This window comes from Nitrobacter hamburgensis X14 (assembly GCF_000013885.1).
Classification (GTDB): Bacteria; Pseudomonadota; Alphaproteobacteria; order Rhizobiales; family Xanthobacteraceae; genus Nitrobacter; species Nitrobacter hamburgensis.
The window spans coordinates 2,786,382-3,013,565 of record NC_007964.1 but is presented as its reverse complement, the minus strand read 5'-3'; the positions used below and the strand labels follow the sequence as shown (position 1 = coordinate 3,013,565).

Annotated in this window: 209 protein-coding genes, 2 tRNA genes, 1 other RNA gene, 3 pseudogenes and 1 riboswitch (2 of these 216 running past the window's edge); of the genes and pseudogenes, 132 read left to right on the top strand and 83 right to left on the bottom strand. The window is 62.7% G+C overall.

What is annotated here, in order from left to right:
• On the top strand, positions 1-200 hold the 3' portion of the coding sequence (locus NHAM_RS14020; RefSeq protein WP_011511181.1) for an AsmA family protein. The gene continues 3,628 nt to the left of window position 1, outside the view; the window shows 200 of its 3,828 coding nt (coding positions 3,629-3,828); its start codon lies off the left edge, out of view; its stop codon occupies positions 198-200.
• A gap of 105 nt (positions 201-305) precedes the next feature.
• On the opposite strand, the gene NHAM_RS14015 is transcribed toward NHAM_RS14020, so the two are convergent.
• The 6 genes from NHAM_RS14015 to ssrA all read right to left on the bottom strand — a co-directional run bounded on the left by NHAM_RS14015 (position 306) and on the right by ssrA (position 4,193).
• Positions 306-626 carry a ribbon-helix-helix domain-containing protein gene (locus tag NHAM_RS14015; RefSeq protein WP_011511180.1) on the bottom strand — a complete coding sequence of 107 codons (321 nt, stop codon included), beginning with the start codon at positions 624-626 and terminating at the stop codon, positions 306-308.
• Between the two features lie 324 nt (positions 627-950).
• Positions 951-1,205, bottom strand: a complete 255-nt coding sequence (locus tag NHAM_RS14010) for a ribbon-helix-helix domain-containing protein (RefSeq protein ID WP_011511179.1) — start codon at positions 1,203-1,205, stop codon at positions 951-953.
• Positions 1,202-1,390: a DUF4169 family protein gene (locus NHAM_RS14005; protein WP_041359017.1), complete on the bottom strand. Its 189-nt coding sequence runs from the start codon at positions 1,388-1,390 to the stop codon at positions 1,202-1,204. Before NHAM_RS14005 ends, NHAM_RS14010 begins: the two co-directional genes overlap by 4 nt.
• A 221-nt stretch (positions 1,391-1,611) precedes the next feature.
• Positions 1,612-3,027, bottom strand: a complete 1,416-nt coding sequence (gene fumC / locus NHAM_RS14000) for a class II fumarate hydratase (RefSeq protein WP_011511177.1) — start codon at positions 3,025-3,027, stop codon at positions 1,612-1,614.
• Between the two features lie 90 nt (positions 3,028-3,117).
• Positions 3,118-3,651: an SspB family protein gene (locus NHAM_RS13995; RefSeq protein ID WP_041359016.1), complete on the bottom strand. Its 534-nt coding sequence runs from the start codon at positions 3,649-3,651 to the stop codon at positions 3,118-3,120.
• 167 nt (positions 3,652-3,818) lie between these two features.
• Positions 3,819-4,193: a transfer-messenger RNA gene (ssrA, locus tag NHAM_RS24990) on the bottom strand.
• Between the two features lie 223 nt (positions 4,194-4,416).
• On the opposite strand from ssrA, the gene NHAM_RS13990 reads away from it, so the two are divergent.
• The 6 genes from NHAM_RS13990 (at position 4,417) to NHAM_RS13965 (ending at position 9,966) form a co-directional block, all read left to right on the top strand.
• Positions 4,417-5,211 carry a thymidylate synthase gene (locus tag NHAM_RS13990; protein WP_011511175.1) on the top strand — a complete coding sequence of 265 codons (795 nt, stop codon included), beginning with the start codon at positions 4,417-4,419 and terminating at the stop codon, positions 5,209-5,211.
• Positions 5,208-5,744 carry a dihydrofolate reductase gene (locus tag NHAM_RS13985; RefSeq protein ID WP_011511174.1) on the top strand — a complete coding sequence of 179 codons (537 nt, stop codon included), beginning with the start codon at positions 5,208-5,210 and terminating at the stop codon, positions 5,742-5,744. The genes NHAM_RS13990 and NHAM_RS13985 overlap by 4 nt, the downstream gene beginning before the upstream one ends.
• Before the next feature lie 159 nt (positions 5,745-5,903).
• The gene (gene hflK / locus NHAM_RS13980; RefSeq protein WP_011511173.1) at positions 5,904-7,061 is read left to right on the top strand and encodes an FtsH protease activity modulator HflK; all 1,158 of its coding nucleotides are present in this window, start codon (positions 5,904-5,906) and stop codon (positions 7,059-7,061) included.
• Positions 7,058-7,957 carry a protease modulator HflC gene (gene hflC, locus NHAM_RS13975; RefSeq protein WP_011511172.1) on the top strand — a complete coding sequence of 300 codons (900 nt, stop codon included), beginning with the start codon at positions 7,058-7,060 and terminating at the stop codon, positions 7,955-7,957. The genes hflK and hflC overlap by 4 nt, the downstream gene beginning before the upstream one ends.
• Positions 7,958-7,993: 36 nt before the next feature.
• A complete protein-coding gene (locus tag NHAM_RS13970) occupies positions 7,994-8,194 on the top strand; it encodes a DUF2065 domain-containing protein (RefSeq protein WP_011511171.1) in 201 nt (66 codons plus the stop codon).
• Between the two features lie 278 nt (positions 8,195-8,472).
• Positions 8,473-9,966, top strand: a complete 1,494-nt coding sequence (locus NHAM_RS13965) for a Do family serine endopeptidase (RefSeq protein ID WP_011511170.1) — start codon at positions 8,473-8,475, stop codon at positions 9,964-9,966.
• Between the two features lie 143 nt (positions 9,967-10,109).
• Here the strand turns inward: NHAM_RS13965 and serB are convergent, their stop codons facing one another.
• Complete coding sequence (gene serB / locus NHAM_RS13960) at positions 10,110-11,003, bottom strand: phosphoserine phosphatase SerB (protein WP_041358162.1); 894 nt, start codon at positions 11,001-11,003, stop codon at positions 10,110-10,112.
• On the opposite strand from serB, the gene miaA reads away from it, so the two are divergent.
• The 5 genes from miaA to ilvC all read left to right on the top strand — a co-directional run bounded on the left by miaA (position 11,002) and on the right by ilvC (position 15,908).
• Positions 11,002-11,955 carry a tRNA (adenosine(37)-N6)-dimethylallyltransferase MiaA gene (gene miaA / locus NHAM_RS13955; protein ID WP_011511168.1) on the top strand — a complete coding sequence of 318 codons (954 nt, stop codon included), beginning with the start codon at positions 11,002-11,004 and terminating at the stop codon, positions 11,953-11,955. The genes serB and miaA overlap by 2 nt on opposite strands.
• A gap of 300 nt (positions 11,956-12,255) precedes the next feature.
• Complete coding sequence (locus tag NHAM_RS13950; RefSeq protein WP_011511167.1) at positions 12,256-14,034, top strand: acetolactate synthase 3 large subunit; 1,779 nt, start codon at positions 12,256-12,258, stop codon at positions 14,032-14,034.
• A 1-nt stretch (position 14,035) separates the two neighbouring features.
• Complete coding sequence (locus NHAM_RS26750; protein WP_157043631.1) at positions 14,036-14,173, top strand: hypothetical protein; 138 nt, start codon at positions 14,036-14,038, stop codon at positions 14,171-14,173.
• 9 nt (positions 14,174-14,182) lie between these two features.
• Entirely contained in the window at positions 14,183-14,725 is a 543-nt protein-coding gene (gene ilvN, locus NHAM_RS13945) for an acetolactate synthase small subunit (RefSeq protein WP_011511166.1), read from the top strand.
• 163 nt (positions 14,726-14,888) lie between these two features.
• Positions 14,889-15,908 carry a ketol-acid reductoisomerase gene (ilvC, locus tag NHAM_RS13940; protein WP_011511165.1) on the top strand — a complete coding sequence of 340 codons (1,020 nt, stop codon included), beginning with the start codon at positions 14,889-14,891 and terminating at the stop codon, positions 15,906-15,908.
• A 263-nt stretch (positions 15,909-16,171) separates the two neighbouring features.
• On the opposite strand, the gene NHAM_RS13935 is transcribed toward ilvC, so the two are convergent.
• Together NHAM_RS13935 and NHAM_RS13930 are read right to left on the bottom strand one after the other, a co-directional pair.
• Positions 16,172-17,731, bottom strand: a complete 1,560-nt coding sequence (locus NHAM_RS13935; RefSeq protein WP_011511164.1) for an ABC transporter permease/substrate-binding protein — start codon at positions 17,729-17,731, stop codon at positions 16,172-16,174.
• Positions 17,728-18,519: an ATP-binding cassette domain-containing protein gene (locus NHAM_RS13930; protein WP_011511163.1), complete on the bottom strand. Its 792-nt coding sequence runs from the start codon at positions 18,517-18,519 to the stop codon at positions 17,728-17,730. Before NHAM_RS13930 ends, NHAM_RS13935 begins: the two co-directional genes overlap by 4 nt.
• 298 nt (positions 18,520-18,817) lie before the next feature.
• Between NHAM_RS13930 and NHAM_RS13925 the strand changes: the two genes are divergently transcribed.
• The 5 genes from NHAM_RS13925 to NHAM_RS13905 all read left to right on the top strand — a co-directional run bounded on the left by NHAM_RS13925 (position 18,818) and on the right by NHAM_RS13905 (position 23,613).
• Entirely contained in the window at positions 18,818-19,525 is a 708-nt protein-coding gene (locus tag NHAM_RS13925) for a hypothetical protein (protein WP_041358161.1), read from the top strand.
• Between the two features lie 54 nt (positions 19,526-19,579).
• Positions 19,580-20,596, top strand: a complete 1,017-nt coding sequence (locus tag NHAM_RS13920) for a polyphosphate kinase 2 family protein (protein WP_011511161.1) — start codon at positions 19,580-19,582, stop codon at positions 20,594-20,596.
• A gap of 401 nt (positions 20,597-20,997) precedes the next feature.
• On the top strand, positions 20,998-22,560 hold the full coding sequence (locus NHAM_RS13915; RefSeq protein WP_011511160.1) for a 2-isopropylmalate synthase: 1,563 nt from the start codon (positions 20,998-21,000) through the stop codon (positions 22,558-22,560).
• A gap of 217 nt (positions 22,561-22,777) precedes the next feature.
• Positions 22,778-23,368, top strand: a complete 591-nt coding sequence (locus tag NHAM_RS13910; protein ID WP_011511159.1) for a Spy/CpxP family protein refolding chaperone — start codon at positions 22,778-22,780, stop codon at positions 23,366-23,368.
• A 169-nt stretch (positions 23,369-23,537) separates the two neighbouring features.
• Positions 23,538-23,613, top strand: a tRNA-Lys gene (locus NHAM_RS13905).
• A gap of 131 nt (positions 23,614-23,744) precedes the next feature.
• On the opposite strand, the pseudogene NHAM_RS29295 reads toward NHAM_RS13905, so the two are convergent.
• The 3 pseudogenes from NHAM_RS29295 to NHAM_RS24980 form a co-directional block, all read right to left on the bottom strand.
• Positions 23,745-23,879, bottom strand: a pseudogene (locus NHAM_RS29295) (KUP/HAK/KT family potassium transporter); the annotation flags it as partial.
• A gap of 16 nt (positions 23,880-23,895) precedes the next feature.
• A pseudogene (locus tag NHAM_RS28235) lies at positions 23,896-24,006 on the bottom strand (two-component system response regulator); the annotation flags it as partial.
• Positions 23,987-24,238: pseudogene (locus tag NHAM_RS24980) on the bottom strand (aminotransferase class I/II-fold pyridoxal phosphate-dependent enzyme); the annotation flags it as partial. The pseudogenes NHAM_RS28235 and NHAM_RS24980, both read right to left, overlap by 20 nt.
• Before the next feature lie 388 nt (positions 24,239-24,626).
• Between NHAM_RS24980 and NHAM_RS13895 the strand changes: the two are divergent.
• From NHAM_RS13895 to NHAM_RS13860, 8 genes are all read left to right on the top strand, one after another.
• Positions 24,627-25,169, top strand: a complete 543-nt coding sequence (locus NHAM_RS13895; protein ID WP_011511157.1) for a cytochrome c oxidase subunit II — start codon at positions 24,627-24,629, stop codon at positions 25,167-25,169.
• A gap of 39 nt (positions 25,170-25,208) precedes the next feature.
• Positions 25,209-26,663, top strand: a complete 1,455-nt coding sequence (locus NHAM_RS13890; protein ID WP_011511156.1) for a cbb3-type cytochrome c oxidase subunit I — start codon at positions 25,209-25,211, stop codon at positions 26,661-26,663.
• Positions 26,660-27,277 (top strand): SCO family protein, encoded by a 618-nt coding sequence (locus NHAM_RS13885; protein WP_011511155.1) that lies wholly within the window; start codon positions 26,660-26,662, stop codon positions 27,275-27,277. Before NHAM_RS13890 ends, NHAM_RS13885 begins: the two co-directional genes overlap by 4 nt.
• Before the next feature lie 83 nt (positions 27,278-27,360).
• Positions 27,361-27,870 carry a hypothetical protein gene (locus tag NHAM_RS13880; RefSeq protein ID WP_157043630.1) on the top strand — a complete coding sequence of 170 codons (510 nt, stop codon included), beginning with the start codon at positions 27,361-27,363 and terminating at the stop codon, positions 27,868-27,870.
• A gap of 581 nt (positions 27,871-28,451) precedes the next feature.
• The gene (locus NHAM_RS13875) at positions 28,452-30,239 is read left to right on the top strand and encodes a di-heme-cytochrome C peroxidase (RefSeq protein ID WP_011511153.1); all 1,788 of its coding nucleotides are present in this window, start codon (positions 28,452-28,454) and stop codon (positions 30,237-30,239) included.
• Positions 30,240-30,425: 186 nt separating this feature from the next.
• Complete coding sequence (locus tag NHAM_RS29290; RefSeq protein ID WP_081435070.1) at positions 30,426-30,518, top strand: hypothetical protein; 93 nt, start codon at positions 30,426-30,428, stop codon at positions 30,516-30,518.
• 639 nt (positions 30,519-31,157) lie between these two features.
• Positions 31,158-31,649 carry a MaoC family dehydratase gene (locus NHAM_RS13865; protein ID WP_347336409.1) on the top strand — a complete coding sequence of 164 codons (492 nt, stop codon included), beginning with the start codon at positions 31,158-31,160 and terminating at the stop codon, positions 31,647-31,649.
• The gene (locus tag NHAM_RS13860; RefSeq protein WP_011511150.1) at positions 31,646-32,536 is read left to right on the top strand and encodes an HpcH/HpaI aldolase/citrate lyase family protein; all 891 of its coding nucleotides are present in this window, start codon (positions 31,646-31,648) and stop codon (positions 32,534-32,536) included. The genes NHAM_RS13865 and NHAM_RS13860 overlap by 4 nt, the downstream gene beginning before the upstream one ends.
• A 74-nt stretch (positions 32,537-32,610) precedes the next feature.
• On the opposite strand, the gene NHAM_RS13855 is transcribed toward NHAM_RS13860, so the two are convergent.
• Positions 32,611-33,885, bottom strand: a complete 1,275-nt coding sequence (locus tag NHAM_RS13855) for a serine hydrolase domain-containing protein (protein ID WP_011511149.1) — start codon at positions 33,883-33,885, stop codon at positions 32,611-32,613.
• Between the two features lie 212 nt (positions 33,886-34,097).
• Here NHAM_RS13855 and NHAM_RS13850 point away from each other — a divergent pair, with 212 nt between their 5' ends.
• The 8 genes from NHAM_RS13850 to NHAM_RS13815 all read left to right on the top strand — a co-directional run bounded on the left by NHAM_RS13850 (position 34,098) and on the right by NHAM_RS13815 (position 45,322).
• Positions 34,098-35,318, top strand: coding sequence for an NAD(P)/FAD-dependent oxidoreductase (locus tag NHAM_RS13850; protein ID WP_011511148.1), 1,221 nt, complete (start codon positions 34,098-34,100; stop codon positions 35,316-35,318).
• Between the two features lie 308 nt (positions 35,319-35,626).
• Entirely contained in the window at positions 35,627-36,886 is a 1,260-nt protein-coding gene (locus tag NHAM_RS13845; RefSeq protein ID WP_011511147.1) for a Glu/Leu/Phe/Val family dehydrogenase, read from the top strand.
• Between the two features lie 150 nt (positions 36,887-37,036).
• Positions 37,037-37,738 (top strand): TetR/AcrR family transcriptional regulator, encoded by a 702-nt coding sequence (locus tag NHAM_RS13840; protein WP_041359012.1) that lies wholly within the window; start codon positions 37,037-37,039, stop codon positions 37,736-37,738.
• Between the two features lies 1 nt (position 37,739).
• Entirely contained in the window at positions 37,740-38,951 is a 1,212-nt protein-coding gene (locus NHAM_RS13835) for an efflux RND transporter periplasmic adaptor subunit (RefSeq protein WP_011511145.1), read from the top strand.
• 101 nt (positions 38,952-39,052) lie between these two features.
• Positions 39,053-42,142 carry a multidrug efflux RND transporter permease subunit gene (locus NHAM_RS13830; protein WP_011511144.1) on the top strand — a complete coding sequence of 1,030 codons (3,090 nt, stop codon included), beginning with the start codon at positions 39,053-39,055 and terminating at the stop codon, positions 42,140-42,142.
• 184 nt (positions 42,143-42,326) lie between these two features.
• Positions 42,327-43,628: an NAD(P)/FAD-dependent oxidoreductase gene (locus NHAM_RS13825; protein WP_011511143.1), complete on the top strand. Its 1,302-nt coding sequence runs from the start codon at positions 42,327-42,329 to the stop codon at positions 43,626-43,628.
• Between the two features lie 105 nt (positions 43,629-43,733).
• On the top strand, positions 43,734-43,988 hold the full coding sequence (locus NHAM_RS13820) for a DUF6489 family protein (RefSeq protein ID WP_011511142.1): 255 nt from the start codon (positions 43,734-43,736) through the stop codon (positions 43,986-43,988).
• Positions 43,989-44,239: 251 nt separating this feature from the next.
• Positions 44,240-45,322, top strand: a complete 1,083-nt coding sequence (locus NHAM_RS13815) for a YeeE/YedE family protein (RefSeq protein ID WP_011511141.1) — start codon at positions 44,240-44,242, stop codon at positions 45,320-45,322.
• A 6-nt stretch (positions 45,323-45,328) separates the two neighbouring features.
• Here the strand turns inward: NHAM_RS13815 and NHAM_RS13810 are convergent, their stop codons facing one another.
• From NHAM_RS13810 to NHAM_RS13795, 4 genes are all read right to left on the bottom strand, one after another.
• Entirely contained in the window at positions 45,329-45,943 is a 615-nt protein-coding gene (locus NHAM_RS13810) for a TetR/AcrR family transcriptional regulator (protein WP_011511140.1), read from the bottom strand.
• A 227-nt stretch (positions 45,944-46,170) separates the two neighbouring features.
• Positions 46,171-47,391 carry a bifunctional alpha/beta hydrolase/OsmC family protein gene (locus tag NHAM_RS13805; protein ID WP_011511139.1) on the bottom strand — a complete coding sequence of 407 codons (1,221 nt, stop codon included), beginning with the start codon at positions 47,389-47,391 and terminating at the stop codon, positions 46,171-46,173.
• 61 nt (positions 47,392-47,452) lie between these two features.
• Complete coding sequence (locus NHAM_RS13800; protein WP_011511138.1) at positions 47,453-48,649, bottom strand: cytochrome P450; 1,197 nt, start codon at positions 48,647-48,649, stop codon at positions 47,453-47,455.
• 74 nt (positions 48,650-48,723) lie between these two features.
• The gene (locus tag NHAM_RS13795; RefSeq protein WP_011511137.1) at positions 48,724-48,933 is read right to left on the bottom strand and encodes a ferredoxin; all 210 of its coding nucleotides are present in this window, start codon (positions 48,931-48,933) and stop codon (positions 48,724-48,726) included.
• A gap of 268 nt (positions 48,934-49,201) precedes the next feature.
• On the opposite strand from NHAM_RS13795, the gene ppc reads away from it, so the two are divergent.
• From ppc to NHAM_RS13775, 4 genes are all read left to right on the top strand, one after another.
• Positions 49,202-51,979, top strand: coding sequence for a phosphoenolpyruvate carboxylase (gene ppc / locus NHAM_RS13790; RefSeq protein ID WP_086008356.1), 2,778 nt, complete (start codon positions 49,202-49,204; stop codon positions 51,977-51,979).
• 24 nt (positions 51,980-52,003) lie between these two features.
• Positions 52,004-53,353, top strand: a complete 1,350-nt coding sequence (locus tag NHAM_RS13785) for an amidase (protein WP_011511135.1) — start codon at positions 52,004-52,006, stop codon at positions 53,351-53,353.
• A gap of 207 nt (positions 53,354-53,560) precedes the next feature.
• Positions 53,561-55,144, top strand: coding sequence for a B12-binding domain-containing radical SAM protein (locus tag NHAM_RS13780; protein ID WP_011511134.1), 1,584 nt, complete (start codon positions 53,561-53,563; stop codon positions 55,142-55,144).
• 234 nt (positions 55,145-55,378) lie between these two features.
• The gene (locus NHAM_RS13775; RefSeq protein ID WP_011511133.1) at positions 55,379-57,742 is read left to right on the top strand and encodes an efflux RND transporter permease subunit; all 2,364 of its coding nucleotides are present in this window, start codon (positions 55,379-55,381) and stop codon (positions 57,740-57,742) included.
• 311 nt (positions 57,743-58,053) lie between these two features.
• On the opposite strand, the gene NHAM_RS13770 is transcribed toward NHAM_RS13775, so the two are convergent.
• Positions 58,054-58,554 carry a hypothetical protein gene (locus NHAM_RS13770; protein WP_011511132.1) on the bottom strand — a complete coding sequence of 167 codons (501 nt, stop codon included), beginning with the start codon at positions 58,552-58,554 and terminating at the stop codon, positions 58,054-58,056.
• A 582-nt stretch (positions 58,555-59,136) separates the two neighbouring features.
• Here NHAM_RS13770 and NHAM_RS13765 point away from each other — a divergent pair.
• The 6 genes from NHAM_RS13765 (at position 59,137) to NHAM_RS13740 (ending at position 65,248) form a co-directional block, all read left to right on the top strand.
• Complete coding sequence (locus NHAM_RS13765) at positions 59,137-59,382, top strand: hypothetical protein (RefSeq protein WP_011511131.1); 246 nt, start codon at positions 59,137-59,139, stop codon at positions 59,380-59,382.
• A gap of 191 nt (positions 59,383-59,573) precedes the next feature.
• Positions 59,574-60,452, top strand: a complete 879-nt coding sequence (gene hpnC, locus NHAM_RS13760; RefSeq protein ID WP_011511130.1) for a squalene synthase HpnC — start codon at positions 59,574-59,576, stop codon at positions 60,450-60,452.
• On the top strand, positions 60,449-61,285 hold the full coding sequence (gene hpnD / locus NHAM_RS13755) for a presqualene diphosphate synthase HpnD (RefSeq protein WP_011511129.1): 837 nt from the start codon (positions 60,449-60,451) through the stop codon (positions 61,283-61,285). Before hpnC ends, hpnD begins: the two co-directional genes overlap by 4 nt.
• The gene (gene hpnE / locus NHAM_RS13750) at positions 61,285-62,532 is read left to right on the top strand and encodes a hydroxysqualene dehydroxylase HpnE (protein ID WP_011511128.1); all 1,248 of its coding nucleotides are present in this window, start codon (positions 61,285-61,287) and stop codon (positions 62,530-62,532) included. The genes hpnD and hpnE overlap by 1 nt, the downstream gene beginning before the upstream one ends.
• Positions 62,533-62,552: 20 nt before the next feature.
• On the top strand, positions 62,553-64,517 hold the full coding sequence (shc, locus tag NHAM_RS13745; protein ID WP_011511127.1) for a squalene--hopene cyclase: 1,965 nt from the start codon (positions 62,553-62,555) through the stop codon (positions 64,515-64,517).
• On the top strand, positions 64,514-65,248 hold the full coding sequence (locus NHAM_RS13740) for a phosphorylase (protein ID WP_041358154.1): 735 nt from the start codon (positions 64,514-64,516) through the stop codon (positions 65,246-65,248). The genes shc and NHAM_RS13740 overlap by 4 nt, the downstream gene beginning before the upstream one ends.
• A 273-nt stretch (positions 65,249-65,521) precedes the next feature.
• On the opposite strand, the gene hpnH is transcribed toward NHAM_RS13740, so the two are convergent.
• The gene (hpnH, locus tag NHAM_RS13735; RefSeq protein WP_011511125.1) at positions 65,522-66,691 is read right to left on the bottom strand and encodes an adenosyl-hopene transferase HpnH; all 1,170 of its coding nucleotides are present in this window, start codon (positions 66,689-66,691) and stop codon (positions 65,522-65,524) included.
• 47 nt (positions 66,692-66,738) lie between these two features.
• Complete coding sequence (gene ispH, locus NHAM_RS13730) at positions 66,739-67,665, bottom strand: 4-hydroxy-3-methylbut-2-enyl diphosphate reductase (protein WP_086008354.1); 927 nt, start codon at positions 67,663-67,665, stop codon at positions 66,739-66,741.
• A gap of 595 nt (positions 67,666-68,260) precedes the next feature.
• On the opposite strand from ispH, the gene NHAM_RS13725 reads away from it, so the two are divergent.
• A complete protein-coding gene (locus tag NHAM_RS13725) occupies positions 68,261-70,849 on the top strand; it encodes an MMPL family transporter (RefSeq protein WP_041359010.1) in 2,589 nt (862 codons plus the stop codon).
• On the opposite strand, the gene NHAM_RS13720 is transcribed toward NHAM_RS13725, so the two are convergent.
• Positions 70,802-71,473, bottom strand: coding sequence for a DUF2147 domain-containing protein (locus NHAM_RS13720; RefSeq protein ID WP_157043774.1), 672 nt, complete (start codon positions 71,471-71,473; stop codon positions 70,802-70,804). The two genes, NHAM_RS13725 and NHAM_RS13720, sit on opposite strands and share 48 nt — an antisense overlap.
• 133 nt (positions 71,474-71,606) lie before the next feature.
• On the opposite strand from NHAM_RS13720, the gene hpnO reads away from it, so the two are divergent.
• The gene (gene hpnO, locus NHAM_RS13715) at positions 71,607-72,998 is read left to right on the top strand and encodes an aminobacteriohopanetriol synthase HpnO (RefSeq protein WP_011511121.1); all 1,392 of its coding nucleotides are present in this window, start codon (positions 71,607-71,609) and stop codon (positions 72,996-72,998) included.
• A 245-nt stretch (positions 72,999-73,243) separates the two neighbouring features.
• Here hpnO and NHAM_RS13710 read toward each other — a convergent pair whose 3' ends face one another.
• The 4 genes from NHAM_RS13710 to NHAM_RS13695 form a co-directional block, all read right to left on the bottom strand.
• Positions 73,244-74,005 carry an anti-sigma factor family protein gene (locus NHAM_RS13710; protein ID WP_011511120.1) on the bottom strand — a complete coding sequence of 254 codons (762 nt, stop codon included), beginning with the start codon at positions 74,003-74,005 and terminating at the stop codon, positions 73,244-73,246.
• A complete protein-coding gene (locus NHAM_RS13705) occupies positions 74,002-74,568 on the bottom strand; it encodes a sigma-70 family RNA polymerase sigma factor (RefSeq protein ID WP_041358152.1) in 567 nt (188 codons plus the stop codon). Before NHAM_RS13705 ends, NHAM_RS13710 begins: the two co-directional genes overlap by 4 nt.
• Before the next feature lie 76 nt (positions 74,569-74,644).
• On the bottom strand, positions 74,645-74,974 hold the full coding sequence (locus NHAM_RS13700; RefSeq protein ID WP_011511118.1) for a cupredoxin domain-containing protein: 330 nt from the start codon (positions 74,972-74,974) through the stop codon (positions 74,645-74,647).
• A gap of 12 nt (positions 74,975-74,986) precedes the next feature.
• Complete coding sequence (locus NHAM_RS13695) at positions 74,987-75,928, bottom strand: metallophosphoesterase family protein (RefSeq protein WP_011511117.1); 942 nt, start codon at positions 75,926-75,928, stop codon at positions 74,987-74,989.
• A 234-nt stretch (positions 75,929-76,162) separates the two neighbouring features.
• Here NHAM_RS13695 and NHAM_RS13690 point away from each other — a divergent pair, with 234 nt between their 5' ends.
• The 5 genes from NHAM_RS13690 to NHAM_RS13670 all read left to right on the top strand — a co-directional run bounded on the left by NHAM_RS13690 (position 76,163) and on the right by NHAM_RS13670 (position 84,101).
• Positions 76,163-77,347 carry a M20 aminoacylase family protein gene (locus NHAM_RS13690; RefSeq protein WP_011511116.1) on the top strand — a complete coding sequence of 395 codons (1,185 nt, stop codon included), beginning with the start codon at positions 76,163-76,165 and terminating at the stop codon, positions 77,345-77,347.
• A gap of 86 nt (positions 77,348-77,433) precedes the next feature.
• On the top strand, positions 77,434-77,937 hold the full coding sequence (locus NHAM_RS13685; RefSeq protein WP_011511115.1) for a ferritin-like domain-containing protein: 504 nt from the start codon (positions 77,434-77,436) through the stop codon (positions 77,935-77,937).
• 353 nt (positions 77,938-78,290) lie between these two features.
• Entirely contained in the window at positions 78,291-79,127 is an 837-nt protein-coding gene (locus tag NHAM_RS24970; RefSeq protein WP_011511113.1) for an ImuA family protein, read from the top strand.
• Positions 79,036-80,610 carry a DUF6504 family protein gene (locus NHAM_RS13675; protein WP_283805379.1) on the top strand — a complete coding sequence of 525 codons (1,575 nt, stop codon included), beginning with the start codon at positions 79,036-79,038 and terminating at the stop codon, positions 80,608-80,610. Before NHAM_RS24970 ends, NHAM_RS13675 begins: the two co-directional genes overlap by 92 nt.
• A complete protein-coding gene (locus NHAM_RS13670) occupies positions 80,607-84,101 on the top strand; it encodes an error-prone DNA polymerase (protein WP_011511111.1) in 3,495 nt (1,164 codons plus the stop codon). Before NHAM_RS13675 ends, NHAM_RS13670 begins: the two co-directional genes overlap by 4 nt.
• Positions 84,102-84,212: 111 nt before the next feature.
• Here NHAM_RS13670 and NHAM_RS13665 read toward each other — a convergent pair whose 3' ends face one another.
• Positions 84,213-84,500, bottom strand: coding sequence for a hypothetical protein (locus NHAM_RS13665; RefSeq protein ID WP_011511110.1), 288 nt, complete (start codon positions 84,498-84,500; stop codon positions 84,213-84,215).
• A gap of 333 nt (positions 84,501-84,833) precedes the next feature.
• On the opposite strand from NHAM_RS13665, the gene NHAM_RS13655 reads away from it, so the two are divergent.
• Positions 84,834-86,081, top strand: a complete 1,248-nt coding sequence (locus tag NHAM_RS13655; RefSeq protein ID WP_011511109.1) for a threonine ammonia-lyase — start codon at positions 84,834-84,836, stop codon at positions 86,079-86,081.
• A gap of 206 nt (positions 86,082-86,287) precedes the next feature.
• Positions 86,288-88,138 carry an acetyl-CoA hydrolase/transferase C-terminal domain-containing protein gene (locus NHAM_RS13650; RefSeq protein WP_041359009.1) on the top strand — a complete coding sequence of 617 codons (1,851 nt, stop codon included), beginning with the start codon at positions 86,288-86,290 and terminating at the stop codon, positions 88,136-88,138.
• Between the two features lie 167 nt (positions 88,139-88,305).
• Here the strand turns inward: NHAM_RS13650 and NHAM_RS13645 are convergent, their stop codons facing one another.
• From NHAM_RS13645 to NHAM_RS13635, 3 genes are all read right to left on the bottom strand, one after another.
• Positions 88,306-89,085, bottom strand: coding sequence for an enoyl-CoA hydratase (locus tag NHAM_RS13645; protein WP_011511107.1), 780 nt, complete (start codon positions 89,083-89,085; stop codon positions 88,306-88,308).
• Positions 89,086-89,355: 270 nt separating this feature from the next.
• On the bottom strand, positions 89,356-90,072 hold the full coding sequence (locus NHAM_RS13640) for a hypothetical protein (RefSeq protein WP_011511106.1): 717 nt from the start codon (positions 90,070-90,072) through the stop codon (positions 89,356-89,358).
• 159 nt (positions 90,073-90,231) lie between these two features.
• Positions 90,232-91,350, bottom strand: coding sequence for a DUF2336 domain-containing protein (locus tag NHAM_RS13635; RefSeq protein WP_011511105.1), 1,119 nt, complete (start codon positions 91,348-91,350; stop codon positions 90,232-90,234).
• Positions 91,351-91,811: 461 nt separating this feature from the next.
• Between NHAM_RS13635 and NHAM_RS13630 the strand changes: the two genes are divergently transcribed.
• Genes NHAM_RS13630 through NHAM_RS13620 form a run of 3 tightly spaced genes read left to right on the top strand, consistent with a single transcriptional unit; the run spans position 91,812 to position 95,000 of the window.
• Positions 91,812-92,381, top strand: a complete 570-nt coding sequence (locus NHAM_RS13630; protein ID WP_011511104.1) for a sigma-70 family RNA polymerase sigma factor — start codon at positions 91,812-91,814, stop codon at positions 92,379-92,381.
• A complete protein-coding gene (locus NHAM_RS13625) occupies positions 92,378-93,082 on the top strand; it encodes a hypothetical protein (RefSeq protein WP_011511103.1) in 705 nt (234 codons plus the stop codon). The genes NHAM_RS13630 and NHAM_RS13625 overlap by 4 nt, the downstream gene beginning before the upstream one ends.
• A 34-nt stretch (positions 93,083-93,116) precedes the next feature.
• Positions 93,117-95,000, top strand: coding sequence for a S8 family serine peptidase (locus NHAM_RS13620; RefSeq protein ID WP_011511102.1), 1,884 nt, complete (start codon positions 93,117-93,119; stop codon positions 94,998-95,000).
• 304 nt (positions 95,001-95,304) lie between these two features.
• Here the strand turns inward: NHAM_RS13620 and NHAM_RS27610 are convergent, their stop codons facing one another.
• On the bottom strand, positions 95,305-95,913 hold the full coding sequence (locus NHAM_RS27610) for a tyrosine-type recombinase/integrase (protein WP_049769343.1): 609 nt from the start codon (positions 95,911-95,913) through the stop codon (positions 95,305-95,307).
• Positions 95,914-95,928: 15 nt separating this feature from the next.
• Here NHAM_RS27610 and NHAM_RS27605 point away from each other — a divergent pair, with 15 nt between their 5' ends.
• The gene (locus NHAM_RS27605) at positions 95,929-96,180 is read left to right on the top strand and encodes a hypothetical protein (RefSeq protein ID WP_049769342.1); all 252 of its coding nucleotides are present in this window, start codon (positions 95,929-95,931) and stop codon (positions 96,178-96,180) included.
• Positions 96,181-96,413: 233 nt separating this feature from the next.
• Entirely contained in the window at positions 96,414-97,229 is an 816-nt protein-coding gene (locus NHAM_RS13610; RefSeq protein ID WP_011511101.1) for a DUF7146 domain-containing protein, read from the top strand.
• A 718-nt stretch (positions 97,230-97,947) separates the two neighbouring features.
• On the opposite strand, the gene NHAM_RS13605 is transcribed toward NHAM_RS13610, so the two are convergent.
• Positions 97,948-98,199, bottom strand: a complete 252-nt coding sequence (locus tag NHAM_RS13605; protein ID WP_011511100.1) for a GlsB/YeaQ/YmgE family stress response membrane protein — start codon at positions 98,197-98,199, stop codon at positions 97,948-97,950.
• 424 nt (positions 98,200-98,623) lie between these two features.
• On the opposite strand from NHAM_RS13605, the gene NHAM_RS13595 reads away from it, so the two are divergent.
• Positions 98,624-98,929: a hypothetical protein gene (locus NHAM_RS13595; RefSeq protein WP_011511099.1), complete on the top strand. Its 306-nt coding sequence runs from the start codon at positions 98,624-98,626 to the stop codon at positions 98,927-98,929.
• 277 nt (positions 98,930-99,206) lie between these two features.
• On the opposite strand, the gene NHAM_RS26745 is transcribed toward NHAM_RS13595, so the two are convergent.
• The 3 genes from NHAM_RS26745 to NHAM_RS13580 form a co-directional block, all read right to left on the bottom strand.
• The gene (locus NHAM_RS26745; RefSeq protein ID WP_157043628.1) at positions 99,207-99,383 is read right to left on the bottom strand and encodes a hypothetical protein; all 177 of its coding nucleotides are present in this window, start codon (positions 99,381-99,383) and stop codon (positions 99,207-99,209) included.
• 90 nt (positions 99,384-99,473) lie between these two features.
• The gene (locus NHAM_RS13585; RefSeq protein WP_011511098.1) at positions 99,474-99,767 is read right to left on the bottom strand and encodes a hypothetical protein; all 294 of its coding nucleotides are present in this window, start codon (positions 99,765-99,767) and stop codon (positions 99,474-99,476) included.
• A gap of 56 nt (positions 99,768-99,823) precedes the next feature.
• Positions 99,824-100,093 (bottom strand): hypothetical protein, encoded by a 270-nt coding sequence (locus NHAM_RS13580; RefSeq protein ID WP_011511097.1) that lies wholly within the window; start codon positions 100,091-100,093, stop codon positions 99,824-99,826.
• Positions 100,094-100,722: 629 nt separating this feature from the next.
• On the opposite strand from NHAM_RS13580, the gene NHAM_RS13570 reads away from it, so the two are divergent.
• The 3 genes from NHAM_RS13570 (at position 100,723) to NHAM_RS13560 (ending at position 102,815) form a co-directional block, all read left to right on the top strand.
• Positions 100,723-101,250, top strand: coding sequence for a TIGR03809 family protein (locus tag NHAM_RS13570; RefSeq protein WP_049769339.1), 528 nt, complete (start codon positions 100,723-100,725; stop codon positions 101,248-101,250).
• A gap of 210 nt (positions 101,251-101,460) precedes the next feature.
• The gene (locus NHAM_RS13565; protein WP_011511095.1) at positions 101,461-101,739 is read left to right on the top strand and encodes a metal/formaldehyde-sensitive transcriptional repressor; all 279 of its coding nucleotides are present in this window, start codon (positions 101,461-101,463) and stop codon (positions 101,737-101,739) included.
• Between the two features lie 5 nt (positions 101,740-101,744).
• Positions 101,745-102,815: a nickel/cobalt efflux transporter gene (locus NHAM_RS13560; protein ID WP_011511094.1), complete on the top strand. Its 1,071-nt coding sequence runs from the start codon at positions 101,745-101,747 to the stop codon at positions 102,813-102,815.
• A 114-nt stretch (positions 102,816-102,929) separates the two neighbouring features.
• Here NHAM_RS13560 and NHAM_RS13555 read toward each other — a convergent pair whose 3' ends face one another.
• The 3 genes from NHAM_RS13555 to NHAM_RS13545 all read right to left on the bottom strand — a co-directional run bounded on the left by NHAM_RS13555 (position 102,930) and on the right by NHAM_RS13545 (position 106,440).
• Entirely contained in the window at positions 102,930-104,297 is a 1,368-nt protein-coding gene (locus tag NHAM_RS13555; protein WP_011511093.1) for a TIGR03808 family TAT-translocated repetitive protein, read from the bottom strand.
• A 113-nt stretch (positions 104,298-104,410) separates the two neighbouring features.
• The gene (locus tag NHAM_RS13550) at positions 104,411-105,673 is read right to left on the bottom strand and encodes a multidrug effflux MFS transporter (RefSeq protein WP_011511092.1); all 1,263 of its coding nucleotides are present in this window, start codon (positions 105,671-105,673) and stop codon (positions 104,411-104,413) included.
• Positions 105,674-105,777: 104 nt separating this feature from the next.
• Entirely contained in the window at positions 105,778-106,440 is a 663-nt protein-coding gene (locus NHAM_RS13545; RefSeq protein ID WP_011511091.1) for a pyroglutamyl-peptidase I, read from the bottom strand.
• Between the two features lie 776 nt (positions 106,441-107,216).
• Between NHAM_RS13545 and NHAM_RS13535 the strand changes: the two genes are divergently transcribed.
• The 3 genes from NHAM_RS13535 (at position 107,217) to NHAM_RS13525 (ending at position 110,898) form a co-directional block, all read left to right on the top strand.
• Positions 107,217-107,573, top strand: a complete 357-nt coding sequence (locus NHAM_RS13535) for a twin-arginine translocation signal domain-containing protein (protein WP_011511090.1) — start codon at positions 107,217-107,219, stop codon at positions 107,571-107,573.
• 91 nt (positions 107,574-107,664) lie between these two features.
• Entirely contained in the window at positions 107,665-109,689 is a 2,025-nt protein-coding gene (locus NHAM_RS13530) for a LodA/GoxA family CTQ-dependent oxidase (RefSeq protein ID WP_011511089.1), read from the top strand.
• 18 nt (positions 109,690-109,707) lie between these two features.
• Positions 109,708-110,898 carry an FAD-dependent oxidoreductase gene (locus NHAM_RS13525; RefSeq protein WP_245269887.1) on the top strand — a complete coding sequence of 397 codons (1,191 nt, stop codon included), beginning with the start codon at positions 109,708-109,710 and terminating at the stop codon, positions 110,896-110,898.
• A gap of 38 nt (positions 110,899-110,936) precedes the next feature.
• Here the strand turns inward: NHAM_RS13525 and meaB are convergent, their stop codons facing one another.
• From meaB to NHAM_RS13475, 10 genes are all read right to left on the bottom strand, one after another.
• Positions 110,937-111,917: a methylmalonyl Co-A mutase-associated GTPase MeaB gene (gene meaB, locus NHAM_RS13520; protein WP_011511087.1), complete on the bottom strand. Its 981-nt coding sequence runs from the start codon at positions 111,915-111,917 to the stop codon at positions 110,937-110,939.
• Positions 111,914-112,726: a DUF3298 and DUF4163 domain-containing protein gene (locus tag NHAM_RS13515; RefSeq protein ID WP_157043627.1), complete on the bottom strand. Its 813-nt coding sequence runs from the start codon at positions 112,724-112,726 to the stop codon at positions 111,914-111,916. Before NHAM_RS13515 ends, meaB begins: the two co-directional genes overlap by 4 nt.
• A 289-nt stretch (positions 112,727-113,015) precedes the next feature.
• The gene (gene scpA, locus NHAM_RS13510; RefSeq protein ID WP_041359004.1) at positions 113,016-115,172 is read right to left on the bottom strand and encodes a methylmalonyl-CoA mutase; all 2,157 of its coding nucleotides are present in this window, start codon (positions 115,170-115,172) and stop codon (positions 113,016-113,018) included.
• 6 nt (positions 115,173-115,178) lie between these two features.
• Complete coding sequence (locus NHAM_RS13505; RefSeq protein ID WP_011511084.1) at positions 115,179-115,643, bottom strand: GFA family protein; 465 nt, start codon at positions 115,641-115,643, stop codon at positions 115,179-115,181.
• A complete protein-coding gene (locus tag NHAM_RS13500) occupies positions 115,640-117,529 on the bottom strand; it encodes a methylmalonyl-CoA mutase family protein (protein ID WP_011511083.1) in 1,890 nt (629 codons plus the stop codon). Before NHAM_RS13500 ends, NHAM_RS13505 begins: the two co-directional genes overlap by 4 nt.
• A gap of 214 nt (positions 117,530-117,743) precedes the next feature.
• On the bottom strand, positions 117,744-118,235 hold the full coding sequence (folK, locus tag NHAM_RS13495) for a 2-amino-4-hydroxy-6-hydroxymethyldihydropteridine diphosphokinase (RefSeq protein WP_011511082.1): 492 nt from the start codon (positions 118,233-118,235) through the stop codon (positions 117,744-117,746).
• Between the two features lie 9 nt (positions 118,236-118,244).
• On the bottom strand, positions 118,245-118,610 hold the full coding sequence (gene folB / locus NHAM_RS13490) for a dihydroneopterin aldolase (protein WP_011511081.1): 366 nt from the start codon (positions 118,608-118,610) through the stop codon (positions 118,245-118,247).
• A 175-nt stretch (positions 118,611-118,785) separates the two neighbouring features.
• Positions 118,786-119,643, bottom strand: coding sequence for a dihydropteroate synthase (folP, locus tag NHAM_RS13485; RefSeq protein WP_041359003.1), 858 nt, complete (start codon positions 119,641-119,643; stop codon positions 118,786-118,788).
• Between the two features lie 74 nt (positions 119,644-119,717).
• Positions 119,718-120,125, bottom strand: coding sequence for a DUF4332 domain-containing protein (locus tag NHAM_RS13480; RefSeq protein WP_041358141.1), 408 nt, complete (start codon positions 120,123-120,125; stop codon positions 119,718-119,720).
• A gap of 5 nt (positions 120,126-120,130) precedes the next feature.
• Entirely contained in the window at positions 120,131-120,358 is a 228-nt protein-coding gene (locus tag NHAM_RS13475; protein ID WP_041358140.1) for a hypothetical protein, read from the bottom strand.
• Between the two features lie 332 nt (positions 120,359-120,690).
• Here NHAM_RS13475 and NHAM_RS13470 point away from each other — a divergent pair, with 332 nt between their 5' ends.
• From NHAM_RS13470 to NHAM_RS13440, 7 genes are all read left to right on the top strand, one after another.
• Positions 120,691-122,259 carry a helicase HerA-like C-terminal domain-containing protein gene (locus NHAM_RS13470; RefSeq protein ID WP_011511078.1) on the top strand — a complete coding sequence of 523 codons (1,569 nt, stop codon included), beginning with the start codon at positions 120,691-120,693 and terminating at the stop codon, positions 122,257-122,259.
• Positions 122,260-122,388: 129 nt separating this feature from the next.
• Positions 122,389-123,684, top strand: coding sequence for a glycosyltransferase family 87 protein (locus NHAM_RS13465; RefSeq protein WP_041359002.1), 1,296 nt, complete (start codon positions 122,389-122,391; stop codon positions 123,682-123,684).
• A gap of 34 nt (positions 123,685-123,718) precedes the next feature.
• Positions 123,719-125,125 (top strand): M20/M25/M40 family metallo-hydrolase, encoded by a 1,407-nt coding sequence (locus NHAM_RS13460; RefSeq protein WP_011511076.1) that lies wholly within the window; start codon positions 123,719-123,721, stop codon positions 125,123-125,125.
• Between the two features lie 310 nt (positions 125,126-125,435).
• The gene (locus NHAM_RS13455; protein WP_011511075.1) at positions 125,436-126,353 is read left to right on the top strand and encodes a hypothetical protein; all 918 of its coding nucleotides are present in this window, start codon (positions 125,436-125,438) and stop codon (positions 126,351-126,353) included.
• Between the two features lie 119 nt (positions 126,354-126,472).
• Positions 126,473-126,886 (top strand): MucR family transcriptional regulator, encoded by a 414-nt coding sequence (locus tag NHAM_RS13450; protein ID WP_011511074.1) that lies wholly within the window; start codon positions 126,473-126,475, stop codon positions 126,884-126,886.
• Positions 126,887-127,196: 310 nt separating this feature from the next.
• On the top strand, positions 127,197-127,529 hold the full coding sequence (locus tag NHAM_RS13445) for a helix-turn-helix domain-containing protein (protein WP_245269886.1): 333 nt from the start codon (positions 127,197-127,199) through the stop codon (positions 127,527-127,529).
• On the top strand, positions 127,516-128,145 hold the full coding sequence (locus tag NHAM_RS13440) for a DUF6456 domain-containing protein (RefSeq protein WP_041358136.1): 630 nt from the start codon (positions 127,516-127,518) through the stop codon (positions 128,143-128,145). Before NHAM_RS13445 ends, NHAM_RS13440 begins: the two co-directional genes overlap by 14 nt.
• Before the next feature lie 199 nt (positions 128,146-128,344).
• Here NHAM_RS13440 and NHAM_RS13435 read toward each other — a convergent pair whose 3' ends face one another.
• Positions 128,345-128,773, bottom strand: a complete 429-nt coding sequence (locus tag NHAM_RS13435; protein WP_011511073.1) for a SufE family protein — start codon at positions 128,771-128,773, stop codon at positions 128,345-128,347.
• A 280-nt stretch (positions 128,774-129,053) separates the two neighbouring features.
• Positions 129,054-129,461 (bottom strand): DUF5330 domain-containing protein, encoded by a 408-nt coding sequence (locus NHAM_RS13430; protein ID WP_011511072.1) that lies wholly within the window; start codon positions 129,459-129,461, stop codon positions 129,054-129,056.
• Between the two features lie 418 nt (positions 129,462-129,879).
• On the opposite strand from NHAM_RS13430, the gene NHAM_RS13420 reads away from it, so the two are divergent.
• On the top strand, positions 129,880-131,724 hold the full coding sequence (locus tag NHAM_RS13420) for a sensor histidine kinase (protein ID WP_011511071.1): 1,845 nt from the start codon (positions 129,880-129,882) through the stop codon (positions 131,722-131,724).
• Entirely contained in the window at positions 131,717-132,322 is a 606-nt protein-coding gene (locus NHAM_RS13415; RefSeq protein WP_011511070.1) for a peptidoglycan-binding domain-containing protein, read from the top strand. Before NHAM_RS13420 ends, NHAM_RS13415 begins: the two co-directional genes overlap by 8 nt.
• 202 nt (positions 132,323-132,524) lie before the next feature.
• Here the strand turns inward: NHAM_RS13415 and NHAM_RS13410 are convergent, their stop codons facing one another.
• Positions 132,525-134,612 (bottom strand): TonB-dependent receptor plug domain-containing protein, encoded by a 2,088-nt coding sequence (locus NHAM_RS13410; protein ID WP_011511069.1) that lies wholly within the window; start codon positions 134,610-134,612, stop codon positions 132,525-132,527.
• A 109-nt stretch (positions 134,613-134,721) separates the two neighbouring features.
• Positions 134,722-134,918: riboswitch (cobalamin riboswitch) on the bottom strand.
• 54 nt (positions 134,919-134,972) lie between these two features.
• The gene (gene rpe, locus NHAM_RS13405; RefSeq protein ID WP_011511068.1) at positions 134,973-135,674 is read right to left on the bottom strand and encodes a ribulose-phosphate 3-epimerase; all 702 of its coding nucleotides are present in this window, start codon (positions 135,672-135,674) and stop codon (positions 134,973-134,975) included.
• A gap of 385 nt (positions 135,675-136,059) precedes the next feature.
• On the opposite strand from rpe, the gene NHAM_RS13400 reads away from it, so the two are divergent.
• A complete protein-coding gene (locus NHAM_RS13400; protein ID WP_011511067.1) occupies positions 136,060-137,214 on the top strand; it encodes an outer membrane beta-barrel protein in 1,155 nt (384 codons plus the stop codon).
• A gap of 46 nt (positions 137,215-137,260) precedes the next feature.
• Here NHAM_RS13400 and NHAM_RS13395 read toward each other — a convergent pair whose 3' ends face one another.
• Both NHAM_RS13395 and NHAM_RS13390 read right to left on the bottom strand, forming a co-directional pair.
• On the bottom strand, positions 137,261-137,515 hold the full coding sequence (locus NHAM_RS13395; protein ID WP_011511066.1) for a hypothetical protein: 255 nt from the start codon (positions 137,513-137,515) through the stop codon (positions 137,261-137,263).
• A 217-nt stretch (positions 137,516-137,732) separates the two neighbouring features.
• On the bottom strand, positions 137,733-138,731 hold the full coding sequence (locus NHAM_RS13390; RefSeq protein WP_011511065.1) for a P1 family peptidase: 999 nt from the start codon (positions 138,729-138,731) through the stop codon (positions 137,733-137,735).
• 150 nt (positions 138,732-138,881) lie between these two features.
• On the opposite strand from NHAM_RS13390, the gene NHAM_RS13385 reads away from it, so the two are divergent.
• Entirely contained in the window at positions 138,882-139,616 is a 735-nt protein-coding gene (locus NHAM_RS13385) for a cytochrome c biogenesis CcdA family protein (RefSeq protein WP_011511064.1), read from the top strand.
• A 179-nt stretch (positions 139,617-139,795) separates the two neighbouring features.
• On the opposite strand, the gene NHAM_RS13380 is transcribed toward NHAM_RS13385, so the two are convergent.
• From NHAM_RS13380 to NHAM_RS13360, 5 genes are all read right to left on the bottom strand, one after another.
• Positions 139,796-140,917: a branched-chain amino acid ABC transporter substrate-binding protein gene (locus NHAM_RS13380; protein ID WP_011511063.1), complete on the bottom strand. Its 1,122-nt coding sequence runs from the start codon at positions 140,915-140,917 to the stop codon at positions 139,796-139,798.
• 272 nt (positions 140,918-141,189) lie between these two features.
• Positions 141,190-141,933 (bottom strand): ABC transporter ATP-binding protein, encoded by a 744-nt coding sequence (locus NHAM_RS13375; protein ID WP_011511062.1) that lies wholly within the window; start codon positions 141,931-141,933, stop codon positions 141,190-141,192.
• On the bottom strand, positions 141,930-142,766 hold the full coding sequence (locus NHAM_RS13370; protein ID WP_011511061.1) for an ABC transporter ATP-binding protein: 837 nt from the start codon (positions 142,764-142,766) through the stop codon (positions 141,930-141,932). Before NHAM_RS13370 ends, NHAM_RS13375 begins: the two co-directional genes overlap by 4 nt.
• Positions 142,763-144,088, bottom strand: coding sequence for a high-affinity branched-chain amino acid ABC transporter permease LivM (livM, locus tag NHAM_RS13365; protein ID WP_198137041.1), 1,326 nt, complete (start codon positions 144,086-144,088; stop codon positions 142,763-142,765). The genes NHAM_RS13370 and livM overlap by 4 nt, the downstream gene beginning before the upstream one ends.
• A 71-nt stretch (positions 144,089-144,159) precedes the next feature.
• Positions 144,160-145,074: an ABC transporter permease subunit gene (locus NHAM_RS13360; RefSeq protein ID WP_011511059.1), complete on the bottom strand. Its 915-nt coding sequence runs from the start codon at positions 145,072-145,074 to the stop codon at positions 144,160-144,162.
• 465 nt (positions 145,075-145,539) lie between these two features.
• On the opposite strand from NHAM_RS13360, the gene NHAM_RS13355 reads away from it, so the two are divergent.
• Positions 145,540-146,070 (top strand): hypothetical protein, encoded by a 531-nt coding sequence (locus tag NHAM_RS13355; RefSeq protein ID WP_011511058.1) that lies wholly within the window; start codon positions 145,540-145,542, stop codon positions 146,068-146,070.
• Positions 146,071-146,121: 51 nt separating this feature from the next.
• On the opposite strand, the gene pcaD is transcribed toward NHAM_RS13355, so the two are convergent.
• Complete coding sequence (pcaD, locus tag NHAM_RS13350; RefSeq protein ID WP_041358132.1) at positions 146,122-146,904, bottom strand: 3-oxoadipate enol-lactonase; 783 nt, start codon at positions 146,902-146,904, stop codon at positions 146,122-146,124.
• A 414-nt stretch (positions 146,905-147,318) separates the two neighbouring features.
• Here pcaD and NHAM_RS13345 point away from each other — a divergent pair, with 414 nt between their 5' ends.
• The 8 genes from NHAM_RS13345 to NHAM_RS13310 all read left to right on the top strand — a co-directional run bounded on the left by NHAM_RS13345 (position 147,319) and on the right by NHAM_RS13310 (position 154,064).
• A complete protein-coding gene (locus NHAM_RS13345; protein ID WP_011511056.1) occupies positions 147,319-147,765 on the top strand; it encodes an SRPBCC family protein in 447 nt (148 codons plus the stop codon).
• Positions 147,766-147,912: 147 nt separating this feature from the next.
• Positions 147,913-148,398, top strand: coding sequence for a (2Fe-2S)-binding protein (locus NHAM_RS13340; protein WP_011511055.1), 486 nt, complete (start codon positions 147,913-147,915; stop codon positions 148,396-148,398).
• A 58-nt stretch (positions 148,399-148,456) separates the two neighbouring features.
• Positions 148,457-149,263 carry an FAD binding domain-containing protein gene (locus NHAM_RS13335; RefSeq protein ID WP_011511054.1) on the top strand — a complete coding sequence of 269 codons (807 nt, stop codon included), beginning with the start codon at positions 148,457-148,459 and terminating at the stop codon, positions 149,261-149,263.
• 36 nt (positions 149,264-149,299) lie between these two features.
• Complete coding sequence (locus NHAM_RS13330; protein ID WP_011511053.1) at positions 149,300-150,211, top strand: AAA family ATPase; 912 nt, start codon at positions 149,300-149,302, stop codon at positions 150,209-150,211.
• A gap of 12 nt (positions 150,212-150,223) precedes the next feature.
• The gene (locus NHAM_RS13325; protein WP_011511052.1) at positions 150,224-151,456 is read left to right on the top strand and encodes a vWA domain-containing protein; all 1,233 of its coding nucleotides are present in this window, start codon (positions 150,224-150,226) and stop codon (positions 151,454-151,456) included.
• Positions 151,440-151,763 carry an XdhC family protein gene (locus NHAM_RS13320; RefSeq protein WP_041358129.1) on the top strand — a complete coding sequence of 108 codons (324 nt, stop codon included), beginning with the start codon at positions 151,440-151,442 and terminating at the stop codon, positions 151,761-151,763. Before NHAM_RS13325 ends, NHAM_RS13320 begins: the two co-directional genes overlap by 17 nt.
• A gap of 7 nt (positions 151,764-151,770) precedes the next feature.
• Positions 151,771-152,463, top strand: coding sequence for an XdhC family protein (locus tag NHAM_RS13315; RefSeq protein WP_011511050.1), 693 nt, complete (start codon positions 151,771-151,773; stop codon positions 152,461-152,463).
• Positions 152,460-154,064, top strand: coding sequence for an NTP transferase domain-containing protein (locus NHAM_RS13310; RefSeq protein ID WP_011511049.1), 1,605 nt, complete (start codon positions 152,460-152,462; stop codon positions 154,062-154,064). Before NHAM_RS13315 ends, NHAM_RS13310 begins: the two co-directional genes overlap by 4 nt.
• A 78-nt stretch (positions 154,065-154,142) precedes the next feature.
• Here the strand turns inward: NHAM_RS13310 and bcsS are convergent, their stop codons facing one another.
• Positions 154,143-154,844, bottom strand: coding sequence for a cellulose biosynthesis protein BcsS (gene bcsS, locus NHAM_RS13305; RefSeq protein WP_245269883.1), 702 nt, complete (start codon positions 154,842-154,844; stop codon positions 154,143-154,145).
• Positions 154,845-155,073: 229 nt separating this feature from the next.
• The gene (locus tag NHAM_RS13300; RefSeq protein WP_011511047.1) at positions 155,074-155,877 is read right to left on the bottom strand and encodes a DUF72 domain-containing protein; all 804 of its coding nucleotides are present in this window, start codon (positions 155,875-155,877) and stop codon (positions 155,074-155,076) included.
• Between the two features lie 261 nt (positions 155,878-156,138).
• On the opposite strand from NHAM_RS13300, the gene NHAM_RS13295 reads away from it, so the two are divergent.
• Together NHAM_RS13295 and NHAM_RS13290 are read left to right on the top strand one after the other, a co-directional pair.
• Entirely contained in the window at positions 156,139-157,269 is a 1,131-nt protein-coding gene (locus NHAM_RS13295) for a glycosyltransferase (RefSeq protein ID WP_011511046.1), read from the top strand.
• Positions 157,270-157,276: 7 nt separating this feature from the next.
• On the top strand, positions 157,277-158,773 hold the full coding sequence (locus NHAM_RS13290; protein WP_011511045.1) for a glycosyltransferase family 39 protein: 1,497 nt from the start codon (positions 157,277-157,279) through the stop codon (positions 158,771-158,773).
• Positions 158,774-159,000: 227 nt separating this feature from the next.
• Here the strand turns inward: NHAM_RS13290 and NHAM_RS13285 are convergent, their stop codons facing one another.
• Entirely contained in the window at positions 159,001-160,110 is a 1,110-nt protein-coding gene (locus tag NHAM_RS13285; RefSeq protein ID WP_011509106.1) for an IS5-like element ISNha7 family transposase, read from the bottom strand.
• A gap of 325 nt (positions 160,111-160,435) precedes the next feature.
• Here NHAM_RS13285 and NHAM_RS13280 point away from each other — a divergent pair, with 325 nt between their 5' ends.
• Positions 160,436-160,885: a VOC family protein gene (locus NHAM_RS13280; protein WP_011511044.1), complete on the top strand. Its 450-nt coding sequence runs from the start codon at positions 160,436-160,438 to the stop codon at positions 160,883-160,885.
• Positions 160,886-161,137: 252 nt separating this feature from the next.
• Here NHAM_RS13280 and groL read toward each other — a convergent pair whose 3' ends face one another.
• The gene (gene groL / locus NHAM_RS13275; RefSeq protein WP_011511043.1) at positions 161,138-162,778 is read right to left on the bottom strand and encodes a chaperonin GroEL; all 1,641 of its coding nucleotides are present in this window, start codon (positions 162,776-162,778) and stop codon (positions 161,138-161,140) included.
• A 174-nt stretch (positions 162,779-162,952) separates the two neighbouring features.
• Positions 162,953-163,270: a co-chaperone GroES gene (locus tag NHAM_RS13270; RefSeq protein WP_011511042.1), complete on the bottom strand. Its 318-nt coding sequence runs from the start codon at positions 163,268-163,270 to the stop codon at positions 162,953-162,955.
• 421 nt (positions 163,271-163,691) lie between these two features.
• Here NHAM_RS13270 and NHAM_RS13265 point away from each other — a divergent pair, with 421 nt between their 5' ends.
• The 5 genes from NHAM_RS13265 to NHAM_RS13245 all read left to right on the top strand — a co-directional run bounded on the left by NHAM_RS13265 (position 163,692) and on the right by NHAM_RS13245 (position 167,259).
• Complete coding sequence (locus NHAM_RS13265; protein ID WP_011511041.1) at positions 163,692-163,991, top strand: usg protein; 300 nt, start codon at positions 163,692-163,694, stop codon at positions 163,989-163,991.
• A gap of 311 nt (positions 163,992-164,302) precedes the next feature.
• A complete protein-coding gene (locus tag NHAM_RS13260) occupies positions 164,303-165,043 on the top strand; it encodes a competence/damage-inducible protein A (RefSeq protein ID WP_011511040.1) in 741 nt (246 codons plus the stop codon).
• 126 nt (positions 165,044-165,169) lie between these two features.
• Complete coding sequence (gene gpt, locus NHAM_RS13255; protein ID WP_011511039.1) at positions 165,170-165,676, top strand: xanthine phosphoribosyltransferase; 507 nt, start codon at positions 165,170-165,172, stop codon at positions 165,674-165,676.
• A 107-nt stretch (positions 165,677-165,783) separates the two neighbouring features.
• Positions 165,784-166,410, top strand: coding sequence for a hypothetical protein (locus NHAM_RS13250; RefSeq protein WP_011511038.1), 627 nt, complete (start codon positions 165,784-165,786; stop codon positions 166,408-166,410).
• A 243-nt stretch (positions 166,411-166,653) separates the two neighbouring features.
• Positions 166,654-167,259 (top strand): 2-hydroxychromene-2-carboxylate isomerase, encoded by a 606-nt coding sequence (locus tag NHAM_RS13245; RefSeq protein ID WP_011511037.1) that lies wholly within the window; start codon positions 166,654-166,656, stop codon positions 167,257-167,259.
• Between the two features lie 63 nt (positions 167,260-167,322).
• On the opposite strand, the gene NHAM_RS13240 is transcribed toward NHAM_RS13245, so the two are convergent.
• Complete coding sequence (locus tag NHAM_RS13240; protein ID WP_011511036.1) at positions 167,323-167,715, bottom strand: hypothetical protein; 393 nt, start codon at positions 167,713-167,715, stop codon at positions 167,323-167,325.
• Between the two features lie 221 nt (positions 167,716-167,936).
• Between NHAM_RS13240 and NHAM_RS13230 the strand changes: the two genes are divergently transcribed.
• The 3 genes from NHAM_RS13230 (at position 167,937) to NHAM_RS13220 (ending at position 169,842) form a co-directional block, all read left to right on the top strand.
• A tRNA-Leu gene (locus tag NHAM_RS13230) sits at positions 167,937-168,025 on the top strand.
• A 20-nt stretch (positions 168,026-168,045) separates the two neighbouring features.
• Positions 168,046-169,302, top strand: a complete 1,257-nt coding sequence (locus NHAM_RS13225) for an aminopeptidase (RefSeq protein WP_011511035.1) — start codon at positions 168,046-168,048, stop codon at positions 169,300-169,302.
• Between the two features lie 108 nt (positions 169,303-169,410).
• A complete protein-coding gene (locus NHAM_RS13220; RefSeq protein WP_011511034.1) occupies positions 169,411-169,842 on the top strand; it encodes a twin-arginine translocation pathway signal in 432 nt (143 codons plus the stop codon).
• 52 nt (positions 169,843-169,894) lie between these two features.
• On the opposite strand, the gene NHAM_RS13215 is transcribed toward NHAM_RS13220, so the two are convergent.
• The gene (locus NHAM_RS13215; RefSeq protein ID WP_011511033.1) at positions 169,895-171,097 is read right to left on the bottom strand and encodes an FAD-dependent monooxygenase; all 1,203 of its coding nucleotides are present in this window, start codon (positions 171,095-171,097) and stop codon (positions 169,895-169,897) included.
• A 7-nt stretch (positions 171,098-171,104) separates the two neighbouring features.
• Positions 171,105-171,350, bottom strand: coding sequence for a zinc-finger domain-containing protein (locus NHAM_RS13210; protein ID WP_011511032.1), 246 nt, complete (start codon positions 171,348-171,350; stop codon positions 171,105-171,107).
• A 274-nt stretch (positions 171,351-171,624) separates the two neighbouring features.
• Between NHAM_RS13210 and NHAM_RS13205 the strand changes: the two genes are divergently transcribed.
• Both NHAM_RS13205 and NHAM_RS13200 read left to right on the top strand, forming a co-directional pair.
• The gene (locus NHAM_RS13205) at positions 171,625-172,728 is read left to right on the top strand and encodes a hypothetical protein (protein WP_011511031.1); all 1,104 of its coding nucleotides are present in this window, start codon (positions 171,625-171,627) and stop codon (positions 172,726-172,728) included.
• 58 nt (positions 172,729-172,786) lie between these two features.
• A complete protein-coding gene (locus tag NHAM_RS13200; protein WP_011511030.1) occupies positions 172,787-173,539 on the top strand; it encodes an alpha/beta fold hydrolase in 753 nt (250 codons plus the stop codon).
• Here NHAM_RS13200 and NHAM_RS13195 read toward each other — a convergent pair.
• Positions 173,525-174,937 (bottom strand): hypothetical protein, encoded by a 1,413-nt coding sequence (locus NHAM_RS13195; RefSeq protein WP_245269882.1) that lies wholly within the window; start codon positions 174,935-174,937, stop codon positions 173,525-173,527. The two genes, NHAM_RS13200 and NHAM_RS13195, sit on opposite strands and share 15 nt — an antisense overlap.
• Positions 174,938-175,187: 250 nt before the next feature.
• Here NHAM_RS13195 and cysE point away from each other — a divergent pair, with 250 nt between their 5' ends.
• Together cysE and NHAM_RS13185 are read left to right on the top strand one after the other, a co-directional pair.
• Positions 175,188-176,009: a serine O-acetyltransferase gene (gene cysE, locus NHAM_RS13190; protein ID WP_011511028.1), complete on the top strand. Its 822-nt coding sequence runs from the start codon at positions 175,188-175,190 to the stop codon at positions 176,007-176,009.
• 112 nt (positions 176,010-176,121) lie between these two features.
• A complete protein-coding gene (locus tag NHAM_RS13185; RefSeq protein WP_011511027.1) occupies positions 176,122-176,340 on the top strand; it encodes a DUF3126 family protein in 219 nt (72 codons plus the stop codon).
• 88 nt (positions 176,341-176,428) lie between these two features.
• Here NHAM_RS13185 and NHAM_RS13180 read toward each other — a convergent pair whose 3' ends face one another.
• On the bottom strand, positions 176,429-177,142 hold the full coding sequence (locus NHAM_RS13180) for a hypothetical protein (RefSeq protein WP_011511026.1): 714 nt from the start codon (positions 177,140-177,142) through the stop codon (positions 176,429-176,431).
• A 209-nt stretch (positions 177,143-177,351) separates the two neighbouring features.
• Here NHAM_RS13180 and NHAM_RS13175 point away from each other — a divergent pair, with 209 nt between their 5' ends.
• The 4 genes from NHAM_RS13175 (at position 177,352) to NHAM_RS13160 (ending at position 179,450) form a co-directional block, all read left to right on the top strand.
• Positions 177,352-177,681, top strand: a complete 330-nt coding sequence (locus NHAM_RS13175) for a DUF6949 family protein (RefSeq protein WP_041358123.1) — start codon at positions 177,352-177,354, stop codon at positions 177,679-177,681.
• 39 nt (positions 177,682-177,720) lie between these two features.
• Positions 177,721-178,251: a gamma carbonic anhydrase family protein gene (locus NHAM_RS13170; RefSeq protein WP_011511024.1), complete on the top strand. Its 531-nt coding sequence runs from the start codon at positions 177,721-177,723 to the stop codon at positions 178,249-178,251.
• A 136-nt stretch (positions 178,252-178,387) separates the two neighbouring features.
• Positions 178,388-178,843, top strand: a complete 456-nt coding sequence (locus NHAM_RS13165) for a hypothetical protein (RefSeq protein WP_011511023.1) — start codon at positions 178,388-178,390, stop codon at positions 178,841-178,843.
• Positions 178,844-178,985: 142 nt separating this feature from the next.
• Complete coding sequence (locus NHAM_RS13160) at positions 178,986-179,450, top strand: FKBP-type peptidyl-prolyl cis-trans isomerase (RefSeq protein WP_011511022.1); 465 nt, start codon at positions 178,986-178,988, stop codon at positions 179,448-179,450.
• A 214-nt stretch (positions 179,451-179,664) separates the two neighbouring features.
• Here the strand turns inward: NHAM_RS13160 and NHAM_RS13155 are convergent, their stop codons facing one another.
• Positions 179,665-180,285 (bottom strand): transglutaminase-like cysteine peptidase, encoded by a 621-nt coding sequence (locus NHAM_RS13155; RefSeq protein WP_011511021.1) that lies wholly within the window; start codon positions 180,283-180,285, stop codon positions 179,665-179,667.
• Between the two features lie 320 nt (positions 180,286-180,605).
• Positions 180,606-181,214: a PilZ domain-containing protein gene (locus NHAM_RS13150; RefSeq protein WP_011511020.1), complete on the bottom strand. Its 609-nt coding sequence runs from the start codon at positions 181,212-181,214 to the stop codon at positions 180,606-180,608.
• Between the two features lie 255 nt (positions 181,215-181,469).
• On the opposite strand from NHAM_RS13150, the gene NHAM_RS13145 reads away from it, so the two are divergent.
• Positions 181,470-182,063 (top strand): cytochrome b, encoded by a 594-nt coding sequence (locus NHAM_RS13145; RefSeq protein WP_011511019.1) that lies wholly within the window; start codon positions 181,470-181,472, stop codon positions 182,061-182,063.
• A 163-nt stretch (positions 182,064-182,226) separates the two neighbouring features.
• On the opposite strand, the gene purB is transcribed toward NHAM_RS13145, so the two are convergent.
• Positions 182,227-183,534, bottom strand: coding sequence for an adenylosuccinate lyase (purB, locus tag NHAM_RS13140; protein ID WP_011511018.1), 1,308 nt, complete (start codon positions 183,532-183,534; stop codon positions 182,227-182,229).
• Between the two features lie 122 nt (positions 183,535-183,656).
• On the opposite strand from purB, the gene NHAM_RS13135 reads away from it, so the two are divergent.
• The 3 genes from NHAM_RS13135 to NHAM_RS13125 all read left to right on the top strand — a co-directional run bounded on the left by NHAM_RS13135 (position 183,657) and on the right by NHAM_RS13125 (position 185,940).
• Entirely contained in the window at positions 183,657-184,001 is a 345-nt protein-coding gene (locus NHAM_RS13135; protein WP_011511017.1) for a DUF1491 family protein, read from the top strand.
• A gap of 147 nt (positions 184,002-184,148) precedes the next feature.
• Positions 184,149-185,087, top strand: coding sequence for a Tim44 domain-containing protein (locus NHAM_RS13130; protein WP_011511016.1), 939 nt, complete (start codon positions 184,149-184,151; stop codon positions 185,085-185,087).
• Positions 185,088-185,256: 169 nt separating this feature from the next.
• Entirely contained in the window at positions 185,257-185,940 is a 684-nt protein-coding gene (locus NHAM_RS13125) for a hypothetical protein (RefSeq protein ID WP_011511015.1), read from the top strand.
• Positions 185,941-186,047: 107 nt separating this feature from the next.
• Here NHAM_RS13125 and NHAM_RS13120 read toward each other — a convergent pair whose 3' ends face one another.
• The 4 genes from NHAM_RS13120 to NHAM_RS13105 form a co-directional block, all read right to left on the bottom strand.
• Positions 186,048-186,407 carry a GFA family protein gene (locus NHAM_RS13120; protein WP_011511014.1) on the bottom strand — a complete coding sequence of 120 codons (360 nt, stop codon included), beginning with the start codon at positions 186,405-186,407 and terminating at the stop codon, positions 186,048-186,050.
• A gap of 31 nt (positions 186,408-186,438) precedes the next feature.
• A complete protein-coding gene (locus NHAM_RS13115; protein ID WP_011511013.1) occupies positions 186,439-187,131 on the bottom strand; it encodes a methyltransferase family protein in 693 nt (230 codons plus the stop codon).
• 121 nt (positions 187,132-187,252) lie between these two features.
• Complete coding sequence (locus tag NHAM_RS13110; protein ID WP_011511012.1) at positions 187,253-187,723, bottom strand: hypothetical protein; 471 nt, start codon at positions 187,721-187,723, stop codon at positions 187,253-187,255.
• Between the two features lie 139 nt (positions 187,724-187,862).
• On the bottom strand, positions 187,863-188,804 hold the full coding sequence (locus tag NHAM_RS13105; RefSeq protein WP_011511011.1) for a class I SAM-dependent methyltransferase: 942 nt from the start codon (positions 188,802-188,804) through the stop codon (positions 187,863-187,865).
• Between the two features lie 399 nt (positions 188,805-189,203).
• On the opposite strand from NHAM_RS13105, the gene NHAM_RS13100 reads away from it, so the two are divergent.
• The 9 genes from NHAM_RS13100 (at position 189,204) to NHAM_RS13060 (ending at position 199,621) form a co-directional block, all read left to right on the top strand.
• A complete protein-coding gene (locus tag NHAM_RS13100; RefSeq protein WP_011511010.1) occupies positions 189,204-189,797 on the top strand; it encodes an SET domain-containing protein in 594 nt (197 codons plus the stop codon).
• Between the two features lie 355 nt (positions 189,798-190,152).
• On the top strand, positions 190,153-191,322 hold the full coding sequence (locus NHAM_RS13095; RefSeq protein WP_011511009.1) for an acetyl-CoA acetyltransferase: 1,170 nt from the start codon (positions 190,153-190,155) through the stop codon (positions 191,320-191,322).
• 177 nt (positions 191,323-191,499) lie between these two features.
• Positions 191,500-192,993, top strand: coding sequence for a CoA-acylating methylmalonate-semialdehyde dehydrogenase (locus NHAM_RS13090; RefSeq protein ID WP_011511008.1), 1,494 nt, complete (start codon positions 191,500-191,502; stop codon positions 192,991-192,993).
• A 31-nt stretch (positions 192,994-193,024) separates the two neighbouring features.
• Positions 193,025-194,170, top strand: a complete 1,146-nt coding sequence (locus NHAM_RS13085) for an isobutyryl-CoA dehydrogenase (protein WP_011511007.1) — start codon at positions 193,025-193,027, stop codon at positions 194,168-194,170.
• Entirely contained in the window at positions 194,167-195,240 is a 1,074-nt protein-coding gene (locus tag NHAM_RS13080) for an enoyl-CoA hydratase/isomerase family protein (protein ID WP_011511006.1), read from the top strand. Before NHAM_RS13085 ends, NHAM_RS13080 begins: the two co-directional genes overlap by 4 nt.
• A 32-nt stretch (positions 195,241-195,272) precedes the next feature.
• A complete protein-coding gene (gene mmsB, locus NHAM_RS13075) occupies positions 195,273-196,172 on the top strand; it encodes a 3-hydroxyisobutyrate dehydrogenase (RefSeq protein WP_011511005.1) in 900 nt (299 codons plus the stop codon).
• Positions 196,169-197,902, top strand: a complete 1,734-nt coding sequence (locus NHAM_RS13070; RefSeq protein ID WP_011511004.1) for an AMP-binding protein — start codon at positions 196,169-196,171, stop codon at positions 197,900-197,902. The genes mmsB and NHAM_RS13070 overlap by 4 nt, the downstream gene beginning before the upstream one ends.
• A gap of 3 nt (positions 197,903-197,905) precedes the next feature.
• A complete protein-coding gene (locus tag NHAM_RS13065; protein WP_011511003.1) occupies positions 197,906-198,385 on the top strand; it encodes a MaoC family dehydratase in 480 nt (159 codons plus the stop codon).
• Between the two features lie 6 nt (positions 198,386-198,391).
• A complete protein-coding gene (locus NHAM_RS13060) occupies positions 198,392-199,621 on the top strand; it encodes an NAD(P)/FAD-dependent oxidoreductase (protein ID WP_011511002.1) in 1,230 nt (409 codons plus the stop codon).
• Between the two features lie 17 nt (positions 199,622-199,638).
• On the opposite strand, the gene NHAM_RS13055 is transcribed toward NHAM_RS13060, so the two are convergent.
• Together NHAM_RS13055 and NHAM_RS13050 are read right to left on the bottom strand one after the other, a co-directional pair.
• The gene (locus tag NHAM_RS13055) at positions 199,639-201,453 is read right to left on the bottom strand and encodes an ABC-F family ATP-binding cassette domain-containing protein (protein WP_011511001.1); all 1,815 of its coding nucleotides are present in this window, start codon (positions 201,451-201,453) and stop codon (positions 199,639-199,641) included.
• A 4-nt stretch (positions 201,454-201,457) separates the two neighbouring features.
• Entirely contained in the window at positions 201,458-201,958 is a 501-nt protein-coding gene (locus NHAM_RS13050) for a YaiI/YqxD family protein (protein WP_011511000.1), read from the bottom strand.
• Positions 201,959-201,979: 21 nt separating this feature from the next.
• Here NHAM_RS13050 and NHAM_RS13045 point away from each other — a divergent pair, with 21 nt between their 5' ends.
• The 3 genes from NHAM_RS13045 to NHAM_RS13035 all read left to right on the top strand — a co-directional run bounded on the left by NHAM_RS13045 (position 201,980) and on the right by NHAM_RS13035 (position 204,146).
• On the top strand, positions 201,980-202,231 hold the full coding sequence (locus tag NHAM_RS13045; protein ID WP_041358120.1) for a hypothetical protein: 252 nt from the start codon (positions 201,980-201,982) through the stop codon (positions 202,229-202,231).
• A 97-nt stretch (positions 202,232-202,328) separates the two neighbouring features.
• Entirely contained in the window at positions 202,329-203,324 is a 996-nt protein-coding gene (locus tag NHAM_RS13040; RefSeq protein WP_011510999.1) for a Ppx/GppA phosphatase family protein, read from the top strand.
• A gap of 135 nt (positions 203,325-203,459) precedes the next feature.
• Positions 203,460-204,146 (top strand): RlmE family RNA methyltransferase, encoded by a 687-nt coding sequence (locus tag NHAM_RS13035; RefSeq protein WP_011510998.1) that lies wholly within the window; start codon positions 203,460-203,462, stop codon positions 204,144-204,146.
• 61 nt (positions 204,147-204,207) lie between these two features.
• On the opposite strand, the gene NHAM_RS13030 is transcribed toward NHAM_RS13035, so the two are convergent.
• The gene (locus NHAM_RS13030) at positions 204,208-205,680 is read right to left on the bottom strand and encodes a DHA2 family efflux MFS transporter permease subunit (protein ID WP_011510997.1); all 1,473 of its coding nucleotides are present in this window, start codon (positions 205,678-205,680) and stop codon (positions 204,208-204,210) included.
• A gap of 118 nt (positions 205,681-205,798) precedes the next feature.
• Between NHAM_RS13030 and NHAM_RS13025 the strand changes: the two genes are divergently transcribed.
• The 6 genes from NHAM_RS13025 (at position 205,799) to guaA (ending at position 212,313) form a co-directional block, all read left to right on the top strand.
• Complete coding sequence (locus NHAM_RS13025) at positions 205,799-206,047, top strand: hypothetical protein (RefSeq protein ID WP_011510996.1); 249 nt, start codon at positions 205,799-205,801, stop codon at positions 206,045-206,047.
• Between the two features lie 348 nt (positions 206,048-206,395).
• On the top strand, positions 206,396-207,892 hold the full coding sequence (gene guaB / locus NHAM_RS13020) for an IMP dehydrogenase (RefSeq protein WP_011510995.1): 1,497 nt from the start codon (positions 206,396-206,398) through the stop codon (positions 207,890-207,892).
• 248 nt (positions 207,893-208,140) lie between these two features.
• Entirely contained in the window at positions 208,141-208,758 is a 618-nt protein-coding gene (locus tag NHAM_RS13015; protein WP_011510994.1) for a hypothetical protein, read from the top strand.
• A 36-nt stretch (positions 208,759-208,794) separates the two neighbouring features.
• The gene (locus NHAM_RS13010; protein ID WP_011510993.1) at positions 208,795-209,214 is read left to right on the top strand and encodes an MAPEG family protein; all 420 of its coding nucleotides are present in this window, start codon (positions 208,795-208,797) and stop codon (positions 209,212-209,214) included.
• 28 nt (positions 209,215-209,242) lie between these two features.
• Positions 209,243-210,544: an RsmB/NOP family class I SAM-dependent RNA methyltransferase gene (locus tag NHAM_RS13005; protein WP_011510992.1), complete on the top strand. Its 1,302-nt coding sequence runs from the start codon at positions 209,243-209,245 to the stop codon at positions 210,542-210,544.
• 146 nt (positions 210,545-210,690) lie between these two features.
• On the top strand, positions 210,691-212,313 hold the full coding sequence (gene guaA, locus NHAM_RS13000) for a glutamine-hydrolyzing GMP synthase (RefSeq protein WP_011510991.1): 1,623 nt from the start codon (positions 210,691-210,693) through the stop codon (positions 212,311-212,313).
• A gap of 510 nt (positions 212,314-212,823) precedes the next feature.
• Here the strand turns inward: guaA and NHAM_RS12995 are convergent.
• Complete coding sequence (locus NHAM_RS12995; protein WP_011510990.1) at positions 212,824-213,873, bottom strand: fatty acid desaturase; 1,050 nt, start codon at positions 213,871-213,873, stop codon at positions 212,824-212,826.
• Between the two features lie 484 nt (positions 213,874-214,357).
• The gene (locus tag NHAM_RS12985) at positions 214,358-214,684 is read right to left on the bottom strand and encodes a CBS domain-containing protein (protein ID WP_157043626.1); all 327 of its coding nucleotides are present in this window, start codon (positions 214,682-214,684) and stop codon (positions 214,358-214,360) included.
• A gap of 35 nt (positions 214,685-214,719) precedes the next feature.
• Here NHAM_RS12985 and NHAM_RS12980 point away from each other — a divergent pair, with 35 nt between their 5' ends.
• A complete protein-coding gene (locus NHAM_RS12980) occupies positions 214,720-215,019 on the top strand; it encodes a DUF1971 domain-containing protein (protein ID WP_041358994.1) in 300 nt (99 codons plus the stop codon).
• A gap of 57 nt (positions 215,020-215,076) precedes the next feature.
• Here the strand turns inward: NHAM_RS12980 and NHAM_RS12975 are convergent, their stop codons facing one another.
• The gene (locus NHAM_RS12975; protein WP_011510987.1) at positions 215,077-216,936 is read right to left on the bottom strand and encodes an ABC transporter ATP-binding protein; all 1,860 of its coding nucleotides are present in this window, start codon (positions 216,934-216,936) and stop codon (positions 215,077-215,079) included.
• A 345-nt stretch (positions 216,937-217,281) separates the two neighbouring features.
• On the opposite strand from NHAM_RS12975, the gene NHAM_RS12970 reads away from it, so the two are divergent.
• Together NHAM_RS12970 and NHAM_RS12960 are read left to right on the top strand one after the other, a co-directional pair.
• A complete protein-coding gene (locus NHAM_RS12970) occupies positions 217,282-218,040 on the top strand; it encodes a Crp/Fnr family transcriptional regulator (protein WP_011510986.1) in 759 nt (252 codons plus the stop codon).
• Positions 218,041-218,578: 538 nt separating this feature from the next.
• Positions 218,579-219,652, top strand: a complete 1,074-nt coding sequence (locus NHAM_RS12960; protein ID WP_011510985.1) for an NAD(P)-dependent alcohol dehydrogenase — start codon at positions 218,579-218,581, stop codon at positions 219,650-219,652.
• A 28-nt stretch (positions 219,653-219,680) separates the two neighbouring features.
• Here NHAM_RS12960 and NHAM_RS12955 read toward each other — a convergent pair whose 3' ends face one another.
• Positions 219,681-220,367: a Crp/Fnr family transcriptional regulator gene (locus NHAM_RS12955; protein ID WP_011510984.1), complete on the bottom strand. Its 687-nt coding sequence runs from the start codon at positions 220,365-220,367 to the stop codon at positions 219,681-219,683.
• Between the two features lie 284 nt (positions 220,368-220,651).
• On the opposite strand from NHAM_RS12955, the gene NHAM_RS12950 reads away from it, so the two are divergent.
• From NHAM_RS12950 to NHAM_RS12935, 4 genes are all read left to right on the top strand, one after another.
• Positions 220,652-221,722, top strand: a complete 1,071-nt coding sequence (locus NHAM_RS12950; RefSeq protein ID WP_011510983.1) for a sensor histidine kinase — start codon at positions 220,652-220,654, stop codon at positions 221,720-221,722.
• Between the two features lie 208 nt (positions 221,723-221,930).
• Positions 221,931-222,140 carry a cold-shock protein gene (locus NHAM_RS12945; RefSeq protein WP_011510982.1) on the top strand — a complete coding sequence of 70 codons (210 nt, stop codon included), beginning with the start codon at positions 221,931-221,933 and terminating at the stop codon, positions 222,138-222,140.
• 262 nt (positions 222,141-222,402) lie between these two features.
• A complete protein-coding gene (locus NHAM_RS28230; RefSeq protein WP_011510981.1) occupies positions 222,403-222,840 on the top strand; it encodes a hypothetical protein in 438 nt (145 codons plus the stop codon).
• A gap of 326 nt (positions 222,841-223,166) precedes the next feature.
• Positions 223,167-227,184, top strand: the 5' portion of a protein-coding gene (locus NHAM_RS12935; RefSeq protein WP_011510980.1) for a GH36-type glycosyl hydrolase domain-containing protein. The gene runs 4,520 nt beyond the window's last position; 4,018 of the gene's 8,538 nt are visible here — the first part of the coding sequence; its start codon is at positions 223,167-223,169; its stop codon lies beyond the right edge, outside the window.

Sequence of the window (227,184 nt, the reverse complement as noted above, 5' to 3'; positions counted from 1 at the left end):
GGTCCCGCGCGAAACCTCGGATGGCCGTCACACCGGGTCCGGCGACCACGCCGCAGGCGTCCAACGCGCCGACGCCACCATCGGCTGCGCCCCTGCCGGCACCGGTCGAGATACGGCCTGCGCCGATTCCAAAGCCGCTCCACCCGCGCCAGCCGCTGGTGCAGAGGCCGCCGGCGTCGACCGCGCGACCGGCTCTCTAGCGCGTATTTCGCGATCAGAATACGCGCTAAGGCGTTTCAAGCGACGCGGGGGGTATTGGGTCGGGTGAAGACAACGCTCCACAACAAAACCGGAGCGAGGTTCTGCTATTCCGGACCAAGCGGCGCAAGCCGTGTGGATGGTGCCAGACGTTCGCCGATGAACATGGTGCTCGCCGCCCGCGTGCGAAAATGCTCGAGCACATAGAGACGGATCGCCGAAGACAGATTGCTGGTCCTGCGATCGGTATCGATCGAGGCGATTTGCGTGGAAAGGGTCATGCCTCGCCGCATCGCGATATCTTTCAGGCTTGTCCAGAATGCGTCTTCGAGACTCACGCTGGTCTTGTGACCGCCGACGATCACCGATCGTTTAACGACGGCATATTCGCGCTCGCCGCGGCGATCGCCGCTTTGGTCGTTTCGCATGATTGACTCCATCTGGTTTTTTCGGAAAGCGTCATCATCGGCGCACGATGACATCTCACCGGACGGCTTGTTCGGTCTAAACTGCGATAGCGATGCTGCGCATCATCGGTGGACCGCGCCGCGGGCATGCAGGTGATCTTCAGCGGCCCACCTCTGATCGGCACCGTGGCGGATCATCGAGGTACAGGTACATAATAGCTGAAAGGGCAGAGCGCCGGTATTCGGGAAACAACCTAAGTGAAGTTCACTATCGTGACGCTGACGTGAGCAGACACACGGATGGGATTTCACGGATGAGATTCGCCGCAGGGGATCCGATGCCCGCTATCCGGCGCTCGGGCTGTTTTCGGATTCCGCAGCCATCGCGCGGCTTCGAAAGTAGTCCAGGACGAAAAGGCGGATCGCCGAGGACAGGTTGCCCTGTTGACGGTTGCTGTCGATCTCGCCGACCAGTTCGGACAGCGTCATGTCGCGAAGGCTCGAGATTTCTTTCATTCCGTTCCAGAATGCCTCCTCGAGGCTCACGCTGGTCTTGTGGCCGGCCACCACGATCGATCGTTTCACCACCGGCGATTTCATGATCCGTCCTCGCCGTCGATGCGGTGCTGATCGAGCAGACGTTTCTCCCGCATCATGCGCTGTTCGATGAGATCGCGCTCAGCCTTGGGGCGGCCAAAGCGCGCTCGATTGGCGTCGGCAATCTCTGCCGTCCGTTCCCGTTCGGCGCGTTTCCTGCGCTTGCTTAGATTGACCACATCCCCCATGACCGATTCCGCCATCTCAAATGCTGGGAGCGCGTACCTTCAAAAGTCAAAAATTCCGCTGCAAAAGCGGCTATCGTTTGTGCTGTACCATGATGCACCGCAACGGTGGTAGAAAATATTCTCTCATTCTTTAGACGATATGAAATATAACCGTTCCCGAGGCGCTGGTTTTTGGAATACCAGCCTCGCCACTGGTAGGGTCTAAGTTTCTGCGGGGCGCGTCATCCTGGTCGCGTCATTTTGTCGGGCTGCACCAGCCGGTCGAATTCCGCGGCCGTGACAAAGCCAAGCCGCTGAGCCTCCTCCTTCAACGTCGTTCCGCGGGCGTGGGCGGCTTTGGCGACCGTCGCCGCGTTGTCATAACCGATCTTGGGTGCGAGCGCCGTCACCAACATCAGCGAGCGTTGCATCAGGTCGTGAATTCGCTTCTCGTCGGCGCGAATGCCCTCGATGCAGTGCTCGGTGAAGGAACGCACGACGTCGGCGAGCAATTGGATGGAGTTGATCATGCAATATGCCAGAACAGGCCTGTAAACGTTGAGTTCGAAATGTCCCTGACTGCCGGCGACCGTCACGGTGGTGTGATTGCCGAACACCTGACAGCAAACCATGGTCATGGCTTCGCACTGGGTCGGATTGACCTTCCCCGGCATGATCGACGACCCCGGTTCGTTTTCGGGAAGGATCAGTTCTCCGAGGCCGGAGCGCGGCCCGGAACCCAAAAAACGAATATCGTTCGCGATCTTGAACAGGCCGGTTGCGACCGCGTTGATCGCCCCGTGAACGAAAACATAAGCGTCGTTGGAGGCCAGCGCCTCGAATTTGTTGGGAGCGCTCGTGAACGGGAGTTTCGCAAGCGCCGCCGCGTGTTTCGCAAACAGTTTCGCAAATTTCGGCTTCGAGTTCAGGCCGGTACCCACCGCGGTTCCGCCTTGCGCCAGTGGATAGAGGTCCTTTATCGCGGTGCGAAGCCGTGCGAGGCCGCTCTCGACTTGCGCTGCATAGCCGGAGAACTCCTGGCCGAGCGTCAGCGGCGTCGCGTCCTGGGTATGAGTCCGGCCGATCTTGACGATATGAGCGAACGCCTTTTCCTTTTTGCGCAGCGCCTTGAGCAGTGCGGTCAGAGCGGGAACCAGGTCGGACGCGATGCCCTGGGCCGCCGCGATGTGCATGGCTGTCGGAAATGAGTCGTTCGACGACTGGCTCATGTTGACGTGATCGTTGGGATGAACGGGCTTCTTGGCGCCGAGTTCGCCGCCGAGCAACTCGCTGGCGCGGTTGGCGATCACCTCGTTGAGGTTCATGTTGGTCTGCGTGCCGGAGCCGGTTTGCCAGACGACCAGCGGAAAATGATCGTCGAGCTTGCCGTCGATCACTTCGCGCGCGGCGCGAATGATTGCGGTCGCGCGCCGCCGGTCGAGCAGGCCCAGCTCGCGGTTGGTCTCTGCCGCTGCGAGCTTGACGATGCCGAGCGCCCGGACGATTTGCATCGGCATCCGGTCGTGTCCGATGCGGAAGTTCCGCCGGCTGCGCTCAGTCTGGGCTCCCCAGTAGCGGTCGGCTTGAACGTCGATGGGGCCGAAACTGTCGGTTTCCGTTCGCGTCCCCGTTTTGGTTTTGCGCGATGAGGAAACCATGAATTCAGTCCGTTATGATTGATAGGGCAATGGCAAACGCAAACAGCCGCATCCCCGCGGATCAGGGCACCTCGGCAAATGCAACGCGGACTACTTCTTGCGGAAGCGGTCCAGCCTGACAACCTCGGCGCCTTCGCTGGGTTTGGGTTTGTCTTCGGTTTCGGCGGCGGCGGGCGGGGAGGGAGTGTCCGGAACGGCCAGGACTGCCGGTGAAGGTACCGCCGGCGAAGGCGCCCCCGGTGGCATATCGGCCGCGGCTGTCTCGGTTTCGGCCGGCTCGAATTGCAGACCGAACTGCACCGATGGATCGTAGAAGCTTTTGATTGAGTTGAAAGGAACCACGAGACGCTCGGGAATGCCGCCGAACGACAGGCCGACCTCGAAGCGCTCCTCGCTCACCGTCAGATCCCAGAACTGGTGCTGGAGAATGATGGTCATTTCCTCGGGGTGCTGCGCCAGAAGGCGGGGCGATATCTTCACCCCGTCGGCCTTTGACATGAAGGTGATGAAAAAGTGATGCTCGCCCGGCAGCCCTTGCTCGGCGGCGTCCGTCAGCACCCGGCGCAGAACGCCGCGCAGCGCGTCGCGCGCCAGCAGATCGTATCGGATATGATCGGTTGACATCGGTTGGTCCATCGCCCCCGCAGAGGTGTGCAAATTCCCTGCGAGCGTTTGAAGCCGACTCGCACCGTTTGCCAATGATACTCCGGCGATCTCGCCGGGTCAGCAGCGGTTGGGTCGGGCTGGTGAAATTCTCGTCGCCAGTTCGCTGGAGAGGCGAACGGATATAGAGTGGAGGCTTCTGTTGCCAGGTGCCTCCGAACCCCGCCTGACGGAGCTTAACCCGTCAGGACTTCAGAATGGTCTTTCAAACTGCGTTACGCAGCCTGAGCAACCGGAGCATAGTTGTCGTTTGCAACTATTGCATAGCCCGATAACGGCGGAACCATACCGAGAAAAAGCGAGCCCTTTACGCCCTCGTCGATCCTGTTTCGCCCCCGCCGGAACCCGCCAAATTTATGCGTATCATGGGTTCGGGTCGGGATCTGGTGGAGGCGCCGGGTACTGCCCCCGGGTCCGAATGGTTTATTACGACGGCCGTTTATTTCCATAGCCGGCGAACCGGCGCTCTGAATATAGTCTGCGAGGGCTCAGGAAGAAAGGTACCCGACGGCACATTTCGCGCTTTCGGGTCGGCGCCACACCGGAAATGAGCCAAACGTGGTGTGCTGGGCCGACCTCGTTCCCTACATGCGAATATGAAACGCGGCAAAACCGGACCTTGCCTCAGCGATCCTGTTTTCGGGTATAATTGGGGCGTAGCGCGAATAGTTGCTGTCGGGCCAACCGGTCGGGCGCTAAGTTTACTTGCTCGAAAGCGCCGATGTCATGAACCAGTACCACGATCTGCTCGAACGTATTCTCAGCGACGGCGCGGAGAAGCATGACCGTACCGGCACCGGAACATTGTCCATCTTCGGGCATCAGATGCGTTTCAATCTCGCATCGGGATTTCCGATGCTGACCACCAAGAAGCTTCCGCTCAAGTCGATCGTGCATGAACTGCTCTGGTTCCTGAAGGGCGAGACCAACGTCAGGTATCTGAGGGAGCACGGCGTCTCGATCTGGGACGAGTGGGCCGACGCCAACGGCGATCTCGGCCCGGTCTACGGTTCGCAGTGGCGCTCATGGCCCGCGCCGGACGGACGCAGCATCGACCAGATCGCCAACGTAGTCGACATGATCGGGCGCAGTCCGGATTCGCGGCGGCTGATCGTCAGCGCGTGGAATCCGGCCGATGTCGACAAGATGGCGCTGCCGCCGTGCCACTGCCTGTTTCAGTTCTATGTTGCCGACGGAAAACTGTCGTGCCAGCTTTATCAGCGCTCGGCGGATGTGTTTCTGGGGGTGCCCTTCAACATCGCGTCCTATGCGTTGCTGACGATGATGGTCGCGCAGGTCACGGGGCTCAAGCCCGGGGACTTCGTGCACAGCCTCGGCGACGCGCACCTCTATTTGAATCACCTCGATCAGGCACGGCTTCAACTCACGCGGCCGACACGATCGCTGCCGACGATGACGATCAATCCCGAGGTGAAGAGTATCTTCGCGTTCCGCTACGAGGATTTCAAACTCGAGAACTACGATCCCCATCCGCATATCAAGGCAGAGGTCGCGGTGTGACCGTAGCTGTCTTCCCGCATCCGGAAATTGTCCTGGTCGTCGCGGTGGCCGAGAGTGGCGTGATCGGTCAGCGCAATCAAATCCCGTGGCGGCTGAAAGCCGACCAGCAGCGCTTCAAGGCGATCACCATGGGCAAGCCGATCGTGATGGGCCGCAAGACCTTCGACTCGTTGCGCCGGCCGTTGCCGGGACGAACCAATATCGTCATTACCCGCGATCCCGACTTTGCCGCGGTCGGCGCGGTGGCGACGCGATCGCTGGCGGACGCCCTAGCCGTCGCAAAAGGGGATGCGCTGCGGCGTTCGGTCACTGAGATCGCGGTGATCGGCGGAGCGGAGATTTATGCCGCGTCGATGCCGGTGGCGGATCGTCTCGAGGTGACGGAAGTTCACGCCGGGGTCGATGGCGATGCCGTTTTTCCGGCGATCGATCCGTCGGTTTGGCGCGAAACCGCGCGCTGCCGAAACCGGGCGGCCGCTGGCGACGCCGCCGATTATTCTTATGTGACATATCGCCGTCGGACGCCGCATTAACCGCATTCCGCGATGTTTGCATTGACATTTAGCTGTGCGGATATAGCTCCTTGCAGCCAACAAGCCGCGTTGTAAGGGCCGTAAGCGTCCCCTATAAGGTCGAACAGACAGAGCGAGGCGGGGGTTTGCGAAGCCGGATCCGCGCGTAGGAGAGTGTCGATGCCGTGGAAAAATCAAAGCGGAGGCCCGTGGGGCTCCGGTCCGAAAGGACCATGGGGATCCGGCCCGCAGCCGGCGGGGGGGCCGAAGCCGCCGGATCTCGAGGATCTGCTGCGCCGCGCTCAGGAGCGTCTTCGGCAACTGTTGCCGGGCGGACATCTGAGCACCATGGGCATCGTGCTGATCCTGATCGGCGCGATTGTGATCTGGGGCATGTCCGGTTTCTTCCGGGTGCAACCCGATGAACTCGGCGCGGTGCTGCGCTTCGGCAAGCATGTGCGGACCGTGCAGCCCGGCCTCAACTATCATCTGCCGTATCCGATCGAGACCGTGTTGCTGCCGAAGGCGCTGCGCGTCTCCACCCTCAATATCGGTATGACCCTGGTGCAGGACCCGGCGCGGCACACCAGCACGATGCGCGACGTGCCGGAGGAAAGCCTGATGCTGACCGGCGACGAAAACATCGTCGACGTCGATTTCACCGTGTTGTGGCGGATCAAGCCGGATGGGGTCGGTGACTTCCTGTTCAACATCCAGAATCCGGAAGGCACCGTCAAAGCCGTGGCCGAAAGCGCGATGCGCGAGTGGGTCGGACGCTCGGATATTCAACCGATTCTGACGTCCGAGCGAACCAAAATTGAAGTCTCGGTGCAGGATCTGATGCAGAAGACGCTGGACCAGTATGGCGCTGGCGTTCTGATTCAGCAGGTGCAAATGCAGAAGGTCGACCCACCGTCTCAGGTTATCGATTCATTCCGCGACGTGCAGGCGGCGCGCGCCGACCTCGAGCGGCTGCAGAACGAAGCCCAGACCTATGCCAACCGCGTCATTCCCGATGCGCGCGGACGGGCGTCGCAGATTGTGCAGAACGCCGAAGGCTACAAGGAACAGGCCATCGCCGAAGCCAAGGGTCAGAGTTCGCGATTCCTGCAGGTTTATGAGGCCTACAAGGCGGCGCCCGACGTGACGCGCGAGCGCATCTACCTGGAGACCATGGAGCAGGTGCTCGGGGACGCCGACAAGCTGGTGTACGATCCGGGTTCATCGTCTTCGGCGGGTATCGTGCCTTACCTGCCGCTGAGCGAATTGACTTCGCAGCGCGGCGCTGCGCACCAGACCGCGAACCCGCCAGCCAAGACGAACGGGAGTGCCCGATGAAAGTCGGAGTTATAGGGATTGCCGCGCTGCTGCTTACGGCGGCCTTGATGGTGGTGGGATACAGTTCCGTTTTCACGGTGAGCCAGACTGAGCAGGTATTGCTGGTGCGACTCGGCGAACCGGTGCGCGTCGTCACCGAGCCGGGATTGCATTTCAAGGCGCCGTTCGTCGATTCCGTGATCGACATCGACAAACGAATCCTGGACCTCGAGCAGGCGTCGCAGGAAGTCATTGCGTCGGATCAGAAGCGGCTCGTCGTCGATGCGTTCGCGCGCTATCGCATCAAGGATGCGCTGCGGTTCTACCAAAGCGTCGGTACCGTCCAGGTCGCCAATATCCAGTTGACGACGCTGCTCAACGCATCGCTGCGCCGGGTTCTGGGCGAGGTGACGTTCATCCAGGTGGTGCGGGACGAGCGCGAAACGCTGATGGCCCGCATCCGCGACCAGCTCGACAAGGAGGCCAGCGGATACGGCATCTCGGTGGTCGATGTCCGGATTCGGCGAGCCGATCTGCCGGAGCAGAACAGCCAGGCAATCTATCAGCGCATGCAGACCGAGCGGCAACGCGAAGCCGCCGAGTTCCGCGCTCAGGGCGGTCAAAAGGCGCAGGAGATCCGGGCCAAGGCCGACAAGGAAGCGACCGTGATCGTCGCCGAGGCCAATTCCTCGTCCGAGCAGATCCGCGGTCAGGGCGATGGCGAGCGCAACCGGCTGTTTGCCGCGGCCTACAATCAGGCCCCGGCATTCTTTGCGTTCTACCGCTCGATGACCGCTTATCAGAAGGGCTTGAAGGGCAGCGACACCCGCTTCCTGCTGAAGCCGGATTCCGATTTCTTCCGCTTCTTCGGACATCCCGGCGGCAGGCCCGCTGCAGGCGACGCGCCGAAGCCGTAAACCGAAACCTGGCGATGCCGGAGTAGGCGCTGTCCGATGGGGTCCATTGCCTTCACCGATTTCCTGATCGGCCTTGGCATTCTTTTCATGCTCGAAGGCATCCTGTTCGCGGCAGCGCCGGATTGGACGCGGCGCGCCATGAAAAGTGCGCTGGCGGTACCGGAACACGTTTTGCGGATGGCCGGCATCGGCTCGGCCATTGCCGGGCTATTCTTGATCTGGCTGGTCAGGCACTAGAGCCATTCCGCTTCTGACGGAATCAGAAGCGGTCTCTGTGATTTTGATTTGACGCGTTTTCTTCACGCGAACCGGTACCCACTTCGAGCTTGACCCGAGGACGGAAACCGGTTCGCGGTAACCCGGCCCCGGCAACGGTATCGTGAAGGCGGCGCCGGCTTTTCGCCGTAATCGCAACCGCTGGTGACCGGCGAACGTCGTTTCCGCTGCTTGCGCGGGTACGGCGTTCGGGCGCACTGTACGCCCGGCAATATGCTTCTCCAGGAGAGATTTGAAACATGACCGGAGCGATCCCCGCGTTGAGCTTTCGCCGGCGTTCCCTGTTGGCCGCGCTTTGCCTCGGCGCCGCGAGTGCCCTGATATCCGCGCCGGCGCTGGCCCGCGGTCCCGACGGCATTGCCGACGTCGCGGAAAAGGTGATCGACGCGGTGGTCAATATCTCGACGACCCAGACGGTCGAAGCCAAAGGCGGCAGCGAGGGGCACCGCGTCATTCCGCAGCTTCCGCCGGGTTCGCCATTCGAGGAGTTTTTCGACGACTTCTTCAAAAACCGCCGCGGCGGCAAGGATGGCGGTCTGCAACCGCACAAGACCAACTCGCTCGGCTCCGGATTCATCGTCGATCCCGCCGGGATTGTCGTCACCAACAATCACGTCATCGCCGATTCCGACGAGATCAACGTCATTCTGAACGACGGCATCAAGGTCAAGGCCGAGATCGTCGGCGTCGACAAGAAAACCGATCTTGCGGTGTTGAAGTTCAAGCCGCCGCACCCGCTGACGGCCGTCAAGTTCGGCGATTCCGACAAGTTGCGGCTCGGCGAGTGGGTGGTTGCCATCGGCAATCCGTTCAGCCTCGGCGGCACCGTTACCGCCGGCATCGTCTCGGCGCGCAACCGCGACATCAACAACGGCCCCTATGACAGCTACATCCAGACCGACGCCGCCATCAACCGCGGTAATTCCGGTGGCCCGCTATTCAACCTCGATGGCGAGGTCGTGGGGGTCAACACGCTGATCATCTCACCGTCGGGCGGATCGATCGGCATCGGCTTCGCGGTGCCGTCGAAAACGGTCGCGGGCGTCGTCGATCAATTGCGGCAGTTTGGTGAACTGCGTCGCGGTTGGCTCGGCGTCCGCATTCAGCAGGTCACCGACGAAATCGCCGACAGTCTCAATATCAAACCGGCGCGCGGCGCGCTGGTCGCCGGCGTCGAGGACAAGGGCCCGGCCAAGCCCGCCGGCATCGAACCCGGCGACGTCATCATCGCTTTCGACGGAAAGGATATCAAGGAGCCGAAAGATCTGTCGCGCATCGTGGCCGACACGGCCGTCGGCAAGACCGTCAACGTCATGATCATCCGCAAGGGCAAGCAAGAGACCAAGAAGGTGACGCTGGGGCGGCTCGACGACAGCGACAAGGCCACGCCGGTCTCGGTCAAGACCAAGCCCGACAGCGACGACAAGCCCGTAACGCAGAAGGCGCTCGGCCTCGATCTGGCCGCGCTGAGCAAGGACCTGCGGACGCGCTACAAGATCAAGGACAGCGTCAAGGGTGTCATCATCACCGACGTGGACGCGGATTCCGACGCGGCCGAGAAGCGGCTCAGCGCCGGCGACGTCATCGTCGAGGTGGCGCAGGAAGCCGTGAGCAGCGCCTCCGATATCCGCAAGCGTATCGATCAGTTGAAGAAGGACGGCAAAAAGGCGGTGTTGCTGATGGTTTCGAACGGCACCGGCGAACTGCGGTTTGTGGCGCTGAGCTTGAAGTAGAGGACGAGCTACATCGTCGAGCGTTTTGATGGCTGGGCTTGACCCGGCCATCAACGTCTTTGTCGCCACCATCGCAAAAGACGTGGATCACCGGGACAAGCCCGGTGATGACGGCGGATTTGCGATGTTTAGTCCAAACGGTCTCAAGCGCCGACGAACTCGTCGCGTCGATATCCTTGCGCATAAAGCAAGGCGGTGAGGTCGCCATAATCGATTCGCGCAGCTGCTGCGGCGGCAACCGCCGGCTTGGCATGATAGGCGACGCCGAGGCCCGCCTGCTGGATCATGCCGAGGTCGTTGGCGCCGTCGCCGACCGCCAGCGTATCCAGGTTGTCGAGATCGAAGGCCTCGCGCAGTTCGATCAGCGTCGCAAGTTTTGTCTCGCGGCCGACGATCGGTTCGGCGGCCTTGCCTGATAATTTTCCGTCTTCGACCAGTAGCGTGTTGCCGCGATTTTCCTGAAAGCCGATCATGGCGGCCACCGCTGTGGTGAACAGCGTGAAGCCGCCGGAGATCAGGCAGGTGTAGGCGCCGTTGGCGCGCATGGTCATGACCAGTTCGCGTCCGCCCGGCGTCGGCGTGATGCGTTTCGCCAGCACCTCGTCGACAACGGTGACGGGAAGTCCCTTCAACAACGCCACGCGCTCGCGTAGCGCGGTTTCAAATTGCATTTCGCCGTGCATGGCGCGCTCGGTGATCGCGGCAACCTGCGCCCTGAGGCCGGCAAAATCGGCGAGTTCGTCGATGCACTCCTGGCCGATCATGGTGGAGTCCATGTCGGCCAGGAACAGCTTCTTGCGCCGATCAAGCTGCGGCTGGACCACCACGTCGATCGGCAGATCGCCGCGCGCTTCGCGCAGGCGTTGCATGATGGCCGGAATGGACTCGTCGCTTTCGAAGGGAATGTCGGCCGCGACCTCGTCCCACAGCCAGTGCGCCGAACCCGCATTGCCAAGAATTGCACGCGTCCCGTCGAGCACCGTGCTATCGAGCGCGGGGTTGGCCGGATTGCAGATAAGCGTGGCGACGAGCGACATGAGCGGGACGAATCCTGGCGAGGCAGACGGCGGGGCGGCGGATGCCGTGCTTATCGCAGGGCCGACCGCGAGCGGCAAGTCCGCGCTGGCGCTTTCGCTTGCCGAGCGGACCGGCGGCATCGTCATCAACACCGATTCGATGCAGGTCTATCGCGACCTCCGCATCATCACTGCGCGCCCGACGCCCGACGAGGAAGCGCGCGTACCGCACCGGCTCTACGGTCATGTCGATGCGGACGTGAACTGTTCCGCCGGAATGTGGGTGGCCGATGCCGCGGCAGCGCTCGAAGAAGCGCTCGCACAAAACCGGCTGCCGATTTTCGCCGGCGGCTCCGGCCTCTACTTCAAGGCGCTGACGCGCGGCCTGTCGGCGGTGCCGCCGATTCCGTCCCAAGTGCGCGACGACGTGCGCGCGCGGCTCGAACGGGACGGGGCCGAGGCGCTTCACGCTGTTCTGGCGCGGCGCGATCCGGCGGCGGCGCAACGTCTGAAGCCGCGCGACCGCGCCCGCATCGCCCGCGCGCTCGAAGTCGTCGAGGCGACCGGTCGCTCGCTGACCGACTGGCATCGCGATGGCCTGCCGCCGCTGCTGCCGCCGGACAAAGTGAGGGCGATCTTCCTCGCGCCGGATCGTGAAGCGCTCTATGCGCGAATAGATGCCCGCTTCGGAGCGATGCTCGCGGCCGGCGCGCTGGAGGAGGTGAGGGCGCTGGCCGAACGCCACCTCGATCCGCTGCTGCCGGCGATGAAGGCGCATGGCGTGCCGGCGCTGATGCGGCATCTGCGCGGGGAGATTTCTTTGGAGGAGGCCGCCGAGATCGGCCGCGCCGACACCCGCCATTACGCCAAGCGGCAGTTCACATGGTTTCGTCATCAATTGCCGGAGTTTCGGTGGACGAGTCCGGAGGAGGCGGAAGCGCAACTTAGCTGTGTTATTCCGGGCCCACGCTAAGTCGCGTGTCCCGGTATGAATCCTCGCCAAACGCCCGGAGCCGGCATATTTGCATCGAAACACGGTTGACGACGGCGAATCCGGCTTCTATAACCCGCGCAACCTTTGGGAAGTATTGACGATAGAATGAGCAACTTTGTTACCAAGATCGTCCTTGTTATCGTCGTACCCCGGAGCACCGCCCGGGGCGGCTGAGGCCGTCCCAATCCAAGGCGGTGTGCCGGGGCCCTTCAGAGGCCCTTTTTTATTTCTGCGATGCAGCGATCACGACCAGAAGCCCGCGCCAATCCGGAGCCAACCATGAGCGAAAGTAAACGCCAAGATTCACGTCAGATGACCGGTGCGGCCATGATCGTCCGCGCCCTCGTCGATCATGGCGTCGAACACATTTTTGGCTATCCGGGAGGCGCGGTGCTCCCGATCTATGACGAGATTTTCCAGCAGAGCGAGATCGAGCACATTCTGGTCCGGCACGAGCAGGGCGCTGGTCACGCGGCGGAGGGCTATGCCCGCTCCACCGGCAAGCCGGGCGTGGTGCTGGTGACCTCGGGGCCTGGCGCCACCAACATGGTGACGCCGCTGACCGATGCACTGATGGACTCGATCCCGCTGGTCTGCATCACCGGACAGGTGCCCACGCACCTGATCGGAAACGACGCGTTCCAGGAATGCGACACCGTCGGCATTACCCGGCCCAGCACCAAGCACAACTGGCTGGTGCGCGACGTCAAGGATCTCGCCAGGGTGTTGCACGAGGCGTTCTATGTCGCGACCACGGGCCGGCCTGGGCCTGTTGTGGTCGATGTGCCGAAGGATGTGCAGTTCGCGACCGGTATCTATACGCCGCCGCGTAAATCGGACGTCCACGTTTCATACAAACCGCAGACCAAGGGCGATGCCGGACAGATCCGCAAGGCCGTCACGCTGCTGGCGAATGCCAAGCGGCCTGTGATTTATACTGGCGGCGGAATCATCAACTCGGGCCGCGATGCGTCGAAGACGTTGCGCGCGCTGGTCGAAGCCACCGGCTTTCCGGTCACATCGACCCTGATGGGGCTCGGCGCCTACCCGGCCTCTGGCAAGAACTGGCTCGGTATGCTCGGCATGCACGGCACCTATGAGGCCAACATGGCGATGCATGATTGCGATGTCATGCTGTGCATCGGCGCGCGCTTCGACGACCGCATCACCGGCCGCACCGATGCATTTTCGCCGGGGTCGAAGAAGATTCACATCGATATCGATCCCTCGTCGATCAACAAGAACATCCGCGTCGACGTGCCGATCATCGGCGATGCGGGCAGCGTGATGACCGACCTGCTGGAGGCATTCAAGAAGGAAAACAAGAAGCCCAGGATCGATCCGTGGTGGTTCGAGATCGGACGCTGGCGCGCGCGCAACTCTCTCGCCTACAAGAAAAACAACGACGTGATCCTGCCGCAGTTCGCGATCCAACGGCTGTTCGAGGCGACGCGGGGCCGCGACACCTACATCACCACCGAAGTCGGCCAGCATCAGATGTGGGCGGCGCAATTCTTCGGTTTCGAGGAGCCGCACCGCTTGATGACATCAGGTGGTCTCGGCACCATGGGCTACGGCCTGCCCGCTGCTCTGGGGGTGCAGGTCGCGCACCGCGATAGCCTCGTCATCGACATCGCCGGCGATGCTTCGGTGCAGATGACGATGCAGGAGATGTCGACGGCCGTTCAGCACGGGCTTCCGATCAAGATTTTCATCCTCAACAACCAGTATATGGGCATGGTGCGGCAGTGGCAGCAGTTGCTGCATGGCAACCGGCTGTCGCATTCGTATTCCGAGGCGTCACCGGATTTCGTCAAGCTTGCCGATGCCTTCGGCTGCGTCGGTCTGCAAGCAACGAAGCCGTCTGATCTCGACGGGGCGATCACGGAGATGATCTCGGTGAACAAACCGGTGCTGTTCGACTGCCGGGTCGCGGCGCTTGAAAACTGCTTCCCGATGATTCCATCCGGCAAGGCGCACAACGAAATGCTGTTGCCGGCGGAAGCCAATGATGATGCGACCGCGGCCGCCTTCGCCGGCGGCAAGGCGCTGGTGTGAGATGAAGGGCGCAGCCCGATCCGACAATACGGCGTTATCGTCCGGCTTGACCGGACGATCCAGTACGCTGTCGCAGTCACGGTTGGCCATGAACGTCGGCGAGTACTGGATGCCCGCCTTCGCGGGCATGACCATTTAGGAAATTGCAATGACCCAACCCGCTTCCGCCTACTTTCTCGAAGATCGTCGCGATCCGAACGAGACGCACACGCTGTCGGTTCTGGTCGCCAACGAGCCGGGCGTGCTGGCGCGGGTGATCGGGCTGTTCTCGGGCCGCGGCTACAACATCGAAAGCCTCACGGTGTCCGAGACCGAAAGTCACAAGCACGTCTCGCGAATTACCATCGTCACCACCGGCACCCCGATGGTGATCCAGCAGATCAAGCATCAGCTCGACCGCATGGTCCCGGTCTACCAGGTTGTGGATATGACGCTGACCGGCAAATCCATCGAGCGCGAGCTGGCCATGGTCAAGGTGAAGGGTTCGGGCGACCAGCGCATCGAGGCGATGCGGCTTGCGGAGGTGTTCCGTGCCCGCGTGGTGGATGCCACCAACGCAAGCTTCGTGTTCGAGATCACGGGTAGCACGTCGAAGATCGATCAGTTTGTCGACCTGATGCGGCCGATCGGTCTGGTCGAGGTGTCGCGAACCGGCGTCGCGGCGATCGGGCGCGGACCGGAAGGGATGTAGGGCCATGTCGGCGCGCGACCGGTCAAACGTCGCCGGGCTTGTCTCCCGGCAGGCATCGCCCTAAAAATCGGGCGCAATTCTTCCGGGCCGCCTTCCGGGCCGCGTGCTCGCGCCATCCGTAAATGTTGATCTGGCCGATTATGGCCGAAAATGAGGAACGACCATGCGTGTTTATTACGATCGTGACGCCGACCTGAACCTCATCAAGGGCAAGAAGGTGGTCATCGTCGGTTATGGCAGCCAGGGCCACGCCCATGCGCTGAACCTGAAGGATTCCGGCGTCAAGGAGATTGCGATCGCGCTGCGCAAGGGTTCCGCCTCCGCCCAGAAAGCCGAAGCTGCCGGCTTCAAGGTGATGGACGTCGCCGAGGCTGCGAAGTGGGGCGATGTCGTGATGATGCTGACGCCCGACGAATTGCAGGGCGACATCTATCGCGAAAATCTGCACGACAACATGAAGAAGGGCGCGGCGCTGATCTTTGCTCACGGCCTCAACGTGCATTTCAATCTGCTGGATCCGCGCGCCGATCTCGACGTGCTGATGATCGCGCCGAAGGGCCCCGGCCATACCGTGCGGTCGGAATATCAGCGCGGCGGCGGCGTACCCTGCCTGATTGCGGTTGCCAGGGATTCGTCGGGCAACGCCCATGATCTCGGCCTCAGCTACGCCTCTGCCGTCGGCGGTGGCCGCGCCGGCATCATCGAGACCACCTTCAGGGAAGAGTGCGAGACCGACCTGTTCGGCGAGCAGGTGGTGCTCTGCGGCGGACTCGTCGAGTTGATCAAGAACGGCTACGAGACGCTGGTGGAAGCCGGCTACGCGCCCGAGATGGCCTACTTCGAGTGCCTGCACGAGGTGAAGCTGATCGTCGACCTGATCTATGAAGGCGGCATCGCCAACATGAACTATTCGATTTCCAACACCGCCGAATACGGCGAATACGTCACCGGCCCGCGCATCGTGACCGAGGAGACCAAGAAGGAGATGAAGCGCGTGCTCAACGACATCCAGTCCGGCAAGTTCGCCCGCGACTGGATGCTCGAGAACAAGGTCAACCAGACCTCGTTCAAGGCGACCCGCGCCAGGCTCGCGGCGCATCCGATCGAGCAGGTCGGCGCAAAGCTCCGTGACATGATGCCGTGGATCAAAAAGGGCGCGCTGGTCGACAAGTCAAAGAACTAGAGCCTCTTCGCTTCTGATGGAATCAGAAGCGGGCTCTATGATTTTGATTTGACGCGTTTTCTTCACGCGAACCGGTATCCACTTCGCTCGAAAACGCTCTAAGGGTTCTTGATCCACTCCTTTCGTGCGAGATCGCGCAGGTGCGATCTCGATGATCAAGAAGGGCGCACTGGTCGACAAGACGAAAAACTGACCTCTCTTTTTCCCTCTCCCCTTGTGGGAGAGGGAAGTAAGGCGGCTCCGCGCGAGCGCGACCGCCGGCCTCACTTCTTCCCGATCTTGTCCCACAACCAGCGCGCGACCTCTGCCGGCGAACTGTCCGCATCGCTGCCGCTGGCACGCAGGTTGGCCTCGCGCATAATGGTGATGCCGATTTTTCCAAGCAGAGGCTGAAGTGCGGCGCGCAGCTTCGCGTCATGAGCCCGCCGGGGCGCCAGCAGCACGATCGCGTCATAGGGCGGAATGGCATGGCGGGGGTCGTCGAGCACCGTCAGGCCATACTTGGCGATCAGGCCGTCGCTGGTGTAGCCGGCGATCACGTCGACCTCGCCGGAAGCGACGGCGGCGTACATGAAGTTCGACTGCATCTGCCGCCGTTCGCGAAACGACAATCCGTAAGCCTTCTTCAGGGCCGCCCATTCCGGCCGGGCAAAGAATTCGTAGTCGCCGGCAATCGACATCGTGCCCGCGCGAGCGGCGAGGTCGGCGATCGAATGAATATTCAGTGAGTCGGCGCGTGTTTTGGGCATCACCAGCGCGTAGGCATTCTCGAAGCCGAGTTCGCCGAGCAGGGTGATGTTCTGCCGTGCCAGCGTCGCCTTGATCTCTGCGAGCAATTTTTCGCGCGGCAGCATACCCGTATTGTGAAACTGGTTGGCCCACAGCGTGCCGGAATAATCGACATAGACGTCGATGTCGCCGCTTGTCAGCGCCTCGAAGATCACGTTGGAGCCGAGACCCTCGCGCGTGGTGACGGAGAGACCGGCGGCCCGGAGTCGTTGCGAGATCAGCGCCGCGAGTACATACTGCTCCGTGAAGGTCTTGGCGCCGACGACGTAAGCGGATTTGGCGCGGGTAAGCGAGGGCGCCAGCGTGGCCGCGATCAGGACCGCGATGCCGACGAGTCCGGCTGCCACGCGGATGTGGCTACGCACCCGCAAGCCGGATTCGATCAGCGCCAGCAACTGGTCCACAACCAGCGCCAGCGCCGCCGCCGCGATGCAGCCGAACAGCACGAACACCCAGTTCTGGGTTTGCAGCCCGGCGAAGATGTAGTTGCCGAGGCTGGTCTGACCGATCGGCGTGGATAGCGTCGCGGTGCCGATCACCCAGACCGCCGCGGTGCGGATTCCCGCCATGATTATCGGAAGCGCCAGCGGCAGCTCGACCATGACAAGGGATTGTCGCGCCGTCATGCCGACGCCTTGCGCCGCTTCGGTCAATGCAGGATCGATAGCCTGCAGGCCGGTGATGGTGTTGCGCAGCACCGGCAGCATCGAATACAGCGCAAGCGCCAGCACCGCCGGCAAAAATCCGAATGCGGAGAAACCGACGCCGAACCACGTCAGCGTTAACGCCGCCAGCGCCAGCAGCAGCGGATAGAACAGCGCCAGCAGCGCCAGTCCCGGCACGGTCTGTACGATGCTGGCGAGACCCAGCAGCACGGAGCGCATCACCGGCCTGGTGCGTACGATCAGGGCGAGCGGAAAGCTGGTCGCGAGCCCCAGCCCGAGCGCGGCGACGCTGACGCGGACGTGATTGCCGAGATAATCGGGCAGGTGGCCGAGCGCTTCGCTCCAGAGCGGATCGGAGAGCAGACTCATAACGTGCTGCTCTGCGATAGCACCGCTCGAAGTCGTTCGGCCTGGCGGCGCGGCGTGCCCAGCAGATCGCCGACATAAGGATCGTCGCTACGGGACAATTCCGCCGGCGTACCCCACGCCAGCAGGCGGCCTTCGCGCATGACGGCAACGCGATCTGCAAGCAGCAGCGCCTCCGTCATGTCGTGGGTAATCATCACGGTGGTGAGGCCGAGGCTGGCGTGCAGCGCGCGATAGTCGTTGCCGAGCGCGTCGCGCGTCATCGGATCGAGCGCGCCGAACGGCTCGTCCATCAGGACGATGTGCGGCTTGGCGGCGAGCGCTCGCGCCACGCCGACGCGCTGGCGCTGGCCGCCGGACAATTCGTGCGGAAAGCGGTCGTGGTGCTGCGCGCGGTCGAGTTGCACCAGATCGAGCAGTTCGTCGACTCGTGCGGCGATTTCGGATTTTGGCGTCCCGAGCAGGCGCGGCGTGATGCCGATGTTGCCGGCGATGCTCATGTGCGGAAACAGGCCGCCGCTCTGGAACACATAGCCGATGCGGCGGCGCAGCCCGATCGGATCGACGCCGGCGATGTCCTCTCCCGCAACGGTGATGGTGCCGGTGTCGGGATCGGTCAGCCGGTTGGCGAGCCGCAGCAGCGTCGTCTTGCCGGAGCCGGAGCCGCCGACGACGGCGAGAAATTCGCCCGCGGCGATATCGAGCGAGACATCGTCCACGGCCCTGACGCGACCGCCGTTGAAATTTTTGGCGACATGCGAAAACGCAATCAGCGGCGAGGTTTCGCTCATGCCTTGCGGGTTATCACATGGTCGCCGTCGCACCAAGTCCGGTCCGGCGAGCCCGCCGGTAATGCAAGTTTGCGTTGGTGCAGGCGCGCCGGCCCACGGTCTTGCACACCGAACACTGACGGGATTAAAACGCGGCGTCGGCTGTCTGTTTGAGGCCGATGCATCGTTTTCTTGGACGAAGGCGCTCGACAATGTCGCAGTCTGGCTGGAAATCACCCGAACGCCGCGCGCCGACGTGCAGATCACTCGTTCGTCGAACATGCCGGCAGGACCTGCGGGGAATGCGAAATAGCGCAACGTGACGATGCTCGCGATTCATCGCGTCAGCCGGCTGGATCTCACAGTGCGGCCATGGCGCTGGGCTTTCGCCGACGAGCGGCGAAGCGAGATCGGCGCCCATTTCGCGGCGCTGCGCGTCAAGACGCCGGCGCTGTGGAACGGGCGCATCCTGCTCGGCCGCAATCCGGTGTTCGAGCGCGATTGCTTTCGTGCGGACTATTTCGAGACCGACTTCGCAAGCTTCCTCGCCTGGCGGGACTGGGGCTTTCCCGACAAAAGCGTGTTCAACGGCTTTGGCATGGGCGCGCTGCGCGGCAATGACGGTGCATTCGTGCTGGGTGAGATGGGTGCAAACACCGCGAATGCCGGGCGTATCTATTTTCCGTCCGGCACGCCCGATCTCAGCGATGTCAGAGATGGCGCGCTGGACATCGCCGGCAGCATCCTGCGCGAGGTCAAGGAGGAAACCGGTCTCGATCCTTCCGCCTATCGTGCCGATCCGTTCCGGTATTGCGTCGTCGCCGGGCCGCTGATCGCGGTGATTCAGCTTTTGGATGTGGACATGCCGGGCGAAGCATTGCGCGCACGGATCGTACGCGCGCTTGCGGGACAACGCTCACCGGAACTGAGCACGATCCATCTGGTGCGCGGGCCGGAGGATTTTACGCCGGCAATGCCAGTCTTTGTGACGGCGTTCATCGATCATGTGGCGTCGATGGCGGTTTGACATCATCCGCTTGGTTATATTGTCTTGAGGTCGCCGCAAACCGGAGTTCGCTTTATGAGCAAGAAAAATCATCTGGTTGCCGTCGATCCCAAGATATTTGTCGAGCCGTTTCGTGTCGACGGCACGAAGACGTTCCATCTCACCTCGTACAAGACTGCGGAACGCGGCGGCATCGATAAGGACCGGGGACAGCAGATCATCAAGGTCAACCGCGACCGCCTTAGCGATTTGCAGGAAAAACTCTATGCGCAGGATCGATGGTCGCTGCTCTTGATCTTCCAGGGCATGGACGCCGCAGGCAAGGACAGCGCCATCGAGAGCGTGTTCGATGGTGTCAATCCGCAGGGCTGCGACGTGCATTCCTTCAAGCAGCCCTCGACGGAGGAACTCGATCACGACTTCATGTGGCGCGCGGCGCGACGGCTTCCCGAACGCGGACGCATAGGCATCTTCAACCGGTCCTACTATGAGGAAGTGCTGGTGGTGCGCGTGCACCCGGAAATTCTGGCGAAACAGAAGATTCCGCCGAAGCTGGTAACGAAGACCATCTGGCGCGAACGCTTCGAGGATATTTCGGCGTTTGAGAAATATCTCGCGCGCAACGGCACGGTGGTGCTGAAATTCTTCCTCAACGTCTCGAAGGGGGAACAGCGCCAGCGCTTTCTCGACCGCCTGGAGGAGCCGGCGAAGAACTGGAAGTTCTCGATGGGCGACGTCGCCGAGCGCAAGTTCTGGGACAGGTATCAGGCGGCGTATCAGGACATGATTCACCATACCGCCTCGATCCATGCGCCGTGGCATGTGGTGCCGGCCGACCACAAGTGGTTCGCGCGCGTCGTGATCGGATCGACCATCGTCAGTGCGCTGGAGCAACTCGACCTGCAGTTTCCCAAGGTCGACAAGAGCGAACTGGGCGAGTTCAACAAGGTCCGGGAGGCGCTGGAGAGCGAAGGCAAGGGTGTGGTGAGGCCAAGGAAGCTCGCGGTGAAGAAGACCGCGACAAGGAACTCCGGATCCGTTTCGGCATCCTCACCGCCGCGGCGAGCGGCAGGGCCGGCGCGAACGACATGAGCGATGGCGGTTCAGACGAGGTGCACCGTCGCTTCCCGGATGGAGTAGGGCAGCCTCGCTGACCATCTTTTGGCATTGCGATATCGGGTCATTCTCGTCTAGAACCGTGCAGGAAGGGTCGGCAACGAACCGTCAACGGTTTTTGTCGAGAATAGCCCTCTAAGGGTCCGGTGATGCTGATTCGCAGCGAAATGACTGGAATTCACGGGAAAGCGGCGTCAATCGCCGGTTCCGAAGCGATTCCGGCTGCGTCCATGCCCACCCTGCTGATTGGCGGGCTTCTGCTTCTTATCGGCCCCTGAGCGCCGGCTGGGCAGTTGTGCCTGGGCACTCAGGGGGACGCAGGAACACCAGAACCCCTTCGAGCGCCCACACGGTGCATTGACCAGAGGACCTTTTCCATGACCTCCGCGAACAAGTCCGACAAGGACCGCGTTGTTATTTTCGACACCACCCTGCGCGACGGCGAGCAATGCCCCGGCGCCACCATGACTTTCGAGGAGAAGCTCGAGGTCGCCGAGATGCTCGACGACATGGGCATCGATATCATCGAAGCCGGTTTCCCGATCGCGTCGGTCGGCGATTTCGAGGCGGTTGCGGAGATCGCAAAGAACGCCAAAAACGCGGTGATCGCGGGTCTGGCCCGCGCCATTCCCGGCGACATCGCCCGTGCCGGCGAAGCGGTGCGCCACGCACGGCGGGGCCGCATCCACACCTTCGTCTCCACTTCGCCGATCCATCTGGCGCATCAGATGCGCAAGAGCGAGGCCGAGGTTCTGGAGATCATCACCGCGACGGTGACGCAGGCCCGCAACCTGGTCGAGGATGTCGAATGGTCGGCGATGGATGCGACCCGTACCCCGATCGACTATCTGTGCAAATGCGTGGAGACCGCGATTGCGGCCGGCGCCACCACCGTCAACCTGCCGGACACCGTCGGCTATGCGGTGCCGGACGAGTACCGGCGGATGTTCAGGACCATCCGCGAGCGGGTGCCGAACGCCGACAAGGCAATCTTCTCGGTGCACTGTCATGACGATCTGGGTCTCGCCGTCGCCAACTCGCTGGCCGGCGTCGAGGGCGGCGCGCGCCAGGTGGAATCCACCATCAACGGCATCGGCGAGCGGGCGGGCAACGCGGCGCTGGAAGAAGTCGTGATGGCGATCAAGACCCGCGGCGACGTCATGCCGTACTGGTGCAACGTCGAGAGCACGATGCTGACCCGCGCCTCCAAGCTGGTGTCGGCGGCGACCTCGTTCCCGGTCCAGTACAACAAGGCGATCGTCGGCCGGAACGCGTTCGCGCACGAGAGCGGCATTCATCAGGACGGTATGCTGAAGAACGCGCAGACCTACGAGATCATGACGCCCGAGAGCGTCGGCGTGAAGCAGACCTCGCTGGTGATGGGCAAGCATTCCGGCCGCCATGCCTTCCAGCACAAGCTCGAGGAACTGGGCTACAAGCTGGCCGAGAACCAGTTGCAGGATGCGTTCGTGCGTTTCAAGGCACTGGCCGACCGCAAGAAGGACATCTACGACGAGGACATCGTTGCGCTGGTCGACGAGGAAATGGCCGCGTCGCACGATCGCATCAAGCTGACCTCGCTGACCGTGATCGCGGGAACTCATGGTCCGCAGCGCGCGACCATGAAGCTCACGGTCGATGGCCAAACCAGGATCGAGGAAGCCGAGGGCAACGGTCCGGTGGACGCGGTGTTCAACTGCATCAAGAGGCTGGTGCCGCACGAGGCCAAGCTCGATCTCTATCAGGTTCATGCGGTGACCCACGGCACCGACGCGCAGGCGGAAGTGTCGGTGCGTCTCAGCCAGGACGGCCGCGCGATGACATCGAAGGCCGCTGATCCGGACACGCTGGTGGCGTCCGCCAAGGCCTATCTCGGTGCGCTCAACAAGATCGTCATGAAGCATCAGCGCGACGTGCCTTCGGCCGCCGCCGCGAGCTGATCCTCTCACTGCAATGACGAAACGAATCGGACGGCGCCTCGCGGCGCCGTTTGTATTTGCGATACTGTTCCCGCGCGCGCCGTATCTTGAAATGCTTTCCGTTGGTTTAATTGCATAAGATTACATCTTCGTAAGAGAGGCTACTGTTGCCAAGATGTAATTTGCGTCGCCCGCCGTAGGCATCCATCTTCCTCGGACCTTGCAAAGGAGGGTTCCAATGAAGAAGGCCATTCTCGCCGGTGTCGCAGCGTTCGCCATCGCAGGTTCGACCGCAGTATATGCGCACCAGCATCGCTCCTGGTCCCATGATCACGTGCAGCTCAGTCCGCAGGACAGGACGGCTCTCGCCGATGCGCGGATCGCGGCGGTTCACGCCGGCCTTACGCTGAAGCCTGAGCAGGAGAAGCTGTGGCCACCGGTGGAGAAGGCGATTCGTGATTTCGCCAAGCTGCGGATCGACCGCGCCAACGCCAAGAAGGAGAGCAAGAACGAGGCCAAGAAAGGTGACGCGCAGAAGAAGCAGGAGCCTGTCGATCAGGTGGCTCGCCTGCGCTCGCGCGCCGATCGCATGGCTGAGACCGCGGCGGCTTTGAAGACGATCGCCGATGCCGCCGACCCGCTTTACAAGACCCTCGACGACGGCCAGAAGCGGCGCCTGATGGTTCTCACCCGCATGGCCCACGGGTTCGGCGGGATGGGGTGGCACCATCATCGCTTTGACCGCGGCGGCGATCGGTTCGGTCACAACGACCATGACCGGGGCGGCTCCGGCGGCGGCCATGACGAGCAGAAGCCCGGGCAGCTCTGACAGCACCGATCCGAGGTCGCCACGATATGAGGAAGCCGCCGGATTCGGCGGCTTTTTCACGTTTTGCAAAAGTTGCGGCGGAAGCGGGAAAGCGCCGTTGCCTTGCTGGACATCGCGGTTTCGCTTTGCTAAATGGACCCCGTCCGGCAAGGGAATTTCGGACAGCTCCGGGCGATTAGCTCAGTTGGTAGAGCAGCTGACTCTTAATCAGCGGGTCGTAGGTTCGAGCCCTACATCGCCCACCAATCGCAAAGTAATAGTCACACCAGCTTCTGCAAATCTCCAAAAGTCATTTCTTTCTTCTTCACTCAAATGCAGAAGAACGCAGAAGATATACCTGTGCATCTGTGGATGACACCCTCATGGCAAGAACTATTCAGATGGTGACCTGCCGGCCAATCTCGACGACTTGATCGCTTGGCATGTTGAAGAAGTCGCTTACGTGAGTAGCGTTGCGCTCCATCATCGCGAACAATGCTTTCTGCCAGTGTGGCAAACCGTTGCCATCTTCTCGGCGGACTACGGCCTTCCCGCGCCATGCGCGAAAAGGCGTTGAAGCGTCTGACGGCCATGTCGAGGATCGGCTTGACGTGCTCTTGCCGCACGCCGTCGACGACATAGGCCGACACGCCGGCATGTATCGTCCGAAGGAATGGACCCGCCGCCGCGCGGTCCTACATTCCGACCGCGTGCACCTCGTCGATATAGGTCATGGCGCCGTAACGCTCGGCGAGATCGCAGATGCGGTTCACCGGCGGACGTCGCCGTCCATGGAATACAAGCTCTCGAACACGATCAGCTTCGGCCGGCTCGGATCAGCCGCAGCCAGAAGCTGTTCGAATGCGCCACGTCGTTATGGCGCAGCCTTTTCACTAACAGTTTGGGCTTGGTGCCTTGGATGGAAACGACGCAAGCGCCCAGCCGGGACTTGCGAACTGCAGTTGGCAATCTGATCGGCGGCTTTGTACTCACCGGGCCGCTCTACGTTGCCGGCAAACCCCGCGCGACCGCGCCTCTGGCTACGCCGGCGAAGGTGTCAGCAGAACTAGGGCATGACCGCGGCGATCTACGCGCGACGACCGATGGAAATTTGACTCAGCCGGATTTGCGGCATAAGATACACGAATAGTACGTGTTTTATTTGACGTTGATGCGGAAGAAGGGATTTCTCCAACCCCGCCGCACTGTAAGAAGTGGCACCTGATTTCGTCGACTGAGCGTGAATCGCCTACCTGCTGGAAAACGCTGGGGAGGGGTTATGATTCAGGAAGTCGTCTGGGGCGTCTCGATCGTGCTGATGGGGACGCTCGCCGCTGTATTCGTTTGGGTGGCGATAGGCGCAAATGCTACGCTCGCCGAAGCTGATTACGGGCCTGTCATCGCGTCCGCATATCGACTGCGCATCTGGCTGTTCGGCCTCGCCATTATCGTTCTGGTCGGGGCCAATTATGAGACCCTTGGCAAACTTCCCTACGTGTCGAGTATGTCTGCATCATCGTCTGCCAAAGCGGTGCAGCCCGTCGAGGCCGTCGCCGAGCAGTGGTCGTGGAGTATCAAACCAGACGCGTTTCGGGTCGGAGAGACGGCGGAATTTCACGTCGCCAGCAAGGACGTGAACCACGGCTTTGCGCTCTACGATCCAGACATGCGCATCGTTGCTCAAACCCAGGCGATGCCCGGATACGTCAACGTGCTGCGCTACACCTTCAATGAACCTGGTGTTTATCGGGTGTTGTGCCTCGAATATTGCGGCGTGGCGCATCACGAGATGACGGCGGAAATCAAAGTCTCCGAGCATTAAGAGGCGCGGCGCATTAAGCGGCGCAGCCAGGAGGATGCTATGACCGTCCAAGCCGTGCAAAGCCGGAGCGGGATGAGCGCGCGCGCCGCTGTTCTCGCCTACATAGTCGTGTCTGGACTTGTTCTGTTGCTGATGATGCTGCTCGGACTGACGATGCGCCTGGCGCAGGCGCAATGGATCAGTATCCAGCCTGATTTCTTCTACGTCATCATGACGATGCATGGCGCCGGCATGGTCGGTATCGCCGGTTTGAGCGGTGCTGCGGTGATGTGGTATTTTGTGCGTCGCCATGTGCCGGTGTCGACGGCGGTGTTCGTCGCCAATCTGGTGTTCTTCCTGATCGGCGCCGTGCTCATTCTCGGTTCCGGGTTCATCGGCGGATTCGCCGCCGCCTGGACCTTCCTGTTCCCACTGCCCGCACATTCCGGCGAGCTTTGGTCGGTCAATGCAGCAGCTTCCTACATGGTGGGCTTGCTGTTCATCGGCGTCGGCTTTCTGCTGCTGCATCTCGACATCGCCCGCGGCATTCTTTCCGTCTATGGCGGGCTGGGCGCGGCGCTCGGTGTCAAGCAAGTCTTAGGTCTGGCGCCGGAAGATGAAGGGCCACCGGCTGCCGTTACCGCATCGACGATGGTGCTGATCGTCAACATCCTCGGCATCCTGCTCGGCGCCGCAGTGCTCGTTGTCTCGCTTGTCAATTTGTACGTGCCAAGCTTCACCTTCAACGCGTTGGCGGCGAAGAATATGATTTTTTTCTTCGGGCACGTCTTTATCAACGCCACGATCTACATGGCGGTGATCGCGGTCTACGAGATCTTGCCTGTCTTTACCCATCGCAAGTGGAAGACGAACCGTGCATTCTATTTGGCTTGGGTGCTCTCGACGATGATGGTGTTGGCCGTCTACCCGCATCATTTGCTGATGGACTTTGCCATGCCGACCTGGGTGCTGATCGCCAGCCAGATCATCTCCTGGCTGAGCGGCCTGCCGGTGCTGCTGGTGACTGCCTTCGGCGCGCTCACCAATGTCTATCGTTCCGGGATCAAGTGGACCGTACCGGCGGGCCTTGTCTTCGTCGGAGTGGCCGGCTGGGCGATCGGCGTCATCCCGGCGATCGCCGATGGAACCATCGAGGTGAACAGCTTCATGCACAACACGCAATGGGTACCCGGCCACTTCCATACCTATTTGCTGCTTGGCATGGTGGCGATGTTCTTCGGCTTCATGACCTACCTTGTCCCAAGGACGACGGGTGCCTTGCTGCCATTCGGCTTCTGGCTCTACCTCGTCGGCGGCTCGGTATTCGTGCTTTCCTTCCTCGCCGCCGGAAGCGTCAGCGTACCGCGCCGCTATGCGGTGCATCTGCCGGAGTGGTTGCCTTATGACCGGGTGGCCTCGATCGGCGGGACGCTGGCGGTGCTGGGGGCATTGATCCTGGTGCTGAATTTCGTCATCGGTTTGCCATCGGCAATGCGCGAGGAAGCCGAAGCATGATGACTCGCGGCTTTCTCCCTCTGCTTGCGATCGTCGCTGCGACAGGAATCGCGGCGCTCGCTTGGGAGACCGATGGATTTCGCGTCGTCACCAGCGCCGGCGCGCGGCAATTGTCCATTGAACGCACGCCGCTTCTCCTCCCGGATGTGCGACTGGTCGATCAGGACGGTCATGCCTTCGCGTTGAGTTCGTACAAGGGCAGGCCCGTCCTGGTCGACTTCATTTACACCCGCTGCCCGACGCTGTGCGGCGTGCTCGGCGATGACTTTCATGGCGTGCTGCAACTTATGCGCCGCGCGGGAGCCGGCGCGCCGCTCGACTTGCTCAGCATCAGCTTCGATCCGCAAAACGACGATCGGGAGGCGTTGCAGCTTTACGGCGACCGCTATGGCGCGAAGGCGCCGCGCTGGCGGATCGCCGCGCCCGCCGACGAGCGCGGCCTTGCCGCGTTGAAGCAAAGCTTCGGCGTCGTTGTTATCCCCGACGGCATGGGCGGCTTCATTCATAACAGCGCCGTCTATCTCGTCGACGCACGAGGGCGCCTGGTCCGCATCCTCGATCCCGATTCGCCTCCACAGCTCCTCGCTGACGCGCTGCGCGAGTCATTGCCATGAGCCCCCGCTTGTGTTTCGTGGCCGTCATCGGATCATGGCTCGCCCTGTGGCTGTGGCCGGTGCGCATCGCTCTCGAGAGCGACATGGCCGTGCATATGACGATACAGGTGCCTCTGCTGATCGGCATCGGCTTGTTGCTTGCGAGCGGTGTCCGCGCATATGAGCCGCGCTGGCTCGCCGATGCCGACTGGCTCGGTATCCCCGGCATCGTGATGGTAGTGTTGGGCACTTCTTTCTGGATGCTGCCGCGCGCCCTCGATAGGGCGGTCGCGGATCCGTTGGTCGATGCAGCCAAGTTCCTGAGTCTGCCGCTGCTGGTGGGGTTACCCCTGGGCCTGTCCTGGCGCCGCATGCCGCCACTCGGCCGCGCGTTCATCTGGGCTAATTTCATTCCCAAGCTGGGCGCGATCGGCGGCCTCTATCTGGCGGCGCCAACGCGGCTTTGCGCCTATTATCGACTCGACCAGCAGGCCGTGGCCGGCTGGACGCTGATCGTCCTTGCTGTCGTGCTGGGCCTGCTATGGTTCATCGTCGCGTTCGTCGGCTATCGTCCCCGCATCATATCTCTCACGGGGCAGATGAGTCATCGATGACCATCGATCGGCCAAGGACGTCCGCCGGAATTTTTCAGCCGAGTACAATCACAAGTGTGGCGATAGTCAGGACCTTGTTGCGCGGAGCGCTTATTCACTGATCGCTCTCGGGTTGGGTCGAAGCTGGTTACGCAAGCGATCACGCCCACACGCGGTCGGCAATCATCGCGAGCGCCAACGATGCCCCTGCCAGCGGGAAGATCACGCAGAGCATCAGCCAGCCGTGCGCGCTGTCGGCAAAGCCGACCAGCGTGCGAGCATAGACATGGGGAAGGGCACGTCAGCGCCCTTCAAACTCCACCCTCTGAACTTGCAACGGGAGTGCCGGTCTTCCCGATTCCGAGTTGCCCGTGCTGCTCGCACCGCCTGCGAAAGCGACCGACCGAGTGTCGCGCGCAATTGATTTTCGCCAACTTTAAATCTACTTGGGATAGAATTTTTCGTTTATAACAACTGTTGCTAGAAAATATTATCTGTGCGAAATATTTGCGCGGCACGTTCAGCGGCATCCGTCTCGTGCCGCAGTGCGTTGACAATACGCCAGCCATACCCAGCCATAAATGTGTGTCTCCGGAGCAAATATGCGACCCCTTATTCTGGTCTTCGTCCTCCTGAATTTTTCCTTTGTCACATCATCTTTGGCGGATGAGTCTGGTCCGGTCTTCGTTGACCAGGGCTCAGCCTGGGATGCGTCCAGCCGCACCGATTTCTACACACGCGATCAAGGCTCGCGCCTCATCCCTTTTGCGTGGCTCAAAGCGTTAAAGCAAGCTGATGGCGCTCCCTTTCTCTCCGATAGTTTGGCGAGATACGGATATTTGCCCGGCCCTGAAGATTCGATCGGGCTTCCGGTGGGATTTCACGCAACTGGCCCGACCGGCGCGAAGGTCGTTGGAATGACGTGCTCCGCCTGTCACACCCGTCAGATCAAGGTCGGAGAACGGCAGTATCGTATAGATGGGGGACCGGCACTCGTCGATTTCCAGGCGTTTCTGGGTGACCTCGATAAGGCGATGGCGCGCGCAACGTCCGACGATGCCGCGTTCCAGACATTTGCTGCTTCCGTCCTCCAGACGGCCAAGCCTGACAGCGATAAAGTCGCCGCGCTACGGAGCGACGTTGACGCATGGTACGTTCGCTATCACACCATTGTCGATCGATCGCTTCCCAATCCCGGATGGGGACTGGGCCGCCTCGATGCAGTTGGCATGATCTTCAATCGCGTGACCGGGTTGGGTATCGGTCCAGAGCCGTCGTTTCTGATTCCGGAGAACATTCACAGAGCCGATGCACCGGTACGTTATCCTTTTCTCTGGAATGCGCCCAAACAGGACAAGACACAGTGGCCAGGCTTCGCGGACAACGGGAGTGATATCCTCGGGCTGGCCCGGAATGTCGGCGAAGTGATGGGCGTGTTCGGTGACTATCAGCCCACGCGCAAGGGTCTGATTATCGACTTCTTGAACAATAACTCAGCGAATTTCGACGGGCTGCAAAAGCTCGAGGATCTTGCGAAGAAGATTGGACCGCCGAAATGGCCATGGTCCGTCGATATCGCATTGGCGGCCAAGGGCAAGGCGATCTTTGAACGATCGACCGCTGACGGCGGGTGCCAAGAATGCCACGGTGAGAAAGCCGGCAAGGTGCGTTTTCCATTTCAGCAGACCTGGGCGACGCCAATTCAAAATGTCGGGACGGACACACGTGAATACGATATCCTGGGATGGACGGCCAAATCAGGAGTCCTGAAAGGTGCTTACATTCCGTTCGCGACGAAGCCTTTGAAGGAAACAGACCTCGCGTTCAATATCTTATCGACCTCGGTGATAGGTACGATCGGAGAGCATGTCGTGAGCTTCGCGACCAGCTCGTCACACCGGACGTTTGGCAAAGCCATCGAACCCGGTGCTGCGCCGAGTGCATCAGAGTCCGTAGACGCCACTCGACTCCCATCCGTTTTGCAGGACTTGCCGGGCGCATTCAGGTTTCCTGACGCCGCTGCAACTCTCGAAACCCGGCATCGACTTAACATGGAAGCTGAAAGCCCGACGCCTCCGAAGGGCGCCTATGAATCGCGGGTCCTTCAGGGCATTTGGGCGGCCGCGCCGTACCTGCACAATGGTTCGGTCGCAAGTCTTGCCGAATTGCTTAAGCCCGCAAGCCAGCGACAGCAGCGGTTCGCGATCGGTCCCGACTATGACACAAATAATATCGGTATTGCTTCAAATCAGGCCCAGACCGGCAATGTTCGCGAGACGACCGGTTGTGACGATCTGAACTCTGGTAATAGTCGCTGCGGCCACGAATTTGGGACGAGTCTACCGGATACTGACAAGAAAGCTCTTCTCGAATATCTGAAAACGCTTTGAACAGTTTTGGTCCGCTTGGCGATCGGCCTGCGTGAGAGCGTTTTCGAGCGAAGTGGATTCCGGTTCGCGTGAAGAAAACCCGTCAAATCAAAATCATAGAGCTTCGCTTCTGATTCCATCAGAAGCGAGGCTCTAGCGTTGGTCGCGGGTCAGAAATAATCTCTATCTCATCGAGCGCGCGCGAGAATAGGTCGGTTCTTCTCTCGACCCGTCGACAGGGGAGAGCCGACCAACACTTTCAGTGGCTCGACAACGATCGTCGCCGGCACGCTGCTCTGACGAATGATGACAGCCAGACGCTGTCACGCGCTCGCAGGCTTTCCGGCTGCCTTGCGCTATGACCGGATCGCGGCGCCACGGCAAGCTCTGTTGAGTGATTACTTTTTCACAGTGGGCGGTGGGTCGATTGCGCGTTTGACCCATTGGCCGAGAACATAGAACGCCACAAACATAAGCGTGGCAATTGCAGCGATTGTGAAATCCGAGAACTCGTCTTTGAATGTCCTGGCAAGGATAGTGATAGCGACGAGCCCAACTCCAAAAACAGATAGCGAGGCAACTGTGGCAGTTTGTTTTGGGGTCACTTTAGTCTCCGCGTGATAGATCGTGGGCTTTGATCGCCGATAAGCAGACCAGTTGCTCATGGCGAGGATTAGAACATAAAGGCAGCAAATATCGAGCCCGTTCTGGTTTGCAGGTGTCAATATTTTTTAGTGAAATCAAACGGGCGCGACCAGCCAGGTTTGAAGACATATCCATCCGAGGTTGCTGTTGGTCCGGTTCAGCGGATCGCAGATTCAGCCCTTGTGCGCCCACCACGCCTCAGGCCTCCACATCCCTCCATTATTGCGGCGCATTGCAGCCCGTGGTGGCAGATGGCAAACTCGGTGCGAGTAGCAATGCTGACCCGGTTTGGTCGTGTGCGTTCAATCCGATCGGGGGAGAGGAAAAACCGGGATGGCGGGTCTGTATTTCGAGCAGTTTTCTGTCGGGCAAACCTTCGTTCATGAAATCCGGCGAACCGTCACCGACATGGACAACATTCTGTTCTCGTCGCTGACCTGCAATCCGGCCGCTGTGCACATCGATCACGAATATGCCAAATCGACTGAATTCGGCAAACCGTTGATGAATTCGATTTTTACGCTGGGCCTCATCATAGGACTTTCGGTGCAGGACACGACGCTCGGGACCACGGTCGGAAACCTCGGCATGGAGGAAACCAGATTTCCGCGTCCGGTTTTCGCCGGCGATACCTTGCGCGCGGAATCGAAAGTGGTCGCCGTTCGCGCCAGCAAGTCGCGTCCGACGCAGGGTATCGTCACGTTTGAGCATCGCGGATTCAACCAGCGTGATGAGGAGGTGGTGTTCTGCCGCCGCAACGCGCTGATGATGCGGAGGCCGGCATGAAGTTGCGTTCGCTTCTGTTCGTCCCGGCCGACAGCGATCGCAAGTTCGCCAGGGCCGACACCTGCGGCGCCGACGCGCTGATCCTCGATCTGGAAGATTCGGTCGCGCCCGGCCGCAAGGCGTTTGCGCGTGAAGCGGTGAAGAACCTGCTCGGCGCGGCGACGCGCAACTGGCGGTTTCTGGTGCGGATCAATCCGCTCGGAACGGGGCTGACGCTGGAGGATCTCGTCGCCGTCGTTCGTCCGGGGCTGGACGGCATCCTGATTCCGAAGGTCAACGGCATTCAGGACGTCGAGCTGATTTCGCACTATGTCGATGTCCTGGAGGTTGCCGTCGGCATTCCCGCCGGGCATGTGAAGCTGCTGGTGTTGGCCACCGAGACGCCGGCCGCGATGTTCGGCTTTGCCGGCTATGTCACGCCGAGTTCAAGTCCAAGCTCAAGGCTGGTGGCCATGACATGGGGCGCGGAAGACCTTAGCGCCGCGCTCGGCGCGCTCACCAATAAAGAACCGAACGGCGATTGGACGTTCCCTTATCAGGTCGCGCGTGCCCAATGTGTTTTCGCTGCCAACGCGGCGGGCGTTCTCGCGCTCGAAACCCTGTACGGCGATTACAAGGATCAGGCCGGCCTCGCAGAGAGTTGCCGGATTGCGCGCCGAGACGGGTTCGTCGGGCGTCTCGCGATACATCCGGATCAGGTTGCTATTATCAACGCCTGCTTCACCCCGTCCGACGCCGATCTGGCTCACGCCCGTCGCGTCGTTGCGGCCTTCGCCAGCCAACCCGACGTCGGCACGGTGGGCATCGACGGCAAGATGTATGATAGGCCGCACCTGGTCGCGGCGAAGCGAGCGTTGGCCTCGGTTGGCGAGACCATCGACGAATGAGCGTCAGGGGTTCGCGGAAGCATGCGGCCGTCGCCGCGCTGCCCGCCGCCTGCTGAAAGCGAAATGGCGCGGCATCAAAGATTGCTGTCGGTGATGGCCGCATACACCATGGTGCGAAGCTCGCGCCGGATCGGATAGGCGCTCGACGGCAGCACCTGCGTCATGAATATGGCGATCAGCTCTTCCGCCGGATCGATCCAGAACGATGTCGTCGCAGCACCGCCCCAGGCATACTCGCCGGGGCTCCCGGGGATGAGTGTCTTTGCGGGGTCCATGGTCACGGAAAAGCCGAGGCCGAAGCCGATGCCGCTGTAGCTCGCTTCCGCAAACATCGATCGCGACATCTCCGGCAGGTCCCGGTTGCCCGGCAGGTGATTGGTTGTCATCAGCGCCAGCGTTTTCGGCCCGATCAGCCTGACGCCGCCGAGTTCGCCGCCGTTGAGCAGCGCCCGGCAGAAGGTGAGGTAGTCGGCCGCCGTCGAGCACAGACCGCCGCCGCCGGAAATGAATTCGGGCGGAGAGAGGAAGGAACTGGTCGCCGGATCGTCCTGCAACGCCAGGCTGCCCTTCGCGTTCGGCGAATGAAACGACGTCATGCCGGCTGCCGTCGCATTGTAGCAGGCCGCCAGGCGATGCGTTTTGTCGGCCGGGACGAAGAAGTCGGTGTCGGCCATTCCCAGCGGATTGAAAATGCGCTCTTTCAGGAATTGCTCGAACGGGATGCCGCTGATCTTGCCGACGAGATAGCCGATCACATCGGTGGACACCGAGTAGTTCCAGGCTTCGCCGGGCGAGAACTCCAGCGGGATATCGGCGAGGTCCGCGATCATCGAATCGAGCGTGCCGGCCATCTCAATCGTGCCGATCTGCCTGTCGCGATAGGCGGCGTCGACGTTGCTGCGCTGCTGGAAACCGTAAGTCAGCCCGGATGTATGCCGCAGCAGGTCGACGATCTGCATAGGTCGCGCCGGCGGTCTGGTCATGAAGGCGGGAGCGGTGCCGGCCTGGAACACGCCAAGGTTTTTCCACTCGGGAATGTACTTGTGAACCGGCTCGTCGAGCGCAACGAGGCCTTGCTCCACCAGCATCATGAACGCGACCGACGTAATCGGTTTGGTCATGGAATAGATGCGGAAGATGGTGTCGTCTTTCATCGGCACCTGGCGTTCGAGGTCGGCCAGACCCTGCACCGCGCTGTGCACGATGTTACCGCGCCGATAGACCACAAGCTGCGTGCCCGGAAACCGGCCCGCGTCGATGTATCGCCGCTTCAGATGGTCGTCGATCCGATCGAGCGCGGCCTTGGACATGCCGGCGGTTTCGGGAGAGGTGGGAGCGGAGGTTGGCATCTGGCGTCACTCCGGATCATCGAGTTGCCGCACGATATCGTGCGGCACGCCGGTTGAGGCTGGTGCGTCACTTAAATCGCAGATGCGAAGGGGTGACAATCCCGGGCCGGGTTATGCTAAATGCGGTGCGAGCGCGCTCGCGTGGCAGAAGGACTGGGGCGGAGGTTACATGGCAAACGATCAGACAATCCTGAGCCGTTCGGTTTGACGAGATGGCAGATCAACCAGTCCTGATCGTCGGCGCGGGCCACGCGGGCTTTCAGCTCGCGGTGTCGCTGCGTCAGGCGGGGTACGGCGGACCCGTCAGCCTCATCAATGACGAGCCGCATCTGCCCTATCAGCGGCCGCCGCTCTCGAAAGCCTATCTGAAAGGTGGTGGTCGCCCGGATTCGGTGATGTTCAGGCCGGAGAAATTCTATCACGACCAGCACGTCGACCTGATCGCGGATCGCGCCGTGGCCATCGATCGCAGCGCCCGCGAGCTGGTCTGTGCCTCCGGCGCGTCCCGGGCTTACAAACACCTTGTGCTGGCGACCGGCGCACGCAATCGCCTGCTCGATATCCCCAACGCCGGACTTGATGACGTACTCTATCTGCGCACGCTCGATGAAAGCGAGACGCTGCGGCAACGCTTCGGGGCCGGGGGGCGGGTGGTTGTCGTCGGCGCGGGCTTCATCGGGCTCGAATTCGCGGCGACCGCGCGGGCGAAGGGCCTCGAGGTCGATGTGGTGGAGCTGGCGCCGCGCGTCATGGCGCGCGCGGTCACACCGGAGATTTCGGAGTTTTTTCAGCGCCGCCACATCGAGGCGGGGATTCGTCTGCATTTCGGCGTGCAGGCAACGAGCATCACCAGCAACGACGGCCGCGTGACCGGCGTCACCTTGAGCGATGGCCGGCAACTCGTGGCCGACCTCGTGGTGGTCGGCGTCGGCGTTCTGCCCAACGTCGAACTGGCGGCGGAGGCGGATCTGCCGGTTGCCTCCGGCATCATCGTCGATGAGCACCTGCTCACCGCCGATCCGGATATTTCGGCAATCGGCGACTGCGCGCTGTTTGCGAGCGTTCGCTTCGGTGCGCCGCTGCGGCTCGAATCCGTGCAGAACGCGACCGATCAGGCTCGCTGCGTAGCGGCGCGGTTGACCGGCGACACAAAGAGTTATGACGGCCTGCCGTGGTTCTGGAGCGATCAGGGCGCGGACAAGCTACAGATCGCGGGCCTGACCACCGGTTACGATCAGGTCGTGGTGCGGGGAAACGCCGGGGAGGGATCGTTCTCGGCGTTCTGTTACAAGGCCGGCCGCCTGATCGGAGTCGAATCCGTCAATCGCGGGTCGGATCACGTCTTCGGCCGCCGCATTCTCGCGGTGAACGGTTCGATCGCACCAGATCAGGCCGCCGATCTCGCTTTCGATCTCAAGAAAGCGCTGGCCTGAATTCCTGTCGGCAACGCGGACGCGGCTCGTACGGATGCCCTGGCGCGATAGCCGAAAGCTTCCATTGAACGATCGGTGGCGCTTATCGTTCGTGCCGCAATCGGCGCGGGACGAACAGGCTTCGACGTTGACGTCTTTGTGCGAATTACAAATCTAGCTGCGGATGTCACGGCTGCATAACTGTATAGTGTCCGCAACGATGAGGCACAACGACGACCGGGTTCGATGCCGGTGAAGCGCATCCTGTAACAGTCGGTCGCCTGAACGCGCGCGAGGTTCCTGAGCCGGGATCACGAGAGGAGAGAACGATGACGGTCTATTCCGGCCCGGTCTTCGACATGGCAGTCCAGCAATTCGGGGTCATCGCCAATCATCTGTCGATCCCGATGGACGAGCGCGAGCGCATCCTGATGCCGAAGCGGGCGATCACGGTTTCCTGCCCGATCCATCGCGACGACGGCTCGATCACGGTTTTCGAGGGCTACCGCGTGCAGCATCACCTGACGATGGGCCCGACCAAGGGCGGCACGCGCTTCGCGCCTAGCGTGGACATCGGCGAGGTGGCCGCGCTTGCCATCTGGATGAGCTGGAAATGCGCGCTGGCCGGGTTGCCTTATGGCGGGGCCAAGGGCGGCGTCAGGGTCGATCCCGCATCGATTTCGAAGCGCGAACTGGAAGGGCTGTCGCGCCGCTACATGCAGGAGATGATTCCGTTCGTCGGGCCGCACACCGATGTGATGGCGCCGGACATGGGCACCAATGAGCAGGTGATGGCGTGGTTCATGGATACGTACTCCATGTACCATGGCCGCACCGTCACCGAGATCGTCACCGGCAAGCCGGTGAGTTCAGGCGGCACGCTCGGCCGCCGCGAAGCCACCGGCCGCGGCGTTGCCTATCTCGCCCGCCGCGTGATGAAGGACCTCGACATCGCGTTCGATGGCGCGACCGCGGTTGTTCAGGGCTTTGGCAACGTCGGCTCCCAGGCGGCGCTCGAACTTTACAATTCCGGCGTCAAGGTCATCGCGGTGGGAGATCACACCGGCGCGCTTTATGACAGGAAGGGGCTGGATATTCCCGCGCTGATGCGCCATGCCGCCGCGCACGGGAGCATCGCCGGCTATTCCAACCAGCTTCACTACGATCCCGCCGCCATCCTGACGGTGCCGTGCGACGTGCTCGTTCCCGCCGCCGTGGAGCGCGTGATCGATGCGCATGTCGCCGAGAACCTGAAATGCCGCGTGCTGGCAGAAGGCGCCAATGGGCCGACGACGCCGGAGGCCGATCTGATCCTGGAGAAGCGCCAGCGCGAGATTTTCCTGATCCCCGACATCCTCTGCAATTCGGGCGGCGTGGTGGTCAGTTATTTCGAATGGGTGCAGGACCTTCAGCAACTGTTCTGGGAAGAAGAGGAAGTGATGCGCCGCGAATACCAGATCCTGGACCGGGCGTTCGACCAGATGGTCCGCCGCGCGAAAAAGGACAACATCCCGCATCGCACCGCGGCGATGGCGCTGGGTGTCGAGAAGGTGCGGGCCGCGAAGACCACGCGGGGACTTTTTCCGTGATCGCCGAGCTGCCCGAGACGGAGCGACGGGGGCATTCATGACCTCCGTATCGGCGATCGCGCGGATTCATCTCAATCTTTAGTCGAATGAGGATTGATGCGATGCAGCATTTTCTTGACAGCGGGGAGGTGAGTGCTTACTCACGTCGCCATGAGCAATCTGCGGATGACCAGCGATCTGCGCCGGGAATTGATTCTGAGCGCCGCGAAGCAATGCTTTGCGCGCTATGGATTCGCAGGCACCACGACCAAGAGCGTTGCCGCCGCCGCCTCGATCTCCGAGGCGTTATTGTTCAAACACTTTCCGACCAAGTCGGCGCTCTATGCGGAAATTCTGGCTGAGGCCTGTCAGGCGGATCCGGCGCTGCATCGCTTGCTCGATCGCGAGCCTTCGACGGAAACGCTGGTCGTTCTCATCCGCGGCATGGTCGAGCACTTCCTGAATGCCTCCGCCTCGCCGGATCAGCAGGAGGCACAACGCCTGCGCCTCATGATCTCAAGCCAGCTCGACGACGGCGAATTCGCCCGATTGCTGTACGAAAAGATCCGGGACCTGATAGGTCGGGCCTTCACGACCTCGCTCGAGCGTGCGATCGCCGCCGGGGATGCGGTGCCGGTCGGACGCGAGCCGCTCAATCTGTTCTGGTTTGCTCATCACACGGTTCTCATGATGGTTCTGACCAAGCTTCCCTCCGTTCCGACCCTGTCGTACGGCGCCGCGCCCGGCCTGGAGCGGCAGATCTGTGAATTCATTCTTCGCGGAGTCGGCCTGAACGCAGCGGCGATTGCCTTGCATCTGGACAAGCAACCTGTATTCAACGCCGCCCACGCGCCGGCCGCAGAAAGTGCATGACATGACGGTAACAAGGCAAGGCAGTACCGGCGACAAGACCGACGTTTCGGCGCGTGACCTGAGCGGGAAGTCTCACGCGCGTCCGGTGCGCATGAGGCGCTGGTTCATCGTCATCGGCTTGCTGCTGGCGGTGCTCGTCGCCGGGCTGGTCGGGTTTAATGCGTTCCGCGCCCACATGATCGCGCAGTTCTTCGCCAACAACAAGCCGCCGCCGGTGACGATCAGCGCGGTCGAGGCGAAGTCCGAGGTGCTGCCGAACCTGCAGCGGGCTGTCGGCAGCCTCGCCGCGGTGCATCAGGTCAACGTCACGTCCGACGTCAACGGCCGCATCACCGACATCCTGTTCACCGCCGGCAGCCACGTCATCAAGGGCACGCCGCTGGTGCAACTGTTCGACAAGCCGGACCAGGGCGATCTCGCCAGCTTCAAGGCGCAGGCGACCGTCGCGCGACTCGCGCTGGAGAGGGCGCAGCAGCTCAAGGCGCGTCAGGTCGGCCCGCAAGTCACCGTGGATCAGGCGCAGGCCGCGTTCGACCAGGCCAATGCCGGCATCGCCAAGACCGAGGCGATCATTTCGCAGAAGCTGGTGCGCGCGCCGTTCGACGGCGTGCTCGGCGTGCGTCAGGTGGAAGTGGGACAATTTCTCACCGCCGGTACGCAGATCGTGTCGCTGACCGATCTCTCGACGCTGTACGCCAATTTCACCGTCACTGAAAAGGACAGCGGCCGGCTCAAAGTCGGCCAGACTGTACGAGTGTCGGTCGATGCTTATCCGGGCAAGGAGTTCGACGGCAAGATCACCACCATCGAGCCGCAGATTTCGACCGACACCCGCAACATTCGCGTCCAGGCGACCATCACCAACCCCGGCGATATCCTGAAACCCGGCATGTTCGCGAATGTGATCGTGGTGCTGCCTGACAAGCCGGCGGTCATCACGGTGCCGGAAACCGCAGTCGAGTACACGCTGTATGGCGACTCCGTCTATCTCATCAAGGAGAAGAAGGAGGATGACGGCAAGACCAGCTTGACCGCCGAGCGAACCTTCGTGCGCACCGGCGACCGGATCCACGGGCGTGCGGTAATCGAGAAAGGGCTGAAGCCCGGCGACAAGGTCGCTGCGGTCGGCCAGCTCAAGCTGCAGTCGGGCGCCGCGGTCGAGATCTCGCAGGATCCGCTGCCGCCGATCCCGGAGAAGCCGCCGCTGAACTGATTCCCGAGCCGGGACCGCCAAGGGGGCGGCCCGCATCGATCGAACGTCTCGCGGCCATGCTCCGATCAGCGGAGCGGCCCCGTGTCAACGGAGCGCCTGCAATGGCATTCACCGATATCTTCATCAAGCGGCCGGTGTTGTCGGTCGTCGTCAGCCTGCTGATCCTGCTGATCGGCCTGGCGGCGGCCTTCAATCTGCCGATCCGGCAGTATCCGAAGCTGTCCAACACCGTGATTACGGTCACCACGGTCTATCCGGGCGCGTCGCCGGAATTGATGCAGGGCTTTATCACCACGCCGATCGAGCAGGCGGTCGCATCGGCTGAGGGCGTCGACTACATCACCTCAGCCTCGACCCAGAGCCAGAGCCAGATCAAGGTCTACGTCAAATTGAACTTCGATCCGAACGCCGCGCTCACCGAGGTGCTGTCGAAAGTCAATTCGGTGAGGTACCTGATCCCGAAGGAAGCCAACGACCCGGTGATTCTGAAGTCCACCGGCGAGACCACGGCGGTGATGTATATCGGCTTCTCCAGCGACGAACTGTCGGGCTCGGCGATCTCCGACTACCTGACGCGCGTGGTGCAGCCGATCCTCTCGACCGTGGACGGCGTGGCCTCGGCCGACATCCTCGGCGGCCAGACCTTCGCGATGCGCGTCTGGCTCGATCCGGTGAAAATGGCCGGGCGCAACGTGTCGACCACGGAGGTCGCGGCCGCGATCGCCGCCAACAACTTCCAGGCGGCGGCCGGCCAGACCAAGGGCTACTACACGATCTCCAACGTCTCGACCAATACCGACCTGCAGAACGTCGAGCAGTTCAAGCGCATGACCGTGAAGGCCAAGGACGGCGGATTCGTGCGCATGGAGGATATCGCAGATGTTCAGCTTACCGCGCAGAGCACCGATGCGAGCGTCGCTTTCAGCGGCCAGCGCGCGATCTTCATCGGCGTGCAGGCGACCCCGCAGGGCAACCCGCTGAATATCGTCGAGGGTGTGCGGGCGCTGTTCCCCGACATCGAGCGGAATCTTCCGCCGTCGATGAAGATGAAGGTGGCCTACGACTCGACCAAGTTCATCACCTCCTCGATCCACGAGGTGCAGAAGACCCTGATCGAGGCGGTCGCCATCGTCATCGTGGTGATCTTCCTGTTCCTCGCCTCGCTGCGCTCGGTCATCATCCCGGTGGTGACGATCCCGCTGTCGCTGATCGGCGTCTGCGCGCTGATGATGGCGGCCGGATTCAGCTTCAATCTGCTGACGCTGCTGGCGATGGTGCTGGCCATCGGTCTCGTGGTCGATGACGCCATCGTGGTGGTGGAAAACATCTACCGCCATATCGAGGAGGGCAAGACGCCGGTTCAGGCGTCGTTGCAGGGCGCGCGTGAAATCGTCGGCCCGGTCGTTTCGATGACGATCACGCTGGCCGCGGTGTATGCGCCGATCGGCTTTCTCGGTGGCCTCACCGGCGCGCTGTTCCGCGAATTCGCCTTCACGCTGGCGGGGGCGGTGATCGTCTCCGGCGTCATCGCGCTGACGCTGTCGCCGATGATGTGCTCGGTGCTGCTGAAGCACGGCGGGCAGGGCTGGTTCGCCACCAAGGTCGACAAGATCTTCACCTCGGTCACGCACTGGTACGGCCGCAGGCTGGACCGTTCGCTCGACTACCGGCCGATCACGGCGCTGTTCGCGGTGACGATCCTCGGGCTCGTCGGCTTCCTCTACATGAACACATCAAAGGAGCTGGCGCCGGAGGAGGATCAGGGCATCGTATTCGCGGTCATCAAGGGGCCGAAATACGCCAATATCGACTACATGGATTTTTACGGCGACAAGCTCGACAAGAAGTTTGCGAGCTTTCCCGAGACCGACCTGCGCTTCATGATCAACGGTACCAACGGCATCAACAACGGCATTGCCGGCATGTTGCTGAAGCCGTGGGACGAGCGCACGCGGTCCGCGATGGATATCAAGCCGCTGGTGCAGGCCGACATCAGCAAGGTCGAGGGCGTGAGCGCCTTCGCCTTCAACCGGCCGCCGCTGCCGGGCGGTCCGGGCGGTCTGCCGGTGCAGATGGTGCTCTACACCACGGCCGGTTTCCAGGCGGTCTATGAGGAGATGAACAAGCTGAAGGAGGCGGCGCGCAAAAGCGGCCTGTTCATCGTCAGCGACAGCGATCTCGACTTCAACCAACCGGTGGTGCGAGTCGCCATCGACCGGACCAAGGCGAACGACCTCGGCGTCAACATGCAGCAGATCGGCGCGACGCTCGCGACGCTGCTCGGCGGCAACTACGTGAACCGCTTCAACCTCCAGGGACGCTCCTATCAGGTGATTCCGCAGGTACCGCGTGGCCTGCGCCTGTCGCCGGAATCGCTCGACGGCTACTATGTGCCGAGCATTACCGGCCAGCAGATTCCGCTGTCCACGCTGGTGACGATCAAGACGGACTCCGATCCCAACGCGCTGACGCACTACAACCAGCTCAATGCGGCGACCTTCCAGGCCGTGCCGATGCCGGGCGTGACGGTGGGCCACGCGGTGGACTTCCTCGAACAGCAAGCGAAAAATCTGCCGAAGGGATTCAGCCACGATTATCTCGCCGACGCACGACAATACGTAACGGAAGGCAATCAGCTCGCGATCGCTTTCGGCTTCGCGCTCATCATCATCTACCTGGTGCTGGCGGCGCAGTTCGAAAGCCTGCGCGATCCGCTCGTCATCATGATCAGCGTGCCGATGGCGATCTCGGGCGCGCTGATCCCGCTCTTCTTCGGGGTTGCGACCATCAACATCTATACCCAGGTGGGCCTGCTGACGTTGATCGGCCTCATCAGCAAACACGGCATCCTGATGGTCGAATTCGCCAACGAACTGCAGCTCAAGGAGGGTCTCGACAAACGCTCGGCGATCGAGATGGCGGCGCGGGTCCGACTGCGCCCGATCCTGATGACGACCGCGGCGATGGTCACCGGCCTGCTGCCGCTGCTGACGGCATCGGGCGCGGGGGCGGCGAGCCGGTTCTCGATCGGTCTCGTCGTCGTGTCGGGCATGATGATTGGAACGATGTTCACCCTGTTCGTGCTTCCGGCCGTCTATGTGGCGATTGCAACCGATCACCTGGCCGGCGCCGGGTCGGAGCGCAACAAGCAGATTGCCGATTTTGACTCGAAGGCGCTGCGGCCGACGTAACCCGGCAATACCGTATCGGTCGACAGGAGTTCGAACCTGCGTAGCGGCCTTTGATCGCAGCTTTCGGCAACCGATCCGAAAGCCGTCGTTGCTCGCATCATGCGTGCTCCGCCGTTTTGGCGGTTTCGGATCGGTACGTGACGCCGACGGGTTTGCGCCACCGAACGGCGATACTTAAGTTGGAATGATAACGTTCGGCGAGGCCGAACGATTTTTGGGTTCGGAGAGCCGTGTGGCGCTGGTCAAAGCCGATGTTCTGGTCCTGGGTGCGGGAATTGTCGGCGTTTCGGCCGCGTTGCATCTCCAGAAGCGAGGGCGGGATGTCATCCTCGTTGACAGGCACGAAGGGGCTGGCGAGGAGACGAGTTATGGAAATGCCGGCCTGATCGAATGCGCGTCGGTTTTCCCTTATGTGTTTCCCTACGATTTGCGGCAGATTCTGCGTTATGCGCTGAACCGGTCCGCGGAAGCGCATTATCGTTTTCGCGATCTGCCGGCGTTTTTGCCGTGGCTGGTCCGGTATTTCCTGGCGTCCTCACCTGAACGTGCGTTCCGCAGCGCGATGGCCGCCTTGCCGCTGATCAGGCGCAGCCTTGTCGAGCATGAAGCGCTGATCGCAGAGGCCGGTGTGCCTCAACTCCTGCGCCGGACGGGTTGGATCAAGCTGTTCCGGTCGAATGCGACGCTCGACAAGGGCCTCGCCGACCTCGAACGTATCCGCCGGTATGGGGTCGAAGCGGATGTTCTTGACGATAAAGCGATCGCCGTTCGCGAGCCCAACCTGTCGGGAACGTTCGCCGGTGCCATTCACTGGCCGGCGCCGGGCTTTATTCCGGATCCGGGAGCATTGACGAAAGCCTATGCGGCGTTGTTCGTGCGTCGCGGCGGCCGTTTCATCGCGGCCGACGCGCGGACGCTGATGCAAAGCGAAGCGTCATGGCGTGTCGATGGCCCGAACGGAGCGTTGAGCGGGCGCGAGGCCGTGATTGCCCTGGGGCCGTGGTCGGATGATGTATTCCGTCGGCTCGGTTACAACATGCCGCTCGGCATCAAGCGCGGCTATCACCTGCATCTGGCGCCGCGCGGCAATGCGGTGCTCAATCATCCCGTTCTCGATTCGGATCGCGGTTATCTGCTGGCGCCGATGAATCGCGGCATTCGCCTGACGACCGGCGCGGAATTCGCTCGTCGCGATGCGCCGCCGTCACCGGTGCAGATCGAGCGAACGCTTCCCATGGCGCGCGAGTTGTTCCCGCTGGGCGGCGCGATCGATGCGACGCCGTGGATGGGAAGGCGCCCGTGCATGCCCGACATGCTGCCGGTGATCGGAAAAGCGGCGCGCCATGCCGGATTGTGGTTCGACTTCGGACACCAGCATCACGGCCTGACGCTGGGGCCGGTCACAGGCCGGCTGCTGGCCGAAATGATGACGGGCGAGGAGCCGTTGGCCGATCCGAGACCGTTTGCCGCAGAGCGCTTTGGCTGAACCTCCGTTCGCGGTTTCGCATCGCGTCATGATTGCTTGCGCCACCGGCGCTCTCGGCGATACTGCTCTCCCGCGGGTATATCCAGGCCGATTCAGGAGCGCGCCATGAAAGTGAATATCGAGATCGACTGTACGCCGCTCGAGGCCCGCCAGTTTATGGGGCTTCCAGACGTGCAACCGATGCAGAACGCCGTGATGGACAAGCTCCAGCAGAAGATGGCGGAGAACATCGACAAGTTCTCGCCGGAAGCGATCCTGCAGAACTGGTTTACCTTCGATCCGAAGATGGCCGAGCGCTTTCAGGACATGTTCGTCAACATGTCGGGATTCGGAACAGGCCGGACAAAAGACAAAAAGTAGACGCGTCCGGCGACGCCATGCATCCGTCGAGCGCCGGCTTCGCCCGCCGGGCCTCTGCCTGCCGCTTGATGTCGCCGATTCATGACATCGTGGTGCTCGCCACAAGGCGACGTTCATTCGGGGATCGTGAGCGGTCGGGTCCGCAGGACGTTACCGCAAAAGCGGCCTGTCAAATCCTGTATTGTCAAATCCAATTGAGAACGGCGGTCGCGCGCCCCATAATAGCGACGTCGGACTGAGAAGGACATGTCGTGTCGCCCGATCCCCACCTCACCGTTTACGCCGGCTTTCTGGTTGGCCTCGTTTTCGGCGTGGTCGGCCTGCTGAGCGGCTTCTGCCTGATGAGCAGCTTGCGCGGATATTGGGGGCAGGGCGATGGACGATTAGTCCGGACCTACGCGCTGGCGATCGGTGTCGCGGTCGCCGCCACGCAACTGCTCGCCGGCGCGGGCCTCGTCGATCCGGGAAAATCGATTTATTTGCAGCCGTCGTTCTCGGCGCCCCTGATGTTCGCGGGCGGTATAATTTTCGGTTACGGCATGGTGCTGTCGAATGGTTGCGGATCGCGCGCACTGATTCTGCTGGGACGCGGCAATCTTCGCTCGCTGGTGGTGGTGATCGTTCTCGGTATCGCGGCACAGATGACCCTGAAGGGCCTGATCGCGCCGGCGCGCATCGCCGTGCTGCAAGCCAGCCAGGCCACGCCGAACGTCACCTCGCTGCCGGCGCTGGCGGGGACGCTCGGCTTGAGCGCGTCGCTTGCACGGGCGCTCGCTGCCCTCGCGGTCAGTGGCGTGCTGATCGCCTTCGCGTTTTCACATGCGGCATTCCGGCGTTCCTGGGGCCAGATCGCGGCCGGCCTGATTGTCGGTCTCCTCGTTGCCGCCGGATGGTATGCGACCGGCTATCTCGGCGCCGACGATTTCAATCCGGTGCCGGTCACGTCGATCACGTTCGTCGCACCCGTCGCCGATACCGTGCAATACATGATGCTGTCGACCGGCCTGACGATGAATTTCGGCGTCGCGCTGGTGCCTGGAGTCGTGCTCGGAAGCCTCGTCACCGCGCTGGTGACGCGCCGTTTTCATCTCGAGGCCTACCACTCGCCGCGTCACATGCTGCGCTCGGTCACCGGCGCGGCGTTCATGGGCTCCGGCGGGGCGATGGCCTATGGATGTTCGGTCGGGCAGGGCCTGACCGGCCTTTCGACACTGGCGCTGGCGTCGTTTGTCGCCATCACCGGAATCGTCGTCGGAGCCGCGGTCGGTTTGCGCGGGCCGCTTCGCGTTCAGGCACTAACGTCCCCGCAGGATTCGGCCTCGGCTGCGCTCTAACCCGGCTCAGCTTTGCCGCGGGCGCTCCAGCGTCTCGAAATATCTCTCCAGCAGCTTCTCGCAATGCAGACGGCTCTCGGCACCCGGCTGCATGATCTGCCGCATCGCCAGACCATGGATGAAGATCAGCAACTGCTCGGAAACCACCTCGGCATCCGGACATGACGGAAGCTCTCCGGCATTGATCGCGCTTTCTATCAGCTTGGTCCATGCGGCCTGCTGCCTTTCGAATCGCTGGTTCTGATGCTTGCGCATCTCCGTGTCGCGCGTGCCGGCTGCCGTGTAATTGACCCAGAAGTGCCAGAAGCGGTCGGTCGACGATCGAAAGGCATGGCTGAAGACGAGGACCCTGAGCTGGGCCAGCGGTGAATCCGCGGAACTGTCGCATTCCCGCGGGGGCAGACAAGACGCCTGCAACGCGGCCATCATGAGCTTGTGCTTGTTGCCGAAGTGATAGTTGATGGTGCCGGTGCTGACGTTTGCGCGATCGGCGATCTGACGCATACTGGCGCCATCGATTCCGCTTTCCGATATCACCGCATGGACGGCGTCGAGTAAATTCTTACGTCTTTGAACCCGGCCCGGCCGTTTTCTGACCGCAGCTTTCGCTCTGCTATTCATAGACACCGCCGCCCACTTCCATTCCCAGCGGTCACTATAGGTAAAACGTTTTTGCTGTACAGCCGCAAACAACCGACGTGGGGTAACTGCGCCGTTTCGTAACAGGGAACGACGAAAACCGACGATATCGCCGCGTGATATCCAATCCGGTGGATATCCGGTGTGTCTCGCGGTCCCGCATTTGAGCGTCGGTCGCGTGGTGTAACGTTCCGGAGTGATTGTGCCGATCAGCGGTTCACCGCGCGTGTCGCGATGCGAATCTCCGACGTCAGCGTCCGGTGAACCGGGCACTTATCGGCGATCTCCATAAGTTTCCGGTGCTGCTCCGGATCGAGCGCCCCTTCCATCGCGATCTCGCGCTCGATCTGATCGAGCATGCCGGTCTTGGTTTCGCACTCCGCGCAATCCTCGGCATGGACTTTGCGATGTCGCAGCGTCACCGTTACGCGATCAAGCGGCAGCGCCTTCCGCTCGGCATACATTCGCATGGTCATGGAGGTGCAGGCGCCGAGCGCTGCAAGCAGGAAATCGTAAGGTCCTGGTCCGGTATCGTCACCGCCGGCGGAGATCGGCTCGTCGGCGGTCAACCGGTGCGGGCCGACGGTCACGGTCTGCTGGAATTTGCTGCGGCGGGTTTCCTGAACGACGACGTCGCGTGAGCCGGTGTCCTCCGTGGGGCCGATCGGCGCCGGTTCTAGGTAGCGTTGCGCCCAGGAGGCGATCACCTCGGCGACGTAATCGGTGTCGCGCTTCTGGCTCAACAGATGATCGGCTCCCGAGAGCGATATGAAGCTTTTCGGATGTTTTGCAGCAATGAAAATGCGGGTGGCGTTGTCGATCCCCACGGTGTCGTCGGTCGGCGAATGCAGGATCAGCAGCGCCTTCCGCAGCTCCGCGACCTGTCCCATCAGGTTGTGCTCGGCGATATCGTCGAGAAATTCCCGTTTGATATGGAATGGGCGGCCGGCGAGGGAGACCTCAACCGTGCCCTGCGCGCGGATGTCCGCGATGCGATCGGCGAACAGGTGCGTGACATGCGCCGGATCGGACGGCGCTGCGATCGTCGCCACCGCTTTTGCCTCGGGAATTTGCGCGGCGGCTGCGAGAATGGCGGCGCCGCCGAGGCTATGGCCGATCAGAAGCGATGGTGCCTTGCGGGTTTGGCGCAGATGATTCGCCGCCAGAACGAGATCCGCGATATTGGAGGAAAACGTGCTGTTGGCGAATTCGCCTTCGCTTGCACCGAGGCCAGTGAAGTCGAATCGCAGAACCGCTATTCCACGCGCCGTCAGTCCCGCGGCGATGCGTCTTGCCGCCAGCACGTCCTTGCCGCAGGTGAAGCAGTGCGCGAACAGCGCGTAGGCCACCGGCTCGCTGTCGGGAAGATCCAGCGTGGCTGCAAGCTCAGAACCATCCGACCCGGAAAACTGGAAACGTTCGTTCGGCATGTCTGGCGTCCCTGGTTCATGCGGGTCGCGTCGCGGCGCACGATACCGCGCTGCCGGTAGATTAACCCGTTCCAAGCAGCAGCGGGAGCTGGCGCGGGCCGCGCACGCTGCCCTCGGACCATGTTATCTCGCCGGATGGATCGAGCCGAAAATCCGGAATGCGCTTCAGCCATTCCTCGATCGCGACGAGCATCTCCATGCGTGCAAGGTGGGCGCCGACGCAGCGGTGAATGCCGACGCCGAAAGCGACGTGGCGGTTTTCCTTGCGGTCGATGATGACCTTGTCGGCGTCGGGGAATACCGCCGGGTCGCGATTGGCGGCCGGGAAGGACAGCAGCACGGTGTTGCCAGGTTTCATCGGGCAGCCGCTCACAGTGGTTTCCTTCATGACCTCGCGCCCCGACGTGGCCGGCGAAAAGGCGCGCAGAAATTCCTCGATCGCCGTCGGAAGAAGCTCCGGCTCCGCGACGAGACGCGCGCGGTCCGCCGGCGTCTGCGCGAGATGCCAGAGCGAGGAGCCGATCGCGCTCCATGTGGTGTCGAGGCCTGCCACCAGCAGCAATCGCAGCGCCCCTTGCACATGCAGGTCTGTCAGCGGCTGTCCGTCCTCGCCCCGCGCATTCATCAATGTCGAGATCAGGTCGTCGGTCGGGTGCTTCTTTCGCGATTCGATCTGCTCGGCAAAATACGCGACCATTTCGTGAATCGCCTTCATCACCATGTTGTCATCGTGAACCCCGAGTTCGAGCATCTCGTGAATCCACCTGATGAAGAGGTCGCCGTCTTTTTCCGGGACGCCGAGCATGTGGGTAATCGCACGGATCGGAATACGTTTCGTGTAGCGGGCCGCGGCGTCGCAACTCTTGTCGTTAATGAAACCGTCGATCAGATCGTTGCAGATCGCGCGCACGCGCGGCTCCAGCTGCCTCACCGCGTCGGGCAAAAATGGCGACAGCAGAATCTGCTTGGCGTGCTTGTGCGCGGGCGGGTCCGATGTGATAGGCGGTGCAGGCGGCGGCGGTTCTGGGCGGACGTTGCGCACCACAACGCGGCGCGAGGAGAAATGCTCGGTGTCGTAGCAAATTTCCTTCACCGCCTCATAGGTGGTCGGCAGATAGACGCCGAGAAAGCGGTCAGTGTGAGCGACGGGACATTCTGCGCGCAGTTCGTCCCAGATCGGGTATGGATTTTCCGTCCAGCGCGGGTCGGTATGGTCAAAATCGCGAACCCAGTCGGTGACGGGGGCAGGGCTGGACATCGAACTCCTCCGGGATCGCTGCCGCCCGATCAAAGCCAGGGCGGCGGGCGCAAAAAAACTAATAAAATCCGGTTTTATTCTTCCTTGATCGCAATCGCGAATTCCGGGCAATTGGCCTGCGCGAGCCATGCCTTGTCCTCAAGCCCGGCCGGGACGGTGCCGTCGCCGATCTCGTGGGCGTTACCCAGTGCGTCGAGTTCGAACAGTTCGGGCGCCAGCGATTTGCATCGTGCGTGCCCTTGGCATTTGTCCGGATCGACATGAATCCTGAGGGTGCCAGACATGCAGGGTCGTCCTTTGAAATGACTTGCAAGATAGCTGCTCCGTCGGTGCAGCGCCACTGCCGGCTGGGCCGATGCATCCATTTATGTGAAAAGCCATCCGGCGGCACCGTCAGACATGTCCGGTGGGTGCCGCGCGAGCGGCGAGCCGGTTATGTCCGGGGGCGGCCGCTGATCTTTTGTGCATCGTTGGCCGCGGTTTCTTGCGTCGCAGCAAGAAAATTGCGACTGATAGGGTCGGACTTTCAGGAGCAGTGCGATGTCTCGTCAGATGATGCCGTTACCCCGTGCGGGTCAGCCGGAGTCTGACGCCGCTGCGCTCGATGCGCGGCTGCGCGACGATATCCGGCTGCTCGGGCGCATTCTTGGCGATACCGTGCGCGATCAGGAAGGGGCCGCCGTGTTCGATCTGGTCGAGCGCATCCGGCAGACCTCGATCCGCTTTCACCGCGACGAGGACAAGCCGGCGCGGCGTGAACTGGAAGCCATCCTCGACGGCATGTCGACGGACGAGACCGTGCTTGTCGTCCGTGCCTTCAGCTATTTCTCGCACCTCGCCAACATTGCCGAGGATCAGAACAACATCCGCCAGATGCGCAGCCAGAGCCTCGAGGGCGGGGCACGGCACGAGGGCGTGCTGGCGCACACGCTCGCCTGCGCGCGCGAGGCCGGGTTCAGCGGCGCCGAATTGCAGGCCTTCTTCGACAGTGCGCTGGTCAGCCCGGTGCTGACCGCCCACCCGACCGAGGTCCGCCGCAAGAGCACCATCGACCGCGAAATGGAGGTTGCGTTCCTGCTCGACCGGCGCGAGCGGATGCAACTCACCCCTGACGAGTACGAGGTCAGCGAGGAACAGTTGCGCCGCGCGGTGCTGACGCTGTGGCAGACCAACCTTTTGCGACGGACCAAGCTCACGGTGCTCGACGAGGTCGCCAACGGGCTGTCGTTCTACGACTATGCCTTCCTGCGCGAGGTGCCGCGGCTGCACTGCGTGCTGGAAGACCGCTTGCAGGATGCCTCCGCCGACGGTGCCTCGAACGAGATGGCGTCGTTCCTGCGGATCGGAAGCTGGATCGGCGGCGACCGCGACGGCAATCCGTTCGTGACGGCCGACGTCATGCGCGGCACCCTGCGGATGCAGGCCTCGCGGGTATTGCGCTATTATCTCGATGAGTTGCACGAACTCGGCCGCGAACTGTCGCTGGCCGCCGATCTCACGGATGTCTCGCCGGAACTGCGCGGGCTGGCCGAACGATCGGCCGATACCTCGCCGCATCGCCGCGGCGAGCCCTACCGCCTCGCGGTGTCCGGCATTTACGCGCGGCTTTCAGCCACGGCGCTGAAGCTGAAGGCGGACACGCTGCGCCCGCCTTACGGCAAGGCCCCGCCCTATGCGAGCGCCGCCGAATTCAGCGCGGATCTCGATGTTCTCCACCGCTCGCTGACCCAGAATAACTCGGAGGTGATCGCGCGCGGGCGGCTGCGCCATCTGCGCCGCGCTGCCGACTGTTTCGGCTTCCATCTCGCCTGCCTCGACTTGCGGCAGAACTCCACCGTTCACGAGCGCACCATCGCCGAACTGCTCGATGCCGCCGTGCCGGGCACGTCCTATCTGGCCCTGAGCGAGGAGGCGCGGATCGTCGTGCTGCTGCGAGAACTGCGCAGCGCGCGGCCGTTGACGTCGCCGTTCATCACATACAGCGACGAGACGCTAGGCGAACTCGCGGTGTTCCATGCCGCGGCGGAGGCGCACGAGATGTTCGGCCCCGGCGCGATCCCTCAATGCATCATCTCGATGAGCGAGGGCGTATCCGACCTGCTCGAGGTCGCGTTGCTGCTGAAGGAAGCCGACCTCGTCGACCCCACGGGTCACAGCGCCATCAACATCGTGCCGTTGTTCGAGACCATCGAGGACTTACAGGCCTGCGCCGGCATCATGGACCGGCTGCTGTCGCTCCCGGAATACCGGGCGCTGGTGGACAGCCGCGGCGGCCTGCAGGAGGTGATGCTCGGCTATTCCGACAGCAACAAGGACGGCGGCTTCGTCACGTCCGGATGGGAGCTTTACAAGGCCGAGATCGGCCTCGTCGAGGTGTTCGAGCGCCACCAAGTGCGGCTGCGGCTGTTTCACGGCCGCGGCGGATCGGTCGGACGCGGCGGCGGACCGAGCTACGACGCCATTCTCGCGCAACCCGGCGGCGCCGTGAACGGCCAGATCAGGATCACCGAACAGGGCGAAATCATCTCCAGCAAATACTCCAACGCCGAGGTCGGCCGCAACAATCTGGAAATCCTCGCTGCCGCGACGCTGGAGGCGAGTCTGTTGCAGCCGCGACAGAGCGCACCGAGCCTTGACTATCTCGACGCCATGGAGTCGCTGTCGTCGCGCGCCTTCGCGGCCTACCGCAACCTCGTCTACGAGACGCCGGGCTTCGAGGACTATTTCTGGGCCTCTACCGTCATCAACGAGATCTCGACATTGAATATCGGCAGCCGGCCGGCATCGCGCAAGAAGACGCGCCGGATCGAGGATCTCCGGGCGATCCCGTGGGTGTTCAGTTGGGCGCAATGCCGCGTGATGCTGCCGGGGTGGTACGGATTCGGCAGCGCGGTGGAATCCTGGATAGCGGATCATCCCGACAAGGGCATGGCGTTCCTGCAGGAGCTGTATGGCGAGTGGCCGTTCTTCCGCATGTTGCTCTCCAACATGGATATGGTGCTGGCGAAAAGCTCGATCGCGATCGCGTCGCGCTATGCCGATCTGGTGCCCGACGTGACGCTTCGCGAGACCATCTTCGGGCGTATCCGGAGCGAGTGGCACCTCACCATCGACACGCTGCTCGCGATCATGGGGCAGGAGCGGCTGCTCGCCGGCAATCCGCTGCTTGAGCGTTCGATCCGCAACCGTTTCCCCTATCTCGATCCGCTCAATCACGTGCAGGTCGAATTATTGAAAGACCACCGTGCACAGGGTGGCGACGAGCAGGTGCTGCGCGGTATCCAGCTCACCATCAACGGAATTTCCGCGGGCCTGCGCAACAGCGGCTGATCTATCCGATTTGCGAGGTTTGCCATGTCCGATCACCCGACCCTGGCCACGCTCGCCGCCGATCTTGCGGCGGGGCGTACCACCGCGCGCAAGCTCGTCGACGACTGCCTTGCGAAAATCGCCGACAAAGCCGGCGAGGGCGCGCGGGTGTTCATCCAGGTCGATGCGGACGGCGCCGTCGCCGCCGCCGAGGCCATGGACGGACTGCGCAAGGTCAATGCCGCGCCGTCGCCGTTCGCCGGCATTCCGGTTTCGATCAAGGACCTGTTCGATATCAAGGGACAGGTGTCGCGCGCCGGCTCGCGCGCGCTCGACGATGCGCCGCCGGCAGCGAACGACGCGCCGGTCGTGGCGCGTCTGCGCCGCGCCGGCTTCGTGGTGATCGGGCGCACCAATATGACCGAATTCGCCTATTCGGGACTTGGCATCAATCCGCACTACGGCACGCCGAAAAATCGCTGGCAGCGCGACGTCGGTCATGTGCCCGGCGGATCGTCGTCGGGCGCGGCGGTGTCGATCACCGACGGCATGGCGCATGGCGCGCTTGGCACCGACACCGGCGGCTCCTGCCGGATTCCGGCGGCCTATTGCGGCATCGTCGGCTACAAGCCGACCGCGCGCCGTATTCCGCTCGACGGCGGCGTGCCGCTATCGGTCACGCTGGACAGCTACGGGCCGATTGCCCGCTCGGTCGGCTGCTGCGCGGCGATGGACGCGGTGCTGGCGGACGAACCGATTGCGCCGGTCGTGCCGCGCCCGGTGAAGGGGCTGCGGCTCGCGATGCCGACCACGGTGATGCTGGACGACCTGAGCAGCGCGGTGGCGCGGGCCTTTGAGCACGCGCTGGACCGATTGGCCAACGCCGGCGCCGTGATCGAACGCATCGCCGTTCCCGAATTCGCCGAGGTCGCGGCGCGGAACGTCGGGGGCGGGTTCTCGGCGGCGGAAAGCTGGGCCTGGCACCGCGCGCTGATTGCAAAAAAGGCGGAGCTCTACGATCCGCGCGTCATCAGCCGCATTCGGCACGGCGAGAGCCTCAGCGCCGCCGACTATGTCGATCTGCTCGCCGTCCGCCGCGCGATCATCGCGGGCTTTGAGCGCCGCGTCGCGCCGTACGATGCCCTGATCGCGCCGACGGTGGCGATCACGCCGCCGGTGATCGCTGACCTCGCCCACGATGCCGCCTACGCGAAAGCCAACATGCTGTCGCTGCGCAACTGTGCGCTGATCAACATCCTCGATGGTTGCGCGATCTCGCTGCCCTGTCATCGCGAGGGCGAAGCGCCGGTGGGCTTGATGCTGGCCGCGGCCGGCGGGTCGGATCGCCGGATTTTCGAACTCGCGGCGGGCGTCGAGCCGATCGTTCGCGCGTAAAGACCTCACTTCTGCGGCCGTCATGTCAGGGCAACAGCGCAAAGCGCGTTTTCGCGCAGATGTCTTTGCGGCTTCGCCACATTATTGAGGAAATCGTCGCTCAGGTTTTCGACCGCGCTTTTGGTTCACGTAATCCGGAACGATTGCGAGCGCCAGGGGTTTGTAAGGGTTTCGGGTCGGTGTGTATTTGCACAAAGGGGAGGTGCGATGAGGGGCGTGGGCCGGTACGGCATTCGGCGCATTCTTTGTGTCTTTCCCCGCTACACGTCGTCGTTCGGCACGTTTGAGCACGCCTATCCCCTGACCGCTGGCGTACAGGCCTTCATGCCGCCGCAGGGACTTCTGCTGATCGCCGCCTATCTGCCCGCCGAGTGGAAGGTCCGTTTCATCGACGAGAACATTCGCTTCGCCACGAACGAGGATTTCGAATGGGCAGAGGCCGTGTTCGTCAGCGGCATGCACATCCAGCGCCAGCAGATGAACGATATCTGCCGCCGCGCCCACGCCTTCGATCTGTCGGTCGCGCTCGGCGGTCCGTCGGTCAGCGCCTGCCCCGACTATTATCCGTCGTTCGACTATCTTCACGTCGGCGAACTCGGTGATGCCACCGACGACCTGATCGGACGCTTGGCGCGCGACCCGTCGCGGCCGGATGGTCAGATTGTCCTCAAAACCGCCGATCGGCTGGACATGACCAGATTCCCGATTCCGGCTTATGAACTGGCCGACATCAAGCATTACTTCCTGGGCAGCATCCAGTATTCCAGCGGCTGCCCGTATCAGTGCGAGTTCTGCGACATTCCCGGCCTCTATGGGCGCAACCCGCGACTCAAGACGCCTGAGCAGATCACGCGCGAACTCGACAAGCTGCTGGAATGCGGGATTACCGGCTCGGTCTATTTCGTTGACGACAATTTCATCGGCAACCGCAAGGCGGCGCTGGACCTTTTGCCGCACCTGATCGAATGGCAGAAGAAGACCGGTTTCGTGCTGCGGTTCTCCTGCGAGGCGACGCTGAATATCGCCAAGCGTCCGGAGATACTGTCGCAAATGCGCGAGGCGTTCTTCGCCACCATCTTCTGCGGCATCGAGACACCGGACCCCGTGGCGCTGAAAGCGATGCACAAGGATCACAACATGGTGGTTCCCATCATGGATGCGATCAGGACGCTGAACGATTACGGCATGGAGGTGGTGTCCGGAATCATCCTCGGGCTCGACACCGACAAGTCCGAGACCGGACAGCATCTGCTCGAATTCATCGACCGATCGCAGATTCCGCTTCTGACCATCAATCTCCTGCAAGCGCTGCCGAAGACGCCGCTGTGGGATCGCCTGAAGCGGGAGAATCGGCTGATCGAGGACGAGGCGCGCGATTCCAACGTCGACTTCCGGCTGCCCTACGACCATGTCGTGGGGACCTGGCGCGAATGCATGGGCCGCGCGTATGAGCCTGAGAGACTTCTGGAGCGCTACGAGTACCAGATCCGCGAAACCTATCCGAAGCGGGTTCAGCCGCGCACGCCGCAGCAGAGGTCGTGGCGGAATATCAAGCTCGGCCTGACCATGCTGCGCAACATCTTCTGGAGGGTCGGTGTGCGCGGCGACTACAAGCGGGTATTCTGGAAATTCGCACTGCGCCGGCTGGCGCGTGGCGAGATTGAATATCTCATCGGCTCGATTCTGGTTGCCCATCACCTTATTTTGTTTGCGCGCTCGGCCTCTCGCGGCAAAACCAACGCTTCCTATTATTCGCTGAAGTTGCGAGAAGCTTCCGTTCCCGCCGAATAACCGATGGCTGCGGATACCGGGACGGGCAGGAGCGGCCGCCGGTCGAACCACTTCGGCTTGAGTGGCGCGGATCGTTGCCGCCCTTGCTTGTGGTCTCTCCGGGAAACCGCTACACCTTGCGCCGAAAATTTATGCGTGCTGTCGATGGCTAAAGCGAGCCGCCCGCCGGCTTCCGGGGCGCTCCAAAGCCTCCAGGAAAATAGCTAACGATGGCGTTCACGACAGGGACAGCGCATGCTTGAGCGAAACCGCGATGCCGACCAGGGCGCCCCGATCGACCGGTCGCTCAGCATCGCCTTCGGGCTTGAGCGGATCGGTCTGATTGCGGTGCGTGCGCCGATCCTGTCCTGCATCATTCTGCTCGCCATGGTCATCGGCGCGGTGTTCGGAATCCAGCGCATCAAGATCGACGATTCGCTCAGCCAGTTGTTCCGCTCCGACACCAAGGAGTATCATCAGTACGAGGAAGTGACCAAGCGCTTCCCGTCGAGCGAGTTCGACGTGCTGGTCGTGGTCGAGGGCAAGGCGCTGCTCGAACGCGACAACCTCGAAAAGCTGCGGGATATGGTCACCGACCTGCAACTGGTCGATGGCGTGCGCGGCCTGATCTCGTTGTTCTCGGCGCGTCAGGCGCCCGAACCCGGCAAGCTGCCGGCGGCGCTGTTTCCGTCCGAACTGCCGCAAGGCGCCGACTACGACAAATTCATCGAGACCGTGAAATCCAACGAGATCATTCGCGGCAAGCTGCTGTCCGACGACGGCACGCTGGCGCTGGTCGTGCTGTCGCTGCAGCCGTCGATCGTCGAAAGCAGCGGGTTGAGCACCACTGTCGGGCAGATCCGCAAGGTCATGAACGACGATCTCGCCTCCACCGGCCTCACCAAAGAGCTTTCCGGCGTGCCGGTGATGCAGCTGGAAATCCGCAACGCGGTGGAGCGCGACGGCATCATCTACAACGTCGCCGGCATTCTGGCCGGCTGTCTGATCGCGATCGTGTTCTTCCGCAAGGTCTCCTTCATGGTCGCCGCGGCGTTCCCGCCGCTGCTGGCGATCCTGCTGGCGTTGGGGGTGCTGGGCTGGGCCGGTTTCAGCCTCAACATGTTCCTCAACGTGATGACCCCGCTGATCATGGTCATCAGTTTTTCCGATTCGATGCAGTTGACGTTCGCGGCGCGCGACCGCCTGATCGCGGGCGAGGACAAGTATTCCGCGTTCCGCAACGCCGTTCTGGTGGTAGGCCCGGCCTGCGTGCTGACCCATGCGACCGCGGGAATCTCGTTCATCGCGCTGCAGTTCTCGAATTCGGACCTGATCCGCAGTTTTGGCGAGGCAGGCCTGCTGGCGACCGTCATCGCGCTGCTCGCGGTGCTGTTGCTGGTGCCGGTGTTCGGGGTTCTGCTGGTGCGCAACGAACAGCGTTTCGCGGAGAAATTCAAAACGTCGGATTGGGGCGTGCAGGTATTGCGCCGCTTCTGCGCCTGGATCGCGGTGCGGATGGTGGGGCATCCCGGCTTATTCAGCCTGCTTGCCCTGGTGGTGGTCGGCGGCCTCGCGGTGGTCTACGCCAACCTCGAGCCGCGTTACCGGCTCGCGGATCAGGTGCCGGACAAGCAGCAGGCGGTGGCGGCCAGCAGCCGCCTCGACGCAAAACTCACCGGCGCCAACCCGATCGATGTCCTGATCGAATTCCCCAAGGGCGAGACGCTGTATTCGCCGCAGACGCTTGCCACTATCGCCGAGGTCCACAAGCTGGTCGAGGAGCAGGCCGGCGTCGGCAACGTCTGGTCGCTCGAAACGCTGCGGCGGTGGCTCGCCGAGAAGGCCGGCAGCCACGATGTTGCGACGCTCAAGGAATATGTCAACGTCCTCCCCAAGCATCTGGTGCGGCGCTTTATTTCGGAGGACCAGACGGCGGTCGTGGTGTCAGGTCGCGTCCCCGACCGCGACTCGAGCCAGATTCTGCCGGTGGTGGAGAAGCTCGACCACGCCATGGACGCGGTCCGGAACGCGCACCCAGGTTATGAGATCGCCGTCACCGGCCTGTCGGCCATCGCCGCGCGCAACAGCGCCAGCATGATCGAGAAGCTCAACCACGGTCTCACGATCGAGTTTGCGCTGGTCGCGGTGTTCATGGGGCTGGCATTCCGCTCGGTCGTTGTGATGTTTGCCTGCATCCTGCCCGGGATTTTTCCGGTCGTGCTGTCCGGCACGGTGCTGTGGGCGCTCGGGGAGGGGTTGCAGTTCGCGAGCGTGGTCGCGCTCACGGTCTCGTTCGGCCTCGGGCTCAGTGCGACCATCCACTTCCTCAACCGCCTGCGATCCGAGAGCAAGCCTGGCGTCAGCGCCGGCGAGGCGGTCGAGCGCGCGACCGTGCTGATGGGGCCGGCGCTGATCCTGACCACCGTGGTGCTGGCGTGCGGTCTGGTGGTGACGGTGTTCTCGGATCTGCCGTCGCTGCGGCTGTTCGGCTGGCTCAGCGCCTTCGCCATGGTCGCCGCCCTGGCCGCGGACTTCCTGATTTTGCGCCCGACGGCGATGTGGCTGATCACCTTTGCGGAGCGGTTGCGCGGCGGCGGCCAGGCGAAAGCGCTGAAATAGGGATTGCGGCAGCGGTGGATGTCGCGGCACCGGCGCGGATAATCCGATTTACGTCCTCAGGCTCGGCACGAGGCCAGCACGATGATTTAAAGCGATTTTTATACGTCGTTGCGAGCGACGCGAAGCAATCCAGAGCCTTTCCGCTTCTGATAGAATCAGAAGCGGGGCTCTATGATTTTGATTTGACGCATTTTCTTCACGCGAACCGGTATCCGCTTCGCTTGAAAACGCTATAGTTCTTTCGAGCCTTCTGGATTGCTTCGCGTCGCCCGCAATGACGGCAACCTGCTTCCATCTAAATATGAATGGCTCTAGCCACGCACCATGGTGATGGAAACGTCCCTGATTTCGCCTTTCGAGGTGATCCAGACCGATTGCCTGTTGCCATGGGCGCGCAGCGTCAGGTTGGCGGCAAAGCCCGCAGCCTCCACGAACACTTCGATCTCGCCGCCGCCGGCGTGTCCGCGCACGGAGCCGAAGAGATTGCGGCTGGCCTCACTCCAGGTCCCGGTAATTTCGGCGCCGTGGCTGACCACATCGCTGGAGAGATCGAACTTGTAGCTGTCGCTGGCGCAACGCAGGTTCTGTTTCAGGGCTCGGCCTGTATGATCCACGTGGTAGGATGCCTTGCAACGAATATTCTCTCTCGATCCATCGGACAGCGCGACCGTGCCTCTGCCCGACCAGTTCCCCGCGAAGCCTGCAAACGGAGAAGACTGGGCGAAGCTCGCGGATGTGGATAACGCGAGGCCCGCGACAAGGCCGGCTGCAAGCGTCGACTTCCGAACCAGTCTGGAAGCAAACAGTTTCATATCCGGTTTTCCATAAAAATGATGCTCAGGTAACGACTCTCGTGCTGCATCAAGCTGTTAGTTGTTGCCGCGGCACGCGAGGTTCAATCCCGGTAGTATAATCAATGCCGCTCGTGTATCTGCATCGAAGTGCCCACGCGCTGCCGATATGAACCGATATGAATTGTCACAAAACTGAACGGACGCGCACTGACAGGATACGCCACGACGCATTTGCCCGGTAAACGTCCGTCGCGTCGCTCGCTTGTACTTTAGTCGATATATTTCAGTATGTTAGATATTAGTGATTGAAAATCTGTGGAACAGGCTGCGGTGATGTATCCGCCGTCGCAAATTTAGCCGCATTTCACAGTGCTTTTGGCATTGGCGGATATGCTCGTAGGAAAAGCCACGTCGATCGCGACCGGTGTGTACCGCAGCAGATGGAATGGGGCGTGCGATCTGTACGCTCTTGCGATCTCTTCCGGTATGGGTATCGATACGGAATCGCGGCGTTATCGTCCTCCGCCGTTTTGAAAGATCAGCCATATGCCCGGGCTTGTGCGGGTTCGAATTCTCTGCCGTGTAATTATAAGGAATATGATGTCTAAAATTTTTCTATCGGTCGCTCTGCTTTTGACATTCGGTTTGACCACAACGATGGCGCAGGCCCAGGGCCAATCGCACAGCGGGACTGACGCGGAACAGCGCGCCTGCGCGCGGGACGTCAGCCGTTTCTGCCGCCAGGTGATCGATCAGGGCGATTTCACCATTCTGGCGTGTCTGCAGCAGCACCGTCCGAAACTGACGAAGGCGTGCCACCAGGTCTTGCTGAGCCACGGCCAATAAGCACCGCGAGGACGGACGAACCGGTCCTGTTCGCTCGTCGCCGCGGCAGATCGGCACGGCTAAAAGGCGAAAGATAGCATTGGTTTAGCTTGCGGTTTCCCCTATATGGGGTGCGCGAGCAATCTCGCCTGCCGGTATTTCGGAACTGGCGGGAGGCCCAATTGCGATTCAGATCATTGTAGCCGGTCCCGATGCCCACCGCGAATCAACTGCGATCCGGAAAGACCCACCGCGACGAGAATTTTCCGGTCGCGTCGTGGATCATTCACCCGCGTCACCGCGCGTTGATTCTCGCGTTCTACAATTTCGTCCGGACCGCGGACGACATCGCCGATCACGCCGAACTCGGCGAGAAGGACAAGCTCGCCTGGCTCGATCTGTTCGAGAGCGAACTCCTGGGGCAGGGCAATAGCCAGCCGGAAGCGGTCAATCTTCGAAATGCGCTGGCGCAACGGTCGATGCCGCCGCGCCACGCCATCGACGTGCTGAAGGCGTTCCGGATGGACGTCACCAGGCTGCGCTACGAAACTTGGGACGAGGTGATCGACTATTGCCGTTATTCGGCGATGCCGGTCGGACGTTTCATGCTCGACGTGCACGGCGAGAACACGTCGACCTGGGCCGCATCCGACGCGCTATGCGCCGGCCTGCAGATCAACAACCATCTTCAGGATTGCGCCAAGGACTACAAGAATCTCAACCGCGTTTATCTGCCGCGCGATGCGCTGGCCGCATCCGGTGCCTCGGTCGAGATGCTCGGCGGCGATAAGGCAACGCCTGCGCTCCTGCAATGCCTGCACGCCCTTGCCGCGCGAACCGAAGCGCTGCTCGACGAGGGACGGCCGCTCGCGGCCGAGATCAGGGACATCCGCCTCGGGCTTGAAGTCGCCGTGATCCGGATGTTCGCCGACGGGATTGTCGCGCTGCTAAAGGTACGTGATCCCCTGAGCGAGACGGTTCACCTCAAGCCGGTGCAACTGCTCGGCTACAGTGTTGCCGGCATCACCGCGGAGATGCTTCGCCGCTCGGTACGGCGGCGGCCGGTGTCGAATCCGGCGGCCGGCGCATGACGATCGAGTCGACAGCCGACGCGAGTTCGGGAGCTACCGCGTCCAGCAGCTCGTTTTACGCGGCGATGCGCATCCTGCCGCGCGCGCAGCGCGAGGCGATGTTCCAGATTTACACGTTTTGCCGCTATGTCGACGATATCGCCGATTCCGATAGCCCACGGCCGGAACGGCGGGCCGCGCTCCAGCAATGGCGTGACGACATCGACGCGCTCTATCAGGGGCGCGCGCCGGAGCGGCTGCGCGATTACGACGCTTCCGTGAGCGCCTTCGATCTGCGCCGCGAGGATTTTCTCGCCATCATCGACGGCATGGAAATGGACGTGCTGGCGGATATCCGCGCGCCTGACGACGCCACGCTCGATCTGTATTGCGATCGCGTCGCCAGCGCGGTCGGACGGCTGTCGGTCCGGGTGTTCGGATTGCCCGAGCAGGATGGCATCCTGCTCGCGCATCATCTCGGTCGCGCACTGCAGTTGACCAATATCCTGCGCGATCTCGATGAGGATGCGGCGCTTGGACGGCTATATCTGCCGCGCGAGGGCCTGCTCCGCGCCGACATCGGCAGTTTCGATCCGGCCGCCGTGATATCGAACCCGGCGCTGCCGCAGGTCTGTGCGCCGCTGGTGGAGCGGGCGCAGGCGCATTTCGTCGAATCGGACGAGATCATGAATCGCAACCCGCGCCGTGCCGTGCGCGCGCCCCGCATTATGTCCAGATATTATCACGCCATTCTGGATATGCTGGAGCATCGCGGTTTTCAGCTGCCGCGCTCGCCCGTTCACCTCAGCCAGGCGGCGAAGATCGCCATCGTCCTCCGGTATGCGTTAATCTGATGCAAACAACCGTTCATATCGTCGGCGCCGGCATTTCCGGTCTTTCCGCGGGCGTGCGTCTGGCCGACGCGGGTTGTCTGGTTCGCGTGCACGAGGCGGCGCAACAGGTCGGCGGGCGTTGCCGTTCCTATTTCGATGGCGCGACCAGTCTCACGATCGATAACGGCAACCATCTGGTGCTGTCCGGCAACCATAGCCTGCTGGCCTATGCGCGTAGGATCGGCACCGAGGCCGGTTTGCAGGGGCCGCCGAAGGCCGAATTCCAGTTTATCGATCTTGCCGTCAATAAACGCTGGAAGCTGCAGATCAACGACGGGCGCGTCCCGTTCTGGGTGTTCGACCGCAGCCGCCGGGTGCCCGACACTTCGCCTGCCGATTACTTTGCGCTCGCTCCGCTGGTCTGGGCCAAGACCCGTACACGGGTTGGCGACGTCATCAAGTGCGAGGGCGCGCTTTACAAGAGGCTGATGCTGCCGCTCCTGCTTGCAGCGCTCAACATCGAGCCGCCCGACGGATCGGCCGGTCTTGCCGGCGCGATCATTCGCGAAACGCTGTTGGCGGGCGGTCAGGCGTGCCGCCCACTGATCGCGCGCGACGGGCTGAGCTCAGTGCTGATCGAGCCGGCGATCGACTACATTCGCGCCAGGGGCGGCAGCGTCGATGTCGGCCACGAAGTGCGGCAGCTCACCATGGCGAACGGCAAGGTCACGGCGCTTGCGCTCGGCGATCAGACCATCGCACTCGGTCCGGGCGATGCCGTCGTGATGGCGGTGCCGCCGCGGCCCGCGGCCGCGCTGCTGCCCGGCCTGACCGTGCCGACGAAATTCCGCGCCATCGTCAACGCGCACTTCCGTTTCGTTCCACCGCCACATCAGCCACCGATGATGGGGGTCGTGAATGGCCTGATCGAATGGCTGTTCGCGTTTCCGGACCGCTTCTCCATCACCATCAGCGGCGGCGACCGGCTGGTGGACATGCCGCGCGAGGAATTGGCGCGGGCGATCTGGAAGGACATCTGCGCGGTCGCCGGTATCGAGGCCGAGATGCCGGCCTGGCAGATCGTGCGCGAGCGCCGCGCCACATTCGAGGCCTCGCCCGAGCAGAATGCCCTGCGTCCGGGTGCACGGACCGAGTGGAAAAACCTGTTTCTGGCCGGCGACTGGACTGATACCGGGCTGCCGGCAACCATCGAGGGATCGGTCCGCTCCGGCAACCGTGCCGCCGACCTCGTTCTGAAAACCAGTTGAATCGGGGGACATCAGTCGCCATGAACTCCGTAAACGCCACAGTCGCGCCGATCGACGATGCCGCTCTCGGGGGCAGCATCGGCGCCGCGACGCGCGGGCTTCTGGACCTCAAGCAGCCGGACGGTCATTTCGTGTTCGAGCTGGAGGCCGACGCGACCATCCCGTCCGAATACGTCCTCTTGCGGCACTATCTCGGCGAGCCGGTCGATGCGGCGCTGGAAGCCAAGATCGCGGTCTACCTCCGTCGCATCCAGGGCGCACATGGCGGCTGGCCGCTGGTGCATGACGGCCCGTTCGACATGAGCGCCAGCGTGAAAGCCTACTTCGCGCTGAAGATGATCGGCGATTCCATCGACGCGCCGCACATGGCGCGCGCGCGCGAGGCAATCCTCTCCCGCGGCGGTGCGGCCAACGTCAACGTCTTCACGCGCTTCCTGCTCTCGCTCTTCGAAGTGCTGACATGGCGCAGCGCCCCCGTGCTGCCGATCGAGATCATGCTGCTGCCGATGTGGTCGCCGTTCCATATCAACAAGATTTCCTACTGGGCTCGCACCACCATGGTGCCGCTGATGGTGTTGGCGGCGCTGAAGCCGCGCGCGCGCAATCCGCGCGGAATCGGCATCCGCGAATTGTTTCTTCAGGATCCGGCCACGGTCGGCACGCCGAAGAGGGCTCCGCATCAAAGCCCGGCCTGGTTCACGCTGTTCAACAGCCTCGACTGGATCTTGCGCAAGATCGAACCGCTGTTTCCCAAACGGCTGCGTGCGCGCGCGATAGAAAAGGCGATCGCGTTCGTCGAGGAGCGCCTCAACGGCGAGGACGGTCTCGGCGCGATCTTTCCGCCGATGGTCAATACGGTGATGATGTATGACGCGCTGGGCTTTCCGCCCGAGCACCCGCCGCGCGCAGTGGCACGGCGCGGAATCGACAAGCTTCTGGTGATCGGCAAGGATGAGGCCTATTGCCAGCCCTGCGTGTCGCCGATCTGGGATACCGCGCTGACCTGTCATGCGCTGCTCGAAGCTGGCGGACCCGAGGCGCTGAGTGGCGCGGGGAAGAGCCTCGACTGGCTGCTCCCGAAGCAGGAGCTCGTTCTCAAGGGCGACTGGGCCGTGAAACGTCCGGACGTGCGGCCCGGCGGCTGGGCGTTCCAGTACGCCAACGCCCACTATCCCGATCTCGATGACACCGCTGTCGTGGTCATGGCGATGGACCGGGTACGCCGCAACGATCGCAGCGATAAATACAACGAGGCGATCGCGCGCGGCCGCGAGTGGATCGAGGGCATGCAGAGCCGGGACGGCGGCTTTGCGGCGTTCGACGCCGACAATCTTGAATACTATCTCAACAACATCCCGTTCTCGGACCATGCGGCGTTGCTCGATCCGCCGACCGAGGATGTCACGGCGCGATGCGTCTCGATGCTGGCGCAACTCGGCGAGACCGTTCGCAGCAGCCCGTCCATGGCGGCCGGTGTGGACTATCTGCGCCGGACCCAGCTCAAGGAGGGGTCGTGGTACGGCCGCTGGGGTCTCAACTACATCTACGGCACCTGGTCGGTGGTCTGTGCGCTCAATGCCGCCGGGGTCGATCACCAGGATCCGGCGATGCGCAAGGCGGTGGACTGGCTGGTGTCGATCCAGAATGCCGATGGCGGCTGGGGTGAGGACGCTGTCAGCTACCGGCTCGACTATAAGGGGTTCGAGGGGGCGCCGACCACGGCCTCGCAAACGGCCTGGGCTTTGCTTGCCTTGATGGCCGCGGGCGAGGTCGAAAATCCGGCGGTGGCCCGGGGGATGAAGTACCTAATAGACACACAGACCAAAAAAGGGCTGTGGGACGAGCAACGCTTCACCGCCACGGGGTTTCCACGGGTGTTTTACCTGCGGTATCATGGCTACTCCAGATTCTTCCCGCTCTGGGCGCTGGCGCGGTACCGGAATTTGAGAAGCACCAACAGCAAGGTGGTAGGGGTCGGGATGTGAATTTGGGGGCGGCGATTGACGTGTCCGTGGGCGATGCCTTTGACCCGCGGCCGGTACTGATTGTGACCGGTCTGGTTCAGGAAGCCCGCATCGCCGCGGGTCCTGGCATGACCGTCATTTGCAGCAGCAGCAATCCCCGGCAATTGCGCACGCTCCTGGCGAGCTTCGACCCGTCCACGGTACGGGGCGTGATCAGCTTCGGGGTTGCCGGCGGGCTCGATCCATCCCTGAAGTCGGGAGACGTCGTGGTTGCCACGGAAGTCGTGGACGGCGAGTCGCGGTGGCAGGCAGGCCTCGCGCTCAGCGAGGAACTGATCGACGGCACCGGTCTCGGCGGTCGGAAGGTGGTCCGCGCCGGGCTTGCCGGTGTCGAGCAGGTCGTGGTGGGGCAGGCCGGCAAGGCGGTACTTCATGCCGTGACCGGCGCCTCTGCCGTCGATATGGAAAGCCACATCGCGGCCGCCTATGCCACGAAAGCGAGTCTTCCCTTCGCCGCCTTGCGTGTGATCAGCGATCCCGCGACGCGAGCGCTGCCGGCGATTGCCCGCAGCGCCATCAAGCCGAACGGCAACATCGACCTGAAGAAGGTGCTCGGCGGCCTTGCGCGAAATCCGCTGACCCTGCGCGCGCTAGTGTCCACCGGAATCGATTTCAATCGGGCGCTCCGCTCCTTGCGCGGCTGCCGCGGCTTTCTGCTGGGCGGCGAGAGTCTGGTCGCGGCGGACATCTGACAGCGCCGCCGGCCGCCGGACCGCGGGGTTTCAAAGCGCCGACAATAAAAACACCGTCGGCGCTGAAGAATTGAACTCCAGCGCCGACGGTGTTTTTTTTATAGCGTTTTCAAGCGAAGTGGATACCGGTTCGCGTGAAGAAAACGCGTCAAATCAAAATCATAGAGCCCCGCTTCTGATTCCATCAGAAGCGAAAAGGCTCTAGGGCCGCATCGGTGATTGGGGACAGCCCCGAGCCGAATTAGACTAGCTCTGCGAAAGAGTGTGCTGGCGTCAGGCTGCGGTGGAAGCCTTTTGCTCTTTTGCCGCTTGTTTGGCAGCGGCGGCCGCAGCCTCGTCCTTGCGGATCTCCGTCAGCGTTTTCTCAACCTGCTGGGCGAAAATGTACTGCGCCGGACGCTGCTTGGTCAGATCGATCTCGGGCGCCATCGGTCCGGTGGTCCGAACGCCGCGCAGCGCCACCCACATCGTCTTGAGTGGATTGTTCAGCGCCGCAGTGGCCGCGGTCGGCTCGTAACCGCAATGCGCCATGCAGTTGGCGCACTTTTCGTATTTGCCGGTGCCGTAGCTGTCCCAGTCGGTGGTTTCCATCAATTCCTTGAAGGTCTTGGTGTAGCCCTCGCCGAGCAGGTAGCAGGGTTTCTGCCAGCCGAAGATGTTGCGCGCGGGCATCCCCCATGGCGTGCAGTGATATTCCTGATTGCCGGCCAAAAAGTCGAGGAACAGGCCGGAGTGCATGAAGTTCCACTTCTTGCCCTTGCCGCGCGCGAACACGTCGCGGAACAGCTTCTTGGTCTTGGTGCGGTTCAGGAAGTGCTCCTGATCGGGCGCGCGCTCATAGGCGTAGCCCGGCGACATCGAGACGCCGACGCCAAGCTCGGTCGTGAAGTCGAGGAACTTTGCGATCTCTTCGGCCGGATAGTTGTCGAAGATCGTGGCGTTGACGTTGACGGTGAAGCCGCGCGCCTTCGCCGCCTTGATCGCGGAGACGGCACGATCGAACACGCCCGTCTGGCATACCGACTCGTCGTGGTGCTCCTTCAGGCCATCGAGATGGACCGAGAAGAACAGATAGGGCGAGGGCTCGAACAGATCGAGCTTCTTCTCCAGCAGAAGCGCATTAGTGCAGAGCGAGACGAACTTCTTGCGCGCGACGAGACCGCGCACGATTTCGCCGATCTCCTTGTGGATCAGCGGCTCGCCGCCGGGAATTGCAACCATCGGCGCGCCGCATTCCTCGGCAGCGTCCCAGCATTCCTGAGCGGTCATGCGGCGGTTGAGGATCGCATCGGGATAGTCGATCTTGCCGCATCCGGCGCAGGCGAGATTGCAGCGGAACAGCGGCTCGAGCATCAGCACAAGCGGATAGCGCTTGCGACCCAGCATCTTCTGCTTGATCAGATATCCGCCGATCTTCAGTTCTTTAAAAAACGGTATTGCCATTAGAAGTGTTCTCTCTGGTGTTACCAGCCGTGGACATTGAAAGGGGATCAGGCTGGGGTCAGTTCAGACGGAAGGCGGAATTCGATGTTTTCTTCCCGTCCCGGCAGCACCGAAACAGCAACCGGACCGATGCGTCTCAAGGCCTCGATGACATCATCGACAAGCACCTCCGGCGCCGATGCGCCGGCCGTGATGCCCACGGTTTTCGCATCTCTAAGCCATTCAGCATTGAGTTCGCTGCCGTCGGCGATGAGATAACTTGCAACGCCGACTTCAGTCCCAATTTCGCGCAGCCGGTTCGAGTTTGAACTATTGGCTGCTCCGACTACGAGGATGACATCCACCAGCTTGCTGAGGTCTCTTACCGCAGATTGCCGATTTTGTGTTGCATAGCAGATATCCCGTGTGTCAGGGCCCTGGATATCGGTGAAACGCTGCTGGAGCGCGAGAATGATGTCCTTGGTGTCGTCGACGCTGAGTGTCGTCTGGGTGATATAGGCGACCGGGGTGTCGGCGTGCAGCGTCAGGGCCGCGACGTCGTCGACATCCTGGACCAGCAGGACAGGGCCCGGAACCTGTCCCATGGTTCCTTCAACCTCGGGATGGCCGGCGTGGCCGATCAGGATCAGGGTCCGTCCCTTGGACTTGTAGCGTTTGCCCTGATTGTGAACCTTTGTCACCAACGGGCAGGTGGCGTTGAGCACGGGCAAACCGCGTGCGGCAGCCTCTTCTTCCACGCTCCGCGCAACGCCGTGGGCGCTGAACACGGTGACGGCCTTAGGCGGAACCTCGGACAGATCCTCGACGAAGATCGCGCCCTTGTTCTTCAGGCTTTCGACGACGTACTTGTTGTGAACGATCTCGTGGCGGACGTACACCGGGGGGCCATACTTCTCCAGCGCGCACTCGACGATCTCGATCGCGCGGACGACGCCCGCGCAGAATCCACGCGGCTGCGCTAGGAGAACTTCAATCGGACGAGCGTCAGTCAATTTGCACCTTACGCATTATACTTTAACTCCATATAGGTCCGAACGTTTCTTCTTAAAATCACACGTGTCTTCAGGAAAAGTCACAAGTACTTAATCTATGGGTCGCGATCCTGGGATTTCAACGCTATGACATACATGACCCTCTGCGTCAGAACAAAACGTCCCAATGCCGCAGACCTTTCGGCCACTAAGGTTGATGGACGGATTACACGTGATGGTGTCGTGATACAGGTGCAGGTATTATGATGCAGCCACAACCCAGCAGCGATAGCCTCACCTGTTCGTCACTTTGTGATCCGCAATGTTATCTGTATCAAGCCGGTTCAAGCCGTCCGGCAATCACCTCGAATCAAAACAACGACGCGTTTTATGCCACTTTGTCGCGCTCCTGAAGACAACAGAATACAAACCCCCAAGCAACTATTAGGGGTTTGTGTGGAATTTTGAATCTGACATTCGCTTGCCAGGTTTGCCGCAAAGTGGGTATCGAATGTCAAATTCATTCAACTAGATCAGGCGGAAGAACCGGGCCGGGATTCCATGCCTTTTGCATATTGCGGTAGCAGAAAGAAAGAATGTGCTGACAGCTATTGTTGTTTCGATCGTTAAGACTTGCACACGATTTGCTTTGGTTACTGCGTTGGTTGCGATTGTGCTGGCGTCCGGGGCGGTCTTTTATACGGCGAGAAACTTCCAAATCAACACTGATATCAATAAGTTGATATCGCCCGATCTGGATTGGCGGCAGCGCGACATCGCTTTCGAGAAGGCGTTCGACCAAGAACGGCTGATTCTTGCGGTCGTGGAGGCCCCGACGCCGGAGTTTGCCAGCACCGCAGGCGCCATGCTGGCAGCAAAGCTCGCCAGCGACCACGACCATTTCGAGGCTGTTCAGCTTCTCGGCGGCGGCCCGTTTTTTGAGCACAATGGCCTGCTTTTCCTGCCGACCGCCGAGGTCAAGCAGGTCACCAGCCAATTCGGCGAGGCCGCGCCGCTGGTGGAGATCATGGCCGGCGACCCGAGTTTGCGTGGGCTGACCGGCGCGCTCGAAACCGGGCTGGCGGGCTTGAAGCGGGGGCAATTCTCGCTGGACAGCACGGCGCGGCCGTTCTCGCTGATCGCCCAAAGCGTCGAGGACGTCCTGACCAGGGGGAGCGGCACCTTTTCCTGGCGTCAGCTCGCGAGCGACAAACCGCTGACCGCTTCCGACCGCCGCTCGCTGATCCAGGTCAAGCCGTACCTCGATTTCAACGCACTCGAGCCCGGCAAGGATGCCACCGATGCGATCCGGAAAGCCGCCATCGATCTGGATCTTGCCGGCAAGTTGGACGCCCGCGTCCGGCTGACCGGGCCGGTTCCGATCGCCAACGAGGAATTCGCCACCGTGCAGGAGGGCGCCGTCGCCAACGGCATCGGCACGATGCTGGTCGTGCTGGTGATTCTCTGGCTGGCGTTGCGCTCGCCGAAAATCATCTTCGCGGTGTTCGCGACGCTGTTCATCGGATTGGCGATTACGACGGCGCTCGGCCTTATGATGGTGACATCGCTCAATCTGCTATCGATCGCGTTTGCCGTGCTGTTCATCGGACTGGGCGTCGACTTCGGCATTCAGTATAGCGTCCGGTACCGCTCCGAACGCTTCAAGAGCAACGATCTGGAAACGGCGCTGCTGGTGGCGGCGAAGCGTTCGGCGGTCCCGTTGTCGCTGGCGGCGATGGCGACTTCGGCGGGCTTCCTGTCGTTCCTGCCGACGGATTACAAGGGTGTTTCGGAACTCGGCAAGATCGCCGGCGTCGGCATGCTGATTGCCTTTCTCGCCAGCATCACCGTGCTTCCAGCGTTGCTGCGTCTTCTGAACCCGCCCGGTGAGGAAGAGCCTGTCGGCTACGCGTTTCTGGCGCCGCTCGACCATTTTCTCGAAAAGCATCGCGTGGCGATCGTGGTCTGCACGCTCGCGGTCGTGATTCTCGGATCGCCCGCGCTCTACTTCCTGCGGTTCGATTTCAATCCCATCCACTTGAGGAGCACGAAAGTCGAATCGATCGCGACGTATCTGGATTTGCGGAAAGATCCGGAGACCGGCGCGAACGCCATCAACGTGATGGTCAAGTCGGAGCAGGACGCGAAGCGGGTCGAGGCCCGGCTCGCCAAGGTGCCTGAAGTTGCAAGCACCAGATCGCTCGACAGCTTTGTCCCCGCTGACCAGCCGGAGAAGCTCAAGCTGATCGCGCAGGGCGCCAAGGTTCTCGGTCCCGCGCTCAATCCGGATTCGGTCGATCAGCCACCGTCCGACGAGGAGAATGTCGGCGCGCTGAAGGGGGCCGCCGCCAGCCTGCGGAAGGCTGCCGCCGACAATCAGGGGCCGGGCGCTGCGGCTGCAAAGCGGTTGGCCGACGATCTCACCAAGCTTGCCGATTCGAACCAGGCCACGCGCGAGAAGGCTCAGGCCGTGTTCGTCGAACCCCTCAAGATCATGTTCGAACAGCTTCGCAATTTATTGAAGGCCGAACCTGTCAGCCTGAAATCCCTGCCGCCGGATTTCGTGAAGCTCTGGAAAAGCGAGGATGGCATCACGCGCGTCGAAGCCTTGCCGCGCGGCGATCCGGATCACAATGAGACACTGCGAAAGTTTGCCGGCGCCGTGCTTGCCGCTGAGCCCAACGCGATCGGCGGGCCGGTATCGATTCTCAAATCCGGCGACACCATCGTGAGGGCCTTTATCGAGGCAGGTCTGTGGGCCCTGATCTCGATCGCCATCCTGCTCTGGCTGGCGCTGCGGCGGGTAACCGACGTGCTGCTGACGCTGGTGCCGCTGCTGGTCGCGGGGGCCGTGACACTGGAGATATGCGTCGTGATCGGGCTTCCGCTCAACTTCGCCAACATTGTCGCGCTGCCGTTGCTGCTCGGCGTCGGCGTGGCGTTCAAGATTTATTATGTCACGGCGTGGCGTTCCGGCAGAACGAATCTGCTGCAATCAAGTCTGACGCGCGCGATCTTCTTCAGCGCGTTGACCACCGCGACCGCGTTCGGCAGCCTGTGGCTGTCGAGCCATCCGGGCACGGCGAGCATGGGCAAGTTGCTGGCGTTGTCGCTCCTCACCACCCTTGCTGCGGTGCTGCTATTTCAGCCCGCCCTCATGGGCCGCCCCCGCGATCTCGGGAAGTAGGCAGATGTCGCCGACGGGATCAGCCGGGGGAGCGGCGGCGGCTGTCTTCTGACCAGTGGTCTTGTGCGAGCTCTTCGGTGACGTGGTCTTCGCCATGCCGGCTTTCGGCGCGCTTTTGGCCGCGCTGTGGGCAGGACTGTTGGCGGAGCCGCTGGCGGGGTTGTTGGATGGACTGCTTGGAATCGGGCCGGCGACGCGGGTCCAGGTCTCGCCGCCGCACAGGAAACCGAGCACGCAGCCTTCGATCTCAAGCTGATCCGGCGACGCCAGCTTGATCGACGATTCGTAAAGCTTGCCGTTTTTGGCATTATAGACGTGGCCTTCCCAATCCTCCTTCTCGGCATTCAGCTTCATCTCGAGGAGAACCGGCATGCCCAGCGTCGGTCTGGTCTTTTTCGAGGCATCGGGATTATTCCGATCGACGCCGCCGGCAACTTTCTCCCAGGAGATGACGCCCCACATCGCGCCGTTGCATTCGGCGACCCGGATGTTGGCGACACCGTCGGCAACCAGCCAATCTCCGGTTGGATCAGCCGCACCGGCCGGCCCGAAACCGGCCGTCACCAGAGCCGCTGCGACAAGGGAGGTCGTCGCAAGAATTCTGCAATAATTTAGTCTGCGCATGGTATGTCTTGGGCGCTGCAACATATTTTCTAGCCTGTGCTTAAGTGAAGGGTTGGGAATCGCCACCAAAGTCAAATCACCGTCGTCATGCTTTTCAGTTGACGAAACGGCCATCAACCGACCTATGTAGCGGATGCTATATCCAAATCTAGACGTTTCCGAGATGTTTGTGGAACGGCAGGCGCAGCGCAGTGCGATGCATGTCCGCCACCTCAATGAACAGCTTGTCAGGGTTCTGAAGACCATCGGCTACGACGTCGGTTTCCAGAGCGGTCACGGCCAGTATCTGGTCGATCGCGAGGGCGCCCGTTACCTCGATCTACTCAGCGGGTTTGGCGTTTTTGCGATTGGCCGGAATCATCCCGTGCTACGGGATGCGCTGAAAAGCGTCCTTGACAGTGATCTGCCCAATCTCGTGCAGATGGATGTCTCAACCTTGGCCGGCGTTCTGGCCGAACGGCTGCTGGCTTATGTTCCTTATCTCGATAAAGTCTTTTTTGCGAATTCCGGCGCGGAAAGCGTTGAGGCCGCGATCAAGTTCGCGCGCGTCGCCACGGGACGAACCGGTATCGTTTACTGCGGTCACGGCTATCATGGGCTGACTTACGGCGCGCTGTCCCTGACCGATGACAAGAACTTCCGCGGCGGCTTCGATCCCCTGCTGCCGGACTGTACCGTCGTTCCCTTCAACGACCTCGCGGCGCTGGAGCAGGCGCTGTCGTCGCGCCAGGTGGCGGCCTTCATCGTCGAGCCGATCCAGGGCAAGGGCGTCAACATACCGAGCGATGAATTCCTGCCGGGAGCGGCCGCGCTGTGTCGGAAATATGGCACGCTGTTCGTGGCGGATGAAGTTCAGACCGGCATCGGCCGTACCGGCCGTTTTCTCGCCGTCGAGCACTGGAACGTCGAACCCGACATGGTGCTGCTGGCCAAGGCCCTGTCCGGCGGCCATGTGCCGATCGGCGTGGTGCTGACCCGCAAGCACATCTTCGACAAGATATTCAACCGGATGGACCGCGCCGTGGTGCACGGCTCGACCTTTGCCAAAAACGACCTCGCGATGGCGGCCGGCATCGCGACCCTTGAAGTGCTGAAGGCCGAGAAGCTGATCGAGAACGCGGCCAGGCGCGGTGAGGAACTGCGGTCGGCGCTGACCCGGATGGTGCCGGGTTACGAACTTCTCAAGGAGGTGCGCGGCAAGGGGTTGATGATCGGCATCGAGTTCGGGCCGCCGAAATCGCTGCGTCTGAGGGCGTCGTGGAATCTGCTGGAGGCTGCCAACAAGGGCCTGTTCTGCCAGCTCATCACCGTGCCGCTGTTCAAGGATCACAAGATCCTCACCCAGGTCTCCGGTCACGGCAGCCACACCATCAAGCTGCTGCCGCCGCTCATCATCAACGGCGAAGACTGCAAGTGGATCGAGACCTCGTTCGACAGCGTCATTGCCGCAAGCCATCAGGTTCCCGGCGCGATCTGGTCGCTCGGCAAGACACTGATGGACAACGCCGTCCGCAAGTCGGCGTGATTGCTGTTTAAACGGATCAGGTTGCCGTCATTGCGAGGCGCATCGCGCCGAAGCAATCCAGAGATCTCAAGAAAGACCTGGATTGCTTCGCTTCGCTCGCAATGACCGAGGAATGCGCTTGCGTCGAACCCGCTGAGATTCGCTAGAGCGTTTTCGAGCTAAGTGGGTACCGGTTCGCGTGAAGAAAACGCGTCAAATCAAAATCATAGAGCCTCGCTTCTGATTCCATCAGAAGCGAAAAGGCTTTAACCGTTCCCGTTCGTCTGCATCGCCTTCTCGAATTTGTCGCTGAATTCGGCAAGTTCGTCGGCATTGAGATCGCTCACCGCCCAGAGGCTCAGACCGTGGTCGCGCCAGCGGCGGATGTTGAAGCCTTGCACATCCTCGGTGCGGGCGGCGCTATGCGTGGCGTTCGGCGTTTGTGCGACGAAGAGATTGATGACATGCGCGCGCCGCTTGTAGACGACCGCGCCGATAGCCCGCCCATCGATATAGTCGAGCCGTCCGCCGATCAGCGTGAAGCCCAGCGCCGTCAGGTCGATCACAGGCGGCGATACATCGAGCCGCCCGTTGAACCACGGTTTCACCGTGTGCTGGTCGGTCGAAAGTATGTCGGTCAGATGCCCGGCCTGCAACGATCGCAGATGCGCCGACACAACTTCCGAAGCAATGCGCTGCTCGTCATCGTCGCGTAACACGATGGCGACGAGGCCCGTCGCAGCTATCGCAGAGACGGCCGAACCCATGGCGAAGCCCGCGAGCAGCGAGCGGCGGCTGGTGCCGCGCGACTGCGGTATTGCCGCCTCGATGCGTTGGCGCAGGCGTGGCGGCGCGGTGAGGCGCATGTCCGCAGTCGCCATCTGCGCCTTCATCTCGCGATAAACCTTGAGTTCCGCCGTGCAGCGACTGCAGGCTGCGACGTGGTTTTCCACCTCGCGCGCGTGACCGGCATCGAGTTCGCCGTCGATCAGCGCGTGCAGAAGGATGTCCGCTTCGTCGCAGGTCATTTGGATTGCTCCTGTTCCGCGAGCCACGCCGACCGCAGCATGGCGCGGGCCCGCGCCAGCCGTGACATGACGGTGCCGACCGGCGCGCCGACGGTCTCGGCAATCTCGCGATAGGACAGATTCTGGATTTCGCGCAGCACGAAGGTCTCTCTGAAGGGCTCCTCAAGTGCTGCGATCATCCGCCGGATCGAATTCGCATCGCGTTCTTGCAACACCTGCGTTTCCGGTGTGTCCTGGGTCTCCCGCCACAGCGGCGCGGCTGCGGCTTCGGCGCTTTCGGGCAGGTCGTCGATCGTCGTTGTGCTCGATCTGGTGCGGCGGGCGAATTCGGCATGGCAGACGTTGCGCAGGATCGCAAGCAGCCAGGGCTTCATCGCCGGCCCGCGGTAACTGTCGAAGTGATTCAGCGCGCGCAGATAGCACTCCTGCACGGCATCCTCGGCGTCGGCGGGGTTGCGCAGGAGGTAGCGCGCGACGGTGTAGACGTCGTCGAGGTAGGGCAGCGCAGCCTCGCGAAAGCGCTGCGCTTTGGCCTGATCGTCTCTGGATGAACCAAACAGCATTGCGATGTTCGCAGCCGGGTGGGCCCGGGCCGGGTGATGCCGCCCGAACCCCAAGTTGATGCCTTGCTTTTGGCCGTTACTCAACCTTGATTGTTCCCACCATGTGCGGATGCAGCGAACAAAAATATTTGTAGTCGCCGGCATTGGTGAAGGTGAACGAGTATTTGTCGTCGGTATCCAGCGCCTTGGAGCGGAATTGACCTGCCGAAACGACCGTATGCGGAATGTCGTCGCGGTTGGTCCACGTCACGGTGCTGCCGACTTTCACCGTCAGTTGAGCCGGCGCGAAGGTGAAGTTGTCGATTGTCACCGACACCTCCTCGCAATGGGCAACGGACATTTGCATTGCAAGCGCCGCAGCCGCGGCAAGCCGGATGGCGCCGGTGCGCAAGTTCACAAACATCATGATTCAAGGTCCTTAGCCTTGCAGCGGCGTATCGATGATAGCGAGACGTTGTTCGCCGGGCTTGAAGATGACGCTGGCGGTGCCGAGCAGGCTGCGCAGCTTGTCGTCGGCGACCTTCATCGGCCCGGGAGAGGGCGCGGCGCCCGGCGCGGGCTGCGGGAAGGCGGTCGAGCGCGCGGTATGGAAGGTGACGTTGCCTTCGACCTTCTGCATCACCTGGTGGATGTGACCGTTGAGCACGGTCACCGAGCCGAAACCCTTGAGCAGGTCGAGCGCTCGCGCGCCGTCCTCGGTGCCCCAGCCCCAGGCCGGATATACGCTCCAAAGTGGAATATGCGCGAACACCACGATCGGCTGGGAGTTGGAGCGCCCCCTGAGATCGTCCGCAAGCCACGCCAGTTGCTCAGCGCCGAGATTGCCGAGGCCACCGGCCCTGAGGTCGACGACGTTGACGAGGCCGATGAAGTGCACGCCGTTGGCGTCGAAGGAATACCAGCCCGCGCCCTTGGTGCCGCGGCCGTAGCGCTCGCGGTACAATTTGACTTCCTCGTCGATGAAGTCGTGTTCGCCCGGAACGTAGTGCACGTCGAGCCGCGATTGCGAGATGATGCGCTCCGCGTCGTCGAATTCGGAGGCTTTCGACAAATGCGAGATGTCGCCGGTATGGATCATGAAGGAAGGCTTCACCCGCAGCGCCTTGATCTTGCCGATCGCCTCCTCAAGCGTGGCGAGCGCGTGAGGGTTGGCGGCCTTGTCGAAGCCGATATGGCTGTCGCTGATCTGCAGGAAGGTGAGGGCGGACGCTTCCGCAGCCCGTGCCGATTCGACGAGGCCGAGGGATCGCGGCACGCCGCCGGCAATGGTCCAGAGCACACCCGTGCCTGCCCAGGTCATGCATTCCAGCACCTTGCGGCGGCTGACGCCGTCGCCATCGTGATTGTGGTCGTGGCTCATCGGAGGTCTCCAGGCCCGTCATTGGGCACGCAGACCTGATCGGGGACTGTGCGGATTTATTCCCGCGCGCTTTGAGGGCGGTCCTCGGCCGCCATGGCGTCGTCATGCCGGCTGCCCGGTTTCGGGGCGATATCCAGCAAAATCAGCATATTGGGCCGCTCATCGCGTCATGGTAGTGTTCCGATCCCGAAGTTCGCCAGAGAACTTCAGTCTCGGCCAACCCGGAACCCCGCCATGCCCATCGTCAACCGCGTTGCCGATCTGCAATCCGATATCGCTGGCTGGCGCCGGGATATCCATCAGCACCCGGAGCTGCTGTACGATGTGCATCGTACCGCGGCGTTTGTCGCGGATCGCTTGCGGGAGTTCGGCTGCGACGAGGTCGCGACCGGGCTCGGCAGGACCGGCGTCGTCGGCGTCATCAAGGGCAGGAAGCCGGCCAGCGACAGCGATGGAGACGGCGGGGTCAAGGTGATCGGCCTGCGCGCCGATATGGATGCGCTGCCGATTCAAGAGGCAACCAACCTGCCTTACGCCTCGAAGACGTCCGGCAAGATGCACGCCTGCGGCCATGACGGCCACACCGCGATGCTGCTCGGCGCCGCGCGCTATCTCGCGGAGACGCGGAATTTCACTGGGGAGGCGGTCGTGATCTTCCAGCCGGCGGAAGAGGGCGGCGCCGGTGCTGCCGCGATGATCAAGGACGGGTTGATGGACCGTTTCGGGATCGATCAGGTCTACGGTATGCATAACTTCCCCGGCATCCCGCTCGGCTCCTTCGCCATCCGGCCGGGTCCGATCATGGCGGCGACCGACGCCGTCGATTTCAGGATCGAGGGCCACGGCGGCCACGCCGCTCGGCCGCATCTCTGCATCGATCCGGTGCTGGCCGGCGCGCAGCTTGTCGTTGCCCTGCAATCGATCGTGTCGCGCAACGTCGATCCGCTGGAATCCGCCGTGATTTCGGTGTGTGAGTTCCACGCCGGCAACACCCGCAACGTCATTCCGCAGACCGTCGAGTTGCGCGGCACCGTCCGCAGCCTGAAGGCCGACGTGCGCGACCTGGTGGAGAAGCGGATTCGCGAGGTCGCCGCCGGCGTGGCGCAGATCACTGGAACCAGGATCGATGTCAAATTCGGGCGCGGCTATCCGGTCACGGTCAATCACGCCGCGCAGACCGAAACCGCGATCAGGATCGCGAAGGAGATCGCCGGCGACAACAATGTGCATGAGACGCCGCCGATGATGGGCGCGGAGGATTTCGCCTACATGCTGGAAGCCCGGCCCGGCGCCTTCATCTTCGTCGGCAATGGCGACAGCGCCGGCCTGCATCATCCCGCCTACAACTTCAACGACGACGCCATCGTCTACGGCACCTCGTACTGGATCAGGCTGGTCGAGACCACGCTGGCTGCCTGAGCGGTCACGCTGTTGCGGCGCCAGGAACATAGCGCCTCACGTCGCGTTAGGAAGCGGGAATTCCCCCTCCAACCTGTGAGGCTACAATGAGCGCTGCGAAAGAGAAGGATCTCCACGACCTGTTCCTTGACCAGCTCAGGGACATCTACTTCGCCGAAAAGCAGATACTTAAGGCTCTGCCCAGAATGGCGAAGGCGGCAACGTCCGACAAATTGCGGGCGGCCTTCGAGAAACACCATGACGAGACCGAAGGCCAGATAGAGCGCCTGGAACAGGTCTTCGAGCTGATCGACAAGCCGGCCAAGGGCAAGACCTGCGATGCCATCCTCGGCATCCTGGACGAAGGCAAGGAGGTCATGGACGAATACAAGGGCACTGAGGCGCTGGACGCGGGCCTTCTCGCGGCGGCGCAAGCGGTGGAACACTACGAAATGGTGCGCTACGGAACCATGAAGGCGTGGGCGGCCAAGCTTGGCATGAAGGATGTCGTCAAGCTGATCGATGAAACGCTTCAGCAGGAGCGCAAGACCGACAAGGATTTGACGGCGCTCGCGGAAGCCGGTGTCAACTCCGAGGCATTGGCGGCTTGAATCTTTTCGGAAGGCCATCATCGGTGGCCGTTGCCGCCGGTGGTGGTCGATCTGCTTATGTGGTCATTGATCCGCCTTGTCGCGGCGCAGGTGCGGTTTGCGAGCGAAATCTCCGGACAATGCCGGTGTTTGACGGGCGTTTCGTCGATGCCATTGGGGTCGTGAGAGAAAATCACGCGCGAAAAGCCGGTTGACTCGTTGTGGTCTTCTGGCTTTATATAGAACATATAGTGAACATGTAAGTAGGCTACGGGTTCTTTCCGCGGCGGCAAATCTGACGAAGGAGCCAGAGCGCGATCGGCAAGGGATTCCGGTTTTACGTGCGATCGCGCTCTAAAATATTGAGAATGCACATGATCTTTTCGCCAAACCGCTCACACTTTGGCGGATCATGCGCCGCAAGCACGCTTGCGCGCCTGCGTGACTGCATCGGGCGGATCGAGACCTGCCACGGTGGCGAAATGCCGGGCCGGGCGGCGCTCGGTCACGAGGAGGCGGATGCCGCGCTGCAGGGCGGGCTTGCGCGCGGCGCCGTACATGAGGTGTTCGCGGAGGGACGGCACAGCGCGGCGGCGACCGGATTCATCGCAGGCCTCGCGCAGCGCCTCGGCAAGGATCGGCCGCTGCTCTGGGTGCGGCAGGATTTTGCCGCGCGCGAAACCGGTGCGCTGTCGATGCGTGGATGGCGCGAGCTCGGTCTCGATCCGCGCCGGCTGGTGATGGTGCATACGAGCGATGTGGAGAGCGCGTTGCGGACAGCGGCCGATGCGCTGGCCTGCGATGCGCTCAGTGCCGTGGTCATGGAGATCTGGGGCGAGACGCGTCTGTTCGATCTCGTCGCCAGCCGCAGGCTGACGCTGGCGGCGCGTGACTCTGGCGTCACGGGGTTACTGCTGCGGGTGGCGGCGACGCCGTTGCCTTCGACGGCGGAGACACGGTGGATCGTGCGCCCGGCGCGCTCGCCACCGGTCGCGGCTTGGCAGGCATGGGGCTCCCCCGTGCTCGAAACACGACTTGTCCGCAACCGTCATGGCCAGACCGGTCAGTGGATCATGGAGTGGATGTGTGATGAGTGCCTCTTCCGTGACGTCTCGTGCCATAGCCCGAAGACGCATCCTCAGCCTGTGGCTGCCGCGCCTGCCGACCGACCGCATCCGGCGCAAGTCGTTCCGCTGCGGCGAGCCGGATAGCGACCGACCCTGCATCATCGTCGCCAAACAAAATAACGCGCTGGTCATCGCCGCGCTGGATGACGCAGCCGCGCGCCTCGGCCTCGCGGTCGGCTTGCCGCTGGCCAATGCCCGCGCGATCTGTCCCGACATTGCCGTGTTCGATGCCGACGACGCGGCGGACGCGCAGACATTGAACGGTATCGTCGACTGGTGCGATCGCTTCACGCCGCTGGTGGCGCTCGATCCGCCGCACGGTCTGCTGCTGGATATCACCGGCTGCACGCATCTGTTCGGTGGCGAGGCTGCGCTGATGAAAGCGCTGTGCGGCGCGCTGACGCGGCAAGGCTTTGTTGTCAGTGCGGCCATCGCCGGCACCCCGGCCTGCGTGCGGGCGCTGACGCGCCATGCCCATGGCCGGATTGTCCCTCCCGGCAAGGAGCTGGAGGCCGTCGCGCCGCTGCCGGTGTTCACGCTCGGCACGGATGACGCGATCACGCGCGGGCTGCGCCGCGCCGGGCTGAAAACCATCGGCGATGTCGCCGCGCGCGGCCGCCACGAGATCGCGGCGCGTTTCGGCTCAGCTTTCACCGCGCTGCTGGAGCAGGCGCTGGGGCAAAGCGATGCGCCGATCAGCCCACGCAAACCGCCGCCGGATTATATCGTCGAGAAACGTTTTGCCGAGCCGATCGCCACCGACGGCGCGATCGCGATGACGCTGGCGAGCCTTGCGCGCACGCTCATCGCCGCAATGGAAAAACAGGGCAAGGGCGCGCGGCGGCTGGAAGCGAGTTTTTTCCGCACCGACGGCGCGGTGCGCGTCATCGCGGTGGAAGCAGGTCGTCCGGTCACGCGCGGCGAGATCATCGATCGCCTGTTCCGCGAGCGGCTCGATGCGTTGGCCGATCCGCTCGATCCCGGTTTCGGCTTCGATCTGGTGCGCCTGTCCGCCGTGCGCACCGAGTCCGTGGTGCAGGAGCAGCGCGACCTCGATGCGCATGTCCGGGACAACGACGAAGTGGCGGCGCTGATCGACCGCATTGCCGCGCGCATCGGCGGCCATCGCGTCGTCATGCACCTGCCGCAGGATACCCATATCCCCGGGCGCGCGGCGCTCTTATTGCCTGCGCAGCGGCATCTTGTGGCGGCAATGCTTGCCGAATGGCCCGCACGTATCGAGAGCGAGCCGCCGCTGCGGCCGTTGCGCATGTTCGCACGGCCCGAGCCGATCGAGGTGACGATGGCGGAGGTGCCCGACAAGCCGCCGCGTCATTTCACCTGGCGGCGCGCCACTCATACGGTGGTTCGTGCCGAAGGTCCCGAGCGCATCGCGATGGAGTGGTGGCGGACGCAGGAGGGCCGGCCGACGCGGGATTACTTTCGCGTCGAGGACGAAGCCGGATTGCGGTTCTGGCTCTATCGCGACGGTCTTTATGGCGAGGCGGCTGGTGAGGGCGGCGGCGCCGTGCCGCCAAGATGGTTCGTGCACGGGCTGTTCGCATGAAGCATCCGCGCGACATTCCATCCTATGCCGAAATCGGCATCGCCACCAATTTCTCGTTCCTGCATGGCGCGTCGCATCCGCAGGAATATGTCCATCAGGCGAGCGAATTGCGGTTGCCCATCATCGGCATCGCCGACCGCAATACGCTGGCGGGCGTGGTGCGTGCTTATGCGGAGCTGGGAAATCCCGAACTTCGCTCCAAGCCGCGGCTGCTGATCGGATCGCGTCTCGTTTTTATCGATGGAACGCCGGACATCCTCGTCTACCCCCGCGATCGCGATGCTTATGGCCGGTTGTGCCGATTGCTGACGCGCGGCAAGCGGGCGGCGGAGAAGGGCGAATGTCATCTGGGGCTGGATGACCTCTTGGAATTTTCGGAAGGGCAGCTTCTCGTGCTGACCTTGCCGCATCGTTTCGACACGACGACCGCGCTGAAGGTGCTGGACCGGTTGCGGCAGAGCCGCGCGGCCGGTGTCTGGCTCGCGGCAAGCCTGCTCTATCGCGGCGACGACCGGCGCCGCCTGCTGCGATTGCGGCGGATCGCGACCGCCGCCCGCGTGCCGCTGCTTGCGACCAACGAGGTGCTATATCATCACCCCGCACGTCGCCCGTTGCAGGATGTGCTGACCTGCATTCGCGAAAAGGCAACTGTCCATGCCATCGGCAGGAAGCTGGAAGCCAACGCAGAACGATATCTCAAGCCGACGGATGAGATGGCACGGCTGTTTCGCGATATTCCCGAAGCGATCGCCGAAACCGTGACGCTCGCGTCGCGCATCGCATTCACGCTCGACCAGCTCAAATATCAGTATCCCGACGAACCGGTGCCGCCGGGCAAGACGGCGCAGCGTCGTCTCGAGGATCTGACATGGGCAGGCGCTCACAAATATTTTCCGGTGCGCATTCCGCCCAAGACCAGGAAGGTCCTGCACAAGGAGTTGCGGCTGATCCGGCAGCTCAACTACGCGCATTACTTCCTCACCGTGCACGACATCGTGCACTGGGCGCGCAGCCGGAACATCCTTTGCCAGGGGCGGGGCTCGGCGGCGAATTCGGCCGTGTGCTATGTGCTCGGCATCACCGCGGTCAATCCGGCCGAGACCGATCTGCTGTTCGAGCGCTTCATCTCCAAGGAGCGGCTGGAGCCGCCGGATATCGACGTCGATTTCGAGCATTCGCGTCGCGAGGAGGTGATGCAGTATGTCTATCGCCGCTACGGCCGCCACCGCGCCGCGATCATCGCCACCGTCATTCACTATCGGCCGCGCAGCGCCATTCGCGATGTCGGCAAGGCGCTGGGGCTGACCGAGGATGTCACGGCGGCGCTCGCCGATACGGTGTGGGGAAGTTGGGGCGATGGTGTCAGCGACATGCAGGTCAGGCAGGCGGGGTTCGATCCGCGAAACCCCATGCTGCGCCGCGCCGTTGCGCTCGCCACCGAGTTGATCGGCTTCCCGCGCCACCTGTCGCAGCATGTCGGCGGCTATGTGCTGACGCAGGACCGCCTCGATACCTATGTGCCGATCGGCAATGCCGCGATGGACGACCGCACCTTCATCGAGTGGGACAAGGACGATGTCGATGCGCTTCGGATGATGAAGGTCGACGTACTGGCGCTGGGGATGCTGACCTGCATCCGCAAGTGCTTTGACCTCATCGCCAGGCACAAGGGCAAGCGATGGGAGTTGGCGACGGTTCCGCGCGAGCAGCGGGAAGTCTACGACATGCTGTGCAAGGGCGAGTCCCTCGGCGTGTTTCAGGTCGAGAGCCGGGCGCAGATGAACATGCTGCCGCGGCTGAAGCCGCGCACGTTCTACGATCTCGTCATCGAGGTCGCCATCGTCCGCCCCGGTCCGATCCAGGGCGATATGGTGCATCCCTATTTGAAGCGGCGGGCCATGAAGCCTGAGGATATCGACTATCCCTATCCGAAGGGCGGCGACAGGAATGAACTGCGCAACGTGCTGCACAAGACGCTCGGCGTTCCGCTGTTTCAGGAGCAGGCGATGCGCATCGCCATCGAAGCCGCGAAATTCACCTCCCAAGAGGCCAACGGCCTGCGCCGCGCCATGGCTACATTCCGCAACGTGGGAACCATTGGCACATTTCAGGAGAAGATGGTCAACAGCATGATCGCCCGCGGTTACGATCCGGTGTTCGCGAAAAACTGTTTCGAGCAGATCAAGGGCTTCGGCTCCTACGGTTTCCCCGAAAGCCACGCGGCGAGCTTTGCCCAGCTTGTCTATGTCTCGTCATGGCTGAAGCGTTTCCATCCCGATGCATTCTGCTGTGGCCTGCTGAATTCGCAGCCGATGGGTTTTTACGCGCCGGCGCAGATCGTCGGCGATGCCCGCAAGAACGGCGTCGCGGTGCGGCCCATCGATGTATCGTTCAGCTATTCGCAGAACACGCTGGAAGAGCGCGCAGGCAGGCATTACGCGATGCGGCTCGGCTTTCGCCAGATCGACGGCTTCAAGTGGGTTGATAAGGATGAAGCGAAGCTGAAACAGGATCAAGCAAAGCATCTCTCGTCTGCGTCGTCCCCGCGAACGCGGGGACCCATAACCCCTGTGCTCAATGAGTTTTCGACGCATGTCTCCGGCCATAGCGAGCGTCTTGCTCTATCGCAGGCGGAACGGAGTAAGGGTCCCCACGTTCGCGGGGACGACGAGACGCTGTGCGCAGGCGACTGGGGCGAGCGGATCGTCGCCGCGCGTCAACGCCGGCCCTTCACCTCCATCGAGGATTTTGCTCGCGATACCAAACTGCCGAAGCGCGCGTTGATCCTGCTGGCCGATGCCGATGCCTTTCGCTCGCTCGGGCTCGACCGCCGCGCGGCGCTGTGGGCGGTGCGCCGCCTGCCGGACGACGTGCCGCTGCCATTGTTCGAAAGCGCCATCGCGCGCGAGCTGCCCGACGAACGCGCCGCGCCGCTGCCTCAGATGCCGCTGCCGGAGCAGGTGGTCGCCGATTACCAGACCGTACGGTTGTCGCTGAAGGGCCATCCGATGGAATTCCTGCGCACGATGCTCACCCGCGAGCGCGTGGTGAGTTGCGCCGAGGTTTGCCATGCCAACGACAAACGCCGCGTCAGATGTGCCGGCGTGGTGCTGGTGCGGCAGCGGCCGGGCAGTGCCAAGGGGGTGGTGTTCATGACGCTGGAAGACGAGACCGGCATCGCCAATATCGTGGTGTGGCCGAACATCATGGCGCGCTACCGCAAGGAGGTGATGGGCGCGCGGCTGATCGAGGTGGAAGGCACTATCCAGAGCAGCCCGGAGCAGGTCGTGCATCTTGTCGCAAGCAAGCTGACCGATCGCTCCACTGAGCTGATGCATCTGGCGAACGATGCGCTCGTGTCCAGGTATCCGCTGCCGCCGCCGGCCGCACCGCTCGACGACGACCGCCGTGATCATCCCGACAATCCAGCGCAACGAGTCCGCCATCCGCGCAACGTGCGCATCCTGCCGCGCTCACGGGATTTTCATTGAGGAGAAGTTAGGCTCTCTCGTCATTGCGAGCGAAGCGAAGCAATCCAGAATCTTACAGAAAGACTGGATTGCTTCGCTTCGCTCGCAATGACGATGGTATAACCGTCATCACTACTCCACCGACGCGCCGACCGGCGGTCCGCCGGGCGGGCGGTGCAGGAAGGTGATGGTTGCGAACGCGCCGAGCCAGGAGCCGACCGCGGCGAAGGCCACATAGACCCAGTTCTCGGTATAGCTGATCACCGCGAAGGACGAGAGCAGGTACCAGACGCTGCTCCAGGTCGCCGCCGGCACGCGCCGTCGCGCCACCACGGCCGAGGTGAACATCACATAGACGGCATCGGTCGCCGCGGTGGCCAATACGACACCCGCAGCGGTCAAGGGATCAATGGCGGACATGACAACTCCTTGCATTCAGCGCGTAAATCATGGACGAGACGGACGCCGCTTGTCACGCGCCGCACCGGCCGGCCCGTGCGGCATGATGGCTTTCCTGACGCTGGCGGTTGCTGTCAGCGGATGGCGAATATTAATGCGCCGGTATGCTTTTTGCGGGAAATCAAGATTGCGATCAGCGGCGATACCGTCGGCGATCTCTACGAACCCTGGATCCGAGCGCCATTTTTCCCATCATCGTCCGCCTCGCGTCGGAAAATGAGGGCGCCGGTATTTATTTCGTATTTCTCGCGGCAGGTGAAATAACCCGCATTCGGACCATTCACGGAGAACCAAATGAGCGATGCAGAGCAGGGCAAATCTATCGGAGTGGCGGACCTGCGGGCGGCCGCGGCCCGACTCGCCGGCCGGGTGATCCGCACGCCCCTGGTTCATTCGCGCACGCTGTCCGATATCACCGGGGCCGAGGTCTGGCTCAAGCTGGAAAATCAGCAGTTCGTCGCCTCTTTCAAGGAGCGCGGAGCCGCCAACAAGCTGCTCACGCTGTCGGCCGACGAGGCAAGGCGCGGCGTCATCGCCATGTCCGCGGGCAACCACGCCCAGGGCGTGGCCTATCACGCCCATAACCTCGGGATCGCCGCCACGATCGTGATGCCGAAATCGACGCCGTTCGTGAAGGTGTCGCGAACGAGGAAACTCGGAGCGCGGGTTCGGCTCGAGGGCGAGATTCTGGCGGAATCCGCTGCCTTTGCCCGGCAACTGGCCGCGGATGAAAATCTTGTCTTCGTCCATCCCTATAACGATCCGGCCGTGATCGCGGGGCAGGGCACGGTGGCGATCGAGATGCTGGAGGATCAGCCGACGCTTGATTGCATCCTCACACCGGTCGGTGGCGGAGGACTGGTCGCCGGTTGTGCGATTGCGGCGGCGAACCACGCGTCGGCGGTCGAGGTGATCGGCGTCGAGGTGGAGTCCTACGCCGCCGTGGCGCAGCATCTCGCCGGGCGCCCGATCTCGGTCGGCGGCGCGACCATTGCCGAAGGAATTGCGGTGCGTGATGTCGGCGCGCTGCCGCTGGCGATCCTGCGCGAGTACGGCATCGAGGTGATGACGGTGGCGGAGCGCCTGATCGAGAAGGCGGTCATCCAGATGCTGGAGATCGAGAAGACCGTGACGGAAGGCGCGGGTGCAGCCGCGCTCGCGGCCCTGATGAGCGATCCGGGGCGGTTCGTCGGGCGGAAAGTTGGGTTGATCATTTCCGGCGGCAACATCGACACGCGCACGCTCGCCAATGTGCTGATGCGGGGACTGGTGCGCGACGGCCGGCTGATCGACCTCGTGGTGGAGATATCCGACAAGCCGGGCGCGCTGGCTGAACTCGCCTGCATCATTGCCGAACTCCGCGGCAATATCGTCGAGGTGCAGCATCAGCGTCTGTTCAGCGCGCTGTCCGCCAACATGACCGAGGTCGAACTGGTGATCGAGGCGCAGGACACGGCGCATGGCAGCGCCATCGTCGCCGGCCTGGAAGCAAAAGGCGTGAGAGCGCGCCGCCGCGACCGGCTGGTGCTGTCACGGGATTGACGACCCTAAGTTGAATTGCCGTCATTGCGAGGAGCTCAGGGCGACGCGTAGCGTCGTCCCGACTGCGACGAAGCAATCCAGTCTTGGTGCGTGGCTTCTGGATTGCTTCGCTTCGCTCGCAATGACGGTGGTGTGTTCCGCGAATGCGATTGCGGTGGTGAGCGAAGCGTGGAAGAGCTGAGGGATCGCTTTCTATGGATATCCTGATGTCCAAGGTTTTCACCGATGCCGCCGCGATCGCCGACGACATCATCCGCGATAGCGGTCCCCATCTCGTGGTGGGGCTGCCGCTGGGGCTCGGCAAGGCCAATCACATCATCAATGCGCTCTATCGGCGGGCCGCCGCCGATCGCAGTCTCGACCTGACCTTTTTCTCCGCGCTGACGCTCGAGAAGCCGCGGCCGTCGAACGAGCTGGAGAAGCGGTTCATTACACCAGTGATCGACCGTCTGTTCGGCGGCTGGCCCGATCTCGATTACGCCACCGCGCTGCACAGGGGCGCGCTGCCGCCGAACATCAAGGTCACCGAATTCTTCTTCCTGGCGGGCAAGTGGCTGCGCAACACCTATGCCCAGCAACACTACATCGCCGCCAACTACACCCACGCCGCGTCCTATATCCTCGACCGCGGCCTCAACGTCATCACCCAGCTTGTGGCGAAGCGGGTCGTCAACGGCGAGACGCGCTACAGTCTGAGTTGCAATACCGACACCACGCTCGAGCTTCTGCGCGCCCGCGCCGCGGGCGGGGCGTCGTTCAGACTGGTGGGGCAGGTCAATTCGGAATTGCCGTTCATGCCCGGCGCCGGCGACCTGCCGGCCAGCGAGTTCAGCGCCATCCTCGACAGCCCGGACACCGATTTCCCGCTGTTCGCGCCGCCATCCGAGCCGGTGTCGGGCACCAAATATGCCATCGGCCTGCACGCGGCGGGGTTGATCAAGGACGGCGGCACGCTACAGATCGGCATCGGCCAGGTCGGCGACGCGCTGGCGCAAAGCCTGATCCTGCGTCACCGCGACAACGCGCGGTTTCGCGAAATCGCGGCGCGGCTCGCGCCGGGCAGCGCAATGGCGGAAACCGCGCCGTTCGCAACCGGTCTTTATGGCGTCAGCGAAATGGTGTTCGAGGCGTTTCTCGGACTGATCTCGGCCGGCGTGCTCAGGCGCGAGGTCGATGGCGCGGTTTTGCACGGCGGGTTCTTTCTCGGGCCGAAGTCATTCTATCGTGCGTTGCGCGAGATGACGCCCGAGCAGCGCGCTCGCATCCAGATGACCGCGGTGTCCTTCACCAACGATCTGTACGGCGACGAGGCCGCCAGGCGCCGCGCCCGCGTCGATGCGCGCTTCGTCAACAACGCCATGATGGCGACCTTGATGGGAGCGGCGATCTCCGACGGCCTCGACAACGGGCAGGTGGTGAGCGGCGTCGGCGGGCAATACAACTTCGTTGCGCAGGCTTTTGCGCTCGAAGGCGCGCGCTCGATCCTCACTCTGGAATCGACGCGGCGCGAGAAGCACGGCGTGGTGTCCAATATCCGCTGGTCCTATGGCCACACCACCATTCCGCGCCACCTGCGCGATATCGTCGTCACCGAATACGGCGTGGCGGACCTGCGCGGCAAGTCCGATGCCGAGGTGATCGCGGCGATGCTCAACGTCGTGGACTCGCGTTTCCAGGCCGAACTGATGCGGCAGGCCAAGGGCGCAGGCAAGCTGCTGAAGAGTCACGAGATACCCGCCGCCCATCGCGCGAATTTCCCGGACCGGATCAAGACTGCGCTGAAACCCGCGCGGGCGGCGGGGCTGCTGCCATCGTTTCCGTTCGGCAGCGATTTCACCGAGGTCGAGCAGCGGCTGATCCCGGCGCTTGAAACGCTGCGCGACGCATCACGCTCGCCGTTGGCGCTCATCGGGTTGCTGATGGAAGGTTTGCGCCCCGGCGATGCGTCGATACAGCCTGCCCTTGCGCGCATGGGGCTGGATCATCCGAATACGTTTTCGGACAGGCTCTATCGCGCGCTGCTCAACGGCGCGCTGAAGCGGAGCGGCGAAAAATAAACATCGCGTCATGGCCGGGCACAGCCATTCGAAGAACGGCGTCGCTTCGCTCGCCTATGGACCCGCCCATCCATCTCGAGAAAGAATTTCGCGAAGTTAGATGGATACCCGCGTATGACCGCCGTTTGCATGGAGGCGGTACGCTTTCCCCGACGCGCGTTTTTCAGTTACCTGTGCTTGTTGTTCGGCTTGCGCTTCTCGACGAACGCCGCCATGCCTTCGGCGCGATCGTCCAGCGCGAAGGTCGAACGGAACAGGTCGCGCTCGACGTTGATGCCTTCCGACAGCGTCGTCTCGAAGGCGCGGTTGACGGCGCTCTTGGCCATCGCCGCGACGGGACGCGACATCGAGGCGATCTTCTCGGCCGCGGCCATCGCTTCGTCCATCAGCTTGTCGGCGGGAACGATGCGGCTGACGAGACCGGAGCGTTCCGCCTCTGCGGCGTCCATCATCCGCCCGGTGAGGCAGAGGTCCATCGCCTTGGCCTTGCCGACGGCGCGGGTCAGGCGCTGGCTGCCGCCGATGCCGGGAATGGTGCCGAGCGTGATTTCCGGCTGGCCGAATTTCGCGGTGTCGGAGGCGATGATGATGTCGCACATCATGGCGAGTTCGCAGCCGCCGCCGAGCGCATAGCCGCTGACCGCCGCGATGGTCGGTTTGCGGCAGGTGGCGACGCGGTCGCCGCCGCTCGCCTTGAAGTCCTCGTTGACCATGTCGATGAAGCCCTTCGGCTGCATCTCCTTGACGTCGGCGCCGGCGGCGAAGGCCTTTTCGTTGCCGGTGATCAGGATGCACCCGATGCCGTCGTCAGCCTCGAGATCGCCCACCGCGGCGGCGATTTCGCGAAACACCGCGAACGACAGCGCATTGAGCATTTTAGGCCGGTTCAGCCTGATGACGCCGACCGCGCCCTTACTCTCGACAATGATGTGCTCGAACGTGCTCATGGTCCATCCCACTATAGCGTTTTCGAGCGAAGTGGGCATCGGTTCGCGTGAAGAAAACGCGTCAAATCAAAATTATAGAGCCCCGCTTCTGATTCCATCAGAAGCGGGGCTCTCAGCTGCTGCCGGTCGCGACAGGTGTGTGGGTGGGGACAATGTGCCCGCGGTCCAGCTACGCCGCAAGGCTGCCGCCGTGCGCATCAATGGCAATGCCCGGCGGCGATGGAAGAATGCCGATCCGCTGTGGGATAACGAAACGGAAGAATCCGGGGATCAGGCCATGAACATGCGGGCGGCGGAGCCGAACATGAGCAGGCCGCCGAAGGCGATGAAGATCTTGCCGATCAGGGAGGTCTGGTTCCAGGCGGAGCCGTCGTTCGCGGCCGCCTGGCCGGTGTCGGCGTTGCTCGTGGACGCTGCGGTGTCGATGGAAGCCAATGCGAGGTGAGGCGCGGCCTGCTTGTCGTCGGCCAGGGCGCGGTCGATTTCGTTGAACTCGTCGGGAGAAACGATTTCAGCCGTCGAGGGCGCGCTGTCGGTCTGCTGCCCGGGATCGCCCTGATTGCCGGACAGCATCTGGCCGGCGTTGCTGGCGAGCGCACTCGCTTCAGTCTTGGGCAAATCCTGCTTGGACAAATCTTCGGTGGTGCCGGGCATCTCGGCCTTCGCGTTGGCATTGGCGATCGTCGGCGGCAGCGGTATCTGCTTGTCGCTGTCCTGAGCCGCCGAGGCTGTGGTCTCGTGGGCTGTTTCGTGAGCTTTTGTGTCGGCTTTCGCTTCCGGCTTGGCCGGTTTTCGCGCGTGCGAGACATGCCGCTTGTGCGGCCGGTGTTTGGTGACCGTGCCGGGGTTGACCGGTGCCCTGCCATTTTCGGCGGCCGTGCCGGCCGGTTCCGCCGCGCTGTCGGTCGCACGCATTGGCCCCGCGAAACCCAGCCAAAGTCCTGCTGCGATGATCAACGCCGAGCGCCCGCTGGCCCTGATGTTCATGGCAATCTCCCCGTTTGTCAGCCCCGGTTAACAAAAGAACCGTCGGGCGTGGCCACACCGGGGCAAAAAAAGGGAATTTTCCGATCACCGCGGCGAAACCACGGCAAATCCACCGAAATGAGGCGGCCGTCGCGCGTTGGACCGGATACGACACGACGTTTAAGTGCTGTCCAGGCCCGGAGCGGCTGCTTGCTGCGTCCGATGGAAGCGCAGCACCTGTTGCGCAGTGGACAGGCGCAGACGTTCATACATGCGTTCCGCAGCATCGATATCCGTCACCGCGATGTCCGCGAGGTCCTTGCGCATGTCGATGATGGCTTTGACGGTCGACCAGGACAGGCCGCCCACCTTGGCCAGAATGAGCACGCCCTCGGTTTGGGATTCGATCATCATTTTCTCGGCGACCGCGACCGAGACGTTGGCGAGGCAGGCGATGGCGGCGTTGGTTTCGTCGAATTTACCGGCTTGCGCAAACGAAGCGACCTCATGCTCGTCGAGACGGCCGTCTTCGTACAGCGATCTGACCAGCCCGTGCGCGATGGTCGTTTCCCTGCTGATGGCCGCCGGCGCCGAGCGCGCCCGCCGCGCCACCTCGCTGACAACAACCGACACATCGTCCGCCCGATGCGGATTGGCCGCCGCGAGACGCGCCCGCACCGAGGCGGAGGCTTTCGCGATCAGCTTCAGATAGTGATGCCGCGGGATCGACGGCCGCATGCCGACGCAGGTTGCGATCTCGTCGTCGCCTTCGGCGCGCGCAACCAGCCGCGTGAAGCCCTGCTCGGAGAATTCGGCGCCCGGATTGTTGACGGTGCTTCTGACGACCTCGTCGTTGCCGCGCTCCACCAGAACGTCGGTGACCGCCCCGCTCAGGACCTTCCGCGTCGAGATCGCCAGCAGATGCGCCTGGCTCTTGCTGCGGGCGTTCTCGACCAGCGCGTCATCTCCTAGCCGTTCGGATTGCGACAGCACGGGCGCGGCGACTTCGATCAGATCGTCGAAGGCGAGTGCGTGAATGATCTGCGGCGGAGCCTTGGCAACGGGAGCGAGGCGCCTGGCAAGCAGCACTTTCGCCGCGGTTTCCATGTGCCGGCTCAGGCAATTGAACACGTCGTCAAAGACCGTGATCTGCTCGTCGGAATAGTCGACCGTGTTGTTCAGGAACAGGTCGGTGACCCGCCGCAGCGTTTCAACCCGCCGCGTGACGGTGCCATGGGCGAGGGTGTTCTGAAGTTCGTCGAGTAGACCTGCCGAGGGGGCGGCCGATTTGGAAGCCATGGCTCTGTCCTAGAGTTCTCCCATAGGAAGCCGCGACATTCTGGTTCACGGCCGCGATCTGCGATTGTGTCCGCGGTAAACGCGGGCGAAGTCGTGATTAGGACGGTACTGGTATAACCATAGATCAGGAGCGGCCCGTCGATGACGAAGCGGCGGGGAATCTACGGGGAAAGCCTTTAGGTTTGGTATCTTTCGGCCGCAGCGCATGGCCGGCGGTATCGTTAATATATTCTTTCTTCAGGGAAATTTCCGCTTTCCCGGATAGGGTGCAGGTTAGCGACCGGGCCGGTCCCGTATCGTGCTACCTTTTTAGGGCGTCCCCGGGGTGCTTGCCCTTTCCGCCGTTTCAGGTAAGCGCTCTAGGCTTCGTCTGACATTCGATGTTTGTAATTTGAAAAGATTTTTGCCTTGCCAGTCGAACCTTCAGTCCTGAAACCTCGACCAATTCAGCGAGACGGCCAGTGAGTGCGGCACAGGCGGCGTCGGATGAGGCTCTGATCGCCCGGATCGCTCAAGGCGACCGCCTTGCCATGCAGGTGCTGTATGGGCGTCATCACGTCAGGGTCTTTCGTTTCGGATTGAGGCTCGTGCGGAACGAACAAATTGCGGAAGACCTGATCAACGAGGTTTTTCTCGATGTCTGGCGTCAGGCCGGCAAGTTCGAAGGCCGATCTGCCGTCTCCACCTGGCTGTTGGCAATCACGCGTTTCAAGGCCCTGTCGGCGCTCCGCCGCAGGAAGGATGCCGAACTGGACGACGAGACCGCCAATGCGATCGAGGATCAATCCGACGATCCCGAGGTGACGGTACAGAAAAAGGATACGGGGAACGCGCTGCGCATGTGCCTGATGCAGCTTTCAGCGGAGCACCGGGAAATCGTCGATCTCGTCTATTACCACGAGAAGTCGGTGGAAGAGGTCGCCGAGATTGTCGGGATCCCCGAGAACACGGTGAAGACGCGGCTGTTCTATGCGCGCAAGAAACTGGCCGGTCTGCTGAAGGCAGCCGGCATAGAACGAGGTTGGCCATGACGGCGACGAACAAGAAAGTCGCGGACGACGGGCCCGGAGATGTCGAGGCGCTGCTGCCGTGGCATGCTGCCGGCACGCTGAGCGCGCGCGATACGCGGCGGGTCGAGGAGGCGCTCACGCGCGATCCCGGCCTCGCGAAGCAGTATGCGGTGATCCGGGATGAGTATGCCGAAACCATTTCGCTCAATGAAAGCCTCGGTGCGCCGTCCGCGCGCGCGATGCAAAAGCTGTTCGCCGCGATCGATGCCGAACCGGCACGAAGCGTCCCGGTGTCGCGCGGGCTGTCGGCGCGGCTTTCACAGTTCTTTGCCGCGCTGTCGCCGCGCACGCTGGTCGCGGCCGGTGCGGTCGGCGCGCTGGTGGTCGTGCTCCAGGCCGGCGTGATCGCCGCGATGCTGGCGAAGGACGATGGCGGCCATTCGTTCCAGACCGCGTCCCATCGCGCGCCGGATGCGCCGTTGACCCGCGGGCTGACCGCGGAATCGGGGCCGCAGGCGCTGGTGCGGTTCGCGCCGGACGCGCACATGTCCGATATCAGCGCATTGCTCGACGCTTACCATGCGACCATTGTTTCTGCGTCCAGAGGCGGCCTGTTCCAGTTGCGCTTCGACGGCAAGCCCAACTCGGGTCCGGAGGTCGCGAGCCTGATGAACAGACTTCAGAGCGAGAAGATCGTCAATCTCGCGGTTCCTGCACAGTAGCTTGCGCAGACGGGCCACGATGGAGGATCGCGCGATGCGTCAGCGCATGACGAGCATAACGAAATGGAGTGTCGTGCTCGCAGGCTTGACGGGTCTGTGCTGGCTTGCAGGCTTCGATGTCCCGTCGGCGCACGCGCAAGGCTATATGCAAGGACAAAGGGGCTCTTCGGGCTTCGGTCCGCAAGGGCGCGCCCCGATGATGTCGCCGCGCGGCGGCATGACGGGGATGGCCGGGCGCGGCGGGATGCATGGAGGCTACCGGCCGGGCTGGGGCCATCGCGGCATGGGGATGGGCTACGGACTGCCGCTCGGCGTGATCGGAGCCCCCTATAGGGCTCCTTATATCGAAGCCCCTTACCGTGCCATCGAGCGCAATGACGATCCGGTGGAGAGCCGGCAATCGCGTCGCTCGCGCCGCAAGACGGCTGTCCGCGAACGGAAGCCGCGGAAGCCGTCAACCGCGGTCACTGCGTCAGGCATGTCCTACGTTCGCTACGCGCCTAACACCTATCCGGCGTGCGCGCACGGCGACGGCGCGATGAGCGGCGAATGCAACGGCCGTCCGTTCGTTGCCGATCTCGGAGGCGATGGCCCGCCGCCGCGGGATCAGAATAGCGGACCTCGCCGCAATGCGGCGCAAGCTGCTGTGACGCGCAACTATCTGCCGGGCGAGATCGTCGCCGAAATCGCAGCGATGCCGGATGGTGCACTCGCCGTGCTGGCGCGGCGGCACCGGCTCGAACGCATGGCCTCGCAGAATTTTCCGCTGACCGGCAGCACCGTCAGTCTGTTTCGCATTGTTGGCCGTCGGACGGTCGGGCAGGTCCAGGCTGAATTGCGCGCCGATGCCGCCGTGCGGTCGGCGCAGCCGAATTTTCGTTACGTCCTGCAAGACCAGAAGACCACGGGTGCGGTTACCGAAGGCGATCCCGCGCAATATGCACTGGCAAAACTGCGGCTGCCGGAAGCGCATGCGCTGGCGCATGGCAAAGGCATCGTTGTCGCGGTGATCGATTCCGCAATCGACGCCGATCATCCCGAACTCGCCGGCTCGATTGCAGCGAGTTTCGATGCGCTCGACAGCAAGGACGGCCCGCATGTGCATGGCACCGGCATCGCCGGCGCGATCGTCGCTCATGCGCGGCTGATGGGGAGCGCGCCGTCGGCCAAAATTCTCGCGATCCGCGCCTTCGGCGTCACGCAGGGCGCGGCCGAGAGCACCTCGTTCACGATCCTCAGGAGTCTCGACTATGCGGCGACGCATGGTGCGCAGATCATCAACATGAGTTTTGCCGGCCCGAAGGATGCGCTGGTCTCGCGCGGCATTGCCGCCGCCGCGACGAAGGGCATCGTCATGGTGGCCGCAAGCGGCAATGCCGGGCCGAAGTCGCCGCCGCTCTATCCGGCCGCCGACGCCGATGTGATCGCGGTCAGCGCGACCGATGTCGACGACCGTCTGTTCGCCGCATCCAATCGCGGCGGCCATATCGCGGTGGCGGCTCCCGGCGTCGATATCTTCCTTCCCGCGCCAGGCGGCAAATACCAGATGACGTCGGGCACCTCGTTCTCCGCAGCCTATGTCAGCGGACTCGCGGCGCTGATCCTGGAGCGTAACCCGGCGCTTGAGCCCGCCGACGTCCGCGCCATCCTGACGACCAGCGCGCGCGATCTCGGCGCGCCCGGTCGTGACGATCTGTTCGGCGCCGGGGAGGCGGATGCGTATGGCGCCGTGCAGGCTGTCCCGGACGGTGCGGTCCCGGCCGGAACGGTGCCGGTCATGGCCGTGTCCGATCCGGCGCCGGCGGCCGCCGCATCCGATGCCGCCGCCACAACGACCGGCGAGGCAGCGCCTGCGAGCGAACCGCAACCCGCGCCGGCGGGCATGGAGTCGCGCGGCGCCGATCCGTCCGCGAAATAGCGAGAGCGCTTTCGAGCGAAGCATGTCGTCGGACTTGACCCGGGGATGGATACCGGTTCGCGCGAAGAAACCGCGTCGAATCAAAATCATAGAGCCCCGCTTCTGATTTCATCAGAAGCGGGGCTCTAGTTCTTGTCAGATCGTTAAAAAATTCCGGGCCGCCTTGAACGTTTTCCGCAGGCTCGACGACAGAATGAATGTGGGAGCCAAAACTCCCCAAAGCTATATCAGGCGCGAGCGCCCATCCACCCCAGCGCCCATATGGCTTGACCCGCCCGGTTGTCCCCCCGGGCGGGTCTTTTCATTAATCTATCCTCTTGATTTTGATGCGTTGTCGCTTTGGTTGTGTCAGATTTGAGCCAAAAAGGTTTTCGGTCAACTGCCTGTCCTGCATTGCGTGGGTATAGGTGTCGATAAATAGCGTCACCGAATCCCAGCCGCCAAGTTGAGCCGCAGTCTTTGGATCGACGCCATCGCGGAGCATCTTGGTTGCGAAGCCATGCCGGCAGCTATGGAACGTCAGGCGTTCGAATCCAGCCTTTCCCATGGCCGTTGCCGCAGCGTCGATATCCTCATCCCACCAGCGCCGCAGCGTCGTTTCGCCCGGCCAGAATGGCCTCCTATCGCGCGGTAGATTCGCCAGCGCAACAAGTAACCTCTCCGGCAAATGGGATAGGCGCTGTTTCTTGTTCTTCGTTTTTCGCACCAGGATCGTGCGGTTGTGAAAATCGATGTCCGGCCATTCGATGCGCCTCGCCTCCGATATTCGGCAAGCCGTCGCGAACATGAAGGTCGCCAGCGCCGACGTAATCGGCCGGGCGTGTTTCGTGAATGTGTCGAGCCAATCAAGTAGAATTGGCTTCCTGATCTTCTGTTCGAACTTGAACTTGCGAACCCGGATCGGCGGACACATTTCGAGCTCGGCGCAATGGTTGATGACGTCGCGGCGATCACCGCAACGCTGGCTCAGTACCCCGAGGATGTCATCGAAGCGGTGACGAATCCGGAGACCGGGCTGCCGACGCAGAAGGATTTCCTGCCGACGGTGCGGGAGGTCTATCTCGCGTGTGAGGCAATCATGCAGCCAAGACGCGACGCGGAGGCGCGCCGGGTTCAGACCGAGAAACAGATCGCGGAGCGAGCGAGTATGAGCGCCATCGATTCGCGGCCCCCGCGGTAGTGTGTATCCAGCCACCGCAGTCCGAGGATAATGCAGCGTGAGGACTGGCGCAGCCTCGTTCAGCTTCGACCTGCTCGACCGCCTGAGCAGCCACAAGGCCGTTGCTGATGCGCCATGCCCGGCATGTGGGCCTGATTGCAGGACGCCAGCCAACCAGCGCCGGAAGGTGTTGCGGATCTGGAGCGACGGCGAATTCATCACGTACAAATGCGCGCGATGCGAGGCGTTAGGATATGCGCACGCTGATCGCGCCGTGGTCGGAAGCGCGCCACGGGAGCGCCCTGCGCCAGACCAGAGCGTGGGGAAGGACAAATCCGAACTCGCGGCCTATCTGTGGGGGCAGTCGTTACCGCTGGCTGGGACGGCCGCTGAAGCATATCTCGCGAGCCGGTGGTGTCTGGTCCAATCGGCCGCACTCCGAATTCCTGCCGCCGCGGGGTGAGCATCAGCCGGCGATGATCGTGCGCTTCGGCGACGCCGGGAGGCCGACCGGTGTGCACCTCACAAAGCTCAGGCCGGACGGATCGGGCAAGGCCGGGACCGACAAGGACAAGATCATGATCGGTGCATCGCAAGGCCAGCCGATCGTCGTCTCCGATAATTCTGACCGGGAAGAATTGATAATCGCCGAAGGGATCGAGGATTCAGCATCGCTCGCGCGCGTCACTGGATGGTCTGCATGGGCCGCGGGATCGGCGGGACGTATCGCGCCAGTCGTGGTATCCGCGCCGAAGGCGTTGAGGGTCTATCTCGCCTCGGACTTGGATTGGGGGAATCCAGAGAGGGCCAGGGCAGGGCCCCGCGCGCTGAGAAAGGCGATCGAGGTCCGACCGGATCTGATCCCATTGAACCTTGAGAAAGCGCTCGGGATCAAGGTCGACGCCAATGCGGCTCTGCACAAATTCGGGGAGGACGCCGTCCTCGCATCAATCGAATGGTGCGAGGCGCAGGCGAGATATGCGCAGGGCGAAATCGGATTTGAAGCCATGATGAGAGCCTCGAGCCGCTCGCAGGAGGTATTCAGGGTATTGGCGGAGGATGGGGTGTGAGTTCAGACATTTTCGATCGTATTGCAGCTAGTGTGCCGCAAGATGCGACCGCGGCCCGCGTGACCTCGCGAGGCGAGGTATAAAATCCGACGATTGAGTACGCCGGCCACTTCCATGCCGACTCGCCGCCGCCGACGCGGCCTATTCCGGCTGCGAGTATGGTGACGTGCGGTCACTTGCCTGGGGCAAAGTTTGGCCGGTTCACAGTCGTCGGGCAAATCTCAGCAAGAGATGGGTCGTTCGCTGTGCATGCGGGGATTACGAGCATCGAAGTGCGAAGGCCATCCAAAACCCTGAGAATACTGAAGATCGGTGCAGGAATTGCGCTCATATCGTTTTGGTGAGGAAGCGGCTCGCCCGACTTGGGTCAAAGGCGATCGATGAGTTTCTATCGTCGTGAGAAGCGGATCTAGCCCAGCGTATCCGGGCTTCGTCAGCGCATTTCAAGAATTGAAGGGGATACGAGACATGCAGATGGGAAAACTGACCGAGAAGCAGCGGGCCGTATTCGGCCTTCTTTTGCTTGGGTTATCCAGCAAGGAGATATCGGCGCGACCAGGTTGGTGATCGGGCCAAGACGCAGGTTATTCGCAATCTGACGCGCCAGACCGGGTTGCCGCGCAAGACGATCGTCAAGGCGGTCGGTGATCCGGGCAGGGCGCAATGCCCGCCGGCTGTCCTACGAAATGGTCACGCGCGGCGGAAACATTGCTTAATGCTAAGCACGAATGGCTCTTGCACCCCAAATAAGGATGCAAGCTCCGACAAAACCGGCAATGAGATAGCCAAGCCATCCGGCAAACGAGACGCCGACCAAGCCGAACAAGCCGCTGGCGATTGCAGCGCCAACGATGCCGAGAAGGACATTCATAAGGATGCCTGTATCACTCTTCATGAAGGTAGAAGCGATCCAACCGGCCAAGCCGCCAATTATAATGGCTGCGATCCAGCCAATACTCGCGTCATTCATTTCCGCAATCTCCGCTTGTTAAAGTTGTAGGTGCCGCAGTGGCAGCGGGATTCTGGAAACCGTCTTGGCTTGCTTCGGTTCCACCTCGCCGCAGCAAAAGAAATCGTAAATGGTCCGAATGGCTCAACAGGTAGAGTGGCCGATCTGTAATAATGCTGATGCCTAAGCCTCTAGATCGACGCATCTGTAACCGGGAGTACGACGCCAGACGCAGGGTAGAGCGACCGCGGCGAGCTTGGTATTCCACTTCACGATGGCGGGCGTTGCGCGCTGCACAGTTGAAAGCGCAGCCATTGTGCGAGCGGTGCAAGGCACGCGGTGTCATCCGGCCCGCGACTGTCGTCGCTCAATGTGCCGGTCTATTTTGTCTTTACAGGGATCGAACTGGTCTCGATCTACCGTGCGCTTGCGATGAGGGACCGTCATGGACGGAGTATCTGACAAGGCGTTCGGCGCTCTCGGGCAGTTTCCGATCATACAGTCAGCCGTCGCGGTGCTGATCCTGCTGGGCGGCGTCTGCCTGATCTTTCGCGCCAGCAAGGACAAGGCTGCACCGCGTGAACCTGTCCCGCCATGGCTCATGATGGGGCCACTGCACGACATGATGGCGGCGGTCCATGATCTGGCGGAAGAAAGCCGCCGGGCCAACGATCTGCTTCGCGAGTGCAGGGACGCGCTGCTGGCCTGCAAGACCGCGCTTGAACTGATGCGCAACGAGTTCCTTCGCTAACTCAAACCCGGAGACGATATGCGACCAACCGTCCTTCTGGCGGCGCTTTGCGCTGTCTTGTTCGCGTCGAATGCCGATGCAAGGCCGAAGCATCAGCTTGTTGACGTCAACAAAGTGATCGGCAGGCACCATTTCCCCGACGCCGGGAAAATGGTCGGCTGCTCCGATCCGGTCATGAGGTGGCGGACTGTGCCGTTGAGCGGGCGGAGATAAGGCGCGGGGTAAGTAATCCGCGCCGGACGGAATCCGGTAATCCTCCGCGAGCTTGCTTAGAAGCTCATTTTTGCGGTTGAGGCTGTGTTACGGCGCTCGGCGCATTATCGACTGACTTCGGATGCGTGCCGCGCCCAGTGTAGAAAACGGAAAGACTGAGCAGCATCACGAGGATTGCGCCGCCGATAGCCCAGCCGATGTAAACGCGAGTTATACTGGCCATTTTTCTGGTAACTACCATGCTATGCTCCATGCCTGTTTAGGAACAACAACCTCACCGGGCTGTTACCGTTCCTAGCCAATCTACTTTCCCAGCCATGGCGCATTCGCCTTAGCGAGGTCCTCTGTGCGGTGCCAGGATTTTGTGCTCTGGCGTCAGGCTCGCGTAGAACCGCTCCCACGCGGCCTTGAACTCGTCCTTAGCGGCTTCCAGACTATCGGTCGAGCCGTTGCACCATGACGGGATCGGGAGAGGCGGGTTGACGTTCCACGTCCAGACGGGGCCCTGCCATGATCTCACATCGGCAAGCCTGATCCTGCCGGCGCTGCGGCCCTCATGGATCACGCAGTAGTCGTTCTGAAGCGTGTCGCCGCCTATGACGGTCTTGCGGAGCAGGAGGTCCATCGCCCAAATCTAGGAGTGGCCGGACGGGATACCAAGGCCGGAACCGCCTCTCCATCCTAGCCCGAACCGGAGGCGGTGTCAGCGGCGAACTCGTATTCAAGCCGAGTGATCACGGTGTCTGGCGTGCAGTCCTTGTGCGAGTTGCAGAAGAACTTGACGAACTCGGTCGGGGAATGAAGCGGATGACCGTAAGGGAATCCTTCGCGCTCTGTCTCCGCAAAACCGTAATCAAGGTCGTCGGTCAGCCGGCGCGGCGGCTCGGTGGTGACTTTGACCAGACGGATCATGCCAAGGCGCTCGATCTTCTCGCCCGGGCGAAGTCCCATGCCTTTCTTGACGCCGCAAAGCTCTTGACCGGCGACGGCGTGCGCCAGCCCATGCGGCGCGTGACGGTTTTGGTTCTCGCTATGAATCGCGGCGTCGTCAGAGCGAAGGAAATGTTTCGCGCCATCTCACCGTCCTCCTTCACGGGGAGGGGAGGGACGGATCCGCCCCGCTATCCATTCTCGCATTTTCAGAAAGCGCTCTTCCGGTGTTTCTCTGTCAAACGCCTCGTCATTCATGTAGACAATTTCGAGCGCTAGGGCCCGAGAGATGTCGAAGGCGGCAGCTACGCCGTCACCGTCCTCAGGTTCGAGTAGGCTCATGTCGATGCCGCGGGCCTTGCCGGCTGCGCCGATCGCGCAGACCTCGCCGTCTGTTTCAAGCGCGTCCGCAATCAGCCGCTTTTTCCGGCATGGAACCGGTTGTCCCCCCAGCGGGTCTTTTCATATTCAGCGATCCCATCCCGATTGTGAATCGTCCGGATAACCTCATCAGTGGAATGCCCTACGGGCAACGTCATACTCGTGCCACAAAGTGTTGGACTTCGCCGAAGTTTCCCCCAGAATATCCAGCAACACTGCGTGATTCGTTCGTTGCGTCTGCGTCCGTTCTCCTTCCTGCGGACTGTCCCATGACCCAACGATACGACGCCGGGTACGCCCGAAAGCATGTTCAGGACCACGCTCAGGACATCCTCGACCGCTGGCGCGGCATCGCCGAACAGCGGCTCGATCATCTGATCGAGATGTATGAAAGCGGCCGCTGGCGACGCTACCATTCCGAGCACGCCTTCATGGAAAACCTCCGTGAGGCGAAGACCGCTGTCGAAACCTGGCGCGTGCTGGCGCGGCGCGAGACGACGCCGGACGATCCGGCGATCGACTGGTCATGGCTTGATCAGCCCGCGGAAGCCTCTCCCGCGACGCAGGAGATGCAGGACGAGGCCGGGCAATCGCCGGCCCGGATGCTGGGCACCGCGGCCGTACATGCCGCGCTGACGTCGATCGTGTCATCGCCGGAGGATACGCTGGTCGAGGCGAACGATGATGCGCCGGCCGACGGGGAAACCGCATCGGGCGCCGGATTGGCAACCGGGATCGTGCCCGACCCACACCCGTTCCAGGAACGCTATCCGATGCTGAAGTGTAACGCGCTGTAGCGGCGGCGTCCGCCCGGTGCGTTCGAGTTATTCATCAATTAAATCGTCGTCGCGAGTTTGCGACGAATTGGCATCGCCGATTTTGCGCTGAGCGAGGCAATCCCGATCGACTCGAAGTCGGGGCCGGTTGCAGCCGCGGCATCCCGCTTCGCCCATCGGTTGCTGACGATCGCCGTTGACCAATATAGGGTATCCCCCTATGCTATTGGCATGTCGCATACGATCAAAGAGAAGTCGAAGCTCATCAGCAGGGTCCGTCGCATCAAGGGGCAGTTGGAGGCGGTCGAGCGTGCCCTTGAATCCGAGATCGGGTGCGCGGATGTTCTGATGCTGGTGGCTTCGGTTCGAGGCGCCGTCAGCGGCCTGACCTCGGAACTGATCGAGGATCATATCCGCCATCACGTCGTGAACCCGGCCCAGGAAAAAGACCCCGAGAAGGCGAAGGGCGCCGCAGACCTCATCGACGTCGTTCGAACGTATCTGAAGTGAACTGAATGACCGATCTGGCTCAATTGCTGCAACAGAGCAGCACGCACGCATGGCTGTTCGCACCCAGCGCAATCCTGCTTGGCGCACTCCACGGACTGGAGCCCGGGCATTCCAAGACCATGATGGCGGCGTTCATCATCGCCATACGGGGTAGTGTCCCGCAGGCGGTCCTGCTGGGGCTGTCGGCCGCGGCCTCGCACACGGCAATCGTCTGGGTCGTCGCTCTCGCCGGACTCCACTTCGGCCAGCAATGGTCTGGAGGGCATAGCGAGGCCTATCTGCAAGTGGCATCCGCCGTCATCATCCTCGGCATCGCGGCGTGGATGGTCTGGCGCACCCGGCGCGAGCAGAATCTGGAACACGATCACGATCACGATCATGCCCACGCCCACGCGCAACAAGTCGAGTTGGACGGAAATCTGCTGTCGCTCGAAATCTTCGAGGACGGCGTACCGCCGCGCTGGCGAATTCGAAGCGAGAACGCTGCCGTTCCCGCCGTCGCCGAAGTCGCAGTGACGACGATCCGGTCGGATGGTTCAAGGCAATCCTTCCGGTTCGTCGGCGAGCGAGACTATCTGGAAAGCGTCGATGAAATTCCGGAGCCCCATGCGTTCAAGGCTCATGTGATGGTCGGCGGGAACACGGCCGAACTGGTCTTCGAGGAGCATGACCACGCGCACATGGATCTTGGAGAGGAGGACGACGCACACGCGCGTGCCCATGCAGCCGACATCCGTAAGCGCTTCGCGGGACGCACGGTCACGACCGCACAGATCGTTCTCTTCGGCCTGACCGGCGGCTTGATCCCGTGCCCGGCGGCGATCACGGTCTTGCTGCTCTGTATTCAACTCAAGCAGTTCAGCCTCGGATTCGCGCTGGTGCTTTGCTTCGGTATCGGCCTCGCGGCCACCATGGTGTCGGCCGGCGTGGTGGCCGCGCTTGGCATCCGTCACGTCGAGCGTCACTGGTCCGGATTCACGCGGTTTGCCCATCGCGCGCCCTATGTGTCGGCGGCTCTGATCGTGTGCGTCGGCTTTTACACCGGCTGGATCGGTTGGCACGAAATCGTATCCTGATGACGGGCGGCCCGGTCCTCCGGGTGATGGGCTTTCCGGCCCCGACAAGAAAGCAATCCAGTTTTCCCGGTTGTCACCTGAATTGCTTCAACCTCAATCAGTCATGCGTTCGTTTCAACGCACCGCGTTGGCGCCGATCGCGACCTGCGCGTATTTCGCAGCGCCATGGGCTGCGAGGTCCGGCGTCACAGGCTTGGCGTGGTCGAGCCCGACCACCGCGCCGCGCGGCGTATCCGAAATCACGTTGGTATTGACCAGCGCCGTGCCCGCGCCGTCCACCACCGAGACGCCGATGCCGATGAAGCTTTTGCGGATCACGTTGCCTGTGATCGCGACATCGCGCAGATACTTGCCCCAGCCCGCGATCATGCCGAACGACGGCGCGTTCTCGATGACGTTGCCGGTAACGGCTGTATCGGCCTCGACATAGATGCCGATACCGGCGTCGTCGTCTGGTGCGGTGCCGATCGGACGCTTCGGCAACAGGTTGCGGATGATGTTGCCCTGCACGACGGCGATCCGGCCGCCCTCGTTGAAGTTGCAGACGGAGACGCCGACCGCCGCGCCGTCCACGGTGTTGTTGGCGATCACCGCGCCCTCGAAGGCGAATTCGGAATACAGCGCCACTTCGCGCACGCCGCTGACGCTGTTGCCGGTGATCTGGATGTTCGACGCCGAGTTGCCGCGCACGGCGGAGTAATCGCAATCGCTGATGCGGTTGCCGCTGATGATGACATTGCCGGCACGAAACGCGTTGATGGCGTTGCCGTACTGGCCGGAGCCGCCAGGGCCGGCTTTGATATGTTCGATGCGGTTGCCGGTGACGATCGAGCCGTCGTCGCCGATGGCGGTGCGCAGGATCTCGATGCCGTTGTCGCTGGCGTCCAGAATGGTGTTGCGCGCGACCGTCAGCCCGAGCGCGTCGAACGAGACAATGGCGGTGCTCGCGGTTTGCACGATGACGTTGCCGCTGATCTCGCCCGCGACATTTTCGAGCCGGATGCCGTCGCGGCCGCTTCCGGTGATTTCGCAATCGAGAATCCGGACATCGCGCCCGCCACGGCAATGGATGAGGCCGCGCCGCTCGGGCAGGGGGATGCCGCCGCCGTCAAGCGTAAGGTTGCTGAGGCCGATGTGGTCGGCGCCCTCAGTCGACAAGAGCGAGGCGCCGCCGCTGAACATCAGCGTGGTCGCGCCGCGCACGCCGATGAGTTGCGAACCCTTGGTGAGTTGCAGCGCTCCGGTGCGGTAGACGCCGGGCGGCAGCGCAAGCGGAGCGTTGGCGCGGGCGGCCTCGTCGATCGCCCGTTGCAGCGCGCGGGTCTGGTCGTCGGGTGAATTCGGCCGCACCCCGTAATGGGTGGCGTCGCGCCCGAGCGTCGATGTCAGCGGGGCTGCGCGGGCGGCGCCTGATGGCATCGCCAGGGCGCCGGCGACGCCTGCGGCGGAAGCTCCGAGGATATGGCGGCGGCGGATATCCATTGGTTGCGCGGTTCCAGTGCGCGAAGCGAAACGCTTCCCGTCAGAATGTAACGCGGAAACAGCGTGACGCCGGGGCGGGCGGCGACGGACGCGCGCGATTGTTGGCGACAGGGTTAACGCGGCGGCGTCTGGACCACAGGATTATGCGACACGAACAGCCGCCCGCGCTCGACGGCGATCACGATGGCAAGCGAGGCCAGCGTGCAAAGGAAAGCGCCGGTCGCGAACGGCAGCATGGTGCCGTTGAAGTCCTGCCCGATCAGCGCGCCGACGCCGCTGCCGATCAGCGTGGTGATCGAGCCGAACAGCGACGAGGCGGTTCCGGCGATGTGGCCCTGCGGCTCCATCGCGAGCGCGGTAAAATTCGAGAACATCAGCCCGAACGCGAACATGGTGCCGATCGCCAGTACCATATACACCGGAAACGATAGCCACCCCTGCCACGCCGCGAGCAGCGTCAGTGCCGCGATCACCACCGATCCCGTCAGTGCGCCGTGCGAAATCACCCGCATGCCGAACCGGCCGACGATACGCGAGTTCAGGAAACCCGCGGCGGCGATGCCGACGGCGATTGCGGCGAAGGCGAGCGGAAAATAGTCGCCGAGGCCGTAGATCCCGGTGAAGATCTGCTGCGAGCAGAACACGTAGGCGAACAGCACGCTCTGGATGCCGCCGGCGGCGAGCGCATAGCCGATGGTCTGCCGGTTGGTCACGGTCTGGCGGAATGCGTCGAAAACGCTCGCGGCGGTCAGCGGCTTGCGTCCCGCCTCGGGAAGGGTTTCCGGCAGCCGGATCGCGCACCACAGCAGCGCAAGCAGACCGTAGACCGTCAGCACGACGAAGATGCCGCGCCACGCCGCGAACAGCAGGATCGCCTGGCCGAGCGACGGCGCAAGGACGGGCACTGAGATAAAGATCATCATCGCCAGCGACATCACGCTCGCCATCCGCCGTCCGGCGTAGCAGTCGCGCACGATCGAGGTGGCGATGACGCGGGCGGCCGAGCTTCCGATGCCCTGCAGCAAACGCGCCAGCAGCATCATTTCAAACGATGGTGCGATCACCGACAGCAGGCCCGCGGCGCTGTAGACCAGCATTCCGCCGATCAGGATCGGGCGGCGGCCGAAGCGGTCCGATAGCGGCCCCATGATGAACTGGCCGGCGCCGAAGCCGGCCAGATACACCGAGATCACGGCCTGGACGTGATTGGGATTGGCGATCGCGTAGGCGGCGCCGACGTCCGGCATCGCCGGCAGCATCATGTCGGTCGCGATCGGGTTCAGCGCCATGATGCAAGCGACGAGGGCGACGAACTCGGGAAACCCCCTCGGCTGATGGGCTCGTGACACCCATCCGTCCACACTGGCGTCGGTCATCGATTTATCTCGGAAGATCGGTACGCAGCCCCATCGATGCCGCTGCTGCGCTGCACAATGCCTGTTTCGGACGTGGCTGTCCACCGCCGGGCAGGGGACGGCCGTCACAATCGGCGTGGATTCCAGGCGCGGTCCGCCTGCCGTGCCGCTTTCGCCATCTCCAGCAGCATCGCCTCGCTGGCATCGACGAGATGGTCAAGCGTGAGGCCGCCGGGGACGCGGGCCGAGCCGTCGCGCCTCAGCGGCGGAACATGAACGAAGGCGGCCAGGCGCGTTCCCGTTCGATGATGAGTGGCCTCGATGGCGCGCCAGCAGAGGTAATTGCAGAGATAGCTGCCGGCGTCGCGCGAGGCGCGCGCGTCGATGCCGGTCGCCAGCGCCGCGCGCAGCAGCCTGAAGACATGCGGTCCGAAGGTGCGCGCGTCCGCGGTGCCCGCGATTGATCTTTTGCCCACCCGCGTGCCGCCCTGGTCCGGCCAGATCGTCGTCACCGCATTGCGCGCGCGGGTTTCGATCTGCAGCCAGGGTGTGCGCGCCGCGAGGCCGAACATCAGCAGAGCGTGCGGACGATGTGCTGCAAGAAGTTGCGGCAGTTCGCGATCCACCGTCGCGTAAGCGACATCGAAGATGTGGGTTGCAATCGCGACATCATCCAGCGCGGGCCGGCGCAGCTTCGCGAGCCGCTCGACCAGCGGCATGGTCGGATTGAACGCCGCGCCGGGGAAGGGGCCGAAACCGGTGACGAGGATGCGAAGATTGCCGGTCATAGTGATCGGGGTCAGGGAGTCCCATCATCCTGCTGCTCAGCGAAGGCCGGATGGGCGATTACGCCGTGCGATTGCAGCATAAAACAGCGCTTTGGAAAACGACTGGCGCTCGCAACTGCGGATAGAATGCAAGATGATCGCGTCTGCAGCGATAGCCGGCCTTAGACGGGGGCAAGCCGCCAAACCCCCTTGTGAATATCGAAGCGGACCGCGCCGTCGTCGCGCATCTTCAACAGAAGCGACTGGCAGTCGTCTTGATTTCGAATGTTGACTCTCTTCATAACCTCGAAAACCTTCAGCGGCTTTTCACGCAGGGCTTCCAAAATCTTCTGTCTATCAGTCTGCATTGTGTTCCTCGGATCGACGTAGCCAACGTAGCGCGATCAATGATCGCGACGCAAGCTTCGTAGACGCGAGTTCGTAATGGTCGAGCTGGGTACCGGGATCATCCGAAGGACTGCCGCGAACGACAGATTACTGCAGCGGTACTGGCGGTCGGGGGACGCTGCTTTCAAGGGGCAAGGTTCATCGCGGCTTGCCCTGGGATGCGTCGTTCGGCGGTCTCGACGAAGGCAAAGCGGTGCGGCAGCATAACGTGGTCTCGAAGCGTCGAACCAGCGATTTTGGAAGCACCGTCGTATTGATATAAGTTGGAGATAGAGGTTGGATCAAATTCGCATGGAGATACTCTGACCTGAGTCCTTGTCTTGACTATCCGCATTTTACGATAAGATAATCTGTGAGATAGAGGCGCCGGAACCAAGGAGCGACGGACCATGGGCATCAAGCGTAGAGATTTCGTCAAGGGGTGCGCAGCGGCCTCTGTCCTGTTGCTGCCGGGCATTGCCAGCGCCGCGAAAGGCGAGAACGCGTATAACGCACCGGTCTCAGGTGATGATTTGCACATCGACGATTTGCACATCGAGAAATCGATCAAGGCGAGCTTCGGCGGCGGCTTTTCGGTACGGGCTCATACCCGGTCAGACGGACTGACCCACGCCGACATCGAACATTTTGGCAACCGGTACGCGGTCGCCTCTGCGGACATGCTGGACTGGAAGATCGTCGGGTCCTCTCTGAGCAACCCCGGCCTCGCATCCTCCTCCAGCAGATTGTCGATCTCTATGGTGTGAGAGCACCTGATATCAGAGTACTTGGATATCGACGGCTGAATGTTCTTTGCAGCGCCGAGTTAATAACAGCAATTTGTAGAGGTGATGAGCCGTGGCCGAGACGATCAAGAGCATTCGCATCCACCCCGGTATCGGCATTGCCCGCTTGGGGAACAGTGACGAGTTTTACATCGGTCCCGAAGCGCCAGGGGTTGTGGTCGATCCGGGCGGTAACGGCGGACCGGGGCCGAACGGTGGAACCTACCGCGACAGCGGGGCGCGGTTGAAACGCCAGGCGCAGCGGTATCGCGTGTATGCCTACGATGCCGATGACAAGGTCGTCGCTGAACTCACGTCGGATTCGGATCTGGTCCAAACCGTGCGCTGGCGAGTTCATGTCAGGAACATGAAAGCGGCGAATTACGCGTTTGAGGGTGCGTATCTGTTCGACCCCGACAAGTTGCGAAACCCGTCCATCCAACCCGGTAAGAAGCCGATCGAGCGTGATCAGCTCATCATCGATCCCGGTGTGCATACGATCGCCTCCGGGCAGGCCGGACCGGTCGTCATGAAGGGTGATGTTTTCACGGGCATCGAGAAAGGGACGTTGCCGGGCGAGTTGCGTTTCGAAGGTTTCACGCCGAAGGATCCTTCGAAGGAAGTTGAGGTCACTTATAAAGCCGCCAAGGGTATCGAGCTTGGGCAGCTTCGCCTGGATTCCAAGGACCGTCTGCTGTTCGTTCCGGCGCCCGGGAAAGGCGAATGCGTCACGACACCCAAGGTGGTGTTGTCGAACCCGAGTGAAACAATGACCCCTCCGAACGGTCCGGAGGATGGTAAAAATCCGCTGACGAACCAGTTTGCCTATTTCAACATTCCGGGGTGGTGGGACGACACCTGCGGTGGTGAAATCGACGTCACGGTCACGCTCAAGGACGGCACCGTCTTGAGCACACGCGACAACGTGACATCGGCGACGGACGACGGTACGCGCAATCCGCGTGCGGGGGCATGGATCGTCACCGCGCCACCGAAGTTTTCACCCTACATGTACCATGTGGTGTCCATTCTGGATCGCGTCTACGAGGCTTTCCCCGAGGCTTACCCGTACGCCAAGCAGAAGACGAATTTCTACCGCGACGTTTATCCGATCTTCGCCAAGGCGGTTAACTACAGTTGGGTGAACGCGGCGGCGGGCGGCGTCACGCCTGAAACCAAGGATCGCGCCCATGGCCCGAAGCAGCCGGGCAACCTGCTCAACAACGAGTACATGGCCGCTTTCACCGATCCGAGCGAGACCAGCAAGGCGACACGGCAGATGATCTATGGTCTGATGCGACATGCGCCCGGAAAGCGCGGACGGCTGGTCGATTCGCTGATGCCGCCGCCACCGGAGCGCCCGACCAGCTGGAAGAACGACGAATTCAAGCGCGACGAAGAAGACTTCAAGATGCCCAAGCTGTGGGGCACCGGGGGCAAGCCGGCGCAGAATAAGCAATTGGGTGTCAGTTTCCCGGATCAATTTTTGAGCCTGACCGACTGGCAACTCAATCACTTGAAGGAATGGGCAGACGGGAATTTCGAAGTCGGCGTGCCACTTAAGCCCGCCGCCCTTGAGTCGTTGCCGCTGGCTGAGCAGCCGCATGCCCTGGACAGTTCGGCGCTCGAACCCACGATCGGCGGCGGCTTCCACCCCGGCATCGAATTCCCGTACCTGATCATCTATCGGGAAAATTTCGCCGAGGGCTTTCGCGTCAACAAAGGTATCGAGCCCGGCTCGGTCGCTGCCTATATGTCGAGCCCGTGGCAGGGCGACTTCTGGTCCTGCGACGTATTATGGTGGCCGACACAGCGGCCGGATGTCGTTTTCGAATACGACAAGAAGAACCGGACCCGAACCCACAGAGAATGGTTCCGCGGCTACGATGAACACGGCGAACCGCTATCGTCCACCGATGGTTACCACCAGATGGCCTATGCCTGGCCAAAACTGGGGATGGTGCTGCCGGTCAAGAATGAGGACGGCAGCTACCTGAAAGACAACGGCCAGATCGTGTTCGCCGAACAGGAGCGCGATCCGGCGTTGAACCGGCCGCCCGCCAAGAGCGATAACAAGAGCAATAACAAGAGCAAATAATTCGTGCCATCGACGCCGGTGCTCGACCGGACCAGTCCAACATGGGACGTCGTCATTGTCGGCTCCGGACCTGCGGGCGCCGCAACCGCCATCACGCTGGCCAGATACGGCCAGCGTGTGTTGTTGGTGGAGAAACGCGGATCCCCCAGATTCAAACTGGGCGAGTCCTTGCCGCCGACCTCGATCGGTCTGGTCAAACACTTCCTGGCAGACCCTGACGGGCCGGAGCAGCAACTTCCCGGCCTTTTCAATACCGCCGGCAACGTCTCGCTATGGGCGACCGGGCAGGCCGATATCACGGACTTTTTCTTCACGTCGACCGGCCACGGCCTCTGCGTCGACCGATTGGCTTTCGATGAAGCCCTGCGCACCACTGCGGTCGCGGCTGGTGCGACCTTGCTTAGGGGTGTCGGCTTCCAATCCTGTGCGCGTATCGCTGACGGTTCTTTCAATTGGCAGCTCACGCTCAGCTCGGGCGCGGGGACGCGGCAGCATCGCGCCCGTTATCTTGTCGACTGTTCCGGCCGGCCCGCAGTCGTGGCCAGGTCCCTCGGTGTCCCGACCGTCCCCAACGACGACCGGTTGTTCGCCTATGCGCAATGGTTTTCCTGCACCAGTGCAGATGATGACCGCTATACCCGGATCGAGGCCGCGCCGCACGGCTGGTGGTACAGCAACCGTTTGCCGAGCACCGAAGGCAGCGAGACCAGGCGACTGGTGGTTTGGCACACCGACAAGGACCTGCCGGCAGCAAAGATGGCTGCGTATCGGCAAGGCTTCGAGCAGTTGCTGGACGACTCGACGCATATCGCGCCATTGCTCAGAGCCAGAGGCTATCACCCTTGCGGGACAATCCGCGGCGCACCGGCCAACAGCCAGCGCTTACGAGACTTCTGCGGTGACGCCTGGATGGCGGTAGGCGATGCGGCGCAGGCCTATGATCCGCTGTCGTCGCAAGGCATCGACAAGGCGCTCAGGACGGCCAGCCACGCCGGACACATGATCCATTACGCGCTGACAGATTGTCCGCAGGGTGGGGCGGGATTGGACAGCCGCAATGCGTACGTCCAGCAATACGATGAGCAACAGCGCCAACTCTGGCAAGCGTACTTGTCGCAACGAGACTACTACTATGGCATTCAGCCCCGCTGGCCGGATCAGCCGTTCTGGCAACGCCGGCGGCTATTGGCGAATGAAGCGACCGGATAGTCTCCTGCCTTAACCCACACGGGGAGCGGGAAGAAAATTCACCGCAGCAACTCCGCGATCTGGTCCGCCGCCAGCGCCGGCGTGATGCGGCCGCCGGCGACCGCGGCCTCGGTCGCCTTCACTTTGGCGCGGATCGCGGCGTCGCCGCGCAGGCGCGCCTTGAAGCGATCCTCGAACATCGACCACATCCATTTCACCTGCTGCTGGCTGCGTCGCTGCGCGAATTCGCCCGACGCATTCATCGCCGCGCGATGGTCGAGCACCTTTTGCCAGAGCGTGTCGATGCCTGATCCGGTCAGCCCGGAGTAGGTCAGCACCGGCGGATGCCAGTGCTCGGAGCGGGGGCTGAGAATACGCAGCGCGCTGCGATATTCCGCCGCCGCCCGGTTGGCGCGCCCGACATTGTCGCCATCGGCCTTGTTGACCGCGATCATGTCGGCGAGTTCGACAATGCCCTTCTTGATGCCCTGCAATTCGTCGCCGGCGCCGGGCAGCATCAAGGCGAGGAAGAAATCCGTCATGTCGCAGACCGCGGTCTCCGACTGCCCGGTGCCGACCGTCTCCACCAGCACCACGTCGAAGCCCGCCGCCTCGCACAACAGCATCGCCTCGCGCGTCTTCGCAGCGACGCCGCCGAGCGTGCCGGCGGCGGGCGAGGGACGGATGTAGGCCGCTTCCGCCGCCGACAGCCGCGCCATCCGCGTCTTGTCGCCGAGGATCGAGCCGCCGCTGCGCACCGAGGACGGGTCCACCGCCAGCACCGCGATACTGTGGCCGTGCTCGATCAAGTACATGCCGAGCGCGTCGATGGTGGTGGACTTGCCGACGCCGGGCGAGCCGGTGATGCCGACGCGGATGGCGGCGCCGGTCGCAGGCAGCAGTTCCTGCACCAGTTCGCGCGCGGCGGCCTCGTGATCGGCGCGGCGGCTCTCGATCAGGGTGATGGCGCGCGCCAGCGCCGCGCGTCGGCCGGCGCGGATGTCGGCGGCGAGACCTGGAATTGCAAGCGGGCGGTTCATTGGCGCCCAAGCTTCGCGCCCGAAGGCTGGTTGCCGGCGAAGATCGCAAGGCCCTGCGGTGAGAGATAGGCCTTGAACGTCTCCCACGGCACGAACACGGTATATGGTCCTTCTGCGTAAGGTCCGACCGCGTAGGGCGAATAATGAAACTTCAGGCCGGCGCTTTTGTCGGCGATGGTGGACGGCGCGAGCGATACCGCGCCGACTTTCAACAGTGTCGGCTCAACGCCCTTGTACCAGTCGATGGTGCCGGAATCGTCGATGCCGCGCTCTTTTTTCTCGGCCTGGACGGCGGCGATGGCGGCCGCGCGCAGCGCTTTCAGCGTCGGGCCATTATCTGCGGTTTCCTTAAAGAAGGGACGCACGCTGATCTGCTTCTTCGCCTCATCGTCCCACAGGATGGTATCGATGAAGGTGTTGGGATGCGCCCCGCCGGTATAGACATAGTCGATGCGCACGATGCTGACGTAGCGCTCTCCCGCCTTCGCGGTCTGGCTGTAGCCGCGTTCAAACACCCAGGCGCGACCGTCGCGGAATAGTTCCGGCGCGGTCTTGAATTCCTTCGCGGCCTCCACGCGGTTCTTCTCGATCCAGCGCTTGCCTTCCGCAAGCAGGTTGTCGGCCAGCGGAGCGTTGGCCCGGATCGTGCCGTCGAGCGTGATGCTGGCGTCGATGTATTTGGTCTTGACGGTGAAGTCAGGATTCGGCTCGGCAGCGAGGCTGCCATTGACGCACGCAAGCGCCACGAGTCCGCCGAACAGGGCGCGTCGGATGAGTGATTTCGCTGAAGTTGAGGTGAGACTGATCATGGCACCATTCATCGTCATGGCTGGGCATAGCCGTTCGAAGAACGGCGTCGCTTCCGCTCGCCTAGATCACGATGATTTGGATCGAATCGATCCAAAATCATGAACGTGATCGATTCCAATATTTTAGAGCGGGATGCGGGCGGAAAACCGCTACACACTTTTCCTCATCCCGCTCTATGTCCCGGCCATCCACGACCGGGATTCCCGGATCATACGAAGACGTGGGTGCCCGCGACAAGCGCGGGCATGGCAGTGGCACAAATGGCGAAGAAAACGCGCTGAGTTCGCGCTACCCCGCCGCCTCGTTGTGGCCGAGCCGCGCGTTGAGCTTGCGGATCAATTCTTCCGCCGCCTCGGCGATCACCGTACCCGGCGGGAAGATCGCTTCGGCGCCGGCCTTATAGAGCGCGTCGTAGTCCTGTGGCGGCACCACGCCGCCGACGATGATCATGATGTCGTCACGGCCGTGGCTTTTCAGCGCGGCCTTCAATTCCGGCACGGTGGTCAAGTGCGCGGCGGCGAGCGAGGACACGCCAAGGATGTGCACGTCGTTTTCCACCGCCTGCCGCGCGGCTTCTTCCGCTGTTGCAAACAACGGTCCGATATCGACGTCGAAGCCGATATCGGCGAAGGCGGACGCGATCACCTTCTGGCCGCGGTCGTGGCCGTCCTGGCCGATCTTGGCGACGAGGATGCGCGGGCGGCGGCCCTCGGCCTCCTCGAAGGCGTCGATCAGCGCCTGCACTTTCGAAACCTTGTCGGACATGGCGGCCGCCTCACGCTTGTAAACCCCGGTGATGGATCTGATTTCGGCGCGATGCCGGCCGAACACCTTCTCCATCGCGTCGGAAATTTCGCCCACGGTGGCCTTGGCGCGCGCCGCGTCGATGGCGAGCGCCAGCAGGTTGCCGTTGCCGTCGCCGGCCGAGCGCGTTAGCGCCGCGAGGGCGGCATCGACGTCTTCCTGCTTGCGCTCGCTGCGCAACCGTTTCAGCTTGTCGATCTGCAAGCGCCGCACCGTCGAATTGTCGACCTTCAGCACGTCGATCGGCGCCTCGTTCTCCGGCCTGTATTTGTTGACGCCGATTACCGCCTGCTTGCCGGCATCGATCCGCGCCTGCGTCCTGGCGGCCGCCTCCTCGATGCGTAGCTTCGGTATGCCGGCCTCGATGGCTTTGGCCATGCCGCCGAGTTCCTCGACTTCCCGGATATGGCCCCACGCCTTCACGGCGAGATCATGCGTGAGCCGCTCGACATAATAGGAGCCGCCCCAGGGATCGATGATGCGCGTGGTGCCGCTCTCGTGCTGCAGGAAAAGCTGGGTATTGCGGGCGATGCGGGCGGAGAAGTCGGTCGGCAGCGCCAGCGCCTCGTCGAGCGCGTTGGTGTGCAGCGACTGGGTGTGACCTTGCGTCGCCGCCATCGCCTCGATCGCGGTGCGGATCACGTTGTTGAAGACGTCCTGCGCGGTCAGCGACCAGCCGGAGGTCTGGCAATGGGTGCGCAAGGAGAGCGAACGCGGATTCTTCGGATTGAAGGGCTTCATGAGCTTGGCCCACAGCAGCCGCGCGGCGCGCATCTTGGCGACTTCCATGAAGAAGTTCATGCCGGTCGCCCAGAAGAACGACAGCCGCGGCGCGAAACGGTCGATATCGAGCCCGGCCGCGAGTCCGGCTCGGACATATTCGACGCCGTCGGCAAGCGTATAGGCGAGCTCGAGGTCCTGCGTCGCGCCGGCTTCCTGCATGTGGTAGCCGGAGACGGAAATGGAGTTGAACTTCGGCATCTTTCGGGAGGTGTAGGCGAAGATGTCGGAGACGATCCGCATCGAGGGTGCAGGTGGATAGATGTAGGTGTTGCGCACCATGAATTCTTTGAGAATGTCGTTCTGGATGGTGCCCGACAGGCTCGAAGGCGGCACGCCCTGTTCCTCGGCGGCGACGACGAACAGCGCCAGGATCGGCAGCACCGCGCCGTTCATGGTCATCGACACGCTCATCCGGTCGAGCGGGATGCCGGCGAACAGCGTGCGCATGTCGTAGATGGAGTCGATAGCGACGCCCGCCATGCCGACGTCGCCCGACACGCGGGGGTGATCCGAGTCGTAGCCGCGATGGGTGGCGAGGTCGAACGCGACCGACAGTCCCTTCTGGCCGGCGGCGAGGTTGCGGCGATAGAAGGCGTTGGAATCCTCGGCCGTCGAGAACCCCGCATATTGCCTGATGGTCCAGGGCTGGTTGACATACATGGTCGGGTAGGGACCGCGTAAGTAAGGCGCGATGCCGGACCATCTGTCGAGGAAGTCGATGCCATCGAGGTCGGTTTCGCCGTAGGTGGATTTGACCGGGATGCCCTCGGGTGTCAGCCACGGTTCTGCATTGCCGGCGGCGGCGGGCGCCGCGACCGGCGCGAAGGCGACATCGGCGAAATTCGGAATGCGGGTCATCGTCATTCAGTCGTGGTCCGGGTGCTGATGGCTGATGATGCTCGCCATCTTCTCCGGCCCGTAATTTTCGATTGTGGTATGGCTCGGCAGGTTGACGATGGTCACGACCCAGCCGAGCCGGGACTCGGTGCCATATTGCCGGGTCGGCACGAGCAGATCGGGCCGGTCGAAAGCGCCGGTCATGATCTCGATGCACGGGCCGCCGATGCGGCTGAAACTCAATGGCGTGCCGCAGGCGGCGCAGAAAGCGCGTTCCGCGATGGAGGACGAGCGAAACGTCGCCGGCGTGCCTCTGGTCCAGCGAAAGTTCGCGCGCGGAATATCGGCGAGAGACGCAAACGGCGCGCCCGAGGCCTTCTGGCACATGCGGCAGTGGCAGATGCTGATCCACGCCGGTTGGGCCGTCAGCGCGAAGCGGATCGCGCCACACTGGCAGCCGCCGGTCAGCGACGGTTTTGCGTGGTCGTTCATCGTTGCTCCAGTCGCCGCCAGGCGTCGCTCAACACCGCCAATGCATCGCCGCCCGCGAAGATGAAATCCTGCACGCCGGCCGAGCGCAGCGCAGTTTCCAGCTTTCCCGGCGGCCCTGCCAGATAGATATGGCGTGCGCCCGCGGCATGAAAGGCCTGCACCGCGGCGGCCGCCTGATCGGCATAGACATGGTCCGAAGAGCACAGGCAGACCAATTGTGCGCCGGACGCCCTGAAGGCGGCGGCGAGGGCGGCTGTCTTTACGTCGAGAGGTGAGGGAGGATCGACCGCCTCGATGCCGCCGGTCTCGAAGAAGCTCCGGGCGAAGGTGGCGCGCGCGGTAAAGTCGGCGGCGGTGCCGAGAGTGGCGAGAAAGACTTTCGGCCGCGCGCCGATCGCTGCAAGCATCGCATCGGAGCGGTCGCGTAGCTTTTCATAGGGTGCGGCGAGCCGCATCGGCGCCAGCGCATCGAATTTGATTTTTGTCTCGCCGTAGGGCGCGAGTATGACCGGCTTCGCATCCAGCACTTCTGGAGGCTTCTCATGCAGGTTGGGAAATTCGCTGGCGCCGGTGAGCACGTCGCGCCGTTTTGCGACATTGGCCTCGCGCGCCGCGCGAGTCGCGACAACATTGCGCTGAATGAGGCTTTGCGTCAGCGCCGCGAACGCCCCACCTGCTTTCTCTATCTCCTGAAACAACGCCCAGGCTGCTTCGCAAAGCTGCCGCGTCAGCGTCTCGATGCCGCCTGAACCTGCCGCCGGATCGGCCACTTTGGCGAGGCTGGATTCCTCCAGCAGAATGAACTGCGTGTTGCGGGCGATGCGGCGCGCGAAGTCGTCGGGCAGGCCCAGCGCCAGCGTATGCGGCAGCACGGTGAGGCTGTCGGCGCCGCCGAGCCCTGCCGAAAACGTGGCGATGGTGGCGCGCAGCATATTCACGTAAGGGTCGCGCCGGGTCAGCATCCGCCACGCGGTCTCGGCGGCGATGAACAACGGCTTTGGCGCGAGGCCGCAAGCCTGCTCGATCCGCGCCCACAACAGCCGCAACGCGCGGAATTTGGCCAGCGTCAGAAACTGGTCGGCGTCGGCGCTGAGCCGCGCGTAGATCAGGCCGCGCGCATTCTCGAGCGCGGTCCCGGCGCTTTCGAGGCCACGGAGATATGCGACCGCCGATGCCAGCACGAAGGCGAGTTCCTGCGCCTCCGATCCGCCGGCGTCGTGGATCACCCGGCCGTCGGCGACAATGAAGGGACCCTTGAAGCCCGCGGCGGCGAGACTGTTCGCAGCACCGGCCACCACTGGGATGATTTCGGGCCACGTATACGGACTCGATCCCGACACCGCGCAGGCGCCGAGCGGATCGAGACCGAAGCGGATATCGCAGGCGGCGGGATCGATGTCCTTGCCCTTGACGTAATCGGCGAGATGGATCGCGGCCATCCGCGACTGCGGGCCGATCTGCAACGCGATGGAGATGCCTGCGTCGAGAAAAACGCCATCGAGAATTTTCGCGATAGCCTCCGGGGTCGGCGGCAGCCCGAACCCGTGCGCGCCATTGGCGCCAGCGAACACCAGCGTCAGGCCGCCAGCGCCGTTGTCGAGGTCGTGCAGCGCCTGCGCGTTGGCCTGAGCGGCGTCGGGATGATCGATCCGCTGCATGATCCGCCATGGCACTGCTGCAGCGCGACCGCCGATCGCGTGCGCGTTCTGTGCGCGCGGATAGATCGGTTCGATCCTGAGACCGTCATAGGTCCTGGCGACCAGCTTCTCAAAGGGCGCGCCTTTCAGGACGCCATCGACCAGCTTGCGCCAGTCGGCGGCGGTAGCCGGTGCGAAATCGGCGGCCAGCGGCGGATCGGCAACGGCGTCGTCGGGGGCAGCGGGCATTGGTGCGCTCGTCTCCGGAAACCCGGTTGCCAGAGTCCGACTCAACTGCGTTGAATCAGACTCTGGCCTTAATCTTTTTGATCGAGCATGATCTTATCCGAAAACCGGTTTCCACTTTTCGGGGTCATGTTCCAGTGCAAAATGCCATGAGGCGGCGGACAAGCCAAACGGTCGTTTGCGGCCAGGCGTTGACGGTCAAGCATTAACGGCCAAGTCAGTCGAGGTCGGACAGGCGCTCGATTCCGGCGGTCGATACCCCAGCCAGCGCCGCGGCTGGCGTTCGCCCCGCGATTATGCGATCCGGCGCGATTTCTGCAAGCGGAACCAGCACGAACGCGCGCTCGAACAGGCGCGGATGCGGCAACGTCAACTCCGGCTTGTCGAGGACGGCATCGTCATAGGCGATCAGATCGAGGTCCAGCGTACGCGGACCCCAGCGTGTCTCCTTGCTGCGGTCGCGGCCGAATTTTTTCTCGATCTTGTGCAGCGTGAACAGCAGCGCGTGCGGGTCGAGGCGGGTATCGATCTCGATGCAGGCGTTGACGAAACGATCCTGATTTTCCTCGCCCCATGGCGGGGTGGCGTAGTCGGACGAGCGGGCGACGAGCGCGGCCTGCGTCATGCCGCAGATATTGGCGATGGCTTTGCGAAAAGTCTGCCGGACGTCTCCGACATTGCCGCCGAGCGCAATCAGGACACTGGCCATGGCGACATGCTATCCCCTGTTGCGGGTGAGGGTGACGCCAACGTCGTCGAAGATCGCCGCGATCGGGGCATGCGGCTTGTGCACGGTGACCGTGATCGTGCTGATGCGCGGAAATGCCGCCAGCACCGCGTCGGCGACGGCGCCCGCGGCGCGTTCGAGCAGCTTGTAGTTGGCATCCTTGAATGCGGCGCTGGCCGTCGCCACCACATTGGAATAGGACACGGTATCGACGAGGCGGTCGGTCCGGGAGGATTCCGACATATCGGTCGACAGTTCGAGGTCGATCACGAAGCGCTGGCCGACTTCCGTCTCGTGCTTCATGACGCCGTGCTGCGCATGGATCACAAGGCCGTGGATAAAGATCGTACCGGTCATGGTCTGATGATCCTGACTATTGGTCCGATTCTAACATTCGCATCCCGTTTCAGCGCGTCTTTTTGCGAATGTTAGAATCGAAGGACCACTAGCAAATATAAGTTCTAGTGGAGTTTTGAATTTGACATTCGCGTCCGGGCCGCGCGGGTGGGTCGCAAATGTCAAATTCACTCCACTATGTCCTGGAATCGATGGCTTGCGCCACGCGCAGCGCTTGCACCGTGTCCGCCACATCATGCGTGCGGATGATGCGCGCACCGCCTCGTGCTGCGATCAGATGCGCGGCGAGCGAGCCGCCAAGCCGCTCCTTCGGCTCCGACGGCACCACCGTGCTGATGAAACGCTTGCGCGACGCGCCCACCAGAACCGGCAAGCCGAATTTCTGCAGTTCGTCGAGCCGGGCCAGCGCAATCATGCTCTGTTCTTGCGTTTTGCCGAAACCGATGCCCGGATCGAGGACGACATGGCCTGCCGGGATTCCGGCTTTCGCCGCGATCTCCAGCGATCGTTCGAAGAACGCCGCGATGTCCCGCATGATGTCGAGGGCGGCGTCGGGCTTGTCGCGGTTATGCATCACGATGACGGGCGCATTGTGCGCGGCGACCACGCGCGCCATGTCCGGATCGCGCTGCAAGCCCCAGACGTCGTTGGCGATCGCGGCTCCGCTACCGAGCGCCCAGGCAACGATCGACGACTTCATGCTGTCGATGGACACAGGCGTGCCCAGCGCGACCACCGCGGCCAGCACCGGCTTCAGCCGCCGCATCTCCTCGTCGTGCGAGACCGGCTGCGATCCGTAGGGGCGGGTGGATTCGGCACCGACGTCGATGATGTCGGCCCCTTCCGCGATCATGCGACGCGCCTGCGCCAGCGCCTGGTCGGGCGTGATGAATTGACCACCGTCGGAGAACGAGTCGGGGGTGACGTTCAAGACCCCCATGACCGCCGGATATGGCCGCGACAGCAGCCCATGCAGCACCGGATGACGCGTGTCATCCGTTATATCTCTGGATATGGAACCTGCCGCGGTCATGCGCTGGCTTTGCGCGGTCCCGGACATGGTGTCAAGGCGCGAAAAAGCCTCTTCGGAGGCGCAGGAGGGGCGGCTCAATAGGTGATCTTGAGCGGAAGCTTGCGCGCTTGCGCGATCAGATCGCCGATCGACTTCTCCGACGGCAGAACGCTGACGAACTTGCGCCTGGTGTTCACGTCCTTCATGGCCTGAGCCAGACGAGCCGGGTTGCGATGCGTCAATTCCCGTACCGTGGTGACGCCGGCCGCGCGCAGCAGCTTGGTCTTGCCGTTGCCCATCCCCGGGATACGCATGTAGTCGGCGAGATTGGCCCACTCCAGCAGTTGCTGTTCGCTGAATCCGGTCTTGGCGGCGAGCGCCTTGCGGCCTTTCGAGGTGCTGGCCGCTTCAAGGTAGGCATCTGTCGTCCGGATGCCGACGGACCTCAGCTTCTTGGCGTCGACGGCACTCAGACCTTCGAGCTTGGAGATTGGATATGTCATGGCGTTCAGGAATACGAAGGTGCTTGATACGAATCGGCGAAGGTCCGGCATCCCGGAAACGATCGCGTCCGTTCGGCCGCGTTTCCCGCGCCAGCTTTCGTGCCGATCAGTGATTGAACCTTGTCGGCAAGTCCTTCCTTGCGCTGAAAGTCCGGGATCGTGCCGACGGTTGTTCGCGCGACAGCGGAATCGGTGCCGGCTCTCGCGGCACGCCGCTCGACCAGTTCGTTCATGGTACCCCGCCTCCACCGGTTGATTGCCGGCTCATTTGTTTATGCTTTCATCTTGCTACTCCTGCGATGCGAAATACAAGCGATGAGGCCGAACAAACAACGATTGACGTGCAATCGCATGACGAGTGTTGCCGAGATGCAAGACCGACTGCCTGATTCATGCCAAAAACATCGCGAGTCACCGTCATTTGCAGGGTGGAGCACAGCTACGAGGATGGTCCGCGATCGTTCTGCGCGATGATTTCGAGCGCCTCGCGGCTGTTCGCCGGTTTCAATCGGTACAGAACATGAAGTAGGATGATGCTGCTCGGCGAGATCACGAAGAGGCGATCATGGCGGAAACCGCGACCGGGATCGGCGATACCGATCACAGCATATTCATCGGCAAAGGCGAGCAGCCGGCATGGCTGACGTTGGGTCTCGCCAACCGGCACGGTCTTGTCACCGGCGCCACGGGAACAGGAAAAACCGTATCGCTCCAGGTGATGGCGGAAGGATTTTCTCGCGCGGGCGTGCCGGTATTCGCCGCCGATATCAAGGGCGACCTGTCCGGTATCTCGGAGCCCGGCGAAGCCAAGGACTTCATTCTCAAGCGCGCCAAGGATATGGGCCTTGCCTTCCAGCCCGATCAGTTCTCGACGATTTTCTGGGATGTTTTCGGCGAGCAGGGCCATCCGGTGCGCGCGACCGTCTCGGAAATGGGTCCGCTGCTGCTGTCCCGCATGATGGATCTGAACGACGTTCAGGAGGGTGTTCTCAACATTGCCTTCCGGGTGGCGGACGAACAGGGACTGCTGCTGCTCGACATGAAAGATCTTCGGGCCATCCTCGCCTTTATCGCCGAACACGCCGCCGACCTGACGACACAATACGGGAATGTCTCGAAACAGACCGTGGGGACCATCCAGCGCCAGCTTCTGGTGCTCGAGAACCAGGGCGGCGACAGGTTTTTCGGCGAGCCCGCGCTGTCGCTGACGGATTTCATGCGAACCGACCGCGACGGCCGCGGCATGATCAATATCCTGGTCGCCGACAAACTGATGCAGAGTCCGAAGCTCTATGCGACATTCCTGCTGTGGATGTTGTCGGAACTGTTCGAACAGTTGCCCGAGGTCGGCGACCCGCCGAAACCGAAGCTGGTGTTCTTTTTCGACGAAGCTCACCTTCTGTTCAACGACGCGCCCAAGGCGCTGATGGACAAGATCGAACAGGTCGTGCGTCTGATCCGCTCCAAGGGTGTCGGGGTTTATTTCGTCACCCAGAACCCGATCGATGTCCCGGACAAGGTGCTGGGCCAGCTCGGCAACCGGGTGCAGCATGCGCTGCGCGCATTCACGCCGCGCGACCAGAAGGCGGTCGCGGCCGCGGCGCAGACGTTCCGGCCGAATCCCAAGCTGAACACAGCGCAGGTCATTACAGAACTCGGCAAGGGCGAGGCGCTGGTGTCGTTCCTGGAAGGCAACGGTACGCCGGCCGTGGTGGAACGCGTGATGGTGCGACCGCCGTCTGCGCGGATCGGCCCGATCACCGCCGAGGAACGCAAGACCATCATGGACGGCAGTCCGGTGAAGGGGAAGTATGACACCGCAATCGATTCCGAGTCCGCTTACGAGGTGCTTCAGAAGCGGGTCGAGGGGACCGCGGCGACCGCCGACGGATCGGCGGGCGGTGGAATTCTCGGTCAGATCGGATCGATCGTCGGCACCGTGTTCGGGACCAACACGCCGCGCGGCAAGATGTCGACCGGACAGGTGATCGCGCGCAGCGTCACCCGCTCCGTCACCAACAAGGTGGTCGGAGGGATCGCCGCCGATCTCGGCAAGTCTGTCGGCGGCTCGCTCGGCGGTTCGGTCGGGCGTGCGCTGGTGCGTGGCGCGCTCGGAGGATTGCTGCGGCGATAACGCGCCGGGCGATGATGGCCTCTCTCGTGCCCGCGTTGCAGGATGGCGTGCGGGAACGGTTTGCAGCCCAAGCCGCTTCTGATAACGCAAGGCGCGCGCCGAAGATGCTGCCGCGTCGACAACGGAAAAATGCTCGTGCTGAGATGGCCCTCGTTCCGGCGTCCGCTGGATGTCCTGTTTCTCGCAGCCTGCATTCTGCTGACCGCCGATGTTCTGGTCCCTGAGATCTGGGGACACGGCAAGACCAAGGACTATCCGCTGTGGTTCTGGGCCGGTCAGCAAATCCTGCACGGCGGCGATCTGTATCCAAAAGGATCGAACGAGGGCTTTGCCTTCCTTTACCCGCCGCTGTCGGCCATCCTGCTCGCGATACCGAGCATTTTCGGAAAAATTCCACTGTATCTCGGCCTGTGCCTTCTCAATGTCGCTGCATGGTGGATGACGGCACAACTCTCCAATGCCATGACCGGATCGGGCAGAAGGCCTGATCCCTGGCTCGAGGCGCTGCCGGGCATCGTGACGATCACCTTCGTCTTCGACATGTTCGATCTCGGGCAGCCCAATCTCGTTCTGCTCGTCATGATGCTGCTCGGCTTCCTGTGGCTGTGGCAGGGGCGCGAATGGCTGTCGGGAAGCATGTTCGCGCTCGCGGCCGCCATCAAGGTCTTTCCCGTCGCCGTGCTGCCCTACCTGTTATGGCGCCGCCGATGGGCCAGCGCGACCAGCATGGTCGCGTTCCTGGGCATTTTCCTGTTTCTGGTGCCGGCTCCGATCCGTGGCTTCGAGCGCAACGTTTCGGAACTGACCACATGGTATCGCGGCATGGTCGGATCGAACTCGGAGCAGGGGTTCGGGCAGCGTGACGCCCAGAACTGGTCCTGGGTCAATCAGTCGATCATCGCCGTCACGCATCGGCTGGTGCGTCCGGTCAATTACAACCAGATCGATCCGGCCAAACCGGCGCAGTACATGAACGTCGCCGACCTCGACTACAAGACGGCGAACGCCATCGTGCTGGCCGTCTTTGCCGCGATCGGGTTGGGCTTCATCGCCATCATTCCGGCGCGGGCGAAAATGACGCCGAGATCGACCGCCGAGGAAGTCGGAATTCTGTTCTGCCTGATGACGATCGCCTCGCCGCTGGCGCGTCAGTATTACTTCGTGTGGCTGTTCTTTCCGATAACGGTGCTGTTTCAGCGTGCCGCTTTCGACCCGCGGCCGAGGGCGCGGGCGATGACGCGATGGGCGCTCGGCGCATCGTTTGCGCTGATGGCGCTGTCGCTACCGATATTTCCGAAAATTCTTCAAGCCATCGGAAATAATCTCGCGGCGACGTTCGTTATGATAGCCGCGCTGGCGTGGCACATCCGTCACCCGCCACCGGCGAGCGATCCGCATTCGGCCGCGCCGCCCGAAAAAATTTGAGGGTTGTCCGACCCGCAACTTCAGGGAAAACCAAATGTCCGGCACATCGCAACTGCAAACGGTCCTCGACCACATCGACGCCGATTTCGACAACAGCCTGGAGCGGTTGTTCGCGCTGCTGCGCATCAAATCGATCTCCGCCGATCCGGCATTTGCCGCAGACTGCAAAGTGGCGGCCGATCATCTCGCCGCGGACATCGCGACGCTGAAATTTGCCGCCGAGGTCCGCCCGACGGCGGGCCATCCCGCGATCGTCGCCAAAAGCAACGGCAACACCGGATCGCGGCCGCACGTGCTGTTCTATGGCCACTATGATGTTCAGCCGGTCGACCCGCTGGATTTGTGGACCCGCCCGCCGTTCGAACCGGTGGTTACGACCCATGCCGATGGCCGCAAGATCATCGTGGCGCGCGGCGCGGAAGACGACAAGGGCCAGTTGATGACGTTTGTCGAGGCCTGCCGCGCATGGATGTCGGTGGCAGGTTCGTTGCCGCTGGACGTGACGATCCTGATCGAGGGCGAGGAGGAGGTCGGCTCGAAAAACTTCGTGCCGTTCCTCGAACAGAACAAGAAGGATCTTGCAGCGGACTTCGCGCTGGTGTGCGATACCGGCATGTGGGATCCCAACACGCCGGCGATCACCACGTCGCTGCGCGGACTGATCTATGAGGAAGTGGTCATCAAGGCCGCGAACCGCGACCTGCATTCCGGCATTTTCGGTGGCGGCGCACAAAACCCGATCCGGGTGCTGACCCGAATTCTCGGCGGCCTGCATGACGACAACGGCCGCATCGCGCTTCCCGGCTTCTACGACGGTGTGAAGGAATTGCCGGCCGATATCCGCGCCCAGTGGGCGAAGCTCGATCTGACGCCGGACAGGTTCCTGAAGCCGATCGGACTCTCGCTCCCCGCCGGTGAAAAGGATCGCCTGCTGATCGAGCAGGTGTTGTCGCGGCCGGCCTGCGACATCAACGGGATCGTCGGCGGCTATACCGGCGAGGGCTCCAAGACTGTGATTCCGGCTCAGGCGTCGGCCAAGGTCTCGTTCCGCCTCGTCGAAGGTCAGGAGCCCGATAAGGTCCGCGCCGCCTTCCGTGCCTTTGTGAAGCAGCGCGTGCCGGCGGACTGCTCGGTCGAGTTTCTCGACCACGCCGGCGCGCCCGCGATTGCGCTCGACTGGAAAATGAAGCCGCTGGCCGCCGCGAAGCAGGCGTTGACCGACGAATGGAACAAGGAGACGCTGCTGATCGGTTGCGGCGCGTCGATTCCGATCGTCGCCGATTTCAAGACCACACTGGGTCTGGACACCGTGCTGGTCGGCTTCGGCCTCGAGGACGACAACATCCATTCGCCGAACGAGAAGTACGACCTGAAGAGTTTTCACAAGGGCATCCGGTCGTGGGCGCGGATTCTGGCAGCGCTTGCGGAGGCGCCGCGCTGAAGTCATCCTTATCCGCTCACATGAAAACGCCGCCCGGAATTGGGCGGCGTCTGGATTCGCTGTGCAGAGGGGGATGGCGAGAGCCTACACCAGTTCTGCGGTCAGGCAAGTTCGAGCGGGTTGCGGTCTCGGCTGCCAGCTTTAGCGCCGCCGGCCGGTTGAACCATTCCCGCCGTTCGCCGTTGCCTTACCGCCATCGTATTGCCGCTAACGGCGAGACATGTTCGCGTGGGTACTAGCTTGCGCGCTTGCTCTGATCGCAAAATCGGTATCCACTTTTGCGGAATGCGCTAGGGGCGGGAGCTTACGAATGATCGTGCTTTTGGTCATCGGGATCGGTGTGTTCTTGGCCGGTCTGGTGGCGGTTGCCTTCGGGATTCCGGTCAAGGAGTTCAGCTTCGGCGACACCCTGATTGTGTCCGGCGCGGTCGTTTCCTGCACCGGCCTGATCATGATCAGCCTGTCGCTTGTCGTCCGCGAATTGCGGGCCGTCGCAGACCGGCTGCGCTTCGGAGCCGTGGCTGCAACCGTGGCCGCTGATCGCGCCGGTGATCATCGCGGCGGCGATTTCCGTGTGCCGATTCTGCCGGATGGGGACATCGAGGACAGCCACCCGCCGCTGTCGAATGCTGTTCGAGCCGCGCCGGGCGCAGTAAGCGGTCCGACAGTAACGCCCTCCGTCCTGTCGCCGCCCTGGCAAGCGGAAATGTCCATCCGCGATCGCGCCGCCGTCGGTGCCGTCCCGGACGTCGTAGCGCCGGAATCCCCGGCATCCCCTGATACGTCATCACCGCCGAAACCGCGCCGCAACCTCCTGTTCGCGTCGTCCATGAGGAAGGAGCGCGAGCGCGCACTGGCGGAACGATCCGATCCGGCCGGCTTATTTCCACCTGCGCCTGCGACACACGCTCCGGATCTCGACGTGTCCCGGCCGGCATCGTTCGACAATGCTTGGCCGCGGTCTGAGCGATCGCGCCCGGAGTCGGGCCGCGCGCCGTCCGCGGCTTCGTCAGGTGGGACCCGAGCCGATCGGTTGTCAGGCCGTCATGGCCAGAACGCTTCCGCGGTCACGGTGGTGAGGTCCGGCGTTGTCGACGGGATGGCCTATTCGCTCTTTTCCGACGGTACGATCGAGGCGCTCCTGCCGGAGGGCATGATGCGATTCGCATCGGTCGATCAATTGCGTGCGCACCTCGATCAGGGCCCCGAGCGGTCATCTCTGAAATAAATCCTGCACGCGCGCGCGTCGTTCTTGTCATGCCGGCAGCAATCCGCTCATACTTGCCGTGTAAAGGCAGATTCTGATCGCTATTTCGATGCTGCTTTACGATCCGGAAGATTGAGATCATGAGCGATACAGCAGGCAAGAGCTTTCTCGACCTCACGGCGGAGATCGTATCGGCCTATGTCAGCAACAACACGACGCCGGCATCGGAAATCCCGGCGCTGATCAGCCAGGTGCACGCCGCTCTGACGCGGGTGTCTTCCGGCCGGGGCGAATTACCGGCGGAACCAGCCAAGCCCGCCGTGCCGGTCAAGAAATCGATGACGGCCGACTACCTGATCTGCCTGGAGGACGGGAAGCGCTTCAAATCGCTCAAGCGCCATCTGCGGACGCAGTACAACATGAGCCCCGAGCAATATCGGGATAAATGGAAGCTTCCGGCGGATTATCCCATGGTGGCCCCGAACTACGCGGTAACGCGATCCCAATTGGCCAAAAACATGGGCCTTGGCCAGCAGCGCCGGCGGCGAAAATAACGCCAAGGGCTTCCTGGCGCCCATTATTAGGAATAATATCCGAGACGTCAGCCACGATGCTGATGCCTTAGAGCCTTTTCGCTTCTGATGGAATCAGAAGCGAGGTTCTATGATTTTGATTTGACGCGTTTTCTTCACGCGAACCGGTATCCACTTCGCTCGAAAACGCTCTAATCCTTATTTTTTGGAAAAATGCTATCCCCGGGATAGAAAGAGCCTCTAGGATATATGAATATATTCCTACAACGGGGCTGCTTCCATGCTTCTGACCTCACCGTCCACACCACCCGCAACCATGCGGCGGTCGCCAATGTCGGCGAAACGAATCTGTCACGGCATCGCGGGGCTGGTGGCCGACGAGTTCGGGCTCGATGCCGCGACGGTGACGGCGTCCACCCGCGGCGCCCCCCGCGCCGCATACGCCCGGCAGGTTGCGATGTATCTGGCGCATGTCGGTTTTGCGCTGAGTTTCGAGGCGATCGGCCGTGCCTTCGACCGCGACCGCACCACCGTCTCCCACGCCTGCCGCGTGGTTGAAGACAGCCGCGATGATGCGAGACTGGACCGCCGGCTCGCGGTGCTCGAAACAATGTGCGCGGCTTCCGGTAAGCGCCTCGATGGAACGTCCGATGTCGGCGTCTGATCGCGGCGTCGGCAAATCGACGCGTCGGCCGAAGAGCCGGCCGGCCGAAGTCGTCGATCGGTTTCGCGCGCAGCATCTCACGCTTGCCGAGCGCGAGATCATGACCGACGCAGGCGTTGCGACCGTGATGGCCAACGACAGCGAGAGTCCTCTCGCCTGGCTGGCGCGCCGCAAGGGTCGCGATGGGCGCACCATGATCAGCCCGGACCAGTTCGTCGCCGGCGAAAGGTTGCGCGCGGATTTTACGCGTGGGAATCTGTCGCCGCGGGTGACCTCGAACTGGTCGGCACCGACCGGAGGACGGCCGCGTGGGTCCGGAGCAGGCGCCTGCGAGATGACCGATCTGATCGTCGCGTCCCGGCAGCGGGTGCGGTTGGCGCTGCAGGCGTGCGGGCCGGAGTTTTCCGGCCTGTTGATGGATGTCTGCTGCTTTCTGCGTGGGCTTGAAGATGTCGAACGTGAACGCGGCTGGCCCCCGCGATCGGCGAAAGTCGTGCTGCAACTCGCGCTGGACAGGCTGGCCAGACACTACGGCCTGACGAGCGAAGCGCGAGCCGGGTCGAGCGCACAGGTGCGGACGTGGCTCGCGAGCGACGCAACCTTTACGAGCGGGTAGGCGTCAGAGCATGATCCCGAAAAGTGGAGACCGGTTTTCGGATCAGATCATGCTCGGTCAAAAGGAACATGATCCCGAAAAGTGGAGACCGGTTTTCGGATCAGATCATGCTCGGTCAAAAGGAGCATGATCCCGAAAAGTGGAGACCGGTTTTCGGGTCAGATCATGCTCAATTAAACAGGAGCGAGGCGCCGGTCGGTCAGGCCGCGTCGGCCAGCGCTGCCCGCGCGTCCCTGCGAATGCGCTCGACCATGGAGCGCAGCCCGTTGGAACGCTGCGGCGTGAGATGCTCGCGAAAGCCGAGTTCGTCAAAGACGGCGATCGCGTCGGTATCGAGAATGGCCTGCGGCTTCCGGCCGGAATAAAGCGTCAGCAGGATCGCGACCAGGCCGCGCACGATATGTGCATCGCTGTCGCCGACATAGGTCAGCACCGGTTCGCTGTTGGCGTCGCGGGCGGTCGTGAGAGACAGCCAGACCTGACTGGTGCAGCCCTGCACCTTGTTGGCGGCGGAATGTTCGGCGTCGCTCATCGGTTCAAGGGTGCGGCCGAGTTCGATGACGTACCGATAGCGGTCGTCCCACTCGTCCAGGAGTTCAAAGTTATCCTTGATCTCGTCGATCGTCATCCTGACCCGTATGCCCGTATGTGTGATGTCTCGGCTCTATATAGGGCCAGGAGCGGATAAAATCGATATGGGCGCGGCCATCCTTGCTGAAATTGTTCCGCCTCGTGTGGTGGTTCTCTGAGCCTAAACCACACTGGAATCATAAGGTTGCTGCTAGAGCCTTTTCGCTTCTGATGGAATCAGAAGCGGGCTCTATGATTTTGATTTGACGCGTTTTCTTTCCGCGAACCGGTACCCATCCTCGGGTCAAGCCCAAGGACATGCTTCGCTCGAAAACGCTCTAGTTGGCCGGGGCGGTCGCCGGCGCCGTGAGGCGCCATTCCGTCTGCAAATCTTCCGGTGTCAGCGTGTCATGCTGCGTATCCTCGGAGGTCGCTGCTTCGGCGGACGCCATGGCGTCGATCGAGCCCGTATGGTCGGGAGCGCGCTTGTCGGTGATGATCCGGTACAGCTTTTTCGCGCCGTCCTGGGCGCGCTGTCCGATCGCGGCCGCGGCCTGGCCGCCGACCTCGCAGGCGGCGGGCTGACGTGTGCAGAACTGGCTCATGTCCGACACGGCCGCCGTCGCGGCCGATACGGCCTCGGAGGCGTCGATCTGGGGACCCTTGTCCGCCTTGGGCGCCTCGTCCCTCGGCAGCAGCACGAGCACGAGCCCGAGCCAGAAGGCCATGCGAAGCAGGAAAAACATGTCGCGTCCCTATGCGTCTTTTTTCACCCGTTGCGTTAAATCCGCAATCTGCTCCCTGCGTATCAGAGCGGTTCTGAATCCCGGGTATCTCCGCCGCCCCTTCAGGCGAAGAAAATCCTGCAAGCGGTGGTGGAACTGGATTCGGCGTAAATTTTCGATTGATGCGGTGGTCGCGGTCGCCCTCGCGCCGGCGGTGCCCGTCGATTTCCCGGCATCATCCGCACCGTGATGGAAACCTTGCATTCACCATTCGCGCCGAATGCAGCCGCCGCACGGCGGGATTAGAGGCATCCACGCGTCACGGGCTGCCGTGCCTTAGCGTTCGCTTAAGTTCGCTCTGACACGTTGGGCCAACGAAATGGGGGCGTTCCGGTGCGTCTGATACGACGTAAGCTGAAGCGCAAGCGACGTGACCGCATTGACCATCATCCAGGACTGCCTCGACGCCCTGCTGCATCCGTCGGCGCGATACGACGCGTTGACGCGGGCGCGTCATCGCGCGTTCATGGGACCGCGTCTTCTGGGAAGTCTCGTCGCGCTCGCGGCGTTTCCGGTCTATCTCGCGATCCGCGGCGCGCCGACGGCGCTTGAGGTAGCGGCTTTCGCCTGGCTCGTCGTACCGATTCTGCTGTCTTATTTCCTGTCGCGAACCGGCCGCTACGAAGGCGCGCACGTGCTGTCGTCAACCGCGCTCGCCGGCCTCGTCATGATGATCGCGATCGCAACCGGCGGGATCGAATCGTTCGCAACCGTCTGGCTTGTCGTGATTCCGCTGGAGGCGGCACTGTCCGCGTCCCGCCGCGTCGTCACGTTTGCCTCGATGCTGGCGCTAGCATGCTTGCTTGCACTGATCGCGATGAACTACTTCGGCGTTTTGCCGCCGCTCGACGCCGGCGCGGCGCACGGCGTCTTCATGGCCTTCGGTATTGCGTCCGCAACGCTCTATGCCGCGGGGGTGGCGTTCGGCTCCGAAGCGCTGGCGCGTACCGGCACTTCGCTGCTGAACGTCGAGGAAGACCGCTATCGCCTGCTGGCGCGCAACATGTGCGATGTGATTTCGCGCCACAGGCGCAACGGCGCCGTCCAGTTCATTTCGCCGGCCGCGGAAGCTCTGCTCGGCGTACCGGCGTCGGAATTGCAGGACCATGGCCTGTTCGATCGGGTCCACGTCGCCGATCGCCCGGCCTATCTCACCGCGCTCGCGGCGGCTGCGCTCGGCAACGACGGGCAGAGCGTCGAATTCAGGCTCAGGCGCGACGTCGCGCGTGCTTCGCAGGGAGAGGCGCGCCATTCGGCCGACTTCATTTGGGTGGAAATGCGGTGCCGGCCGCTTGAGCCGGCCTCCGCCGCCGGAACGTCCGCCGAACCCGAAGTTGTCGCGGTGATGCGCGATATCACCGAGCGGAAGCATCAGGAGCACGCGCTGGATCTGGCGCTTACCACCGCCGAACGCGCCGATGCCGCCAAGACCCGGTTTCTCGCGACCATGAGCCACGAGCTGCGAACGCCGCTCAATGCCATCATCGGATTTTCGGAGATGATGGTTCAGGAGGATGCCCTGTCGCTCGATGCGGCGCGGCGCAAGGAGTATGCCCAGCTCATCAACGATTCCGGCCAGCATCTGTTGTCGGTGGTCAACAGCATCCTCGACATATCGAAAATGGAATCCGGAAACTTCGAGATCTTGCCCGAGCCGTTCGCACCGCGCGAGGTGTTGCTCAACAGCAGCAACCTGCTCGCGCTCAAGGCCCGCGACAACGGCATCGAGCTCGTCACCCGCGTTCCGGAGGATTTGCCGCAGATCACCGGCGATCCGCGCGCGTTCAGACAGATCGTTTTGAATCTGGTCTCGAATGCCGTCAAGTTCACCGAGCGCGGCGGCCGGGTCACGATCTCGGCGCGCGTCGAAGGATCGCGCATGGTGTTGCGCGTGATGGACAACGGCGTCGGCATCGCGCAGGAAGACCTCAAGCGGATCGGCGACCCCTTCTTCCAGGCTGGGAAAACCTACCAGCGGCGCCATGAAGGGACCGGACTCGGGCTGTCGATCGTCAAGAGCCTCGTTGCGTTGCACCGGGGCGAGATCGATGTGCAGAGCAAGGTGGAGGAGGGGACCACGGTGACCGTCATGTTGCCGCTGACATTCGTGCCCGGCGTCGACGTGTCCGAAGCCGAGCCGGCATCGGACAATATCGCGACGCTGACGCCCGCACCGCGCCCCGGCAAGCAGGATCAAGGTTATCGGGTGAAGAAGAGTGCCTAGAAGAGCTGTTGGAGAGGATGTGGTACGGCCTCGCCGTCGCAGCGTGGCTACCGGGAAGCGCGAAGTTGACGAGGAACGCGGTCTCGCCATGCGCATTCTCCTGCATAGCCCGAAAGATCTGCTTGCGGGTTCGCTCGCCTTTGCCGCCGTCGGCGCGATCGTCGCCAACGCCATGTTCATGCAGGCCGGCCATCATCCGTCGCCGATGTTCGGATCTGATGTCGCGACGCCGCTGACGTTGCCGCAGGCCAATCCGCTGCCGCGGCCCCGACCGGTCGAGGCGGACACGGCGAGCGTCCGCCCGGCCGAACCGCACGCGAATGCCGCCGATCCTCCCGCCAATCCCGGCAAGCCGGCTGCGTCGCACAGCAGCGATCCCGTCGCCGATCTTATCAACGCGACGCGCCATGTCGCCGCAGTCCAGCGGACATTGACGCAATACGGCTATGGCCAATTGAAGCCGACGGGAACGGTTGGGACCGACACCCAGGCCGCGATCCGGAAATTCGAGCAGACTCGCCGGATGCCGGTAACCGGACAAATGTCGGACCGCCTCGTGCGCGAACTTGCGGTCATGACCGGACGGCCGATCGATTAGAGCCATTCATGCTTATACGGAATCAGGCTGCCGTCATTGCGAGGCGCATCGCGCCGAAGCAATCCAGAAAGCTCCGAAGAAAGACCTGGATTGCTTCGCGGAGTTTATCATCGGGCGGCGCCTTGCGCCGGCCCGTTGGCTCGCAATGACATCTGAATGAATGCGTTAGGCCGCGTCGCTCCGGCCAAACGTCCGTCGAGAGCTATTGCACCCCGTCACTCGCCACCCGGATGCCGCCGAAAATCCCGAGGCCCGGCGCAAGGAATCCGGTCGGATTCTGGTAGCGGACGTCAAAGAGATTATCGACCCGCCCGAACACCTTGACCTGATCGTTGATGGCGTAGTCGCCACGCAAATTCACAAGCGTATAGCCGGGCGCGGCAATTCCGGAGGCCGAGCCGTCGCGCGTGACATCAAGCCAGTTGCTGACGCGGAGCACCGTTGCCGATAACGTCAATTCATCGACGGGGAGCCAGGTCGCCGTCACGCTCCACTTTTCCTTGGGCCGGCGCAGCAGTTGCAGGCCGGTGCCGGCATCGACGGCGCGGGTGAAGGTGTAATCCGCGCGGATGCCGAAACGCTCGGTGATCTGTGCCGAGACGAAAGTTTCGGTGCCTTCGGTTGTCGCGCTGTTTACGTTCACCAATGACGTGAACGTATCGTTGTATCCGATCAGGTTGGTGATGTCGTTGTGGAAGTAGGTCGAGCCGAACCGCACGCGATCGTTGAATAGCGGCTGCTCGAAACCGGCATCGTAGCCTCTGCTCTCTTCGGGTTTCAGGTTGGGGTTGGCGAAGAAGTTGAAAGCCGGGTAGTTCTGGTACAACTGGCTCAACGACGGCGCCTTGAACCCCGTGCCGTAGCTCGCCTTCAGTTTTGTTTCCGTGACGGGAAGAATAACCGCCGGCGCGATCCGGTAGGTCCCATGCTCGCCAAACCGGTCGTTGGAGTCCTCGCGGACATTCGCAACCAGGAAAAAGCGTTTCGCAAACGCCGATTGCAACTCGATGAATCCGGCCTTGTTGCCGTTCTGAGCCGCAAGATCGGTGGTGTCGATGCGATCGGTCTGTTGCTCGGCGCCGACGATCAGGTTGTTATCGCGCGCAATCTCGGCGACTGTATGCCAGTCGAATTTCAGCCGGGTGCCCGTGGTGGTTGTCGCAACCGGATCTCCCGGGCTTATGTCGTAGCCTCTGCTGTTGGTGTAATTGACGCCGAAGTAGTTCTTGACGCGTCCGTCGAGCAGCGACCACACGGCCTCTTCGCGGTTGAAGAGCTGCTGGACGGCGTGCGTGCTCTGCGCGGCATTGGGAAAGCTCGGAAATCCGCTATCCCCGGTGAACAGCAGCGTCGCGTCGGTGTAGCGAACCACCGAATTCACGGTCAGGTTTTCATTGAGATCGACCCCGAGCTTGGTCGAATAGGTCTTGTTGTCGTAGTTGTTTCCGATTGCTTTCCGTCCCGGCGGGAGAAGCTCTGGCGGGGTGACGGGAACGTCTCCGGCATGGAGATGGGCGACGTTGACCGCGTAATTGAAGTTCTGTTCGGAGCCGCTCAATCCGAGCGTCTGGTTGAAGGTGTTGAACGAGCCGGCCTCGATTGACGCCGTGGCGCGCGGCGGACCTTCTCCCTTCTTCGTGATGATGGAGATCACGCCGCCGATCGCGTCGGAACCGTAGAGCCCGCTCTGCGGGCCTCGCAGAATTTCCATCTGCTGAATGTCCGCCGCAAGAAGATGCGCGTAGTCGAATGCGCCATTGATGTTGCCGGGATCGCCGATGTCGATGCCGTCGACGATCACCTTGGTGTGGTTGGCGTTGGTGCCGCGCATGAAAACCGACGCCTGGGCGCCTGGTCCGCCGGCTTGCACGACATTCAAACCGGGGACCGTGTTCAGGATATCCGGAACGCTGCGGTATTGCTGGGTCTGGATATCCTTCTCGGTGACGACGGTAACGGAGCTTGCCAACTGGTCCGCGGGCGTCACGATTCCGGTCGGGCTGACGATAACGGATGCCGTCGCGCCCGGAACGCGGGCATCGCCGACGGGGGTTTGTCGAGAGGCGGAGCGGGCCGCACGGCGCGATCGCGAAACCGCGCGGTGAGACGGCGGCGGCGAGTCTGTCGTTCTCTCCAGCGGGGGCGCGATCTGAATCGGCGGCAGCAGGTTCGGAGAGGCGGATTGCTGGGCGAGGGAAGGCGTAGTCAGGCCGATCGACCCCAACGACGCGAGGACGGTGGAGGCAAGCAGGCTTCTGCGATAAAGCCCGGAAACGAAGGCGGCAGACATGAAGAAACCTCGGCAGGACGTCGGTGGCACGTCACAGCGAACGAGGTTTCACAGGAGCCGCGGGGCGCCGGTGAAGCGGATGTCTGTAGTCCCCGACTGACATCTTCGCGTGTGACCACGGTTGACGGCAGGTCTCCTGGCTCGCGGGTCGTTACCTGGCGTCGCCTTCCCGGGGCCGAGATGTCCCAGTGGCCTGTGACGCAGATTCGCCGCTTACAGTTGCGGGGGCAGCCGTGGCGTTAGGATGATCCCGCACCACGTTCCCTTTTGATCTCCCGAGGGAGAACCGTCGCCGGTCATTTAGAAGTGTGTCAAAGCCGTGTCAATTGGCGGCGCGGTTTGGACACGGCTTTCGTTCCGTCAGACCAACTCGCCACGCGCCGCGGCGGCGGCGCTGCGGATCGCGTCCATGTTCGCCTTGTAGGATTCCATCGTGCCGCCCTTGAACACCGCCGAGCCCGCCACGAAGGCGTTGGCGCCGGCGGCGCCGAGCTCGCCCGCCACGTCGGGCGCGACGCCGCCGTCCACCTCGATGTCGATCGGCCGTCCCGCCGTCATCGCGCGCAGATCCCGAATCTTGTCCAGCGCCGAGGTGATGAATTTCTGGCCGCCGAAACCCGGATTGACCGACATCACCAGCACCAGATCGACCATGTCGAGGACATACTCGATGGTGGAAAGCGGCGTCGCCGGATTGAGCGAGACGCCGGCCTTCTTGCCGAGTGCGCGGATGGCCTGCAGCGAGCGATGCAGATGCGGCCCTGCTTCGACATGAACCGTGATGTGATCGCAACCGGCCTTGGCGAAGGCTTCGAGGTAGGGATCGCAGGGCGAGATCATCAGATGGGCGTCGAAAATCTTCTTCGTGTGCGGCCGCATCGCCTTGATGACATCGGGGCCGTAGGAGATGTTCGGAACGAAATGGCCGTCCATCACGTCGAGGTGGATCCAGTCGGCGCCGCCCTGATCGACGGCGCGGACCTCCTCGCCCAGCTTCGAGAAGTCCGAGGCCAGGATCGACGGTGCGATGACGAGAGGACGCGGCACAAAAGTCTGAGACATGAGCGTTTCCGAAAATTTCTGCGGGGCTTGAGAGAGCCTCGCGTAACATGGGCTGCGGCGGGGGGCAATGCGCGGAATCCGTCCTGATCCGGGTGGCGGTGATGCGCCGGGACGCAGGCTCGGCAGGAGTTCTGCCGCGAGAGGCGCGATCCGCGCCACGGCGGTAGGACGGTGTTCGTCGGTATCGACCCGACGGCGGCGGCTCGATCACCACCTCGCAGCGGTAGCCCTTTTGGTTCGGTGGCCATTTGGGTTTCGGTAGCCTTGGTCCGGTAGCCTTGGGTTCGCCGCATTCGTATCATTGCGCAGCCGACGCCGGTTTTCATGATCCGATAACCATATCATTCAAGTAGTCGTTCCTTCTGCAAAGTATTGCGAGGGGCGTATGTATCTACCACAAGTATTTCTGATCGCCGGCTGCCTCGGCCTCATCGGCTCCCACGCCTTCGCTGAAGACGACTTCACCGCGTCGTTCCGCCTGCGCGGCGGCTTCGATTCCAATCCGCAGTTTTCGATCGGGCAGGGCCGCGGCAGCGCGTTCATCGCCGCCGACACGGCGTTGGCGGCGGGAATGAAAGCCGACGGCTACACGCTGGGTGTCGCGGCGGAAGCCAATGCGACGCACTATGCGCAGCCGCTGTTGACGCCCGCTCGCGGCGGCAAGGTGATCCTGCGCGGTTCGATCGGCGACGACGATCTCAAGCTGGATTCCACGTCGACTATTGCCGACACCAGCACCTACAATCTGCGCTCGACCGACCTGATCCAGTCGATCAGGGGTGAGGCCCGATACGGGTCGATCAAGCTGTTCGCGACCGCGGAAGGAGGTCGGTCGAGTCTGAACCAGACCAACGCGATCTTTCAGGATTTTCTTCCCGATCCGCAGCAGTATTTGCGGGGCACGCTGATCCCCGGCGTCAGTCTCGTCAGCGGCAAATCAGAACTTGGGGCGTCCGTGAACCTGTCGGTGCGGCGCTATCTGCAGGAGTTCGATGTGTTCGGCTATCGCCGCCACAACGAAAGAATGCAGCCGTTTCTGTTTGCGAAATATGCCGGCGATGCCGTGACCGCGTTTGTCTCTGTCTCGCAGTTACGCGGGGCGTGGCACGATCCGGATTTCACGAACGTTGATCGAACGCTGTTCGATGCAAGTTTGACCTGGCGCGCAGCGCCTTTTCGAGTCGATCTGACTGCGTGGCGTCGCGCGGGCGAAACCACGTTTCCGATCTCGCCGATCACCATCGACACCGCATATTCCGCGAAGGTCTCCTGGAACGTGGAGCCGAAGGTGACGCTGGCGGCTTCGGTTGGTTATGCGGCATCCGACTATCTGGACTCGCCGTTTCGTGCGCAGACGCTGATCTGCGGCGTCGGCGCGACCCGCGACATCGACGATGACCTGACGCTCGGCATCGATATAGCTTATGCAAAGGGCTCGCTGATCTCCGGCGACGATGCGAACGGGCTTGTGGTCACGTCGTCGATCACAAAGCGCTTTTCCGCCAAACCGCCGGGGCCGAAAAGTGGCTCTGGCGCGTGAGCCGCGGGTGCGGACGAGGTCGCCCCCGCCCGCCTTCCACTGAGGTTCAGTGGCAGCCGCATCCGCCGCCGAGCAGTCCGCCCAGCACGTTACTGCGGCCGAGCACCGCGCCGAGCACGCCGCTTTTGCCGGTGGTGACCGCGGTGTGGACGACGAGCGCGCCACGCCCGTCGAGCAGCCCGATCACGCCGCCGCGGCCGGTCAGCACGTTCGCTCCGATGCTGATGCCATGGCCCTTGGCGAAGGCCGGCGCGCTCATGAACGCGCTGGCGACTGCGGCGAGAACGAGAATCTTTTTCATGACGTTTCTCCACTGTTGACGTGCGCGATAGCGCGCACCGGGAGACCATCGGTCGGTCACGTCGTCGTCTCAAGCTATACTATAAACTAACCTTAAGCATCGCAGATATTTCAGTACATATACGTATGTATACTTAAATATACACCTCGTTACATAAGGAATATCCCGTACCGTCGCAAACCGCGGCAGGCGCCGCCCGTCCGGGCGCGAGAAATTGTTATCGCGCGAACCGATCCTTCCACGCCGGCAGTGCGTCGCGGAACGGCAGCGCTGCGGCCTCATAGACGCCGCGTGCGATCGCGCGAGCCACCGTGTTGGCCGCGACCATGCCGAGTTCGGTGAGACCAACGAGCGGATCGATCGGCTTCACGCCGGTGGCGGCGGCAAACACGACATCGCCGTCGAGCGGCGCGTGTACCGGATAGATCGCTCGCGCGAAGCCGGTTTGCGCGATGATCGCCAGCCGTCTGGCTTGCGGTTTGGTGAGCACGGCATCGGTTACGACGACGGCGAGCGTGGTGTTTTCGCCGGCGGTTGTCGCCGGGCCGCCCTTCAATCGCATCGTCAGCATGTCCGGCGCGAACGACGGCGGCAGTCCGCGTCCGCCGTATTCGCTCTCCGATTCAAATGGCGCGGCCCAGAACCAGGGGCCGTCGCCGACCGTGACGCTGCCGACCGCATTGACCACCGCGAGCGCCGCCACCCGCACACCACCCGGCGTGGCGGCCGAAGCCGAGCCGAGGCCGCCCTTCAAATTGGCGGTGGTGGCGCCGAGCCCGGCGCCGGCGTTGCCGAGTGCGAAGTCCTGTCCGGCGGCCGCTGCCGCGGCGTAGCCGAGATCGCGATAGGGTGGGAAACGGCCCCACCGCTTGTCGCCGCCGTTCAAGAGGTCGAACACGACGGCGCCGGGCACGATGGGGACAATGGCGTCGCGGATCGCGAAGCCGCGCCCCCGTTCGGCGAGCCAGGCCTGAACGCCGCCGCCGGCTTCAATTCCGAAAGCGGAGCCGCCTGCCAGCGCGAGTGCGTCGATTCGCTCCACCGTGTTGACCGGATCGAGCAGGGCGCTTTCGCGCGTGCCTGGGCCGCCGCCACGCACGTCCATCGCCGCGACGGCCGGGGAATCGAAAAGCACCGCCGTGACGCCGGAGGCGAGCGCTGTGTCACCGGCGTGGCCGACACGGACGCCGGGAATGTCGGTGAGCAGATTCTTCATGGTGCGGCCTCGTAGGGGGTGCCGGGGACCGGCTGGCCGCCAGATGACGGCATGGGCGCGCCAGGGTCAACCGATCACGGTTCGATCACAAATGGTGCGGAAGGTAGCGAGGCTCTTGCGTCGTGACGCCATCGCAGGGCAAGTAGCCTCATGATTCACGACGTTTCCGTTCCTGCCGCGCTGGTCGCGGGCCTTGTCAGTTTCCTGTCGCCCTGCGTTCTGCCGCTGGTGCCTCCCTATCTGGTCTATCTCACCGGCGCGACCATCGAACACGTGTCCCACGACGAGACGGCCAAGGTCTCGAAGCGGGCCGTGATGCTGGCCGCATTGGTGTTCGTGCTCGGCTTTTCCACGGTGTTCGTCGCGCTGGGCGCCAGCGCCAGCTTCATCGGCGGCCTCATCCGGGCCTGGTCGGCGCAACTGTCGATCGTCGCCGGCATCGTTATCATCGTCATGGGCCTGCACTTTCTGGGGCTGACGCGGATTGGCTTTTTGATGCGCGAAGGACGGCTCACCGCGCCGAAGCCGGTCGGCCTGTGGGGCGCCTATGTGATGGGGCTCGCCTTCGCGTTCGGCTGGACGCCGTGTATCGGGCCGATCCTTGCGGCGATCCTGTCGGTAGCGGCGGCAGAGGCCACTGTCGTGAAGGGGGCCGGGTTGCTTGCGGTATATTCGGCAGGGCTCGGCATCCCGTTCCTGCTGGCGGCATTGATGATCGAACAGTTCGCCTCGCTGCTAAAGCGCATGAAGCGTCACCTCAATACGGTGGAGCGCGTCATGGGCGTGCTGATGGTGCTCACTGGCATCGCGTTCCTCACCGGCACCATTTCGAACGTCAGTATCTGGTTGCTGGAGGCCTTTCCGGCGCTGCAGAATTTCGGATGATCAGCACGCATTCGCTTCGCCGTCCCTGCGTAGGGGGGCAGAGACCATAACCCCTGAGGTCAACGACGGCTGTGCCGTTTTCCATCGACGGTAACAATCGCCTTCCGCATCATCGACGACACGGTGTATGGGGTCCCCGCTTTCGCGGGGACGACGCTGAGGGCGGAACGGAGGGCGCGTCAGGTGCCCTTGCCGGGGTCGAGTTCGGCATAGTTGCCCTTGTCGTCCCATTTGTAGATGACATAGTTGATCTGCTTGATGTCGCCCTTGGCATCGAATTCCAGCTTGCCGAGCACGGTATCCCACGCACCCGCCTTGATGGTCTTCATCACCTTCATGGGATCCGTCGTGCCCGCCTTCGCGGCGCCCTGTGCCCACACCTGCATCGCCGCATAGGTGTAGAGGGTATAGCCCTCCGGATCGATGCCCCGAGCCTTGAACTTCTCGACGATCGCCTTGGCGGTCGGCTTGTTGCGCGGATCGGGGCCGAAGGTGAACAGCGTACCCTCGGCCAGCGGACCGGTGATCGAGGCGAACTCCCTGTCGTTCAGCGCGTCGCCAGCCATCAGGATGGCCTTGAGGCCCTGGTCGCGCATCTGGCGCAGGATCAATCCCGCCTCCTGATAATAGCCGCCGACGAACACCAGATCGATGCCGTCGCGCTTCAGGCGCGATACGATGGAGTTAAAGTCCTTGTCACCTTTGTTGTAGGACTCGAACATCTTCTCCTGGAAGCCGGCCTTGTTCAGCGCCTTCTTGGTCTCGTCAGCGAGGCCCTTGCCGTAGGTGGTCTTGTCGTTGAGGATGGCGACGTTCTTGCCCTTGAAGTTCTTGACGATGTATTCGGCGGCGACGACTCCCTGCTGGTCGTCGCGACCGCAGATGCGCAGCACGTTCCACAGATTGCGCTCGGTGAACAGCGGGTTGGTGGAGGCCGGCGTGATCTGCAGCACGTTGCCGTCGGCATAGGCTTCGGAAGCCGGAATGGATGACGACGAGCAGAAATGTCCGGCCACGAACGGAATACCCCGGCTTGCGATCCTTTCGGCGATGGAGCGCGCCTGCTTCGGATCGCAGGCGTCGTCGCCGACGAACAACTTCAGCTTCTTGTTGAGCACGCCGCCGGCATCGTTGGCATCGGCGACGAACTGCTCGGCGCCGTTCTGCAACTGGCGGCCGAAAGCGGACTCGCTGCCCGTCATCGGGCCGGCCACCGCGACGGTGATATCCTGGGCGAAGGTCGTGGTCGAAAGCGCCAGTAAGGCGCAAAAGGCCAGGCCGGTCAGCTTCAATGATTTCATTGGAGTGGTCCTCGCGGAGGGATGTCAGGTGCCGACTTTTGTCGTTATGCGGCATTGTCCGATGATTTGCCGCCGGTGTCATGGACAAAATTCGGCACACCGCGACATCCGGGGACCGCGTCACTTGTCGCCGGGCTAGAGCGCTTTCCGTTCTGATGGAATCAAAGCCGGGGTTCTAGCTTTTTGTTTTGACGCGTTTTCTTGACGCGAACCGATACCCATCCTCGGGTCAAGCCCGAGGACATGCTTCGCTCGAAAACGCTCAAGCGGCGTCAGGTGTGGCGGCCGCCTTCGAGATAGGCGGCGCGGATTTCGGGGCGCTGCAGCAGTTCCATGCCGGCGCCGCTCATCGTGATCAGGCCATTGACCATGACGTAACCGCGATGGGCGAGGCGCAGGGCGTGATTGGCGTTTTGTTCGACGATCAGCACCGTGAGGTGGTCCTCGCGGTTGAGTTTGCGAATCGCATCGAAGATCTGGCGGGTGATCAGCGGCGCGAGACCGAGCGAGGGTTCGTCGAGCAGCAACAGGCGCGGGCGGCTCATCAGCGCGCGACCGATCGCCAGCATCTGCTGTTCGCCGCCGGACAGCGTGCCGCCGCGCTGCGTCATGCGCTCTTCAAGGCGCGGGAACAATTTCAGCACGCGCTCCAGGCTGGTGCTGCGCTCGGCGGCGCTGCCGGGGGTGGCGTCGGCGCCCATCTGCAGATTCTCCGCGACCGTCATCCGCGGGAAGATGCGCCGCCCTTCCGGGGATTGCGCGATACGTAGCCGCGAGACCTCGTGCGTCGGCAATGAGGTGATGTCCCGGCCGTCGAACAGGATCTGGCCGGCAAGGGCGCGGGGACGGCCGAAGATGGTCATCATCAAGGTTGATTTGCCGGCGCCGTTGGCCCCGATCAGCGCAACGATCTCGCCGGCGCTGATATCGAGATCGATGCCCTTCAGCGCTTCGATCTTGCCGTATGCGGCGCGGAGCCCCCGAATGGCGAGGAGAGGTGCCGCATCCGCGCTCATGCGCCGCCCTCCATGACCGCGGCGGCGGTGTCCTCGTCGGCGCCGAGATAGGCCGCGATGACTTTCGGATCATCGCGCACCGCGCGCGGGGTTCCGTCGGCGATCTTGACGCCGTGGTCGAGCACGACGATGTGGTCGGAGATTTCCATCACCACGCTCATGTCGTGTTCGATCAAAAGGATCGAGGTGCTGAAATCGCTGCGGATCGACAGCAGCAATTCGCTCAGGCTCGCGCTCTCGTTGGCATTGAGTCCCGCGGCCGGCTCGTCGAGGCAGAGCAGCGCCGGCCGCGCGCACATCGCGCGCACGATCTCGAGGCGACGTTGGTCGCCATAGGGCAGATTGCCGGCGGCGTCGTCGGCGCGTTCCAGCAGGCCGATGCGGTCGAGCCAGCCACGGGCCAGATCGATCGCCTGCTTCTCCGCGGCGCGGAACGGCGGCGCGCCGATCAGGCCGAGCAGGCTGAAGCCGGACGCGCGCATCAGGGCGTTGTGCTGCGCCACCATCAGGTTTTCCAGCGCCGTCATGCCGGGGAACAGGCGGATGTTCTGGAAGGTGCGCGCCACCTTGGCATATTTGCAGATACGAAAATCGTGCAGGCGATCGAGCCGGAAGGTCGCGCCGTCATCGTGCACCAAATGCATGGTGCCGCCCGACGGCCGATAGAATCCGGTGATGCAGTTGAACACTGTGGTCTTGCCGGCGCCGTTCGGCCCGATCAGCGCGGTGATGTGGCGGCGCTGCGCGGTGAACGACAATCGGTTGACGGCGAGGATGCCGCCGAAGCGCATCGTCAGCCCGTCAATGGCGAGGATGGGTGCGGGCGTTGTCATCCGTGGCCTTCCTTCACCAGCGACGACGATATCTCGGTCTGGTTTTGCAGGAACACGGTGGGGGTGCGATGGCTGACGAGACCGCGCGGCCGCCAGACCATCAACAGCACCATGACGCCGCCGAACACCAGCATGCGGAACTGATCGAGGCCGCGAAACAGCTCAAATCCGCCGATCATTGCGACCGCGGCGAGCGCTACCCCGAGCTGCGAGCCCATTCCGCCCAGCACGACGATGGCGAGCACCAGTGCCGATTCCTGAAACGTGAACGACTCAGGACTGATGAAGCCCTGGCGGGTGGCGAAGAATGCGCCGGCGAAGCCGCCGAACATGGCGCCGATGGCGAACGCCGAAAGTTTTGTCGTGGTGATGTTGATGCCGAGCGCGCGGCAGGCGACCTCATCCTCGCGCATCGCTTCCCAGACGCGGCCGATCGGAAGTCGCCGCAGGCGGATTGTCACCCAGTTGGTGAGCAGCGCCAGCGTCAGGATCAGATAGAACAGGAAGACGAGGCGATGCGTCGGCGAGAACGGCACGCCGATCAGCGCCGCGAAACCGTTTTCGCCAGGTGTCAGGGGAATGCCGAACACGGTGGGGCGCGGTATGCCGCTGACGCCGTTCGGCCCGCCGGTGAGGTCCTGCCAGTTGAGGATGACCATCCGGATGATCTCGCCGAAAGCCAGCGTGACGATAGCGAGATAGTCGCCGCGCAGCCGCAGCACCGGGAAGCCGAGCAGCACGCCCCAGAGCGCTGCGAGCAGTCCGGAGATCGGCAGCAGCACCCAGAACGCCCAGGGACCGAGTTGCAGGAAATCCATCGCGATATAGGGATAGGTATCCGTGAAATATGGAAACGGCAGGCCGCTTTGCGCCAGCAGCGCATAAGAGTAGGCGCCGACCGCGTAAAACGCGACGTAACCGAGATCGAGCAGCCCGGCGAGGCCGACCACGACGTTGAGGCCCCAACCCAACATCACATAGGTGAGCACGAGGATCCCGAGGTCGAGCAGATAGCGTTGATTGTAGAAGATCACCGGCACCAGCAGCGCGAAGATCAGAAGCGCGGGCGCCAGCAGGCGGCCCAGCGTTGAGAAGGCACTGCGGACGCCGGCCGGCAGTTCGACGCCACCGACGGGTCCGACCCAGCGCCGCAGCAATTCGATGACGATGCTGCCGACGAACACCGCGCCGACCACGGCCGCGAGTTCACCGAAGCGCGTCGAATAGACCAACTGTCCGGATGGGCCGGTCTCGGTGCGGATGCCGATCATGAGCGAGAACAGCACCAGCGCCACCAGCGCGCTCACCACTGCTTTCTTCATGATGAACGCGATGCCAGGATCGCGTGTCGCGGTCTGTTGGCTCGAAACGGGCGCTGCCACGTCGGGGTCCGTCAGACTTTTTCGACTTCGGGACGGCCCAGCAGGCCGGTCGGCATGAAGATCAGCACGACGATCAGGATCGAGAAGGCGGCGACGTCCTTATACTGGATCGAAAAGTAAGCCGACCAGAAGGTCTCTATCAGCCCGATCGCGAGGCCGCCAAGCATCGCGCCGGGCAGCGAGCCAATGCCGCCGAGGACCGCGGCCGTGAACGCCTTGATGCCGGCGACGAAGCCCATGAAGAAATCAACCAGGCCATAATAGAGCAGGTACATCATGCCGGCGACGGCAGCGAGCGCCGCGCCCATCACGAAAGTCATCGAGATGGTGCGGTCGACATCGACGCCGAGCAGCGCCGCCATGGTCTGGTCCTGCTCGCAGGCGCGCATGTCGCGGCCGAAGCGGGTGCGCGCCACGATATAGCTGAAGATCGCGAGCAGCACGACGGTCGTGACCACCACCACGATCTTGACGTTGGACAATTGCACCGCGAAGTTGCCGGAATCGTGCAGCGTGTAGCCGCCGGTGATGAGCGGCGGTATCGGCTTGACCTGTGCACCCTGAGTCACCTGTGAAAAGTTCGACAGCACAAACGACATGCCGATCGCCGACAGCAGCGGCGCGAGTCGGAACGATTGTCGCAGCGGCCGATAAGCGATGCGTTCGACAGCCCAGCCGTAAACGGCGGTAATGGCCATTGAAACGACCAGCATGATGAGCAGAATCAGCGGTACGGCGGAGAGGCCTATCGACACCAGGATTAGGAAGGTAATGAGGGCGGTGAAGCCGCCGATCATGAAGATGTCGCCGTGAGCGAAATTGATCATGCCGACGATGCCGTAGACCATCGTATAGCCGATCGCGATCAGGCCGTAGATCGAGCCGAGCACGAGGCCGTTGATCAGTTGCTGGGCGAAATAATCCATGCGCTGCCGTAATCTGCGTCCCCAACGCGGCGATATCAGACGCGGTGATGGCTCCGGCAGCCGAACCGGCGCGTCTTGAATCAATGTCTAACAGTGGCAACCGGGTGCGGCAACCGCGGCGACCGTATCCGGGTGTCCGGCGGCTGTGGATTCCCTCGCGCCTTCCGGTTCCGGCGCGCGGGAGCGACCGTGGCAAGGTGGCAGAAGCCCGTTATCAGCGGCAGGGCTGGGCCGGAAAGGCCAGTCAGGAGCGGCAACCAGGAGTTCCCGAGCTTTCCAGAAATTCCGCCAAACGGCGGGATTGTGTTTGCCCGCTCGCGGTCCTCCACGTTGTCCACAGGCCGACGGGCCGATTAAGGTAAACAAAAGGTTTCAATTGCGGCATCGCGTTTACCGGACGTTAATCGCCGTCAAGGCCGCGCCGGATTCTGGAAGACAGCGGCCACGCAAACAGCGGATGGCGGCATGGCGACGAACTCCTGGCGGATCAGCACGATCAACGGCGCATTGCTGGCGCTCTATTTCATTCCGGCATGGACCATCGTGGCCTTCAAGATCGTGGTGTCGCCGGTGCATGGACTCTATGACCTTCCCAATGTGTCCGTGGCGCTCTTCCTTGGCGACCACCTGCATTTCGCGTCGATGAACCTGGTACGATTCGCCTGGCTTCTGGCGCTCGCCAAGATGACCGTCGTCGTGTTCTTCGCGGTGTTCCTGCTGATGACGACGCGCGCATCGGTCCGGAAAACCGGCGGCTGCGACGAGGCGCTGGCGATGGCGCTCGGCATCGGCAGCCTCATCACGTTCGGCAGCATGGTGATGGCGTCACGGGTCGGCGAGATGGCCGCGCTGCGTCTGCACGCTACCGAACTGCTGCTGCTGCTCGGCGGCGCGATCCTGATGGCGGTCGAGCCGCCGTTCCAGCGCAAAACGGAGCCGGTGCGGCAATGGCCGCCAGAGCCGGAAATCTATCCCTTCAGCAATCCCAGTTCCTGAACGATCGCACCGGCTTTCTTGTCCGTATGGTTGGCTGCGGCCGCTTATTGACTACCGTTGCATCAGGAAGCCGGCCACAGCCTCGGTGAAGGCGTGCGGTTGCTCGATATTGGAGATATGTGCGGCGTCGAGGATGGTCATGCTGGCGCCGGGAATATGGCTGCGGATGTATTCGCCGGCCGCGATAGGCGTTCCCGTGTCGTGCCGCCCGGCGATGACAAGCGTGGGGCTCTTGATGCGCGGCAGCAGCGCGCGCTGGTCCAGCGTGCTCAGCGCCTCGCAGCAGGCGATGTAGCCATCCGGTGGAGCGGCGCTCAGCATGGCTTTCAGCTTCGCCGCGATCTGCGGTTGGCGTTCGCGAAAATCGGCGGTCAGCCAGCCGCCGATCACGGTGTCGGTGATCGCAGCGAGGCCGCCTTCCTTCACTGCATTGATGCGGGTGTACCAGTTGGCCGGGTCAGGATAGTAGCAACCGGTGTTTGCGAGAATGATGCGATCGAAGCGCTCCGGCGCGTTGGCTCCGAGCCATTGCCCGACCATGCCGCCCATGGACAATCCGCACCAGTGCGTCTTTGCGATGTTGAGGTCGTCCAGAATCGCCAGCACGTCGCGGCCGAACCGTTCTATCGAATAGGGACCGGGCGGCACGCCGGACTTGCCGTGGCCGCGCCGGTCATAACGGACGATGCGGAACAGCTTCGACAGCGCCGCCATCTGCGGCTCCCACATCTGCAGCGTGCAACCGAGCGCGTTCGACAGCATCAGGGTGGGGCCGCCGTCGCGTCCCTCGACGGAGACGTTCAGCAGGCAGCCGTCGGCATCGATCATGGGCATCGGGTATTCTCCGTCCAGATGTTCAGACGTCATACGCGGGCTTGACCCGCGTATCCATCGCTCTTCACGAATACACTTCAGAAGATGATGGATTGCCGGGTCAAGCCCGGCAATGACACCGCTGAAATCCCGGCGCTAGAGCGTTTTCGAGCGAAGTGGGTACCGGTTCGCGTGAAGAAAACGCGTCAATTCAAAATCATAGAGCCTCGCTTCTGATTCCATCAGAAGCGAGGCTCTAGTTTATTTATTCAGCGCACCATGCGCGGATCGTCGGTCAGGATGTCGCGCAGATCATGTCGCGATGCTTATGCACCGCGCCTCCGGCCACGGTCCTCTTTCTTTTTTATCCACTGTTCCCTACCTGAAGGGCGAACGCCGTCGAACGGGGCGGCAGGTGATCGAGGAGGCAAGCGCATGGCCATGACAATGAACGGTGAAGTTCTGCTCGCGGCGTCCCGCGACGCGGTCTGGGCCAAGCTCAACGATCCCGAGGTTTTGAAGGTCTGCATTCCCGGTTGCGAGGAATTGACCAAGATCGACGCGAACGAATTCCAGGCCGTCGCCAAGATGAAGATCGGTCCCGTATCCGCCCGCTTCAAGGGCAAGGTGACGCTCAGCGATCTCGACCCACCGAACGGATACAAGATTTCAGGCGAAGGGGAGGGCGGCGTCGCCGGTTTTGCCAAGGGTGATGCGACCGTGGTGCTGGCCGATCAGGATGGCGGTACCCTCCTCAAATACGATGTCGAGGCACAGACCGGCGGCAAGCTGGCGCAATTGGGTCAGCGGTTGATCGGCGGTACGGCGAAGAAGCTGGCCGACGAATTTTTCGCAAGCTTCGCCAAGGTGGTTCAGGGGTAGGCTCGTCAAAGGTTTACTTTGTCACGACCGGTGTTGCACCCGCCTGAGGTTGCCCATTATCGGGATGGCCCCTATCATGTTATGATCGTGAATGTTTTTTTTGAACGACCGTTCTGATGTGCGGCAGTGCATCCAAAGAGAGTGCCGATGGCCAAGATTTCGCTGATCGTGAACGGCAATCCGACCACCGCCAATATCGATCCCCGCACGCTGCTGGTGCAGTTCCTGCGCGAAAATCTGCGCCTGACCGGCACTCACGTCGGATGCGACACCTCGCAATGCGGCGCCTGTATCGTGCATCTCGACGGCAAGGCGGTGAAGTCATGCACCACGCTGGCGGTGATGGCCGACGGGCACGAGGTCAGGACCATCGAAGGCCTTGCCGCGGACGGTGCGCCGCTGCATCCGATGCAGGAGGCCTTTCGCGAGCATCACGGCTTGCAATGCGGATTCTGTACCCCGGGCATGATCATGACCGCGATCGATTTGGTTCGACGCAAGGGCTACGCTCTTGACGGCCACACGATTCGCGAGGAGTTGGAGGGCAATCTCTGCCGTTGCACCGGCTATCAGAATATCGTCGAGTCGATTGCGGCCGGCGCCATGGCGATGGCGAAATCGGATCGTGCATGAGCCTGGGATCACTGCACTGCGGGACAGTTCCGGGAACTCAAGCCATGTACGAATAGCCATGTACGAATTCAAATATCATCGACCGGCGACCGTGCGGCAGGCCGCCAACCTGCTGGTCAGGAACGAAGACGCCATGCTGATCGCCGGCGGCCACACGCTGGTGCCGGTCATGAAGCAGCGGCTCGCGAGCCCGGCGCATTTGATCGATCTCTCCCACATCGAAGGCCTCGACGGCATCGAGATGAAGGGGCGCTCGCTGGCGATCGGCGCGACCGCGAAGCACGCCGACGTCGCCAATTCACAGGTCGTGGGCGAGGCGATCCCGGCGCTGGCCGAACTCGCCGGAATGATCGGCGATCCTGCCGTGCGCCACAAGGGGACTATCGGCGGCGCGCTCGCCAACAACGATCCGACCGCCGATTATCCGGCGGCTTGCCTGGCGCTCGGCGCCACCATCGTCACCAACAAGCGCCGCCTGAAGTCGTATGAGTTTTTCCAGGGCCTGTTCTCCACGGCGCTGGAAAGCGACGAGATCATCACCCGGGTGATGTTTCCGCTGCCGAAGAAGGCGGCCTATCAGAAATTTCGCAATCAGGCCTCGCGCTACGCGCTGGTCGGCGTGTTCATCGCCAGGCGGCCGTCGGATGTGCGCGTTGCTGTCACCGGCGCCGGCGAGGGCGGCGTGTTCCGCCTGACGGGATTCGAAGAGGCCTTGAAGAAGAGCTTCAAGTCGAAGGCACTCGATGGATTATCGGTGTCGGCGGACGGCTTGAATAACGACCTCCATGGCAGCGCGGAATATCGCGCGCATCTGATCGGGGTGCTTGCGCGGCGCGCCGTCGATGCCGCAAACGGCAAGGCGTGACATGCGGATGCTTGCTGCGTCCGGTCAGGGTTCATCATGACGACGATATCGGCACAGCCAACTTCCGTCGATGCGACGCTCGACCTGCTGGCGAAGCACGGCTATCTCGCCGAGCGGTCACTTGCGACGGTGGTGTTTCTTTCGCTGCGCATGGGACGGCCGCTGTTTCTCGAAGGCGAGGCGGGCGTCGGCAAGACCGAGATCGCGAAAGTGTTGTCGGCCGCATTGGGGCGCAAGCTGATCCGGCTGCAATGTTACGAGGGGCTCGACATCGCGTCCGCCGTCTACGAGTGGAACAGCGCCGCGCAGATGATTGCAATCCGGCTGGCGGAAGCGGCCGGCGATACCGATCGCGAGCAGCTTTCCAGCGACATCTTCGCCGAGAAATATTTGATCAAACGGCCGCTGCTTCAGGCGCTGGAGCCGGATGTGGCCGGCCCGCCGGTGCTTCTGATCGACGAGATCGACCGTGCCGACGAGGCTTTCGAAGCCTATCTTCTGGAAATCCTCAGCGACTTCCAGGTAACGATCCCTGAACTCGGCACCGTCAAGGCGCCGGCGCCGCCGATCGTCATCGTGACCTCGAACCGGACCCGTGAAATTCACGATGCATTGAAGCGGCGCTGTCTCTATCATTGGGTCGATTACCCTTCAGCCGAGCGCGAGCTAGCGATTGTCAAATCGCGGATCCCCGGCATTTCCGCGAAGTTGTCGCAGCAGGTGGTCGGCTTTGTGCAGGCGCTGCGCAATCGGGACTTCTACAAGAATCCGGGCGTCGCCGAGACCATCGACTGGGCGACGGCGCTGACCGAGCTCGATGCCCGTTCGCTGACGCCGCAGGTTGTCGACGACACCATCGGCGCGCTCTTGAAATACCAGGACGATATCGGACGGATGCAGGATGACACCTTGCAAAAGATGCTGAAGGAAGCCGCCGGCGATCAATAAAGCGGGGTTCGCATGGCCATCAATCATCTCGACCCGCCGACCGGGCGGATCGCGGACAACGTCATCGGCTTTGCGCGCGCGCTGCGCGCCGCCGGCCTTCCGGTTGGCCCGGGCGCCGTCATCGCCGCGCTGAATGCTCTGCACCTGATCGACATTGGCAACCGCGCCGACGTCTTCACCACGCTTGAATCGATTTTCGTGACGCGCCACGACCATGGGCTGATCTTCGCCCAGGCCTTCGATCTGTTCTTCCGCGCCGCGGGGCAATGGAAAAACGTACTGGATTCGGTGCCGCTGCCGGACCAGGCAAAGAAGCCGCCGTCGCCCGCGTCGCGGCGCGTTGACGAGGCGCTGTCGCAGCCGGCGATCACCAGTGAGAGCGAGGCGTCGCAGGAGCAGGAGACCCGGCTTTCCGTCTCCGACCGCGAGGTGCTGCAGGAGAGGGACTTTGCCCAGATGAGCGCGGCCGAGATCGCAGAGGTCACGCAGGTCATCGCGACAATGAAACTGCCGCAGGCTGAGTTGCGCACGCGGCGCACCCGGCCAGATCATCGGGGGCTGCGGCTCGATCTGCGCCGGACGCTGCGCGGCAGCCTGCGCACCGGCGGCGAGATCGTCGATATTCATCGCCTCGGCCTGATCGACAAGCCGGCTCCGATCGTGGCGCTGCTGGATATCTCCGGCTCGATGAGCGAATATACCCGCTTGTTCCTGCATTTCCTCCATGCCATCACCGATGCGCGCAAGCGCGTCTCGGTCTTTCTGTTCGGGACGCGTTTGACCAATGTCACCCGCGCGCTGCGGGCGCGGGATCCGGACGAGGCGCTGGCCGCCTGTTCATCCGTGGTCGAGGACTGGGCCGGCGGGACGCGGATCGCGACCTCGCTGCACAACTTCAACAAGCTGTGGGGCCGGCGCGTGCTCGCGCAGGGCGCCATTGTGCTGCTGATCACCGACGGGCTGGAGCATGAGGCCGACTCGAAACTGACGTTCGAGATGGATCGCCTGCACCGATCCTGTCGCCGGCTGATCTGGCTTAACCCGCTTTTGCGCTATGACGGCTTTGAACCAAAGGCGCAAGGCATTAAAATGATGCTGCCGCACGTTGACGAATTTCGTCCGGTGCATAATTTGTCATCTATCAAGGGGCTGATCGCCGCGCTGTCTCCGGCGTTGGCACCGTATCGCCGTGATCCCTCCGCCCCGCAGCTTGAATTGAGTGGCCGCCATGCTCGATCGCGATGACGATATTCTGAAGGCGGCCGAGGACTGGCAGAAGGCCGGCCACGGCGTTGCGATCGCGACAGTCATTGAGACCTGGGGCTCGGCCCCGCGCCCGGCAGGATCGAGCCTCGTCGTCAACGACGAGGGCACGTTTCTCGGCTCGGTCTCCGGCGGGTGCGTCGAAGGCGCCGTGGTGACCGAGGCGCTGGACGTAATCTCCAGCGGCGTGCCCAAGATGCTGGAGTTCGGTGTCGGTGACGAGACCGCGTGGACTGTCGGATTGTCCTGCGGCGGCACCATCCGTGTCTTCGTCGAGAAAGTCGGCTGACCGCGAAATGAAAACTGCCACGCTTGCAGAGATCAATAGGGAGCGAGCCGCGCGGCGGCCGGTGATCGTGGTTACCGATATCGGTAATGGCGAACAGCGCGTCGTGAAGGCTGCCGACCTCGCCGGCGATCCTTTGCATACGGAGTTGGACAGGCATCTGCGCATGGGCAGGAGCGGGACGGTTGAGATCGACGGTCGGGAGCTGTTCCTGAACGTCTACGCGCCGACAGCGAAGCTTGTGATCGTCGGTGCGGTTCACATCAGTCAGGCGCTGGCGCCGCTGGCGCGTTCGCTCGGCTATGATGTCACCGTGGTCGATCCGCGCACGGCGTTTGCGAGTCCGGAACGGTTTCCGGACGTACCGCTGATCGCCGAGTGGCCCGACGTCGCGCTGCCGCCGCTCAACATCGATCACTATACCGCCTTCGTCGCCGTGACTCACGATCCCAAAATCGACGATCCGGCGCTGCTGCACGCGGTTGAGCGCGATTGCTTCTACATCGGAGCACTGGGCTCGCGGAAGACCCACGCCGCGCGCGCCGGCCGGCTCAAAGCACAAGGCGTTTCCGAGGCCGGCATCGCACGCATCCATGCGCCGATCGGGCTGGAGATCGGCGCCATTTCACCCTCCGAGATCGCCGTGGCCATCATGGCGGAAATCACGGCGCAGCTACGGCTGCCGAAAGCGAGCGCGGCATGAAATTTGGCTCCGCTACCCCGGACGACGCGATCGGCGGCGTCACCGTTCATACGCTGCGGCAGGGTGCGTTTGTGCTCAAGAAGGGCACCACCATCGGGCCTGTGGAGGTCGAGGCGCTGATCAGAGCGGGCGTGAAGGAGGTCGTCGTCGTCCGCCTCGAGGACGGCGATGTGTCCGAGGACGTGGCGGCGGCGGATGTCGCGAAAGCTGTCGCCGGCGATGGCGTCACGGTGGAGCGGGCGTTCACCGGCCGGGCCAACCTGTTCGCGGCGCGGGCCGGCGTGCTGGTGATCGATCGCACAGCGGTCAGCCGTATCAACAATGTCGACGAAGCCATCACGTTTGCGACGCTCCCGGCCTACAAACCGGTGGTTCAGGGCGAGATGGTCGCCACCGTCAAGCTGATTCCGTTCGGCGTCGAGGCGAAGCTGCGCGATGCGGCGGTTGCGGCGGCGCGCCGCGATGTGTTGCGGGTTGCGCCGTACCGCATCAAGCGTGTCGGCATCGTTTCGACCGTGCTCCCTGGCCTCGCGCCAAAGGTGATCGACAAGACCTTGCGCGTGACCGCCGATCGTCTCGCGCCCGCGGGCGCGACGATCATCGCCGAGCGTCGCGTGCCGCATGACGAAGCCGTGCTGACGGCGGCGATCAAGGAAATGCTCGATCTCGGCGCTGAACTCGTCATTGTGTTCGGTGCCTCCGCGATTGCCGACCGCCGCGATGTCATTCCCGCGGCTCTCACCGGCGCCGGCGGCGTTGTCGAGCACTTCGGCATGCCGGTCGATCCGGGTAACCTGCTTCTGATCGGAAAAGCGCGCGGCGTGCCGGTGCTGGGCGCGCCGGGTTGCGCACGGTCTCCCGTTGAAAACGGGTTCGATTGGGTGCTGATGCGTCTGCTCGCCGGATTGAAGGTCGCGCGACGCGACCTTACCGGCATGGGAGTCGGCGGTCTGCTGATGGAAATCGTGACGCGGCCGCAACCGCGTATTTCGCCTGTGACCGACAACAACTGCAATATTGCGGCGGTGATCCTCGCCGCCGGGCGTTCGACCCGCATGGGCGGCTCCAACAAGCTTTTGGCGGAACTGCGCGGCAAGCCGCTGGTCCGCATCGTGGCCGAGCAGGTGCTGGCATCAAAAGCATCGAGCGTTACCGTCGTCACCGGTCATCAGGCCGCGGAGGTCGAGCGCGCGCTGCGGGGGTTGAACGTTACCTTTGTGTACAATCCGGACTTTGGCGCTGGCCTCGCCGGCTCGGTCAAGACCGGCATCGCGGCGGTTCCGAAAGAGGCTGGCGGCGCCTTGGTTTGCCTCGGTGACATGCCGCTTATCGATGCGCACCTTGTCGATCGGTTGATCGCGGCCTTTGCCCCGGATCAGGGCATGCTGATCGCGGTCCCCGTCAGCGACGGCAGTCGCGGCAATCCGGTGTTATGGTCGCGGCGATTTTTCGGCGAGCTGATGTCGCTCGAGGGCGATGCCGGTGCGCGCCATCTGTTCGCGCGCCATGGTGAAGCTGTGGCGGAAGTCGCGGTTGACGGTCACGGCGCGTTCCTCGATATCGATACGCCTCAGGCACTGGCGGAGGTTCAACGCGGCTGATCGCGGCGTCCCGTTGCGTAAGGATGCTGTCCAAAAGCGCTGCAACAGGCCGGCTCGATCTCGGGACTCCTTGAGCCGTCACTGTCGGATCAGAATGCCGACCCGCCCATAGATGCCGCTGCGGTCGAAACTGTCCTCAACGAAGCCGGCGCCAACCGACCATTCCAGCGGCCCGGTCTTGAAGCCGGTGAAGTGCGCGCCGATCCGGTACTGGGTGCTGTACTCGTCGGCGGATGCGGAGACTTCAGGCCCGATCCAGAACCGATCGAGGAGGCGCCAGCCAGCCGCCGCGCGGGCGCTGTATCCCGATCCGATCGTCGTGGCCGAGGCGGCGGCCGCCACCATCATCGCGGACATAGGCTCCCACCATAACTCGGTCGCGACCCGGGCGCCGAAATGGCTGCCGCGCAGCTTGTCGGTCGAAATATCGGGTTTCAACGCATGACTTTCGACGGCCGGTCCGGCGAAGACCTTGATCTCGACATTGCCGCGCTTGACGCGCCAGCCTGGCAGGACCGAAGCGCGGAAGATGTTGGTGGTGAAGCGCTGCGTCGGCGTGTCGTAGCGCTCGAAATCGCCGGACATGAACAGGCGGATGAGGAGGCCGTCCTTATTCAGGTCGCCCTGCGGCGCCAGCAGCATCCCGTCGTAGCCGGCCTGTCCGTTGCGCCAGAGATCGACGCCGCTGAAAAACAGGAATCGTTCGGGTTTGGAGCCGCCGCTGAGATAGTCGGCCAGCGGCGGACCGGCGGCCGCAGGCTGGGCCAACGGCTGACCCATGGTCGCGCACGTCAGCAAGGCTGCCAAACACGTTGCACGCGATACCCCCAACGCACGGAGCCCCCCACAAGCCAACCGTTATATACGTACAACTACTGATAACAGGCGGTCGCGAGGGCGTAAGGGAACAATGGGAGAACTTCCCCAGAGACCTTGGGGCCGGCGTCGTTCTTACAGGCCCGGGCTGGGGTCTGCTCGTAACCTTGTCGATGCCATACCGATCCTTCCGTCACTTCACCCGCGCGATCAGTTCCATCGCGCCCGCGGGCGCGCGCACCTTGCCCTCGTGGATCACGTAGGCGAACACGTCGCGCGGTGTTGTCTTCGGCTTGGCCGTGTCGACGCGCGGCAGGTCGTCCGGTTCGCCGCCTTCGGCCCAGGACTGAAATCGCTTCGCCCAGGCATCGAGCTGCTTCGGAGGGTAGCAGGTCTCGACCTCGTCGTTGCCCTTCTGCAGACGCGCATAGACGAAATCCGCGGCGATGTCGGCGATCGCCGGATACTTGCCGTGCTCGGCAAACACCACGGGTACTTCGAACTGCCGCAACAGTGCGATGAAGGCGGGTGTGCGGAAGCTGTCGTGGCGGACTTCGACCACATGCCGCAGCGGGTGCCCCTCCAGTTTGCGCGGCAAGAGTTCCAGGAACTTGCCGAAGTCGATTTCGTCGAATGTCTTGGTCGGTGCGAACTGCCACAGCACCGGGCCGAGACGGTCGCCCAGTTCCAGCACACCGGAATCATAGAAGCGCTTCACCGAATCGCGGGCCTCGGCCAGCACCCGGCGATTGGTGGCGAAGCGCGGCCCTTTCAGCGAGAATACAAAGCCGTCTGGCACCTCGCGCGCCCATTTGCGGAAGCTTTCCGGCTTCTGCGATCCGTAATAGGTGCCGTTGATCTCGATCGAGGTGAGTTTCGAGGCGGCGTATGCCAGTTCCTTCGCCTGTGTCAGCTTGTCGGGGTAGAAAACGCCGCGCCACGGCGCGAAGGTCCAGCCGCCGACGCCGATGTAGATCTTGCCTGCCTTGCCTGCCATGTGACCTGCCTCTTGCGGATATTCCGGCCGTACCCATCTCATTGGCAACGGCGATGTTGAAGCCCGCTCCATCGCCGGGACGACCACGGGATAACCTGGCTTCGCCGGATGTACGCGCGCCATGTTATGCGTGGTCGTTGGCTTTTGCCTTATTTCCATCCATTTTTGGCTTGTGGAAAATTTCCGGCTCCCGCGCCGGATTCGCCGTCTTGAGGCCGGTTGCCTTGGCATCGGCGACCGCCACGGATATATGCTGGCGCCATGAATGAAGCCATAAGACCGGCGCCGGTCGATCCATCAACCGGAATGCCGCGCCAGCTTTCCGTCGTCGTGCCGACTTTCAACGAGCGCGACAACGTGGTTGCGCTGTACCGGAAGTTGTCGGCCGCGCTGACGGGAATCGCGTGGGAAGCCATCTATGTCGACGACAACTCCCCCGACGGGACCTTCGACGTGGTGCGGAAGCTGGCCGCGATCGATCCGCGCGTTCGCTGCATCAGGCGGATCGGACGGCGCGGCCTATCGGGCGCGTGCATCGAGGGCATTTTGGCATCGAGCGCGCCGTGCACCGCGGTGATGGATGCCGACCTTCAGCACGATGAAACCCGGTTGCCGAAGATGCTCGCGCTTCTGGAAAGCGACGCCGCCGACCTCGTGGTCGGCAGCCGTTACATCGAAGGCGGCAGCGCCGACAGCTTCGACAAGCAGCGCGCGGGCTTCAGCATGCTGGCAACCTCGGTCGCGAAGCGGCTGCTGCACATCGAGATCGCCGACCCCATGAGCGGCTTTTTCATGATCCGCCGCGACCGCTTCGAACAGCTCGCGCCCGAGCTTTCGATCCAGGGCTTCAAGATCCTGCTCGACGTGATCGCAACCGCGCGCGGCGCGTTGCGCGTCACGGAAATTCCCTTCACGTTCGGCTCGCGGCTGCACGGCGAGAGCAAGCTGGATTCGATGGTCGCGCTGGACTTCCTCGGCCTGGTGCTGGCGAAGCTGACGCGTGATGCGGTCTCGCTACGATTCCTGCTGTTCGCGCTGGTCGGGTCGGTCGGCGTCGTCGTCCATTTCGCCGGTCTGTTTGTCGCGCTTGATGCGCTGCGATGGCCGTTTCCGCACTCGCAGGCTTTTGGCGCGGTCCTGGCGATGACCAGCAATTTCCTGCTCAACAACTTCCTGACCTATCGCGACCAGCGCCTGAAAGGGATCGGGATCCTGCGCGGCCTCCTTGTTTTCTACTTGGTGTGCAGCGTCGGTCTGCTCGCCAATGTCGGCGTCGCGTTCTCGGTCTACAATCAGGAGCCGATCTGGTGGCTGGCAGGCGCCGCCGGCGCGCTGATGGGCGTGGTCTGGAACTACGCGGTGTCCAGCCTGTTCGTTTGGCGCAGGCGATAGCACGGCGATGGGTCTGACCGGGACGCGGTCCGCCCGCGCCGTTGTTCTCACGGTCCTCGCGCTGGTGGCGCTGCGGCTAGTCTGCGCGGCGCTGACGCCGCTGACGTTCGACGAGGCCTATTACTGGACCTGGTCGAAGCATCTGGCCGGCGGCTATTACGATCATCCGCCGCTGGTGGCGATCGTGATCCGCCTCGGCACCATGATCGCCGGCGATACCGAATTCGGCGTCCGGCTGGTCTCGATCCTGCTGGCGCTGCCGATGAGCTTTGCGGTCTATCGCGCCACAGTGCTGCTGTTCGACAGCGCGCGTGCGGCGGCGACGGCAACCGTTCTTCTCAACGTCATGCTGATGGTGGCGGCCGGCACCGTGATCGTGACGCCGGACGCGCCGCTGATGGCGGCATCGAGTTTCGTGCTGCTGTGTCTCGCCGAATTGCTCGCGACCGGACGCAGGGCCTGGTGGCTCGCGGTGGGCGCGGCTGTGGGCGCAGCGCTGGTGTCGAAATATACCGCGCTGTTCTTCGGTCCGGTGATCCTTATCTGGCTGTTGGCCGTGCCGGAATTGCGCCGCTGGCTGAGGTCGCCGTGGCCCTATCTCGGCGGGCTGGTCGCGCTGGCGATATTCTCGCCGGTCGTGATCTGGAACGCCGACCACCATTGGGTGTCGTTCGCCAAGCAGTTCGGCCGCGCGCGCGTGGACCAGTTCACCCTTCGCTACATTATCGAGTTGATCCCGACGCAAATCGCCTTCGCGACCCCGCCGGTGTTCGTTCTCGCCGCGATGGGGCTATTTGCATTGTCGAAGCGCGACGAGGGCACGCGGGCCGCGCGGGCGCTGATCAGCGCGACGGTCTGGACGCTGACGATCTATTTCGTCTGGCATTCGCTGCACGCTCGCGTCGAGGCCAACTGGTTCGGGCCGATCTATCCGGCACTGGCGGTCGCAGCCGCGGTGGCCGCCGACGTCACGCGCTGGAAGCCGCGCGGCCGGCATATCGCCGATGTCTGCCGCCGCTGGGCGGTGCCGGTGGGCGTTGCGATGTTGGTGGCGCTGGTGGTGCAGGTGAACACCGGCCTTCTCTCAGGATATCGGCGCGATGCCTCGGTGCGCAGCGTCGGTGTCGGCTGGCGCGGGCTTGCCACTGAGATCGAGGCGGTGCGCGCGAAAACCGGCGCGCGCTGCGTACTGGCTCAAAGCTATGGCGTCGCGAGCTGGCTTCGGTTTTACCTGCCGAAGGATACTTGCGTGGTGCAGCGTTTCGAGCGCATCCGCTGGATCAACGGTCCGCAGCCGGCAGCCGACCAGCTCACGGGCAAACTGCTCTATGTCGATGACGGATTGGAAGGGTGGGGGCGCCCCGCGCGGTATTTCAATCACGTCGAGAAGGTTGCAACCCTGGAACGCAAGCGCGGGCCCCTGACGGTCGAGACCTTCGAGATCGATGTGGTGGCGGACCCCAAGGGCGACGTGCTCGAGCCGCTACCGGCGGGGCTGAAGTAGCCCGGTTCACCTCTGACCCGGTTCGTCCGGACATCCGACATCACCCCATGAACGGGCAGCAGCCCACGCGCACTTTCGTTCACCGCCCCCTCGTCAAAAAAAAGGGCCTAGCAGGCTGTTGAAGAAGTTTCCCACGGAGACGGATATGGAATGGAGTCAGCGTGATCTGCGGGCGGCGCCACCATCAGGGTCCTGATCGAGCATCTTGACGGTGCACGACTTGTGTTTCACGCGGCGGCTGCCAGGAGTTTGGGCAAGCGGATCAGGTTGTAGGCCGCCAGCGCCAGGGTGAAGGTGGCGTTGACGCGGTCGCGGCCTCGCAGCTTGATCTTGGCAAGTCCGGCGGAGGCCTTGATCCAGCCGAACACCTCCTCGATGCGCTTGCGACAGCGTTGGCTGACGGCATATCCGGCATGACGGAGAGTCCTCTGGTCGATCGCGGTCTTGCGCGGCTTTCCGGTCTTGCTCAAATGCCCGTCGATGGCGATGTGCGGCGTGACCGAACGCCGTCTTAAGTCCTCGACGAATGCGGTGACGTCATAGGCCTTGTCGGCGCCCAGCGTGATCCGCCGCTCGCTTTGGCCGCGGTGGCAGTCGATCAGCGCCAACGCCTGATCCCGCTCCGCCGTTCCGGTCGCCCGGCTCACGCCACCCAGCACCGCCAGTCCGTTGCGGTTCTCCATCAGGGCATGGCCGATGTAGCAAAGCTTCGCCGGCTGGCCGCCGCCCTTCTTATAGAGCCGTGCCTCGGGATCGGTCGTGCTCTGATGCGTCTCGTTGCAGCGCTTCTCGTTGTGGAAACTGCGCTCGGCGTTGCGTCCCGGTCCATCACTGTCCTGGTCACCGCCGTCCTTGCGCCGGAAGCTCTTGATCGATGCCCACGCCTCGATCAGCGTGCCGTCGACCGAAAAATGCTCGCTTGATAACAGCCGCTTGACCTGGTGCTGCCCCATCAGCGCGTTCAAGAACTTCGCGGCGATCTCACCTTCAAGCAATCGGTCGCGGTTCTTCGAGAAGGTCGAGTGGTCCCACACCGGGTCGTCCACGCCCAAGCCCACGAACCAGCGCAACAGCAGGTCGAACTCCAGCCGCTCCATCAACTGCCGTTCCGAGCGGATCCCGTAGAATGCCTGCAGCAGCATTGCCCGAAGCAGCTTCTCCGGTGCGATCGAGGGACGGCCGAACGCCGTGTAGAGCTTGTCAAAGTCCCTCGACAGATCATTCAACGCCGCGTTCGCGATCTGTCGGATCGTTCGCAGCGGATGGTCGGAGCGAATCCGAGCCTCCAAGTCCACATAGCTGAACAGCGAGCCTGACCGTTCGTCGCTTCCCCGCATCGCTCCCCCCTCGACGCATCCGCATCAAGAGAATCATGCCCAGAACCGCTGCGCCAGAGACTTCTTCAACAGCCTGCTAGAGCCTTTTCGCTTCTGATGGAATCAGAAGCGGGCTCTATGTTTGATTTGACGCGTTTTCTTCACGCGAACCGGTGTCCACTTCACTCGAAAACGCTCCAGTTCTCGGAATTTGTCAAAGCTGGAGTTCCGCCGATCCTGTCGGCTCGGTCCGTTGTGAAACGCCTTCACTGGCAGTGCGTTGAGATAGGCGGGCGGGCGTCACTCCGTCATGACTCCCAGCAGTCCGCAAGCAGGAGGAAACATCATGCCTGAAAAAGCCAAGCCCGTTCCGGATGGATTTCACACCGTGACGCCGTATCTTGTCGTCGACGATGCCAAGGCCGTGATCACCTTCATGCAGCAGGCGTTCCAGGCGGAGTTCGTCCATCGGCCGACGCGGCGGCCGGACGGCAAGCTGATGCACGCGACGCTACGTATCGGCGACGCGCGGGTGATGATCGGCAACGCGTCCGAGCGCGCCAAGGCGATGCCCGCGATGCTTTATGTCTATGTGCCGAACGTGGACGAGGTCTACGCCGCCGCGATTAAGGCCGGCGGCACGGAGATCATGGCGCCGAGCGACATGTTCTACGGCGACCGCTCCGGCGGCGTCACGGATCCCGGCGGCAATCAATGGTACATCGGCACGCACATTGAGGACGTGAGCGACGCGGAGTTGCAGAAGCGTGCGAATGAGATGTTCGCGAAGGGGTAGGAGTGCGCCGCCGCCGGTTATCCTGGCAGCATTGCCAAACTATCGTTCGTCATTCCGGGGCGCGAGCATCTTGCGAGCGAACCCGGAATCCATAGCCCCGGTCTTGCCGGTGACGGCTGAGCGCGGGCACAGGGCGTATGGGCTGAAGTTCTTGCGTCGGTCGGTCGAAGGATCCACATCGCGCCGATACACAAAACAAAAGGGCGCGGTTCGCACCGCGCCCTTTGTATTCTGATTGGCGTGTAGGGCTTCTTAGAAATCCATGCCGCCCATGCCGCCGCCCGCAGGCATCGCGGGGCCGCCGGCGTTCTTCTTCGGCAGCTCGGCGACCATCGCCTCGGTGGTGATCAGCAGCGCCGCGACCGAGGCCGCGTTCTGGATCGCGGCACGCACGACCTTGGTCGGGTCGATGATGCCCTTCGAGATGAGGTTGCCATATTCGCCGCTCTGCGAGTCGAAGCCGTACGAATACTGCTCCTTCTCGAGGATCTTGCCGACGATGACGCTGCCGTCTTCGCCTGCGTTGATCGCGATCTGGCGGGCCGGCGCCGACAGCGCCTTGCGCACGATCTCGACGCCGGTCTTCTGGTCGTCGTTTGCGGTCTTGATGCGCTTGAGCTGCTCGGAAGCGCGGAGCAGGGCGACGCCGCCGCCCGGCACGATGCCTTCCTCGACCGCGGCGCGGGTCGCATGCATCGCGTCATCGACGCGATCCTTGCGCTCCTTGACTTCGACTTCCGTCGCGCCGCCGACGCGGATCACCGCGACGCCGCCGGCGAGCTTGGCCAGACGCTCCTGCAGCTTCTCGCGGTCGTAGTCCGAGGTTGTTTCCTCGATCTGCGCCTTGATCTGGGCCACGCGCGCCTCGATGTCGGCCTTCTTGCCGGCGCCGTTGACGATGGTGGTGTTCTCCTTGTCGATCATCACCTTCTTGGCCTTGCCGAGCATGGCGAGCGTGACGTTTTCAAGCTTGATGCCGAGGTCTTCGCTGATCGCTTGACCGCCGGTCAGGATGGCGATGTCCTGCAGCATGGCCTTGCGGCGATCGCCGAAGCCCGGCGCCTTCACCGCGGCCACTTTCAGGCCGCCACGAAGCCGGTTGACGACGAGGGTAGCGAGCGCTTCGCCTTCGACGTCTTCCGCGACGATCACCAGCGGCTTGCCGGTCTGCACCACGGCCTCGAGCAGCGGCAGCAACTCGTTCAGCGAGGAGAGCTTCTTCTCGTTGATCAGGATGTAGGCGTCGTCCATCTCGACACGCATCTTGTCGGCGTTGGTGACGAAGTAGGGCGAGATATAGCCGCGGTCGAACTGCATGCCCTCGACGACGTCGAGTTCGGTTTCGAGCGACTTGGCTTCTTCAACCGTGATGACGCCCTCGTTGCCGACCCTCTTCATGGCGTTGGCGAGGAACTTGCCGATTTCGGAATCTCCGTTGGCCGAGATGGTGCCGACCTGGGCGATTTCGTCGTTCGAGGTCACCTTCTTGGAGTTCCGGACGAGGTCGGCGACCACGGCTTCCACAGCCAGGTCGATGCCGCGCTTCAAGTCCATTGGGTTCATGCCGGCGGCGACCGACTTGGCGCCCTCGCGGACGATGGCCTGGGCCAGAACCGTCGCGGTGGTGGTGCCGTCGCCGGCCGCATCCGCGGACTTGGAGGCGACTTCGCGCACCATCTGTGCGCCCATGTTCTCGAACTTGTCCTCGAGTTCGATTTCCTTGGCGACGGTGACGCCGTCCTTGGTGATGCGGGGCGCGCCGAACGACTTTTCAAGCACGACGTTGCGGCCCTTCGGACCGAGCGTGACCTTCACCGCGTTGGCGAGGATGTCCACGCCGCGCAGCATCTTGTCGCGGGCGTCGACGCCGAATTTGACATCTTTGGCTGACATGTTGGGTTGTTCCTTTGGATGTTTCGGAGCCCGTCATCCCCGCCGAACGACTTGGTTCGGCTGTGAGGAGCGAGCCACTCTTTGCGGCGAGCCCCGAAGGATGACGGAGGAGCTTTTGCTTCATCCGTCGAGACGCCGGCTGCGCCGGCTCCTCGGGATGACGGAGCAGGGGAGTTACGCGGCCTTCTTCTTGGCGGGAGCGGCATCGGTGAGAACACCCATGATATCGGACTCCTTCATGATAAGGAGGTCCTGGCCGTCGATCTTGACCTCGGTGCCCGACCACTTGCCGAACAGCACCTTGTCGCCAACGTTGACGTCGATTGGGATCAGCTTGCCGGCCTCGTCACGGCCGCCGGGGCCGACGGCGACGATTTCGCCCTGCGAGGGTTTTTCCTTGACGGTGTCGGGAATGATGATGCCGCCAGCGGACTTCTCTTCGGCGTCGATGCGCTTGACCACGACGCGGTCGTGAAGCGGACGGAATTTCATGCAGTCCTCCTAAGTTTCTGAAGATCGATGGGTATTTCTGAATTTGGCAGTCGCGGCCAATGAGTGCCAAGGCGACCGATCAGGACATAAGCCGCCGCTGAGAGGCGGACAAGGGTCTGAAGCGGATTTTTTAGGAACTCAAAGAAGGCGACTATCAACGCTCATCGTCAATCTCAACGCCTGACGATACAGTGTTAGCAGACGCGGTAAGTCGCTGCCAGTGTTGAATTTATCAACATTTTGTCGAACTTTAGGCTTGCGATCGGCGCGTCGCGCGTCACATTTTCTCCATGACCCGTTGTGGGATGGTGGCCGTCAGGGCGCTGGTTCCGAATGCGGGTTCATCGAGGGATTGGAGCGTTACCGCAAAATCGGTCGCCACCTTTTGCCGATAGCGCTGCCTCCCTTAAGGAGGTTTGACATGGTTTCGAAGCATGACATGCAGTCCGGCGGCGTTTCGGGCGACTTTCGCAAGCAGGTGCTGGGCTACGGCCTGACGACGGCGGAAATCCTGTATCGCCGTCCGGATCGGCAATGGCTGCTGCAAAGCTACGTCTGGCAGAACTACGATATGTTTCCGAAATTCCCGGTGCTGTGTGACTTCCTCGCCTTTTGGGAGAAGCGGCTCGACGGACCGCTGGTCTCGGTGACGGTCGCGCATTCGAGATTGATCAAGCCCGCGGAACTGCGTGCGGTGGACGGCGTGTTCCGGCTGCATTGAGCATTGCCGTCGTAACCGGGCGATGCCAACGACCGCGACGAGATGCGGCGCCGGTCACTCATGGCGACCTGCTTTCGCCGCCGAGGCGCGCCTTCGCTGGCTTGACGCTGGAGCGGCTGCGCGTCATGTCAGGATCGCGAATGCTCACCGCCGTCTCAGGAGCTGGCTTATTCCTGAATGGCTACTGTTGCTGCCGAATTCGGCAGCCTGGCCGTGCCAAAAATTTCTGTTCTTGCTCGGTGCGCGCACGTTAACGACGCGGCAGGTCCCGCGGGCGAGGACAACGGTCCTGCTGACGGCAAGGAGAGGTTATGGGTGACATCATCACCGCGGGCGTTCTGGTGATCGGCGACGAAATCCTGTCCGGGCGGACCAAGGACAAGAATATCGGCTTCATCGCCGACTATCTGACGAATATCGGAATCGATCTCAAGGAGGTTCGCATCGTTGCCGACGATGAAGCCGATATCGTCGCGGCGCTGAACGCGCTTCGCGCCCGGTACACCTATGTCTTCACCACCGGCGGTATCGGCCCGACGCATGATGACATCACCGCCGACAGCGTCGCAAAAGCCTTTGGCGTCGGCATCGATCATCGTCCCGAGGTGGTGGAGCGGTTCAAGGAGCGCTACAAGAAACCGGGCGAATTGAACGAGGCGCGGTTGCGCATGACGCGCATCCCCGATGGCGCCGAACTGATCCAGAGCGCGACCATTCTGGCGCCGGGTTTCAGGATCGGCAACGTCATCGTCATGGCTGGAGTGCCATCGATCATGCAGGCGATGATGGATATCGTCGCGCCGACGCTGCGAGCGGGCGAGCGGATGCTGTCGGAATCGGTGCGCGGCGATTGCCGCGAGGGCGACATCGGCACGCCGCTGCGTGCGATCGCCGAGGCGCATCCGGACACCACCATCGGCAGCCATCCGTTTCTTGACGAGAATGGCAAGTCGAACACAAGGCTTGTGGTGCGCTCGCGCGATCAGGCCAAGCTGACGGCGGCGATGGACGCGGTGAGGGCGATGCTGGTGGGGCTCAAGGCGGCGCAGTAAACCGACCTTCGCTTGTCCGGCCGGCGTCGCTCGCGCGCCGGTCCGGAATGCGGATATGATGAGGCTGGGTTGCCGGCGCGTACTCTGCAAGAGAGCGCTCGTGGCTCGTGACGAGGAAAAATCCAAGTGACCGCAAACACGACTCCCGGCAAGGCCTTTCCGGTGTCCTGGGACCAGTTCCACCGCGATTGCCGGGCGCTGACCTGGCGGCTGAACGAGACCGGGCCGTTCCATGCGGTGGTCGCGATCACCCGCGGCGGCCTCGTGCCTGCGGCGATCGTGGCGCGCGAACTCGGCGTCCGCGTCATTGATACCGTCTGTATCGTAAGCTACGACCACAACCAGAAAAGCGAATTGAAGGTGCTGAAGGACATTTCCGATGCGACCGCGAAGCTCGGCGGCGGCACCGGCAAGGGTCTTCTGATCGTCGACGATCTTGTCGATACCGGCGCTACCGCGCGAGTGGTGCGCGCCATGATTCCGGATGCGCATTTCGCCGCCGTCTATGCCAAGCCGCTCGGCAAGCCGCTGGTTGATACGTTCATCACCGAGGTCTCGCAGGACACCTGGATTTATTTCCCGTGGGATCTCGACCTTGCCTTCGCCCCGCCGTTGCGCGACGGCGCGGCGTGATCCGTTGCTGAACCGGGGCCGTATCAACGGCAGCGTTTGCAACGGCCCCGACTCTGCGGAACAGCGCAACTGCGTTGCGCCGCGTCCGGGACGGGGAGAGTGCTTTCATGCCCCTGCAAAACCGCGTCACGCCTTCAGGCGACATCGTGGCGGTACCGCAGCGCGGCACCTTCACCGGCAACCGCGGCATCATTCACGATCCGGCGACGCGGACGCTGCTGAAGCGGCGCTGGACCACACAAGCCTGGATCGTCTGCATCTGCGAATTCCGCGGCCGTCGCCGCGATGTGATGGCGACGCGGAGCTGGACCGAGCTGTTCTTTCTCGACGAGGCGACGGCGTTCGCGGCAGGGCATCGTCCGTGTTTTCATTGCCGTCGCGCGGATGCCAACGCGTTTCGTTCCGCGTGGGAGCGCGGCAATTGCGCCGGCGGTCTGCGCGCGCCGGAGATCGACGCTGTGCTTCATGCGGAACGGCTGGACGGCCGCGTGAAGCGGCTGCATCCGCTGCCGATGCCGCTCAGTGAATTACCCGATGGCGCGATGGTGCAGGCAGGCGGCGACAGTTTTCTAATTGCGGATGGTCGGCCACTGCTGTGGACCTTCGACGGCTATCGTGAAGCGAGTCTGCCGCTCGTGGACGTGCGGTTGATCACGCCGCCGTCCACTGTGCGGGCGTTGCGGTCCGGTTATCGCGCGGTGCTGCATGGGAGCGCGACGAGTTCGGTACCGTAGCGGGATAGCAGCATGTGGAGTGCTTTATGATCGACATCATGACACCGAGCCTCTGTTGTCATCCACGTTTGTCTATAGCGTTTTCGAGCGAAGTGGGTACCGGTTCGCGTCAAGAAAACGCGTCAAAACAAAAAGCTGGAGCCCGGCTTTGATTCCATCAAAGCCGGGATAGCTCTAGCGACGGTTGACAAGACACCGATGGCCGGGCCAAGCCGACCAAACGAAAACAAAGGAAGCAGGCCTATGATCGAATTCTTCTTCGATTGTTCCAGTCCATGGACCTATCTCGCTTTCCACAATATCCAGCCGCTGGCGAAAGAATTTGGCGAACAGATCTCGTGGCGGCCGATTCTGGTCGGCGGAATATTCAATACCGTCAACCCGAGCGTCTATGCTTCGCGGGAAAAACCCGTGGCGGCGAAAGACCGCTATATGAAGAAAGATCTCGCGGACTGGGCGCGAGTGGCGGGGCTCGCGATCAAGATGCCACCGACGGTGTTTCCGGTGAACAGCGTCAAGGCGATGCGCGGCTGTCTCTGGCTTGGCAACGGTGCGATGGTTCCGTTCGCCACGTCGGTGTTCGAAGCCTATTGGCGCGATGACAAGGACATCTCGCGTGAGCCGGTGCTGGCCGATATTTGCAAATCGCTCGAGATCGATCCGGAAAAGCTTCTGACCGGCATCGGCGATGAAGGCGTCAAGAACGAACTCAAGGCGAATACCGACGAGGCGATCGCGCGCGGCGTGTTCGGGTCGCCGACGATCTTCCTTAACAAGACCGATATGTATTTCGGCAACGACCGCTTGCCGCTGATCCGCGAAGCGCTGCAGCGGAAGAAGGCCGCGTGATAACCGCGTGCCGCCGTTTGCCGCGAACTCGGTCAGCCGCGGAAATTTCGCAGGAGCACATTCCTACGTCTTCTTTAGATTGAGAAAGGCGCGGGCGCGCATAACCAATCCAGCATGCTCGGAGTTGGAGTTTTGCATCTCCGCGATGAGTTCGATTACCTTTTCGGCTTCCTTCAACATGGTTTCGGCGACAATACGACGCCTGCCTTCCCTGCCGAGTTGCTCGCCGATTGACCGATGGGATTGATCCAGCGCATCCCATTCCGCCGCAGCGTTTCTCAGCGCCTCGGCCTGCGATTCGATGAGGTCGGCGGCCGCTGCGCAAGCCTTCGCGGCATCCTTTACAACGACACCGTGCCAAAGTTCAGTGAGGTTATGCTGGTAGCCCTCCTGAAGCATCTCGGCGTCTTGCCGCAACCGCTCCACCAGGTTGGCCACGTCGTCGCTCGGGGTCATCGGGTCGTCTCCTGCATCATCTTGATCAGGTCCTGAAAAAATACGCCGACAACGGTGAATGCAATAGGGGTGAATGCAATAGGCGGTATCGACCCGTTCGCGGATTTGCGCGGCGGTTCATTGCGCTCGCTTCCTCCGGAGAACGGGAGAAGAACGTTTTTGCCAAACGCGAGGGGGCCTGCCATTGCATTTCCCCTCTAGGTGTTTGAAAAGAAATGCGCGCGGGCATGGCGGAATCGGTAGACGCAAGGGACTTAAAATCCCTCGGCTCGTGAGAGCTGTGCCGGTTCGAGTCCGGCTGCCCGCACCATACGTTCAGGATGAGTTCGCATGACCCAGCATCAGCGCAATATGTCCACGCCGATCGACCCGGTGAAACTGGATCGTCTCGCCGAAGTCGCGGTCAAGGTGGGCTTGCAGCTCGCGCCGGGGCAGGACCTTCTGATCACCGCGCCCGCCGCCGCGCTGCCGCTGGTGCGGCGGATCGCCGAACATGCCTACAAGGCCGGTGCGGGGCTGGTAATGCCGTTTTTTTCCGATGAAGACATCACGCTGTCGCGCTACAGATTCGGGCCGGACGCGAGTTTCGATCGAGCCGCAGGCTGGCTCTATGAGGGCATGGCGAAAGCGTTTACCGCGAACACCGCACGGCTCGCCGTCGTCGGCGACAATCCGATGCTGCTCTCGGGCGAGGATGCTGCGAAAGTCGCCCGCGCCAACAAGGCGAACTCCATGGCCTACCAGCCGGCGCTCGAGAAAGTCGTCGGCTTCGACATCAACTGGAATATCGTTGCTTATCCGGGCACGGCCTGGGCCACGCTGATGTTTCCCGACGACAGCGAAAGCGACGCGGTGGCGAAACTTGCTGACGCGATTTTCTCCGCCTCGCGCGTCGACAACGATAATCCAATCGCGAACTGGACCGCGCACAACGCCGCCTTGCGGCAGCGTACCGACTGGCTCAACGGCCAGCGCTTCCGTGCCCTGCATTACTCCGGGCCCGGCACCGACCTGACGGTCGGCCTCGCCGATGGTCATGAATGGGTCGGCGGCGCTTCCACGGCGAAAAACGGCATCGTCTGCAATCCGAACATTCCGACCGAGGAGGTGTTCACGACGCCGCATGCATTGCGGGTCGAAGGCCACGTCCGCAGCACCAAGCCGCTGTCGTATCAGGGCACGCTGATCGACGACATCGCCGTGCGCTTCGAGCAGGGTCGCATCGTCGAAGCCAAGGCGTCGCGCGGCGCCGACGTGCTGAACAAGGTGCTGGATACGGATGAGGGCGCGCGACGGCTCGGCGAGGTCGCGCTGGTGCCGCATTCTTCGCCGATCTCGAAGAGCGGCCTGTTGTTCTACAACACGCTGTTCGACGAGAACGCGGCCTGCCACATCGCGCTCGGCCAGTGCTATTCGAAGTGCTTCGTCGACGGCGCCAAACTGTCGCCGGAGCAGATCTCGGCGCAAGGCGGCAACAAGAGCTTCATTCACATCGACTGGATGATCGGATCCGGCGAGATCGATATCGACGGCATCGGCAGCGACGGCAGCCGCGTTCCCGTCTTCCGCAAGGGAGAGTGGGCGTAAGCCGCCTGATCGCACCGACGGCCTCAATGCGGTCACGAGCCGGTGCTTTACGCAGTTTTAATCGGGTGCTTTACGCAGCTTCAATGCAGTCGGCCTGAACAGGGGACCATGTCGGACCGTATCGTCAACGACCGTCGTCAGTGGCTATCCGCCGCCGCGATCGCGTTGCTGGTCGCGGCTGGCGGTCTTTCCGGTTGCGCCAACCTCGGTGACGGTCCGGTCTCGGGGGCGTTCGTCGATCCCGCGAAGTACGATCTCTACGACTGCCCGCAGCTCGACGCGCAACGCAAGTCTTTGGCGGCGCGCACCGCCGAATTGCAGAGGCTGATCGACAAGGCCCATACCGGTGTCGCTGGCTCGGTCGTGGCGGAGGTTGCGTATCGCAACGACTACATCACCGTTCGCGCTTCGGCCAAGCTCGTCGAACAGGAATGGCAGCGGAACAAGTGTCACGAGGCGGCGCCCGCCGCAACCACAGCCCCGGCGAGCAGCGCACGCGGTGCGCCGCCACCGAGGCGCTCCGGCAGCGCTGTTTACTGATCTCCGACGATCCCGCAATGACGGATAAGTAAATGAGCCGGATCCGCCTGATTCAGGGCCGCCAATTGTAGATCCAGTCCTGACGCGCCAGCAGACGTCGCGGTCCCATCGCCCTGATGGCGAGATCGCGCGCCAGAGCGGCGGCTCCCCCGAGATGGTAAATCCGGCCGTTCCGTTGCGCGAGCGCCTGCACGCGCGCGACGCGCGCGCGGCGTAAGCTTGTGTAGCGCGCAAGTGCAGCGGCAGCGCCGTGGGCGCTCTCGTTCGCGGCTTCGCCGAGACACTGCGCCAGTACCGCGGCATCCTCGATCGCCATGCCCGCGCCCTGCGCGGCAAACGGCAGCATGGCGTGGGCGGCGTCACCTAGCAAAGCCATTGCGTCGCGGTGCCACGCGGCCATCGGGGGAATCGTAAACAGCGCCCACTTGCGCCAGCCGTCCACGGCGTCGATCATCATGCGCGCCGGCTCAGACCAGCGCGCTTGTGAAAACCGGTGCTTGATCTCCGCCGCATCGCCAGCGGCGCTCCAGCCGGGCTGGTTCCAGGCGTCCGGTACCACCGCGACGATGTTGATCTGCCTTCCGCCCGACATCGGATAGGCCACGAGATGCGCGTCCGGTCCCATCCAGAGCCGCACCCGGCGCGCGGTCATGTCGTGCGGCAACTGCGCCGCCTCGATGGTTCCGCGCCACGCGGTCAGGCCGGAAAACAGCGGCCTCGCATCCGGAAAGAGCCGAGTTCGCAGCGCGGACCACACGCCGTCGGCGCCGATCAGCGCCCATGCAGTCTCCTGCCGGCTTGTCATGCCGTGGCGCACACCCAAAGTTACGCCGTTGCCGTGCGCCGCCACGCTTTCGATCGCCGCACCAAGGCACAACTCGATCTCGGGATGATCGCGAGCCTGTTCCAGCAACGCCGCCTGCAGGCCGGCGCGATGCACCACCCAGTAAGGCGCGCCTGCGCGCAACGCCGCCGCCTCGCCAAGCGGCAGGCGGCAGATCTCGCCGCCGTGCCGCGCGCTCATGATGCTGATAGCCTCTGGCACGAGTGCGCGTGCGGACAGTCGCGCGTGCAGGCCGAGGCCGATCAGGATGCGACTTGCGTTCGGCGACAGTTGCAGGCCCGCGCCGGCCTCTTCGAGGCGCTCGGCCGTCTCGATGATGAGGATGCGAAAGCCCTTGGCGGCCAGCGCAAGCGACGCCGTTAAACCTCCGATCCCGGCACCGGCGACAACGACTGTGCGCGACCGGGTCACAGGCCGATCAGGCCGCCTTATCCCTCACCACGCATTCCGGGGGGCGGGCCTGTCCGGGGCCGAGATCGGCCGCGAACCGGTACAGCGTCGAGCAATATGGGCAGATGATTTCGCTGTCGTTGCCGAGGTCGAGAAAGACGTGCGGATGATCGAACGGTGGATTGGCTCCGACACACATGAATTCCTGTGAGCCGATCTCGATAACGGCGACGCCGGCATCGTTATGAAAGTGGGGGACTACGTGATCAGACATGCTTTCCACCTCGGATCGTTGCGCGACATTTAAAGCGCCGGATATGACGCGCCGGATACGCAACGACAATCGCGCCGCACCATACTGACCGGCACTTCCGATTTCTAGATCGCCGGAAACAGATTTGGAAAATTTTGCGGGTCAATTATCCATACACATTCGACATAATCCTGTCGTCTGGGAGAAGCCCTTCTTTCGTCGTGGAAGTTGTGTCTGAATAACGGCACACCACCTTTAGGCGCACGACGAAGGCAGGCCTGACGGGATTTCGACGATGCGATGGCGGATTGGCAGCGCGATGACGGGGGCGGCGATATGCGCAACGGCGTTCGCTCTGCTGTGGCCGCATGCCAAGGATGCCGGCGCCGTATTGATGGTACAGGACGATCCCGCGCGCCTCTCCGACCTTCAACTCGATTCCATACTTCGCAATGATCCGGCACTGGTCGAGCAGAACATCAAGGCCGCACTTGCGGCGCAAGATACGAACCTCGCGAACAGCTTTGTCGATCTTGCGGCAGCGAGGGGAATACCGATACCCGGCGAGTTGTCGCAACGCGTTGCCGAAGCCGTCAGAGAAGAAAATTCTACCGGACACATGGCCGGGAGATTCCTCGCCGGGCTGGTTACCGGCAATGCCGATGACGGTGCGAGCCTGTCGGGTACGGTCGCAGGCGATCTATGCGTATTCGGTGATGTCCGGGACATCATGCGCGAGGGCAAGCACCTGGCGATGGGCGAGGATACCGACCGGCTGTTGCTGGGGCTCGCCGCAACGGGTCTCGTTGTGACGGCGGCCACCTTTGTGTCCGTCGGCGGCGCGGCTCCGGCCCGCGCCGGCCTCACGCTGGTCAAGGACGCCCGGAAGGTTGGGCGGCTCGGTGAAGGTCTGAGCCGGTGGGCAGGCCGTTCGGCGCGCGAGATGGTCGACACGCGGAAACTGCAAGACGCCGTCGCGACGGCGGCACTGGCACGGCCGCGTCAGACGGCCGGCGCGATCAAGGCTGCGATCCGCGCGGAGAAGGCCGGCGGACTGGTGCGTCTCGCCAAGGATGTCGGCCGCATCGGCGAAAAGGCCGGGACACGGGGTGCGCTCGACACGCTGCGGATCGCCCAGGGACCAAAAGATGTCGCACGCGCAGCGCGGCTTGCCGGAGCTAAAGGCGGCCAAACCCGTGCGATTATCAAGATTTTGGGACGCGGGGCGCTGCTGCTCACCACCGGCGCGTTCAATCTCGCGATGTGGGTGCTCAGCGCGGTATTTGCGCTATTCGGCTTCCTGTCATCGATCAAGGCCACGACCGAGCGCCTGACGCTGTCATGGCTGCAACGTTCAAAAGCCAGGCGGCTGCGGCGGCAGTCCGCCGTGCCGTCATAACTTCTCACCGGTCGTTTGCCGACCATCTCGTTGCCATCCCGATCCACGGAATTTGCCGATGCCGAGCTTTCATCACGGCGACGTTGAAATTGCCTACCTCGACGAGGGCGAGGGTGACCCCGTCGTTCTCGTGCATGGTTTTGCGTCGAGCAAGAACGTTAACTGGGTGTATCCGACCTGGGTGTCGGAATTGCGCAAAAACGGGTTCCGGGTGATTGCGTTCGACAATCGCGGCCACGGCGATTCCAGCAAGCTCTACGATCCGGAAGACTATCACATCGGCACGATGGCGAGCGACATCTCCGCACTGATGGATCACCTTGCCATCGCGCGCGCGGACGTCATGGGCTATTCGCTCGGCGCACGGATGACGGGAATTCTGGCACAGACCCGGCCTGAACGGGTGCGCTCCGGAATCTTCGGTGGTCTGGGTATCGGTTTGATCAAGGGTGGCGGCCCCGGCGAAAGCGTCGCCAGGGCGTTGGAAGCGCCGTCGCTGGACGACGTGACGGATCCGTTCGGCCGCACGTTTCGCGCATTCGCCGATCAGACCCGCTCCGACCGTCGTGCGCTGGCGGCGTGTTTGCGCGGATCGCGGCGGCTGATGACGGAAGCGGAGGTCGCCAGCATCAAGGTGCCGACGCTGATAGCGGTCGGCACCAAGGATGAGATCGCGGGATCGGCGCAGGCGCTTGCAAACATCATCCCCGGCGCGGAAGTGCTGGACATTCCGAACCGCGATCACATGCGCGCGGTGGGTGACAAGGTCTACAAGGAAGGCGTGCTGAAATTTCTGTCACGCCGGCCGTGAGGCCGACCCATAGCGATTGGCGAGGGAGCGCGCCGCCGCGATCAACACCACGAATGTTGCGATCCAGACCATGCGCGCACCGTAGCGGTTGTGGGGGCCGGATATCACGCCACAGATGAAGGCGTTGCCGAGCAGTGCGACGCAAACCGTCGCGGCGAGCAGTTCGACGTCGTCAAGGCGCCGTCGCCACAGGGCCGCCAGGGCGATGCCGGCGAGCAACAGCATCGAGGTGAGGGCGACCGGGATATGAATCCAGTTGATCGCCGCGAACTTGATGTTCCAGTGCTGCTGACGCGCGGCGCGCATGGCCTTCACCTGTTCCGGTAGATAGCGTTCGATGATGCCGTAGGTGTGCGGAATCCAACCGGTGGTGCCTTCGCCGGTGCCGACTTGCACGAGTTGCTCCGCCGTTGCTTCGACCGCCGCTTCGGTCTGCCAGAGCGGATAGGCGGCCAGCGCTTGCGTTGCGATGAATTCCATCTCGCCGTTCATGCCTTCGAAACGGCCGAGCTTGTTGAACACGCTGTCGTTGCCCCAAAGAAAGTCGTCCGCTGTTGCCGGCAGTTGATTGCGGTAGGGGCAAAGCTTCAGCTTGATCTTGTCGCAGTGGTCGTTGAGGTAGCGCGCGACGATGCCGTCCTGCATCATGCGTCCGAACGACACGCCGGCGCCGCCCGGCGTCCAGGCAAGCCGGCCCGACAGCGCGTAATTCGCCGCCAGCAGCATGGCCGCGCCGGCGACGAGCGTCAGGCAGCCCTGAATCAGGCCGGCAATCGGAAGCCTTCGGCCGAGCCATGGCTTGACGACCCATCCCGCGCAGCACAGGCCCAACAGCACGCCGAACGTCGCTGTGTGGGTCGCCGCCGCGAATGACGTATACAGAAACAGCGAAACCCGCTCGATGGTCGAGAGCTTGCCGTTGTGCACGACGAGGATAAATAGCGCGAGCACTCCCAATCCCGCGAAAATGTCGGTCAGCAACATGCTGGCGAGCCACGGCAGCGCCGTGGCCAGGGTCAGGATCACGGCGATGGCGAGAAGCCGCAATGGCTGCGCCAGGGAGAGCACCCGCAGGGTCAAATGCAGGATCCACAGCGTCAGCAGCGCCTGACATGCCAGATTGAGCCAGAAAAACGAGTCCTTCCCTAAATGAAGGTAGATGCCGTACACGGTCGAGCGGCTCGGCTCGAGATAGCCCTCGTACCATCGCGCCAGGTAGCCGCCGGTATCGTATTCCAGCAGCGGATAACCGTTCCAGATCGCGGGGGCGAGCAGCAGAACGGGAATGACGATCGCCGCGATCCAGGCCCAGGGCGCTGCCGCGGCGCGCGTGTATAGGACGCGGGTAGATCGGGTAGAAATGGGGGTCTCTCCAGTGGGCGGCGCACCATTCGGCATATTGAGTATCCGGCGCGAATGCATAAACTGTGTGACGTAAATTGGCCCGATGGTGGCTCGGATTGTGAGGATTCCGAGCCGTCCCGGGGGTAGCGCGAAGCCGGCCGGCGTGCCGATATAGTGCGGTCGTTCAATTGCTTAGATGGTCAGTTCACCCTAAGCAGGCCGGATGAATATCCGCTGAACGGCGAGGACAACGACGTCGCGTCATGCTATGCTGCGGCACAGAATTTGAGGTTGCGAGACGACCATGGCGATCCAGCAAGTCAATTCGCAGAATCCAAAGCTTGCGGCGCTCGATCCGATCTGGGATCGCATCCGCGGCGAGGCCGAGGACATCGTTCGCCGCGAACCCGAATTGGCATCCTTCATCTATTCGACGGTCCTGCATCACGATCGTCTTGAGGCTGCGGTGGTGCATCGCGTCGCCGAGCGGCTCGACCATTCGGCGCTGTCGGGCGACCTGATCCGTCAGACCTTCGACGAGGCGCTGCGCGACGATCCCGACATCGGCAACGCGTTCCGCGCCGATCTGGTGGCGGTGTACGACCGCGATCCGGCGACGTCGCGGTTCATCGATCCGCTGCTCTACTTCAAGGGCTTCCATGCCATCCAGAACCACCGCCTTGCGCATTGGCTCCATCGGAAGGGCCGCAAGGATTTCGCCTATTACCTGCAGAGCCGCGCCTCGGCGGTGTTCCAGACCGACATCAATCCCGCGGCGAAAATCGGCCGTGGCATTTTCCTCGATCACGCCACCGGCTTCGTTGTCGGCGAAACCGCCGTCATCGAGGATGACGTGTCGATCCTGCATGGCGTGACGCTCGGCGGCACCGGCAAGGAAAATGAGGACCGCCATCCGAAGATCCGCCATGGCGTGCTGATCGGCGCCGGCGCGAAGATTCTCGGCAACATCGAGGTCGGACATTGCGCGCGCATCGCCGCCGGATCGGTCGTCGTGAAGGCGGTGCCGCACAACGTCACCGTTGCGGGCGTTCCGGCCAGGATCGTCGGCACGGCCGGCTGCTCGGAGCCGTCGCGTACGATGAACCAGATGCTGAATGCGATGTGACTTTCTCGGGCGAAAATTCTTTTTTGGATACTTGAGGTTCGAATAAACCGGTGGCGGCGCAAGCCGTCTCGCTCTAGAACCCTGCGAGCCCCAGATCATAGCGGAGACCGCCGTGGACGTTCAGGAAGTCAGAAAGCTCGACGCCTATCTCAAGCGCGTGTTCGGCAACCCCAGGATTCGCGTGGTGCCGCGGCCGAAGAAGGATGACTCGGCCGAGGTCTATATCGGCGAGGAGTTCATTGGCGTGCTGTTCGTCGACGATGAGGACGACGACCGCTCGTTCCAGTTCCAGATGGCGATCCTCGAGGAGGATCTGGCCGACGTCGGCTAAACTACCGAGATGGCCGGGATGTCTGCGCGAAGACCCGCTTCGCGCTTTAGCCTCACGTTGAAACGCTTCATCGTGAACTCATTCCGGTCTAGCTTTGCGGTCCGTGCAATTGCTGCACCAGCCGTTCCATCGCACCGGCCAGGTCGCGCCACTCTGTCAGCCATTGCCGCGGAAAGCGGAACGTCAGGTCGGCGCCGCCGATGCGGCGTTCGCTCAGACACATGCCCGGCGTCGGCGCATCGCGGGTGCATCGCGCCACCATTGCCGGCGCATCGGCAGAGAACAAATCTTCGCCCGCATACGGCGTGCCGTCGCGGAACGCGCCCATCGACAGTCCATCCCGAGGTTGCGTCCGGGTCGCATCGAGATAGCGCGGATAGATGGTGCGGACGAGGATGTCCGGCGCCAGCGAATCGTGATGCGCGGCGATCGACAGGAAGATGCGGTCGATCGGCTGCGGCGTATCTTCGATAGTCTCGGCGGTGACATGCCTTGGCGCGTCCGGCGCCGCCAGCGAGGGATAGGCGAAATTCAGATCGACGCGTTCCTGCGGTCCCGAATGTCTCTGAACTTTTCGGCGGAAGGCGTGCTGCGGCACGTTGAACAACGTCTCGCCGATGCTGACCGGCAGCCGCTCATTGTTGTCAAACGCCTTGGGCGTCCAGGTCGGCCACAACAGCCAGGCGACTGCCGTTACCGCAGGCGCCGCGATCAGGGCGGCTGCGAGAAGCGGAGCGAGATGACCGCGCCGCGGTTTAACTGATCCGCGTGATCGGCGCGGGGCGGACGACAGCAGGGTCATGCGGCAGGGCGGGACTTTTCCGAGAGGACGAATCAGCCGCGACTATGCCACGCATTGTGGAGTTTTCATGCGGCAGGTCGGCCGCACCGCGCCGCCGCGAAAGGTCGGGACCGCGTGCCGCGTTAACCCTTCCTTAAGGATAAGGTGGCGGGGAGAGCGGTATTTTGCGAAGCAAAGGACGTCGTGGTCGTGTAACGGATGTCCTTTCGATGTCGCCGGATGCATTGAATTCCTTCTTCGCCTTGTGCCTCGGATTCGCCATCGCGGGCACGCTGGCCAGCGGCTATCAGGCGTTCGTCAAACGTCCCGCCGGCTTCGGATTGCTGCAGCAGGGCGTTGTTGCAAGAGCCTTCGCCGCGATTCCGTTCCTGGTCTTCGCTGCGCCCTTCATCATTATGCGCAACACCCTTCGCGGACGACGCATCGAACGCCGCCGCTTTGAATTCGTCATGATGGCGACCGTGATCGCCGGGTTCTGGAGCTTGATGTCGGGCACCTGCGTGGTCATGACGCTGCAGGCGGTCGGGTTGCTCGCCTGAACTACGTCGTGGCATGGTCGCCTCCTGCAGGAGGCCGTCATGGCGATTTACGAACTCGACGGGCAGGCGCCCGACCTTCCGAAAAGCGGACGCTTTTTCATCGCCGACACCGCCGCGGTGATCGGCAGGGTGCGCTTGCTCGAGAACGCGAGCGTCTGGTTCGGCGCGGTGCTGCGCGGCGATAACGAGTGGATCGAGGTCGGCGAGGGGTCCAACATCCAGGACGGCAGCACCTGCCATACCGACGAGGGTTTTCCGCTGACGATCGGAGCCAACTGTACGATCGGCCATAATGTTATACTGCATGGCTGCACCATCGAGGATGGTGCGCTGATCGGCATGGGCTCGATCGTCATGAACGGCGCGCGGGTCGGCCGAGGCTGCATCGTCGGCGCCGGTGCGCTCATCACCGAAGGCAAGCAATTCCCGGACCATTCCCTTATCGTCGGCGCGCCGGCGCGCGCCATCCGCACGCTGGAGCCGGCCCAGGCCGAGGCGATGCGAAGCGGCGCGAAATTCTACGCAGCGAACGGGCTGCGCTTCAAAAAGGGCCTGAATCGGATCGGTTGAGATTCCGGCAGTACGTTGTGCGGATCGCGGAGAATTGAGCCAAAATTCGAGCGAATGAAGGTCGCCGGAAGAAACAATCGGGCACGGCCGGCGTATGTCATCGGTGGGACGAAGGGAAGCTGGACGGAGTTCGACGATGTTGCGCAAAACGATGATCGCATTGCTGGCGGTGGCCGCGGTGGGACTGGTTTCGCCGACCATTGCCTCGGCGCGCGGTGGCGGTGGGTTTGGCGGTGGCGGTGGATTTCACGGTGGTGGCGGATTCCACGGTGGTGGTGGATTCCACGGCGGTGGCGGATTTCACGGCGGCGGCTTTGGCGGGTTTCACGGCTTCCATGGCGGCTTTCATAACCATGGGTTTCATGGCCGCGGCTTCGGTATAGGGCTCGGATTCGCGTCGCCCTATGCTTACGGCTGGGGCTATCCCTACGACGATTACGGCTATTACGGTTATTACGGTTATTACGGTTATTACGGCTATCCCTACGGCTACAGCAGCTATTACGACGACGATGGCGGCTGCTATCTGAGCCGCCGCCGGGTTCACACCCGCCATGGCTGGCGCTGGCGGCGGGTCGAAGTCTGCCGCTGATCGCGGACATCTCAACGATCTGATGGCGGCGTGCGCAGGTCGTGCGTCGCCGCTTCACGTTGCAAACTCCATAAAAAGCCGTGGTCGTCGTGCAGCCCTTGGGCTAGACATGTGCGCCGATCACAGGCTGGAGAATGCGACGATGCGGACGTTTCGATGTGCGGGGGTTTTGATGTTTGCTCTTGCGATTGCTTCGGGCGGCATCGTTCTGATCGATGCTCCGGCCACAGCAGCGGCCCAGACCGCGGAGAAAACCATGACCACAGCATCGGGTTTGCAGATCACGGATACCAAGGTGGGGGAGGGTCCGTCCCCGCAACCCGGCCAGGTCTGCATCATGCATTACACTGGCTGGCTCTATGTGAACGGGCAGAAGGGCAATAAGTTCGACAGCTCGGTGGACCGCAACGAGCCTTTCGAATTCCCGATCGGCAAGCAACGGGTGATCGCGGGCTGGGACGAAGGCATCGCGACCATGAAGGTCGGCGGCAAGCGCACTCTCGTCATTCCGCCGCAGCTCGGTTACGGCGCACGCGGCGCCGGCGGCGTCATTCCGCCCAATGCAACGCTGATCTTTGAAGTCGAGTTGCTCGGCCTGAAAGGTTGAGCCGCTGCCGGCAAAGCCGATCGGCTGTTTTCGCACTCCGGCACGCCGCGCTCCGCGGGGCGTGATCCGATCCGGGACGTGACGCTCCTTCAAGCAGGCTGCTCTGGAGCTGCCCTGAAAAGGGTGCGGCCAGCCCTTGGGGGAGGCTGGCCGCGCGCGAACCGGTCTGGGACGGGGAGGGGTATGACCGGTCGCGGGTCTCGTGTTCTCTTGTTTATCGTGAGCTGGCCGTCGCGACCGCCGGATGGTTGTCGTCGAGCGCAACCCAGACATCGGGGTCGCTTTGCGATTGCCGTTTCATGAAGCGGTAGCCGGTCTTGGTCCAGGCCAGGACGTCCTCGTTCTGGTTGTCGAGAATGAACTCGCCCTTGTCGGTTTTGACGGTCAGGACGGCATGACCGTCGCCCTGCTTGTCGCGAACCACCGTGACCAGCAACGCCTCGCGCGGCCAGCCCGCGTCGATCAGCATCTTGCGTTTCAACAGGACGTAGTCCTCGCAATCGCCGTAGCCGTCGGTCGGCAGCGACCACTTTTCGACGACGCCCCAGTGATCCTTGTCCGTCATCGGCTTGATGGTTTCGTTGACCCAGCGGTTGACCTTCAAAAGATCGCGCCAGGCGTCAGTCGTCAAAACGATATCCCGCGGCTGCGTTGCGCCGTTGTGGCATTCCTTCGGATTTTCGCCGCAGAATTCGACCCAGCCGATCGGCGCCCGCGTGGTGCTGCCAAGACTTGCATAAAGTTGCCGCGCTTCCCCGGCGCTCGCCTGCGTCGCCATCCCCCACAGGACGGCGGCAGCGACCGCCAGTCCCACTCCCTGTCCCCTGTTGAGCATTGTGGCCCCCGTTTCTTGTTGGGACCACATTTCGCACAAAGGATTTTCGTCGCCGCTAAGTACTCGAAGTGTGTTTGAGCCAAATGCAAGTAAAGTTCGCCGCTAATTGAATCTATACTTGAATCGAATTTGACTAAAATTTTAAGAGATCGCACTTGATTCAAATTTTAGATGTTAGCGATTGAAACCCGCTGGAATCGGGGTTTTCGTATCGGAATGCGCGTGGCGTTAACCGGAAAATCGCGGCGCGAGCGCGGCCTCAAACGCAGCGGAGGCCGCGGGCGGGGATCGCAAAGTCGGGAGTTTGCGTGAGCCGTCGTTTACCGGGCGGTGACGTTATCTTCGAGAGTGTCGGGATGCTGCTCGTGAACGAACTCGAGCGCGAAGCCGTCTTCCAGGTTGCGGACGACGCGGGCGAGCACTTTGCCGAGCGCGACCCGGGACTGCAGCGGCGGCCTTGTTTCGGCCGAGATGGCGGCGCCCGACATCGACAGATCGATGATCCGGCACGTCATCCTGGTGCCGTCCTCGAGCGTGAGGGTCGTGATCGGGCTGCGTGGCACGATACGGTCGTGGCGGCGGTCTTCGGGAAGGTTGAGGATATCGCGGTTGGCAAGCCAGGTGAGCTGCGCCGCCAGCCTGTCGCGCTTGCGGGGCGTTGCGCCTACGCTCATGGCGAACCCGCTGTCGATAATCCGGGTGATCTTGCCTTCGACCCGGCCGATGTGGTCGAGATAGACGACGACCCGGTCACCGACGTTGCCAATGCCGGGCGCAAGCATCGCCAGCCCACCCGGAGACATATTGATGATCTGGCACGGAAACTCGCGCCGGTCCGGCAGCATATAGCGGCCCAGCAGGTGAACCCTGACACGCTGAAATCGCCGGCGCTCAACCGGAAGGCTTGAGATTTTCTGCGCCAACGCCATAAAACGGTCCACCGGTCGACCGGTAATCGGTATTGGTAAACCCTACGGGTGTCAGGGTTAACGCGGCGTTAGCGATCCAGGGCGGCCCTTTATTGCACGGGTTCAATCCGCGCCCGGCGTTATGCGCGCGAAACACTCTTAGATGGATTCCAATCATCACATGGCGTTGGCGGCGCTGGAGGGGCTTGTTGAAACCTACCGGCCGTGGCCTCTGGAGGGAAACGTAACCCGCCTTCATGAGGGCAAGAGTCGGCCATGCTTCGGAATTCAACCACTGGTTGGGGCACCCTATCCCGTGCCTTCCACGGGATCCTTGGTATCGCGGTCATCGGTATGCTGGCCTACGGCTGGTGGATGAACCATATGGTGGCGAAGCCGGACAAGCTCTTTCATCGCTCGATCCATGCCGACATCGGCTATGTCATCCTGCTGCTGATGGTCCTCCGCCTGATCTGGCGTGGCCTCAATCCGGTCCCCGCGCCGCCGGACGGCTCACGGGTGTGGGAGCGGGCGCTGGCGCACGTCAATCACTGGGCGCTCTATGTGACCACGATCGTCGTGGCGTTGCTCGGCTGGGCCCATTCCGGGGCGCACAAACCGGATTATGCCGACTGGTTCGGGCTGTTCCGGGTGCCGCAGTTCACATCCGAGAATAAAGACAATGCCCGTTTCTTCGAGCACTGGCACATCTGGCTGGCTTATGGGCTGATCGGGCTGGTCGCGTTGCATTTCGTCGCGGCGCTCTACCATCACTTCATCAAGCGCGACCGCGTGGTGGCGCGGATGATGACGGGCGAGGGCAAAAAGGGATCGCCTCCCAGTGGGAGTCGCTTCGTTCCGCATGCCTGATTGAAAGTCGGGCGTCATCGTCCGCGAATGCGGGCGATCCGGTAATCAAGACGGGTGCGAGCGAAATTCGAGGCGTTATCGAATACTCGATACTCCGCTTTCGCGGAGTATGACGGCTCTCCTATTGCGCTAAAAAATCGTCCTGCCGATATCCGGCTTGTGCTCAGGAGTGGCCGAACACCCGCTTGAAGATCGTATCGACGTGCTTGAAGTGATAGCCGAGGTCGAACTGCTCGGCGATCTCGGCATCCGACATGTATGCCTTCACATCGGCATCGTTCTTCAGCAGCGTCTGGAAATCGCCTTCGCCGCGCCACACCGGCATGGCGTTGCGCTGGACCAGCCTGTAGGCGTCCTCGCGGCTTGCGCCCTTCTGCGTCAGTGCGATCAGGACGCGCTGCGAATGCACGAGCCCGCCGAGGCGATCGAGGTTCTTCTGCATGGTGGCGGGATAGACCAGCAGCTTGTCGATCACGCCCGCGAGGCGGTTGAGCGCGAAGTCGAGCGTCACCGTGGCGTCGGGCCCGATCATGCGCTCGGCCGAGGAGTGCGAGATGTCGCGCTCGTGCCACAGCACCACGTTCTCCAGCGCCGGCGTCACAAAGGCACGCACCATGCGGGCAAGCCCGGTGATGTTCTCGGTCAGCACCGGGTTGCGCTTGTGCGGCATCGCCGACGAACCCTTCTGACCCTCGGAGAAAAATTCCTCGGCCTCCAGCACCTCGCTGCGTTGCAGGTGGCGGATCTCGGTGGCGAGACGCTCCATCGATGATGCGATGACGCCCAGCGTGGCGAAGAACATCGCGTGGCGGTCGCGCGGGATCACCTGTGTCGAGACCGGCTCGGGGGTCAATCCCATCGCCCTGGCGACGTGCTCCTCCACGCGCGGATCGATCTGCGCGAAGGTGCCGACCGCGCCCGAGATTGCGCAGGTCGCGACCTCCTTGCGGGCGGCGATCAGGCGCTCTTTGGCGCGCGTGAACTCCGCATAGGCGTAAGCGAGCTTGAGCCCGAAGGTCACCGGCTCGGCGTGGATGCCGTGCGAGCGGCCGATGGTCGGCGTCATCTTGTGCTCGAACGCGCGCGTCTTGAGCGCCCTGAGCAGCCTGTCGATGTCGGCGATCAGGATATCGGCGGCGCGGGTGAGCTGGACGTTGAGGCAGGTGTCGAGCACGTCGGAGGAGGTCATGCCCTGATGCACGAAGCGCGCCTCGGGACCGACGATTTCGGCAAGGTGAGTCAGAAAGGCGATGACGTCATGTTTGGTCTCGCGCTCGATCTCGTCGATGCGCTCGGTGTTGAAAGTGGCGTCTTTCGCCTTGGCCCAGATGGTTTCGGCCGCCTGCTTCGGAATCACGCCGAGTTCGGCCTGGGCGTCCGCTGCGTGAGCCTCGATCTCGAACCAGATCTTGAAACGGGTCTGCGGCTCCCAGATCGAAGCCATTTCCGGGCGGGTATAACGGGGGATCATCGACGATCCTTGTTGTTTTCAGGGATGATGCCGCGCTTTAGCAGAGCCGCCGGAAGGAGACAAACGGTGCGGATTGAACGTCGAACTGGCGCCGCTTCCGCGAACGGCCTATCGTCATCCTCATGCGTTTGAAATCGAGCATATGGGTCGCGGCGTATCTGCGCCGCTGTCAGACCGAGGGCATATTCGGCGCGGTACGCCGGCGCGGTGCGGAGGAGGCTGGCGCCGTGTTCGTCAAGCTGGCGCTTCTCGACGGCAATGCGATGCTGTACGCGCCGGCGCCGCAGGCTGTATACGACGACAGCCGGCCCGTTGAACGGGTTTTTGCCCCGTCATCAAACGAGCCTGTTGCCGAGCAGGCGGTCGAAGAGCGTCTTGTGAAGGAAGTCCGGTTCGATCCGGACGCCTGGATCGTTGAAATCGAAGACAGGGCGGGGCGGCACTTTCTTGACCTGGCACGGACCTGACGGAGCGGTTTCAGCATTCGCTGTCGCCAATTTGACGCACTCCCGTGACCCCGCGCCGCAGTTTCGCCAAGCGATAGGACTTTCCTTTTGCACGAAATTACCCATGTTAGGGGCGCTTTTCCCTGCGGAGAATAAAGGAACAACCACATGAAATTAATCCAACGGGCGTCCGGCGTGATGAAGGCCTTCGCCATCGTCCTGTCGCTGGCGCTCCCCTTGATGTTTGCCGTCTCCGCGGCGGACGCTCGAATCGGTGGAGGCAAGAGCTTTGGATCGCGCGGCTCGCGAACCTTCTCCGCGCCGCCGGTCACCAACACCGCGCCGAACGCGGCGCGTCCGCTCGACCGGTCCATGGCCCAGCCCGGCCGCCCGGGCGCCGGCGCTGCCGCGACGGGTGGCTTCAAGCGGCCCGGCATGGGCATGCTCGGCGGCCTTGCCGCCGGCTTCCTCGGTGCGGGACTGCTCGGCATGCTGTTCGGCGGCGGCCTGTTCGGCGGCCTCGGCGGCCTGTCGTCCATGATCGGGCTTTTACTTCAGATCGGTCTGATCGTCCTCGTCGTCCGCTTTGCGATGTCGTGGTGGCGGCGGCGCAATGCGCCCGCTTATGCTGGAGCTGCGCCGGGTCCCGCTGCTCAGGCGAGCCCCCGCAGCGGCTTCGGTTTCGCTTCGGCATCGAACGCCCCGCCGCTGGAGATCACCCCGTCCGACTATGAAGCCTTCGAGCGTCTGCTCGGAGAAATTCAGACTGCGTGGTCGAACGAGGACGTCAACACGCTGCACACGCTGGCGACGCCGGAAATGGTGTCGTACTTCACCGAGGATCTCCGGGCCAACGACGCCCGCGGCGTCGTCAACAAGGTATCCGACGTCAAGCTTCTGCAGGGCGATCTCGCGGAAGCCTGGCGTGAGGGCACTACCGATTACGCCACGGTGGCGTTGCGCTATTCGCTGATCGACAAGACCACCGAGCGCGCGAGCGGCCGCGTGGTCGAAGGCAGCGATCAGCCGCAGGAGGTGACCGACGTCTGGACGTTCGCGCGCCTTGGCGGCGGAAAATGGGAACTGTCCGCGATCCAGCAGACCTGACCGACCGACCCTTGGCTAATCGAGAAGGCGCCACGACAACCCGTGGCGCCTTTTTGTTTGCGTTGAACGAAGGGCCTGATCGCGCATTATCTCGGGATTAAATCCGTAGCGCACGCGGGTTGCAGGGATATTGTGTTGTACATGCGCGATAAATCGATCGGAGAAAGCGATGATTGCGACTGACAGGATTGTTCCGCGAATTTGCCTTGGCCTGGCCACTGGGCTGCTTTTGGCGGCGGCTCAGCCGGCCTATGCGCAGACGGCCGACATGAGCTTCTTCGTGACCAGCGTCGGGATTGGCAACGGCGGCAATCTCGGCGGACTCGCTGGCGCCGACAATTACTGTCAGACGCTGGCGCAGGCTGCGGGCGCGGGGGGGAAGACCTGGCACGCCTATCTGTCGACCCAGGCTGCCGACGGCAAACCGGCCGTCAACGCGCGGGATCGGATCGGAAAGGGGCCGTGGCGGAACGCCAAGGGCGTCGTGATCGCGAAAGACGTGGCCGAACTGCATAGCGCCAACGCCATCAACAAGAAGACGGCGCTGACCGAGAAGGGCGAGGTCGTCAACGGCTACGGCGATACCCCCAATCGTCACGACATGCTGACGGGCTCGCAGCCCGATGGGACGGCCTTCGCCGGCACCGACGACCGGACCTGCAGGAACTGGACGAGCAGCATACAGGGCGCCGCCATGCTGGGGCATTCCGACATCAACGGTCCCGCCAGCAATCCGACCGCTAAATCCTGGAACGCGGCGCATCCCTCGCGCGGACCAGACGGCGGCTGCAGCCAGAACGATCTCAAGAGCACCGGCGGCGCCGGGCTGTTTTATTGCTTCGCGGTCAACTGACGCGGACTTGCTTGCCTATCCATCTTCTTCGGAGATGATGGATTGCCGGGTCGGCCAACACGGCGATGACGGGTAATCGAGATGTTTCCGTCCGAGCGCGAAACGCTTTAGAAACTCCGTCCGTCGATCGGCGTCAATGTGAGCTTGGACAGTTCGACGCCGTCGATGCAGCTCACATTGAGCGCCACCACTTCGGTCCCGTCCGGCTTCTTGCCGCGTGCGAACACGTCGACACCACAGTCGATACAGAGCTGGTGCCGGATCGCGTGCTTGTTGAACAGGTATTCCCTGAGATTGTCTTCGCCGGCCCGGAGCTGAAAACTTTGTGGCGGCAGAAACGTGAAGTGCAATCCCTTCTTGGTGCAGATCGAGCAGTTGCACGCCGTCACCATGGCAAGGTCCGTTGTGCACGCGAAGCGCACCTGACCGCAATGACAGCCGCCGGTGTATGTTTTCACGTCGGGCATTGGGTTCTCCGGTCCAGAACGAGCGATCAGACTACCAGATTCCAGGCAACAGCCGGTAGCGGACTTGCCCGATGTAATCCCGATAGCCCGGCAAGCCGGCGATCAGGGTTCTTTCCTCGATCACCGCACGTCCTGCGAACAGTCCGGTGAAGATCGGTGTCATTGCGGCCCCCCACCAGGATCCCAGAAGCAACGAGACTCCGAGGAAAAAGAAAATCGCGCCGCCGTACATCGGATGTCTGACGAAAGCATAGGGACCTGTGCGGATCACCTGATGTCCGCGCTCGACCTGTATCTTCACCACCGGCGCGGCGAATGTGTTCTCCCGCATCACCCAGAACGAAATGGCGAGCGACAGTATGAACAGCGCGAAACCGAGCGCCTGAAATCCGGAAGCCATGCCCGACCACTGGTGGCGTTGATCGAGGCCCATGACGATCAGCCAGATCATGCTGACCGGCCCTATTACCAGCATGAAGACCTTGTCAGCGTTCGGCTGGCCCTTCTGCATCATCGGCCGCATGCGCTCGGCCAGTAGTCCGGGATTGATCTTCGCAAACCACAATCCACCGAGGATGCTGAGACCGCCGAGCGTCGCCAGGAAAAGCCAGGCGGCCGGCCAGTGCAGGCTGCCCGCCGAGATGAACAGCAGCGCGCCTAGGACGACGATCCAGACCGTGTTCTGGATCATCGACCGGCGGATAAGGTCGCGCTTGTCATTCATGTGGGCCGCATTACCGCGACTTCGCGGCGAACTTGCGACAGCAGCAAGCTCGCCGGCGCCGAGATCGAATCGGTAGCGGAATTCTCAGACGAACCGAACAGGACTGGAAGTGGTTGGTTCGTCACTCGTCGTTGCCGCGGGACACCGCGATGGCGGCGCTGGTCTTGGTGCGGGTACAATGCATGTTCAGCCGTCGATAGCGCATCCGCACGTCATCGCCGCGCAACAGGCCCATGCGCTTGATGCAGCGGGTGACGCCTCGCAGCGTATCGGCCTTCGGGATCGTGAAGATGATGGCGGAAGCCTGCGCCACCAGATCGTAAAACTCCGGCTTCGGCTTGCGGCTGTCCGTGCCCGCGATCAGTTCGTTGGTGAACTTGCGGTTCGGACAACCGAGGATCAGTTGCCTGGCCGCGGGATGCGACAGGAAGATCGCATTGGCAGCGGTCTTTCCGACGTGCAGGCCGTCGATGTGCCTCTTGAGCTGGGCGGCGAGATCGTCGCAGCGGTCGGCGCGGGCCGGCGAGGGAGCAAGAGCGATTGCGGTGGCGAGACAGAGGCTGGCGGCGAGGCAGGCGCGCAGGCTTGTCATTTCAAGGATCTCCAAACGGAAACAATCAAGCTGGTTGGCGCGCGTAGACAGCGTCGCGTTCAAATCCGGCCAACACCTCTTTCCACGGCCCACGGCATATTCCGGAATGTCATAATGATCGCACCGGACGAGGCACGATTCACGGCTCCAGCGTCACCCGCGGGCCGTCGTCGCTTTCGACGTGAACATAACGCGGCGCGATCGGGCGCCCTCGTCCGCTGGCAACGGTTACGATGTCTTCCAGCGGAGCGGCGCGCGCATCGGCCTCCGGCCGCGAGAGGATTAAATCGGCGTGAAACAAACCCTCGGACTCGAGGCCGGTAGGGTCGATCTCGGCGGCCGCGAGGTTTGCCAGGCTGTTCTCGAACTCTTCGGCGTCGCGAAAACGACGCTGGACGAAGGTCACGCCGCTCAGCCGCTCCGTCACCAGCCCGCGCTGCGCGAATGTCTTCGCAATCGCGTCGAAAGGGAACATTCGCAGCACGAAGGAAATGATCCATGGCTTCTTCTCTGTCGCATCGAGAAGCTTGCTGAATGTTTTTTCCGTCACATAGCCGATGCAGCCCGTCGACATGATGACATCGACGGGGCGGATGATGCGCGCGCTCTCCGGCGAGAGCGCTTCGTTTTCCAGGTCGGCGACGATGCCCTGATCGAGTATCCCGACGCGCGTCGCGTAGCGAACCGCTGGCGCCGACACATCGAGGCCGATAAACCGGGCGAGCCCGAGATCGGGCCAGCTCGCATAGAAATTGTGATCGAACCGCATCAGCTCTTCCGGGCTGACTGCCTTTATTTCGCGCCGGGCATAGCGGTGGCGCAAGCCTCCGAATGTCAGCGGAAATCGGTGCACTGCGGCGTTGATGCCGTACGAGCAGCCGACATCGAGCACGACAGGTTTGGTGTTGGTGGCAGAAGCCTTGGCGGATAAAATCTGGCGGATGACGGGTTCGGCTACATCCGTGATCATATAGTCGAGATCGCCGAGGACCGAGAAATACGATCTGGGATCGTCCTGGATGTAGATGTCATCGAAGACCGCTTTCGCCTGATTGATCCGTGAGAATTCTGCTTTCAACAATGCTTCGTCCTTTTCCGAGAGTTCAATTGCCGCTCGCGCGTCTAACGCGCGCTGCTTATCGCAGAAACCAACGCGAAGATAAACCCGCCGTCGTGTGATGGGTGGATTGCGTTATAAAGCAAGCGCGGGCAATGAGAGTCCTGCCTCGCGCCACAGCGCAAACACTTCAACGATTTAAGTGTGTTGCGGCGCGATTGATGATTGGGGCGATGGCGGGTGTGATCGCAAGCCGGTCTGGCCGCAGCAGCACTGTGATGCGCCCGTCAAGCCACGCTGCGTCCTGCAAATTGGTGGGAAGGTTCGATGGGGAGGGACGAGACCCCTGACAATGCCCGCGGAATCATGTCAAACAGTATGCTCGCGATTCCTTCCGTCACGATTGAGCATTTCCAGCAGACCATGCCCGTCATTTCTCCGAACAAGCCTTATCGAATCGGTCGCTCCCGCACCGGGCTCGGCCTCTTCGCCACCAAGCCCATCAAGAAGGGCACGAAGATCATCCGGTATTCCGGGCCGCTGCTCGACTGCAACAAGGAGAAGGACGACGCGGTCGAGAACAAGTATCTCTTCCAGATCACCAACCGCTGGACCATCGATGGCTCGCTGCGCAAGAACATCGCGCGCTACATCAACCACTCCTGCAAACCGAATGCGGAATCCGACGTCAGCAAGATCAAGCGTCGCGTCGATATCCGCGCTATCAAGGACATCGCGCCCGGCGAGGAAATCAACTACGATTACGGCACCGATTACTTCAAGGAGTACCTGAAGCCGATCGGTTGCAAGTGCGACGCTTGCGAAAAGAAGCGCAAGAAGTTGCGGGCCGCGGCGCGCGAGGAGAAGAAGCGCGTCGGGGCGAGGGCCGAAAAGCGCGCCGGGGCCGCGCGCAACGGCAAAAAGCTGAACGGCCACAAGGCGGCTGCCGCCGCTCCAAAAAAGTCGGAGGCTCGAACGACGGCGACGAAGGGCCGGAGGTCAAAGAAGCGTTCTTAAGAGTCGCGTTGATCTGTCATGGCCGGTTTGGTCCGGCCATCCCGACTTGCGTCCAGCGATGCCAGGTATCCAGGTCGTCTTTGTTGTGCTGGTCAAGTTGTGCTGGTCAAGAACTGACGTGAATGGCCGAAACCATGTTGAAGCGAGGGCCTGGCGGCAAGCTGGTGAACTGACAGGCCGGCGAGCCGTCCTCGGGGTTGTTTCCGCAGACGTCGCTCTCACCGGCCGCACCGCCGGCCGGCATGATCCGCCATGCGCCGGCGAATGATGAAAATTCCGCGGTTCACCCTGAACTCTGCGCTGTCGAGAGACTATATCACAGCGTGAAGCCCGGCCAGTACATGGGAGCACGACCATGACCGCCAGCATAGTAGGGTGGGCGCACACGCCGTTCGGGAAATTGGGCGCAGAGACCGTCGAAAGCCTTGTGGTGAAGGTCGCAACCGACGCGCTGGCCGATGCCGGCATTTCCGCCGGCGACGTCGACGAGATCGTGCTCGGGCATTTTAATGCCGGCTTCTCGGCCCAGGATTTTACCGCCTCTCTTGTCTTGCAAGCCGATCCGGAACTCCGCTTCAAGCCGGCGACGCGGGTGGAGAACGCCTGCGCCACCGGATCGGCGGCGGTGCATCAGGGTGTCCGCGCCATCGCGTCGGGCGCGGCGAAGATCGTGCTGGTCGTCGGCGTCGAGCAGATGACGCACACACCCGGTCTCGAGGTCGGCCGCAATCTGCTGCGCGCCTCTTATCTGCCCGAGGACGGCGATACCCCGGGCGGTTTTGCCGGCGTTTTCGGCAAGATCGCGCAGGCCTATTTCCAGAAATATGGCGACCAGTCGGATGCCCTGGCGATGATCGCGGCGAAAAACCACAAGAATGGGGTCGCCAACCCTTACGCGCAGATACGCAGGGATTTCGGCTACGACTTCTGCCGCTCCGAGAGCGAGAAGAACCCGTTCGTTGCGGGGCCGCTGAAGCGCACCGACTGCTCGCCGGTGTCGGACGGCGCGGCCGCGCTGGTGCTGATGGATGTGGAGACGGCCCGATCCATGCGCAGGGCGGTCAACATCCGCGCGACCGGCCACGCGCAGGATTTCCTGCCGATGTCGAAGCGCAACATCCTCGATTTCGAGGGCTGCACGGTGGCGTGGCAGCGGGCGCTGGCGAAGGCCGGTGTGACGCTGTCCGATCTCTCGTTCGTCGAGACCCACGACTGCTTCACCGTCGCCGAACTGATCGAGTACGAAGCCATGGGCCTGACGCCGAAGGGGCAGGGCGCGCGCGCCATCAAGGAAGGCTGGACCCGGAAGGACGGCAAGCTGCCGATCAATCCGTCCGGCGGCCTCAAGGCCAAGGGCCATCCGATCGGCGCCACCGGAGTCTCCATGCACGTGCTGAGCGCGATGCAGCTCGCTGGCGAGGCGCCCGAGGGTATGCAGATCAGGGACGCCAGGCTCGCCGGCATCTTCAACATGGGCGGTACAGCGGTTGCGAACTACGTCTCGATCCTTGAGCCGGTGCGATAGTTTCTAACGTGCGTATCGTTCAAGGTACGCGGCAAGTTTGCGTAGCGGGGGAGGTCTTTCGGCCAGTTCCGGCGTGTATATATTTGCAAACGGGTTGCGCGCAGATGCCTTTCAAGACTCCGGAATAGAGGTCAGGATATCACAAGCGGACTCTTGCGAACGCGGCCGGGAGGAAACATGCGCACCATCGGACACCTTATTGGCGGCAAGACCGTCAGCGGCAGGTCGGGGCGGTTCGCCGACGTTTATCAGCCGATGACCGGCGAAGTTCAGGCCAGGGTCGCGCTGGCGTCGAAAGCTGAATTGCGCGAGGCGGTGGAGAACGCCAAGGCCGCGCAACCGGCGTGGGCCGCGACCAATCCGCAGCGCCGTGTCCGCGTGCTGATGAAATTTCTCGAACTGGTGGCGCGCGACAACGATGCGATGGCCGAACTGCTCGCCCGCGAACACGGCAAGACCATTCCCGATGCCAAGGGCGACATCTTCCGCGGCGTCGAGGTCGTCGAATACGCCATCGGCATTCCCGAACTGATGAAGGGCGGCTACACCGAGAACGCCGGTCCCGGGATCGACAGCTATTCGATGCGTCAGCCGCTCGGCGTTGTCGCCGGCATCACGCCGTTCAATTTCCCGGCGATGATCCCGATGTGGAAGTTCGCGCCGGCGATCGCCTGCGGCAACGCCTTTATCCTGAAACCCTCGGAACGCGATCCGGGCGTGCCGATGCGGCTGGCCGAACTGATGTTGGAGGCCGGTCTGCCGCCGGGCATTCTCAATGTCGTCAACGGCGACAAGGAGGCGGTCGACGCCATTCTCGACGACCCCGATATCGCGGCGGTCGGCTTCGTCGGCTCGTCGTCGATCGCGCACTACATTTATTCGCGCGCGGCCGCGACCGGTAAACGCGCCCAGTGTTTCGGCAGCGCCAAGAACCACATGATCATCATGCCCGATGCCGACATGGAACAGTCGGTGGACGCGCTGGTGGGCGCGGGCTATGGCGCGGCCGGCGAGCGCTGCATGGCGGTGTCGGTCGCGGTCCCCGTCGGCAAGACCACCGCCGACCGCCTGATGGAGAAGCTGATCCCGCGCGTGGAGAACCTGAAGATCGGTCCGTCCACCGATGCGTCCGCCGACTTCGGTCCGCTCGTCACCATGGCGGCGCTGGAGCGCGTCAGGAACTACGTCGAGATCGGCGTCAAGGAAGGCGCGACGCTCGCCGTCGATGGTCGCGGCTTCAAGATGCAAGGTTACGAGAACGGCTTCTACATGGGCGGTTGCCTGTTCGACAATGTCACCAAGGATATGCGGATCTACAAGGAAGAGATTTTTGGTCCGGTGCTGTCGGTGGTGCGGGCGAACGATTTCGACGAGGCGGTGGCGCTGCCGTCCGAACACGAATACGGCAACGGCGTCGCGATCTTCACCCGCGATGGCGACGCAGCGCGGGAGTTCGCCTCGCGTGTTCAGGTCGGCATGGTCGGCATCAACGTGCCGATCCCGGTGCCGGTGGCCTACTACAGCTTCGGCGGCTGGAAGCGCTCGGGCTTTGGCGACCTCAATCAATACGGCTCCGACTCGGTGCGGTTCTACACCAAGACCAAGACCGTCACCTCGCGCTGGCCCTCCGGCGTCAAGGAAGGGACGCAGTTCGCGTTCCACAGCAAGTGATCGGCAAGGGGTCGGCGGCAAGGGATCACGCATGCAGTTCGCGCTCACCGAGGATCAGACCGCCATCCGCGACATGGCGCGCGATTTCGCCGCCGAGAAGATCGCGCCGTTCGCGCTGAAATGGGATGAGGACAAGTATTTTCCGGTGGAGGTAATGCGCGAGGCGGCGGGCCTCGGCATCGGCGGCATCACCATCCGCGACGATGTCGGCGGCTCGGCGCTGAGCCGTTTTGATGCTGCGTTGATCTTCGAGGCGTTGGCGCAGGGCTGCCCTACCGTGTCGTCGTTCATCTCGATCCACAACATGGCGTCGTGGATGATCGATGCCTACGGTTCGGACGAGCAGCGGCGCAAGTGGCTGCCAAAACTGTGCGCCATGGACTTGCTGGCGAGCTACTGTCTGACCGAACCCGGCGCGGGTTCGGACGCCGCAGCCTTGCGAACCCGCGCGGTGCGCGACGGCGATCACTACATGCTCGACGGGCAGAAGCAGTTCATCTCCGGCGCGGGCGCCAGCGACCTCTATGTGGTGATGGTGCGCACCGGCGGCGACGGGCCGGGCGGCATTTCGACGCTCGTGGTCGAGCGCGACACGCCGGGCGTGTCCTTCGGCGCCAACGAGCGCAAGATGGGATGGAACGCGCAGCCGACCCGCGCGGTGATCTTCGAAAACGCGCGGGTGCCGGTGGCCAATCGCCTCGGCGACGAGGGCATCGGGTTCAAGATCGCGATGGCCGGACTCGACGGCGGGCGGCTGAACATCTCCGCGTGTTCGCTCGGCGGCGCGCAATCGGCGCTCGACAAGGCGCTCGCCTACATGAAGGAACGCAAGGCGTTCGGAAAGCGGCTCGACGAGTTTCAGGCGTTGCAGTTCAAGGTCGCCGACATGGCGACCGAGCTGGAAGCGGCGCGAACTTTTCTGTGGCGCGCGGCGTGTGCGCTGGACCGGGAGGACACTGATGCCACCATGCTGTGCGCGATGGCAAAACGTTTTGCCACGGATGTCGGCTTCGAGGTCGCCAATCAGGCATTGCAGTTGCATGGCGGCTACGGCTATCTCTCGGAATACGGCATCGAGAAGATCGTGCGCGATTTGCGCGTGCATCAGATCCTCGAGGGCACCAACGAAATCATGCGCCTGATCGTGTCGCGCAAGTTGATCGAGGGCGCGCGATGAAGGTTATTGCAGGCGACGAGACCGATCTGATCGCACGGCGCGAGGGAAGCGCGGGTATCATTCGCCTCAACCGCCCGAAGGCGATCAATGCCGTCACCCTGGAGATGTTCCGCGAGATCGGCAGCGCGCTGGACGAATTCGAGGCGGATTCCGCCGTCGGTCTGATCCTGCTCGAGGGCGCGGGCGAGCGCGGCCTGTGCGCGGGCGGCGATATCCGCGCGCTCTGGGAAAGCGCGAAGGAGGGGGGTGACCTCGGCAAGGTGCTGTGGCGCGAGGAATACATCCTCAACGCGCGGATCGCGAAATTCCCCAAGCCATATGTCGCTTTCATGGACGGCATCGTGATGGGCGGCGGCGTCGGATTGTCCGCGCATGGCGGGCACCGCGTCGTCACCGAGAGAACCAGACTCGCAATGCCCGAAGTCGGCCTCGGCTTCTTTCCGGATGTCGGAGGCACCTGGCTGTTGTCGCACGCGCCTGGCGAGACCGGAACCTACTTCGGGTTGACCGGCCAGCCCATGAACGGCCCCGACGCGATCTACGCCGGTTTTGCCGATGTCGGGGTTCCGTCGCGAAAACTCGCCGCGCTGCGCGAGGCGTTGGTCGATCTCGGCACCCGCGCGGATGCGTCCCGCGTGAAAGCAACGATCGCGGGCTTTGCGAGCGGCGAAACCGCGGGCCCCGTCGCCGCCATCCGGCCGCGGATCGATGCGTGGTTCGCCCATGGTCGAATGGATGATATCATCGCGGCCCTGAATCGTGACGGCTCCGAACTCGCGCGATCGACCCTCAAGACCCTGAACGAGAAGTCGCCGCGCGGCATGGTGGTGACGCTGAAGCTGCTGCGGCTCGCGCGCGCCTCGGCCACGCTGGAGGAGTGTCTCGCGCGTGAATATCGTGCAGCGCTCGCGGTCTTCGCCAGCGACGACTTTCGCGAGGGCGTGCGGGCCGCGGTTATCGACAAGGACCGCGAGCCAAAATGGTCGCCGCCGCGGATCGATGAGGTTACGCCGGAAATGGTTGCGCCATATTTTGCCAACATCGGCGCGGATGAACTTGTGTTCAATTAGATAAGAACAAACACCCTCGACTGGAGGCCAGCATGGCGACCATCGCATTCATCGGTCTCGGCAACATGGGCGGACCCATGGCGGCCAACCTCGCCAAGGCGGGCCACAAGGTGAACGGTTTCGATCTCGTGCCAGCTTTGAGGGGTGCGGCCAAGGCGGACGGCGTAACGATCGCCGACGGCGCGAGGGCGGCGGTGACGAATGCGGATGTCATCATCACCATGCTGCCGGCCGGCAGGCATGTGGTGTCGGTCTGGACCGATGTTATTCCCTGCGCCGTCAGAGGCGCGCTGATGATCGACTGTTCGACTATCGATGTCGAAAGCGCGCGGCGGGCTCATATGCTGGCAGCCAGGGCTGTGCTGCTGTCGGTCGATGCGCCGGTCTCGGGAGGCGTCGGCGGCGCCAGGGGCGCGACGCTGACCTTCATGGCTGGCGGCGAAGCCGAGGCCTTCGTGGCGGCGAAACCGTTTCTCGAGGCGATGGGCAAGAAGATCGTCCATTGCGGCGGTGACGGCGCGGGGCAGGCGGCCAAGATCTGCAACAACATGATCCTTGGCATCTCGATGATCGCGGTCGGCGAAGCCTTTGTGCTGGCGGAAAAGCTCGGCCTGTCGCATCAGGCACTGTTCGATGTCGCCTCGACCGCGTCGGGCCAGTGCTGGTCGCTGACGAGCTATTGCCCGGTGCCGGGCCCGGTTCCGGCGTCGCCGGCCAATAACGACTACAAGCCCGGCTTCGCCTCGGCGCTGATGCTCAAGGACCTGACGCTTGCGCAGGAGGCGGCGAAATCCACCGGCGCGGCGACGCCGCTCGGACAGCACGCGCAGGACATCTACAAGGCGTTCGACGCGGCCGGAAACGGCGGGGTCGATTTCTCGGGCGTCATCCGGCACATCCGCGCCCTTGCGGACAACAGGGATGGCCGATGACCACGTTTGCCGAGGCGCGCGAATTTCTGCTGCGGCATCGCACCGATTACGATGCCGCCGTCAATGGGTTCAAATGGCCGGATCCCGTGCCGTTCAACTGGGCGCTGGACTGGTTCGACGCTGGTCTCGCGACCGACCCGGCGAGCAAGACGCGGGCGGCGCTGTGGATCGTCGAGGCCGCAAGTGGTGCCGAGACGAAAGTGACGTTCGAGGTGATGTCACGGCGCTCGAACCAGATCGCGAATCTTCTGCGTGTGCAGGGTCTCAAGCGCGGCGATCATCTGCTGCTGTTGCTCGGCAACGTCGTGCCGCTTTGGGAGACCATGCTGGCCTGCATCAAGCTTGGCGTGGTGATCATTCCGGCGACGACATTGCTCACGCCCGATGAGTTGCGTGACCGCCTCGATCGCGGCCGCGCCAAAGCAGTCGTCGCCTCGCAGGATCAGGTGGCGAAGTTTGCATGTCTCGGCGGCGATGGCTTGATCCGCGTGGTCGTCGGCGCGACGGCATTACACCCAGGCGGGCTGCCATATGAAGCGGCGAACGATTTTCCGGAGAGCTTCAAGCCGGATGGCCCGACCAATGCCGACGATCCGATGCTATTGTATTTCACGTCCGGCACCACGGCGAAACCGAAGCTGGTGCGGCACAGCCAGCGCAGCTATCCGGTGGGCCACCTGTCCACCATGTACTGGATCGGCCTGAAGCCCGGCGACGTTCACCTGAATATTTCCTCGCCCGGATGGGCCAAGCACGCCTGGAGCTGCTTCTTCGCGCCCTGGAATGCCGGGGCAACGATCTTCATCTGCAACCAGCCGCGATTCGAGGCCAAGGGTCTGCTGGCAACCATCGGGCGCTGTGGCGTGACGACGTTGTGCGCACCGCCGACGGTGTGGCGACTGTTCATTCAGGAGAAGCTGTCGGACTTCAAGATCTCGCTGCGCGAGGTCTGCGGTGCCGGTGAACCGCTCAACCCCGAAGTGATCGATCAGGTGAAGTCGGCGTGGGGGCTGACGATCCGCGACGGCTACGGCCAGACCGAGACCGCCGCGCTGGCCGGCAATTCGCCGGGACAAAAGGTCAAGGTTGGCTCGATGGGGCGGCCGATGCCGGGCTACAAGGTCAAGGTGATCGATGCCGACGGCAATCCGACCAAGGAGGGCGAGGTCGCGCTGGTGCTCGGTGCCGATCGGCCTGCGGGTCTGATGCAAGGGTATCAGAGCGAGGGCGGAAAACCCGGCGGCGACGACGGCGATCTCTATCGCAGCGGCGACGTGGTGTTCGTCGATGACGAGGGCTATCTGACCTTCGTCGGCCGGTCGGATGACGTGTTCAAGTCGTCCGACTACCGCATCAGCCCGTTCGAACTGGAAAGCGTCTTGCTCGAACATGATGCCGTGGCGGAAGCCGCCGTAGTGCCGAGCCCCGATCCGATCAGGCTGGCGATCCCGAAGGCATACATTCTGCTGGTCGGCGGGACGGAGCGGTCGCGCGAGACGGCGCTGTCGATTTACAGGCACATGTTTGAGAGACTCGCGCCGTTCAAGCGCATTCGCAAGCTCGAACTCGTCACCGAATTGCCCAAGACGATTTCAGGAAAGATTCGCCGCGTTCAGCTTCGCCGTCTCGAACACGACGACGATCGCGACGACTCGTTGCGCGGGGTCGAGTTTTGCGAGGAGGATTTTCCGGAGCTTCAGACGCTGAAGTCAAAAACTGCGGAGACGTGAGTCGTGAACGAAGTCTGGAAGCAACCGCCGGTCTCGCTCGAAGCCTACCGGAAAATGGTCGGGCAGGAGATTGGCGTTTCCTCATGGCACCTGATCGACCAGAAGCGGATCGACGACTATGCCGGCGTGGTCGAGGACCATCAGTTCATCCATGTCGATCCCGAGAGGGCCAAGCGCGAAACGGCGTTCGGCACCACCATCGCGCATGGGTTCCTGACCCTGTCGCTGCTCAGCACCATGTCGTATGAGGTGATGCCGCGGGTCGAGGGCGTGACCATGGGGGTGAACTACGGCTTCGACCGGCTCCGGTTCATCTCGCCGGTGAAATCCGGCTCTCGCGTCCGGGGCCACTTCACGCTGACCGAGGCAACGCTCCGCACGCCCCGCGAGTTGTTGTCGCGCACCGCCGTCCGCGTCGAGATCGAGGGCGAGAAGCGGTCGGCGCTCGTCGCCGACTGGCTCACCCTCCTGTACTTTTCCTGATAGCTTATGGATGCCCTCCATTCCCATGTTGCGGTCCTCGGCGCCGGTCCCGCCGGCCTGATGGCCGCGGAGGTTCTCGCGCGAGGCGGCGTGCGCGTGACCGTGTTCGACGCGATGCCGTCCGCGGGCCGCAAGTTCCTGATGGCGGGGCGCGGCGGTCTCAATCTGACGCACAGCGAGCCGCTGCCGCAATTTCTCGCACGCTATGGCGCGGCCGCACCCCATCTCAAACCGGCCATCGATGCGTTCACGCCCGAGGCGTTGCGAAAGTGGGCCGACGATCTCGGACAACCGACGTTCGTGGGTTCGAGCGGACGGGTGTTTCCGAAAACGCTCAAGGCGTCCCCCCTATTGCGCGCGTGGCTCAGGCGGCTCGATTCGCTCAGTGTGACGCTGGCGCTTCGGCATCGCTGGACCGGCTGGGATCGCGATGGCCGTCTGCTGTTTCAGACGCCTGATGGCGAGCGCACCTTTGAGGCGGCTTCGACCGTGCTGGCGCTCGGCGGCGCGAGCTGGCCGCGGCTCGGCTCCGATGGCGCGTGGGTCGAATGGCTCGCGGGCAGGGGCGTTGCGGTCGCACCGCTGCGGCCTGCCAATTCCGGGTTCACGGTGGGGTGGAGCGGTGTCTTCCGCGATCGTTTCGAAGGTCAGCCGCTGAAAAACGTCGCGCTGTCGGTCGGCTCGCACGCGGTGCGTGGCGAAGCCGTCATCACACGCACCGGCGTTGAAGGCGGCGGAATTTATGCACTGTCTTCGGTGCTGCGCGAGGCGATCATCGCGTCGGGCCGTGCGACGCTTCACATCAACTTGCGGCCCGATGTTACGACGGACAATCTGTCCGCGCGATTGAGCGCGCCGCGCGGAAAACAATCGGTCTCGAACTGGCTGCGTAAGGCGGCAGGTCTTGCGCCCGTTGCGATCGGCGTGCTGCAGGAAATGGCAATGGCTTCCGGACAACAGCCGGGAACGATGCCGCCGGCGGCTCTCGCGGCCTTGATCCATGCGGTTCCGATCACGCTGACCGGTGTCGCGCCGATCGCACGCGCGATCTCCTCCGCTGGGGGAATTGCGTTCAGCGAGCTTGACGGCGATTGCATGATCCGCCGGCTGCCGGGAGTGTTCGCCGCCGGCGAAATGCTGGACTGGGAGGCGCCGACCGGCGGCTATCTGCTGCAGGCTTCGTTCGCGACCGGTGCGGCGGCCGGGCGTGGCGTGCTGAAATGGCTGCGGCGCTAGCGCCGGAACGCCCGGCATCAGGCTCCTTCGATCTCCTCGCGCAGCATTTCCAGTTCGAGCCAGCGATCCTCGGCCTGCTGCAGCTCCGTATGCGCCCTGGCCAGCGCAAGCGACACCTTGTCGAAGGCCGCGCGATCCTTCGCATAGAGGTCGGGGTCGTCAAGGCGCTGCTGCTGTTTTGCGATCTCCGCCTGAAGTTTTGCGATGGATTTCGGGAGCGTCTCCAGCGCGTGCTTCTCGTTGAAATTGAGTCGCCGTTTTCCAGGAGCGACCGCAGGCGCCGCCTTCGCAGAACGCTCTGCCTCGGGCACCGGCGTGGATTTCGGCGCCTCGCGCGTCAGGTCCGCTCCGCGCTGCGCCAGCATGTCGGTGTAGCCGCCGGCATATTCGATCCAGCGGCCATCGCCCTCGGGAACGATCACCGAGGTCACGACGCGATCGAGAAAGTCGCGGTCGTGGCTGATCAGTATCACGGTGCCCTCGTAGTCGCCGAGCATGTCCTCGAGCACATCGAGCGTTTCGAGGTCGAGGTCGTTGGTCGGCTCGTCCAGCACCAGCAGGTTGGAGGGTTTTGCCAGCGCGCGCGCCAGCATCAGGCGTCCGCGCTCGCCGCCAGACAACACTTCGAGCGGCGTGCGCATCTGCTCCTGTGCGAACAGGAAATCCTTCATGTAGCTGACGACGTGTTTCGGCTTGCCGCCGACCATGACATGGTCGCCGCGTCCACCGGTCAGTGCCTCCATCAGCGTCGATTTCGGATCGAGGCTTTCGCGGTGCTGGTCGAGCGTCGCCATCTCGATATTGGCGCCGAGCCGGACCGTGCCGCTGTCAGGCGTATCGGCTCCCGTGAGCATGTTGATCAGCGTGGTCTTGCCGGCGCCGTTGGGGCCGACGATGCCGATGCGGTCGCCACGCTGGATGCGGATCGAGACATTGTCGACGATTTTGCGGTCGCCGTAGGACTTGCCGATGCCCTTCGCCTCAATGATCAGCTTGCCGGACTTGTCGGCTTCGGCGGCCGCAAGACTGGCGCTGCCGGTCGTGCCGCGATAGTCGCGGCGCTGCTGACGCAGGTCATGGAGACCTGCCAGCCGCTTGACGTTGCGCTTGCGCCGCCCCGAGACGCCGTAGCGCAGCCAGTGCTCCTCGGCGACGATCTTGCGGTCGAGCTTGTGCTGGTCGCGCTCTTCTTCAGCCAGCACCTCGTCGCGCCATTCCTCGAAGTTTGCGAAGCCGCGGTCGATTTGCCGGATCCGTCCGCGATCGAGCCAGGCGGTGCTGCGCGAGAGGTTGGACAGGAAGCGTCGGTCGTGGCTGATCAGCACCAGCGCGCCGCGGCGGGAGCCAAGTTCGCCTTCCAGCCATTCGATGGTCGTGAGATCGAGATGGTTGGTCGGCTCGTCGAGCAGCAGGATGTCGGGCGAGGGCGCCAGCACCCGCGCCAGCGCCGCGCGCCGGCTTTCGCCGCCGGACAGATGCGCGGGGTCTTCCTCGCCGTGCAGGCCAAGCTGTTCGACCAGATAGCGCGCCTGATAGGTGTCGTCGCCGGGGCCGAGCCCGGCCTCGACATAGGCGAGCGTAGTTTTGAAGTCGGCAAAATCCGGCTCCTGCTGCAGATAGCGCACGGTGGCGCCGGGCTGCACGAAGCGGCTGCCGCTGTCGGGCGCCACGAGGCCGGCGGCGATCTTCAAGAGCGTCGATTTGCCGGAGCCGTTGCGGCCGATCAGGCAGAGCCGTTCGGATTCGGATACCGAGAGTTCGACGCCGGACAAAAGCGGCGTGCCGCCAAACGTCAGCGCAATATCCTTCAACTGGATCAGCGGCGGCGCCATGGTCCTAGCTCTGGTGTGCAGCGAAGGCGCGCTGGATGCGGCGGATGGTCTGGTCCAGCGCCGACAGGAATGCCGAGCGGTCGCGTGGCTGGAACGAGCGCGGGCCGCCGGTCACTTCGCCACTCGCGCGCAGGTCGGTCATCAGGTTGCGGACAGCGAGCGTCATGCCGATAGACTGCTCCGTGAACGGCTTGCCGTTCGGCGCGATCACGCTGGCGCCCGCCTTGACGCAGCGGCTCGCCAGCGGAATGTCCGCCGTGATGACCATATCGGTCTTGCCGGCGCGTTCGGCGATCCAGTCATCGGCCGCATCCATGCCGGGTCCGGCTGCGATGCGCTCGATCAGGGGATCGTCGGGCACCCGGATATAACCGCCCGCGACCACACTGACGGGCAGGCCGTGGCGCGCGGCGACGCGATAAATTTCGTCCTTTACCGGGCAGGCATCGGCGTCAACGTAGATACGAATGGAGGTCAATGGCGGATCATCGGGTTCCGAGGGCATCGTGGCAGCGCGTGTTACTCCATGTCACGGAAGATTGCGACACTGAAAATTTTGCAGTGCAATATCGTTGTCGAGTGGCTGGCGGGAGGTGTGGTCTTGCATCGAAAAAATCCGTCAGAATGGCTGTTGTCGACCGGTTTTCGCAAAAATCGCCCATCGGATCAGGCAGCCGGGGTCCGAACGACAACGCAGGATTGGACGTACGTGCTTGAGCAGGCGGTTGCGCTGGCGATCTGCGCTGCTAAACTTTCCGTGAAAAGCATTTCCTCGTAGGCCCAGTGGGCCGCGGAAAGACGATTTTATGAAGGACGATACGCTGCGTCGCGCTGATCCTGAATCGCGTGGCAGCCCGCAAGGACTGGCCGTGACCATGGCAAGAGCTGTCGGCGATTTGCCGGCTGACGGCTCCGGAGTTTATGCCGCGCTCGATCTCGGCACCAACAACTGCCGTTTGCTGATCGCCTGTCCGACAGAGGGCGGCTTTCGCGTGGTCGATTCGTTTTCGCGGATCGTCCGGCTGGGCGAAGGCATCTCGTCGACGGGGCGTATCAGCGAGGCGGCGATGGAACGCGCGATCGCGGCGCTCGTCGTGTGCCGCGACAAGATGCGTACGAGGAAAGCGGGCCGGCTGCGACTGATCGCGACGGAGGCCTGCCGAGCGGCGGCGAACTCCGAGGATTTTCGCAACCGCGTCGCCGCTGCGACCGGCATCGAGCTTGAGGTGATTGATCGGGAGACGGAAGCCGCGCTTGCGGTGATCGGCTGCTCGCCGCTGATCCATCCGAAAGCGCGCGGCGCAATCCTGTTCGACATCGGCGGCGGCTCGACGGAGTTGGTCAAGATCGAGCGCGACCGCGAAGGCGGCGACCCGGATATCAAGGCATGGATGTCCATTCCGGTTGGTGTCGTGACGCTGGCCGAGCGTTTTGGCGGACACGAAATAACGCCGGAGTCCTACGCGGCGATGGTAAGTGAGGTCGCGGCCCATGTTGCGGCGTTCGCGGCCGAGTACGGCTTCAACCTCTACGGGATGCACCTTCTGGGCACCTCGGGTACGGTGACCACGCTTGGCGGTCTCCATCTCGGTCTTGCGCGCTACGACCGCCGCAAGGTTGACGGAATCTGGATGAACGACATCGAAGTCACCCAGGTCATCGCGCGGTTGTGCGGCATGGATTATCAAAAGCGGGTGGCCAACGGCTGTATCGGGGTCGAGCGCGCCGATCTGGTTCTGGCGGGGTGCGCCATCCTGGATGCCATTCGGCGAGCCTTTCCCCTGCCGCGGCTGCGGGTGGCGGATCGCGGTCTGCGCGAGGGTATGCTGGTCGAAATGATGCGCGAGGACGGCGTCATTCAACTGAGTTGATGCCCAAAGGATGGTCCTCCGTCATTGCCGAGCTTGACGCGGCAATCCATCCAGAGTGAACACGATCATGACATCCGCATTGCGGATTGTTCTTTTGATGGACGCCCGGGTCAAGTCCGGGCATGACGGTTGGATATGGCGAAAGACACCACCGGCCGGCTGCGCGTGACCGTCAAAACCGGCGGCAAGCGAAAACTGTCGTCCAAACTCTGGCTCGAGCGGCAACTCAACGATCCCTATGTGGCGCAGGCCAAGCGCGACGGCTGGCGCTCGCGCGCCGCCTACAAGCTGATCGAGATGGACGACAAGTATCATTTCCTGAAGCCCGGTCTGGCGGTGGTCGATCTCGGCGCGGCGCCCGGCGGCTGGAGCCAGGTCGCGGCCCGGCGCGTCGGCGCCGTCGACGGCAAGGGCAAGGTGGTCGCCATCGATCTGCTGGAGATGCCGGAAATCGTCGGCGTGACGTTTGCCAGGCTCGATTTTCTCGATGCCGATGCGCCTGAGAAACTGATCGCGATGATGGAAGGGGGCGCGGATATCGTGCTTTCCGACATGGCCGCCAACACCACCGGCCATCGCAAGACCGATCAACTCCGGATCATCGGTCTCGTCGAGAGCGCGGCGGCGTTCGCAGCCGACGTGCTGCGGCCCGGCGGGACGTTCATCGCAAAAGTGTTCCAGAGCGGCGCGGATGCCGACCTGCTGGTGCAGCTCAAACGCGATTTCCGGACGGTCCGGCATGTGAAGCCAGCTTCGAGTCGGCAGGATTCATCAGAGCGCTACGTGATGGCGACGGGATTTCGCGGCACGCCGGCAGTATGAGTTACGCTCGGCCCCGTCATTGCGAGGAGCGCCGGGCAGCGCGCAGTTGGCTCGTCACGCTTCAGCTCAGTTTCTGATCGCGCGCGGTGACGGTCTCGCGCGCGGCTTCTTCCTCGGCCTCGGCCTCGCGGGTGGGATCGGAAATCACCACCATGCGCCGCCCCGACACCTGATGGCCGGCATCGGCGGGCATCCTGAAGAAGTAATAGGTGGACGTCGCTGCAAGCACCGCGACCACGAGGAATCCAGGTCCGAAATCAGTAGCCGTGAGTTCCGCGCTGTGATGGAACAGCATCGCGGATTCCACCGAGAAGGCGCCGACCGCGACGCCCGCCGAAACCGCCAGTTGCTGGTTGACGCTGGCCATCGTGGTGGCGCGGCTCATCTGCTCCGGCTCGACGTCGGCATAGGCCAGCGTATTGATCGCGGTGAACTGCAGCGAGCGGAAGAAACCGCCGACGACGAGAATGATCATGATCAGCAGCAGCGGCGTCGTGATGGTGAACAGCGCGCAGGCCGCGAGGAAGACCGAGCTGACGATCGCATTGACGGTCATGATGTTGCGGAAGCCGAAGGTGCGGATGATGCGGGCGGCGAGCGTTTTCATGCCCATGGAGCCGACGGCCGACGAGAATGTCACCAGTCCCGAGCCGAACGGCGACAGTCCGAAACCGACTTGCATCAGGAGTGGCAGCAGAAACGGCAGCGCACCGACGCCGAGGCGGAACAGGAACCCGCCATAGATGCTGGCACGGAACGTCGGCAGGCGCAGCAGCGTGAGATCCAGAACCGGCGAGTCGGTGCGCCGGGCGTGCACCACATAAAGCGTCATCGAGACCGAGCCGACGCCGATCAGCGCGATCACCACCGTCCACGGCAGCAGGTTGAGACCGGCGACCGACAGGCCGAAGGCGATGCCGCCGAGCCCGACGCCGGCCAGCACCATGCCGTAGAGGTCGAAGCGTTCGGGGTTCTCGCTGCGGATCGGATCGATGAAGCGCTGCGCCAGCACGATGCCGAGCAGGCCAACCGGAATGTTGATCAGGAAGATCCAGTGCCACGAGAAATAGGTGGTGATGAAGCCGCCAAGCGGCGGACCGACCACCGGCCCGATCATGGCGGGCACCGTCACCCACGCCATCGCGTTGACGAGCGCGCTCTTGTCGATCGAGCGCAGCAGCACCAGACGCCCGACCGGCGTCATCATCGCGCCGCCGAGCCCTTGCAGACTCCGCGCGATCACGAAATCCGTCACCGACGACGACAATGCGCAGCCGATCGAACCGAGCATGAACACGGCGATCGCCATGCTGAATACGGTGCGCGCCCCGAACCGGTCCGCGGTCCAGCCGCTCGCCGGAATGAAGATCGCCAGCGACAGCAGATAGGAGGTGATCGCGAGCTTCAGCGTCAGCGGACTGGTGCCGATGTCGTTGGCGATCGCCGGCAGCGAGGTCGCGATCACCGTGGAGTCCATGTTTTCCATAAACAAGGCGGCGGCGACGATGAGCGGGATCAGGCGTTCCTTGTTCATGGGGGCTCGCGGGAGCAACCGGACGGCGGAGCGGGGCTGTAGCACCGATAGGGTCGGCGCGCTATTGCGCAGCCGGCAGGCCTTCCTAAATCCTGGGTGAGTTCTGGGAGACCCCGCGATGATCTATGTGCTCGCCGCCTTGCTGCCGCCGCTCGGGCTGTTGTTCAACGGGCAACCGTTTTCGGCCATCCTGAACGTGGTCGCGATCGTGTTTTGCGTGATTTTCGGGCTGATTTTCCCTATCCTGTTCCTGGTGCCGTCCGCTCATGCGCTGATCGCGGTCCACATGAAGCGGGAGGACCGCCGGCACCGGGAAGTGGTCGATGCGATCCGGGAGCACGGGCCGCCGCCGGACTATCCGCGCTAGTGGTCCGATCCTGACATTCGCATCCCGTTTCAGCAGGGTATCTTTGCGAATGTTAGAATCGAAGGATCACTGGCAAATATAAGTTGTTAGTGGAGTTTTGGATTTGACATCCGCGTCGCGAGTTCGCCGCGGCGGAGCGCGAATGTCAGATCCACTCCACTAAGCGGGCTGGAAAAGCCCGTGCATGGCAGCCAAACGCTTTGATTCCAGAGGCTGCCATGCTATCGACCACCGCCAATCCAGCCGATGGAACTTGATTCGACGGCGACGCCAAGGTGTCGCCGACCGGCCATTCCATCCTGATGGGTTTCGCGGCGTCCGTGCCGCCCAATGGAGTTGGAGTTGGCAATGGCGCGTGCAAACGGATTTCGGGATATCAAAGAAGCCTACACGTTCGATGACGTGCTGCTGAAGCCCGGCGCATCCGACATCGTGCCCTCCGAAGCCGATATCCGCTCCCGCGTCACCCGCGCCATTCCGCTCAACATCCCGATCATGGCGTCAGCCATGGACACCGTCACCGAAGCGCGGATGGCGATAGCCATGGCGCAGGCCGGCGGTATCGGAGTCATCCATCGCAACTTCGATGTGGAGGGGCAGGCTGCGCAGGTGCGGCAGGTGAAGAAATTCGAGTCCGGCATGGTGGTCAATCCGCTGACCATCGGCCCCGACGCAATGCTGTCCGACGCGCTGGCGCTGATGAACGATCACGGCTTTTCCGGCATTCCGGTAGTGAACGGCGGCAGCGCGACCGCGCCGGGCAAGCTCGTCGGCATTCTCACCAACCGCGACGTCCGCTTCGCGACCGACCCGCGGCAGAAAGTTTCCGAACTGATGACGCACGAAAATCTCGTGACGGTGCGCGAGGGCGTCAGCCAGGAAGAAGCCAAAAAGATGCTGCACAAGCATCGCATCGAGAAACTGCTGGTCGTCGACGAGCAGTATCGCTGCGTCGGTCTCATCACCGTCAAGGACATGGAAAAGGCGGTGGCGCATCCGCTGGCCTGCAAGGATGCGCAGGGCCGGCTGCGCGTCGCTGCGGCAACCACGGTCGGCGAGGGCGGTTTTGAGCGCACCGAGCGCCTGATCGATGCCGGGGTCGATCTGATCGTCGTGGATACCGCGCACGGCCATTCCAGCCGCGTGCTGGAAGCGGTCAACCGCATCAAGCGGCTGTCGAACGCGGTGCAGGTGATCGCCGGCAACATCGCCACCACGGAAGGCGCGCAGGCGCTGATCGATTCCGGCGCCGACGCCGTCAAGGTCGGCATCGGCCCGGGCTCGATCTGCACCACCCGCATCGTGGCCGGCGTCGGGGTGCCGCAGCTCACCGCCATCATGGATGCGGTCGATGCGGCGAGGAAGGCCGACGTGCCCGTGATCGCCGATGGCGGCATCAAGTTTTCCGGCGATCTCGCCAAGGCGCTCGCCGCCGGTGCGGACATCGTCATGGTCGGCTCGCTGCTTGCAGGCACCGACGAAACGCCGGGCGAGGTGTACCTGTGGCAGGGGCGCTCCTACAAGGCCTATCGCGGCATGGGTTCGGTCGGCGCGATGTCGCGCGGCTCCGCCGACCGCTATTTCCAGCAGGACATCAAGGATACGCTGAAACTCGTGCCCGAGGGGATCGAGGGGCAGGTGCCCTACAAGGGACCGGTCGGCAACGTCATGCACCAGCTCGCCGGAGGTTTGCGCGCGGCGATGGGATATGTCGGCGCCCGGACGATCGCCGAATTCCACGACAAGGCGAGTTTCGTCCGCATCACCGGCGCGGGCTTGCGTGAAAGCCACGTTCACGATGTCACGATCACGCGTGAAAGCCCGAACTATCCCGGCGGCGTCTAGAGTCTTTTTGCTTCTGATGGAATCAGAAGCGGGCTCTATGATTTCGATTTGACGCGTTTTCTTTACGCGAACCGGTATCCACTTCGCTCGAAAACGATCTAATCGTCCAAATTGAGCCGTACAGCGGCGCGAAAACGGATTACTGTCGGCGTTGTCGCGGATCCTCTGCGCCGGAACCGCGCTTTGGGGCGGTCGCCTCGTTTGCGAAGTGACCTCACGAACTTTATTCAGAAGAGAAACGTGGAAATATGATCGATTGGACGGATGACAGAATTGCCGCGCTTTCGGATTCCGATCTGAAAAATCTGCTTGCCAATGCGGAGCGGAAATCGGTCGACGAGCTGGTTGTGCGATGCCAGGCGGAGCTCGACAAGCGAAATGCGTTGAAGCCGCGCAAGGCTGCGAAGCCGCGCACCGAGCTGAAGGAATTCGAGCGCGATATGTCGGTTCGTCTCGCCGATGTCGGCAAGCAGATGGCCGAAAAGTACGATCTGTCGGAAGAGACCGCGAAAGCGAAGTCTGCCGGCGTAAAGGGCTTTCGCGCACACAAGCTGGTGGGCAGCGACGGGCAGGCCAAGCTCGGCGGATTGCAGCGCGCCGGATTCGTCGCCGTCGATCGCTACATCTCCTATCGACGCGGCAACGACATCGTCTCGCTCGGCGTGTTCCTGCCTAAGGATCAGGACATTTCGGAGCACCTGTTCTTTGTGATCGCGCCGCAGGCGATGCTCGAGCGCGGCGAGCCGGTCGACGCCATTCGCGACAATCACGGTCAGAAGCAGTCCGCCGACAGCGGGCTCGCGTTCAAGGATCTGGAAAGCGCAGCGGATGCCTTCGACAAGGCGCTGGCCGGGATTGCGGCTTGACAGGTTGCGTCGGCGCAGGGAACAGGGATTTAAAAAATGTCTGTTCAAGCGGTTCTGCTGCCGGTGTTCGTGTTGATCGGACTGGCGTTCGCGTTGCTGATGGGGATGGCGGTGGCAAGGACGAGGTCTTTGAGGTCGGGCGAGACCCGGTTCGAGGACATCGCACTCCGCGAACCGAACTGGTCGATGCGCGCCACCCAGATCGCGAACTGCTTCAGCAACCAGTTCGAAGTGCCGGTGCTGTTTTATGTCCTGATCGCGCTGGCGTTGCCGCTGCGTCACGCCGACCTTGTCATCGTGCTGCTGTCGTGGGTATTCGTCATCACACGGTTCGTCCATGCTGGCATCTTCGTGACATCGAACAACGTCCCGCGGCGTGGAATGGTATGGTTCGCGGGAGTGGTGGTGCTGCTGGCGATGTGGATTTATTTCGCCCTGCGCACCCTGCTCGTGTGAGCGCCCTCGCTCCAATCGAAAGTTTGCCATGACGCCAGCCGCGCGGCTCTCCGCCGCTATTGAAGTGATCGAGGCCATCGACAGCGAGCGGGTGCCGGCGGCGAAGGCGCTGAAGGAATGGGGCACGGCGCACCGCTTCGCCGGCTCCGGCGACCGCGCCGCGATCTCCGGGCTGGTCTACGACGTGCTGCGCCGTCAGGCGTCCAGCGCCTGGATCATGGACGCCGCCGCGCCGCGTTCGCGCCTGCTCGGAATGCTGAAGCTCGAGCGAGGGCTGGACGCCGATGCCATCGCGGCGCTGTGCGATGGTAGCCGCTTTGCGCCCGCACCGCTCTCCGAGGGTGAACGCGCGGCGCTGGTCTCGCGCACCGTCACGGACGCGCCCGCGCATATCGCCGGCGATTATCCGGAATGGCTGGACGGATATCTGGCGGACGTGTTCGGTGACGACCGTGCCGCCGAGGCCGCGGCGATGGCGAGCCGCGCGCCGCTCGACCTGCGCGTCAATACGCTGAAGGCGAAGCCTGAGAAGGTGTTGGGCTCGCTGCGGCACCTTAATGCAACAGCGACGCCGTGGTCGCCGCTGGGCTTAAGGATCACGCTTGGCGCCGACGCGCGTAATCCCGGTGTCCATGCCGAGGAGGATTTCATAAAGGGCGGCATTGAGGTGCAGGACGAGGGCTCGCAGCTCGCGGCGATGCTGTCCGGAGCAAAACCCGGCGAGCAGGTGATCGATCTCTGCGCCGGGGCCGGCGGCAAGACCCTGGCGCTGGCAGCGATGATGCAGGGCAGAGGCCGCCTCATTGCAACCGATCGCGACAAACGCCAGCTTGCCCCGATCCACGAGCGACTGTCGCGCGCCGGCGTGCACAATGCCGATGTCCGGACCCCGAAGGGCGCGGACGATCCGTTGTCCGATATCAGGGCGTCGGCCGATCTTGTGCTGATCGACGCGCCTTGCACCGGGACCGGCACCTGGCGGCGCAATCCCGACGCGAAATGGCGGATGCGCGCGGGCGCGCTTGAAGTACGGTTGAAAGACCAGATCGAAGCGCTTGATCGCGCAGCCGCTTTGGTGAAGCCCGGCGGGCGTATCGCCTACATCACCTGCTCGGTGCTACCGCCGGAAAATAGCGAGCAAGTCCGTAAGTTTATTGGCCGTCATTCAGATTTCACCGTGACACCGCCGGCGCAGGCTGCGTCCGTGTTGTGGGACAAGACGGACGAGTTTCTCGCGGCAACATACCAGTCCGACGAGGGCCTGCTGATGACACCGCGCCGGACCGGAACGGACGGGTTTTTCATCAGCGTCTTGCACAAGAAAGCCTGAACCATCGTCATTGCGAGGGGCATACGGGCGACGCGGAGAGCGACGAAGCAATTCAGTCTGCCGTTTTTCTCTGGATTGCTTCGCTTCGCTCGCAATGACGGTCCTTCAGGGTTGCGACGCCGGTGCCGGTCGCGTAATTCCTTGCCATGACAGCCTCCAGCAAAACCCCCGCTTCATCGTCCGGTCCGTCCCCCCATGCAGCTTCGGCGCACGACAAGATTCTCATCGTCGATTTTGGCAGCCAGGTCACCCAACTCATCGCGCGGCGCATTCGCGAGGAGGGCGTCTATTCCGAAATCGTGCCATTCCAGAAGGCGGAAGCGGCCTTCCTTGAGATGAAACCGAAGGCGGTGATCCTGTCGGGCGGACCTGCCTCCGTGCTCGACAAGGATGCGCCGGCGGCGCCGATGTCGATCCTCAAGGCAGGCGTGCCCGTGCTCGGCATCTGCTACGGCGAGCAGACCATGGCGCAGCAGCTCGGCGGCACCGTCGAGGCCGGGCATCACCGCGAGTTCGGCCGCGCCGCTATCGAGGTCACCGACACCTGCGCGCTGTTCGAGGGTGTGTGGGAGAAGGGCGGCCACTACAACGTCTGGATGAGCCACGGCGACCGCGTCACCAAACTGCCCGATGGCTTCCGCGCGGTGGCGAAGGCGCAGGGCTCGCCGATCGCTGTGATCGCCGACGATGCGCGCAGGTTTTATGCGATGCAGTTTCACCCCGAGGTGGTGCATACGCCCGATGGCGCCAAGCTATTGCGTAATTTCGTCCGCAAGGTTGCGGGGCTGACCGGCGACTGGACCATGCGCGCGTTCCGCGAGGAGGCGATCGAGAAAATCCGCGCTCAGGTCGGCAAGGGCCGGGTGATCTGCGGCCTGTCCGGCGGCGTCGATTCATCGGTGGCAGCGATCCTGATCCACGAGGCGATCGGCGAACAGTTGACCTGCGTGTTCGTCGATCACGGCATGCTGCGCAAGGACGAGGGCAAGACGGTGGTGGAGCTGTTCCGCCACCACTACAATATCCCGCTGGTCCACGTTGATGCGTCGAAGCAATTCCTGGGTGAGCTTGCCGGCGTTACCGATCCGGAGATGAAGCGCAAGACCATCGGCCGTCTGTTCATCGACGTGTTCGAGGCGGAAGCCAAAAAGATCGCAGCGTTAGGAAAAGGATCGGCGGAATTCCTGGCGCAAGGCACGCTCTATCCTGACGTGATCGAGAGCGTGTCGTTCACCGGCGGCCCGTCGGTGACCATCAAGTCGCACCATAATGTCGGTGGCCTGCCTGATCGCATGAACATGAAACTGGTCGAGCCGTTGCGCGAACTGTTCAAGGACGAGGTCCGTGCGTTGGGGCGCGAACTCGGGCTGCCGGAGATTTTCGTCGGCCGCCATCCGTTTCCTGGGCCGGGGCTTGCGATCCGCTGTCCCGGTGAGATCACCCGCGAAAAACTCGACATCCTGCGCGAGGCCGATGCCGTCTATATCGACCAGATCCGCAAGGCGGGGCTCTACGACAAGATCTGGCAGGCGTTCGCGGTGCTGCTGCCGGTGAAGACGGTCGGCGTGATGGGCGACGGCCGCACCTATGAGTACGTGGTGGGCTTGCGCGCGGTGACCTCGACCGACGGTATGACCGCCGACTTCTATGCCTTCGACGCGACGTTTTTGGGCGCGACCGCGACAAGCATTATCAACGAGGTCAAAGGCGTCAATCGTGTTGTCTACGACGTGACGTCAAAACCGCCCGGCACGATCGAGTGGGAGTAGGGGGGCGTAGTTTTGAGTGCTTCATCGTAGTTTTTGCGAAAGAGCCGAAGCTTGCAGGATCATTTCATTCACTATTGACCACCTATCACTGTTAGCGATGATTGATCGGCCGACAGATCCCGCAAGGCGGAAAGGCGCCGAAATAGATTCCTCCCTGGGAAATGGCTGATGAGCCACGCAGAAATATTGCGTCGTAAGAACACGCGCGATCCTGCCGATCGCTGGCGAATTCTTTAAACTTATTGTTTTAGCAACTCTGCCTTCACGCTGCCTGCGATTACCTGCCGAACCAGCGTCCACGGCCGTACCAACCGCCGCCGCCAAGGAGCAGAAGGAGGACTACAATGATGAGAATGGTGGTGATATCCATGATATTAGACCCTCGTGGCAGTGCGTTACGCATTTGCTGCGTCAGATGATGCACTCCAACACTAACCAACGTTCAGTATTGTTGTTTCGTTCCGTCGATATGAAGCGTAAGGCGCTCTGCACCTCGCTCAGTCGCGAGGTTCACAAGAAATACGGCGATGCAGGCGGCCGGACAGACGCCATCTCGCGGAATGAAACAAGCTTTTGCCGGCCCTCATCCCAAAGAACCTTGCGCACACAGCGAAGGCTCTGGAACAGGGTCAGTCGTCCGACGGCAGCAAGCTGCGGATGATCCCGCAACACCTGTGGCAGCCGATAATAAGGAATCCGGCTGCACAGATGATGGACGTGGTGGACGCCTATATTAGCGGTAAACCAGCGCAAGACGATTGGCAGGTCATAGTGCGAGCTGCCGTGCAGTCCGGCTTCGTGAAAATTCCACCTTTCGTCATGAGCCCAAAACGTGTCCTCGAACTGGTGCTGGACATAGAACAGCCAGACGCCGATCGAGGCGGCGAGAAGGGTGATCGGCAACTGTACAAGGAGGAATGGACCGACGCCGACCAGCCAGATCAGGGTCGCGGCCAGAACCGCGATTGCGACATTTGTCGCCATCGCGCTTATCCAGGGTTGCCAGCCGCTGCGCATCAGTCCCATCGGCAGCCGGTGCTGCAAGATGAATAGATACGCGGGGCCTATGCCGAACATCACGATCGGATGCCGGTACAAGCGGTACAACAGCCGGCGTCCCTTGGGCAGCGCCAGGAATTCGCGCGCGGTCAGTGTATCGATGTCGCCGATTCCACGGCGATCGAGATTGCCTGAGCCTGCATGATGCAAGGTGTGGGCGCGCCGCCAGACGTCGTACGGCGTCAATGTCAGCACGCCGATGATACGCCCAACCCAATCGTTCGTGAGGCGGTGGCGGAAGAACGATCCGTGGCCGCAATCGTGCTGGATCATGAAGAGACGCACGAGGAGGCCTGCAGCCGGCACGGCAAGCAGCAGGCCAATCCAATAGCCGGCATCGAGGGCCGCCCATATCAGAACCCACAGGAGGGCAAACGGCGCTGCCGTGATCACGACCTCGAAGACGCTTCGCGCGGAATCCGGTTCGCGATAGCGGGCGAGAGCCTGTGCCAGCGCCCTGGAATCGGACGTGGTGTGAATATTGATCGCGTGTTGATCCATGCGCAGATACCTAACCAAGGTTGACCTATTGGGCCAGACCTTGTCTGTCAGTCACTCCGGGGCCCTCTCAGATCAGAGCCGTCCCGTGACAAGGAGAACGACGATGCCGATCACTATGATGCTGATGATCCCGACGCCTCCATGACCAAAGCCACAGCACCGCAGGCGCCTGATCGGCATTGCTGAACTGTCGGCATGGATGCTGAGAATGCCGATCGCCGTTTCGATCAAAGCGCAGCATTCGCCGATGTCGGTTTTAATCCGTACCAAAAGGGGCGGAGACGATCTGGTCAAAATTGCTCATTATGACCGCACGTGCGAGGAGCGCTCATATTGAGGACGTCACATGGCAGGTCGGGCGTCGATCATACGCGGACCTTCGGTTCGGCGCCGTCCGTTAAGGGGGCATGTCGACAAATCGTGGTATTGATTGAAGTCTGGATGATCCCGCGCGTCGCTGATCCGACACCGTGGCCGCGGAAAGTCAATGATACCCCACGGACATCACATAGTCGCGCAGCAGAACTTCTTCGTATTCGACCTCTTCCAGGAGAACCTCAAGCGCATCGCGTGCATTGAGAACTCCGATCGGTTGTGAGGTTTCGTTCACGGCCGGGATATTCTTCAGGCCGCGCTGCTTCATGACCGACCAGGCATCGTGCAACAGGTCGCCGGGGCGGCTGAGAATGACGGCCCGCGTCATGACGTTCGCTGCCGCCATCGTGCATCCGGGGCCTCCGCACCGTCCGATCTGACGGACCACGTCCGTCTTGGTGATGACGCCGGTCAGCTTGCCGTGGGGATCGCACATGACGACGATATCGGTTTGGTTCTCACCGAGGATCTTTGCCGCGCGATGAGCGACGAACTGCCGGCGGGCCTTACAAGCGTACACCCGTGTTCGATCAGGACACTCTGCCGAAAGGGCTGCGTCGCGAGCACCGTACAAAGGCTGGCGTCTGGGCGCTGATCCATGTGCTCGAAGGCCGCCTGCGTTACCGGACTCTCGATCCGCCGAGCGAAACCGTCCTCACGCCAGAGAAACCCGGCATCATACAGCCCGAACAGCCTCACGAGGTCGAACCGCTTGGGTCGATGCGGATGTTCGTTGAGTTCTACGCCGTTGAAGACCCGCCGGCCGCATAACCGGATGGAGAAGTCCGCGTTGGGGCATGTACGCCGCGTAACCTTCAGCAGTGAGGGCTATCGATAGCCAGCGGCCTGCAACTCGAAGAGCTCGGCATAGCGACCCGCCTGCGAGACAAGTTCCTCATGCGTCCCAGAGGCTTCGACCGTGCCGTCGGCAAGCACAAGGATGCGGTCCGCCATGCGCACGCTGGAAAAGCGGTGCGAGATCAGGATCGCGGTCTTGCCTTGGCTCAGCTCCTTGAAGCGCCGGAATACTTCGTATTCGGAGCGGGCGTCGAGCGCGGCTGTGGGCTCGTCGAGGATTAGCACCTCCGCCTTGCGCATATAGGCGCGTGCGATCGCGATCTTCTGCCATTCGCCGCCCGAAAGCTCGACGCCGTTGCGGAATCGCTTGCCGATCATCTGGTCGTAGTTCGCGGGGAGCTTCGCCATGACCTCGTCGGCCTGGCTGCGCTCCGTCGCCCGCGCGACGCGTGCGCGGTCGTCCCGCGCGTCTATCCGTCCCACCGCGATATTGTCGGCGGCGCTGAGATTATAGCGGACGAAATCCTGGAAGATCACACCCATGTTCCCGCGCAGTGCGTCGAGGTCGTATTCGCGCAGGTCGCGGCCGTCGAGCAGGATGCGGCCTTCGTCCGGATCGTAGAGGCGGGTGAGGAGCTTCACGAGCGTGGTCTTGCCCGCACCGTTCTCGCCGACGAGCGCGAGGACTTCGCCGGCATGGAGCGTGAAACTGAGATGCCGCACGGCCCAGCGCTCCGCACCCGGATAGCGGAAGCCCACGTCTTCGAATACGAAGCCCTCGCGGATCGGCAGCGGAAACGGCTGCGGATTGTCCGGCGACAGGATTTCCGGCTTGACCTCGAAGAAGCTGAACAGGTCGTCGAGATAGAGCGCCTGGCCCGCGGTGCTCGAGAAACTCGCGAGCAGCCCCTCGATCAGGTTGCGCAGGCGCCGGAACGAGCCGGCGAGGAAGGTGAGGTCGCCGATCGAGAACGCGCCCGCGAGCGTGCGCCAGGCGATATAGGCATAGGCGACGTAATAGCCGATCGTGCCGACCGCGGTGAACAGCCCGCCCCAGCCGGCGCGCCGCAGCGCGAGCCTGCGATTGGCCGCGTAGAAGGCCGTGGCAAGCCGCACATAGCGGTCGATCAGGAAGCCGTTGAGGCCGAAGATCTTGACCTCCTTGGCGGTCTCGACGCTCGCCGCGGTTTGCCGCACATAGTCGAGTTCGCGCCGTTCCGGCGTGCGGGCATAGTCGAGCGAATAGCTCTGTGCGTTGAAATGCGCCTCGCCGAGGAAGGCCGGCACCAGCGCCACAACCAGGAGCAAGATCAGCCAAGGCGCGTAGATGATCAGGCCAGCGGCGAAGCTCACCACGGTCACGATGTCCTGCACCTGCGCGAGCAATTGTCCGAGCAACGTCATCCGGCCGCTGGTCTGGCGGCGCGCGCGCTCGAGCTGATCCTGGAATTCTGCGTCCTCGAAATCCTCCAGGTCGAGCGTCGCGGCGTGCTCCATCAGGCGTACGCTCAGGGCATTGGACAGGCGTTCCGAGAGCAGGCTGTCGATGAGCGAGACGATGCGCCCGAGAATGTCGGCGAGGATGGCGAGCGCGAACTCTGCAATAAGGAGAATGCCGAGCCAGTTCGCGAGGCCGCTGTCGAGCCATTCCTGTAGCGTCCCCGGCTTGTCCGGTACCTGCACCAGAGCCACGACTTCGTCGATGATCAGCTTGCCTATATAGAGTGTGACGATCGGCAGCAGCGCCCGCTTCAGCCGCAACACCAGCGTCGCCGCGGTCAGGCCCGGGCTTGTGCGCCACACCATCGCAAGGAAAGGCCGAAGATTCCTGAGTGCGCCGAACCGCTCCCGGAAGGATCGGGCATTCGGCAAAGTCGGCCCTCCCGGCATGGGGGCTGCCGCTCCCGGCGCAATCCGGCCGCCCTTGCTGTAGCTCCTCGGCATCAAACCGATCCTTATACTTCGCGAAGGTCTAGTAGCGCTCCCTACTACCAGCCAAAAAAGCGTTTCACTGGGAACTGAGTGTGACGCTGGCGGTCGACATCGGCGTGCTGACCAGCGCGTTCTCGCAATAACGCATAGTCCGAGTTCCAATCTAAGAGCGTCAATCACGCCGAAGGTGGTCTGTCTTATACAGACTCATGCTGTTGATGGGCGCACGATCCCCTGGATTTAACACCCAATAGCCGGCTGGGCACTCGACCCATAACTTGCCAGAATTGTGACGATGCCGCGATGTCCAAAGGTCACACAGATGATGCGCAGGGCAATTGGTTGCTCGGCGCAATGGAAAGCACCAGCCGCAAGCGGATCGATCCCCACCTTGAGCCTATCAAGTTCAAGCTTGGTGTCGTCGTCTGCGAGGCGGGTGGGCTCCTCAAACATGCCTACTTCCCACAGGGCGCCGTCCTCTCTCTGTTGACCGTTCTGGAGAACGGCTCGGCAATAGAGACGGCAAACATAGGGCGCGAAGGCGCATTCGGCCTCTTCGCGGCCATGTATAGTCGCGTTTCTTTCAATCGGTGTCTTGTTCAACTGGAAGGGGGCACGCTTCGTTGCCCGATCGAAGTACTGCAGTCGGAATTCAAGCGCAGCGAACACATGCGCGATCTCTTCGTCAGCTACTCGGAGACGCTGCTGTCACAAGTTCAGCAGACTGTCGCGTGCAACGCATTGCATACGACGGAAGAGCGAATGTGCCGATGTCTCCTGATGATGCATGATCGGGCGGAAGGCGAAGCCCTGCCATATACGCACGAATTCCTGTCTCACATGCTGGGCGCCAATCGCAAATCGGTGACGCTTGCAGCGCAGTCGCTGCAGACGGCCGGACTCATTAGTTATCGCCGCGGGAGGATTAGCGTTCATGATCGTCCGGGCCTCGAAAAGGCGTCGTGCGAGTGCTACGCTATCGTCAAGGAGCGGTTCGACGCCTTCCTGACGCCACCCTCAACGGCGGTTCAAGGCAATACAAAGGGGCGACGTAAGACGTAAAACCGTGGGTGCTCGCCATACGTCAGCCGCGCATGTCGAAACCAAGCGTCTACAAGTTCTGTGTTTGGAAAGAAACGGAATCGCGGACCCGCAAAGCTTGAACAGCAGCGCCTTGTCCCGGAACAGCGCGGCCCGTTGCAAAGTGCACGCCGTGGTCAGGTAAGCCCGTCTATCTTAACGCTGATCTCGGTCTCAGGAGTCGGTTCACGCTCCGTCAGACCGGTCCAAACTTTCGCCATTCGACGGAACCGCAACTGCAAAGCAGGATTATCAACGTCGCTTGCCAATTGCCGACAGTCCGCCGCCAGGCGGAGACATTCCAAATCATGCTTTCGCTGGTTGTCCGATTCCGACATGGCGGCCGCCTTTGAGACTGAGCCGATCGTTGCACGCGACCGCAGGCCGTGTCGGTGGTCCACACCACAAAGAAAGGCAAATATTTGGCAGTGAAGCTGACGATGCCAGTTACTCGATGCCTGTGGAGCCGTGCATCGTCGCCGCCCCTATGGACGAAAGCAGCTTCTGAAAGGAGCCTCGTATGCCGAACATGAAAGCAGTCATTTTCGTGGAGAAAGGCCGCATCGTCCTCGACGAGAAGGCCATTCCCGATATCGGCCCGCTCGATGCGCTGATCCGCGTCACCACGACCACGATCTGCGGAACAGACGTCCATATCCTCAAGGGTAAGTATCCGGTCGAGCGCGGCCTGACGATCGGTCACGAACCGGTCGGCTTGATCGAAAAGCTCGGCTCCGCCGTCGACGGTTATACCGAAGGCCAGCGCGTGATCGCGGGCGCGATCACGCCGAGCGGGCACAGCTACGCCTGTCTGTGCGGTTGCGGTTCGCAGGACGGTCCAGGAACAAAGCACGGCTTCAAGGCAATGGGCGGCTGGAAGTTCGGCAACACCATCGACGGCTGCCAGGCTGAATATGTGCTGGTCAAGGATGCGATGGCCAATCTCAGTCCGATCCCGGACGGTCTGACGGACGAGCAGGTGCTGATGTGCCCGGACATCATGTCCACGGGATTTTCCGGCGCCGAAAGCGGCGGTGTCCGGATCGGTGACACCGTGGTGGTGTTCGCCCTCGGACCAATCGGCCTTTGCGCGGTCGCAGGCGCCAGGCTCATGGGCGCCACCACCGTCATCGGCGTCGACACGGTCCCAGAACGGCTTGCGGTCGCGTGCACGCTCGGCGCCGACCATGTCGTCGACTTCAGGGCCGGCGATCCGGTTGAGCAGATCATGGCGCTGACGGATGGACGCGGCGTTGATGTCGCGATTGAGGCGCTTGGAACCCAAGGCACCTTCGAGTCTTCGCTGCGCGTGCTGCGGCCGGGAGGAACGCTGTCCAGCCTCGGGGTCTACTCGAGCGATCTGCGGATTCCGCTCGATGCCTTTGCGGCCGGGCTCGGCGATCTGAAGATCGTCACCACGCTCTGCCCCGGCGGCAAGGAGCGCATGCGCCGGCTGATGGATGTCGTGAGTGCGGGGCGGGCCGATCTCAAGCCGCTTGTGACGCATCGCTTCAAGCTCGATGAGATCGAGACCGCCTACGATCTCTTCGCCAACCAGCGTGATGGCGTCCTGAAGGTCGCTATCACGCCATAGCAGAGCATCACTATGCGCTGCGGGCTGGTCAAGTTTCCTCACCGTCGCGTCTGATCTGCGGATGATCGTGCAGAACGACGCTCAACAATGAACTGTGAACCTTCAAAGTGCCGTTATATTCGATGAAGCCCAGTTTCCGGAATTTGTTCATGAAATGGCTCACGCGCGATCGCGTGGTCCCGATCATGTCGGCCAACGTCTCCTGGCTGACTTTGGCGATGATCGGCTCAGGTTTGCCCTCCTTGCCGAAATTGGCCAACAGAAGGAGGGCGCGCGCCAGCCGCTTCTCACTCGAATTGAACAGTTGATCGACCAGGTCCTCCTCAATGCGGATCGTTCGAGCTAGCAGATGCGCGACGAACATCTCGGAAAACGTCGGTTCGTCATGGAGGATGCGGACCATCGTGCTCTTATCCACCTGCATGATCTCGCAGTCGGTCATTGCCGTCGCGGTCGCCATGCGGCGACGCTGGCCCGCGAGACAACCTTCGCCGCAAAACTCATCGGGTCCCAGGATGGCGACTACCGCTTCCTTACCTTCTGCGGAGTTCACGGTCATCTTCACCTTTCCGTGTTGGATATAAAGGACCGAATCGGCCGGATCGCCCTGCGCGAAGAGGACTTGATTCATTTGGTGCTTGGAGATGGCCCGTCCTTCGGCCGCCTTGGCGAGAAAGGCCTTGGGATCGAATCCCGGTTTCGCTTTCCGTTTCATGATGGGATCCTCGTTTTTTGGTCCTTCCGTGCACCGGAGACGCGTGGCGGATCCAAATGTTGACCGCATCTTAGAGAATTCTGAAGCATAGGGCGGGAAGTTTTCATCACGACGCCCTCCGCCTGGGGCTCGTGAGCAATCTTATACAGTCCTCCGCCGGCATCGACGCTATGCTTCAAACGCTGGACGTTCTGTGGGTTCGCCGGCCCTTGCGTTGATCCAGTGACTCCCGGCGCGGTCGCGCCGCCAGGAGATTCGAAGCGCGTACCAGTACTGCGACAATTTTGCACTCCACGGCTTTCAAAGAGCAGTTCACCGACGTCGTGGATGCCTGCGCGCTCGCTCAGGGCATCGTGGACACAGTCCGCGAACCGGTTCTCGTGCTGGACAAGGAACTGCGCGTGGTGGCCGCAAGCCGCTCTTTCTATTCAGTCTTCAAAGTCAGCCCCGAAAATACCCAAGGCCGGCATTTGTATGCATTGGGTGACGGGCAATGGGACATTCCGAAACTTCGAGAATTGCTCGAAAAAATCATACCTCAGCACGGGGTGATGGAGAGCTACGAGGTCGAGCATGAATTCCCCGATCTCGGACACCGAAGAATCTGTCTGAACGCACGTCAGGTCTTTTACGAGCATGGCGCCGGCGCGACCATTCTGCTCGGCATGGAAGACGTCACTGCGCAACACGCTCTGGAGCGCGAAAAGGACGAGTTGCTGAAGCAAAAGGATGTGCTCCTCGATGAGCTTCAGCACCGGATCTCCAACAGCCTACAAATCATCGCCAGCATCATCTTGATGAAGGCGAAGACTGTGGAATCGGAGGAGACGCGCGTCCACCTACAAGACGCCCACAAGCGCGTCATGTCGGTTGCGGCCGTGCAACAACAACTCCACGGATCCGGAGCTAGCGGACCGATCGAAATGGTGCCTTATCTCTCAAGGCTGTGCGAGACACTCGCGACGTCGATGATCGGTGACACACGACCAATCTCGCTGAAAGTAGTTGGCGCGGGAGGCCGTGCCACTCCCCGGCAGGCTGAAAGCCTCGGCTTGATCGTCACCGAGCTTGTTATGAATGCCTTAAAGCACGCATTCCCCGACGATAAAGTCGATGGCCGAATCTCCGTCGCATACGAAGTCCATGGCACGAATTGGAAGCTGTCGGTCGCAGACAATGGCATCGGCAAGCCGGACGACGTCTTTGCCCAGCCGAAAACAGGGCTCGGCACGGGCATCGTCAAGGCGCTCACCCAGCAACTTGGCGCCACTGTCGAGACTTCGGCCAGCCTCGCGGGGACAACCGTGGCCATCACCCATGCGACGTTCACCACGGACGCTGTCCATACCGCGTAAAGCGTCAACGCAGGGCATCAAATGTGATGTGATTTGATCGGCCCTTGTATTTTCTCTAAGCCACCATACCTAAACTAGGTTCGAACTATCGCTCTGGCTTGTTGACCGCGCCGAAACCGGCTCTATTCCCAAGACATCGTTGAACTCGATCAAGCCCGCACGGAGGTCGTGCGAGCGAACGCGCTTTCGCGCATCTTGGAGACTATAAATGGCAACTGGAACAGTGAAGTGGTTCAACGCGACAAAGGGCTTCGGCTTTATTCAGCCTGACGGTGGCGGGCAGGATATCTTCGTTCATACCAGCGCGGTCGAACGCGCTGGCTTGAGCTCCCTCAACGACGGTCAGAAGGTTTCGTTCGAGGCCAAGACCGACAGCATGCGCGGCAAGACCAGCGCGGAGAATCTTCGCGTCGATTAAATTGCCGATTTGAGATACCCACGGATGTACTGGGACCTCTAGATCGGGTGCGCGTCTCTCAGTGGGAGGTGTGCTCAGGTATCGGAGTGAGATGAAGATCGCCAGCCGTAAAGCCGGCGGTCTTTTGCTTATCGTGCGGCGTTCGCTCCGAAGATAGCCATGGCTATTTTGGTCCGAATGAGCGCACAATAAAGGCGCTCAGTCGCAGTGATCGTGCTGAACGTCCGCAGCACCTAGGTCTTGCTGAAGCTGGTGTTGCGACATGTCCGCCGAATGCGGGCAAGACGATCTCGCTGCCGCGCGATATGAGCCAGCGATGCTGGAATCGCGAATGCAGGATCGGCATCCTTTTTTCCGGACGATCGTGCCGGTAAGAGCCAAAATCACATCATCCGCGTTCCACCGGGAGTGCACACATAATGACGCGATCCCAAGAAATCAGGTAGCCATGAAAACCATTAAGTATAAGCCGAAAGAAACTCAGGCAGAGGAGCTTCGGCCTCGGAACGCTCAGCGCGCGGATATCATCCCGACTGAGGGTTTTGCAATGGTCGTGGACGGAAAGCTCAAGGGTAACTTTGCCGATGAACAAGCCGCCAAAGCGGCGGGTGAAGAACTTCTAGAAAAATTTCCGATGCTCCGCGTGGAAGTGTTTAATGCGAAAACGAGGGTCCGTACTAAAGTCGATGCCGCAAGTTAATGGTGTGTTTCATCGAGTTCATCCCGCTTCGCCGTATCGGTCTTCAGGGCAGAGAGGACCCGCTTCATGCCAGCCACATCTTCGACTTGGGCGTTGCTTGGGAATGATTCTGATCAGCCAATTTTGAATCTTGCCGAAGAAACCGCGCGTCGCTCGCTGCGAGTGCGAAGCTCGTTCGTGAAGTTCTGGGTTTGACTCTATTTCGTTCTCAAGAACGAATCCGGTCTACGGAAAAGCAGCTACGGCCATTGTTAATAAATCGCTCTGGAAAGGGCGACAGTCTACCCTCGCATACGGCGCTATCCGCGCCGGCCGGAAAGGCGCGAATGCTTCAGACTTTCCTCCACAGCGGTCCATGGTCCCGCCCTCGACCAGCACCGTGGAACGCCACTGCGCCTGTGCGCGAGGAACTATTCGGTATCGAACGACTGGAACAGCATGCGGAAAGCTTGGCCGCAGCGCAGGAGGTCACGACGCGACCGCCGCTAGTCAGATCTCTGCAAGCCCGGTTAAGTGACAATGCCGCCGCCTTGCTGGCGGCCTATCGCATCTGCGCTTCTGATCTCGAAAGCGGCCGAGGCGTGGTCCCCGCGGCGGAATGGCTACTCGACAACTATCACCTGGTCGAAGAGCAGATCCGCGAAATCCGAGCTGATCTGCCGCCGGGCTACTACCGGCAGCTGCCTAAACTGGCGGGCGGTCCGTTCGTCGGATATCCGCGCGTATTCGGCTTGGCCTGGGCTTTTGTCGCCCACACAGACAGTCACTTCGATCTGGAGATACTGCGCCGGTTTATTGCAGCCTATCAGCAGGTTCAGCCGCTTACGATCGGCGAATTATGGGCCGTTGCGATCACCCTTCGCATCGTCCTCATCGAGAACCTGCGACGATTGGCAGACCAGATGGTTGCTGGACGCGGAGAACGCGCGGATGCGGACGGGCTCGCCGACAGGCTTCTGGAATCAGGAGGTGGGCACTCCGCGCTCGACGCTGATATCGGCGCGCGTTTGAATGCGCCCCTGTCGGAGGTGTTCGCAGCGCAACTCGCCAAGCGCCTGAGGGATCAGGATCCGAGAACAACTCCCGCGCTCGGCTTGCTCGCTGAGCGACTCTGTCTGCAGGAGTCCTCGATCGAGGGTGTCGTGCAGAATGCCCAGCACAGGCTGGGCGCGTCCAACGTTTCCGTCCGCAACGTTATCACCAGCATGCGACTGATCTCCGACATCGACTGGGCGGATCTGTTCGAGAGCCTCAGTCTCGTCGATAAGCGGCTTCGCGTTGGAAGTGCGTTTGCCGCGATGGATTTCCCGACCCGCAATCTTTACCGAAGCGCGATCGAGGAACTCGCACGCGGCTCGCTATTGACCGAGATCAAGATCGCCGAGCAGGTGTTGTCGGTATCGTCCAGAGCGGCCATGGAAGCGCATGATCCCGAGGAACGCGAGAGAGTTGGGGATCCCGGCTATCATCTGATCGCCGAGGGGCGCCGTGCGTTCGAACGGACGATCGGCTTCAGGCCGGGTGCCCGACTGCGGATCAGCCGTCTCAGCCTGCGCCCCGGCGTCGTCGGCTACGTCGGGGTCATCCTGTTCGTCACCGCGGCCCTACTGGCCCTCGGCCTATGGACACTTTCGGCTTCGGGCCTCGACGCCCGCTGGGTTGTCTTATTTGCCGTGGCGGGATTCGTGCCGATGACCGAGGTGGCAACCGCGCTGGTCAACCGTGCGATCACGTGGAGCTTCGGTGCGACCATTTTGCCCGGTCTCGAACTCGCTGAGGGTGTCCCGAAATCGTTTCGGACGCTCGTTGCCGTTCCGACGCTGTTGACCAATGAGGCCGATCTCCTGGAACAGGTCGAGCGGCTCGAAGTCCATCATCTCGCCGGCTCCGGCGGGGACCTGACCTTCGCTCTTCTTTCGGACGGCGTCGACGCGGACCGGGAGATCGTCGAGGGTGACGCACATCCGCTCGGGGTCGCGGCCGAGGCTATCGCACGTCTGAACCGCCTTTATGGCCCCGGACCGGATGGCGACCGTTTTCTCCTTCTGCATCGCCGCCGCGTATTCAATGCCAGCGAGAATGTGTGGATGGGATGGGAGCGCAAGCGCGGCAAGCTGCACGAACTCAACCGGCTTCTGCGTGGGGCTCTCGACACAACCTTCGTGGCGGTGGCGGGGCAGGCGCCTCGTGTTCCGGACAATGTCCGCTTCGTCATCACCCTCGATGCCGACACCAGACTGCCGCGCGATGCCGCGCGCCGCATGGTCGGCAAGATGGCTCACCCGGTGAACCGGCCGCAGTTCAGCCAACGCGAGCAGAGGGTCATAGCCGGCTATGCGATCATGCAGCCGCGCGTCACACCCGCGCTACCGCTCGGACGCGAGGGGTCCGCCTATCAAAGGGTGTCTTCGGGTCCCGCGGGCATAGACCCGTATGCGGCGGCGATCTCCGACGTCTACCAGGACCTGTTCGGCGAGGGCACCTACACCGGTAAGGGTATCTATGACGTCGATGCTTTCGAGGCGGCGCTCGCCGGGCGCGTGCCTGACAACACCCTCCTCAGCCACGATCTCTTCGAAGGTGTTTTTGCCCGCGCGGGCCTCGCGTCCGACATCGAGGTCGTCGAGGAGTTTCCGAATCGATACAACGTTGCTGCCAAGCGCCAGCATCGTTGGGTCCGTGGCGACTGGCAGCTCTTGCCCTGGATCGTTGGCCGCGGCGGGGCGATGCCGCTCCTCGGTCGCTGGAGGATGCTGGACAATCTGAGACGGTCGCTGCTTGCGCCGATCACGCTGATGGCCGTCGTCTTGTGCTGGTTGCTGCCGATGCCGGCCGCCATCATCGGGCTCCTGCTCGTCCTCGCCACCATTGCCATCCCGGCATTCCTCCCGAGCGTCTTCTCAGTCCTGCCACGTCGTGCTGGGCTTCGCGTGCGCAACCATCTCGGCGTGCTTGCCGGAAGTCTCCGCCTCGCGGCCGCCCAGACGTCGCTCACGGTCTCCTTTCTGCCCGACCAAGCGCAACGGGCGGCAGACGCCATCGCCAGAACCCTGCTGCGACTGTTCGTGACTCGCCGTCATCTCCTCGAATGGACCACGGCAGCGAAATCGACGGCGGCGGCTCGGCTGCGCATGGTCGGCTTCTATCGTGAGATGGCGGGGAGCGTGGCGCTCGGCTTGGCCCTGGCGGCGCTCACGCTCGCGGCCGCCCCGGCATCCTGGCCGCTCGTCCTGCCTTTCGGACTGCTGTGGGCATGCGCGCCGGCACTCGCCTTCCGGATCAGCCGGGCGCCGCCGATCGCGCGCCGGCTTTCGATTTCGCCGGCAGATGCGACCGACTTGCGCCTCATAGCGCGCCGCACCTGGCGCTATTTCGAGACGTTCGTGACGCCGGACGACAACATGCTGCCGCCCGACAACTTCCAGGAGGATCCGAAGCCCGCGCTCGCGCGCCGCACCTCGCCCACCAACATCGGACTTTATCTCCTGTCCGCCGTCGCCGCCCGCGACTTCGGCTGGGCGGGAACGACCGAGACCGTCGAGCGTCTGGAGGCGGCGCTCGGCTCGATGCGGAAGCTCGCCCGGTTCAAGGGTCACTTCTTCAACTGGTACGATACGCAGGATCTGCGCGCGCTCGACCCCGCCTATGTCTCGTCGGTCGACAGCGGCAATCTTGCCGGCCATCTGATCGCGCTCGCCAACGCCTGCGAAGAATGGATGGATCCGGCGCGCATGCCGGATGTGAGGGCCGGGATGAAGGATGCCCTCCGACTGGCGCGCGAGGCTACCGACGCTCTGCCGACGAACGCGGGGGGCAGAGGGCAGCCGCTCATCGCCGCTCTCGACGAGATCGAGGCCCGGTTGAACGGCGCTGAGGCGATCGAGTCGATAGCCGCCTCCCTGAACCGGCTTGCCGAAAAGGCAGCCGAGGCCGCCCGCAGCATCATGCCCATGCCCATCCCCATGTCCGAGGGCCGCGACACACCCGACCTCCTGTTCTGGATCGGGGCGTTGAAGAGGATCGGGTTCGAACTTTTGCGCGATCGTCCCGGTATTGCCGACCCCGCCCGCCCCCTGAACGGGCGGTTGAAGGGGATCGCCGATACGGCGCGCGAAATGGCGCTGGCGATGGATTTCGCATTTCTCCTCGATCCCGACCGGAAGCTGCTTTCGATCGGCTATTCGCTCGCCGACAATGGCCTCGATCCAAGCTGCTACGACCTTCTCGCGTCTGAAGCGCGGCTCGCGAGCTTGTTTGCGATCGCCAAGGGCGACGTCCCGACACAGCACTGGTTCCGCCTCGGCCGGGCGGTAACGCCGCTCGGAGGCGGCGCGGCGCTGGTTT

Coding starts and splice junctions, on each gene's coding strand:
- NHAM_RS14015 (WP_011511180.1), bottom strand. CDS start 626: ATGCGAAACGACCAAAGCGGCGATCGCCGCGGCGAGCGCGAATATGCC.
- NHAM_RS14010 (WP_011511179.1), bottom strand. CDS start 1,205: ATGAAATCGCCGGTGGTGAAACGATCGATCGTGGTGGCCGGCCACAAG.
- NHAM_RS14005 (WP_041359017.1), bottom strand. CDS start 1,390: ATGGGGGATGTGGTCAATCTAAGCAAGCGCAGGAAACGCGCCGAACGG.
- fumC (WP_011511177.1), bottom strand. CDS start 3,027: ATGGTTTCCTCATCGCGCAAAACCAAAACGGGGACGCGAACGGAAACC.
- NHAM_RS13995 (WP_041359016.1), bottom strand. CDS start 3,651: ATGTCAACCGATCATATCCGATACGATCTGCTGGCGCGCGACGCGCTG.
- NHAM_RS13990 (WP_011511175.1), top strand. CDS start 4,417: ATGAACCAGTACCACGATCTGCTCGAACGTATTCTCAGCGACGGCGCG.
- hflK (WP_011511173.1), top strand. CDS start 5,904: ATGCCGTGGAAAAATCAAAGCGGAGGCCCGTGGGGCTCCGGTCCGAAA.
- hflC (WP_011511172.1), top strand. CDS start 7,058: ATGAAAGTCGGAGTTATAGGGATTGCCGCGCTGCTGCTTACGGCGGCC.
- NHAM_RS13970 (WP_011511171.1), top strand. CDS start 7,994: ATGGGGTCCATTGCCTTCACCGATTTCCTGATCGGCCTTGGCATTCTT.
- NHAM_RS13965 (WP_011511170.1), top strand. CDS start 8,473: ATGACCGGAGCGATCCCCGCGTTGAGCTTTCGCCGGCGTTCCCTGTTG.
- miaA (WP_011511168.1), top strand. CDS start 11,002: ATGAGCGGGACGAATCCTGGCGAGGCAGACGGCGGGGCGGCGGATGCC.
- serB (WP_041358162.1), bottom strand. CDS start 11,003: ATGTCGCTCGTCGCCACGCTTATCTGCAATCCGGCCAACCCCGCGCTC.
- NHAM_RS13950 (WP_011511167.1), top strand. CDS start 12,256: ATGAGCGAAAGTAAACGCCAAGATTCACGTCAGATGACCGGTGCGGCC.
- NHAM_RS26750 (WP_157043631.1), top strand. CDS start 14,036: ATGAAGGGCGCAGCCCGATCCGACAATACGGCGTTATCGTCCGGCTTG.
- ilvN (WP_011511166.1), top strand. CDS start 14,183: ATGACCCAACCCGCTTCCGCCTACTTTCTCGAAGATCGTCGCGATCCG.
- ilvC (WP_011511165.1), top strand. CDS start 14,889: ATGCGTGTTTATTACGATCGTGACGCCGACCTGAACCTCATCAAGGGC.
- NHAM_RS13935 (WP_011511164.1), bottom strand. CDS start 17,731: ATGAGTCTGCTCTCCGATCCGCTCTGGAGCGAAGCGCTCGGCCACCTG.
- NHAM_RS13930 (WP_011511163.1), bottom strand. CDS start 18,519: ATGAGCGAAACCTCGCCGCTGATTGCGTTTTCGCATGTCGCCAAAAAT.
- NHAM_RS13920 (WP_011511161.1), top strand. CDS start 19,580: ATGAGCAAGAAAAATCATCTGGTTGCCGTCGATCCCAAGATATTTGTC.
- NHAM_RS13915 (WP_011511160.1), top strand. CDS start 20,998: ATGACCTCCGCGAACAAGTCCGACAAGGACCGCGTTGTTATTTTCGAC.
- NHAM_RS13910 (WP_011511159.1), top strand. CDS start 22,778: ATGAAGAAGGCCATTCTCGCCGGTGTCGCAGCGTTCGCCATCGCAGGT.
- NHAM_RS13895 (WP_011511157.1), top strand. CDS start 24,627: ATGATTCAGGAAGTCGTCTGGGGCGTCTCGATCGTGCTGATGGGGACG.
- NHAM_RS13890 (WP_011511156.1), top strand. CDS start 25,209: ATGACCGTCCAAGCCGTGCAAAGCCGGAGCGGGATGAGCGCGCGCGCC.
- NHAM_RS13885 (WP_011511155.1), top strand. CDS start 26,660: ATGATGACTCGCGGCTTTCTCCCTCTGCTTGCGATCGTCGCTGCGACA.
- NHAM_RS13880 (WP_157043630.1), top strand. CDS start 27,361: ATGGCCGTGCATATGACGATACAGGTGCCTCTGCTGATCGGCATCGGC.
- NHAM_RS13875 (WP_011511153.1), top strand. CDS start 28,452: ATGCGACCCCTTATTCTGGTCTTCGTCCTCCTGAATTTTTCCTTTGTC.
- NHAM_RS13860 (WP_011511150.1), top strand. CDS start 31,646: ATGAAGTTGCGTTCGCTTCTGTTCGTCCCGGCCGACAGCGATCGCAAG.
- NHAM_RS13855 (WP_011511149.1), bottom strand. CDS start 33,885: ATGCCAACCTCCGCTCCCACCTCTCCCGAAACCGCCGGCATGTCCAAG.
- NHAM_RS13850 (WP_011511148.1), top strand. CDS start 34,098: ATGGCAGATCAACCAGTCCTGATCGTCGGCGCGGGCCACGCGGGCTTT.
- NHAM_RS13845 (WP_011511147.1), top strand. CDS start 35,627: ATGACGGTCTATTCCGGCCCGGTCTTCGACATGGCAGTCCAGCAATTC.
- NHAM_RS13840 (WP_041359012.1), top strand. CDS start 37,037: ATGAGCAATCTGCGGATGACCAGCGATCTGCGCCGGGAATTGATTCTG.
- NHAM_RS13835 (WP_011511145.1), top strand. CDS start 37,740: ATGACGGTAACAAGGCAAGGCAGTACCGGCGACAAGACCGACGTTTCG.
- NHAM_RS13830 (WP_011511144.1), top strand. CDS start 39,053: ATGGCATTCACCGATATCTTCATCAAGCGGCCGGTGTTGTCGGTCGTC.
- NHAM_RS13825 (WP_011511143.1), top strand. CDS start 42,327: ATGATAACGTTCGGCGAGGCCGAACGATTTTTGGGTTCGGAGAGCCGT.
- NHAM_RS13820 (WP_011511142.1), top strand. CDS start 43,734: ATGAAAGTGAATATCGAGATCGACTGTACGCCGCTCGAGGCCCGCCAG.
- NHAM_RS13810 (WP_011511140.1), bottom strand. CDS start 45,943: ATGAATAGCAGAGCGAAAGCTGCGGTCAGAAAACGGCCGGGCCGGGTT.
- NHAM_RS13805 (WP_011511139.1), bottom strand. CDS start 47,391: ATGCCGAACGAACGTTTCCAGTTTTCCGGGTCGGATGGTTCTGAGCTT.
- NHAM_RS13800 (WP_011511138.1), bottom strand. CDS start 48,649: ATGTCCAGCCCTGCCCCCGTCACCGACTGGGTTCGCGATTTTGACCAT.
- NHAM_RS13795 (WP_011511137.1), bottom strand. CDS start 48,933: ATGTCTGGCACCCTCAGGATTCATGTCGATCCGGACAAATGCCAAGGG.
- ppc (WP_086008356.1), top strand. CDS start 49,202: ATGATGCCGTTACCCCGTGCGGGTCAGCCGGAGTCTGACGCCGCTGCG.
- NHAM_RS13785 (WP_011511135.1), top strand. CDS start 52,004: ATGTCCGATCACCCGACCCTGGCCACGCTCGCCGCCGATCTTGCGGCG.
- NHAM_RS13780 (WP_011511134.1), top strand. CDS start 53,561: ATGAGGGGCGTGGGCCGGTACGGCATTCGGCGCATTCTTTGTGTCTTT.
- NHAM_RS13775 (WP_011511133.1), top strand. CDS start 55,379: ATGCTTGAGCGAAACCGCGATGCCGACCAGGGCGCCCCGATCGACCGG.
- NHAM_RS13770 (WP_011511132.1), bottom strand. CDS start 58,554: ATGAAACTGTTTGCTTCCAGACTGGTTCGGAAGTCGACGCTTGCAGCC.
- NHAM_RS13765 (WP_011511131.1), top strand. CDS start 59,137: ATGTCTAAAATTTTTCTATCGGTCGCTCTGCTTTTGACATTCGGTTTG.
- hpnC (WP_011511130.1), top strand. CDS start 59,574: ATGCCCACCGCGAATCAACTGCGATCCGGAAAGACCCACCGCGACGAG.
- hpnD (WP_011511129.1), top strand. CDS start 60,449: ATGACGATCGAGTCGACAGCCGACGCGAGTTCGGGAGCTACCGCGTCC.
- hpnE (WP_011511128.1), top strand. CDS start 61,285: ATGCAAACAACCGTTCATATCGTCGGCGCCGGCATTTCCGGTCTTTCC.
- shc (WP_011511127.1), top strand. CDS start 62,553: ATGAACTCCGTAAACGCCACAGTCGCGCCGATCGACGATGCCGCTCTC.
- hpnH (WP_011511125.1), bottom strand. CDS start 66,691: ATGGCAATACCGTTTTTTAAAGAACTGAAGATCGGCGGATATCTGATC.
- NHAM_RS13720 (WP_157043774.1), bottom strand. CDS start 71,473: ATGCGCAGACTAAATTATTGCAGAATTCTTGCGACGACCTCCCTTGTC.
- hpnO (WP_011511121.1), top strand. CDS start 71,607: ATGCTATATCCAAATCTAGACGTTTCCGAGATGTTTGTGGAACGGCAG.
- NHAM_RS13710 (WP_011511120.1), bottom strand. CDS start 74,005: ATGACCTGCGACGAAGCGGACATCCTTCTGCACGCGCTGATCGACGGC.
- NHAM_RS13705 (WP_041358152.1), bottom strand. CDS start 74,568: ATGCTGTTTGGTTCATCCAGAGACGATCAGGCCAAAGCGCAGCGCTTT.
- NHAM_RS13700 (WP_011511118.1), bottom strand. CDS start 74,974: ATGATGTTTGTGAACTTGCGCACCGGCGCCATCCGGCTTGCCGCGGCT.
- NHAM_RS13695 (WP_011511117.1), bottom strand. CDS start 75,928: ATGAGCCACGACCACAATCACGATGGCGACGGCGTCAGCCGCCGCAAG.
- NHAM_RS13690 (WP_011511116.1), top strand. CDS start 76,163: ATGCCCATCGTCAACCGCGTTGCCGATCTGCAATCCGATATCGCTGGC.
- NHAM_RS13685 (WP_011511115.1), top strand. CDS start 77,434: ATGAGCGCTGCGAAAGAGAAGGATCTCCACGACCTGTTCCTTGACCAG.
- NHAM_RS24970 (WP_011511113.1), top strand. CDS start 78,291: ATGATCTTTTCGCCAAACCGCTCACACTTTGGCGGATCATGCGCCGCA.
- NHAM_RS13670 (WP_011511111.1), top strand. CDS start 80,607: ATGAAGCATCCGCGCGACATTCCATCCTATGCCGAAATCGGCATCGCC.
- NHAM_RS13665 (WP_011511110.1), bottom strand. CDS start 84,500: ATGTCCGCCATTGATCCCTTGACCGCTGCGGGTGTCGTATTGGCCACC.
- NHAM_RS13655 (WP_011511109.1), top strand. CDS start 84,834: ATGAGCGATGCAGAGCAGGGCAAATCTATCGGAGTGGCGGACCTGCGG.
- NHAM_RS13650 (WP_041359009.1), top strand. CDS start 86,288: ATGTCCAAGGTTTTCACCGATGCCGCCGCGATCGCCGACGACATCATC.
- NHAM_RS13645 (WP_011511107.1), bottom strand. CDS start 89,085: ATGAGCACGTTCGAGCACATCATTGTCGAGAGTAAGGGCGCGGTCGGC.
- NHAM_RS13640 (WP_011511106.1), bottom strand. CDS start 90,072: ATGAACATCAGGGCCAGCGGGCGCTCGGCGTTGATCATCGCAGCAGGA.
- NHAM_RS13635 (WP_011511105.1), bottom strand. CDS start 91,350: ATGGCTTCCAAATCGGCCGCCCCCTCGGCAGGTCTACTCGACGAACTT.
- NHAM_RS13625 (WP_011511103.1), top strand. CDS start 92,378: ATGACGGCGACGAACAAGAAAGTCGCGGACGACGGGCCCGGAGATGTC.
- NHAM_RS13620 (WP_011511102.1), top strand. CDS start 93,117: ATGCGTCAGCGCATGACGAGCATAACGAAATGGAGTGTCGTGCTCGCA.
- NHAM_RS27610 (WP_049769343.1), bottom strand. CDS start 95,913: ATGTGTCCGCCGATCCGGGTTCGCAAGTTCAAGTTCGAACAGAAGATC.
- NHAM_RS27605 (WP_049769342.1), top strand. CDS start 95,929: ATGGTTGATGACGTCGCGGCGATCACCGCAACGCTGGCTCAGTACCCC.
- NHAM_RS13610 (WP_011511101.1), top strand. CDS start 96,414: ATGCGCACGCTGATCGCGCCGTGGTCGGAAGCGCGCCACGGGAGCGCC.
- NHAM_RS13605 (WP_011511100.1), bottom strand. CDS start 98,199: ATGAATGACGCGAGTATTGGCTGGATCGCAGCCATTATAATTGGCGGC.
- NHAM_RS13595 (WP_011511099.1), top strand. CDS start 98,624: ATGGACGGAGTATCTGACAAGGCGTTCGGCGCTCTCGGGCAGTTTCCG.
- NHAM_RS26745 (WP_157043628.1), bottom strand. CDS start 99,383: ATGGTAGTTACCAGAAAAATGGCCAGTATAACTCGCGTTTACATCGGC.
- NHAM_RS13585 (WP_011511098.1), bottom strand. CDS start 99,767: ATGGACCTCCTGCTCCGCAAGACCGTCATAGGCGGCGACACGCTTCAG.
- NHAM_RS13580 (WP_011511097.1), bottom strand. CDS start 100,093: ATGGGACTTCGCCCGGGCGAGAAGATCGAGCGCCTTGGCATGATCCGT.
- NHAM_RS13570 (WP_049769339.1), top strand. CDS start 100,723: ATGACCCAACGATACGACGCCGGGTACGCCCGAAAGCATGTTCAGGAC.
- NHAM_RS13565 (WP_011511095.1), top strand. CDS start 101,461: ATGTCGCATACGATCAAAGAGAAGTCGAAGCTCATCAGCAGGGTCCGT.
- NHAM_RS13560 (WP_011511094.1), top strand. CDS start 101,745: ATGACCGATCTGGCTCAATTGCTGCAACAGAGCAGCACGCACGCATGG.
- NHAM_RS13555 (WP_011511093.1), bottom strand. CDS start 104,297: ATGGATATCCGCCGCCGCCATATCCTCGGAGCTTCCGCCGCAGGCGTC.
- NHAM_RS13550 (WP_011511092.1), bottom strand. CDS start 105,673: ATGACCGACGCCAGTGTGGACGGATGGGTGTCACGAGCCCATCAGCCG.
- NHAM_RS13545 (WP_011511091.1), bottom strand. CDS start 106,440: ATGACCGGCAATCTTCGCATCCTCGTCACCGGTTTCGGCCCCTTCCCC.
- NHAM_RS13535 (WP_011511090.1), top strand. CDS start 107,217: ATGGGCATCAAGCGTAGAGATTTCGTCAAGGGGTGCGCAGCGGCCTCT.
- meaB (WP_011511087.1), bottom strand. CDS start 111,917: ATGAACCGCCCGCTTGCAATTCCAGGTCTCGCCGCCGACATCCGCGCC.
- NHAM_RS13515 (WP_157043627.1), bottom strand. CDS start 112,726: ATGATCAGTCTCACCTCAACTTCAGCGAAATCACTCATCCGACGCGCC.
- scpA (WP_041359004.1), bottom strand. CDS start 115,172: ATGACCCGCATTCCGAATTTCGCCGATGTCGCCTTCGCGCCGGTCGCG.
- NHAM_RS13505 (WP_011511084.1), bottom strand. CDS start 115,643: ATGAACGACCACGCAAAACCGTCGCTGACCGGCGGCTGCCAGTGTGGC.
- NHAM_RS13500 (WP_011511083.1), bottom strand. CDS start 117,529: ATGCCCGCTGCCCCCGACGACGCCGTTGCCGATCCGCCGCTGGCCGCC.
- folK (WP_011511082.1), bottom strand. CDS start 118,235: ATGGCCAGTGTCCTGATTGCGCTCGGCGGCAATGTCGGAGACGTCCGG.
- folB (WP_011511081.1), bottom strand. CDS start 118,610: ATGACCGGTACGATCTTTATCCACGGCCTTGTGATCCATGCGCAGCAC.
- folP (WP_041359003.1), bottom strand. CDS start 119,643: ATGACCGCGGCAGGTTCCATATCCAGAGATATAACGGATGACACGCGT.
- NHAM_RS13480 (WP_041358141.1), bottom strand. CDS start 120,125: ATGACATATCCAATCTCCAAGCTCGAAGGTCTGAGTGCCGTCGACGCC.
- NHAM_RS13475 (WP_041358140.1), bottom strand. CDS start 120,358: ATGAACGAACTGGTCGAGCGGCGTGCCGCGAGAGCCGGCACCGATTCC.
- NHAM_RS13470 (WP_011511078.1), top strand. CDS start 120,691: ATGGCGGAAACCGCGACCGGGATCGGCGATACCGATCACAGCATATTC.
- NHAM_RS13465 (WP_041359002.1), top strand. CDS start 122,389: ATGCTCGTGCTGAGATGGCCCTCGTTCCGGCGTCCGCTGGATGTCCTG.
- NHAM_RS13460 (WP_011511076.1), top strand. CDS start 123,719: ATGTCCGGCACATCGCAACTGCAAACGGTCCTCGACCACATCGACGCC.
- NHAM_RS13455 (WP_011511075.1), top strand. CDS start 125,436: ATGATCGTGCTTTTGGTCATCGGGATCGGTGTGTTCTTGGCCGGTCTG.
- NHAM_RS13450 (WP_011511074.1), top strand. CDS start 126,473: ATGAGCGATACAGCAGGCAAGAGCTTTCTCGACCTCACGGCGGAGATC.
- NHAM_RS13445 (WP_245269886.1), top strand. CDS start 127,197: ATGTCGGCGAAACGAATCTGTCACGGCATCGCGGGGCTGGTGGCCGAC.
- NHAM_RS13440 (WP_041358136.1), top strand. CDS start 127,516: ATGTCGGCGTCTGATCGCGGCGTCGGCAAATCGACGCGTCGGCCGAAG.
- NHAM_RS13435 (WP_011511073.1), bottom strand. CDS start 128,773: ATGACGATCGACGAGATCAAGGATAACTTTGAACTCCTGGACGAGTGG.
- NHAM_RS13430 (WP_011511072.1), bottom strand. CDS start 129,461: ATGTTTTTCCTGCTTCGCATGGCCTTCTGGCTCGGGCTCGTGCTCGTG.
- NHAM_RS13410 (WP_011511069.1), bottom strand. CDS start 134,612: ATGTCTGCCGCCTTCGTTTCCGGGCTTTATCGCAGAAGCCTGCTTGCC.
- rpe (WP_011511068.1), bottom strand. CDS start 135,674: ATGTCTCAGACTTTTGTGCCGCGTCCTCTCGTCATCGCACCGTCGATC.
- NHAM_RS13400 (WP_011511067.1), top strand. CDS start 136,060: ATGTATCTACCACAAGTATTTCTGATCGCCGGCTGCCTCGGCCTCATC.
- NHAM_RS13395 (WP_011511066.1), bottom strand. CDS start 137,515: ATGAAAAAGATTCTCGTTCTCGCCGCAGTCGCCAGCGCGTTCATGAGC.
- NHAM_RS13390 (WP_011511065.1), bottom strand. CDS start 138,731: ATGAAGAATCTGCTCACCGACATTCCCGGCGTCCGTGTCGGCCACGCC.
- NHAM_RS13385 (WP_011511064.1), top strand. CDS start 138,882: ATGATTCACGACGTTTCCGTTCCTGCCGCGCTGGTCGCGGGCCTTGTC.
- NHAM_RS13380 (WP_011511063.1), bottom strand. CDS start 140,917: ATGAAATCATTGAAGCTGACCGGCCTGGCCTTTTGCGCCTTACTGGCG.
- NHAM_RS13375 (WP_011511062.1), bottom strand. CDS start 141,933: ATGAGCGCGGATGCGGCACCTCTCCTCGCCATTCGGGGGCTCCGCGCC.
- NHAM_RS13370 (WP_011511061.1), bottom strand. CDS start 142,766: ATGACAACGCCCGCACCCATCCTCGCCATTGACGGGCTGACGATGCGC.
- livM (WP_198137041.1), bottom strand. CDS start 144,088: ATGAAGAAAGCAGTGGTGAGCGCGCTGGTGGCGCTGGTGCTGTTCTCG.
- NHAM_RS13360 (WP_011511059.1), bottom strand. CDS start 145,074: ATGGATTATTTCGCCCAGCAACTGATCAACGGCCTCGTGCTCGGCTCG.
- NHAM_RS13355 (WP_011511058.1), top strand. CDS start 145,540: ATGGCGACGAACTCCTGGCGGATCAGCACGATCAACGGCGCATTGCTG.
- pcaD (WP_041358132.1), bottom strand. CDS start 146,904: ATGCCCATGATCGATGCCGACGGCTGCCTGCTGAACGTCTCCGTCGAG.
- NHAM_RS13345 (WP_011511056.1), top strand. CDS start 147,319: ATGGCCATGACAATGAACGGTGAAGTTCTGCTCGCGGCGTCCCGCGAC.
- NHAM_RS13340 (WP_011511055.1), top strand. CDS start 147,913: ATGGCCAAGATTTCGCTGATCGTGAACGGCAATCCGACCACCGCCAAT.
- NHAM_RS13335 (WP_011511054.1), top strand. CDS start 148,457: ATGTACGAATTCAAATATCATCGACCGGCGACCGTGCGGCAGGCCGCC.
- NHAM_RS13330 (WP_011511053.1), top strand. CDS start 149,300: ATGACGACGATATCGGCACAGCCAACTTCCGTCGATGCGACGCTCGAC.
- NHAM_RS13325 (WP_011511052.1), top strand. CDS start 150,224: ATGGCCATCAATCATCTCGACCCGCCGACCGGGCGGATCGCGGACAAC.
- NHAM_RS13320 (WP_041358129.1), top strand. CDS start 151,440: ATGCTCGATCGCGATGACGATATTCTGAAGGCGGCCGAGGACTGGCAG.
- NHAM_RS13315 (WP_011511050.1), top strand. CDS start 151,771: ATGAAAACTGCCACGCTTGCAGAGATCAATAGGGAGCGAGCCGCGCGG.
- NHAM_RS13310 (WP_011511049.1), top strand. CDS start 152,460: ATGAAATTTGGCTCCGCTACCCCGGACGACGCGATCGGCGGCGTCACC.
- bcsS (WP_245269883.1), bottom strand. CDS start 154,844: ATGGGTCAGCCGTTGGCCCAGCCTGCGGCCGCCGGTCCGCCGCTGGCC.
- NHAM_RS13300 (WP_011511047.1), bottom strand. CDS start 155,877: ATGGCAGGCAAGGCAGGCAAGATCTACATCGGCGTCGGCGGCTGGACC.
- NHAM_RS13295 (WP_011511046.1), top strand. CDS start 156,139: ATGAATGAAGCCATAAGACCGGCGCCGGTCGATCCATCAACCGGAATG.
- NHAM_RS13290 (WP_011511045.1), top strand. CDS start 157,277: ATGGGTCTGACCGGGACGCGGTCCGCCCGCGCCGTTGTTCTCACGGTC.
- NHAM_RS13285 (WP_011509106.1), bottom strand. CDS start 160,110: ATGCGGGGAAGCGACGAACGGTCAGGCTCGCTGTTCAGCTATGTGGAC.
- NHAM_RS13280 (WP_011511044.1), top strand. CDS start 160,436: ATGCCTGAAAAAGCCAAGCCCGTTCCGGATGGATTTCACACCGTGACG.
- groL (WP_011511043.1), bottom strand. CDS start 162,778: ATGTCAGCCAAAGATGTCAAATTCGGCGTCGACGCCCGCGACAAGATG.
- NHAM_RS13270 (WP_011511042.1), bottom strand. CDS start 163,270: ATGAAATTCCGTCCGCTTCACGACCGCGTCGTGGTCAAGCGCATCGAC.
- NHAM_RS13265 (WP_011511041.1), top strand. CDS start 163,692: ATGGTTTCGAAGCATGACATGCAGTCCGGCGGCGTTTCGGGCGACTTT.
- NHAM_RS13260 (WP_011511040.1), top strand. CDS start 164,303: ATGGGTGACATCATCACCGCGGGCGTTCTGGTGATCGGCGACGAAATC.
- NHAM_RS13250 (WP_011511038.1), top strand. CDS start 165,784: ATGCCCCTGCAAAACCGCGTCACGCCTTCAGGCGACATCGTGGCGGTA.
- NHAM_RS13245 (WP_011511037.1), top strand. CDS start 166,654: ATGATCGAATTCTTCTTCGATTGTTCCAGTCCATGGACCTATCTCGCT.
- NHAM_RS13240 (WP_011511036.1), bottom strand. CDS start 167,715: ATGACCCCGAGCGACGACGTGGCCAACCTGGTGGAGCGGTTGCGGCAA.
- NHAM_RS13225 (WP_011511035.1), top strand. CDS start 168,046: ATGACCCAGCATCAGCGCAATATGTCCACGCCGATCGACCCGGTGAAA.
- NHAM_RS13220 (WP_011511034.1), top strand. CDS start 169,411: ATGTCGGACCGTATCGTCAACGACCGTCGTCAGTGGCTATCCGCCGCC.
- NHAM_RS13210 (WP_011511032.1), bottom strand. CDS start 171,350: ATGTCTGATCACGTAGTCCCCCACTTTCATAACGATGCCGGCGTCGCC.
- NHAM_RS13205 (WP_011511031.1), top strand. CDS start 171,625: ATGCGATGGCGGATTGGCAGCGCGATGACGGGGGCGGCGATATGCGCA.
- NHAM_RS13200 (WP_011511030.1), top strand. CDS start 172,787: ATGCCGAGCTTTCATCACGGCGACGTTGAAATTGCCTACCTCGACGAG.
- NHAM_RS13195 (WP_245269882.1), bottom strand. CDS start 174,937: ATGCCGAATGGTGCGCCGCCCACTGGAGAGACCCCCATTTCTACCCGA.
- cysE (WP_011511028.1), top strand. CDS start 175,188: ATGGCGATCCAGCAAGTCAATTCGCAGAATCCAAAGCTTGCGGCGCTC.
- NHAM_RS13180 (WP_011511026.1), bottom strand. CDS start 177,142: ATGACCCTGCTGTCGTCCGCCCCGCGCCGATCACGCGGATCAGTTAAA.
- NHAM_RS13175 (WP_041358123.1), top strand. CDS start 177,352: ATGTCGCCGGATGCATTGAATTCCTTCTTCGCCTTGTGCCTCGGATTC.
- NHAM_RS13170 (WP_011511024.1), top strand. CDS start 177,721: ATGGCGATTTACGAACTCGACGGGCAGGCGCCCGACCTTCCGAAAAGC.
- NHAM_RS13165 (WP_011511023.1), top strand. CDS start 178,388: ATGTTGCGCAAAACGATGATCGCATTGCTGGCGGTGGCCGCGGTGGGA.
- NHAM_RS13160 (WP_011511022.1), top strand. CDS start 178,986: ATGCGGACGTTTCGATGTGCGGGGGTTTTGATGTTTGCTCTTGCGATT.
- NHAM_RS13155 (WP_011511021.1), bottom strand. CDS start 180,285: ATGCTCAACAGGGGACAGGGAGTGGGACTGGCGGTCGCTGCCGCCGTC.
- NHAM_RS13150 (WP_011511020.1), bottom strand. CDS start 181,214: ATGGCGTTGGCGCAGAAAATCTCAAGCCTTCCGGTTGAGCGCCGGCGA.
- NHAM_RS13145 (WP_011511019.1), top strand. CDS start 181,470: ATGCTTCGGAATTCAACCACTGGTTGGGGCACCCTATCCCGTGCCTTC.
- purB (WP_011511018.1), bottom strand. CDS start 183,534: ATGATCCCCCGTTATACCCGCCCGGAAATGGCTTCGATCTGGGAGCCG.
- NHAM_RS13135 (WP_011511017.1), top strand. CDS start 183,657: ATGCGTTTGAAATCGAGCATATGGGTCGCGGCGTATCTGCGCCGCTGT.
- NHAM_RS13130 (WP_011511016.1), top strand. CDS start 184,149: ATGAAATTAATCCAACGGGCGTCCGGCGTGATGAAGGCCTTCGCCATC.
- NHAM_RS13125 (WP_011511015.1), top strand. CDS start 185,257: ATGATTGCGACTGACAGGATTGTTCCGCGAATTTGCCTTGGCCTGGCC.
- NHAM_RS13120 (WP_011511014.1), bottom strand. CDS start 186,407: ATGCCCGACGTGAAAACATACACCGGCGGCTGTCATTGCGGTCAGGTG.
- NHAM_RS13115 (WP_011511013.1), bottom strand. CDS start 187,131: ATGAATGACAAGCGCGACCTTATCCGCCGGTCGATGATCCAGAACACG.
- NHAM_RS13110 (WP_011511012.1), bottom strand. CDS start 187,723: ATGACAAGCCTGCGCGCCTGCCTCGCCGCCAGCCTCTGTCTCGCCACC.
- NHAM_RS13100 (WP_011511010.1), top strand. CDS start 189,204: ATGCCCGTCATTTCTCCGAACAAGCCTTATCGAATCGGTCGCTCCCGC.
- NHAM_RS13095 (WP_011511009.1), top strand. CDS start 190,153: ATGACCGCCAGCATAGTAGGGTGGGCGCACACGCCGTTCGGGAAATTG.
- NHAM_RS13090 (WP_011511008.1), top strand. CDS start 191,500: ATGCGCACCATCGGACACCTTATTGGCGGCAAGACCGTCAGCGGCAGG.
- NHAM_RS13085 (WP_011511007.1), top strand. CDS start 193,025: ATGCAGTTCGCGCTCACCGAGGATCAGACCGCCATCCGCGACATGGCG.
- NHAM_RS13080 (WP_011511006.1), top strand. CDS start 194,167: ATGAAGGTTATTGCAGGCGACGAGACCGATCTGATCGCACGGCGCGAG.
- mmsB (WP_011511005.1), top strand. CDS start 195,273: ATGGCGACCATCGCATTCATCGGTCTCGGCAACATGGGCGGACCCATG.
- NHAM_RS13070 (WP_011511004.1), top strand. CDS start 196,169: ATGACCACGTTTGCCGAGGCGCGCGAATTTCTGCTGCGGCATCGCACC.
- NHAM_RS13060 (WP_011511002.1), top strand. CDS start 198,392: ATGGATGCCCTCCATTCCCATGTTGCGGTCCTCGGCGCCGGTCCCGCC.
- NHAM_RS13055 (WP_011511001.1), bottom strand. CDS start 201,453: ATGGCGCCGCCGCTGATCCAGTTGAAGGATATTGCGCTGACGTTTGGC.
- NHAM_RS13050 (WP_011511000.1), bottom strand. CDS start 201,958: ATGCCCTCGGAACCCGATGATCCGCCATTGACCTCCATTCGTATCTAC.
- NHAM_RS13045 (WP_041358120.1), top strand. CDS start 201,980: ATGTCACGGAAGATTGCGACACTGAAAATTTTGCAGTGCAATATCGTT.
- NHAM_RS13040 (WP_011510999.1), top strand. CDS start 202,329: ATGGCAAGAGCTGTCGGCGATTTGCCGGCTGACGGCTCCGGAGTTTAT.
- NHAM_RS13035 (WP_011510998.1), top strand. CDS start 203,460: ATGGCGAAAGACACCACCGGCCGGCTGCGCGTGACCGTCAAAACCGGC.
- NHAM_RS13030 (WP_011510997.1), bottom strand. CDS start 205,680: ATGAACAAGGAACGCCTGATCCCGCTCATCGTCGCCGCCGCCTTGTTT.
- NHAM_RS13025 (WP_011510996.1), top strand. CDS start 205,799: ATGATCTATGTGCTCGCCGCCTTGCTGCCGCCGCTCGGGCTGTTGTTC.
- guaB (WP_011510995.1), top strand. CDS start 206,396: ATGGCGCGTGCAAACGGATTTCGGGATATCAAAGAAGCCTACACGTTC.
- NHAM_RS13015 (WP_011510994.1), top strand. CDS start 208,141: ATGATCGATTGGACGGATGACAGAATTGCCGCGCTTTCGGATTCCGAT.
- NHAM_RS13010 (WP_011510993.1), top strand. CDS start 208,795: ATGTCTGTTCAAGCGGTTCTGCTGCCGGTGTTCGTGTTGATCGGACTG.
- NHAM_RS13005 (WP_011510992.1), top strand. CDS start 209,243: ATGACGCCAGCCGCGCGGCTCTCCGCCGCTATTGAAGTGATCGAGGCC.
- guaA (WP_011510991.1), top strand. CDS start 210,691: ATGACAGCCTCCAGCAAAACCCCCGCTTCATCGTCCGGTCCGTCCCCC.
- NHAM_RS12995 (WP_011510990.1), bottom strand. CDS start 213,873: ATGGATCAACACGCGATCAATATTCACACCACGTCCGATTCCAGGGCG.
- NHAM_RS12985 (WP_157043626.1), bottom strand. CDS start 214,684: ATGTGCGATCCCCACGGCAAGCTGACCGGCGTCATCACCAAGACGGAC.
- NHAM_RS12975 (WP_011510987.1), bottom strand. CDS start 216,936: ATGCCGGGAGGGCCGACTTTGCCGAATGCCCGATCCTTCCGGGAGCGG.
- NHAM_RS12970 (WP_011510986.1), top strand. CDS start 217,282: ATGTCCAAAGGTCACACAGATGATGCGCAGGGCAATTGGTTGCTCGGC.
- NHAM_RS12960 (WP_011510985.1), top strand. CDS start 218,579: ATGCCGAACATGAAAGCAGTCATTTTCGTGGAGAAAGGCCGCATCGTC.
- NHAM_RS12955 (WP_011510984.1), bottom strand. CDS start 220,367: ATGAAACGGAAAGCGAAACCGGGATTCGATCCCAAGGCCTTTCTCGCC.
- NHAM_RS12945 (WP_011510982.1), top strand. CDS start 221,931: ATGGCAACTGGAACAGTGAAGTGGTTCAACGCGACAAAGGGCTTCGGC.
- NHAM_RS28230 (WP_011510981.1), top strand. CDS start 222,403: ATGTCCGCCGAATGCGGGCAAGACGATCTCGCTGCCGCGCGATATGAG.